This is a genomic window from Lentzea cavernae, from assembly GCF_014653695.1.
In the GTDB taxonomy this organism is placed as follows: Bacteria; Actinomycetota; Actinomycetes; order Mycobacteriales; family Pseudonocardiaceae; genus Lentzea; species Lentzea cavernae.
In genome coordinates, this window is sequence record NZ_BNAR01000001.1 from 338,506 (window position 1) to 569,191 (window position 230,686).

Here is a 230,686-nt window from a genome sequence, read left to right on the forward strand (position 1 = left end):
CACACGATCGACAAGCCGGAGCGCTACGACTTCTGGCGGAACTACCAGCCCGAGTACTGGGGCGACCGGATGCTGTCGTTCCGCTCCCCCGACCCGCGCACGCTGAGCACCGCCGAACGCACGTTCACGCCGAACCCGGACGACGACCCGCTCAGCGTTCTGTCGGACCAGCGGCTCAGCGCGGGCGACAGCAACCTGTGGACGTTCCGCCGCATCGCCGCCCGCCGCAACTTCGTCGAGGGCGCCTACGACAGCGACATCTGCCTGGTCAACTGGCCGATGATCGACTACTTCGAGTCGCCGGTGATCGACGTCCCCGACGCCGACAAGCACGTCGCAGCGGCGCGGGAGCTGTCGAAGTCGGTCCTGTACTGGCTGCAGACCGAGGCACCGCGCTCCGACGGCGGCACGGGCTTCCCCGGCCTGCGGCTGCGGGGCGACGTCACCGGCAGCGCGGACGGCCTGGCCCAGGCGCCCTACATCCGCGAGTCGCGGCGGATGCGGACCGAGTACACGATCGTCGAGCAGGACCTCTCGCTCGCCGTGCGCGGCGACAAGGGCGCGGTGCAGCACGCCGACGCCGTGGGTGTGGGCATGTACCGCATCGACCTGCACCCCTCGACCGGTGGCGACAACTACCTCGACGTCGCGAGCTGCCCGTTCGAGATCCCGCTCGGCGCGCTCATCCCCCAGCGCGTCGAGAACCTCCTGCCCGCGGGCAAGAACATCGGCACCACCCACATCACCAACGGTTCCCACCGGCTGCACCCGGTCGAGTGGAACGTCGGCGAGGTCGCGGGCGCGCTCGCGGACTTCTGCCTGGCGCACCGAGTCACCCCTCGTGCGGTGCGCAACACCCCCGCCCTGCTCGCGGAGTTCCAGCACCGGCTGGACCGCGACGGGGTCGAGCTCCGCTGGCCGGACGTGTCCGGTTACTAGGCCCAGGGAGACAATGATGTCCAGGCTTCTGGCGCTCGTCGTCACAGCTCTACTCGCCCTCACGGCGTGCAGCGGTTCGTCGGCGCAGTCCGGACCGAAGTCGCTGCGCATGACGGTGTGGACCGCCAACGAGGCGCATCTCAAGCTGCTCAACGAGATCGCGTCGGAGTACAAGGCCTCGCACCCGGACGTCACCGAGATCAAGTTCGACTCGATCCCGGCCGACGGCTACACCACCACTCTCACCACGCAGATCGCCGGCGGCAACGCGCCCGACCTGGCGTGGGTCCTGGAGGAGTCGGCGCCCGACTTCGTTTCCTCCGGCGCGCTCGCCCCGATCAGGGCCAAGGTCGAGAAGGCCGACGAGCTGGTGCCGTCCGCGACCAAGCTGTGGGAGAAGGACGGCGAGCTGTACGCGTACCCGTTCTCCACCTCGCCGTTCGGGCTCTTCGTCAACACCGACCTGGTGAAGGAGCTGCCGGCGACGTGGGAGGAGGCGGTCGCGGCGTCGGCCGGCAAGAACCTCGTGCTGCCGGACTTCAAGTACCAGAACTGGGCCGTGCTGTCGGCGATCTGGCGCGGCTGGGGCGCGAACGCGTGGAGCGACGACGGCAAGCAGTGCGGGTTCGCGAGCACCGAGATGAAGGACGCCATGACGTTCGTCCACAAGGCGATCTTCACGGACAAGGCGATCCCCGGTCCCGGCACGACCGTGGACTTCTTCGCGGGCAACGCGGCCATGGCCGTCAGCCAGATCTCGCGGGCCGGTGCGTTGAAGGACGCCAAGTTCGGCTGGACGCTGGTGCCGCTGCCCAAGGGCCCGAAGGGCGACTACGCGGTGATCGGCCAGGCCGGCGTCGGCGTGCTGAAGCGCTCGAAGAACGCCGAGGCCGCCGCGGACTTCCTCGGCTTCTTCACCAACGCGGCCAACTCCGCGAAGCTCGCCCAGTTCTTCCCGCCCGTGCGCCAGTCGCTGCTCAACGCGGACACGCTGGCCAAGAGCAACCCGCTGATCAAGCCGGAGCAGCTGCAGTCGGTCGTGATCGACGGCATCAGCAAGGGCGTGGTGAAGCCGAGCCACCAGGGCCAGGAGGAGCTGAACCAGACCATCCGCGCCGCGCTCGACCCGTTGTGGAAGCCGGACGCGAACGTCTCGCAGGTGCTCGACGGCGTGTGCGCGAAGATCAAGCCGTTGCTGGAGCGCCAGTGACGTTCTGGACGTGTCGCAGGCGCGACAACCTGATCGGGTACCTGTTCGTCGCGCCTGCTCTGCTCGGCAGCCTCGCGTTCGTGCTCATCCCTCTCGCGATGGTGGGCTGGTACAGCCTCAACGAGTGGAACGTGCTCGGCGGCACGTTCGAGTTCATCGGCGGCGAGAACTACAAGCAGCTGCTGAACGACGAGAAGCTGCGCGACTCGCTCGTCGCCACGGCCTGGTTCGCCGCCGGTCTGGTGGTGCTGAACCTGTCGCTGGCGCTGCTGCTCGCGGTGCTGCTCAACCAGAAGCTGCGCGGCACCACGCTGTTCCGCACCTTGTTCTTCTCCCCCGTGCTGGTGTCGCTCGTGGCGTGGACGCTGGTCTGGCAGCTCATGCTGCAGCCGGAGGGCAGCGTGAACGGGTTGCTGGGCGTCTTCGGCGTCGACGGCCCGAACTGGCTGCGCGGGGACACGACCGCGATGGTGTCGGTGATCGTCGTGCAGGTGATCAAGAACGTCGGGCTGAACATGGTGCTGTTCCTCGCGGCGCTGCAAGGGGTCCCGGCTCCGCTGTACGAGGCCGCGAAGATCGACGGCGCGGGCGCGTGGAGACGGTTCCGGAGCATCACGATCCCGTTGATCAGCCCGACGATCCTGCTCACGTCGATCATCACGATCGTCGGCTCGTTGCAGGTGTTCGCGCAGATCGCGGTGCTCACCCAGGGCGGTCCGGGCACCTCCACGACAGTGTTGATCTATTACCTGTACCAGCAGGCGTTCCAGTTCCACCACTTCGGCTACGGCGCGACGATCTCGGTGCTGCTGTTCGTCATCGTCGCCGCACTGACGTTGCTGCAGTGGCAGATGCGCCGGAAGTGGGTGCTCCATGAGTCGTAAGGTCTGGCTCTACGGTCTGCTGTGCCTGCTGTGCGTTCCGTTCGTGTTCCCGACGTGGTGGATGGTCACCTCGTCGATGAAGCCGATCAGCGAGATCTTCTCGGAGTCGCTGCTGCCGCGCGAGTGGACGTTCTCCACGTACGAGACCGTGTTCAGGATGCAGCCGTTCGGGCAGCAGTACTGGAACAGCCTCTACATCGCGGTGGTCGTCACGGTCGGCACGATGGCCGTGGCGGCGCTGGCGGGCTACGCGTTCGCGCGCATCCGGTTCCCCGGCCAGAACGTGCTGTTCGTGGTGGTGCTGACCGGTCTGCTCATCCCGAGCGAGGTCACGATCGTCCCGTTGTTCCAGATGTTCCAGTCGCTCGGGATGACGAACACGCACTGGCCGCTGATCATCGTGCCGATCTTCGGGGCGCCGTGCGTGCTGGCGATCTTCATCATGCGCCAGTTCTTCATCGCGCTGCCGCCGGAGCTGGAGGAGGCCGCGCGGATGGACGGCCTCGGGCGTGCGGGCATCTTCTACCGGATCGCCCTGCCGCTGTCCCGGCCCGCGCTGGGCGCGGTCGCGATCTTCACGTTCCTGCACTCGTGGAACCTCTACCTGGAGCCGATCGTGTACCTGTCCACGCCGGACATGTTCACGCTGCCGCAGGCGTTGACGCAGTTCGTCGACATCTACGGCGGTCCGATGTGGAACGTCCAGCTGGCCGCCGCGACCATGACGGCCGTGCCGATCCTCATCGTGTTCGTGGTGGCGCAACGGCAGTTCATCGAGGGCCTCGCGCACACGGGCGTGAAGGGGTGATCGATCCCGAGATCGCGGCGGCGGCAGACCTCTCCCGGCCACCGCTGACCGCGGCCGGGATCGCGGCCAGGCGGGCCGCCGGCCGGGTCGTCACCGACGCCGAGCTCACGCGGGGCGGCGCGGTGACGTTCACCGAGGAGGACGCGGACGGCGTGCCCGTGCTCGTGCTGCGCCCGGCGGGCTCGTCTGGACCGCCCGTGCTGCACCTGCACGGTGGCGGGATGGTCGCCGGGACCCGGCGCTCCGACCTGCACGTGCTGGCCGAGTGGGTGTCGGAGCTCGGCGTCACCCTGGTGTCGCCCGAGTACCGGCTGGCGCCCGAACACCCGCACCCTGCTCCCGTGCGGGACTGCTACCGCGCGCTGACGTGGATGGAGCGCACCGGGTTCGGCCCTCCGGTCGTCGCGGGCACGTCGGCGGGCGGTGGACTGGCGGCGGCGGTAACGCTCATGGCCCGCGACCTCGGCGGGCCTGCGATCCGCGGCCAGCTGCTGATGTGCCCGATGCTCGACGACAGGTGCGAAACCCCGTCCAGCCACCAGTTCCTCGACGGCACCACCTGGGTGCGCGCGTCGAACCTCACCGGCTGGACGGCGTTGCTGGGGGACGCGCGCGGCGGGCCGGACGTGTCCCCGTACGCGGCTCCGGCGCGCGCCACCGACCTCTCCGGTCTGCCGCCGGCCTACGTCGACGTCGGCTCGGTGGACGTGTTCCGCGACGAGGCCGTCGAGTACGCCTCACGCGTCTGGCGCGCCGGTGGGGACGCCGAGCTGCACGTGTGGCCCGGCGGCTGCCACGGGTTCGACCAGCTGGTGCCGGAGGCGGTGTTGTCGCGACGCGCCCGGGCCACGCGGCTGGCGTGGCTCAGGCGGACGCTCTACTTGTAACGCGGATGCGTGGTGTGCCATTCGAAGCCGCCACCCATCCAGGCCTTGGTGCCCTTGAGGAACCGGTGCAGCTCCACCGAAGGCACGGCCAGCAACGCCCTGTGCCCCGCCTCGAAGTCGCGCACCAGCTGGTTGTGCAGCTCCACGGTCCGCGCGGTGGCCTCGGCGATCGAGCACTCCCTGTCCGCGGCGATCTGCAGCACCATGTTGCACACCGGTTTCTCGTCGGCGGCGTCCTTCTCCACCGACACCAGGTCGTTCACGATCACCGACGCCGTGCCCGCGGCCGTCAGCAGCTGCCGCACGCGCGGGTCGTAGTACAGCGGCGCGGGCAGTTCGTAGCCTCCAACGGCGTCGATGAGCGTCATCGACGTGTAGAAGGTGTCGTGCTGCCGTGTCGCGAGGTACTGCCACGCGGGCGGGTAGTTGCCCGTGTGCCGCCAGGCCGCGTAGGCGCCCCACGACACGAACATCGCGAACGTCGAGTAGCAGACGCGTTGCACGATGGTCGCCGTGCTGCGCGACGTGAGGTGCGCGATGCCGGAGCGGAGGCCGACGAGTACCGGGTCGGCGGCGAGCCTCTGCTCCAGCTCCACGGTGAACTCGGCGGCGGGCGCGACCGGGTCCATCGCGGCCATGGCCAGCGCGAGCCGCGGCGGGAGCTCCGCCGGGACCGCGCCCATCTCGGTGTCGTCCGCGTACAGGTCGTCGGCGGCCCACCAGGCCGCGTTGAGACGGGCCGCGATCAGCAGCTGGTCGACGTCGTCGGTGTCCACGTGCGTGAGCACCGCGAGCCGGCCGAACATGCCGCCCAGAAACCGTTCCGGCTCCTCGAAACCGCACTCCCCCGCCCACGCGACGAGGCGCTCGTCCACGGCGGCCGCCAGCAGCGGGTCCTCGCGTTCGAGCACCGGCACGTACAGCGGCGGTGCGGTGCCGTCGCCCCACGGGCGTTCGGCGTAGCCCAGGTCCGGAGGCGGTGTCACGGCCTCGGGCCGCCCGAGCCGGGCAGCAGAGGTGCCCAGCCCGGACGGCCCGGTGAGGAGGTCCTTCATCAGATGCGGTCCGCCACGATCAGCAGGTAGTGGAAGCTGCCCTCCTTGTAGGCGGTCAGGAACGGGTCCTCGACGCCGGTCGCGACCGACGACTGGGCGCGCAGCTCCCAGTACGGGATGGTGTCCGGCGTCAGGTCGACGACGCTGATCGGCACGAAACCGTTGTCCGCCAACGCCCTGAAGTACTCGCTGCGCGGGTGGATGTTGCAGATGTAGTGCTGGTCGATCTGGCTGACCGCGCGCGACCGCAGGCCCGTCAGGTCGTTGGAGCAACCGGTGATGCAGACGTACCGGCCGCCGGGGGCGATGAGTCGTGCGAACTCGCCGTACAGCTGCTGGAGGTCCACGTACATCGTGGTCTCGTTGGTCCAGATGCCGTTGAACGAGCCGGTCTCGAAGCCGGTGTCGAGCATGTTCTTGAAGTGGAACCGGACCTGGTCGGCGACGTCGCGTTCCACGGCCTGGCCGTTCGCGAACGCCACCTGCTCCTCGGAGATGCTGACCCCGTCGATGCGGGCGCCGAACCGGGCGTTGGCCATGAAGCTCGTGCCACCGCGGCCGGACCCGCCGTCCATCAGGTGGGCGCCGGGCGGGAGGTCTCCGAACGCGTCGAGGAGCACCTCGGCCTGCGCGGTCTCCAGCCGGTGCATCTCGGCGATCATCGCCTGGTCGCGCACCTCGGCGGGTGCCTCCAGCACCGCCGGGTCGTACTGGCCCAGCCCGTAGTGGTGGTGGTAGAGCCCGTCCACCTCTCCGAGCTTGATGTTGACCGGGTCCTTCTCCCTGTTCCAGTAGTCCGCCACGGAACGCTGGTAGTCGGTGCGCAGAACCGGCTTCACGGTGGGGCTCGCCATGACCTGGGTGGCTCCTGTTCGTTGGAACGCTCACTGCCGAACAGCAACTGACCTTTGCAGCTGATGGCCCAGCCTGCGATCCGCCGTTCAGGCCTGGTTCGGACACGAACGGGTAGGCGGAATGTCGCGTCGCAGTGGTTCTCATAACCCGCGCAAGCCGGTGGGCGTCCCCACTTTCGAGGGTTGTTCACCCCCGACCGGATGACGGGACCGGGGTCCAATTCCACGCCACTTGGGAGAAAATCCGGTCCAACGCCCGCGAAGCCCGCGGTGACCATCCGGCACGCGGCCGACTTGATCGACTCCCACGATTCAGAACCGTGAGCTGCCGAGAAGACGTAGTGAACACACCGGCAGCCGTCATTGAAAAGCATTGCAGAATTACCTATTTCATGAATGTGAATATTTGACACAGATCTAAACCATCAGCTAGAAAGAAATGGCCCCGCCCTGCTGAACGAGGGTTGTCAATGACGAAAACCTCTCTACCTCTGCTGTCACTGCTTTTAATAGGTTCCCTGACCGTTCCCACCACGGCGGCCGCCGCACCTGCGCTGACGGGCCTGGACGTCTCGTCGGCGAACCGCCGCGCACCTGTTTCCGGCCTGTACGACTGGTCGAAAGCCGGATATCGCGGAAATGGCGTGCTGCCGGGCAACAACGAGCTGAACCCGAACGCCGCCTGCCAGATCACGGCCGCGGAACTCGCCTCCCAGTTCGCCGTGCGCCCGAACGACGCGGCCGACGACACGGCGGGACTCCAAGCCGCGATCGACTCCGTGAAGGCGCAGTGCTCGCCGAGCGCGAGCTACACCAGGCTCAGCCTCATCTCCCTGCCCGCGGGCGAGCTCAGGGTGTCGAAGGAGCTGCACGTCGACGCCGACTACCTGATCATCCGGGGTGCCGGCACGACCGCGACCAAGCTGGTCTACACCCCCGACGCGAACACCCGGTACGACACGCTCACCCCGGACGGGTCGGACTGGGACGAGGACGGCATGACCTCGGGCGCGGGCAAGGGCGGCTGGCTGTGGCCGGGACGCGGCCTGTTCCGGGTCCAGTCGCGCGGCGTGCACCCCAGCTACGCGAGCGACCACTCGCGAGCGCCGGAGAACCGCAAGGACATCTTCGAGGGCACCGTCAACGTGCACTGGAAGGCCGGCGCGAAGGTGAGCGCCGCCGCGAAGGCCGGTGACCGCGCCGTCAAGGTCGCGTCCGCGAGCACGATCAAGCCGGGCATGCTCGTGAACGTCCGTGCCGCGAACTCGGTCAAGTTCTACGAGCAGCAGCAGGCGACCGGCACCGGTTTTCCGCTGCTGAACATGCACATGCGGCAGCAGATCTTCACGGTCGCGTCGGTGTCGGGCACGACCGTCACGCTCGACAAGCCGCTGGAGTTCGACGTCCCCGTCAACTCCACCTCGGACGGTTCACCGGCGATCGACGGGGCGACCTACGACTCCAAGGTGTCGCCGCTGGTGGACCCGGTCCTCGGCGTCGGGTTCGAGAACTTCGGCTTCACGCAGGCGATGCCGAACCTCGACCCCGCCGAGGCCGTCAACAACTACGGCAACATGGCCCCCGCGGACGAGATGCACGGCATCGTCTTCAAGTGGGCGGCCAACTCCTGGGTGAAGGGCATCCGCGCGGAGATGACGGGCTCGCACCCGATCGTCACCGAGGAGGCCAAGAACCTGCAGATCGTCGACAACGAGCTCGACGGTTCGTGGAACAAGGGCAAGGGCGGCAACGGTTACTTCCGCGGGTCACGAGTGTGGGACTCGCTGTACGCGGGCAACACCTCGCGCAACCTGCGGCACTTCACGTTCCAGTGGTCGGCCTCGGGCAACGTCGTGATCGGCAACGACTTCGACTCCGACCTGAACCTGCACGGCGGCTGGGAACGCAACAACCTGTTCGAGAACAACACCGTCCGCGTCTCCTACGCGCACCGCTCGGGCAACTGCCGGGCGAACTGCGGTGAGGAGGGCGGCGGCGGGCCCGACGACTCGAACTGGTTCCCGATCTGGTGGGGCGCGGGCAGGAAGGCCGTCAAGTGGTCGGGTGCTTCGGGGCCGCGCAACGTGTTCTTCAACAACGGCATGACGAAGCAGCTGGCGACCGGCGGTGCGTACGACCCGTTCTACAGCGAGAAGTCGCGGATCTACCAGTTCGGCTGGAACGGCAGCGCGTACAAGCACCTCGACATCGGTGGCACGGCGATCGCGGACTGGGCGAAGAACGAGCAGCGCGACTACACCGGCGGCCACGGCGTCGACGCTTCGAAGACCGACACGGCGAAGTCGTTGTTCCTCAAGAACATCCCGGCGAGCCTCGCGGCCGGAGCAGACCTCGGCGCGACCGTCGCGGTGTCGAACGCCGAGCAGCTGAAAGCCGCTCTGCTGAACGCGAAGCCGGGCGACACCATCTCGTTGGCGGCGGGCACCTACCGCGGTTCGTTCGTGACGCAGAAGGCCGGCACGTCCGGCAGCCCGATCACGCTGACCGGTCCCCCGTCGGCCGTGCTGATCAACGACGGCCCGTCCGGCACGGCGCCGTCCTGCCCGGTGCCGACGGCGGGCTGGGACTCGGGTTACGGCCTGTGGCTGCACAACGCGCCCTACTGGACCGTCAAGGGCATCACGGTGGCGGAGTCGAAGAAGGGCATCGTCCTCGACAACTCCCACCACGTCACGATCGACGGCGTGACCGTGCGCAAGACCGACGAGGAAGGCGTGCACTTCCGGCGCTCGTCCGCGGACGGCGTCATCAAGAACTCGACGATCACCGACGCGGGCGTCGTGACGAAGGACTACGGCGAGGGCGTCTACATCGGCTCCGCGAACTCGAACTGGAAGTGCCACGGCAACTCCGGCGGCGTCGACAGGTCCGACCGCGTCCAGGTGACCGGCAACAGGATCGGCCCCGGGGTGTCGGCGGAGCACATCGACGTCAAGGAAGGCACCCAGGGCGGTCTGATCAGCGGCAACACGTTCAACGGCACCGGGATCTCCGGCGCGAACTCCGCCGACTCGTGGGTCGACGTGAAGGGCTTCGGCTACCGGATCGAGAACAACACCGGCACCTTCTCCTCGCCCGGCACGTTCAAGAACGGCTACGAGACGCACAACCCGGGCACGACGCCGTCGTTCGGCAACGGCTGCGGGAACGTGTGGCGTGGCAACAAGTCCGACCTCGGCGGTGTCGGCGAGTACGCGGTGTCCGTGTCGTCCACGTCGAAGTGCAAGGCCAACCCGAATGTCGTGCACGCCTCGAACACGGTCAGCCGTGCGAAGAAGGGCGTGTCGAACATCCCGGTCACCCCGTAGAAGGCGGGGGTTGCAGGGGTCCCGATCGGTGTACGGCGGCGTCGCCGGTCGGGACCCCTGGCTTCGTCAGGCGTTCTGCCGCATGGCCCGGACTTCTTCCCTGAGCGCGCGGACCTCCTGCAGCAGGAGGTCGTCGTGGTTCGCGGAACGGGGCGCGGGCACCTGCCGCACGTCCGGCTCCATCGCGCTGCACACCACGGCGATGAACAAGTTGAGCATGGTGAACGTGCCCACCATCAGGTAGCAGAGGAAGAAGATCCACGCGAGCGGCTGGTGGGCCATCAGATCGCGCATGACGTCCGACCAGCCGTCGCCCGTGGTGATCTGGAACAGCGTCAGCAGCGTCGATCCCAGGTCGGCGAACCGCGGGTCGCCGGAGTCGGCGAACAGGTTGCTCGCGATCACGCCGCCGATGTAGAGCAGCAGCACCAGCAACCCGGTGAGCGAGATCAGGCCGGGAACGGACTTCACCAGCGCGGTCACGACCCTGCGCATGCTCGGCACCATCGCCACGAGCCGCAGCGCCCGCAGGATCCGCAGCGACCGCAGCACGCTGAGCGGACCGGCGGCCGGCAGCAGCGCCACCGACACGATGACGAAGTCGAAGACGTTCCACGGGTCGCGGAAGAACCGCCAGCCGAACGCGTAGAGCCGCGCGGCGAGCTCCGCGACGAAGATGGCGAGCGCCAGGTGGTCGACCGCGCTGAGCAGACCGCCGTGCTTCGCGACGATCGCGGGTGAGGTCTCGGCCCCCAGAGCGGCCGCGTTCACCACGATCACGCAAATGATCATCCATTGGAACCGTGTGCTCTCGACGACCTCGCCGATGCGTGCGCGCAACGCCATGCCTGACTACTCCTTGCCGGGGGGACAAGGGCACTATCGGTTCACGGGACCCCGAGCTGATCACCCGGTCGTGTTGATCAGCTCCAGCCTGCTGGCGGTGCGCGCGAGGTCGAGCGCCTCGCCGCCGACGATCTCGGCCAGCGGGTGGTCACTCACCAGTGTCAGCCGGACGTCCTTGTCCACCAACACGTCCACGACGTTCGCGAACCTCTGCTGGGCCTCGCGGTCCTTCGTGGCCAGGGGTGGCACGCCGGTGATCACCCAGTCGTCGAAGCGATCGGCGACGACGAGGTAGTCCTGCGTCGAGGTGGGCTTCTCGCACAAGTCACCGAAGTCGAACCAGACCTTGGTGTTCTCGGTGCCGAGCGCGGTGATCGTGCGGCCGTTGACGTCGAGGGTGACGGGTTTCTCCGGCAGTGCGGTCGTCCTCGTGATCCCGCCGGTCTCGAAACGGGACCGCGGCGTGCCGTGCAGGTGCCGGTAGTCGGTGGTGCCGGTCAGCTCCACGACGTCCATGAGCTTCTCGACCAACGCGATGCCGGGCAGGAACTGGTCGTGGTGCAGCGGGTCGGGCAGCAGGCCGTCCGGCGGGTAGTTGGAGGTCGCGATGATCATCACGTCCCCCTCTTGGAGCACCTCCAAGAGCCGCGTCATCAGTATCGCGTCCCCGATGTCGTGCACGTGCAGCTCGTCGAACGCCAGCACCTCCGCCGGCCCGACGAGCTCCCGCACCGCTCGGGCGACCGCACCGGCCTCGCGCGGCCGCTCCCAGATCCTCCGGTGCAACTCCTGGAAGAACGAGTGGAAGTGCACCCGCTTCTTGGGCCCGGGCAGCAGGTCGAACAGCGCGTCCGCGAGGAAGCTCTTGCCCCGCCCGACCGGTCCGTGCAGGTAGACACCCCTGCGTCGACCCGCGAGCTCTTCGAGCCTCGCGACGGCCGTGAGCTGGGCGTCGTCGAGCTCGTACCCGCTGCTCGACACGTGCGCACGAAGATCCACTGTTCCCCCCGCGCCAGCTTACGATCGACCCCGTGAGCAATGTCGAGGCCGAGCCCGCAGAAGTGACGTGCACCTCCACCCCCGGCGGCGTGGAAGTCCTGACCCCGCGCGACGTCCCCCTGGGCGGCCCGCGAGCGATGTCGGTGCGCCGGACCCTGCCCCAGAAGCAACGCTCACTCATCGGCGCGTGGTGCTTCTGCGACCACTACGGCCCGGACGACGTCAGCATGGACGTCGCCCCGCACCCCCACACGGGCCTGCAGACCGTCAGCTGGCTCTTCACCGGCGAGATCGAGCACCGCGACAGCCTCGGCGTCCACGCCCACGTCCGCCCCGGCGAGCTGAACCTCATGACCGGCGGCGCCGGCATCTGCCACTCCGAGGTCTCCACCCCCGAGTCCTCCGTCCTGCACGGCGTCCAGCTGTGGCTGGCCCTGCCCGACGCCCACCGCGACGCGCCCCGCGACTTCCAGCACCACGTCCCGCCGACGGTTCTGGTCGACGGTTGCGCCGTGCGCGTGTTCCTCGGCTCGCTGGCGGGGTCGACGTCGCCGGTGCGCACCTTCACCCCGCTCCTCGGTGCGGAGATCGTGCTGCCCGCGGGTTCGCGCGTGACCTTGGAGGTGTCGGCGGGGTTCGAGCACGGCGTGTTGCTCGACACCGGTGACGTGTCGGTGGGCGAGACCGTCCTCTCCCCTGGTGCGCTCGGGTACGTCGGCACGGGTCGTTCGACGTTGACGCTGTCTTCTTCCGGCGGTGCGCGGGTGGTGCTGCTGGGCGGGGAGCCGTTCGGCGAGGAGATCGTGATGTGGTGGAACTTCGTCGGGCGCACGCACGACGAGATCGCCGCGTTCCGGGACGAGTGGCAGGCGGAGACCGACCGGTTCGGGCGGGTGGAGGGGTATCCCGGTGCCCGGCTGCCGGCGCCGCCGCTGCCGGGTGGGCGGTTGAGGCCGCGCGGCAACCCGGCCTGACACCGGGCATCACTTTGTGTGCCGAAATAGCTACAGAAAGCGCCGCGATCCTTAAGTCGAATTTAAGGTGGAGTCATCCCACGGTCCCAACATTCGGCCGTCTCAACTCGTGATTCCGTACACAGATGACCGAACACAACCAGGCTAAACAACGCGAACAGCCAGGTCAGAACAGGTGAGACGCACCGTCTCACCTGGTGATCGCACCTCGATGTCAAAAGTCATACTTCGGGACCATTGAAAATCACGTTCCGATCGCTTTTCCTGATCGAGGCATCCACGGAGGTTGCCGGACGTCTAAGGGGGCATGAGGAACGTGACACGAGTGGGCGCCGACTCGACATTCGCCTTCATCGCCCCTTCCGGGCGCCCCCTGCCCGTCGACGTCGAGCTCGGCTACCGCGCCGACGACCCGCACGCCGTGACCATGACGTTCCGCATGGGACGCCAGGAGACGGTGTGGCTCGTCAGCCGCGACCTGCTCGCCGACGGGTTGATCACCACCAGCGGCGCCGGTGACGTGAGGCTGCGGCCCCACAACTCCACGACCGCCGTGCTCGAGCTGCGGTCCGACGTGTCGCACGCGGTGTTCCACGTGCAGTCGTCCGAGCTGCAGGAGTTCCTGAACTCCACGTACGACGTCGTCTCGCCCGGTTGCGAGAACGACTTCGTCGACTTCGAGGTGGAGCTCCGCAAGCTGCTCGACTGAGGCGTTTTCACCCGAACGAGCCCGTATCATGGAGTTGTTCCAACCCATACGTTCGGTGTCGTGACAGTGACGACTTCCACCGCGTACAGCAGGGATCTGGGCGACGAGCTGCGCCGGCTCCGGCAGAGGTTCACCGGCTTGAGGGGCCGCGCGATGGCGCAGCTGCTCGGCTGGGATCCGAGCAAGGTCTCCAACCTCGAGCACGGCAAGATCCGCGGCACCGACATCGACCTCGTGCAGTACCTCACGGCGTGCGGCAAGGACATCGACTTCTTCGAGGACTTCCAGCGCCGCTACCACAACGCCTTCGACGCGTACTTCGCGCAGGACCCGCGCAACCTGCGCACGCTCGCGATGACGGAGGCGATGGCCACCACCATCACGGCGTACGACGTCCTGACGGTGAACAGCCTCCTGCAGACGCCGAGGTACGCCCGCGCACTGCAGGCGGCGACCGGGCAGCCGATCGAGGACCTCGACAGGCAGGCGGTCATGCGCCGCCCCGGCGGCCCCCGGTGCGTCTTCTACCTCCACGAACTGGCGCTGCGCATGCGGCTCGGCGGCGCGGGGGTGATGGAGGAGCAGATCGTGTGGCTGCTGGCGAACTCCTCCATCGTGCGCGTCGTGCCCGAGGAGGCGAGCACCGCGGCGTTCCAGTCCGCGTGCACGCTGTTCGAGTTCGAGAAGGCCTCGCCGCTCGTCCACGCGGAGTCCGACCTGGCCCGCGTCTTCGCCCAGGGCGAGACCGCCGTGGAGCGGAGCCGGAAGCTCTTCGACCTGCTCGACGCCGTGGCCCTGGACGAGACCCAGTCGCGGCGCAGGCTCGCGGAGCACCGCGGGCCCACACCGCTGCGCGCGCTGGCCAGGACTCAGTAGCCGTGGACCAGGTCGAACGCCAGCTGCGGGTCGAACTTCCCCGCGTCCACGCCGGGCGCCTTGCCGCACCGGCCGTCCGAGTCGCCGGGAACCTTGACCCACAACAGCATCTCCGCGCCACCACCGGTGCGCGCGGGCGTCCCGAGCCTGCGGCCGCCGGGGTTGCACCACTCGCCGTTGTGGCCGTTGCCGTTGCGGCTGGTGTCGATCACGAACGGCTTGATGTACCCGGGAAGCGCACCGCTGACGGCGTTCCCGTACGCCGTGGAGGCCGCGGTGGTGTGGTAGTTCGACACGTTGACCGCGAACCCGCGCACGTTCCGCACACCCGCTGAGTCCAGGCGCGACGCCATGGTCGCGGCCGGCACCCACTGAGCGTTGCCGGCATCGAGGTAGGCCCACGTGTTGGGGGCCTTGGCCTGGAACTGCTCGGTGGCGTACTTGATCATCGCCGTGCGCTCGGCCGTCCTGGCCGCGTCCATGCAGTTGAAGTCCGCCAACGAGTCCGGCTCGATCACCACCACGGCCGGGCGCGTGCCGATGGCAGCGGCGAAGGAGGAGATCCACGTCCGGTACGCCGCGGGCGTCCCGGCCCCGCCTCCCGAGTGGCCACCGCACGCGTCACGGCCGGGGATGTTGTAGGCCACCAGCACGGGCAGCTTGGTGCCGGTCTTGTTCACGTAACCGGACACGGCAGTCTTGATGTCACCGCTCCACGCGCCGAACCAGCGGGCGATCGGCTTGGTCGCGATGTTCGCCTCGATCGCGTCCCGGCGGCCGTCGTCGGGGTGGTCGCGCACCCACACGGCGGGGTTGGAGCCGGGGTCGACGTAGAAGCCGTCGGTGAGGCCGACGGGGCTGGCGGCGTGTGCTGCCGGGGCGGTGGCCACGACGGTCAGCAGGGCCAGCGCGAGTGCTCTGATCATGGCCCGGACACTCGCGTGGTCCGCTTAAGGGGCGGTAATTCGCCGCCGAAAGCATGTCCACTCGACCGTCAGGAGTGGACAGAACGTTGACGCCGCAAGGCGAACGAGTCAACCATGCGGAGTGACCTCGCATCTCACCAAATTGAGCAACGACCAGGTGCACGCCTACGCGGTGTACTGCACGGCGGCGGAGGCCGTGCGGAAGACGATGCTCCCGGTGGAAGTGCGGTCCGAGCCGCGCCGCTACCGCCTGAACGTCGGCGGACGGTTGGTGCAGGTGTTCGGCAAGCGCTCCGACGAGTGGCAGCTGTCCGACGCACTGAAGCCGTTGGCACCGGACACCGACGCCGTGGTGTTCGTCGACCTCGAAGGGGAACGACCCGAGTTCTACCCGGTGCCCGCCGACTGGTTCCGCCAGGACGTGCAGAGGCGGTACGCGGAGTACGTGGCACGCGTCGGCACTCGCCCGAAGAACCCGGACAGCCGCCACTACGCGGTGCCGCCGTCCCACGTCGTGCGGTGGTGGGACAAGTGGGAGGTCCTCACCGGCTAGAGGCGGGTGAGTCCTGACTGCAGCGGCAGCAGCGGCGCGGCCACCCGAGCCAGCGGTCCGCTCCGCACCACTCCCCCGTCCGGCCCCGCGAACGGCTCCGCCGGATCCAGCGAGTCCGGCATGCGAGCCCACACGGCCCACCGCTCGTCCCAGGCCTGGATCACGTCGAGATGCCCGCCGGGGAGAAACCGGGCCAGGTGCACCCCTGCGACCTGCCCGGTGTTCCCCAGCAACGGGAGCAGCCGGAAGCCGCCCTCCCGCCGCAACCTCTCGATCAGCTCCGCGCTGTCCATCTCATCTCGCCGCCAACTCCGAGTCCGCCCGATAAGCCTCGACCGCAGCATCCCGTTCAGCGACCGACCACCCAAGCGGGCCGGCGATCAGATCAGCCACCTGGCCCGCAACCGATGCGCCGAAGTCCAGGTTCTCCATCGCGATCCGGGTCCGCCGCGCCAGCACGTCCTCCAGCCCCAGCGCGCCCTCGTGCGTCACGGCGTACACGATCTCCGCCGCCAGGTGTCCAGCCACAGGCGAAGCGAGCGCAGGGTCTTGCGCGACGAGGGCCAGCACGTCGGACACGGCCGAGCCGTAGCGGCGCAGCAGGCGCTCCACGGTGGACGTGGGCAGGCCGGACTCCACAGCGACTCGAGCCCGGTCCGCCCACAGCTCTTGGAAACCGACGGCGCCGCACAACGGCAGCCGGGCGGTCAGGGAGGGTGCCACCGCGCGGCCGAGGCCGGAGACCGCGGCGTTCACGACGTCGGCGGCCATCACGCGGTAGGTCGTGTACTTGCCGCCCGCGATGACGAAGAAGCCCGGCTCGGGTTGCGCCACGGCGTGTTCGCGGGAGAGCTTCGAGGTGTCGCTGGAGGCGCCGGCGAGCAGGGGGCGCAGGCCCGCGTACGTGCCGACCACGTCGTCCACCGACAGAGGCGACCGCAGCACGGCGTTCACGTGGTCGAGGATGTACGAGACGTCCTCCGCGGTGGCCGACACGTCTTCGGGTGCACCGGAGTACGGGGTGTCGGTGGTGCCGATGATCCAGTAGGCGCCCCAGGGGATCACGAACAGGACGGACTTCTCGGTCTGCGTGATCAGGCCGCCGTCGAGCTGGATCTTGGAGCGTTCGACCAGCACGTGCACGCCCTTGGACATCCGCACGTGGAACGGCGGGGTGCCGGGCGACATCGAGTTCAGCGAGTCGGTCCACACGCCGGTGGCGCTGATGACCCGCCTGGCCCGCACCACGTGCGTGACGCCGGACAGCTCGTCGCGCACCGAGGCTCCGGAGACCCGGCCGTCCACCCGCAGCAGCGACGTCACCCGAGCCCGTGACACGACGGTGGCGCCGTGCTGGGCGGCGGTGCGTACCAACGTCGACACGAGTCGTGCGTCGTCCACTTGCGCGTCGTAGTAGCGAATGGCACCGGCGAAGGCCGCAGAGTCGACGGACGGTCCGACGGAAGCCATCCCCCGACGTGACAGGTGCCGGTGCATCGGCACAGCCCCGGCGCCGCCGATCGAGTCGTAGAGCAGCACGCCCGCGCCCACGTAGGCGCGTTCCCACTGCTTCTTCAGGGGGAAGAGGAACGGCACCGGCCGCACCAGGTGCGGTGCGAGCCGGCGCAGCAGCAGGCCGCGTTCCTTCAGAGCTTCCCGGACCAGCTTGAACTCCAGCTGCTCCAGGTACCGCAGCCCGCCGTGGACGAGCTTGCTGGACCGGCTCGACGTGCCCGCCGCCCAGTCGTCGGCCTCGACCAGGGCGACGGAGAGGCCGCGCGACGCCGCGTCGAGAGCAGCGCCCGCGCCGACCACACCGCCTCCGACGACGAGGACGTCGAACTCCGTGCTGCCCAGCGCTTCGAGCGATCGGGCGCGACGAGCCGGATCCAGCCTTGCGAACAACTTCAGCTCCTAAGGGCTAGCGAACGTCGGCGTCGACCCAGTCGAACGACTTGGTGACGGCCTTCTTCCAGTTGCGGTACTCGCGCTCGCGCTCGTCGGCCGCGAGTTCCGGCGTCCAGCGCTTGTCCTCGGACCAGTTGGCGCGCAGCTCGTCGAGCGACGACCAGTAGCCGACGGCCAGGCCGGCGGCGTAGGCGGCACCGAGGGCGGTCGTCTCCGCGACCACCGGACGCACGACCGGCACGTCGAGCACGTCCGCCTGGAACTGCATCAGCAGCTCGTTGGCGACCATGCCGCCGTCGACCTTCAGCTCGGTCAGCGGCACGCCGGAGTCGGCGTTCATCGCGTCCAGCACCTCACGGGTCTGGAACGCCGTCGCCTCCAGCACGGCGCGGGCGAGGTGGCCCTTGTTGACGAACCGGGTCAGGCCGACCACAGCGCCACGCGCGTCCGCACGCCAGTACGGCGCGAACAGGCCCGAGAACGCCGGCACGAAGTACGCGCCGCCGTTGTCCTCGACGGACGCGGCCAGCGTCTCGATCTCCGCGGCCGAGCCGATGATGCCGAGGTTGTCGCGCAGCCACTGCACCAGCGAACCGGTGACGGCGATGGAGCCTTCCAGCGCGTAGACGGGAGCCTCGTCGCCGATCTTGTAGCAGACGGTCGTGAGCAGACCGTTCTTCGAGGCGACCTTCTCGGTACCGGTGTTCAGCAGCATGAAGTTGCCGGTGCCGTAGGTGTTCTTGGCGGTGCCGGGCTCGTAGCAGGCCTGGCCGAACGTCGCCGCCTGCTGGTCGCCGAGGATGCCCGCGATCGGCACGCCCTTGAGCACACCGCCGGGGCCGCCGTTGCCGTAGACCTCGGAGGAGGAGCGGATCTCCGGCAGCATGGACAGCGGGATGCCCATGTCGGAAGCGATCTCCGCGTCCCACTGCAGCGTGTCGAGGTCCATCAGCATGGTCCGCGACGCGTTGGTGACGTCCGTGGCGTGCACACCGCCGTTGGGGCCGCCGGTGAGGTTCCACAGCGTCCACGTGTCGGTGTTGCCGAACAGCAGGTCGCCGGCCTCGGCGCGCTCACGGGCGCCCTCGACGTTGTCGAGGATCCAGCGGATCTTGGGGCCGGAGAAGTAGGTCGCCAGGGGCAACCCGACCTTCGCCTTGTAGCGCTCCGCGCCGCCGCCGAGGGCGCCGAGCTCCTCGACGATCGCCTGCGTGCGGGTGTCCTGCCAGACGATCGCGTTGTAGACGGGTTCGCCGGTGTTCTTGTCCCACACCACCGCGGTCTCGCGCTGGTTGGTGATGCCGACGGCCGCGAGGTCGCCGGTGTTGAGGTCGGCGGTGGAGAGCGCCTGGCCGATCACGAACCGGGTGTTCTCCGAGATCTCGACCGGGTTGTGCTCGACCCAGCCGGCTCTCGGGAAGATCTGCTCGTGCTCCTTCTGGCCCACGGCGACGATGGAGCCGCTGTGGTCGAAGATGATCGCCCGCGTGCTGGTCGTGCCCTGGTCGACGGCGAGAACGTACTGCGTCATCGAAGAAGTCCTTTCCGGAGTGTCAGAACGCGATGGAAGCGATCACACCGGCGAGCGCGCCACCGATGATCGGGCCGACGACGGGCACCCAGGCATAACTCCAGTCGGAGTCCTTCTTGCCGATCTCCTGGCCCTCGGAGCCCTTGTAGGCCATGGGGAGCAGGGCGTGCGCGATGCGCGGGCCGAGGTCGCGGGCCGGGTTGATCGCGTAACCGGTCGGGCCGCCGAGGGAGGCGCCGATACCGACGACGAGCAGCGCGACGGCCAGCGGGCCGAGCTGCGACGGGGTCTTGGCGAACGCGAGGACCACGAAGACGAGGACGAACGTGCCGATGATCTCGCACACCAGGTTCCAGGCGTAGCTGCGGATCGCCGGGCCGGTCGAGAAGACGGCGAGCTTGAGACCGTGGTCGTTGGTCTCCTCGAAGTGCGGCTTGTAGGCGAGCCAGGCGACCACGGCGCCGAGGAACGCGCCGAGCATCTCGCCGGCGAAGTAGACGAGCGTCGAGCCGAAGCCGACCGGAACACCAGGGGCGTACTCGGCCGCACCACTGGAGAGAATGCCGATCGTCACCGCCGGGTTGAGGTGCGCGCCCGACTTGAAGGCGACGTACACACCGGCGAAGACACCGATACCCCAGCCGAAGTTGATCAACAGCCAACCGCCGTCGAAGCCCTTCGACTTGGCGAGCAGCACGTTGGCCACCACGCCCGCACCCATCAACAGCAAGATGGCCGTGCCGAGCACCTCACTGAGGAACACTGACCCGAGACCCACGCTGGCCTCCCATTCGACTCTGAACGGCTGATCACCCCGTGGTGATTGACGCGGAACGTATGAGCGTCTGAACGCCTGTTCAACAGGAGCTGTTCGACAATGTCGACACCTGCAGCCCCCGAAGGTGTGACCGACCGGTCACGCTGCGCGCAGACAAGGCGATTCAGGGCTGTGTCCAGGGGTGATGGGCGCCGTAGCTGTTCGACATTGCCGACACGGGTCGTCTCAATTACGTTGCTCGCGTGCCGGGACCCATCCAGTCGATCGAACGAGCCGCAGCCGTGCTGCGGCTCCTGGCGCGCGGCTCCGGCCACCACGGTCTCACGGAGATAGCCGACTCGCTCGGTCTGGCGCGGGGCACCGCGCACGGGATTCTCCGCACGCTGCAACGGGTCGAGTTCGTCGAGCAGGACCAGACGACCGGCCGCTACCGGCTCGGCGCGGCGCTGCTGCACCTCGGCACGTCCTACCTCGACGCGAACGAACTGCGTTCTCGATCGATCAACTGGGCCGACACCCTTGCCGCGCGGTCGGGTCAGGAGGTACGGATCGGCATGCACCACGACGGTGCCGTGCTCGTCGTGCACCACGTGTTCCGGCCAGACGACTCGGTGCAGACGCTCGGCATCGGCGCCATGCTGCCGTTGCACGCCACCGCGCTCGGCAAGGTGCTGCTCGCCTACGACCCGGACCTGTCGGCGGCCGCACGCCGGCGGGAGCTGACGTCGTTGACGCGCAGGACGATCACGCGCACCCAGATGCTGGAGCGCGTGCTGACCGAGGTGCGCGGGCAGGGCTGGGCGGGCGAGGCCGAGGAGTACATGCCGGGCGAGGCCAGCATCGCCGCGCCGATCCGGATCCCCGGCGGGCTCGTGATCGGCGCGATCGGCATCTCCGGCGCGGCGGACCGCCTGTGCGACTCGGCGGGCCGTCCGCGTGCGACGCTGGTGCGCCAGGTCGTGCAGGCCGCGGAATCCGTCACCACCTCGCTTGTCGACGAGAACTGAGGGGCTCGCCGTGCAACGGTTCGTCATGGCCATCGACCAGGGCACGACGTCGACGCGCTGCATCGTGTTCGACCAGAACGCCCGCCTCGTCGCGGTCGCCCAGCGCGAGCACCGGCAGTACCACCCGCGGCCGGGCTGGGTGGAGCAGGACGCCGTGGAGATCTGGCGCAACGTCGACCGGATCGTGCCGCAGGCGTTGCGGCAGGCGGGGATCACCGCCGAGCAGGTCGTCGCGATGGGCATCACGAACCAGCGCGAGACGTTCGTGCTGTGGGACCGGCACACGGGTGTCCCCATTGGACGCGCGATCGTCTGGGAGGACATCCGCACCGAGGACCTCGTCGCCGAACTGGGCAAGAAGCCGGGCATCGAGGAGGTCCGCGACCGGTGCGGTCTGCCGCTGGCGACCTACTTCTCGGCGCCGTCGTTGCGGTGGATGCTCGACAACGTGGCCGGGCTGCGCGCCAAAGCCGAGCGCGGCGACGTGCTGTTCGGCACCATGGACACCTGGCTGATCTGGAACCTCACCGGCGGTGTCAACGGCGGCCTGCACGTGACGGACGTGACCAACGCGTCGCGGACGATGCTGATGAACCTCTCGACGCGGCAATGGGATCCGATGCTGCTGGAGTTCTTCGGCGTGCCGTCGGTGATCCTGCCGGAGATCCGCCCGTCGACGGAGATCAGCGGTGTCACGACGCGCGTGGTGCCGGGCATCTCGATCACGGCGGCGCTGGGCGACCAGCACGCGGCGCTGTTCGGGCAGACGTGCTTCGAGAAGGGATCGATCAAGGGCACGTACGGCACCGGCGGGTTCCTGTTGATGAACACCGGCGACGAACTGGTGCGCTCGAAGCACGGTCTGCTGACCACGATCGGCTACCAGATCGGCGGCGAACCGGCGTACGCGCTGGAGGGGTCGATCGCCGTGGCCGGGTCGCTGGTGCAGTGGTTCCGCGACAACCTCGGGCTGATCCACTCCGCGCCGGAGATCGAGACGCTGGCGCGCACCGTGAAGGACAACGGCGGCTGCTACATCGTGCCGGCGTTCTCCGGCCTCTTCGCGCCGCACTGGCTCTCGCAGGCGCGCGGACTTGTCGTCGGGCTGACGTCGTACATCAACAAGGGGCACCTGGCGCGTGCCGTGCTGGAGGCGACCGGCTGGCAGACGCGGGAGGTCGTCGACGCGATGAACGCCGACCTCGGCGCGCCTACCCCGGTGCTGAAGGTGGACGGCGGCATGACGGCCGACCACCTGCTCATGCAGTTCATCGCGGACGTGCTGGACATCCCCGTGCAGCGGCCCCTGGTCGCCGAGACCGTGTCGCTGGGCGCCGCCTACGCCGCGGGGCTGGCCGCCGGGTACTGGCCGGACCTGGAGGGGCTGCGGCGCAACTGGCACCTGGCCGCGCGCTGGAACCCGGTGATGGACGCGCAGCACCGCGAGAACGAGTACGCGAACTGGAAGCGGGCCGTGGAACTCACGTTCGCGTGGGCCCGCTCCAGTCCGTCCACTTAGGAGCGCTGCTTGCGCACCCAGGCGGCCACGTCGTCCGCCTCGATCGGCAACGAGTCCGACAGGACGTCGGCGCCCGTCGAGGTGACGACCAGGTCGTCCTCGATGCGCACGCCGATGCCGCGCAGCTCCGGCGGCAGCGTCTCGTCGTTCGGGTGGAAGTACAGGCCGGGCTCGACCGTGAGCGCCATGCCGCGCTCCAGGATGCCCTGCTGGTAGGTCTCCTGGCGGGCGTCGGCGCAGTCGTGCACGTCGAGGCCGAGGAAGTGCCCGGTGCCGCAGACGATGTAGCGGCGGTGGTGCTGGCCGGACGGGTCCAGCGCCTTGTCGACGCTGACGGGCAGCAGGCCCCAGTCGTGCAGGCCCTCGGCGAGCACGCGCATGGCGGTGTGGTGGAAGGCGCTGTAGTCGTTGCCGGGCCGCACTTCCGCGAGCGCCGCCACGTGCGACCTGTGCACGAGGTCGTACACCTGGCGCTGCGGCTCGCTGAACTCACCGCTCACCGGGAACGTGCGGGTGACGTCGGCCGTGTAGAGCGAGTTCATCTCGACACCGGCGTCGAGCAGCAGCAGGTCGGCGTCGTTGACACGGCCGTCGCAACGCGTCCAGTGCAGCACCGGGGCGTGCGGGCCGGCGGCGACGATCGAGGTGTAGCCGGGGCCCTTGCCCTCGGTGCGGGCACGGCGGTCGAACGTGCCCTGCAGCCAGCGCTCTCCCCCTCCGCGCACGGCCTGACCGAGCTCCATGGCCACGTCGGCGAAGCCCTTCACCGACGCGTCGACGGCCTGGCGGAGCTGGTCGACCTCCCAGTCGTCCTTGATGCGCCGCAGCTCGGCGAGCACGGTGCGCAGCTCGTCGCTGTGCGAGCCGGTCAGCGCGTCGAGCAACGGGTCGACGCCCTTGGCGACGAGCGTCTCGGGGTGGCGGCCGCGCAGGGCGTTCGCCAGGTCCTCGATCGGGCGGGCCGTGATGCCGAGCGCGCCACCCCACTCCTTCGGGCCGGCGGCGGCGCCGATCCAGAACGGGCTGCGGTCGGCGTCGCCGAAGAAGTCGACGCTGTGGGTCTCGGACGGCACCGGCACGAACAGCGTGGCGTCGTCGTCGGTCAGCACCAGCACGGCGCCCTCGACCTGGCAGCCGGTCAGCCACACGAAGTCGCTGTCGGCGCGGAACTCGTGGAACGTGTCGTTCGACCGCACGTGCGCCCGCCCGGCGGCCAGCGCGATCCGCTTGCCGGGAAGCGCCGCGGTGAGCCTGGCTCGGTGGGCCGCGGCCGCCTCGGCGGTGCCGTGGGGCAGGTCGACGGAGCTGTCCCATTCACCCCAGCCGTCGCGGATGTACGTGCGGAAACCGTCCGCGTCCACCAGTTTCGCCATGTCACGGCGTGTCCGAGCCAATTCGGGTCCTTCCAGAGTGGTCCTTGCTACCACCCTCCCTCCTGCCGGAGCGGTCCTGCCAATCCCAGTTGGCCATAGCTTCGGGCTATGGAACTTCAGAAGGTGTATCCACCGGACGGCGGCACGCCCCTACCTACTGGAGGAGGCATCCGCCATGAACCGAATCCGCATCTACCTGATGGCCGTCGCCGCGCTCGCGGCCTGCGGTCAGCCGCCCCCGCCCAGTTCGCCGCCGCCGGTGCGGCCTGTCGAGGTCGCCACCACGACGACCAGCCAGTCCACGACGACGACCACGACAACCGACGCGGCACCGCCTGCGACCACCACGACACCACCGCCGAAACCACCGCCACGCGTCACCACCACGACGACGAAGCCACCACCACCGCCACCGAAACCTCCGGACCGCCTGGTGCTCACCCCGGAGCTGCGCGGTTCGATCGAGTCTCAGACCGGGATCGCGTTCTCTCAGTCCTGGACGCAGACCACGGGGCGCTTCGGGGAGTTCTGTCCCGATGACAAGCCGTGCGTCGGATACACACGAGTCGTCGAGGCGTCACCCGACGTCCCTGGGGACTGCACCGTCGTCAGCATCAAGGTGCCCGACCCCCTGTTCGTGGGTGGCAAGATCGCGTTCAGGGTCAACAACGACATCAACTGCGCCGGGGCGTGAATCGTGCGCGCCGCTCCTGCCAGGCCGAAGGACGAGGCGCCGTCCAGGGCGTTGAAGGTCTTCGGCTCCCTCCTCGCGCCGACGACCGTGCTGACGGCGCTGCTGTTCTACTTCGGCGTCCGGCACGCGACGTACTTCTGCGAGTGGTTCGGCGTGCACTACTCGGTGCTCGGCCTGTCCGCGCCGGACTACCTGATCCGCAGCGCGGACGGCATGTTCGTGCCGCTGACGGTCCTGTCCGCGGCAGGACTGGCGGCGTTGTGGGGCTACCGCTTCCTGCACTCGGTCCTGGCCCCGAAGACGTGGCGCGTCCTGGCCAGGCGCGCCGTTCCCGTGCTGGTCGCCCTCGGCCTCGTGTTCCTGCTCCTCGGGCTGACCGGCCTCACTGTGCCCTTGCTGCTCTACGCCGTGCCCGGCCTGCCCGGCGTGTGCGTGGCGCTGGGGGTGATCTCGTTCCCGCTGGCGGAACGCCTGCACGCGACCGTTGCCGGCAGGCACGCCACCGGGGTCGTGCCGGTGGTCCAGTGGACGTTCACGTTCGTGCTCGCGAGCATCGGCCTGTTCTGGGCGGTCAACGACTACTCGGCGGCGGTCGGGGCGGCCAGGGGCTACGAGTACGAGACGAGGCTCGGCACCCTGCCGAAGGCCGTTGTGTTCAGCACGAAGGACATCGGGTTCCACGGTCCGGGCGTCTCCATGACCTCGTGCACCGCGCCCGACTCGGCGTACCGGTTCCGCTACGAGGGCCTGGTGCTGGTCCTGCAGTCGGGCGGGCAGAGCCTGCTGCTGCCGAAGGGGTGGAACCGCCGCGACGGCGCCGCCCTGGTGCTGCCCCGCTCGGGCGACGTGCGCCTGGAGTTCTCGCGCCCCGAGGCGGACCGCGACCCCACCTGCTGATCCCGTATAGCCTCGCCCTATGGAACTGGAGATCCGGCACCTGCGGGCGATCTGCGCCATCGGTGACGCGGGCAGCCTCTCGCGGGCGGCCACGCAGCTCGGCATCTCCCAGCCTTCGCTCACCACCCTGTTGCAGCGGGTCGAGCGCATGGTCGGCGGCACGCTCTTCGACCGCGGCCGGTCCGGCGCCACGCCCACGCCGCTGGGCGCGCAGATGCTGCAGCGGGCCAGGTTGCTGCTGGTGGAACTGGAGGCGTTCGGCACGGACACGGCCGGCCGGAGCGGGCCGGTCCGGTTCGGGTCTGTGCACATGGAGTGCGTCGCCCCGCTGTACGCGCGGCTGGAGCAGTCGCTCGACGACGTCACGCTGGTGGTCGACCCTTCCTCGACCGGGCTGGCGCTGGCCCTGGCGAACGGGCACCTCGACGCGGCCGTGATCGCTGTCGACGAGGAGGGCGACCTGGGGCTGCCCCGCGGGGTGGCGCAACGGGTCGTCGTGCCGTGGGTGCCCGTGTTCATCGCCATTCCCGCAGGTCACGCGCTGGCTTCACGGCCCGAGGTCGAGCTCGCCGACCTGGCCGGGGAGTCGTGGGTCGGGCCGCCCGGCGCCGAGGACGGGTCGCTGACGGCGTTGCGCGCGGCGTGCCGGGCGGTGGGGTTCGTGCCGCGGATCCGGTTCGAGATGCCGAGCGGCGCGGGCCGTCAGCTGATCGCGGCGGGCAAGGCGGTGCAGCTGGTCGAGCCGACGTCCCAGGGCGGTCCGGGGGTCGCCGTGCGACCGCTGGCGGGGGCGCCGATGCGGATGCGGCTGGTGTTCGCGTGGCGGCGGGAGCGGCTGACCTGGAGCCAGGCCAGCCGCGTGTTCACCGACGTGCTGGGCGCCTACGCCGACCAGGCGATGGCGAGCCCGGTGTTCCGGCCCTGGTGGGAGGAACGCGGCGCGGCCCTCACGTCAGCGGAGTGAGCCGAGCCAGCCGTGCCAGTCGGCGTCGTAGCGGTTGCCGATCACCCGCGTCAGGTGGTCGCGCGCACCCGCCCAGTCCCCGGCGCGGTAGTCCGCCAGCACCGCCGCCACGTCCTGCGGGTGCCGCTCCAGGAGGTACCCGACCGCGAGGTAACCCCAGTTGTAGACCCGTTTGGTGTCATGGTCGTAGGTGGTGTCGAACAGCGTGCTCAACGCGTACGTCCCCTTCTTCGCCTCGGCCAGCGCGTCGGCGTAGACCTCGCCGCGATAGCTGTAGGACAGGTGCTCGGCGAAGCCCTCGATCCACCACACGGTCGGCGTGGTCATGTTCGACTCGAAGTCGCCGTGCATGTCGAACCGGCCGTCGAGGTAGTGGGTGTACTCGTGGTTGAGGTTCCAGATCGCGAACTCCGGCAGCCAGTCGGCCTCGTGCGCGATGAACCGCGCCTGGTTCAGCGCAGGGTCGCCCTCCAGGTACATGCCGCCGTTGTTGGTGGAGATGTCGAACAGCACCCCGGCGTACGTGCGGTAGTCGTTGCTCGTGTCGAAGACGACGACCTCGAGCGAGGTGTTGTTGTCACCGGCGACAGGCCCCGGATCGCGCACCACGCGGTGGAACGCCGCGTCCTGACCGGCGAGCGACGCACAGGTCTGCCGGAGCTGCGTGCGCGTCAACTGCTGCGCGCGAATCTTCAGGGTCGCGCTGCACGTGTGCCGGACGGTGAGCACACGACGGTCGATCTTCGCCCGGAAGTCGCAGGTGTTGTACCGGCGGCAGTTCGCCTTGTCGTACCAGTCCACCATCTCCGCGACGCCCACCCACAACGAGGCGAGACGACCGACAACATCACCACGTGACGCCAAGTCCACGAGCAACGGCCGCACGCGCGGCGCGATGTCGTTGTGCTGCAAGAACCTCCCCAGCTCACGGGTCGCGTTCTGGACGAGGTATTGCCGGTCGGTGCCGAAGAAGTCCAGGTGCGCCGCCACGAACCGGCGCAGCGCCCGCAGGACCTCCGGCTCGGCGCGCACGGCCGTCAGGAACTCCGGCTGGGCGTGGCCGTAGTAGAGCAGGAGCATGCCGGCGTGCACCGCGGCGTCGTGGGCGCTGGTGTAGTTGTCCAGCGTGCGGGTCAGCGCCCGCAGTTCGGCCGGGTAGTCGGCGGCGGCCGCGTAGATCGTCGACTCGGGTGCCGGGTGCAGGACGTTCCTGGTGACTTCCGGTGGGAGCAACGGGCTGTTCGGTGCGCCGACGGTAGGGGCGGCCTGGGCGGTGAGGGGTGCGAGCAGGCCGGCTAAGAGCGCCAGGACGAGGGCGAGTGATCTCATCGGGGTGTCCTCCGCAGGGTTCGAGGTGCCCCGAGCGTCACACCGGCCAGGCGGTCGCGATCATCCCTTCTGCTCATAGCGCGCCACTATGGGAGAAGGCCTACTCCGGCTTCGTCGGTTCCGCGAACAGCAGGTGCCGCACGTGCGCCGGCCCCTTGGCCAGCTCCCGCGCGGCCTCCTGGTTCTGCTGGTCCACGACGGTGCCGCGCTCCACGTGCTGGCGCAGGTGCTCCTGCCAGGTCGCCACCGTGAACGTCTCGAGGAACGTCTCGGGCTTCTCGGTGTCCCGGAACAGCCCCCACATCGTGGCCCCGGTGCGCCGGCGGGCCCTGCCGACGCGTTGCATGGCGTCGATGAACGCGTCCTCGTTCTCCGCCGCCACCGGCCACTCGACCGTCACCAGCACGGGTCCGGCGCCGGTGTCGTCGATCTCCGGCGGTTCCTCCCAGTACGTCGCCGGGCTGACGTCGAGCGGGCGGTCGAGCAGGGGCAGCCACCTGGTCGCGGCCAGTGCCGCGAGGGCCATCGCGACGGCGGGGACGATCATGGCCTCGCGCAGGCCGTAGGCGTCGGCGATCGTGCCCCACACGACGGCGCCGAGTGCCTGGCCGCCCATCAGGATGAGTTGGTACCAGGCCAGGGCCCGTGCTCGTGTCCACGACGGCAGGAGCACCTGCGCGCCCGCGTTGAAGGTCGAGAGGGTGGCGATCCAGCAGGCGCCGGTCAGCAACATCGCCACGATCACCAGCGCGAAGCTGTTCGTCAGCACCGCCGTGGTGGTCGCCGCGGCGTACAGCCAGGTCGCGAACAGCACCAGGCGGTTCTTGCTCATGTGCCGCAACAGCCTCGGCACCACGAACGCGCCGCCGATCGCCCCGGCGCCCACGCTGCCGAGCAGCACGCCGTAGCCGCTCGCGTCGAGTTGCAGCGGTCCGCGGGCGATCGCCGGCAACAACGCCCACAGGCCGCTGCCGAACACGATGAACAGCAGCAGCCGCACCAGCACCCGCCGGTAGAGCGGGGAGCTGGCGACGTACCGGGCGCCCGTCCGCATCGCGGTCGTGATGTGCTCGGCCCCGAGCGGGCGGTTGTCCGAAGGCCGCTTCCAGCGCATGAGCACGATCAGCACGCCGAAGAAGCTCACCGTGTTGAACGCGAAGGTCGCCTCCGACCCGGCCAGCGCGATGAGCAGGCCGCCGAGCGCCGGTCCGATGGCGCGCCCGACGTTCATGTTGACGCCGTTGAGGAGCGCGGCCTGCGGGATCTCCTCGCGCGACACCAGTTCCGGCTGGATGGCCTGGAACGACGGCATCGACAACGCCTGGCCGATCGCCATGAGGGCCAGCAGCGCGAGCAGGCTCGACGGTGTCGCCTTGTCGGTGCCCGCGAGCAGCATGAGGCCGCCCGCGCCCGCCAGCATCAGCGCCTGGCCGGCGATCAGCACGTGCCGCCGGTCGAGGATGTCGCCCAGCGCCCCGGAGGGCACGACCAGCAGGAACACCGGCAGCGTCGTGGCGGTCTGGACGAGGGCGACCTGCAGGGCGCTGCCGCCGAGGTCACCCATGAGCCACTGGGCGCCGACCGTCTGCGCCCACGTGCCGATGTTGGAGGCGAACTGGGCGAGCCACAGCGCACGGAACGCGCTGCGGCGCAGGGGCGCCCACGCGGAGACAGTCACCCGCCGATCCTCACACCTGCGGGTGCGCGCTGCCGAGCGCGCGGGACGGCGTGACGCGCGAGCTCGACCCGCCGCGTTTCGTGATCGAGTTCTCCGGACGAGCCGCCTACCCGACCACCGGCCCGCCCGCCACTCGAAGTGCCTCCGCGACCGCGGCTGACTGCCGTTCGCCTCGTTCAGTACTCACCAAGCGTGTGATTTACATCACAGCGAGTTAGTCGACATCCCGGATCCAAGGCCGTGAACGAGCCTCTCGCGGCCGTCTCGACCACGCCATGAGAGCGCTCCCAGACCACGGCGGAACCGAAGCCTCCCAGGTCGCCGCCCGTGAAAGCGGGCCGATTGCGGGCATCACGCCACAATGTGAACATTCCGTCTCAACCGGGTACGTATTCGCCCGATCAGGAACGGCTTCCGCATTTCTGCCCGATACTGCGCGGAAAGCAGGCAGAGCAGAAAGGTTCCGAGCACTCGTGATCACGCCCGAGTACTTGCTGTCGACCCGCGAGTTCGAGGTGCTGTGGCAGACGCTGCGGCTCGGCAGAATGCCGTACCCGCTCGACGTGCCCAGCGAAGGAGCGACCGAGCGAGACGTCAAAGCCTTGCAGGACAGGACGATCGCCGGGTTGCGGCAGCGCGGCATCGCCGACGACCCGCGGCTGGAGGACCTGATGCGGTTGCTCGGCGACCACGAGGTGTCCGTGGACGCCGTCGCCGGGCTCGGCCGGACGGTCCGCGCGCTGGCCGCGGCCAGCGGCGGAGAGGCCGTGCTGGCCGTCATCGACGGTGACGGCGTCGGCCTGTCCGAGATCAGGCCCACCTCGCTCGCCCGCGAGATCGTCAGGGTGCTGCCGGAGGGCGTGGCGGGCCCCGGCAGCGCGCTGTCCGTGCGCCTGGAGACGCTGCAGCAGGCCGTCGCGCTGCAGGAGGCCGAGCAGGAGGAGGAGTCCGAGGACCCGTGGGGAGCGGCCGACGAGGAGCTGGACGACCGCGAGGCGCTGCTCAAGGCCGGGTTGTCCGCGCAGGACGCGAGGCAGATGGACGAGCTGGCGCAGAACCGCGTGGCGGGCGGCCAGTTCGGCGTCACGCACGGGCGGCACCGCGCCGACGTCGTCATCAACTGGTTCGACACCCACCAGGGCCGTTACCTGATGGTCCGTTCGGACGGCTGGCTCAGCCTGTCCCCCAGCGACAACGACCGCATCGCGACGCGGATCGCGGCGGTGCTCGCCTGATCGTGAACGCGGTGCGTCGTGGCGCACAACAATGATCCAAACCGGACATCGCGGGCGTACTCTGCGCAGTGCGCCCGCGTTTCTGCGCCTGCCGACAGATTCAGCCGATCCGGTGAATGACGAACCTGTCGGTGACCGACCTCAAGGGAGTCCTAAATCCCGGTTAATTCCCCGGTGTGATTTAGGCCACATCGAGGCTTAGTCAAGGGCCGTTCCAGGGATGTGAACAGAGATCGGGAGCCCGTACGGGCAGCACCCCGAGAGCGCTCCCACAACCAGGGGAAACGATCACGGCCGTTACACGACGTTCACCTGGTAGTGGCCCGTTTCGGTCCGTGGCAACGCATTGTGAACGCCGGTCTCAATTGGCAACTCGTACGCCGCAAAGTCAGCGATGGGGCTAAAGACACCCGATACTGCCCGCATGTACATCGTCGGTGACAAAGACGCTGTCCCGCTCGGCGAGACCGTCCGCTCGGGCCAGGTCCAGATCGACCCGACCGCGGGCGAGGACCTGCGCAAGCAGCTCCAGGCCCAGATCGACCAGGTCGACTCGTGGATCCAGCGCGCGACCTCGAGCATCGCCCGGCCGGCTCCGCTCGGAGCGAACCCGGTCGGCGACAAGATGCGCGACAAGTTCACCCATCGAGCCGAGGGTGAGCAGTACTCGTTCGTCAGCGTGATGACCGCCTATCGCACGGTTCTCGAGCAGACGAAGAACTCCATCGTCGAAGCGATCGGGAACTTCCAGGCGCTCGACGAGGACCAGCAGGCCGAACTGAAGAAGCACATGGGTAACAGCTGATCTTGTGGCCAGCTGATCCAACGACGTGAGAGGCGAGCCGGTCATGCCCCCCGAGACCGACCCGAGCGAGGTCGAGAACGTCCCGGTCCTCACGGACCCGCAGAACTGGGCGTCCCGATCGCACCAAGAGCTCTATGCCGCGGTGCACAACAACAACGACCCCGGTCAAGCCGGCCAGATCAGCTCCGACTGGAGCAAGTACGGCAACGAGCTGACCGAGGCGTCCAGGACCATCAACTCGGTCATCACCTCGTCCGAGTCCAAGTGGACGGGTGACTCCGCCGAGGCCGCCCGCGCCGCGATGAAGAAGCTCGGGGACTGGGTCGACGAGACCGCGCGCACGGCCGTCGAGGTCGGCAACAAGGTCGCTGACCAGGGCCGTGTCATGGAGAGCGCCAGGGCGCAGATGCCCCAGCCCGTCCAGTTCGACTGGGACAAGGCCACGGCCGCGCTGTCCCAGCCGGGCACGCCCGCGTTCGTGCTGGCCTCCGCGGACATCGCGGCCGCCAACACCGCCTCGCGCGCCGCGCACGACCAGGCCGTCGGCGTGATGACGAACATGGAGAACAACTCCCGCCAGATCGACTCGTCGACTCCGGCCTTCAAGCCGCCGTTCAACCCGAACACCGGCAAGGTCGAGGAGCCGGTGATGGCCATGCCGCAGTCCGGCGCGGCCGCGTTCACCGGTGGCGTGGACGGCCTCATGTCCACTCAGGCGGCGAGCGCCGGCACGGCGACGGCCCCGGTCTCGTCCCCGACCGGTTCCGGCGCGGGCGCCGGTGCCGGAGCAGGTGGTGCCGGCGGTGCCGCAGCGGGTGGCGTCAACCAGCCCGCGGCGGCCGCGTACACGCCTTCCGCCCCCGGTTACAACCCCGCCGCGGGCCCCGGTGGTGGTGCGGGCGGTGGCGCCGGTGGTGGCGCGGGCAGCAGCTACACCCCGCAGATGGGTGGCTACAACCCCGGCAACACGAGCACGAACACCGCCGCGGCGTACACGCCGACCGCTCCGGGGTACACGCCCCAGAGCAACGGCAGCACGTACACCAGCGGTAGCGGTGGTGGCAGCCCGGCGGCCTACACGCCCACGGCGCCCGGCTACACGCCGCAGATGGGCACGGGCAAGAACACCGGGCAGAACAACCAGAACGTCCCCAAGGTCCCGGTGGTCGGCAAGGACGTCGGCAACCCGAACTACACCCCGCAGAACCCCGGCTACACCTCGCAGAACCCCAAGGGTCCCGCGGCCTACACGCCCACGGCACCTGGTTACACGGGTCCCGGCGGCGCCGGTGGCGCTGGTGGTGGCGGCGCTGGTGGTGGCGGCGGTGCGGGCATGAAGGGCGGCCCGATGCCGTACACCCCGCAGATGGGCGCGGGTGGCGGCGGCGGTGGTGGTGCCGGTGGCGCGTTCGGCGGTGGCGCGGGTGGTACCGCGGGTGCCGGCGGCGGCTCGATGCAGTCCGGTGGCGCGGCCGGTGTCCAGGCCCAGGCCGGCCGTGGCGGCATGCCGATGGGCATGGGTCCCGGTGCGGCGTCCGCCGCGGGTGCCGGCATGGGCGGCGCGCCCATGGGTGGCGCTCCCGGCGGCGGCCGTGGCGAGGAGGACAAGGAGCACCGTTCCGCCAGCTACATCATGGGCGGTGACCTGTTCGAGGTCCCCGGTGAGAACCTGCCCCCGTCGGTGATCGGCGCCGCGAAGGTCAAGAAGCAGAAGGGGACCGAGTCGCAGTGATCACGCCCGAGTTCCTGCTCTCGCCGCTCGAGTTCGACGTGCTGTGGCACGACCTGCGGCTCGGCAGGGTGCCGTATCCGCTGGACGTGCCGAGCGAGGGCGCGACCGAGCAGGAACGCCGCGTGCTCGTCACGAGGACGATGGACGAGCTGCGCTCGCGCGGGCTCGTGGACAACCAGCGCCTTGAGGACTTCCTGCGGCTGCTCGACGACCACAAGGTGTCCGTGGACGCCGTGGCCGGTCTCGACCGCACCGTGCGCGCGCTCGCCGTCTCGAACGGCGAGCGCGCCGCGCTGGCGATCATCGACGGCGAACGGGTCGGGCTGCTGGAGATCCGGGAGACCGGTATCGCCCGCGAGATCGTGAAGGTCCTGCCCGACGCCGTGCCCGGTCCGGGCACGGCGGTGAACGTGCGGGTCCAGTCCCTCCAGGACGCCGTCGCGATCAAGGAGGCCGAGGAGGCCGACACCGACGACGACCCGTTCGGCGACAAGGGGGTGGACGAGCAGGAGGCGCTGCAGCAGGCCGGCCTGTCCCCCCAGGACGCCAAGCAGTTCGAGGAGCTCGCGTCGAACCGCGTCGCGGGCGGCCAGTTCGGCGTCACCCAGGACCGGCAGCGGTCGGGTGTCGTCATCAACTGGTTCGACACCCACCAGGGCCGTTACCTGATGGTCAACTCGGACGGCTGGATGAGCCTCTCACCGACCGACAACGACCGCATCGCCACCCGCATCAACGCTGTGCTCGCGTGATCTGACGCACCACAGCCCAACCGCAATTGAACCGCCGCCGCCGGAGGACCGTGTGACTGCCGCGAACCCTTATCAGTGGGTCGAAGAGTACGAGGCCAAGTTGGCCGACCTGAAGCAGAAGTCGGAGAACCTCGCTGAGAACGTCGCCGCGGCGGGCGCCACCGCGACGTCGAAGGACGGCTCGGTCACGGTGACGGTGGGTCCGAACGGCGGCCTGCAGAACCTGCAACTCGGGCATCGCGCGGTCGAGCTGGGCGGACCCCGGCTCACCGCGTTGATCCTGGAGACCGCGCGAGCGGCCCAGAAGCAGGCGGCAACACAGGTGCTCGAGCTCTTCAAGCCACTCGGCGAGGGCACCGAGGCCTACCAGATGGTGTCGGACTCGATCCCGGACGACGAGGTCGAAGAGGACACCGAAGACGCGTACGACGAGGTCGACGACGAGCCGGAACCTGCTCCGGCTCCGCCGCCGGTGAGCCGTCCCGCGGCAGCGCCCCAGCCGGCGCCCGTCCGCGGCCGGGCCCGCGCGGCCGACGACGATGACGACGACAACCAGCCCTGGTAAGGAACAGCGATGACCGCGCCTGAAACTCCACTCCCGTCTCCTCCCGGGATGCACATCACCGAGGAGAACAAGCTCAAGGGCTCGCTGTTCATCGAGGCCTACGGCAGCCTGATCGACGGCATCAGCAAGGACGCCGAGTCCGAGACCGAGAAGGCCCTGGACATCACGTTCAACGCCATCGGTGCGGCCTCGGCCACGGTGATGTTCGCGATCGACCCGCTCGGCAGCATCATCGGCGCCGGTGTCGGCTGGCTGATCGAGCACGTGTCGTTCCTCCGCGACGCCCTGAACCAGCTCATGGGCAACCCGGAGGAGATCCAGGCCAACGTCGAGGCCAACAAGGCGCGCGCGGCCGAGCTGCGGGTGCTGGCCGAGGACCACAAGAGCGGCCTCGCCACGTTCGACGGCTGGACGGGTCAGTCGTCCGAGCGCTTCAAGGCGTCGATGGACGGCATGAGCCAGGAGCTCGACGACCTCGCGAACGCGGTCGAGAGCAAGGCCAAGATCGTCGCGATCATGGGCATGCTCGTCACGGTCCTGCGCGACATCGTCCGCGACCTCATCGCCCAGCTGATCGGTTCGCTGATCGGTGGCGCGATCATCGCCGCCGCCATGATGATCCCGACCTTCGGCACCTCGATCGCGATCTTCGGTGGCTTCGCGGTCGGCAAGGCCGTCGCTCTGGGCGTGAACATCGCGTCCCGCGTCGCCCGCGTCGTCGCGGCCCTCGGCCGTCAGATGAAGCGCATCGGCGACCTCGACGACATCATGAAGAAGGTCAGCAAGGGCTGGGAGCGGTTCGAGAACTCCGCTGACGTCGCCGAGATCACCTACGAGGGTTACAAGGCGCAGGACGGCGTCAACGACAAGATCGACGAGGCGATGGCGGGCCGCGGCGGCGCCGGTGGCGGCGGCAACACGCCTCCCGGTGCGACCGACGGCAAGACCGCCGCGGACACGACCGGTACCGCGACCGCCGCGATGACCGCCCGCGCCGTCCAGGCGGAAGGCACCGCGACGGCGACGCTCGCCAACGCGCGCATCGGCACCGTGCAGCCGGAAGGGTTCGCGCAGGCGACCCTGCCGAACGCTCCCCTCCGGCCGACGGAGGCCGGCGAGCCGATGCAGGCTCTCCGGCGCACCGCGTCCACGGAGCCGATGCACGCCCTCAAGGCGATGGACGCGTCCGAGCCGCTGCAGGCCCGTACCGCGATGCGTGCGGCCGAGCCCCTGCAGCCGACGCAGTCGTTCCAGCGCGAGGCGATGGAGCCGCTGCAGCCCATGCAGCGGGCCGAAGCGGTCCAGGCCCCCACGGCGTTCCTGCGTGACGCGGCCCAGCCGGTCCAGCCGATGCAGTCGTTCCAGCGCGAGGCCATGGAGCCCTTGCAGCCGATGCAGCGCGCGGAGGCCGTCCAGGCCCCCATGGCGTTCCAGCGGGCCGAAGCGGTCCAGGCCCCCATGGCGTTCCAGCGCGAGGCCATGGAACCGCTGCAGCCGATGCAGCGCGCGGAGGCCGTGCAGGCACCCGTGGCGTTCTCCCGGGTGGATGCTTCGGACTCCACGATGGTCTCGGGCGTCAGCATGACCTCGGGTGGCGGTGGCGGTGGCGGTTTCGAGGCGCCGGTGCAGCCGATGCAGGCGCGTGAGATGTACATCAGCCCGGAGACCCCGTCGGAGCCGTTGCAGGCCCAGTCGGGTTACGAGCCGCTCGCGCGCACGCAGATGTCTCACGCGTACGACGCTCTCGAGCCGTCGCAGCCGCGTGAGGCCTACGCACGCGTTGACGCGGAGCCCGCCTACTACGAGAGCGTCAACCCGCTCATGGCAGGCGAACCGCTGCAGCAGACCGCCGGGTTCGAGGCTGCCGGAGGCGCTACCGCGCAGCCGACCGCGTTCGAGCGTTCCGTCCGGCCGACGGAGTAAGTCCCAAGCCAACAGCCGGGATCCCCTGATCCCGTCTCGTTCTGACGCAGTTCTGGAGAATCGCCGCTCATGGCCAAGGGGAACGTCAACCCGAACCCGTCGTCGAACCCCGGGGCGAATCCGCCCCCTTCGGCGCCGCCCACCAGCGGAACGGGCGGGGGCGGCCCCACCGGCAACAGCGGCTACTCCATGAACGACTCCTCGATGCAGGGGTTGCAGAACAAGGCGGGTGACCTGGGGTCCCGGCTGACCGGCATCTCATCTGGTCTGCGGGGCCTCAACTTCAGCGGCAACGCGCTCGGGCCCATCGGCCTGTTCGCGGTGCCGGCGCTCAACTCGTCGAACGACAACGCCGTCTCCCAGGCGGACAAGGGCGCCAAGGCGTTCACCGAGGTCCAGTCCAACCTGAAGGCGACGCAGCAGACGTCGCAGCAGGTCGACCAGACCAACCAGACCAACATCAAGTCGATCGACACGACCACCGACGCGAAGAACGTGCGCGGTGCGGGCAACAACACGTCGGGCAACTTCACGCCCGGCAGCGCCACGGCCAACGGCTCGCAGGGCATCAAGGGCGGCGGCACCAGCAGCTCGGGCAACTTCACGCCGGGCAGCGCCACCGCCAACGGCACGCAGGGCCCCAAGGGCGGCGCCAGCAACACGACGTCCGGCGCCAAGGGACCCGGTGGCGGCCCCGCAGCCTCCGGCCCGAACATCAAGGGCGGCGGCGCGAACATCACGCCGGGCACCAACACGGCCGGCGGAGCAGCGGCCGGCGCGGCGCCGAACGTCAAGGGCGGCGGCGCCAACATCACGCCAGGCACGAACACGGCCGGCGGAGCGGCGGCCGGCGCGGCCCCGAACATCAAGGGCGGCGCCGGGGCAACTCCCGGCGGCCCCAAGGCTCCCGCGCCCTACACCCCGACCGCGCCCGGCTACACCCCTCCCGCCGGCGGCGGTGGCAAGGGCGGCACCACGACCGGTGGCACGAAGGGCCCCGGCGGCGGTGTGGCAGGTGCGGCGCCCAACATCAAGGGCGGCGCCGGAGCGACGCCCGGCGGCGGCCCCAAGGCTCCTGCGGCGTTCACCCCGACCGCGCCCGGCTACACCCCGCCGGCCGGTGCCGGCGGTAAGGGCGGTGGTGCCACGACCGGTGGCGCCAAGGGCCCCGCGCCCTTCACCCCGACCGCGCCCGGCTACACCCCGCCGGCCGGTGCCGGCGGTAAGGGCGGTGGTGCCACGACCGGTGGCGCCAAGGGCCCCGCGCCCTTCACCCCGACCGCGCCCGGCTACACGCCTCCGGCCGGTGCCGGTGGCAAGGGCGGTGGTGCCACGACCGGCGGCCCCAAGGCTCCCGCGCCGTTCACCCCGACGGCACCCGGCTACAAGGACCCCGGCGGCAGCAAGGGCGGCGCGACTCCTCCCGGCACCCCCGGCGCCACCCCTCCCGGTGGCAAGGGCGGCACGACGCCTGGTGGCGCGACGCCCGGTGGCACGTCGCCCGGCGGCGGCGCCAAGACCCCTGCGGCGTTCACGCCGACCGCACCCGGTTACAAGGATCCCGGTGGAGCTGCGGGCACCCAGCCCAGCACGTCCGCTCCCGGCTCGCAGAACGCCGGAACGTCGCCTTCGCGCGGCGGCGCGACGCCTCCCCCGATGGCGCCCGGCATGGCCCCGCCGATGGGCGGCGCGAACCCCGGCGCGACCGGCGGCGAACGCGGCGGCAGCAAGGTCCCGGTCGGTGGCTCGAAGGGTGTGTTCGACGCGCCCAAGGCGCCCACGCCCGACAACACCATCACCAAGGCGCCCGGGACCTCGTCCTCGACTCCCCCGCCGGCACCGAAGCCCACGGCCAACGTCCCGCTGACCCCCAGCTCCACGCCCGGCTCGACGCCCGGTTCCACTCCTGGTGCGACGCCGGGCTCGACTCCCGGTTCCGCGCCCGGCTCGACGCCCGGTGGGGCCACTCCCGGCGGCACGTCGCCCGGCGGCGGCGCCAAGACCCCCGCGGCGTTCACGCCGACCGCACCCGGCTACAAGGACCCCGGCGCCGTGCCTCCGGGCTCGCAGAGCGCCGTCAGCACCCCGCCGCAGAGCGCGGGCTCGCGCGGCGGCGGCGCCGCTCCGAGCGTGACGCCCCCGGCCTCGGCCGCGCCTGGCATGGCCCCGCCGATGGCACCGGGCGGAACCCCCGGCGCGACCGGCGGCGAACGCGGCGGCAGCAAGTTCGTGCCGAGCACCGGCGGTTCGAAGGGCGTGTTCGACGCGCCCAAGGCGCCCACGCCCGACAACACCATCACCAAGGCGCCCGGAACGTCGCCCTCGACGCCGCCCCCGGCCCCGAAGCCGACGCCGCTGTCCCCGCCTCCGTCCGCGAACACGCCCCCGGCGTCCTCCGCACCCCCGGCGGCGAACCCGAACACCGCGCCGCCCGCCCAGGCCAAGCCGGGCACCCCGTCGGTGTCGACGCCGCCTCCCGCGGCGAACGTGCCGCCGCCCGCCCAGTCGCGCCCGGCCCCCGCCGCACCCCCGGTGTCGTCGCCCGCGCCGAACACCAACGTGCCGTCCCCGCGCACGGACACCACCCCGTCGGCCCAGCCGCCGCGCACCGACGCACCCCCGGCGCAGACGCGCCCGGCCCCGCCGGTCAACACGCCGTCCCCGGCGCCGAACGTCAACACGCCACCGGCCAACACGCCCTCGCCGAACCCGGCAGCCAACACGCCTTCGCCGAACACCAACGCGCCGTCGTCGAACCCGTCGGCGAACACGCCTTCGTCGAACGTCCCGCCGGCGAACACCCCGCCGCGCTCGGACACGACGCCGTCCGCCCAGCCGCCGCGCACCGACGCACCCCCGGCACAGACGCGCCCCGCGCCTCCCGCCAGCGTGCCGCCGGTCAACACGCCGTCGCCCACGCCGAACGTCAACACCCCCTCGGCCAACACGCCGTCCCCGGCGCCGAACGTCAACACGCCACCGGCGAACGCACCGTCCCCGGCGCCGAACGTGAACGCGCCCTCGGCCAACCCGTCGACGAACACGCCACCGGCCAACGCGCCTTCGCCGAACCCGGCGAGCAACGCGCCCTCGACCAACGTCCCGCCGGCCAACACCCCGTCTCCCCGTCCGGAGACGACGCCGTCGGCACAGCCGCCGGCCGACGCACCGCCCGTGCAGACGCGCCCGGCACCGCCGGTCAACACGCCCCCGGTGCAGACGCCACAGGTCAACACCCCGCCGGTGAACACGCCTCCGGCCAACACCCCGCCCGTGAGCGCGCCACCGGCCAACACGCCGAACGTGAACACGCCGCCGGTCAACACCCCGCCGGTCAACACGCCGAACGCGAACACCCCGAACGCGAACACCCCGCCCGTCAACACGCCACCGGTCAGCAACCCGCCGGTGAACACGCCTCCGGCGAACACCCCGCCGGTCAACAGCCCGAACACCAACACGCCCCCGGCCAACACGCCGCCGCCGAACGCCGCGACCCCGCCCCCCAACGCGCCGTCGCCGCGTCCGGAAGCGAACGTCCCGCCGGCGAACACGCCGAACCCCAACACCACCCCGCCGTCGCCGCGGCCTGAGGCGAACGTTCCCCCGGCGAACACCTCGCCGAACCCGAACCCGAACCAGAACCCCGCCCCCGCCCCCAGGCCCGAGACCACCGTCCCACCGGCCAACACGCCGCCGCCCGCCCCGGCCACGAACGTGCCGCCGGCCGGCAGCCCGAAGCCGGACACCGCCGTTCCCGCGGCGAACACGCCGAAGCCCGAGACCAACGCTCCCCCGATCCAGCCGAAGCCCACCCCCGACACCACGCCGCCCGTGCAGACGCGGCCGTCGCCCCCGCCGCCCACCGGGGCGAACGCGAACGTCGCGGCGAACCCCAACCCCACGCCCGACCTGGTCGTGGCGCCGGTGGTCACGCCCGCGCCCGGCAACCAGCAGAACAACCCGAACAGCGACTCGGACAGCAACACCGGCGCGGTCAAGCCGACCCCCCAGCAGCGGGTGGACAGCTATCGGGCGCCGAACCCGGCGAAGGACGACGCGAGCTACCAGAAGACCGAGGACGGCGGTTTCGTCCACGCGCCGAACAAGCCGTCGGAGTTCGTCGGCATCAGGGTCGACGAGAACACCACTGTCGGCCTGACGCCGTACATGACCAAGCAGTGGCTGGCGGACAACGGGATCACCGTTCCGCCGCGAAGCACCGTCGAGGCGGCGGTGCACCCGCTGCTCTACGACGCGAACCTGGGCGGCGGCGGCCGCAGGCCCGAGGTCTACGGCATCGACAACGCCGCGGACTTCCACAGCGAGATGCAGGGCATCGCGGCCGAGCAGAACATCCAGGAGCAGCAGAACGTCCTGGACGCGGTGAACGACCTCGCCACGGACATCACCAACAAGTACCCGCCGGACCAGTTCGCCTACGTCGGCCTGGGCCGCAGCCCGGCCGCCGTGGTCGCCGCGCTGCAGAACCAGGGTCACGACGCGGTGTCCATCCCGCTGTCGAACTTCCGGCCGCTGCCCTCCGACCCGAACTCGATCCTCGCCCCGGCCTACAACGGTCCCGACGGCAAGCCGAAGACCGAGCCGCTGACGGACCAGCAGCAGGACATGCTGGATCAGCACTTCGACGAGTTCCTGGGTGGCATGCCGCCCGGCAAGGACGTGCTGCTGATCGACTACACGCAGGGCGGTCTGTCGCTGGTGTCGGCGCAGCACCAGCTGCAGCAGCACCTGAACAACTACTCGAACCCCGACGTGCCGCCTCCGCACGTGCAGGCGTTCGCGATCCACGAGGCGACCAACCGCAACGACATCAACAACACGATCAACGCCGCCGCCGAGCCGGGGTCGTTCTTCAACAACCTCTACGAGCAGTACGTCGACACCACCGGCCGCGCGGACGCCCGCCAGGACTTCAAGAACAGCATCGAGACGTTCGAGGTCCCCTTCCGGCACCCGCTGGGCGACGCGTTCCGCAAGGAGGCCTTCGACGACCTCGCGGAGCACGGGTCGTACAAGATCCTCGACCAGGACCCGAACACGTTCCAGCAGGACCGCCCGCACCGGGACAACAACACCCCGCCCGGTGTCACGACGGCCTACGACGTGCTGAAGGACGCCGTCGGAGACGGCAGGACGAGGCCGGCGCCGAACACCACCGACAACGGCACCGGGAACGACAAGGGCAACGACGACGGTCCCGACTCGGGCAACGGCAAGGGCGACCCGAAGGACGGCGGCCCCAAGGGCGGCGACGCCAAGGGCAGCCACCCCAGGGACGGTTCCCGCGACGGCGGTTCCAGGGACGCCGACCCGAAGAACGGCGACACCAAGGACAGCGGCCCCAAGGACGGCAGCAAGGACGCCGATCCCAAGGACAACAGCCGTTCCGCACCCCCGTCGCCCGGCAACACCGACACGGACGTCAACCCCGGCAGCGACGCCAAGCCCGACGCCAACACCAAGCCCGACACCGACGTCAACCCCGGCAGCGACGCCAACGCCAGGCCCGACGCCGACGTCAAGCCGAACACCGACACCAACAAGGCCGCGGACACCAACGCGCCCGCGCAGAACAACCCCGCGCAGAACACCACGGCCGACAACCGCCCGACGCCGACCAGGGACGCCCCGGCGACCCCGCCCGCGTCGGCCCCGCCCGCTCCCCCGGCACCGCCCGCCCCGAACTCGAACACCAACCCCGACGGCACCCGCAAGGACGTGCCGAAGGTCGGTGCACCGCCGGCGGCGACCCCGCCCACCCCGGAGTCGCACAAGGGCAAGGACGTCCTGACCGACGAGTCGTGGCGCCACGACCCCGCGAAGACCGCGGACTGGTCGAACCCGAGCAACCCGGCGGACCGCAGCACCTGGGCGGACCGCCGCAACGACACCGACGTCCGCACCGTCGACCTCGACGTGCGCGACGTCCGCACGGACAGCACGCCGTCGAAGATCGAGGCGTACAAGGGTCTGATCAGCTACGACCTGCGCCGCATCGAGACGAGCCCTGGCAACTTCGTGCAGGAGTACACCGTCAAGGTGCACATCGACCCCTCGGCGGATCCCGCGGTCGCCGCGCAGGTCAAGGAGAACGCCACCAAGGGCGTCAACAACCTGCTGAACCAGGGTTTCCGGCTCCCGAGCGGTGACCAGTTCCACCTCAACCTCGAGTTCACCGACAACAAGGCCGACGCCCACACCACCATCCAGGTCGACCCGAAGAACCCCAACATCGACCAGGACCACTGGAACGCCGACGCGAGCCCCGAGGTCCTCGCCCACGAGACCCTGCACTACCTGGGCATCCCGGACGAGTACAAGGACTCGAGCCGCGTCTTCCAGCAGCACGACACCAACTCGGGCGTGCACCAGAACGACGGCGGCATGATGGGCGCCGACGTCCACCTGCCCGACCCCGGCATCAGGCCGCGCCACCTGTGGCTGATCGAGCGCACCGCCAACAGCCAGGTGATGGTGCCCGACACCACCATCAACCCGGCCGGTCCCGCCACCGTGCCGCCGCCCGCGGACTGGACTCCGAAGCCCGCCCCGGACAGCAACCCCGCGCCGGCATCGTCCACTCCGGACACCGACAGCACCGCCAAGGGCCCCGACGCCGACATGCGGACGAGGCCGACGGACACGCCGAACCTGCCCGGCGGCTTCGACTTCGACTCCGACGTGGACGCCGACGTCCGGCCGAACAACCAGACGCACCTGCCCAACCTGGACAAGGTCGGCCTGGTCGAGTCCGTGCTGCGCAGCGCGGCGTTCCAGGACGTGCGGGTCCCGAACTCGTCCCCGCTCGTCGGCATCAGCGACGTCAAGTCCACTGTGGACATCGTCGTCAACGACGTCCGGCAGAACCCGCAGAACCACAACCACCCCGGCCTGACGCCGGACGGCCTGTCGAGCTGGGTCGCGAGCAAGACCGACCCCGACACGCTGGCGAAGTTCCACCCCGACCTCGAACCGAACGTGCCCGGCCCGAACACCGACGCCAAGCTGGACCAGTGGCGGGCGAACCTCGCGAACGACCTCGCGAACGGCTCGTCGAAGCGCTGGGACGTCGTGAGCACCGACGGAATGAAGCCGGGCGACGCCGACGTGGTCAACCACGTCACGCAGGAGGTCAAGCAGAACGGCGCGATGCCGACGTCGGCCGACCTGGTCGCCAAGGGCATGGAGACGCCCGCGTGGGCCGACTCCCAGGTCGGTGCGCACCTGCCCGACACGATCGCGCAGTCGCTGGGCGTGCAGCTCGTCGTCGACAACAACGGCGTGCAGTCCGTCCACGGCCCCGCGGGCGCGCCGCAGGTGCAGGTGTCCTCGCAGAACGGCACGTTCGGCGCTCTCGGCGGCCCGACGCCGCAGGAAGTTCGCGCCGGCATGGAGGCCTACCTCAGCGGCAAGTCCTCCGCGGAGGTCAACCAGACCATCGGCGACCTGTACAAGGGACGTCAGGACAAGGGCCTCTACGACGCGGCGCAGAAGACCCAGCTGATCAAGCGCGCGGCCGCGCACCCCGGCGGCCCGCAGGCCTTCACGGCCGACCTGATGCAGCGGTCGGCGGACCTGCAGAGCCGGATCGACGAGGCCAAGGCCCAGGGTTCGCGCAAGCCCGAGATCATGCAGTCGCCGAGGGAGCTCGCGCAGACGGCCGCGATCAAGGACCAGGTCGCGACCCTCACCGACCTGCGGGACAACACCAACAGCCAGATCGACACCCTGAACGCCGAAGGCCCGAGGGTGGGTCTGACCCACATCATCGACACCCAGGTCGCGGGGCCGAACGCGGACAACCTCGCGAACATCCCGCTCGCCACGCTCCCCCAGCTCGACGCCCACCTGACCCAGCAGATCGCGGCGGCGGAGAACGCCGGGTTCGACCCCAAGAGCCTCAAGGACCTGCAGGTGCGGGTGCAGAACGAGGCGGACGTGCGCAAGGTGCTGGGCCACGCCTCGACGCGCGGCCTGGACGGGTTGACCACCCAGCTGAACGACGCCAAGGAGGCGTTGCAGAACTTCCGCGACGGCAAGTCGGAGAACACCGGCGTCAGGGGCTTCCTGCGGGGCATGTTCGGCGGCGAGGTCGACACCTCGGTCGACTTCGACCAGAAGATCGCCGACGCCGAGGCCCTGGTGAAGCAGACGGAGCAGAACCTGTCGTTCGTCGGCAAGCCCGACTACGACAACCGCTTCGCCAAGGCTGCGGACATGCACGCGAACATCCAGGCCACGCAGGCCAAGATCGCGCAGATGAACGCGGACATCGAGGCACGCGCGGAACGCCTGCGCGACCTCGACGCCAGGACCCGTGAGTTCAACGACCGCCAGTTCGCGCGGGAGCTGGAGCAGCGCCGCCAGGAGCTGGCGAACCAGGACGGTCCGGATTCCGACGTGCGGTCGGACGCCGACTCGCAGTCGAACGTCGAGTCCGATGTGGACGTGAGGTCGGACGTCGAGTCCGATGTGGACGTGCAGTCCGACGTGGACGTGCAGCCGGACAACCGGGGGCTCGACCCGCGCAAGGAGTTCGCGGCGTTCAGGGCCTCGCTCTTCGGCAAGTCCTCCGCCGAGCTCGCCGACCTCGCCGTGCAGCACCGCAACGACCCGTTCCACGTGCAAGAGATCAACCAGATGTCCCGCAACCTGGAGGCCGCGCAGAAGCCCGGCGGCATCCAGCAGCACCTGGCCGACCTCCAGGCCGAGATCAACGAGTCGCACAGCAAGGCGAAGGACCTGAAGCACGTCAGCGACGCGCTTCCGGACATGTTCAAGTCCGAGCTGATGCGCACGGACCAGGCCCAGCGCCAGGCCGAGATCCAGAACCTCAAGCAGCACCAGCAGCAGCTCTCCAACGAGCTGCTGACGCTGCAGTACGACCGCAAGGACGCGCTCACGACGTACGCGCTGAGCCTGCCCAGCGACGTGAACGCGCCCGGCTGGCAGTCGGTGACGCCGCAGGACGTCGAGGTCCTCCAGGACCACGTCACGGACCTGATCCGCGACGCGCGCGTGGCCGGCCAGCCGACCCCGGAGCTCGACCAGCTCTACGGCCAGCTCCAGGACATCCAGCTCACCGACAAGGCGGTGCCCTACCGGCCGGAGACGCCGCCGGCCGACGTGGACGACTCCTCGTCGGTCCGCTCGGACGACGACGCACCGGCCCAGCCGCGCGGCGACGCCCAGCCGGCCGCCGACGTCCGGGACCGCGCGGCCGACGGGAACCCGCAGGCCCAGCCCGCACCGGCGCCCGCGCCACGTCCCGAAGCGCGCCCGTTCATGCAGGACCCGGCCGCGCGGCCCGCGAACCCGGACGTGGACCTCGTCGTCCCCGGCGGCTTCGGTCCCGTGCAGGAGGGCACGCCGGGACGGTCGTTCGCGGCGTCGCTGTACGGCCTGGACCCCGCCGCGCTGCGCGACATGCAGCAGAACCCCGCGTACAGCAACAACCCCGACCGCGCGGCGGCGATCCAGAACGCGCTCGACATCTCCCGCAACGCCGGTCCCCCGAACATCTACGACCAGCGGACGCAGATCGCCGAGCAGGGCCTCGCCAAGGCCAAGGCCGACAGCACCCGGTGGAACGCCGCCGACATGGTGCCCGACGCCCTCAAGACCCAGTCGATGCGCGACGACCAGGCGGCCCGCCAGGAGCGGGCAGGCCGCGACGTCCAGTGGCGGCAGAACCAGGTCGACCAGCTCACGACCAACCGCGACGCCTCGCTCACCGCCCACGCGTTGCAGCTGCCGGCCGACACGAACGCGCCCGGCTGGCGCCAGTTCGGCGACGCCGACATCGCGGCCGTGCAGACCCACGTCGACCAGCAGATCCAGGACGCGCGGGAGGGCGGGCACAACACCGCCCACCTCGAGGCCTTCCGGGACTTCACCCAGGACCTCCAGCAGGCACGGCAGGACGCGCGCCCCGCGCCGCCCTCGCCCGACACGGACGTGCAGACGCGTTCGGAGCCCGACGCGACCACGCGGCCAGCTCCTCAGCCCACCCCGTCCACGTCTGCCAACCCCCAGTCGCAGCCCGACAGCGATTCCGACTCCGACAGCGACTCGGACAGTGATTCCGACAGCGACTACCAGGACGCGTCCGACAAGACGCTCGAGGACCGCGTCAACGACCTGAAGCCCGCCAACGTGTCCCAGGACTCGAGCTGGCAGATGGTCGACAACAAGTACCAGCACCTGCCGAACAAGCCCTCGGACTTCGTCCGCATCCGGATCGACGACGGCAGCTCGGTCGGTCTGACGCCGTTCATGGCCCGGAAGTGGTTGTCGGACAACGGGATCGTCCTGCCACAGAAGAGCGGCATCGAGGACTCGATCACGAAGATCCTCTACGACGAGAAGCTGGGTGGCACCACCCCCGGCGACGGCGGCCGCCGTCCCGAGGTCTACGACATCAACAGCCCCGAGGACTTCCGCAGCGAACTGGAGGGCGTGGCACGCGACACGCACTTCCAGGGCCAGCAGGACGTGATCGAGGCGGTCAACGAGCTCGCGAGCCACATCACGAACAAGTACCCGCCGGACCAGTTCGCCTACGTGGGCCTGGGCCGCAGCCCGGCCGCCGTGGTGGCCGCGCTGCAGAACCAGGGTCACGGCGCGGTGTCCATCCCGCTGTCGAACTTCCGGCCCGCGCCCGCGGACCCGGACTCGATCCTCGCCCCGGCGTACAACGGTCCCGACGGCAAGCCCAAGTTCGAGCCGCTGACGGACCAGCAGCAGGACATGCTCAACCAGCACTTCGACGAGTTCCTGGGCGACCTGCCGCCCGGCAAGAACGTGCTGCTGATCGACTACACGCAGGCCGGCCTGTCCCTGGTGTCGGCGCAGCACCAGCTGCAGCAGTACATGAACAGCAACAACCCGAACCCGGACGTCCCGGGCCCCCGCGTGCAGGCGTTCGCCATGCACCAAGACATCGACAGCTCCAACCTGGGCAAGACGGTCGGCGCCGCCACGAACCCGGGGTCGTTCAAGAACGCCGTCTGGGAGACGGTCTGGGCGACCGACCGCGCGGCGGACCGCAAGCAGTGGCAGGACAGCTTCGACTCGTTCGCGCTGGGCGAGAACAGCCCGCTGGGCGCCAAGGGCCCCGTGCTCGGCAACGCGTTCCGCCAGGAGGTCTTCGACGACCTGGCCGAGTACGGGTCGTACAAGATCCTCGAGCAGGACGCGAACACGTTCCAGCAGGACCGGCCCCACAAGGGTCACAACACGCCTCCCGGCACCACGACCGGCTACCAGGTGCTGAGCGAGGCCGTCGGGGAGCTCGCCCCCAACACGCGCCCCGCACCGCCCAGGCCGGACGCGGACGTGCAGACCCGGTCCGAACCGGACGCGGACACGCGCCCGGCGCCGCCCAAGCCCGACACGGACACGCGCCCCGCGCCGCCCAAGCCCGACACGGACACGCGACCGGCACCGCCGAAGCCCGACACGGACACGCAGGTCCGGTCCGGGTCCAACACGGACACGGACACGCAGGTTCGGTCCGGGTCCGATGTGGACACCCAGGCCCGACCTGGGGCCGGCGTGGACGCGCAGGCCCGGTCTGAGTCCGGTGTGGACACGCAGGTCCAGCCCGAGCCCAACGCCGACCCCCAGGTCCGACCCGACTCCAGCGCGGACACGCAGACCCGGCCCGAGCCCAACGCGGACAACCAGGTCCGACCCGACTCCAGCGCGGACACCCAGCCCCAGTCCGACACGAACACCCAGGCCCGCTCCGAGGCCGACGCCGACACGCGTCCGGCGCCGGAACCGCAGACGCGTCCCGCGCCGCCGAGGCAGACGCCGAACCCGGTCATCCCGATGACCACGATGGCGCCGCAGCCGGTCGGCCAGGTCCCGAACACGAACCTGCCGAGCTTCTTCCAGGACAACAAGGCGCTGGGCTCGATCGTCCCGACCGAGGTGCGCGGCGCCGACGCGGTCGTGAAGGAGCTCCCTGGCCTCAAGCCGAACGACCAGGCCCGCATCAAGGACGCGCTCGAGAACGACTTCGAGACGTTCCTCGACGGTGGCCGCAACTTCCAGGTGAAGATCGGCAACGCCTGGTTCGAGGCGAACGTCCGCGCCGAGATGCACGCGGACGCCACCACCGACGTCCAGGCCGACGCCGACACCAAGGTCGACAAGAGCTACCAGGCCGGCGTGGCCACGGGCACGACGAACAGCGTCTCCACGTCCAACGACGTGGGCGGTTCGGCGACGGCCGGTGTGCCGATGGGCCCGTACGGCTCGCTGGGCGGCAAGGCCGCTCTCGCGACGCCAGCGGTCTCGCAGTCCACCAGCAACTCCGTCACCGAGGCCCGTGCGATCAAGGGGTCGGACGACGGGTCGAAGAAGGCGACCGTCCCGGTCTCGTACGAGATCACGCTCACCGACGCGAGCGGTGAGGTGAAGCAGTTCGCGACGCTGAGCACCGGCACGGACGTCACGCTGCAGATCCCGGCGGACCTCAGCTCGATCGTCGACTCCGGCAAGACCTCGAACTCGGTCACGCCGCCCGACGCCCAGTGGGGCGCCAAGGTCGAGAACGCGGTGCCGGAAGCCGTGGTGGTCAAGGACTCCGGCAAGGCGTTCACCGACGTCGCCTCGAAGCTGCACCCGTCGATCACGAAGGTCGGCTCCCCCGGCCGCGAGGTGCTGCAGAACTTCCTGAGCCCCACCTCGATCCGCAACAACATGCCCGCGATGCTCGGTGGCTTCGTCACGTCGCCCGACCTGATCAGCCCGCACGCGAGCAAGGGCGGCGCGGTGCAGATGACCGCGACGCTCAAGGACGCGAAGCTGGTCGGCACGTCCGACAAGGCCGCGCTGGACCTGAAGGACACCTCCGCCTTCGGCAGCAGTGTGTCCGCGTCCACCAAGACCGGGTTCGACGTCACCGCCGGGTTCGGCGGCAACATCGGCGTGCCCGGTCAGGTCGGCGGCACGGTCGGCGCCACCGCGACCTACTCCTCGCGCACCGCCGAGGGCGTGAACGCGGGGTCGAGCAGCAACCACAAGACCGGCATCGGCGTGAAGTCCGAGACCGGCCTGTACGAGGTCACGGCCGAGGTCGAGGTCCGCACGCCCTCCGGTGAGAGCGTGAAGATGGACGTCACGACCCACATGCGCATGGGCCTCAACGAGGCCGGTGCGGTGGGTCTGCCGACCCCGGACGGCACCAGGAACTCGATCACCGACCCCGCCACCGCGAACACGAAGTACCTGCCCCCGTTCGTCGCCGCCACGCTCGCCGCCGGCAACGCGAAGGTCGGCGAGTTCGAGCCGGCCAACCAGGTGCAGGGCCAGGTCGAGAACAAGCTGAAGGAACTTCCCGGCTTCGAGAAGTTCCTGCCGAAGTGGAACAACCCGGACGCGAACCCGCGCAGCAGCAAGGGTCAGAGCTTCTCCGACGTCGCCGAGCAGCTCGCGAACCAGCGCAAGATCGCGGCGACGCTGTCCCCCGCCGCGCTCAAGGCGAACATGGACAGCCTGCTCGGTCCGGGCGTCTCGGTGCAGCTGAAGAACTCCGGCACGACGAAGAACACCTACGTCAACGTGACGGTGAAGGCCAAGCTCAGCAACCCGCAGCACCTCGGCCAGGCCGACAAGCACGCGGTCAGCGACTCGACGACGACCGGTCCGAAGCTCGACGCCAACACCAGCACCACCAAGGGCTGGACCGGCGGCGTGCAGGGCAGGGCGAACATCCCGGTCAAGACCGGCGTCGCCTCGCTCACCCCGATGCCGCAGGCCGGCGTGTCCTACAGCCACTCGTGGACGGACAAGACCTCGGCCGGACCGGCGGTCACGGCCACGCAGTCGCAGTCCGGCAGCCCGGACTCCCAGGTGTTCTCGAACGACGTCGAGTTCGAGATCGAGATCACGACGTTCGAGCGGCCGCGCACGTGGGTGCGCAGCGTGACGCCCGGCGCACCCGGATTCCACTCCCCCGAGGTGACCACGGTCGCCAAGACGGGCGCGGGTCTCGACAAGATCGACGGCAAGGTCAACCTGTGGGTGCAGGACGGCGCGACGCTCAAGGACAACCCCGGTGACGGCTTCAAGCCGGGCGACCCGAAGTCGACGAAGCTCGACGACTCACCGTCCATCAAGGACCTGCTGAGCCCGAAGGACGCCAGGCCGAAGTCGCCGGAGTTCCTCAACGTCGAGGCCGTCGCGAACACGACGGAGCTGCGCGACCAGGCGATCGACGCCCTGAACCGGGCCGCGAAGGGCGACTCGGCGCTGACCGTGCCGGGCACCGCGTCGCGTGCGCAGATCGACAAGATGTTCGCCCCGGAGAACATCAAGGCGAACCTGCAGCGGCTCATCGAGACCGGCGTGCAGGAGCAGGGCCTCAAGTACGACCGCCGCGTCACCGACCGCTCCGGCGCCATCGGCATGTCCGTGAAGCTCGGCGAGGCCAAGCTCGTGGCCATCTCCGACACCACCGGCACCGACAACTCGGTCAGCGGTGGCTACAAGGCGGGTGAGTCGTCCACGACCAGCCGGTCCGTCGACCTCACCGCCGGCATCAACGTGCCCGTGCGCCCGAACGTGACCCCGCCGCCCGCGGGCACGCCGACGTCCCCCAGCGGGTCCGGTGGTGTGGCCGCGACCGCGAAGTTCACGCCGTGGTCGGACAGCAAGACCCAGTCGACCGAGATCGGCGGCAACGTCGACCGCGGGAAGAGCACCTCGAGCGAGGCGCGGACCGTGCTGGTCCAGATCGACGCCGAGTTCACCATCGTCGGCGAGAGCCGCGCCGGGAACTTCCTGCACAGCGGCACGCCGAACGCCGAGGGCGTCACGGTGAACATGCCGAAGTCGGTGTTCGTGCGGGTGTCCGAGGACGTCGCTCGCGAGCTGGGTGCGCTGCCCAAGGTCTCCTCGAGCGTGCCGAAGCCGGACTTCCCGAAGATGGCGCCGCCCTCGACGGTGGCGACGAACGAACCGGGTGCGCTCGGTCTGTCCAACGTGGAGTCGGTGCCGGACCTGTCCGGTGTCGTCAACAACCTCACGGCGGAGCTGTCGACGAAGACCAAGAAGTTCGGCAGCGGCACGCTGATCCCGGACTCGGTCCTGCAGGACTCGATGAGCAACCTGCAGCGCATCGTCGACCTCAGCTCGCCCGCGAGCGTCAAGGCGATGATCGACAGCGCCATGGACGGCGGCGTGCCGCTGCTGGTGCACCAGCCGGGCACGTTCGGCAAGGACTCGTACCAGGTCACGTTGCGCGCCAAGGCGGGCACGCCGCAGTTCGACCAGGTCGTCAACGACGGCGTCGACATGTCGCACAACGTCGGCGGCTCCCGCAAGGACAGCGACGGCCTGGGCCGCGGCACGGGCTGGGGCGCCGGTCTGCGCGCACCGGGCCTGGCCTCGCCGGGCAGTGCGAACCCGAACGTCTCGGGCACCGCGGGTGTCGCCGCGGGCGTGAACATCGGCAGCAGCACGAGCAGCTCGGTGACGAACTCGACCACCGAGGGCTTCAGCCACAGCCGCACGGCGAGCGGACCGGCGGCGCAGTACACCGTGCCCGTCGAGTTCGAGCTCGTCGTCGAGAAGGGCTCGAAGGAGATCGCGCGGGCGGAGAGCGGCCCGCAGGAGATGAAGGTCCGCACGCACGCGGACAACCAGAAGATCTCCGGTGGTGTGGCCGCGCAGCCGTACATGTCCGCCGCCAGCAAGCGCAGCAGCGACCACGGCACCCCGGAGGCGGCGGCCGCGTTCCAGCAGGACACCCGCGCCACGCAGCTGCCGTCCACCGCGTCGGTCGAGAACCTGCGCGGTTCCAAGGACCTGCGCGACGCCGCGGTGAAGGCGATGAACGAGGCGGGCGCCGGCAAGGGCCTGACCGGCAAGGGCACGGGGTCGCTCAACGCCCTGTTCTCCACGCTGAGCCCGGAAAACCTGCAGCCGCACCTGCCGTCGATGCTGTCCGGCCCGCTCGAGGTGCCGGGCCTGAAGGAAGCGGCGCTGACGTTCGGGCAGGACGCCGACGTCAAGGTCTACGCGAAGCTGGTGAACCCGCAGCTCGGATCGCTCAGCGACGACGTCAAGATCGAGCGGCCGCTCGACACGAAGTCGTCCGAGACCTCCAGCGAGGCCAAGGTCGCGGACTCCGCCGACGTGTCGGTGGGTCTCGCCCAGGGCAGCGCGGCGATCAAGCAGGGCGCGCCCACGGACACCGTCAACTTCGGCACCGGTGGCGTGGAGCTGCGGCACGGGGCCGAGGACTCGTCCTCGGTGTCCGGCAACCCGTCGCAGTCCGCGACCGGCGGCCCGAAGCCGAAGGAGGCGTCGCGCAGCGGTCTCGTGCAGTTCGACGTCGAGTACCGCGTCGTCGCGACGATCGGGGGCAAGACCGGTGTCGTCGACCTGACCGTGCCCGGCTCGGCCGGCGTGCGCATGCCCGCCGCCGAGGTCGAGACGATGCTGAACCACCAGTTCAGCGACTCGCTGAAGGACGCGCAGGCCGACGTCAAGAAGGCGGCCGACGACTGGCGGACCGCCGAGAAGGACGTCGAGAAGGCCCGTCACGACGCCCAGGACAGGATCAACGAGGCCGCCGCCGTCATGGCGCGGACCGACCAGCCCCTGGGCGACGCGTCGGTGCAGGCGAACACGGCGATCGAGACCCACCTCGACGCCGAGGCCGGGGTCGTGCCGCTGCAGGCGCAGTTCGACGGCGCCATCAGGGACGCGGCCCAGACCCGTGCCACGATCCAGGACCTCAACGCCCAGGTCGTGTCGCTGAGCCAGGACGCGCAGGTGGCCGACAACGCGCTCGCCGACGCGCGGGCCGACGGTGCGCCGCAGCCCGAGATCGACCGGCTCGCGCAGGAGGCCGACGCGGCGCACACCGCGTTGGGCGACGCGCAGCAGCAGGTCGCCGACGCACGTGCGGAGTTGGACGCACAGCGCCAGGCCGCCGCCGACGCCCGCACTCCCCTCCAGGCGCAGCAGAACGTCGCCGCCGAGGCCGACGCCGCTCGCACCGCGGCCGAGGACGCGCGCCAGAAGCTCGTGGACGAGCAGACGGCCGCCGAGAAGGCGATCAAGGACGCGGAGACCAAGCTCGACGACGCCCGTCGTGAGGCGGACAAGAAGCAACAGACGTGGTGGGACGCCAAGGCCAAGGTGGACACCGAGGTCGGCACGTTCAACACCACCGCCGCCACGGCCACCCCGCACCTCGACCAGCAGCCGCCGCCCGCGCTGCCGCCGCGCGACTCGTCCGCGCCGGAGACCAGCAGGAGCGGTGCCGAGGGCAGCACGCCGCGTCCCGCGCCCGCGACGGGTGACGTCAAGAACGACGCGGCGCCCAAGCAGGTCAAGGGCGGTGGCGCACCGCCCGCGATGACGCCGCCGACCGCGGACTCGCACAAGGGCAAGGACGTCATCACCGACGAGTCCTGGCGCCACGACCCCGCGAAGACCGCGGAGTGGTTCGCACCGGACAAGCCCGCCGACCGCGGCACGTGGGCGGATCGCCGCAACAACACCGACGTGCGGACGGTCGACGTCGTCGTGCACGACATCCGCACGGACAGCACGGTGTCGGACCTGAAGTCCTACCAGGGCCTCATCAACTACGACCTGCGCCGCATCGAGACGAGCCCCGGCAACTTCGTGCAGGAGTACACCGTCAAGGTGCACATCGACCCCGCCGCGAAGGCCGACGCCATCGCGCAGGTCAAGGCGAACGCCACCCACGGCGTCAACTCGTTGCTGAACCAGGGTCACCGGCTGCCCAGCGGCGACCAGTTCCACCTGAACCTGGAGTTCGTCGACAACAAGGCCGACGCGCACACCAGCATCAAGGTCGACCCGAAGAACCCCAACACCGACCAGACGCACTGGAACCCGGACACGAGCCCCGAGGTCCTCGCCCACGAGACCCTGCACTACCTGGGCATTCCGGACGAGTACAAGGACTCGAGCCGCGTCTTCCAGCAGCACGACACCAACTCGGGCGTGCACCAGAACGACGGCGGCATGATGGGCGCCGACGTCCACGGCAAGGAGCCCGGTCTGCGGCCGCGGCACCTGTGGCTGGTCGAACGCACCGCCAACAGCCAGGTCATGGTGCCCGACACCAGGCTCGAGCCCGCCGGTCCGGCCACCGTGCCGCCCCCGCCCGGCTGGACGCCGAAGCCGGGCACCGACAGCCCCGCGAACCCCGCGCCCGCCACCGCGAAACCGGACGTCGTGGGCGACACCCGGCCGGCGGACCTCTCGTCGCTGCCGGAGAACAGCACCGTCACCCGGACGTTCAGCACGCTGGAGCACGGCATCGCGCCTAGCGCCGGCGCGCCGCGCAACGACGGCGTGTTCAACGCGGTGCACGAGGCGTTGGCGAACGAGGCGAAGGGCGGCGCGAAGACCGCTGTCCCGACGCCCACCGATCTGCGCACGGGTGCGATCCAGCAGGGCTCGCTCGCCTCGACGAGCGTCACCGGCCAGATCGACCAGTTCCGCCAGGAGCACGACCTCGACAACGGACACCTGGCCGACGCGCTCATCGAACCCGCGAACCCCGGTGCCGAGCAGCACGTGCCCGACGCCGCGAAGTCGGCCAAGGCGGAGGACCTCACCGTCGGGCTGCTCGCGACCGAGCTCGACCGGCCGATCGTCGTGCACGACCCGGACGGGTCCTCCACGACCGTCCAGCCGCTCGGTGACGCCAAGCCCGGGGCCGGGAACGAACTGCACGTCGACCGGCAGCAGAACCCGGACGGCAGGTCGTCCTTCAGCGCCCACGACCGCGGCGAGAAGTCCACTCAGGACAGTTCGGTGTGGACGGCGCCGGAGACCGAGGTGCGGTCGCGCCCGGCGCCGCCGAACCCGGTCGTCGAGATGACCGTCCTGGCCCCGCAGACCGTCGGCCAGGTCATGCCGGGCACGGACACGCTCCCGGCCTTCTTCCAGAACAACAAGGCGCTGGGCACGATCGCGCCGACCGACGTGCGTGGCGCCGAGAACGTCACGAACGCGATCGCGAACCTCAAGCCCGCCGACGCCGCCCGCATCCAGCAGGCGATCAACGGCGACTTCGAGTCGTTCCTGGACAAGGGCCGCAACTTCCAGGTGAAGATCGGCAACACCTGGTACGAGGCGAACATCCGCGCCACCATGCAGGCGCAGACCGCGGTCGCCCCCGAGGCCGCGCCCGGCGTCAAGGTCGACGCCACCGCGCAGTCGGGCAACTCGTCCTCGACGACGCACACCGCGGCCACGGCCAACGACATCGGCGTCGCGGCCTCGGCCAGTGCCGGGTTCGGCCCGTACGGCTCGCTCGCCGGCAAGGCGCAGTTCGCGACGCCGGCGCAGTCGCAGGGCACGTCGACGGCGCTCACCGACCAGCGGATCATCCGCGCGGGCGAGGGGTCGACGCAGGCCACCGTCAAGGTGTCCTACGAGATCACGCTGGCCGACCCGAGCGGTGGGATCAGGCCCGCCGGCACGGTCGACACCGGCACCGACGTGACGCTGCAGATCCCGAACGACCTGACCAAGATCACGAACTCGGGCAACGCGAAGGACGGGCACGCTCCGACGGACCCCGACTGGGGCACCAAGCTCGAACACCCCGCGCCCGAGGCGGTGACGGTCACCAACCCGCACAAGGCGTTCGACGACGTCGCGCGGGACCTGCACCCGTCGATCGTCAAGGTCGGCTCGCCCGGCCGTGAGGCGCTGCAGAACTTCCTGAGCCCCACCGAGATCCGCAACAACCTCGGCGCGATGCTCGGCGGCGCCTACGTGACGTCGCCGGACCTCATCAGCCCGCACGCCAGCAAGGGCGCCGCGGTGCAGATGACCGCGAAGCTGAAGACCGCGAAGCTCGTCGGCACGCTCGACACCGGTCAGCTCCGCCTGCACGAGACCTCCGCGCACAGCAGTGGTGTGTCGTCGACGACCAAGTCCGGTGGCGACCTCGCCGCCGGTCTCGGCTTCAACACCGGTCTGCCGGACGTGGTGGGCGGCCAGGTCGGCGCCACGGTGGGCTACTCCGCGCGCATCGCGGAGAACGTCAACGCGGGCATCAACACCTCGCACAAGAGCGGCATCCAGCTCAAGGGCGACACCGGCCTGTACGAGGTGACCGCCGACGTCCAGGTCCGCACGCCCAAGGGCGTCGTCACGGTCCCCGTCACGACGTACATGCGCATCGGTCTGCCCGAGGCCGCCCAGGCCGGGCTCCCGACGCCGGACGGCACCCGCAACTCGATCGTCGACGACTCCAACAAGGGCAAGAAGTTCCCGCCGCCCTACCTGAGCGACGCGCTCGCCACCGGCAACGCCAAGGTCGGCGAGTTCGCGGCCGCCTCGAAGGTCCAGACGCAGGTCGAGGGCGCGCTGCGGAACCTCCCCGGGTTCCAGAAGTTCCTGCCGACCTGGAACGACCCGAGCGTGAACCCGCGCAGCAGCAAGGGCAAGGGCTTCGCCGACGTCGCCGAGCAGCTCGCGAACCAGCGCAAGCTGACCTCGCAGCTCTCCCCCGCGGCGCTGCGGACCAACATGGACAGCCTCATGGGTCCCGGTGTCCAGGTGCAGCTGAAGAACAGCGGCACGTCCACCAACACCTACGTCAACATCACGATCAAGGCCAAGGTCTCCGACACGAAGCACCTCGGGCAGGCCGACGCGCGCAACGTCCGCGACGCGTCGTCGACCGGCCCGAAGCTCGACAGCGCCTCCAGCACCACCAAGGGCTGGAGCGCCGGTGTCGAGGGCAAGGTCGTGATCCCCGGCGAGACCAAGCTCGCGAAGCTGAGCCCCGCGCCGCAGGCGGGCGTCAAGTACAACCACTCGTGGACGGACAAGACCACCGCGGGACCGACGGTCAACAGCACGTCGCTCAGCATCGGCAGCCCGAACGCCCAGGTGTTCCGCGGTGACGTCGAGTTCGAGGTCGAGATCACCACGTTCACCCGGCCGCGGGCCTGGGTGCGGCGGGTCGTGCCCGGCGCTCCCGGTTTCCACACCCCGCAGCAGACCACGGTCGCGAAGACCGGCACCGGCGGGCTCGAGACCATCACGGGCGAGGTCAACCTCTGGGTGTCGGACAGCTCCACGCTGGACGCCGACCCCGGCAAGGGCTTCGAGCCCGGTGCGCCGGTGTCAACGACGCTCGCGAACGCGCCGTCGGTCAAGCAGCTGCTGAGCACCAAGGCCGCGACGAAGGCACCGGAGTTCCTGCACGTGGAGGCCGTGGCCAACACGACGGCGCTGCGCGACGAGGCCATCGACGCGCTCAATCGGGCTGCCGGTGGCGACTCCGCGCTCACGGTGCCGGGCACCGCGTCCCGCGCCCAGATCGACAAGATGTTCTCCCCGGAGAACATCAAGGCGAACCTGCGCACGCTGACCCAGACCGGCATCCAGGAGCAGGGGTTCAAGTACGACCGGCGGGTCACCGACCGCGTCGGCGCGATCGGTGTGAAGTTCGGCCTGAGCAACCCGAAGATCGTGTCCATCTCGGACGACACCGGCACCGAGAACGCCAGCACCGGTGGTTACAAGGCGGGCCAGTCCTCGACCACCGCCCGGTCGGTCGACCTCACCGGCGGCATCAACGTGCCGATCAAGCCGAACTCGGCGCCGCCGCCCGCCGGGGAGCCCACGCCCACGAGCGGCGCCGGTGGTGTCGCGGTGGCCGGCAAGGTCACGCCGTGGTCCGACTCGAAGATGTCGGGCAAGGAGGTCGGCGGAAGCCACGACCGCAACCACGTGACGCCGTCGACCGCCCGCACCGTGCTGGTGCAGCTGGACGCCGACGTCACCGTGGTCGGTGAGAGCCGCGCGCGGAACTTCATCGCCGGCACCACGCCCAGGTCCGAGGGCGCGACCGTCTCCCTGCCGAAGTCGGTCTTCGTGCGGGTGACGGAGGACGTGGCGCGGGACATGGGCCTGCTGCCCGACGTGAAGCCGACCGTGGCCCCGCCCGTCTTCCCGAAGATGGCGCCGCCGGCGACGGTGGCGAAGGACGAGCCCAGCGCGCTCGGCCTGTCCGTCGTGGAGAGCGTGCCGGACCTGTCGGACGTGGTCGCCGACCTCTCCACGAAGGTCAACCGGAAGACCGCGAAGCGCTTCGGCGACTCGCTGCTGCCGGACTCGGTGCTCGACGACTCGATGAGCAACCTGCAGCGCCTGGTCGACTTCAGCTCGCCCGCCAGCGTCAAGGCGATGATCGACAGCGCCATGGACGGCGGTGTGCCGCTGCTGGTGCACCAGCCCGGCACGTTCGGCAAGGACTCGTTCCAGGTCACGTTGCGCGCCAAGGCGGGCACGCCGAAGTTCGAGAACGTCGTGAACGACGGCGTCGAGATGGAGTCGACGATCGCCGGCTCGCACAAGGTGACCGACGGCCAGGGCCGCGGCACCGGCTGGGGCATCGGCCTGAAGGCACCGGGTCTCGCCTCGCCGGGCAGCGCCAACCCGAACGTCTCCGGCACCGCGGGCGTGATCGCGGCCGCGAACATCGGACAGTCCACGAGCAGTTCGGTCACCACCTCGACGACCGACCAGTTCGGCAGCTTCCGCGCGGGCAGCGGACCGGCGGCGCGCTACACCGTGCCGGTCGAGTTCGAGCTGGTCGTGGAGAAGGGCGACAAGGTCGTCGCGACCGCGAGCAGCGGCGTGCAGGACATGGTCGTCCGGCTGCACGCGGACAACCAGAAGATCGACGATGACACGGCGCCGCAGCCGTACGCCAAGGTGCAGACCTCGCACGGGGCCGCCGAGGCCACCCAGGCGGCGATCGACGACTGGCGGCAGGACGGCGATCCCGTCATGCTCCGGCCGGGCTCGTCGGTGGAGAACCTGCGCGGCGCCCAGCACCTGCGCGAGGCGGCGATCCAGGCGCTGCAGGACGCGGGGGCGAAGAAGGGCCTGACCGGCAAGGGCACCGGCGCGTTGAACAGCCTGCTGTCCACGCTCAGCCCGGAGAACCTGCAGCCGCACCTGCCGTCGATGCTGTCCGGCCCGCTGAGCGTGCCGGGCCTGCACGAGGCCGCGCTGACGTTCGGGCAGGACGCGGACGTCAAGGTCTACGCCAAGCTCGTCGACCCGACGCTGGGCTCGCTCAGCGACGGCGTGGCGATGGAGAACCCGAAGACGCAGATCACCGCGACCAGCACCGACTCGAAGGTCACCGAGACCGGTGACTTCTCCGTCGGCCTCGCGACCGGTGGCGCGGGCATCAAGCAGAACACCGATCCCAAGGACAACGTCACCTTCGCCACGAGCGGCCTCGAGTTCCGGCACGCCGGCGAGGACGCCACGGCGAACTCCGGCGGCCAGACCGACAACAAGGTCAACAACCTCAAGCCGAAGGCCACGACCGGCCTGGTGCACTTCGGGGTGGAGTACCGCGTGGTGGCGACGATCGGCGGCAGGTCCGTCGCCGTCGACCTGTCCGTGCCGAACTCGGCCGCGGTCAGGATGCCCGCGGCCGACGCGCAAGCCTTGCTCGGCAAGGACTTCAGCCCGGAGCTGGCAACCGCTCAGACCGAGGTGAAGGCAGCTGCCGACGCGTGGCGCACCGGCGAGATCGCCGTCGACACCCGGCGCCACGAGTCGCAGCACGTGATCAACAGCTCGGCGGCGGCGCTCGCCAGGATCGACTCCGAGTTCGCACCGGCCCAGACCGGCTACGACACGGCGGTCAAGAACCACCGGGACGAGGAGGTGAAGCTCCCGCCGCTGGAGACCAGGGCGGAGGCCGCCCGCCTGAAGGCCGCGGGCACGCTCGAAACGATCTCCAAGCTGTCTCCGGAGGTCGGCCGCCTCGACGCGGCCGCGAAGACCGCGCAGTTCGAGCTGGACGACGCCAAGTCGGACGTCGAGACCAAGGCGGAGACGCTGCGGACGCTCGACGAGCTGCTCACCGCGAAACCGGCCGACGCGGACCTCCAGGCCAAGGTCCGTGCCGCACGTGAGGCGCACGCCGATGCGCAGACCGTGCAGAAGGCCGCGGAGATCAAGCTGACCGGCGCGCAGACGTCGAAGCGGGAGACCCAGGACCTCCTCGACGTCGCCAACGCCGCGATCGAGGGTCTGCGCACCGAGGCCAACGCCCGCCGCGCGGAGCTCATCGCGCAACAACAGGTGGTGGCCGGGCTCGACGCCGTCCGCGTCGGCGCGGTGGCCGCGCACGACCAGGCCGTGGCCCAGCGCGACTCCGACCGCGCGACGCAGCAGGCCCTCGTCACGACGGCGGAGACCAACCTGAACAACGCCCGTCAGGCCGCCGACCAGCTGCAGCAGACGTGGTGGCAGAAGAAGGCGGTGGTCGAGCAGAAGATCACCGAGTACAACACCCCGCCGGCGGAGAGCACCACGTCGTCGTCCCCCACTCCCCCGCCGCCACCGCCTCCGCCCGCCGAGTCGTCCTCGTCCGGCGAGGCCTCGACGAGCAAGGACGCGCCCGCAGTGGAGGGCACCGGGACCGACGTGGACTCGAGCACTCCGGACTTCGTGGTGGAGCGCGGCGTGAAGGGTCTGACCTCCTACGCGATGACGAACGCCACCCCGCTCGCCAAGCAGGTGGAGACGGCGCTGACCTCGAACTCCCGGGGTCTCGACCTGCTGCGGGCGTCGGTCGTGCTCGACACCAGGACCGACGACGTCGCCGCGATGATCCAGCAGCACGGCACCGACCAGGTCTCGCGGGCGTTCGCCAAGGAGTTCGGCCGCCCGGTCTTCGAGCCCGCGCAGGTGGCGCAGTTCGGTGACCTGAGCGCGCCGGGCAGCCGGGCCGCGTTCGACGCCTGGGCACACCGCCTGTGGGATGCGGTCAACCACACGCCGTCCCACACCGCCGACCCCGACCGGCTCGCCGCCGACGTCTTCGGCCGTGACGGTGGGTACAACCAGGCCACGACCATCGCGCAGGACGCGGCGCTGGCGGAACTGGTCGAGGCGCCGGTGATCGAGGCGCCTGTGGTGGTCGACGACGCCGTGGTCGAGGCGCCGGTGATCGAGACGCCGGTAGTGATCGACGAGGCGCTGGTCGAGACGCCGATGGTCGAGACACCGGTCGTGATCGACGACGCCACGGTCAAGGCACCAGCGATCGAAACGCCGGCAGTGATCGACGAGGCCATCGTCGAGACGCCGATGGTCGAGACACCGGTCGTGATCGACGACGCCACGGTCAAGGCACCGGCGATCGAAACGCCGGCAGTGATCGACGAGGCCATCGTCGAGACGACGGCGATCGAGACGCCGCTGGTGGCCGATGACGCAATGGTCGGGGCGCCGGTGGTCACCGAGCACACCGCCGTCGAGCACGCCGCGACCGACGACGCGGTGCCTCACGAGGTGATCGTCGACGACACAGTGGTCGACGCGCCGCCAGCGGCTGAAAAGGCGGTGGCGGAGCACGTCGCGACCGACGACTCAGCGGTCCACGACACGACCGAGGACGCGGCAAGCCACGACGTGATCCTCGAAGACACGGTGGTCGACGCGCCGCCACTGGCCGAAAAGGCAGTGGCCGAGCACGTCGCAACCGACGACTCAGCGGTCCACAACACCATCGACGACACCCCGGTGATCGTCGTACCGCCGGTCGTCGAAGACACCACCGTCGAGCACACCGCGACCGACGACTCGGTCGTCGACCACGTGGTGGTCGAGGCGCCGGTCGCCGACACCGTCGTGGAGGACGCCCCGGCCCCGATGGCCGAGCCGTCCGCCGAGTCCGAAGTGGACGTCCAGCTCGCAGCGCCGGTCGCGGAACCGGTGGAGCACGTCTCGGACGCGCCGGTGTCCCACCAGCCGCCCGCCGACCTGGACCCGTCGCACAGCACGGAGACGAGCGCGGCGACGAGCACGGAAACGAGCGCGGCGTGGTCCGACCCGCGCTACCCGGCGCCCCCGCAGCCCATCGCGGAGGTCCCCGCCACGCCCCCGGCGGCCAACCAGGTGCACGGCGGTGCCCTCGACTCCACGACGGCCAGTGCGCACAGCGGTACCGGGGAGTCCCAGCCCGGCACGCCGCAGAGGCACAGCCCGGTCCTGCCGGCGGCGGTTCCGGCGCCGTCCGATCAGGCGCAGGCAGGCGGGCAGCAGGACGCCCCGGTGCACGGGCCGGTGCCGTCCGACCACGTCGGCTACACGCAACGGCAGCTGCGGTTCCTCAACGAGGACGTGCTGGCGCGGCGGCCCGCGCCGCCGGTCACGGCCAACGGCCTGTACGCCGTGGTCGGGCAGGCGCGCGGTGTGGATCCGGTCGTGTTGCGCCAGCAGGTCGTGAGCCTGGCGGCGACCCATCAGGCCGTGACGAAGGCCGTCGCGGACTACTCCGTCGGGCGGCCGATGCAGCAGGGCCACCTGTACGGGGCGCTGGTGGAGAACATGAACTGGCACATGCACGCGGACGCCGCGGAGAACAACGGCTTCTACAACGCGCGTGACCTGCTCGGACACCTGATCGCGACGCAGCAGGGCGTCAACATCCGGATCCACCAGGCGGGTCGCGAGCCGGAGCTGTTGCGGCCGATGGGGCCGCCGTTCCCCGACACCGTCGAGGTGGAGCTGGTGCTGGACGGGCGCCAGGTCACCTACCGGCCGCACCAGCCGCCGGCGGGGCTACAGCAGGACGTGCAGATGCATTAGCGTGACCAGCGTGGACGAGTTCGCGCAGGCGCTCCGGACGGCGATCACGAATCGCGGTCTCGGTCTGGAGCGCCTGCGCGAGCACCTCTCGCAGAACGGTGTGTCCGTGTCCATGGCCACGCTGAGTTACTGGCAGACCGGGCGCAGCCGTCCGGAGCGGCAGAAGTCGTTGCAGGCCGTGGTCCACCTCGAGCACATCCTGCAGGTGCCGCCGGGGCACCTCTCCGAGCTGCTCGGGCCACCTCGGCCTCGGGGGCGCTGGCTGCGCAACGCGCCGGCGCCGATGTCGGCGTTCTGGCCGTCGCCGTCGCCCGTCGAGCAGGCGTTGCACGACCTCGACACGCAGTGGGACGACCAGTTGCTGCGGGTGAGCCAGCAGGACTTCGTGACGATCGGGGCGAACCGCACCGAGCGGGTCTTCCGGTCGCGGCAGGTGCTGTCGGCGTCGATGACCGGGCCGGACCGGTGGGTCGTGATCATGCACCTCGACGACCACGACCGGCCGTTGCCGCAGGTCAACGCCCTGAAGAACTGCACGGTCGGGCAGGTGGTGCAGCAGCCGTCCGAGGGGTTGCTGGTCGCGGAGCTGTTGTTCGAACGGCCGCTGCGCAAGGGCGAGAGCGTTGTGATCGAGCACGAGCTCGTGAACCAGGACCCGTGCCCGCCCGCGACGAACTACGAGCGCAAGTTCCGGCTGCCGACGCGGGAGTACGTGCTGGAGGTGACGTTCGAGGGCGACGCCCCCGCCTCCGTGGTGCAGCTCGCGGACGGGTCCGCCGTGGCTCCCCGCCGCACGTTGCTGGACGTGGCGCTGGACGTGCAGCCCGGTGCCCGCGGCTTCAGCTGGACCTGGTGAACCCCTTCGAGGACGGCACCAGCGCGGCGGCGGCGGGGGCGGCGAAGCAGGCGACCGCGCAGAAGCCCAGGACGACGCCGCTGCCGAACTGGTCGACGGCCGGGGCGATGAAGGCCAGTCCGACCGGCGCGAGGCCGAAGGACAGCAGGAAGTCGAGCGAGGAGACGCGGGCGAGCTTGCCCGGTTCGACCTCGCGCTGGACCGCGGTGAACCAGGGGACGTTGAACAGCTCCATGCCGACGCCCCCGGCGACGTACACGGCGATCAGCACGAACGGGTGCACCGGCAGGAGCAGGGCCAGCGGGACCAGGCCGTAGCAGGCCATGCCGGCCAGCGCGGTCCAGCCCGGCGTCCTCGGGCGCCAGCGGGCCATCAGCGCCGCTCCCGCCAGCGCGCCGATGGTGTACGCGGTCATGGCGGCCGCCAGCACCGCCTCCGTGCCGTAGCGGTCGCGGCTCACCAACGGCAGCAGGACGGCCGTGGCGGAGTACCCCAGGGCGACCATGGAGGTCAGCGCGCCGAGCCCGGCGAGCAGCCACGGGTGCCGGCGGGCCTCGTGGAGGCCTTCCAGGAAGTCGGCCGCGAAGCTCGCCTTCCCCGTCGTGCGGGCCGGTGCGTGGTTGCCCCTGGGCGGCACGAGCGCGGCGACCAGCCAGAGCACGGCGGTGACGACCAGCAGTGCCTTGGCGTCGGTCACGAGGGCCGCGAGGGCGGTGAGGCTCGGGGCGACCAGCGTGGTCACCCTGATCGCGAGCGTGGTCGCGGCGTTGGCCTGCTGCCGTTGCTCCTCCGGCACCACCTCGGCCACCAGCGCCTGGAACGCGGGCCGGCAGCCACCCTGTCCGGCGCCGACGATCGCCGCCGCCGCGGCCATGAGCAGCAACGACCTGTCCATGCCGAGCGCGATCACGGGGGTCATGACCGCGCCCGTGATGCACGACCAGAAGACGACGTTGCGTCGCGAGTGGCGGTCGGCCAGGACTCCGGCGACCGGAACCGCCACGAGGAATCCGACGGTTCTGGTGGCGAGGACTACCCCGAGTTCCACCGCGGTGATCGAGCGTTCGAGGACGGCCAGGCCCAGTACGAACGGCAGTGCCCACATCGCGAGCCCCGACGCGGTGGTGCCGGTCCACAACCGCAGGAAAGCGGTGTTCCGCAGGACAGAGGGCGCCGTTGCTTTGTCCGTCACGGCGTCCAAGGTCTCATCACGGACGGGGTCCTGGCCACTATTCCCCGTGACGGGGAACAGCGCGACGGCCGGGTGTTCCCCCGCGCCTTGACGGGAACACCCGGCCGTCGTGCCGTCCTTTGTGGACTGATCAGCCGATCTTCTCGATCCGCGCGTTGCGGATCAGGAACTTGCCGGGCTCGCGGACCTGTTCGAAGGCCGCGTTGTTCAGCAGCGCGCAGCTGCCGGACACCGACGCCACCTTGACGGTCGTGGACTTGTTGTTGTCCAGGTTCGTGACCTTCAACGTGGTGCCGATCGGGAACGTGCCGCTGGACGCGGCGGGCGCGCCGCCCTCACCGGACAGCGTCACGGTGGAGCCGTTGCAGACCTGCTGGCCGGTGGCACCGTTGCCGGCACCCTGGTTCGCGTCGGGCTGCTGGGTCGGCTGCTGCTGGGTCGGCTGCGCCTGGTTGCCGCCGTTGTTGCCCTGACCGGCGTTGTTGTTGCCCTGGCCGGCGTTGCCCGCGCCGCCGTCACCCGCGCAGCCCGCCGCCTTGCGTCGCTGCTGGATGAGGTCGACCACGGCCTGCCGGTTCGCGATGCGGGCCTCGGACTGGGAGTCCGGGGCGGCCTTCTGCCCCGCGATGAACGTCAGGTTGTTCTGCAACGCCTTGTCCAGCCCGCCGCAGTCCTCACCGGACGTCGCGGCCTGCCCCGCTTCGGGCTTGGCCTGGACGTTGCCGCCACAACCGGCCGCCGCACGCCGCTGGTTGATGAGGGTGACGACCTGCTGGCGGTTCTGGATGCGGGCGTCCGACTGCGCGTCGGGGTTGGCCTGCTGACCGGCGATGAAGTTCAGGTTGTTCTGCAGGGCGGTGTCCAGTCCGCCGCAGTCCTCAGCCGCGTTCGAGTTGGTGCCGCTGAAGGCGAAGATGCCACCGGCGACAGCAGCGACCGCCAGCACGGCGCCCGCGCCGATCATGGCGGGCTTGCGGTGTCGAGCGCCCATTCTGTGTCTCCTCGGGGGGTCGAACGGTGTTGTACCGATGACTACGGGGAGGTCACGGACCGGGTTCAAATTGGAGTGGACCTTGTTGGTTTTAAATGGTTTTAAGGTTGTGCGGGCAGATCACGGCCGCGACGCCCCGGACCTCGGACCCGTTCAGCGGCAAGGTGATCAGCTCGCGCGGCTCGGCCGTGGCCAGCCACCGGCCATCGCGCTGGAGCACCTCCCACCGCCCCGAGCCGTCGACTCGGATCAGCGAGTGCGCGGCGTCCAGGTCCACGACCTGGTCCAGGCGCACGAAGACGGCGAAGTGGTGGTGGCCGTCGATCGGCTCGGCACCGCGACGGGCGTCGCGGATGCGCAGACGCGCCGTGAGCTCGGCGGCTTCCGCAGTGGCCAGCGGCACGGAGAACTCGTTCTCGGGCAAGGGTTCCGGCACGACGGCGTGCGCCGAGCCGAGGTCGAGGACATCGGTCAGGCGGTAGAAGACCGCGTGCGCGGCGGTCTGCCCCTGCCGCGCTTTCCCGCGCCAGCGCAGCGAAAGCCGCGCCATCGTCTCGACGGCGGTCGCCATGGACGTCTGAACGGCGGTCATGCGCGGTTCGCGGGTGGCCTGGGCGAGCAGTCGTGACGGCTGCGGTTCCGGATCCCCGGTGAACGCGAGCTCACCGAACTCGGAGTCCGGGTCGTCCACGACCTTGGTGACCACGGCCACCGGACTGCCGTCCACCAGGACGACGTGGTGGGTGCAGCCGCGGTCCCACTGCTCGTCGACCAGCTTCTTGACCTGCGCCGCCTCGACGAGGCTCAACGCGATGTACGTCTCGTCGGGGTCCTTGCCGGAGTCGACGCGGGAGAGCTTGGTGCTGGGTTCCCACGTCTCGTGCCCGGCGTACTCCTCCTCGACGGCGCCGTCCGGCCTGCGCAGGAGCCGGTCCGCGCGCGCCAGGTCGAGCACGTCCGCGGCCTGCCGGAAGGACGCGTAGTACTTGTGGTCCGCCAGTTCCGACTCGTGCGACCGCGCCCGGACCTCCCGGACCATCTCCACGAGGAACCCCGCGGCCTGGTCTGCGTCCACGTCCCGGGCCGTCCACGCCGGTTCGGTCGGCACGCGGCTGAGCAGGGCCGACGGCTCCCACCGCAGGTCGTGCGTGAAGGCCTCTTCGACGGCCCCGGTCACCCGCACGACGGCGAGCGGAAGCTCTTGTCCTTCAACCAGAACGACGACGTGCCCGACGTCCGCACCCGTTCGACTGTCCCCAGCGCCCATTTTGGACAGTCTACCGCCGCAGCACCGTCCGGACGGCCACGGTGATCCACGCCGCCACCAGCGCGCCGTAGAGCACGACGGCGACCCCGGAGAACAGCACCGAAGGAACCCGGGCCGCGAGCGCGCTGGTCCCGGTCACCAGGGTGCCGAGCGGGAAGACGAAACTCCACCACGTCAAGGCGAACGGCAGCCCGCGCCGGGCGGTCCGCACGGTCACGGCCGCCGCGAGCGCCACCCACAGCAGCGCGAAGCCCCACGTGATCGTCCCGTACAGGACGCCGAACGCGGTCTGGCCCGGCAGCACCGGCACGCCGGAGAGCAGGTTGGCGGCGGTGATCGACTGCCCCAGCGGGCCGAGCACGATCCACAGCGTCGGCGCGGTCGTGGCGGCGCCCGCCCCGTGCCGCACCAGCCCCTGCCAGATCTGCGGCACGATCACCATCGTCGCGAACAGGCTGACACCGAACAACGCGTAGCAGCCGAGCACCATCGCCTGCCGCGACGGTCCGTCCGGCAGGTGCTGGGCCAGCAGGGCTCCGGAGGCGGCGGACACCATCGGCGGCACCACGGGCATCAGCCACCCGGCGAACGCGCGCTCGCCGCTGCCGATCATCCGCAACGGCACCAGCACGGACGTCACCAGCCCGAGCAGCGTGCCGATCGTCCACAGTGTCCAGTCGACCGCCAGCGCGGCGGGAAGCCCGATCCAGTCCTTTCCCAGCAGCAGCGCACCCGTGCCGACGGTCATCAACGCCATCGGTGGCGCGCCCCAGAACTGGGCCATCACGGGGTCGGCGAGCTGCGCGCGGACCGCCCGCCACGTCCAGCGCCTCAGGGCGGCGGTGACGAGGAGGGCGAGCAGCGCGGCGTCGAGCGCCCACACGCACGTGGCGGCGGTGCGCAGGCCGGGCATCGACGCTCCGGCCGTGGCGACGATCCCCGTCCCCATCACGGAGGCGAAGAGGTTCGGCCCGAATGGTGCCGCTCGTCGCACCCCGACGGGCACGGTGTGTTGAGGTGCGAGAGCGGTCACGACATGACGATCCTCGTGCCCGGCCCGCGCCGGTAGGCGTCCATCGCCGATGTGCACATAGGCTGTCCCTATGCCTCTGCCGTCCAGGGTCACCGACCTGACCAGCTTCGACCTCCTGCGCAGCGTCGCCGAGCTGGGCAGCATCGGCCGGGCCGCCCAGGCGCACGGCATGTCCCAGCCCAGTGCCAGCGAGCGCCTCAAGACCCTCGAGGGCCGCGTCGGCGTGACGTTGCTCGAACGCACCTCGCGCGGCGCCCGGCTCACCACGTCGGGCCAGCTCGTGGCCGGGTGGGCGGCGCAGGTGCTCGCGCGGGCCGCCGACCTCGACGCCGGCATCACCAGCCTGCGCGCGGACCGCCAGAGCCACCTCCGGGTCGCCGCGAGCCTCACCGTGGCCGAGTACCTGCTGCCCGCGTGGCTCATCGCGTTGCGGTCGGTGAGTCCGGACACCGCGACCGTGCTGTCGGCGGGCAACTCGGTGCACGTCGCCGAGCAGGTGCTGGCGCAGAAGGCCGACCTGGGGTTCGTCGAGAGCACCGACGTGCCGCAGGGCCTGGCCAGCCGCGTGGTCGCGCACGACGAACTGGTGCTCGTCGTCGCGCCCGACCACCCCTGGGCCCGGCGCCGCCGGGTCACCGCCGCGAAGGCCGCCGCGACCCCGCTGGTCAGCAGGGAGTCCGGATCGGGCACGCGTCAGGCGTGGGAGCAGGCGTTGACGAGCGCGGGCATCACCGAGTCCGCCGGGCCGTTGCTGGAGATGTCGTCGACCACGGCGATCAAGGCGGCCGCGATCGGCGGCATCGGCCCAGCCGTGCTCAGCCTGCACACCGTGGCCGCGGACGTCGCCGCCCGCACGCTCGTCCGCGTCGAGGTGGGCGAGGTGGACCTGCACCGCGCGCTGCGGGCGGTCTGGCCGTCCGGCCGGACACCCCGGGGACCCGCCTCCGACCTGTTGACCATCGCGACGCGTAGTCTCACCGATCGTGCCGACCGGCGGTAGCAAACAGGTTCGCGCCGCGCGCAAGCGCAAGAAGCGCATGGCCCGCGTCGTCAACGACCTGACCGACGCGCAGTGGAACGCGATCAAGGCGGCGTGGGGAGGCTGCGCCTACTGCGCGGCTCCTTCCGGTTCGCTGCAGAAGGACTGCGTGCAGGCCCTCTCCCGCGGCGGCCGCTACACGCTCGGCAACGTGGTGCCCGCGTGCGGTTCCTGCAACGCCAGCAAGTGCAACGCCGAGGTGACGGGCTGGCTGCGCCGCAAGAAGCTCGACGAACGCAGGTTCCTGGTGCGCCACTACGAGATCTCGAGCGAGCTGACCGTCCTCTTCGTCACCCCACCAGCCGACGACGCCACTCCAGTGGCGTGACGGCGATCGCACGGCCGGGATCGCGGTTCCACTCCACCTGCAGGCCCGCCGCCTCGAGCGCGGTCACGACCTCCTGACCGACGGCCGTCGTCGTGTCCGCCGAGCCGTCGAAGCCACCGAAGAGCAGCCTCAGACCGTGGCCCGCCGCGGCGGCTTCCGTGCACTGGCTGTGGAAGTAGACGTAACCGCGGGCGTCGGGCGCGGCCTCGGCACCGATCTCGTCCTGGCCGCAGGTGCGGCAGCAGGTGAAGTTCTCGCGGGCGGTGATGCCGGACTCCTGCAGGGCGCCGAACGCGCGGGTGAGCCGTTCGGGGTCGGTCTCGCCCCGCCAGGTGGCCTGTTCCGCGACGCGCTCCAGCCACAACCTGTCGACCAGGGCGGCCGCCTGCTCGCGCGACACGGGCCGGCGGTCCTCGGTGACGAGGAACTCCTCGGCGAGCTCGGTCAGCTGGGAGCGGGAGGCGTACCCACCGGTGAGCGCCTCGCGGACGCGCTCCTCGAGCTGGGTGCGCTCGTCGTCGGCGAGGTCGAGCGGTGGCGCCTCGGCGGCAGGTGCCAGGTCCAGCGGTGAGAAGTCCAGACCGGCGTCCCAGCCGGGCTCCTGGCGGGCCCAGCCGGTGATCGCGGTGATCACGGCCTCCGGTCCGCCGGCCCTCGCCTGGAACTGCCCGGCACCGTCGCGGTGCTCGACCTCGTAGCCGCCGCCGTTCTCGTGCCACACCTGGGCGAAGACACCGGGCAGGTCAGGCACCCGCTGGACGACCAGGAACCTGTCGCCTTCACCGCCGATGCGCCGGATGAGACCGGCCAACTCCTCGGCGGACGCGCGGACGTGCCGCTCCCAGTTCTCCGTCTCCACGACGATTTCGAGCATGCCGAGACACTAGCCGTGCGGCTCGGGACGCCGACGGCGTGTCCGCGCTCGGCAGGGCGCCGGCTTTCCGAACCACCGGCCACGCGTCTAAGCGGCGTTCCGGACGGCGGTGAAGCCCTGGTACAGCGAGTCCCACGCCTTCTTGCACCGGGCGTGGAGCTGCCCGTCCTCGCTCACCCCACCGGCCGCGAACCACGGCTCGCACGGCGCGATCTCGGCGAGCTGGCGGCGGACGTCGGTGATGGCGGCCTGACCGGTGGGCGGGAGCTTGGCCGACTGCTTCTCGACCTCGTCGATCACCCCTGTCACGTCGGGCATGACGTGGCTGCAGTTGTCGGCCGGGGCGACGGGTTCGCCGCGCAGGCGTGCGGCGCAGTCCGTGAGCAGGACGCCGATCGCGTCGAGCCGGGGCTGCAGGTCGGGCAGCGGTGAGCCGGTGGCGGACGTGGCGGCGGGGGTGATCGTGGGCAGGGACGAGGTCCCCGAACCGCACCCGAGCAGGAGGAAAGCCAGCGCAATGGCGGAGTAGCGCATGCCCAGCAGAGTAGCGATGCGAAAAGGCCGTCAGAGCGGGGGTGCTCCGACGGCCTTTTCCGTTCACCCGATCAGGTTCAGGCGCGGATGTAGGACTTCACGCCCTCCGGGAAACCGATCGGGGCGGCGGAGGTGTCGTCGACGGGCCCGCTCACGACGGCGGACTTGCCCTTGCAGCCGGGCTCGGACCAGATCTTCACGGCGCCGTCCGGGGACAGCGACTGGAAACCGCCGCGGAGGTCGGCGCACTTGGCCTCGACCTTGACGCCGACCGCGAAGCTGTCGCCGAAGTCCTTCTGGTTCTTGCCGCTGAAGAACGTGACGGAGGAGGCGGGCTTGCCGCCGGGAGCCGGCTGGTCCGGCTTCGTGGCCTCGGCCTTCGGCACGGCGCGCTTGCCCTCGGGGTTGATCACGAACCACTTGCCGCCGACGTTCTGACCGAGGATGTCGCCCGCCTTCTTGTCCTTGTTGAACAAGTAGATCGGGCGACCGCCGATGGTCACCTGCAGCTGGCCGTCCTGGCGCTTGATGAAGCCGATGTTCTCCCGCCGGATGCCGGGGAAGAACAGCCTGGTGCCCTTGGTGACCGTGATCGCGGGCCAGGTCTTGGCGCAGTCCCCGTTGCACTTGCTGACGCCGCCGTTCACGGGGTCGTCGCTGAACCAGTAAACGGAAAGTCCTTTTCCGTTCACGACAGCGGGTTCGAGGCCACCGGCGTTCCCGGCGCGCAGCTCGACCCACTTCTGCTTCACCTCGGCGGGCGCGCTCTCCGGTGCGCGGTCACCGCTGTTCTGGTCCGCCTTGTTGGAGTTCGCGGTGCCACGCAAGAAGTCCACTCCGGACTGGGCATCCGTCTCGGCCTCGTTCGAGGGCGCGTTCTGGGCCTGGGTCTGGTCCTGGGCGGGGGTGGCGGAGCCGGACGTCGCGGCGCCCTGACCGCAGGCCGTCAAAGCGATCACACCGACCGTGAAAAGGGCAGCAACGAGCCCAACTTGCTTGCGACGCATTGTTTTCTTCTCATTCCTGAGTGGACTGATCAACCTGTTCACCACTGTCACGCGCCCGCTCCCGGAACGGTTCAAAGAACTTCGACTTGAGACCGCGGTCACAGGCACTCCGGAACTCAACGGGTACCGTTGGAGGTGTGGACATCAGCCTGAGCAGCGATTTCGCGACCGCCGTCCCCGAAATGGCCGTGCCGTGGGAGGCCGAACCGGTCGCCGGACCGGAACTCCTCGTCCTCAACGAGCCGCTCGCGAAGGAGATCGGGCTCGATCCGGCCTGGCTGGCAGGCCCCGGCCTGTCCCTGCTCACCGGAAACGCCGCCCCCGGTGTCGCCCAGGCGTACGCGGGTCACCAGTTCGGCGGCTACTCCCCCCGGCTGGGTGACGGACGCGCGCTGCTCCTCGGTGAACTGACCGATGCCGAGGGTCGTCTCCGCGACCTGCACCTGAAGGGTTCCGGCCGCACCCCGTTCGCCCGCGGCGGCGACGGACTGGCCGCCGTCGGCCCGATGCTGCGCGAGTACGTCGTCAGCGAGGCGATGCACGCGCTCGGCATCCCCACGACCCGTGCGCTGGCCGTCGTCTCCACCGGCCACGTCGTGCAACGGGAGGAACCGCTGGCCGGCGCCGTCCTGGCCAGGGTCGCCGCGTCGCACCTGCGCGTCGGCAGCTTCCAGTACGCCCGCAACACCGGTGACGCGGACCTGCTGCGCCGCCTCGCCGGCCACGCGATCGCCCGTCACCACCCCGGCAGCACTCCCCTGGAGCTGTTCGGGCACGTGGTCGCGGCCCAGGCGTCCTTGGTCGCGCGGTGGATGCTCGTCGGCTTCATCCACGGAGTGATGAACACGGACAACATGACGATCTCCGGCGAGACGATCGACTACGGGCCGTGCGCGTTCATGGAGGCCTACGACCCGACGACGAAGTACAGCTCCATCGACCACCAGGGCCGGTACGCCTACGGCAACCAGCCGATCATCGCCGAGTGGAACCTCGCCCGCCTCGCCGAAGCGATGCTGCCGTTGTTCGCCGACGACCAGGACGAGGCCGTCTCGCTGGCGCTCACGGCGCTGCGGACGTTCGACGCGCACTTCGAACAGGCGTGGACCGGGGGCATGCGGGCGAAGCTCGGCGTGTCCGGTGACGTGGTGCCCCTGCTCAAGGACCTGCTCGCGTTGCTGCACGAGAACCACGTCGACTTCACGTCGTTCTTCCACCTGCTCGGCAAGGCGGCCCGCGGTGACGTCGAACCCGCCCGTTCGCTGTTCCTCGACCTCGCCGCCGTCGACGCCTGGATCGCGCGCTGGCGGGAACTCGGCCCGGACGCCGACGCGATGGAGAAGGTCAACCCCGTCTACGTCCCGCGCAACCACCTCGTGGAGGAGGCGCTGGCGGCCGGAGCGGACGGCGACATGGGTCCGTTCGAGCGACTTCTGAAAGCGGTTACCTCCCCGTTCGGCGAACGACCCGGCCTGGAATACTTCGCGGCTCCTGCGCCGCAGGACTTCAGTGCCACCTACCGGACCTACTGCGGGACTTGATGAAGCTGCAGCCGATCGGCCACGTCGAATCGCCTCTCACCGACCGCTCCGCCGCGCCCAAGCAGGCCGACGAGGGCGCGCCCGAGGCCCTGCTCGTGTTCGCCCCGGAGTACGCGCGGGCGATGAGGGAACTGGAATCCGGCCAGGACGTCCTGGTCCTCACCTGGCTCGACCGCGCCGACCGGTCGGTGCTGGCGGTGCACCCGCGCAGCGACCCGGGCAGGCCGGAGACCGGCGTGTTCTCCACGCGGTCACCCGACCGGCCGAACCCGATCGGCCTGCACCACGTCCGGATCACGGCGGTGGACGGCCTCGCGGTGCGGGTCGCGCACCTGGAGGCCGTCGACGGCACGCCGATCCTGGACGTGAAGCCGGTCCTGGGCGCGGAGCGCTGAGCTGCCGCGGGTCGCGGATGCGGTGAGGTGGGTTTGACCGGCGGGTACCCCGGAGTCATGAGCCAGCCAGTACCGCCGGCGGAGCCCGTGCCGACCACCCCGGGCCCCGACCAGCCGCGCCCCACCGGACCCGACCAGCCCCATCCGCCCGGCCCCGACCCGGATCCGTTGCGCCCGCCGGGGCCGGATCCCGATCCGCTGCCGCCGTCGCCGAAGCCGATCTAGCGGCCTGGAACGCGTGCTTTCGGCGCGGCCGGAGCCAGGACTGGTCCGGCCGCGCCGAAAGCAGGGCACGCCGTCGCGTGGTCCGGAACCGCGCCGGGGAGGGCCACTCCAGCCGTGTCCGAGCCGGACCCGTTCCAATCGTTGCCGCAGCCCACCGGTTTGAACCCCGGAAACCCCGGGTAAACGCTTCGTGCCACTGCCGGACCGACTCTGGAGCGCGCCATGCTCAGTCGAGAGGAACACCAGCGGCTCATCGACATCGAGGGACGCCTGCGCGTCTCCGACCCCGACCTGGCCCGCGCGCTGAGCGAGGGTCCCGTCTCGCAGAGGACCCTGCGTCAGCGCGCGGCCGCGGCCATCGCCCTGGCGTTCAGGAAGCGACCGGAATCGCACGGCTGACGACCGCGTTCGGCGGTGCCTCCGCCCGGTTCCAGCGCATCCGCGACCACGGCAGGTCCATGTCGCCCAGCGTGCTGATCTGGCGTGGCCGCAGATCGTCCGGTGACGGCGCCTCGGCGTGCCGGGAGTAGGCGGCGTCGACGTAGCGGTGGCCGGTGTCCGGGGCCAGCACCACCACGTGCCGTTCCGGGTCCAGTCGTTGTTCCCACCGCGCCGCCAGGTAGGCGGCGCCCGCGGACAGGCCGGCGAAGATCGCGTGCTCGCGCAGCAGGGCCACGCTGCCGGACAGGGCCGCGTCGAAGCCGAACCAGTGCACGGTGTCGTAGAGCGTGTGGTCGACGTTGCCGAACGGGATCGAGCTGCCGATCCCGGCGATGATGATCTCCGGGTCGTGCACGTGCTCGCTGCCGAACGTGACGCTGTCGAACGGCTGCACGCCGACGAGTTCGACCTCCGGTGAGGTCTCGCGCAGGAACGTCGTCAGCGCGCCGGTGGACGCTCCGGTGCCCACTCCGCCGACCACGGACAGCCGGGAGCAGTCGACGTGCTCGCGGATGAGGTCCGCGATCGGCCGGTAGCCGCGGTAGTGGACGTCGTCGTGGTACTGGCGCATCCAGTGGTGCCTCGGGTGGTCGCGCAGGATCTCCCGCACCCGTGCGACGCGGCGGCTCTGGTCGAGCTTGAGGCTCGCGGACGGCGGCATGGGTTCGACCGTCGCGCCGAGGATCTCGAGCTGGGTGTGCAACGTCTTGTCGACCGTGGTGGAGGCGACGATGTGGCAGTGCAGCCCGTGGCGGTGGCAGGCCAGCGCCAGTGCGTGCGCGTAGATGCCGCTGGAGCTGTCGACCAGCGTGTCGCCGCGGGCGATGGTGCCGCGTTCGAGGAGGTGGCGGACCGCTTCGAGGGCGGAGGCGACCTTCATGGTCTCGAAGCGCAGGCAGAGGGTCCGGGAGTCGAGGCGTACGAGGGCAGGACGGCTGAGGGCGTCAGCGATGTGGTCGTCCACGTCTTCTCTCATGTTCGGGCGCGGTAGCGGTACAGCGCGGTCTCGTCGGCGCTGAACTGCGAGAACGGGAACGGTTCCGCGGACAGGGCCGTGACGCCCTGACCGAGGAAGTGGCGGGCGACGGCGCTGGCGGTCTGGGCGTAGACGATCAGCGGGATCTCACGTGAACGGCAGGCGCGCAGGATCTCGTCGAACGTGCCGTTGCCGATGGTCATGCCCGTCGCCACTACGGCGTCCGCGACCCCGAGGACGTCCCGCATGTCCGGCGTCACGGGATCGCCCCACTGGGTCGTGCGCAGGGAGAGGTCGCACGGCAGGCATTCGGCCCCGCGTTCGCGGATCGCGGCCACCAACGGGTTGACCACGCCGATCAACGCAACCTTCGCGCCCGGTTCCACTTCCAGCAACCCGGCCACGGCGGCGTCACGAGCACGCGCCCGCTCCTCCGGCGTGCCCACGGGCAGCACGACCTTCTCGGCCTCCGAGGTCCGATGTGGACGGACGCTGCCGAGGTAGGCGTCGAGCGCCGCCACGCGCACCGGAGCGGGCGCCTCGGTGAGCAGCGCGGCGACGGGAGCGCCGGAGTAGTTCGCGCACACCGCCGGGTCGGCGTCGCCTTCCGCGAACGCGCAGGCGCCGAACGCGGAACCGATGCGGGCCAGCACGTACTGGTTGCGGTAGGTGGTGTCGCCGCCCGCCAGCCGGGTGCCGTGGTGGACCCAGAACACGCTGGTGGCGGGTATCGTGCGCGGATCGGGGCCGTGCCGGCCCTCCAGGACCTCGGTTATCAGGTCGTCCACTGTGGACATGACTTCCCCCTCGACTCGGTGGATCGGTTCATCGGCGGACCGGCTCGCGGTACCCGACGGCCAGGTGGCCCAGGTCGTCGCGGCCGATCTCGGCTTCCACGTCGAACACCTCGCGCAGCAACGGCGCGGTCAGCACGTCGGCGGCGTGGCCGTTCGCCACGACCGCGCCCCGGTGCATCAGGACCAGCCGGTCGCAGTACCGGGCGGCCAGCGCGAGGTCGTGCAGCGCCACCACGACGGTCTGCGGTGTGCCACCGGCCAGTTCCATCAGTTCGAGCTGGTGGCGCACGTCCAGGTGGTTCGTCGGCTCGTCCAGCAGCAGCCCGGCCGTGCGTTGCGCCAGCGCCCGCGCCAGGTGGGTGCGCTGGCGTTCGCCGCCGGAGAGCTGCTTCCACGGCCGGTCCGCCAGCGCCGTCAGGTCCAGCCTCTCCAGCGCGGCGGCGACGATCTCGTGGTCGGAGGCGTCCGGGCCGCGCCACCGCGACCGGTGGGGCGTGCGGCCGAGCATGACGACCTCGGCGACGCGCAGATCGCTCTCGGTGTCGGCGGTCTGCTCGACGAACGCCAGCTTGCGCGCCCGGTCTCGGGCGGGCCACGACCCGATCTCCACGCCGTCGTAGAGCACGCGGCCGCCGGTCGGGGTGCGCAGGCCGGCGACGCACCTCAGCAGCGACGACTTGCCGGAGCCGTTCGGGCCGATCAGCCCGACCGTCTCCCCCGGCTCGACCGCGAGCGACACGTCCCGCACGATGGTCTTGCCCGGCACGCCCCAGCTCAGGTCCTCGACGTCGATCCTCACAGCTCACCCCGCTTGCGCAGCACCAGCAGGAACAGCGGCACGCCGATCAGCGCGGTGAACACGCCCACCGGCACCTCGAGCGGCGCGAAGACCACGCGGGTGAGCGCGTCGGTCCAGACCAGGAACACCGCGCCGACCACAGCCGACATCGGCAGGAGCCTGCGGTGCAACGGACCCACGAGGAACCGGACCCCGTGCGGGATGATCAGCCCGACGAACCCGACCGCGCCGACGGCGGCCACCGCCACCGCAGTCAGCACGGAGGTCGTCACCAGCAGCACGGCCCGAGTGGTGCGCACGTCGACGCCCAGCGAGGACGCGGTGTCGGTGCCGAACGCGAACCCGTCCAGCGCGGCCGAGCACAGCCACACGACGAGCAGCCCGACCGCCAGGACCACCGCGCAGACCGCCACGGACGTCCACCTGGCCGACGCCAGCGACCCCAGCAGCCAGTTGGTGACGGCGCGGATGCTGTCGGCGTCACCGGACGACAGCAGGATCAGCGACGTGAGCGCCGCGAACAGCTGCCCCACGACCACACCGGTCAGCACGATCCGCGAGGAGTCGAGACCGGTGCGCCGCAACAACAGCATCAGCAACCCGAACGCCACCAGCGCGCCGATCAGCGCACCGCCGGTGATGCCGAGCTGCGACCCCGCGAACCCGAGCACCACCACGACCACCGCGCCCGTCGAGGCGCCGGAGGACACCCCGAGCAGGTACGGGTCGGCGAGCGAGTTGCGCGTGACGCTCTGCAGCACCGCGCCGCACACCGCCAGCGCCGCCCCGACGAGCGCCGCGAGCAGCACCCTGGGCAGCCTCAGGTCCCAGATCAGGGAGTCCAGCAGACGCGGCAACGGGACGACCGGCAACCCGAGGCGCCCGCCCGCGGCCCGGCCGATCTCCGCCCAGCCCGCCCCCACCCCGATGCGGACGGCCACGGCCATCGACACCACGAGGACGACGAGGCCCATCACGACGACGAGCGTGTTCTTCTTGCGTTGAACGGATTTCGGGGTCTCGCGAACGACGGGATCGAGGACAGCGGCGTCAGCCACGGCCGGCGATCTTGTCGAGTCCCGCCGCGAACGCCTTGAGCGCGTCGACCGTGCGCACGGACGGGTCCATCTCGATGCCGGGCAGCTCGACGACCTTGTTCTCGCGCACCGCCCTGAGCTGCGAGACGGCCGGGTGCTCGCGCATCATGTCGAGCTTCTCGCGGGCGGTGTCCCCGGGGTTGCCGCGCTCGGACAGGTCGCCGATCACGACCACGTCGGGGTCGCGGCGGGCGATCTCCTCCCAGGACGCCTCCGGCCACTCCTGGTTCAGGTCGTCGAACACGTTGACGGCACCGGCGATCTTGCTCATCTGGCTCGGCATGCCGTCCTTGCCCGCCACGTACGGCACGCCCTTGAAGACCGAGTAGACCCAGACGACCTTCACGGGTTCCCGTTTGACGGCCTGCACCTCCGCGACGACCGCGCGCTGGTCGGCGGCGAGCCGGTCGGCCTTCTCGGTGATGCCGAAGATCTTGCCGAGGTTCTCGTAGTCGCCGAACAGCCTGTCGAACGGAGCGGTCGCGCCGTCCGAGCAGTTGACCGAGCTCACGAACGTCGGCACGCCCAGGGAGGCGAGCTCGTCGCGCGTGCCCGCGCGGTCCGGCGTGAACTGCTCCAGGAACGACGACACCACCACGTCCGGGTTCGCGGCCCGCAGCGGTTCCGACGTGAGGATCTTCGGCGACAGCACCGGGATCTTGGCGTAGGCCTCGGCGAACTTGGGCGACACCTTGGTCTTCAGGTTCGCGGTGCCGGCCATCCGGTCCTGCAACCCCAGCGCCAGCAGGGTTTCCGTGGAGCTCTGGTCGAGCGTCACCACCCGCTGCGGCGCCGAGGCGAACGACAGCTGCTTGCCGCAGCTGTCCACCACCACCGACTGGGCCGCCGGCGCTTCAGCGCCTCCCGGTGTGGCGCATCCAGCGGCGAGCACCGCCACCAACGCCAGGCCGAATCGGCCGGGGTGAGACATCGGATCCTCCAGAAGTTCACTCGAACGGTGTGCGCTACTGTAACGACAATCATTTTCAATGCAACCCTGCCGGAAGGTCGAACGCGTGGCCCACGACACGATGCGCAGCCCATCGGTGCTGCGCAGCACCACATTTCTCCGTCTTTGGACCGCGACCACGGCGTCGGGCATCGCGACCTGGGCGCTGCCGTTCGTGCTCGGCCTGGCCGTGCTCTCGCGTTCGATCACCGCCGTGGAACTGGGCGTCCTGCTGGCCGCGCGCACCGCGGGCTTCCTCGCCGCCGTCCCGGTCAGCGGGGTGCTGGCCGACCGCTACGCGCGGCGCCAGGTGGTCCTGTGGTCCGGTCTCGTGTCGGCTCTCGCCGCGCCCGTGCTCGCCGCGTTCGTGGGCGGCTCCCCGGTGGTCGCCGCGGTCGCGGCGGCGGCGATGGGTGCGGGCCAGGGCGCGTGCCGGCCGGCGTTCCAGGCGCTGACGGCCGAGGTCGTCGACGGCGACCAGCGGCAGCAGGCCAACGCGGCGATGACGCTGTCGGTGCGGGTCACGACGTTGGTGGCGCCGGGGTTGACCGCGTTGCTCGCCCTGTTCCTGAACACGCAGGTGCTGCTGCTCGGCATCGGCGCGCTGTGGCTCGTCGCGGCACTGGTCCCGCCCGCCGGAACCGGTGCCGTGGCAGGCACTTCCGGCTCGGGGTTCGTGGCCGACTTCTGGGAGGGCGTGCGGGAGGCCCGCAGGCACCCGTGGTTCCTGGCCGGGCTCGGCGCGCTGACCGCGGTGATCGCCACCGGCTACTCGGCGACCGGCGTGGTGCTCCCCCTGGTCAGCCGCGACCGCTACGACACCGAGGCCGTGCTGGCCGGGGCGCTGACCGCGTACACGCTCGGCGCGCTCGCCGGCGCCCTGCTCATCGCGCGCTGGCGGCCGCGGCACGCCGGGTGGACCGCGCTGTTCGGCCTCGCCCTGTACGGTTTCGCGCCGCTGAGCCTGCTGCTGCCGGTGCACCCGTTCGTCGTGATCGCGGCCTATGTCGTCGCGGGACTGGGCATCGAGCTGTTCAACGTGCCGTGGTTCACCGCGACCCAGCGCGAGGTGGAGCCGTCGAAGCTCGCCAGGGTGTCCTCTTTGGACTTCCTGATGTCCTACGGACTCGCGCCGGTCGGTCTCGCGCTCATCGCCCCGGCGATCTCGTCGTTCGGCGCGCCGGTCGTCTTGGCCGTGTGCGCGGTGATCTGCTTCGCCGCACCGGCTCTGGCCGCCCTGGTCCCGTCGTCGCGCGACTTCGGGCCGCGCCGGTGATCGTTCCCCGCGTCCCGGTACTGGACCCCGCCGCGCGCACCGCGCTGACGGAGACGGGAGCGGTGGTCCTGACCGGCCTGCCGAACTCCCCGAACTCGCTGCCGGTCGCCGCCGCCCTGCTGTTCGGCACGGCGTTGCGGGAGCTCTTTCCACACCGCACCAGGCGTTCCGTGGACGGCGGGGTCGTCGGCCTGCACGCGGACAGCTTCGACGTCGTCGTGGACGTCGGCGGCAAGTCCGTGCGGCGCAGGCATCCCGACGAGGACCACGTGCTGGTGCTGCTCGCTTCCCAGGCCCCGTACGGCGGTCAGTCGTTCGTGCTCGACGCGCACGAGTTCACCGACTCGCTGGACGCGGAGCTGAAGGACTTCCTCAGGGGCACGGACGTCGACCTGTACGGGCGCTGGGCGCAGACGCGCGGCCTGCCCGCTGCTCCGCGGGTGGGCCGCCACGTCGAGTTCACCCGCACGGGCAGGCGCATCACGCGACGCACGGACGGGGTCGCGGCCCTGCACCGCGACCCCGCCACCGAGCACATCACCGAAATGCTCGCCCGCTTCGACACGGAGGTCGAGCGGGTGCAGCGAACGCTGCCGAGGATCAGGTTGGACGAGGGCGAACTCCTGGTCCTCGACAACTACCGCTGCTGGCACGGCCGAGACGCCCACACGGGCGCCCGGACCGTGCACATCCAGACAGTGCGCACTGACGACGCTTAGGACGAGGCGGCCTTCTGCAGCTCCTTGCGCAGCTGCTCCTTGGTCATGCTCGAAGCACCGTCCAGCCCCAGGTTCTTGGCCTGCAGCAGGAGCTCCTCGCGCGTGGCCTGACCGGGCATCTCACCGAGGTGGTCGGCCCGGCTGCGCGCGAACGCCTCGCCGAGCTCGTAGCGGCGCTCGGCGCTGAGCCGCTGGCGCATGCCCGGCAGCACCGTCTTCTCCTCTTCCTCCACGTGGTGGGTGATGGAGTCGACGACGTCCTTGAGGGCCTTCTCGAACTGCGGCGAGTCGTACTCGGTGTCGAGGAGCTTGGCGAGCAGCTGCTCGGCCTCGGCGTGCTCCTCCTGGCTGTGCTCGACCTCGTCGTCGCCACCCGCGTCCTTGGCGGCCGGGTAGACCTCGGACTCCTCGGCGCGGCTGTGGGCGACGAGCAGGCCGCACAGGACCGGCGTGAGCAGAGGTCGTTTCTCCGGGTGGTTCTTCAGCTCGTCGAACAGGCGCTCCACTTCGCGGTGGTCCTGCATGATCAGGTCGACGACGTCGTACTGCATGGTGGTTCTCCTTCAGTTCGGGTCGTTCCTCGGATAGCGCGTGGTGATGGGCGCGAGGCCACGCCGTCCGATCCGGCCGAGCGCCACGCCGAACGTGCTGATCACCGTGGTGGCGATGATCGCGGCGATGGCGATCGACCACGCCAGGCCCGCATCGAGCAGGCCTGACGCCGCGCCGGCGACGACGCCGGCGACAAGTCCGTTCACGAGGTTCACCAGACCGGGCACACCCAGGGCGGTGCCGATCAGCCGCGGGCGCCTTGCCTTGCGCCAGCCGCTCTGACCACCGTCCACCTCGACGCCCAGGGTGTCGTCGTGCATCTGGCGCACGAAGACGTCCCTCGTGGACGGTTCGAGCTCCGCGTAGACGGCCCGGATGCGGTTGATCCCCAGGCCTGCCTGGACGTCCTCGATGTTCAGCTCCACCGTGCGGAACAGGGTGGCGAGGCCGATCAGGAACAGGGCGGTGAAGATGACGAGCACCAGCGTCAGCAGGACCGTCAGCGGCACGACCTGCGCGACGAAGCCGAGGGCGATCATGGACGCCGAGATCGTCGTGAGCAGGTGTCCCGCCCGTCCGGTCGCGTCGGTGATGGTCGCCGTGCGGATCATCTGCAGCGTGTTGTGCTCCATGGTGAGGATCGTCAACGCCGACGCCTTGTCCACGTCCTGCACGTCAGCGTCCGAGCGCGTCGGCAAGTTCCTTCTTCGTCATGGTGGAGCGGCCCTTCACGTTCTTCTTCTTGGCCTCGTTGTAGAGCTGTTCCTTCGTCAGGCCCTTCGGACGGTTCGTGCCCGACCGCTGACCGCCGCGCTTCTGCGGTGACATGTCCTTCGTGGACGACTTGCTCGCCGTCTTGGACTCACCGGCCTGCGCGCGGTTCTTGTTCACGGTCCGGGCCGCGATCTCCTCGGCCCGCTTCGGCGACGCACCGCGGTCCTGCGCGGAGTCCTTGATGTGCTCGTACTGGCGTTCGCGCTTGGCGTTCGATCCCGCGGGCATCACGACCTCCTGACTCGGTGCTGGTCCGCGAATACCCCCGGTCAGGACGGTTCACACCTGGATCACCGGGTAGTCGACACCATGGCGATCTCCTCACGACTCGACACCGCGCGCGTGCTGGCGACGGTGCTGCTGCCCACCCTCGCCAAGGGCGTCGTCGTGCGCCGTCCCGGTGTGATGGCGGCCGCCGAGAGGGTCCAGTCCGACGCGAGGGCCATCACCACCATGCGCGGGTTGCGCGACCGCTACGGCCCGGAGCCGGTCCGGCTGCGCATCACCGGCCGCAGCGTCGCGGTGCTGGTCGACCCCACCGACGTCGGCAGGCTGCTCGCCGAGTCCCCCGAGCCGTTCGCGCTGGCCACGAAGGAGAAGAAGGCCGCGCTGGCGCACTTCCAGCCGCACGGCGTGCTGATCTCCGAAGGCCCCGGACGGGAACACCTGCGCGCACTCAACGAACGGGCGTTGCGGCCGGAGAACGTGCCCGCCGAGGCGATCGTGCGCGACGAGGCCGACCTGCTCACCCGGCACGTGACGAGCACGGGCGAGCTGACCTGGGAGTCCTTCAACCAGGCGTGGTGGCGGATCGTGCGCAGGATCGTCCTCGGCAACGGCGCGCGCGGCGACGACCAGCTCACCGACGACCTGAAGGCGTTGCGCGAGAACGCCAACTGGGCCTTCCTGCACCCGAGGCAGCGCGGTCTGCGCGACCGCTTCCAGCACAGGCTCGACGAGCACCTGGCCCGCCGCGAGGAGGGCAGCCTCGCCGCCCAGCCGGGTGATCTGTCCGGTCAGGTGCCGCACTGGCTCTTCGCGTTCGACGCGGCCGGGATCGTCACGCTGCGAGCGCTGGCCCTGGGCGCACGGGGCATGAACGGCATCCTCGAGTCCGCGCGGTTGTGGCCCACCACGCCGGTGATCCTGCGGGAGAGCACGGAACCGACCCGCTGGCACGGCACGTGGCTGCCGGAGAACACCGAGTTCGTGGTGTTCACGCCGTTCTTCCACCGCGACCCGGACCGGCTGCCGTTCGCCGACTCCTACGCGCCGGAGTACTGGGACGGGCCGCTCGACCCGGCGATCGTGCCGTTCAGCGCCGGTCCCGGCGTGTGCCCCGGCCGTGACCTGGTCCTGACCGTCGCCGCCACGATGCTCGACACGCTGAGCGAACACCTCTCTGTGCCCTCGCCCGGCACACCGCTGCCGGCCACGCTCAACCACTTCGGCATCCGCGTGCCGGCCCAGCCGGCGGGGAGCCGCGTCTAATGAACGCACCCCGCTACGCCGTGGTGACCGGAGCGGACTCCGGCATCGGCAAGGCCGTGGCCGTCGCGCTGGCGGGCGCGGGCGCCGACGTGGGCATCACCTACCACGAGGACGTCGGCGGAGCCGCCAGGACGGCCGACGAAGTCCGCAAGGCCGGTGCGCGGTGTGTCGTGCGGCAGGTCGACCTGACCGACCTGCCCGCCGCGGCCTCCGTCGTCGACGAACTGGCCGAGGAGCTGGGCGGGGTGGACGTCCTGGTCAACTGCGCCGGAACCGGCAGCAGCGAGAAGTTCGTGGACATGGAGTTCGGCACCTGGCGCGGGGTGCTCTCCGTCGACCTCGACGCCGCGTTCCTGTGCGCGCAACGCGCGGCCAGGCGCATGATCTCGGCCGGCGGGGGTGGCCGGATCATCAACATCACGTCGGTCCACGAGCACCTGCCGCGGGTGGGAGCCGCTCCCTACTGCGCCGCCAAGGCCGGGCTCGGCGCGTTGACCGAGGTGCTCGCCCTCGAGCTGTCCGAGCACGGCATCACGGTGAACTCCGTGGCGCCGGGCGAGATCTCCACGCCGATGACCGGGCAGGAGGACGTCGACCCGCACACCGTGGCGCGGCCGGGCATCCCGCTCGGCCGGCCGGGGCACGCGAAGGAGGTCGCGGCCGTGGTCGCGTTCCTCGCCACCCCCGCGGCGTCGTACGTGACCGGGGCGTCGCTCGTCGTGGACGGCGGGATGTCGTTGATGGGGCCGCAGGCGAGCCAGCTGGTCAACGACGGGAAGTGGCGGCAGCCCTGATCCGCGTCCAGGCGGAGCGCCCGATCCCGTCCAGGCCCAGCGCCACGACCCCGCCGATCGCCATGCCGCCCAGCACGTCCGAGGGCCAGTGCACACGGGTCCTGAGGCGGCTGTAGGCGACGAGCAGCACCAGCGGTGTCACGAACAGGGCGGCGCCGGGGTCGTTCAGCGCGGTGGCGGTGCCGAACGCGGCGGCCGTCACCGCGTGCTTGGACGGGAACGACGACGAGCGGGGGTGCTCCGGTAACGCCTGCCGGGCCGGGACGGCCGAGGCCAGCGGTCTGTGCCGGTGCAGCACCTGGCTCACCAGGTGCCCGATCGGCATCGCCACCAGCGCCGCGGTGAACGCGCGCTTCGCGGTGGTCTTCCTGCCCGTCAGGGCGAGCAGACCGGCGACCGGCAACCAGAGCGCGCCGCCCCTGGCGGTGAGACTGGCCGCGATGACGACCGGGTGAGGCCGCCGTGCCGGCAACACCTCGCTGTCGTGCAGCGAGTCCGCGTCCAGCTCTGCCAGTTCGTCCCTGAGTGTCATGCGGGGCCTAGGGCCTGTGTCGAAGTCTGGTTCGATGAGAGTCGCGCTTGAGGTGGTTTCTGGTGGTGCGGCCGGACGGCCCGCGTACCGGTGTTGTACGTGGGTCGTCCGGCCGTGCCGCCAGGGGCCGCCTCGGGCCCGGCTGTCGCGGATCAGATTTCGACACAGGCCCTAGTTACCCAGAACGGCCATCGGTGAATCAGGGGTAGGACGGTTCCTCGGCGTGCGCGATCACCAGTTCGCGGATCTCGCAGCCCTCCGGCTGGCTCAGCGCGAACACGATCGCCGCCGCGACCCGGTCCGGCGGGTTCAGCTTCTCCAGGTCCTGCGGGCGGTACTGCTCGGTCCGGTCGTCGAAGAAGTTCGTGCGCATGCCGCCCGGCACCACCAGCGTGACGCCGATCCGGCCCGCGGTCTCGGCCGCCAGCGCGCGGGTGAACCCGACGACGCCGAACTTGGAGGCGCAGTACGCCGTCGCGTCGCTGACCGCGCGCAGCCCGAGCGTGGAGGCGACCGTGACGACACGCCCGTTCTCCAGGTGCGGCAACGCGGCCCTGATCACCGCCGCCGTGCCGAACAGGTTGACGCGCACGACCTGTTCCCACTCCTCGGGCGGGACCTCCGCCAGCGTGCCGCACCGGTCGATGCCGGCCGCGGTCACCACTCCGGTGAAGCCACCGTGCCTGCGGGCCAGCGCCTCCACCGCCGCTTCGGCCGCACGCCCGTCCGACAGGTCCACCAGTTCGAACTCGCCCTCCGGCGGCGCGGACTTGTCCAGCACCAGCGGCGTTCCGCCGGCTTCGCGCACCGCCTGGACCACGGCGGCACCCAGTCCGGCGGATCCTCCGGTCACCAGCACGTTCCCCTGCATCTAAGCCCTCCTCGACAAGATCTCGGTCGTCGAACGGCCGCGGTGGTAGGGCACCACGACGCTGCGGCCGCCCCAGCGCCGCACGACGGCGGTCTCCGGCAGCTGGTCGACGGTGTAGTCGCCGCCCTTCACCCACACGTCCGGGCGCAAGCGGCCCAGCACGTGCTCCGGGGTGTCCTCGCCGAACACGACGACGTCGTCCACGGACTCCAGCGCCCGCAACACCTCTACGCGCTCGGACTCTCGGTTCACCGGCCGGCCGTTCCCCTTCAACCGCCGCACGGACAGGTCGGAGTTGAGGCACACCACCAGGCAGTCGCCCAGGGCGCGGGCGGCGGCGAGCATCCGCACGTGCCCGGTGTGCAGGACGTCGAAGCACCCGCCCGTCGCGACGACGGTCCCGCCGCGCCGCCGCACCGCGTCCACTGTGGACGGCACCGCCGGGCGCATGCCCGAGACACCGCCCCGGTCCAGGAAGTCGGCCGCGGCGACCACCGCGGCCGCCACCGCGTCGTCCGGAGCGGCACCGCCCGCGAGGCGCACGGCCGCCGTCACGGCGAACCTGTCCCCCGCACCGCACGGGTCGGTCGTGCGCACCTGCGGTGCCGGCACGGCAACGGGCGTTCCTCCACAGTGGAGCACGGCACCCCGCCCGCCCAGCGTCACCACGACGGCCCTGGCCTGCCAGCGGGACACCAGCTCGGCCGCCGCCACGTCCGGATCGGCCGCACCGCTGAACGCCGTCGCCTCGGACAGGTTCGGCGTCGCCAGCCGCACGCCCGGCACCGGGGCCGGGCCCCGCGGATGCGGGTCCCAGACCACCGGGACGCGGGTGAGCACCGACCGCAGCCGCTCGTCGCGCAGCAGCCCGCGACCGTAGTCGGACGCCAGCACGAAGTCGGCCGACAGCACGGCGTCGAGCATGTCGTCGGTGACCCGCGGTGTCCCGGAGCCGGCCCGGTCCACGCGGGCCAGGGACGTTCCGCCGCACCGCAACCGCGTCTTGACCGGAACCGCTCCGGTGCGCCCGAACAGGCCGGGAACCTCGACCAGCGACCGCACCCGCTCCCCCGCCTCGTCGTCGGACAGCGCGCTGACCAGCGTGACGTCCACGCCGTCGCGCGCCGCCATCGTCGCCGCCAGTGCGGCTCCACCGGCCCTGGCGTGCTCGCCGACGACGTCCAGCACGGGTGCGGGGGCGTCCGGGCAGACGCGCTCGACGGTTCCCTCCACGTCGACGTCGAGCAGGGAGTCGCCGACCACGACCAGCTTCACGACGCCCTCCGCACCGACGAGGGCAGCGCCGCTTCGAAGGCCTCGCACAACGCGTGCACGACCACCAGCTGCGCCTCCTGCACGTGGCAGGCGTCGCCGGGCAGCGCCAGAGCGTCGTCGGCCAGTGCCGCCAGCGGGTTCGGCAGCGGGCCGGTCAGCGCCCACGTCGTCGCACCGGCCAGCCGGGCCGCGTGCACCGCCTCGAGCAGGTTCGGGCTGCGGCCGCTGGTGGACAACAGGACCACGAGGTCGCCGGGCCGGGCGTGAGCCGTCACCTGACGGGCGAACACCTGGTCGTAGCCGTAGTCGTTGGCGATCGCCGTGACGCTGGAGGTCTCCGAGCACAACGCGAGCGCCGAGAACGGCGCGCGGTCGTCCCGGTAACGGCCGACCAGTTCGGCGGTGAGGTGCTGGGCCTCCGCGGCCGATCCCCCGTTTCCGGCCGCGAGCACCCTGCCGCCGCTCACGAGCAGGCGTGCCAGCGACGCGCCCCAGCGGTGGATGCGGGAGGACTGGGCGCGCACACCGGCCAGCGTGTCCGTCAGCCCGTCGAGGTGGCTCTCGACCGTCACCGCGCCACCGCCAGGTCGCCGGTCGTCCGCACCCGCAGGTGGACGAGCTCGGTGCGGGCGGCGATCTCGTCCCACGTGTACATCGCGTCCACCCTGTCCTTGCCCGCGATGCCGTAAGCCATGCCGCGCGACGGGTCCGCGACCAGCTTGCGCAGCACCCGTCCGAGCGTCCGGGGATCACGCGGCGGGGTCAGCACACCGGTGACGCGGTCGACCAGCGTGTCGGTCAGACCGCCGACCGCCGACGCGACGACCGGGACGCCGCAGGCCATGGCCTCCAACGGAACGATGCCGAACGGCTCGTACCACGGCACGCACGCCACCACGTCCGCCGAGCGCAGCAGTGCGGGCATCTTCGCCCGTGCCACCTGCCCGACGAGGTGCACGCGGTCCGAGACGCCGCGCGCCTGTGCGAAGGCGAGCAGCCGCTGCGCCTCCGGGTCGGTCTTCAGGTTCGGCGGTCCTCCGGCGATCACCAGCTCGGTGTCCGGCACCATCGGCAACGCCGCGATCAGGTCGTCGAAACCCTTGCGCCGCACGAACCTGCCGACCGACACGATCCGGTGCGGCGCCTTGCGCCGCGCCACCGGGCCGGTCGGGGTGAACAGCGCGGTGTCGACGCCGCACGGCACGACCGTGATCTTGGCCCGCTTCAGGCCCATGGCGATCAGCTCGTCGACCTCGTCGTCACAGGTGGCCGCGACGGCGTCGACCTCGTAGCCGACCAGCCGTTCCACTGCGATCCGTTCGGACGGGCTCGTGTCCTGCGCGCCCTGATGACGGCGCTTCACCGTGCCGAGGGCGTGATAGGTGTGCACGACGGGAATGCGGGCGCGCCGCACCGCCAGCACCGAGGCCAGGCCCGACATCCAGAAGTGGCTGTGCACGACGTCGGGCGGCCTGTCCTGCCAGTCCTGCGCCAGGAAGCGGGAGAAGCCGGTCATGTGCGGCAGGAGCTCGTCCTTCGGCACGTGTTTCGCCGGTCCCGCAGGTACGTGAACGACCTCGTAACCGTCAGGGGTGTCGACACGGCGTGGCAGCCCACGGGCATCACGCCGTGTGTAGACCGCGACTTCGTGCCCCCGCCGCACGAGAGCGGCCGCCAGCGCGGCCACGTGGACGTTCTGGCCTCCCGCGTCGGCACCTCCCAGAGCCGCGAGCGGGCTGGCGTGCTCCGACACCATCGCGATCCTCATCCGATCACCTCCTTCAGAGTCACGTCCCAGTTGCGCAGGAACGCGTCGAGCCCGTAGTGGGCCAGCGCGAACTCGCGGGCCCGTTGTCCCTTCTCCCGAGCGAGATCCGGATCGGCGACCAGGTCCCGCGCCGCGCTCACCAGTTCCTCCACGTTCGTCGAGATCGCGCCGACGTCCGCGGACACGGCGCGCACCGCCTCGGTGCTCGCCAGCGCGACGACCGGCATGCCGAGGTGCATCGCCTCGAGCAACGACAGCCCGAGCGACGTCCAGCGGGGCGTGTGCACGTAGACGCGGCGGCGGGCGAGCTCCCGGTGCAGCGGGCCGAGTCCGTGGTCCCCCATGCCGCCGATCCGCTCCGTGCCGATGCCGAACACGTCGATCGGGTCGAACCTCGGCAGCAGGTCGGTGCCGACGATCCGGCCCCGGCGCACCGGGTCGTTGATCACCGCCGCCGACCGCGCGAGCTCCCCGGTGTAGAGCGGACCCGGATCGACGACACCGTGCTCGATCACGACGGTCCGGGTCGTGCCGCAGTCCCACATCAGGTCGTTGAAGTGCGTGACGTGCACGATGGTGCCGTCCCAGCCGGCGAGCGGGTGTTCCAGCGCGGGCGCGCTGGGCGTGTTGTGCTCCAGGTACACCAACGGGATTCCGCCCGGCACCTGGGACAGCTGCTCCAGCTGTTGCACGAGGACGACGTCGGCGTCCACTTCGGACGGATCGACCTCGGTCGCGTCCCACGGCCGTCCGGTGAGACCGATGCCGTGCGGCGGGCCGGGGATCAGGTAGTCGTGCCCGCCCTGGACGAACGAATGCGTCCAGGAGCCGTGCACGTGCCACAACAGGATTCTCACGTCATCACCTCCGCGACGGCCGCCACGACGTCCGCCGGGTCGACCAGGTCGAGGCACGGGTGGCCGCGCACGGGGCACTCACGGGCCCTCGTCCCGCGGCAGGGCGCTTCCTGGTCGCCGAGCAGCACATGTCTGCCGTGCGGCGCCCATCTGACGGCGGGGACGACCGGCGAGAACAACGACACGACGGGCGTGCCGACCGCGGCGGCGAGGTGGGCGGGGCCGGTGTTGCCGACGACGACGGCGTCGGCTCCGGCCAGCACCCCCGCCAGTTCGAGCAGGCTGGTGCGCCCGCCGAGATCGGTTCCGCACGCGCCGGCGACGTGCCCGGTGAGGCCGGCCTCCGCCGGTCCGCCGGTCACGACCACCCGGTGCCCGGCCGCGGTCAGCGCGACCACGGTCTTCGCCCACCGGTCGGGCGACCAGGTGCGGGCGGGCGCCGTCGCACCGGGGTGCACCACCACGTACGGACGGCTGAGTTCCGCCCCGGGCGGTTCGACGACCGCCAGACGTCCGTCGTCGCCTTCGGGGAGCGCGAACCCGGCTGCCAGCGCCACCTCCAGCGCCCGGTGCGCCTCCGGGACGTCGGGGTCACCGGTCAGGCGCACGTCCAGCAGCGATCCGGGGTAGTCGACCGACCGCGCGACGATCTTGGGAACGCCCGCGAGCCGCAGCATCAGGGCCAGCGGCAACGGGCTCTGGTGGAACGACGTCAAGATCAGCGCCACGTCGGCGCGAACACCGTGCACCAGCGCGATCACGGCCTCGACGTCGATCGGCCGGACGTCGGGCGCCGGGTTGGTGATCCACGGGCACTCCCACTCGACGATCCGCGTGACGCCGGGCAGCAGTTCCGCCGCGCGGACACCGGCCGGGCCGCAGAGCAGGACGACCTCCCCCGCCGTCGCGGCGGCGCGCACCGCCGGCCCGGCCAGCAGCACGTCGCCATCGCTGTCCAGGCGCGCGACCAGCGTCCTCACAAGATCATCTCGATCGCGGCGCGGAGATCGGGCGCGGTGCGCGGGGCGCTGTCGACCTCGTCCCGCCTCGTCACCGCGGTGGGCACGAGCACCGGCACCGCGCCGGCCGCCTGCGCGGCTTCCACGTCCGCGCCGATGTCGCCCACGACGACCACACGTCCGGGCCGCACGTCCAGGGCCTCACAGGCCGCCAGCACCAGCCCCGGTGCGGGTTTGCGGCACGCGCAGCCCTCGTCCGGGTGGTGCGGGCAGATCTGCCAGGTGCCGAACGGGCCGAGCAACTCCTCGACCCGCGCGTTCACCGCCGTGACCTGCGCTTCGGTGACGAGCCCGCGGCCGATGCCGGACTGGTTGCTCACGACGCCGGTGCGCAGGCCGCGGGCGCGCAGATCGCGCAGCACCTCGCGAGCGCCGGGCATCGGGGACACGCGATCCGGGTCGCCGTTGTAGGGGACGTCCCGGATCAGCGTGCCGTCGCGGTCGAACAGCACCGCGTCGAAAAGCTCGTCCATAGAGGAGAGTTAGCCGAGAAAAACCGCTTGAAACGCTACTCCGCGAAGCGGTTCTACAGCGCCGGGCTGCCCGGGACCTGCTTGCCCTCCCCGATTCCGCGCACGAGTGCCTGAAGTGCCTCCTGCGCGTCGAACTCCGGCTTCCAGCCGAGCTCCTCCCGTGCGCGCGACGCGTCCAGCAGCGGTGACTTCAGCGCCAGGTCGATCCACCCGGGAGGTGTCGGCTGCAGCCGCAGACGCCACGACACGTTCGCCGCCAGGCGCAGCAGCCCACCCGGGACGGGCACCGGACGGCCGCCGAGGACCTCCGCGAGTGCACGGGGAGTGACGACGGGGTCGGCCACGAGGTTCACCCCGCCGTGCGGCCGTTGCCGGATGATCCGGACCAGACCGTCCGCCACGTCGTCGGCGTGCACGAACTGCAGCACCAGGTCGCGCGGCAACGGCAGGACCGGGATCCGGTGCCGGAACAGCGCCTTCGGCACCAGCCCGCCGAGGAAGTAGTCGCGGATCTCCGAACCCGCGTCGGACTGCAGGATCAGCCCCGGCCGCGGCCGGGAGATGAGCAGGTCGGACTCGAACTTGTTGAGCATGTGCTCCACAGCGGCCTTGTGCCTGCTGTAGAACGACGTCCGCACGCCGTCGACCGGCCACGACTCGTCCACCCGCCGGTCCTTGCTGCCCGGTGAGTACGCGCCGACCGACGACATGTGCACGAGGTGCGGCCCCCCCGCGGCGACCGCGGCGCTGAAGACCTGCGCCGATCCCGCCACGTTCGTCCGGTACGTCGCGCGCTCGTCGCGGGCGGGCTGGATGCGCCAGGCGAGGTGCACGACCGCGTCGGCGTTCTCGAAGACGCCCTGGAGCACCTCCTCCGCTCCGGGGCGGCCGAGTTCGACCGGGGTCCACGGCACGCCCCGGTAGGGCGGCGCGTCGCCCGGCGGCCGGCGGGAGACGCCGTGCGCCTGGATGTCGGGTTCTTCGGCGAGACGGCGTAAGAGAGCGGTTCCGACGTTCCCGGTCGCGCCGGTGATCACGACCCTCATGAGCGCGCTCGCGCGGTGGCGCGGTCGTTCGCCTTGCCGATGGCGTCGACCAGTTCGTCCTTGGTCATCCGCGAGCGGCCCTCGATCTCCAGGCGCGTCGCCACGTCGTAGAGGTGTTCCTTGCTCGCGTTGGCGTCGACTCCACCGGCCGTCTCGGTTCCCTCCGGTGTGCCGCGCTCGGCCTGAGGATCAGAGGGTCCCTTCTCCTCCTTGGCCTCCCAGTGGTCGCCGATCTTCTCGAAGCTGTGCTTGAGCGCGGAGAAGGCGGTGCGGTGCGCGCGTTCGCCCTCCCCGTAGGACTCGACCGCCGAGTCGTGCGCCTTGATCCACGTCCGTTGCGCCTTCTCCGACGAGCGGGCCACCGTGCTGGGCAGTTCCTGCCGTCCGGGCATGGCTCTCCTCCAAGGTTTCCACCTGGGGTGACGGGTACCCGAACGACATGACCGCCATGCACGCCATCGACGTCCACAGCCCGCGCGACTCCCAGCTCGTCGGATGGCTCCCCACCGCGACAGCTCCCGAGGTCTCCGCGGCACTCGCCACCGCCCGCTCCGCGCGTCCGGCGTGGGCCGCCGTCCCCGCCGCCGAACGCGGCGCGGCGGTGCGCGAGGCGGCGACGGCGTTGCGGCACCGGGCGAGCGACCTCGCGACGGTGGTGGAGACCGAGACGGGACGGCCGTTCGCGTCGGCGCGGGAGGGCGTGCTGGCCGGTGCGTCAACGCTGGAGCAGTACGCCGAGCTCGGTCCTGTCCACCGTGGACGGTCGCTGCTGGGCTCCGCCGTCGACTTCATGGTCCCCGAACCGCGCGGGGTCGTCGTGGCGCTGACGCCGTGGAATGACCCGATCGCGGTGGCGTGCGGACTGCTCGGAGCCGCTCTCGTGACGGGCAACGTCGTGCTGCACAAGCCGAGTGAGCGGTGCCCGCACACCGGTCTGCTGCTGGCGACCGTGCTGCACCAGTGCTTTCCCGCCAGGGTGCTGCAGACGCTGGTCGGAGACGGCGAGGTCGGGGCCGCGCTGGTGAGCTCGTCCGACGTCGACCTCGTCGCCCACGTCGGCAGCACCGCGGCGGGCCGTGCGATCGCGCGTGCCTCTTCGGCGAAGCTGTTGCTGGAGAACGGGGGCAATGACCCGTTGCTGGTCGACGACGACGTCGACCCGGTGTGGGCGGCCTCGCAGGCGGCGCTCGGCGCGTTCACCAATGCGGGCCAGATATGCACTTCGGTGGAGCGGATCTACCTGCACAAGGCGATCGCCGCGCCGTTCCTCGACGCGTTGTGCGCGCGGGCGCGGGAGTGGAACGCCGATCCGCAGCCGCTGGTCGACGTCCGGCACCGCGACTTCGTGCACTCCCAGGTGGGCGACGCGATCGCGGCAGGGGCCTCAGCTCTCGTCGGCGGCTCGGTCCCGGACGGCAACGGGGCGTTCTACCCGGCGACCGTGCTGGCGGACTGCGTCGGCGCGATGCGGGTGATGTGCGAGGAGACGTTCGGCCCGATCGCACCGGTGCAGCTGGTGTCGTCGTTCGACGAGGGCCTGGCCGAGGCGTGTTCCGGCGAGTACGGCCTGGCCGCCACGGTGCTGACCTCGTCGATGGAGCACGCCCAGCGCGCGTGGCGGGAGCTGCCGGTCGGCACGGTCAAGGTCAACGCGGTGTTCGGCGGAGCACCCGGCGGCGCGGCGCAGCCCCGCGGCGCGTCCGGCACCGGGTTCGGGTACGGCCCCGAGCTGCTGGACGAGATGACCACCACCAAGGTGGTCCACCTCGGTGTCCCTACCGGCCGGTCCTGACCAGCCGGAAGCCCGCCTCCGCGGCCTTGCCGGGCGGCACGACGCCGCGGGTGTCGAAGATCAGCGGGTTCCGCACCCGCTTCGCCAGCTCCGGCCAGTCGAGTTCGGCGAACTCCGGCCACTCGGTCAGCACCAGCAGGACGTCCGCACCCTCCGCCGCCTCCACCGCACTGGGGAGGACGGTGATGCCGGGGCGGTCCTGCTCGACGCACGGGTCGTAGGCGACGAGGACGGCGCCCTCCCCGGAGAGGATCCCGGCGACGACGAGCGCAGGTGAGTCGCGCAGGTCGCTGGTGCCGGCCTTGAACGTGAGCCCCAGCAACCCGATCCGGACACCGTCGAGCGGCCCGACCTCCTCGCGGATCCGGTCGACGACGCGGCGCGGCTGGTGGTGGTTGGTGGAGATCGCCGCCTCGAGGGTCGCGAAGTCGATGCCCGCGGTGCGCGCCGTGGCGAGCAGGGCGAGGGTGTCCTTCGGCAGGCACGAGCCTCCCCAGCCCGGTCCGGGCGCCAGGCACGACGCCCCGATCCGGTTGTCGAGCCGCATGCCCTCGGTGACGCCGTCGATGTCCGCGTCGAGGTGCTCGCACAGCTCCGCCAGGGTGTTGACGTACGACAGCTTCAACGCCAGGAAGCAGTTGCTCGCGTACTTCACCAGCTCGGCGCTCGTGGTGTCGGTGAGCACGACCGGCGCGCGGGTCGCCCCGTACAGGTCCGCCACCGCACGGGCCTGCCGTTCGTCCTGGGCGCCGACCACGATCCGTTGCGGCCTCAGGAAGTCCTCGACGGCGTGGCCCTCGCGCAGGAACTCCGGGTTCGACACGACACCGGGGTGCTTCGCGGCGGTCCCCACCGGCACCGTCGACTTCACCACCGCGGGACCGGACACCTGATCCAGCACCTCCTCGACCGCCGTCAGGTCGGCCTCGCCGTCCGCACCGGTCGGGGTCTGCACGCAGACGAACGTGAAGTCCACATCGGACAGACGACTTCCCGTGACGAACCTCAGGCCGCCGCTGCCGAGCCCTTCGGCGACGAGGTCGCTCAGACCTGGCTCGTGCAGCGCGACCTCTCCCGCGTTGAGCGCCTCGACCTTGGACTCGTCGACGTCCGCGCAGACGACCTGGTGGCCGAGGTGCGCGAAGCACGCCGCGGTGGTCAGACCGACGTAGCCCGCTCCGACGACTCCGATCCGCACAGCGCACCTCCCGCCGCGTCCAGCACCTCGTCGACCGTGATCCGGAGCAGTCCGGGATCCGGTTCGTCGGCGAACGTGTCGCCTGTTTCTCCGTGCCACAGCACCTGGTGCGGCCCCCGTCGCGGGCCCCAGACGCTCGGCGGTACGGGTCCGAAGAGCAGGACCGACGGGGTCCGGTAGGCGGTGGCGGCGTGGGCGACACCGGTGTCGCCGCAGATCACGAGACGCGCGGTGGCGACGAGGTCGAGGAGTTCGGCGAGGGTGCCGGAGAAGACGGTGGGGGCAGAGAAAGCGGTGGGGGCGGGGTGACCGGCGACCTGATCCCCGCCGGCGAACCTGTCGCTCCCAGGGCCAGTAGCTGCACCGCTCCCAGCAGCCAGCCCGCTCCCAGCAGCCAGCCCGCTCCCAGCAGCCAGCCCGCTCCCAGCAGCCAGCCCGCTCCCAGCAGCCAGCCCGCTCCCAGCAGCCAGCCCGCTCCCAGCAACCGGCCCGTCCCCGGCAGCCAGCCTGTCCCCGGCAGCCGACCCTTCCCCGGCAGCCAGCCCTTCCCCGGCAGCCAGCCCTTCCCCGGCAGCCAGCCCTTCCCCGGCGACCGGCCCGTTCCCAGCAGCCAGCCCGCCCACGGCCACCGGACCGCTCCCGGCGGCGGCCACCACCTGGCGCGCCAGCTCCCACTCCCCCGGCCCCGCGGTCACCACCACCTCGGCCTCCAGTCGCCGGACCACCTCCGCGTACCGGTCCACCGGCCACCGGCGCGCCCCGGTGCTCGCCCCGGGGTGCACCACGACCGGACCGGTGCGCTCACCGACAGGAGCCAGCCGGAAGTCGTCGGGATCGCACCGGATCCCGTGCCGGTGCAGCAGGTCGCACCACCGGACCACCTCGTTCCGGTCGGCGGGCCACTCGATCGACGACACCCGCTCGTCCCACTCGCCGCGCTCCGCGTAGGTGATCAGCCGGCGCGGCTCGGTGGCCAGCAGCCGTTGCACGCTCTGCGGGCCCCTGCCGTGCAGGTTCACCGCGAGGTCGGGACCTTCGAAGTCGATCGGTGCCAGCGCCTCGGTCGGCAGGAGCCGGTCCACGGCGTCGATCCGCGCCACCGCGTCCGCGAGCCAGCCCGGTGCCGCCAGCGTGATCTCGGCGCGGGGAAAGGTCGCTCGCAACCCCCTGAGCGCGGGCACCGCCGTCAGCAGGTCGCCCAGCCCGAGAGCCCTGAGCACCAAGACTCTCACGGTCGCACCCTGCGGTGCCGCACCTCGCCGCGCACCCGGTGCCAGACCGCGACGGGCGGGATCAGCGCGCTCGTCACCAGCATCCGCGCGATCTCCACCCAGTCCTTCGGTCCCGGCGCGATCCGCGCCACCGCGAACCACGCCGTGCGGCCCGCCCACACCACACCGAACGCGCCCGCCGCCTGCCTCCGCCCCATCACTCCACAGAGGACGGTCAGCAGACCGGCCGCGGTCGTCACCACGTGCGCGGGCAGACGTCCTCGCTTCCCGCCGATGCGCGATCGCCACTCCGACCCCACGAGCCGCCGCATCAACGCGTCGTCGGCGTTGCCGCGCTGGTCTCGCACGCTGGTCATGAAGGTCGCGGGCTTCACCGGGTGCGTGGTGACCCGCGAACCGCGCACGATCCGATAGCCGAGGTCCTGCACGCGCAACGCCAGTTCGGCGTCCTCGCGGTAGGCGCGCGGGAACCGTTCGTCGAAACCCCCGGCGCGGGCCAGGGCCTCCCGCCGGTAAGCCATGTCGGCGGTGATCCAGTGCGCCGTGGCGAGGCCGGCCGTGCCGCGTTCGGCGTCGGTCGGCTCGCGGTCCTGCGGCAGCGGGACGACGATCCGGGCCTGGCTCGCGCCGACGTCACCCGGCAGGTCCGCCAGATCCGCGCACAGCCGGGACTTCCAGTCGGGGGCGAGCACCACGTCGTCGTCGAGGAACGCCACCCAGTCGCCGCGCGCCTCACGCCACCCGGTGTTGCGCGCCGCCGCCGGGCCAGCGCCCGTGTCGCGGTCGTCCACCACGATGATCTCGCACGGCTCCGGGCCGGATCCCTCGACCAGGGTGTCCAGCAGGACGTCGAGGTTCGGGCGGCCGACCGTGGGGATCACGACGGAGTAGTTCATCGCCGCACCACGAACGAGCCGATGGCGAGCAGGTCGATCGGCGACGAGCCGAAGCACTCCAACGCGTCGCGCGGGGTGTCGACCATCGGGCGGCCCGCGGTGTTGAGGCTCGTGTTCACCACGACCGGGACACCGCTGCGGGCCTCGAACTCGCGCAGCATCCCCTCCAGCAGCGGATCGCCGGCGACGGTCTGCGCCCGCGCGGTGCCGTCCACGTGCACGACGGCGGGGATGCGGTCGGTCCACTCAGGACGGACGTCGTGCACGAAGAGCATGTACGGGCTGGGGATCGGGCCGCGGGTGAACACCTCGCTCGCGCGGTCGGCGAGCACCATCGGGGCGACCGGGCGGAACTGCTCGCGGCCCTTCACGTCGTTGAGGCGGGTCAGGTTCTCGGCGAAGCAGGGGTTCGCGAACAGCGAGCGGCGGCCGAGGGCACGGGGACCGTACTCGCTGCGCCCCTGGAACCACGCGACGATCTTGTTGGCCGCAAGCGCTTCCGCGACCTCGAGCGCGACGTCGTCCGACCTCTTGTACGGCACGGCGGCGGTGCGCAGGGCCGCCTCGATCTCCTCGTCGGAGAAACCGCGGCCAAGGTCGGCGCCGGGCATCGGCAGGACCGTGTCCGTGCTCGCGGCCAGCGCGGCACCCAGCGCCGTGCCGGAGTCGCCCGCGGCGGGCTGGACCCAGACCTCGTCGAACGGGCCCTCCGCGAAGATCCGGGTGTTCGCGACGCAGTTGAGCGCAACTCCCCCGGCCATCGTCAGCCGCGTCTCCCCGGTGCGGTCGTGCAGCCACCGCACCAGTTCCAGCAGCACCTCCTCGAGCCGCACCTGCACGCTCGCGGCGAGTTCGGCGTGCTCCCGCGTCAGGTCCTCGTCCTTCGCGCGCTGCTTGGCGAGCGTGTTCCAGTCGAGCGGCCGGATCTCGAAACCGCCGTCGTGCACCACGACGTGCTCGCGCATCAGGTCGAGGTGCACCGGTTTGGCGTGCGAGGCCAGCGCCATGACCTTGTACTCGTCACTGGAGCGCAGGAAACCGAGGTGTTCGGTCAGATCCTCGTACATCAGGCCGAGGGAGTGCGGCAGTCGTTGCGACGCGAAGGTGGTCAGCTCCTGGTCGACGTACCGGCCGGCCAGGTGGGACCCGCACTCGCCGCGGCCGTCGGCCACCAGCACCGCGCAGTTGCCGCCGAAGGGCGCGGCGAGTCCTGCGGACGCCGCGTGGGCGACGTGGTGCGGCACGAACCGCACGATCTCGGGATCGAGGCCGGGCAACGAGGTGGCGAGGAACTGCGGAGCCTTGCGCGCGTAGGTCGTCCGCAGTTCCTCCCATGGGGCGTACTCGGCGTCGACCAGGGCGGGGTCGTACGAGTACGCGACGGCATCCAGGTCCGCGGCGGTGAGCCCTGCCCGTTCCAGGCACCACCGCGCGGACAGCTCGGGTTGTTCCCACGCGGAGAACGGCACGGGACGCTTGCCGTGCTTGCGGCGGGAGAAGCGCTCCTCCTCGGCCGCGGCCACGACCTCACCGTCGACCACCAGTGCCGCGGCGGGGTCGTGGAACACCGCGTTGATCCCGAGAACTCGCATGACGTGCGGCTACCCTGCGAATTCCCGGGCAAACGACCGCAGTCCCTCTTCCAGCGGGACCCTCGGCCGCCAGCCCAGGACCTCCTGTGCCAGGCCGATGTCCGGCCGCCGGCGACGGGGATCGTCCACCATCGACTCGACGTGGCGGATCGGCGACGCGCTGCCGGTCACCTCGATGCTGCGGTGCGCGACGTCGAGGACGGTGACCTCGTCCGGGTTGCCGAGGTTGATCGGCCCGGGGTGGTCGCTGCGGGCCATCGCGAGCAGTCCGCGCACGAGATCGTCCACATAGCAGAGAGATCTGGTCTGGAGCCCGTCGCCGTGCACGGTCAGCGGCTCCCCCGCCAGCGCCTGGCGCAGGAACGTGGGGATCATCCGGCCGTCGTGCGCGCGCATCCGCGGGCCGTAGGTGTTGAAGATCCGCACGATCGCCGCGTCGACACCGTGTTCCGCGCGGAACGCGACGGTCATCGCCTCCCCGAACCGCTTGGCCTCGTCGTAGACGCTGCGCGGCCCGATCGGGTTCACGTGCCCCCAGTAGGACTCCCGCTGCGGGTGCTCCTCCGGGTCTCCGTAGACCTCGCTGGTCGACGCGATGACGACGCGGGCCCGTTTGCGGCGGGCGAGGTCCAGCACGTGGTACGTGCCGAACCCGCCCGTCTTCAACGTGTCGATCGGCATGCTCAGGTAGTCGACGGGCGACGCCGGGCACGCCAGGTGGAGGATCAGGTCGACCGGCCCCGGCAGGTCGAGCGGCTGCGACACGTCGGCGACGACGACCTCCACTCTGGCGGGCACGTTATCGCGGGAGCCGGTGCGCAGCGAGTCCACGCACACGACTTCCGCGCCCTCCCGCAGCAGCGCGTCGCAGACGTGCGAGCCGAGGAACCCCGCCCCGCCGGTGACGACGACCCGTTCAGGAGACATCGAGGACCGTCTTGAGCCAGCCGTCCTCGCGCAGGTCGAAGGTCTTGTAGGCGTCGATCGCGGCGCTGGGCCGCTCGTGCTGCGTGATGAACGCGGTCGGGTCGACCACGCCGGTCAGCACGAGGTCGAGCAACCGCGGGATGTACCGGCGGTGGTTGCAGTTGCCCATCCGCACCGTGAGGTTCTTGTTCATCGCGGCGCCGATCGGGAACTGCTCGAACCCCGGCGGGTAGACGCCGATGATCCCGATCGTCCCGGCCTTCGCGACGAGCTCGACGGCCCAGTCGAGAGCCTGCGCTGGCGCGTCGCCCGGCTTCCACTGCTCGCCGTCGCGCTTGCCGGGGCTCTCCGCGTCGACGCCGACCGCCTCGATCACGCGGTCCGGTCCGATGCCTCCGGTCAGGTCCTTCACGACCTCGACGGGGTCCTCGGAGTTGAAGTCGACGGTCTCGGCGTTCTGCTCGCGGGCCTTGTCCAGCCTGGACGCGATGCCGTCGACCACGATCACGCGGCCGGCGCCCTGCCGCTTCGCCGAGGCGATCGCGAACTGGCCGACCACACCGGCGCCCAGCACCAGCACGGTGTCGCCGGAGCCGACCTCGGCGAGGCGGGACCCGAACCACGAGGTCGGGAAGATGTCGGACACCAGGATCGCCTGGTCGTCGCTCACCGCGTCCGGAATGCGCACCATCGTCGTCGCCGCATACGGAATGCGGGCGTACTCGGCCTGCAGGCCGTTGATCGGACCGGTCGCCTTGGGACCGCCGAAGAAGCTGGTGCCCGCCGCCGGTCCGTTCGGGTTCGCGGTGTCGCACTGCGCGTAGTACCCGGCGCGGCAGTAGGAGCACGTGCCGCACCCGATCGTGGACGGGATCACCACCCGGTCGCCCGGCGAGAACCCGCGCACGGCGGCGCCCACCTCCTCGACGACACCGACGGCCTCGTGCCCGAGCACGGTGCCCTCGACCATGTCCGGCAACGTCCCGCGCACCATGTGCAGGTCGGTGCCGCAGATGGCGCTGCGGGTGATCCGGACGAGCGCGTCCGTCGGTTCCTGGATCTTGGGGTCCTCGACGTCGTCGAGCCTGATGTCACCTTCGCCGTGCCACACGACAGCCTTCACGTTCGCCTCCCGTTGTTCTCCGTCGTCGGTCTTCCCGTGACCGGCGACGGCAAACACCTGGTCAATGGACAATTCGGTCCTTTCGGAACAAAAACTTTTTCGGTTTCGAGCAGGTCGGTCCGGGGGTATGGCTGCGAAGTGGATCGCCGGGTCCGGGCGGCGTGCCGCAAGAGCCGGACACGGCGGTCGGCGTGGTCGAAGACGCGGATCGAGCAGAGCGCCCCGCAGGCGCTCATCGCGGCGAGGGGCTGAAAATGGCTGAAGCTGGTGTGCGCACGCTGATCCCCGCGAGGATCGACAGGCTCCCCTGGTCACCGTTCCACACGCGCATGGTCATCGCGCTGGGCGTGGCGTGGATCCTCGACGGCCTGGAGATCACGGTCGCCAGCGCGATCGCCGACACGCTGACCAAACCGGAGACCCTCGGGCTGTCCTCGACCGCGGTCGGCCTGCTGGCCACGGTGTACCTGCTCGGCGAGGTCGTCGGCGCACTGTTCTTCGGCCACCTCTCCGACAAGCTCGGCCGCCGCAACCTGTTCATGATCACGCTCGCGGTCTACCTGGTCGGCTCCGGCCTCACCGCGTTCACCCTCGGCAACGGCGCGGGGTGGCTGGTCTTCCTGTACCTGACCAGGTTCATCGCCGGCATGGGCATCGGCGGCGAGTACGCGGCGATCAACTCCGCGATCGACGAGCTCATCCCCGCCCGCTACCGGGGCCGTGTCGACATCGCCGTCAACGGCACCTACTGGGCGGGCGCGGTGCTCGGCACGCTCAGCTCGTACGTCCTGCTCAACCACGTGGAGCTGTCGCTGGGCTGGCGGCTCGGGTTCCTCGTCGGACCGGTGCTGGGCCTCGTGATCCTGGTGGTGCGCAGGCACCTGCCGGAGAGCCCGCGCTGGCAGATCATGCACGGCCGCACCGAGGAGGCCGAGAAGACGATCAAGGGCATCGAGGAGGAGGTCGAGAAGGAGTCCGGCTCGGCCCTGCCCGCGGTCGACGAGAAGAAGGCCATCGAGGTCACACCGGCCAAGGAGATCGGGTACCTCGCGCTGGCCCGCGTGCTGTTCAAGGAATATCCCTCGCGGGCGGTTCTCGGCGCGACGCTGATGATCACCCAGTCGTTCCTCTACAACGCCATCTTCTTCACCTACACGCTGGTGCTCGGCAAGTTCTACGGCGTTCCGTCCGAGGTGACACCGCTCTACCTGGTCGCGTTCGCGGTGGGCAACCTCGTTGGCCCGTTCACCATCGGGCACCTCTTCGACACCATCGGCCGCCGCAGGATGCTGTTCCTGACCTACGCGATCTCCGGCGCCCTGCTCGGTGTCACCGCCGTGCTGTTCTACGCCGGAGTGCTCAACGCGATCACGCAGACCATCGCGTGGTGCGTGATCTTCTTCTTCGCCTCGGCCGGTGCCAGCGCCGCGTACCTGACGGTCAGCGAGATCTTCCCGCTGGAGGTGCGGGCCAAGGCGATCGGCGTCTTCTTCGCCATCGCCCAGTGCTTCGGCGCGCTCGGCCCGGTGATCTACGGCGCGTTGATCGGCACCGGTGACCAGCCCGTGCGGCTGTTCATCGGCTACCTGGTCGGCGCGGTCATCATGATCGCGGGCGGGCTGGTCGCGCGGTTCCTCGCGGTGGACGCGGAGAACAAGTCGTTGGAGGACATCGCCATGCCGTTGTCCTCGACCGCGCGACGCAGCCACACCCGCGCCGAGGGCGCCGGCTCACCCTTCAAGACGTGAGACCAGCACTCCCCCGCGCTGCACGAACGACGCCGGCAACCACGGCTGCTCGACCTTGCGACCGTTCCACCGCGTCTCCTGCACGTGCACGCCCGGTGTTCCCGTCGCCAGAACCGTGATGTTCTTGGCGGTGATCCTGGCCTTCGGGAACATCGGGCTGGAAAGGTGCAGTTCGGCGCTGCTCGGCGTGCGCGGGTACAGGCCCAGGGCGGCGAAGACGTACCAGGCGGACATCGTGCCGAGGTCGTCGTTGCCGGGCAGGCCGGACGGACCGGTCCTGTAGACCAGGCGGGCCATGGCGCGGACGGTCTCCTGGGTCTTGCGGGGCTGGCCCAGCTCGTTGTAGATCCACGGCGTGTGGATGCCGGGCTCGTTCGTCGGGTCGTACCGCAGGGCGTCACCGCCGGTCGCCCACGAGCCGTCCGCGCGCTTGAAGAACCCGTCGAGCCTGGTGGCGGCGGCTTCCGGCCCGCCCATGGCGTCCGCCAGGCCCTGGACGTCGTGCGGCACCATCCACGTGTAGGTGGCGCTGCTGCCCTGCGCGAAGCCCTGGTCGGAGGCCGGGTTGAACGGGGTCACCCAGGTGCCGTCGGCCTTGCGGGCCTGCTGGTACCCGGTGGCCGGGTTGAAGGTGTTGCGCCACCAGCCCGCGCGCTCCTGCATCTCCGGGTTGGGACGGCCGAGCGCGCGACCGAGGTCCGCGAGCGCCTGGTCGGCGACGGAATCCTCGAGCGTCTCGGCGGCGCCGCCCCAGCAGTGGCAGGTGTCGTGCGGGGCGTATCCGAGGCGCATGTACTCGGCGAGGTTGGGGCGCTGGCCCTCGCACTGGCCCGGGCAGCCCTTGTCGGACAGGCCGTCCGGGTGCGGGACGGTGGCTTGGCGCAGCAACGAGTCGTAGGCGGCGTTGACGTCGAAGTCCCTGGCGCCCATGGCGTACATGCCCGCGATGGCCGGGGCGGACGGGTCGCCGGTCATGACGTGCGTCGGGCCGGTGATGTGGACCCAGCGGTCCCAGACACCGCCGTTCTTGCGCGAGATCTCCAGCAACGACTGGGCGAAGTCGCTCGCGACGTCCGGTGCCAGCAGCGCCAGGAGCTGGGTGTGGGCGCGGTACTGGTCCCAGCCGGAGAAGTTGCCGTACCGGGTCTTCCCGCCGGCGTCGCTGATCACGTTGGGCTGCAGGAAGGTGTGGTAGAGCGCGGTGTAGAAGATCGTGCGCTCGTCCGCGGTCCCGCCGGTGATCTCGACCGCGCGCAGCTGCTTCGCCCAGGCCTTCTTCGCCTCCGCCGCGACGTCTGCCACGCTCGCGCGCTTCGGGATCTCCGCGGCGAGGTTGCGCTTGGCGGCGTCGAGGCTGGTGTAGGAGATGCCGACGCGCATGCGCACGTCCTTGTCCGCGAAGGACACGTACCCGCCGGACCCCTTGCCCGCGCGGGCGCTCCCGGTCAGGTAGCCCTCGCCGCCGGTCGCGTGCGTCGTCCCCGGCCTCAGCTCGCTGTCGACCCACGTGCCGTAGTTCGCGATCGGGCGGTCGAACGACGCCGTGAAGTGCAGGCGGTAGTAGGTCTTCTGGTTGTTCGTGCCGCCGTTCGCGCGCCGGCCGCAGAACGCGCCGGTGAGCACCGAACCGGACACGCTGCCGGTCGCCGGGTCGATCGTGATGTCGGCGTCCTCGCTGCCGTTGAGCGAGTTCGAGGTCCGGAACAGCAGCGAACCGTTGACGGGGAAGGTGAACTCGCCGATGCCCGCGCGGGTCGTCACGGACAGGTCCGCCGTGGCGCCGGACTTCAGGCCCACCCGGTAACGACCGGCCTCGGCCTTCTCGTCGGCGTGCGAGAAGTCGCTCGCGAAGATCTGGTCCTTGGTGTCCGCCGTCGGCGACGAGGTGATCTCCCCGACGTGCGGCATGATCGGGACGTCCCCCGCGGCGCCGGGGTGGCAGCCCGCGCCGTTGACGTGCGTGAGGCTGAAGCCCCGCACTCGCGTGGCGTCGTAGGCGTACCCGTTGGCGGCGCCCGTGTTCGTCTGGTCGCCGCGGGTCGACGTGGGGCTCCACGAGATCATCCCGAACGGCCGCACGGCGCCCGGATAGGTGTTGCCGCCGCCCGCCGAACCGATCAGCGGGTCGACGTACCGGGTGTCGTCTCTCACCGCCGCACCAGCGGGAGTCGCCAGCGCGGCGGTGAGGACAGTGACCAGGAAGACCGGGAGCGCTCTCACGTCCCGGACACTAACCGGGTTTCAGTAAACGCAGGGTGGCCGGTACCCGTCGACTTTCAGGCTCTGGAACTCCAGGTCGTTCTTCGTGTTGCCGACGAACACCAGGCCACGGGCGTCGGCGAGCGCGTCGGCGAGCGGGTAGGACGGCTTGCCCAGGGCGGGCAGATACGTCCAGTCCTTCGTCTTGAAGCTGAAGAACCGCTTCACGAGCTTGCCGCCGGTGGACGGGATCTTCGTGACCCACTTGTCGCCGCCGCTCCAGAACTCCGCAGGACGCAGCTGGACGTGGAGGTCGTTGGTGGCGCGGTAGGTCATCCAGAAGCCGCGCGAGTCGGACAGGTCCGCCTGCGCCTCGAACTCGTTGCCGAGCCACACGACCATGACGGCCCAGTCGTCGGCCAGGAACTTGATCTTCGCGGTGTGGTCGTGCCGTCCCTTGGGCACGAGGATGCTGCCGGTCGCGGGTTCCGTGGCACCCTCACCACTGGCGATCCACTGCTGGTACCGGTCGATGGACGGGGTGGCGCACTCGCGGCCGTGCGAGGCGTCGGCGACCGCTGTCGAGCCGAGGGTGAACAGCAGCGCGTACGCGATCACCGCGACGCGGCCGAACGTCGATTTCAGGCGCATCCAGCGGACCGTAGCGGAAATTGGTATAAACCATTTCCGTTGACGGTTGACAACGGTCTCACTTGGTTACCTGGACAGCGGATTGTGAGGCCTTCCCGCGAGGGCCCACAGTGAGCGCCGTGCAGCCTGCCAGATGCATCGCATTCATAGGTGTCGTAACGGTTTTCGCCCTCCAGCTGACCACTCCGGCGATCGCGTCGGACGACTGCTCCCCCACCGTCGACGAGCGGTCGTTCGCCTCCGCCCGCGAACTCCGCTCCCTCAACTCCACCGTGGCCGGGTTCGGCGTCCGCGCGACCGGCAGCCCGGCCCACAACCGCCTGATCTCGTGGCTCGAACGCCGCGTGGACCGGCTCCCGGGCGTGTCCGTGCGGTCCGAGAGCTTCGCGATCCAGCGCTGGCGACCGGGTCCCGGTTTCCTGCTCTCGGACGGCCTCGTGCCGGTCGCCGGCGCGATCCCCTACTCCGATCCCGGTGTGCGCTCCGGCTCGTTGGTCCGCCTGCCCGCCGGCACGCCGATCACCGCCGGCAACGCGCGCGGCAAGGTCGTGCTGCGCGACTTCCCGGCTCTCGACCGCGGCTACCTCGCCGAACCGCTGCTCGACGCGGACATGGTCGACGCGGGCAAGGCCGGTGCCGCCGGTGTCGTCGTCGCCTTCCCCTTCCCGCACGAGCAGGTGAAGGGCTACTGGGACCCGCACCTCGGCACCCACTACCGCCTGCCGGGCGTGTTCATCGGCTCCGACGCGGCTTCGAGGCTGGTTCCAGGCACGCACACGACGATCGGCGTGGTGGCCGGACGCGCACCGGCCACCACCCGCTCGCTGATCGCCACGCTGCCCGGCCGCAGCAGCGAGAAGATCGTCCTCGACACCAACACCGACGGCGTGGGCTGGGTGCAGGAGAACGGCACCGTCGCACTGCTGGCGCTCGCCGGGCACTTCGCCCGCCTGCCACTGCGGTGCCGGCCGCGCACGATCGAGTTCGTCTTCGCGACCGGCCACCTGCACCGCCCGGCGGAGGGCAGCGAGTTCCGCGCCCGTGCGCTCGACGCCGAGTACGACTCGGGTTCCGTCGCGTTCGCGTTCGTCCTGGAACACCTCGGCACGCGGGAGTTCCTGCCCCGGAACGGCTCTCTGCACCCGACCGGCCTGGCGGAGCCCTCGGGCTGGTTCGCGGGCAGTCCCGTGCTCTCCCGGACAGCCGCGGCGGCACTGGCCGGGCGTGCGGTGGACCGCACGTTCGTCCTGCCCGGCAGTGATCCGCCGGTGCCGGGCCGGGTGCCGCCGCAGTGCTCGTTCGGCGGCATCGGCACGCACTTCCACTCGCACCTGATCCCGACGATGGCGATGATCTCCGGGCCGTGGACGCTGTGGGCGCCCTCGTTCGGCGCCCAGGCCGTCGACCACGACCGCATGCGCGCCCAGGTGCTGGCCGCCGGTGACGCGATCACCGCGCTGGCCCCGCTGCCCCGCGACCAGATCGCCGGGCCGTACCTCGAGCAGCGGCAGGCCCGCGCGGCCGGCGCACCGACCTGTTCGCACGACCTGCCGCCGGAGTGGGCGCCTAGAAGCTGATCAACGCCTGGATGGGGAGGTGGTCGGTCGGGAACTGGCCGTCGCGGTGGAACGTGTTGATCGCGGCGGCCTCGACGGTGGCTCCGCGCGTCAGGATCCAGTCGATGCGCGGGCCGTCGGGGATCAGCGGGCCGAAGCCGTGGAACGTCCCGTACGCCGGGGTGGTCTGCGGCCCGGCGAGCCACGTGTCGGTCAGTTCGGCCGTCAGCACGGTGTAGGGCGGTGAGCCGGGGACGTCGTTGAAGTCGCCGGTCAGCACGACCGGGAGTTGCTGGGCGTGGAGGCGGTCGCGGACGACCTCGGCGCTGCGCAGGCGGGCGTTCGCCGACTCGTGGTCGAAGTGCGTGTTGACGGCCACGAACTGCTTGCCCGTCTCGCGGTCCGCGAACCGGACCCACGTGACCATGCGGATCACGTTGTTGCCCCAGGACCTGGAGCCCACGAGCTTCGGCGTGTCGGACAGCCACTCGTGGTCGAACTCCAGCGGTTGCAGCCGCCGGGTGTCGAAGAAGATCGCCATGAACTCGTCGTGGCTGCCGCCGTGCCGGCCCACGCCGATCCAGTCGTACTGGTCGGGCAGGTCGTGCGCCACATCGCTGATCTGTCCATACAGGCCTTCTTGCGTGCCGATCAGTGCCGGCAGCTCCTGCCGCAGGAACTCCGCCATCACAGGACGCCTGGTCGGCCACGAGTTCGGCTCGACGGTCGAGGCGAACCTCAGGTTCAGGGACATCACGCTCAAGGTCGACACCTGGACCAGGGTTGCACAGGCCCGACCTGTTTTCAGGTCGGGCCTGTGCCACTGGTTACGCGGGCGCGTAACCAGTCGGCGTGCTCGTGAACGAGCCGCGGCCCTGCGTCCGGCTGCGCAAGCGGGTCACGTAACCGAACATCTCCGCCAACGGCACGCTCGCCGTCACCACCGTCGCACCGGGCCTGGCGTCCGAGCCGAGGATGCGGCCCCGGCGCGTGGCCAGATCACCGAGCACGCCGCCGAGGTACTCCTCCGGCACGGTGACCGCGACCTCGGCGATCGGTTCGAGCAGCGTCATCGCGCCGGCCTTCAGCGCGTCGCGCAGCCCGAGCCGTCCCGCCGTGCGGAACGCCATCTCCGACGAGTCCTTGACGTGCGTGGACCCGTCGGTGAGCGTCACCCGCACACCGGTCACCGGGTGGCCGAGGGGTCCCTCGGCCAGCGCGTCCCGGCAGCCCTGTTCGACCGCGCGGACGAACTCCTGCGGCACGCGCCCGCCGGTGACGGCCGAGCGGAACTCGAAACCCGTCTCCAGCGGTTCGGTGCTGATCACGATGTGAGCGAACTGGCCCTGCCCTCCGTCCTGCTTGACGTGCCGGTAGACGAATCCCGTGACGCCCGTGGCGACGGTCTCGCGGTACGAGACGCGCGGCCGTCCCATGGTGATCTCGATGCGGTACAGCGTGCGCGCCTTCTCCACCGAGACCTCCAGGTGCAGCTCGCCCTGGCCGGACAGCACGGTCTGACCGGTCTCCGGGTCCGTCCCGAACCGCAGGGACGGGTCCTCGTCGACCAGGTGCGCCAGCGCTTCGGTGAGCCGGGCGTTGTCCGCGCTGGTCCGCGCTTCCACCGCCACCGACACGACCGGGTCGGCCGACACCGGGGGTTCGAGCAGCAACGGTGCGTCCGGCGCGCACAGCGTCGTCCCGGTGCGGGCCGACTTCAGCCCGACCAGCGCGACGATGTCCCCCGCGACGGCCTGGTCGACCGGCGTGTGCCGGTCGGCCTGGACGCGCAGGATGCGCCCGATGCGTTCGTTGCGGCCCGCCACCTGGACCGTGTCTCCCTTGTGGAGGGTGCCCGAGTAGACGCGGACGTACGCGAGCCGTCCCGTGGAGGTGGCGTTCACCTTGAACACCAGCGCCGCGAACGGCGCCTCCGGGTCCGGCTCCCGTTCCTGGCCGTCGACGCCGCGCACCGCCGGAACGTCCACAGGGGACGGCAGGTACGCGATCACCGCGTCCAGCAACGGTTCGACGCCCCGGTTGCGGTACGCCGAGCCGCACAGCACGACCGTCGCCTGACCGCTCCGGGTCAGCTGCCGCAGCGCGTTGACGAGCGTCTGTTCGGACAATCCTCCTGCGAAGAACTCCTCCAACGCCTCGGGGTGCAGTTCCGCGACCGCCTCCTCCAGCAGGCGACGGCGCCGTTGTGCTTCTGCCAGCAGCGTTTCCGGTACGGGCCCTTCGGTCATGCCTTCGTCCCAGATGAGCGCACGCATGCGCACCAGGTCGACGACACCGCGGAACCCGTCCTCCACGCCGATCGGCAGCTGCACGACGAGCGGCACGGTGTGCAGCCTCACCCGGATCGACTCCACGACGTGGTCGAGGTTCGCGCCGGCTCTGTCGAGCTTGTTGACGAACGCGATCCGCGGCACGCCGTGCCGATCCGCCTGCCGCCACACGGATTCGCTCTGCGGTTCCACACCGGCGACGCCGTCGAACACCGCGACCGCCCCGTCCAGCACGCGCAGGGACCGTTCGACCTCGTCGGCGAAGTCGACGTGCCCCGGTGTGTCGATGAGGTTGACGCGGTGCCCGTCCCAAGTGCAGGTCACGGCCGCGGCGAAGATCGTGATGCCGCGGTCGCGCTCCTGCGGGTCGAAGTCGGTGACAGTCGTGCCGTCGTGGACCTCGCCGCGCTTGTAGGTGCTGCCGGTCGCGAACAGGACTCGTTCGGTGAGCGTGGTCTTGCCCGCGTCGACGTGGGCGAGGATGCCGAGGTTGCGGACAGCGTTCAACGTGATGGTGCGCATGGCTTTGATGCCTTTGGTGTCAAGGACTTGCGGGGTCAGCGCGATGACCCGGCGAACCCGCTCAGGGGTTCGTCAGACACTCCGGTGCCCGGCGCGCAGCGGGCGACCGGGGTGCGGGGACACGAGGATCACGTCGAAACGGGACGGGAGGATGACGGCGGTACGCACGGCCGGTCCCCTCTCGTCGTTCGGTGATGTTGATCGTGGAGTGTAGACGGATCTCCGTTGCGGGGGAACCGTTTTACGGAACCCGGCTCAAGAGCGCGCGAAGCTCGGCCGCGCTGGAACGCACAACCGGCCACAGCGGGTTGCGCGCCCAGTGGGCGGTCCCGGCCGTCTCGATGGTGTCGAGCAGCTCGCGCAACCCGGTCACGGCCTCCACTTCCCGCCGGTCGCGGAAGACCTCGCCGAGCCCGAGCGGCAGGTCCGGATCCACGACGTCGCGGATCGCGGACGCGCTCTCCCCGGCCATCAGCCGAGTCACGTCGCCGAAGAACTCCAGCCGCCTCTGCGGGCGCCGCACTCCGGCCCGCACGATGGCGTCCAGACCCCACCGGCCGGCGGCCTCCTCGGCCTCCTCCCGGGACTTCCACTGCCGGGGCTCGCCGCGCTCGCCCTGCTTGGTGAGCGCGCGGTGCACGGCCGGCTGGTAGACGCCGCGCACCCGGAAGTCCGCGAGGTGCGCCCGCGGCACGACCATCTGAGCCAACCGGCCGGGGGTGCCGCGATGCCGGCCGACGACCACGACCTGCTCCCCGCCGTCACCCCACTGCGGCGGCAACACCCACGTCTTCGTGCCCGGCGAGAAGTGCTTGAGTCCGGTTGCGACGTTCGCGACCACGCACCACCCCAGCAGTTCGTCCACCGTCACAGTCTGAACCGGAACACCGCCGCCTCGCATGCCGTTTTCACAGGTATGCGTCTGTGTTTGCTCGGCGACTCGATCGCCGCCGGAGTGGGCAGCACGCGCCGGGAGGACACGCTCGGCCCGTTGCTCGCCGAACGCCTGCGGAAGGCAGGACACCAGGTCGACCTCAGGGTGCACGCCGTCGCGGGCGCCCGCTCGGCCGACCTGCGCGGACAGGTGCGCGCGGCCGTGGCGAGCGGCGTCGACATCGCGGTGGTGGTGATCGGCGCGAACGACCTGACCAGGTTCGTCCCGGCCCAGGTCGGCGCGCAGCAGCTGCACGACGCGGTCGCCGACCTGCGCGCGGCGGGGGCCGAGGTCGTCGTCACCACGGCGCCGGACCTGAGCATCGTCTCGCACGTGCCGCCCGCCCTGCGCGACGCCGTGTCGACCGTGAGCCGCCAGTACGCCCAGGTGCAGCAGCAGGCCGTCATCCGGGCGGGTGGCGTGGTCGCCCACGTCGAACGCGCCGTCACGCCCCGGTTCGCCGCCGACCCCTCGCTCTTCGCCGCCGACCGCTTCCACCCGTCCGCCGCCGGTTACCGCGAGATCGCCGCCGCCCTGGCACCCGCCGTCGAGGCCGCCGCGGACCGAATGCACGCCTGAGCGATTGCGATCAAGGCCGTGGCGTCGTACTGTCCAGACTAAGTTCAAGCATTGAACGAATGAGGTGGATGATGACCACGCCCACTCCGGCGGACAAGTTCTCCTTCGGTCTCTGGACCGTGGGCTGGCAGGGTCGCGACCCGTTCGGCGAGGCCACGCGGCCCGAGCTGGACGTCGTCGAGGCGGTGAACCGGCTCGCCGAGCTGGGGGCCTACGGCCTCACGTTCCACGACGACGACCTGTTCGGCTTCGAGGCGACCCACCGCGAGAAGCAGATCGACCGTCTCAAGGGTGCGTTGAAGGACACCGGGCTCGTGATCCCGATGGTCACGACGAACCTGTTCAGCCACCCCGTCTTCAAGGACGGCGGCTTCACCAGCAACGACCGCGGCGTGCGGCGGTTCGCGCTGAAGAAGGTGCTGCGCAACATCGAGCTGGCGGCCGACCTGGGCGCGGAGACCTTCGTGCTGTGGGGCGGGCGTGAGGGCTCCGAGTACGACACGGCCAAGGACGTGCGGGCCGCACTCGACCGGTACCGCGAGTCGATGAACCTGCTGACGCAGTTCGTCACGGACCGCGGCTACGACATCCGGTTCGCGCTCGAGCCGAAGCCGAACGAGCCCCGCGGCGACATCCTGCTGCCGACGGTCGGGCACGCGATCGCGTTCATCTCCGAGCTGGACCGCCCGGACCTGGTGGGTCTCAACCCCGAGGTCGGGCACGAGCAGATGGCCGGCCTGAACTTCGTGCACGGCATCGCGCAGGCGTTGTGGCACGGCAAGCTCTTCCACATCGACCTCAACGGTCAGCGCAGCATCAAGTACGACCAGGACCTGGTGTTCGGCCACGGCGACCTGATGAACGCGTTCGCGCTGGTGGACCTGCTGGAGACGGCCGGTTACGAGGGCCCGCGGCACTTCGACTACAAGCCGTCGCGCACCGAGGACATCACCGGCGTGTGGGACTCGGCCAAGGCCAACATGGCCACCTACCTGCTGCTCAAGGAACGCGCCGCGGCCTTCCGCGCGGACCCCGAGGTGCAGGAGGCGCTCGAGACCGCGGGGGTCGCCGAGCTGGGCCAGCCGACGCTGAACGCCGGCGAGTCCTACGACGACCTGCTCTCCGACGACAGCTTCGACCTCGACCAGGCGTCCGAGCGCGGCTTCGGCTTCGTCCGGCTGAACCAGCTCGCCCTCGAGCACCTCGCGGGAGCGCGCTGACATGACGCTCGTCGCCGGCGTCGACTCCTCGACGCAGTCGTGCAAGGTCGTGGTCCGCGACGCCGAGACGGGCCGTCTCGTCCGGGAGGGGCGCGCGTCGCACCCGGACGGCACCGAGGTGCACCCCTCGCACTGGTGGAGCGCGCTGCAGTCGGCGCTGGCCGACGCCGGCGGGCTCGACGACGTCGCGGCGCTGAGCGTCGGCGGCCAGCAGCACGGCATGGTCTGCCTCGACGACGCCGGTGAGGTCGTGCGGGAGGCGCTGCTGTGGAACGACACCCGTTCCGCGGCGGCGGCCGCCGACCTGACGGCCGAGCTCGGTGCGCAGCAGTGGGCGGAGCGGATCGGTCTCGTGCCGGTCGCGTCGTTCACGATCACCAAGCTGCGCTGGCTCGCCCAGCACGAGCCGGACAACGCGAAGCGCACCGCCGCGGTCTGCCTGCCGCACGACTGGCTGACGTGGCGGCTGCGCGGCACCGGTGACCTCGCGGACCTGGTCACCGACCGTTCGGACGCGTCGGGCACCGGCTACTTCGACTCGGTGGCCGACGCCTACGTGCCGGACCTGGTGTCGCTCGCGCTCGGCCGCTCCGACGTGGGGCTGCCGCGCGTGCTGGGCCCGTCCGAGTTCGTGGACGGACCGCTTCGCCTCGGTGCGGGCGCCGGTGACAACGCGGCGGCCATGCTCGGCGTGGGCGGGGGCGAGGACGTCCTGGTGTCGCTCGGCACCTCCGGCGTCGTCACCGCGACCTCCGAGGTCAGGGCGGTCGACGCGTCCGGCATCGTGGCGGGGTTCGCCGACGCCACGGGCCGGTACCTGCCGCTGGCGTGCACGCTCAACGCCGCCCGCGTGCTGGACGCGACCGCCCGGATGCTGGGCGTCGACCTCGCGAAGCTCAGCGACCTCGCGCTGTCCGCCAAGCCGGGTGCCGAGGGCGTCGTGATGGTGCCGTACCTGGAAGGCGAACGAACGCCGAACCTGCCCGACGCCACGGGCGCGTTGCACGGTCTGACGCTCACCAATGCCACACCGGCGAACATCGCGCGTGCGGCTGTCGAAGGCATGCTGTGCGGTCTCGCCGTCGGACTCGACGCGTTGGCCGAGCAAGGTGCGGACGTCAGCGGTGTGCGGCTCGTGGGTGGAGCGGCGGCGTCCAGGGCCGTGCGGGAGATCGCGCCGATGGTGTTCGGTGTGCCCGTGACGGTGCCCGCGCCGGGCGAGTACGTGGCGGACGGTGCGGCGCGTCAGGCGGCATGGACGCTCACGGGCGCGGCGACGCCTCCGGAGTGGACGCTGGCGGAGAGCACGCGGTACGAGGCGGAGCCGGAGCCGGAGGTCCGGGCGCGGTACGGGGACGCGGCGCAGCGATACTTGAGTCGATGACCACCGTCGACCACCTGCGGCAGGTTCGCCTCGGCAACCTGCGGACGGTGCTGCTCGCCCTCGTCGACCGCCCCGGTTCGCGGGCCGACCTCGCGGCCCGCACCGGCCTCACCAAGGCGACGCTCGGCAACCTGACCGAACCGCTGCTGGCGGGCGGGATCCTCGTCGAGGAACCCGCCACGCTCGCGGGCATGGGCAGGCCGTCGAAGCCGCTGCGCTTCCACCCGGAGGGCCCGGTCGCCGTCGGGGCGGAGATCAACGTCAGCCACCTCGCCGTCGAGACCCTCGGGCTCGACGGCGAGACGCTGGAACGCCGCCTCGTGCCCGCCGACACGCGCGGCGCGACGGCGGACGAGGTCCTGGACCGGGTCGCCGAGCTGATCCGCGAGGTCACCGGGCCGCGCAAGCTGCTCGGCGCGGGCCTCGCCATCCCCGGTGTCGTGCACGACGGCGTCGTCATCAGGACCCCCAACCTGCCGAAGCTCGTCGGGTCGCCGCTCGCCGCGAACCTCGGCCGGCGCCTGGACCTCGACGTCGAGCTCGACAACGAGGCGAACCTCGCCGCGCTCGCCCACCTGTGGCCGCACCACCTCGCGGGCGAGGACTTCGTGCACGTGACCGCGGACGTCGGCATCGGCGCGGGCGTCGTGCTGAACGGCGAGGTCTACCGCGGCGTCAGCGGGTTCGCGGGCGAGCTCGGGCACGTCGTGATCGAACGCAACGGCGTCCTCTGCACGTGCGGCAGCCGCGGTTGCGTGGAGCGGTACGCGGGCCTCGACGTCATCCTGCGCGAGGCGGGACGGCGCACGCTCAACTCCCTGCGCAAGGCCCTCGACACCGGTGACTCCCGTGCTCAGGAGGCCGTGCGGAAGGCCGGCGAGGCGCTCGGGGTCGGCCTGGCGACGCTGATGAACCTGTTCGACGTGCCGACGGTCGTGCTCGGCGGGAGCTACGCCCTGCTGTACGAACACCTCAGCGCCGCGGTCCAGTCCGAAATGGACGGCCGGGTGCTCGCGGGCGGCGAACGGCACGCGCGGCTCGTCGCCTCACCGCTCGGCGAGTTCGCCGTGGCACGGGGTGCGGCGGGGCTCATCACGAGGCGTGCGGTGCAGCAGCCCGAGCGGCTCTTCGCTTAGCCAGCACACCGAGCACCACGGCGGCGAGGCCCACTACCAGCGACACGTAGCCGCCGACGATCCCGTAGCCGGTGCCCGGACCGCCCTTCGCCACCAGCACGACGGCGGCGCCGAGCAGCACCCCGATCCCACCGGCGACCAGGGCCGCCAGCCCGTTCCGGCGTCGCCTCCACGCCAGAACTCCCATCACCACACCGGCAGTGCCGGCACCGGCGCCGATCAGCGACCACGTGCGTCCCGCGGTCATCTCGTAAGCAGCTGAGAGCAACATGGCCCCAGCCTGTCCGCCGGACCGCGCGGGGTCGTCGTGCGAGCGCAGACAGCGACTACCGCGTCCGCGGTAGTCCCGAAGTCATCCCAGCGCACGATCTACCAGTGCGAACCGAGGAATAGGCTGCGCGCATGAGCAGGCGCCGGCTGGACTGGGCGATCGCCGCGGGCGTGGCGGCGAGCCTCGTCGTGGCCGGGCATCCCGCCACCGCGACGGGATACGCGTTGCTGGCGTTGAGCGGGCTGGCGCTGGCGTGGCGCAGAACGGCACCGGTCGCCGTGCTCGCCGCGACCGGCCTCCTCGCGCTCGGCTACCAGGCGACCGGCGCGGACGTGCCGGTGATCGCGTTCCTGTTCGCCGTCTACGCGACCATGCGGGCGGGCCACCGCGTCGTCACGCTCGCCGGTTCCGTGCTGATGCTCGGCGCACTCCCCCTCGCGGCGCTCCTGTCGCCGCGGGACCTCACGACGTACGAGGCGTTCGCGCAGACCCGGGACGTCCTGCAGATCGCGTGGCTGATCGCCGCCGCGGCCGCCGGTGAGGCGCTCAGGCAAGCCGAGGAGCGAGCTGACGAGGCCGAACGCACCCGCGAGGAGACGGCACGCCGGCGCGCGGGCGAGGAACGCCTGCACATCGCCCGCGAACTGCACGACTCGCTCACCCACCAGATCTCCGTGATCAAGCTGCAGGCCGAGGTCGCGGTCCACCTCGCGCGCAAACGCGGCGAGGACGTGCCCGAGCCGCTCCTGGTGATCCGCGACGCCGGCCGTGAAGCCGCCAGGGAACTCCACGCGACGCTCGAAGCGTTGCGCGACGACGACAAGAACCCGCCGCACGGCATCGACGACGTCCCTGAGCTCGTCGAACGCGCCCGGTCGACCGGCCTCGACGCCCGGCTCACCATCGAAGGCCGCCACCACGACGTTCCCGCCGCGGTCGAGCGCACGGCCTACCGGATCGTGCAGGAGTCGCTCACGAACATCGCCCGCCACGCCGCCGCGGAGACCGCGCGGGTCCACATCGACTACCGCCCGGACGCGGTGGTCGTGCGCGTGGACGACGACGGCAAGGCGGTGCCGCAGAACCCGCAGCCCGGCGTCGGCTTGCTCGGCATGCGTGAGCGGGTCACCGCGCTCGGCGGGCGGCTCCAGGCGGAACCCCGAAGCGGAGGCGGGTTCCGCGTGCGGGCCGAACTCCCGGTGGTGCAGCCGTGATCCGCGTCCTGCTGGTCGACGACCAGCCGTTGATCCGCAGCGGGTTCCGCGCGCTGCTGGAGGCGGAGGACGACATCGAGGTCGTCGCCGAGGCCGCGAACGGCGCGGAGGGGGTGTCCCTCGCCCGCGCGCACCTCCCGGACATCGCCCTGGTCGACGTCCAGATGCCCGAGGTGGACGGCATCGAGGCGACCAGGCGGATCGCCGCCGATCCGGCGCTGGCGGGCACGCACGTCGTGATCCTCACCAACTACGGCCTGGACGAGTACGTCTTCCACGCCCTGAAGGCGGGCGCGGCCGGATTCCTCGTGAAGGACGTGCAGCCGGAGGACTTCCTGCACGCCGTCCGGGTCGCTGCCCGCGGTGACGCGCTGCTGGCCCCGTCGATCACCCGCCGGTTGATCGACCGGTACGTGAGCCAGCCGCCGCGGCAGGACCGCAGTCTCGAGCACCTCACCACCCGCGAGCGCGAGGCCGTCGTCCTGGTCGCGCGCGGCCTGTCGAACGACGAGGTCGCGGCGAGCATGGTGATCAGCCCGCTCACCGCGAAGACCCACGTCAACCGCGCGATGGCGAAGCTGCACGCCCGCGACCGGGCCCAGCTCGTGGTGATCGCCTACGAGTCCGGCCTCGTCGTCCCGCAGACCTCCGACCGCGGATAGCCCTCGGCGCAGATCCGCGCCTCGGCGTCCGCTGCGGACAGCGACCAGCGGATGATCCGCGCGTCGTTCGCACCGGACACCAGCTCGTCCTCGCGTGTGAACGCGACGGCCTGCACCGGTCCCGTGTGCCCGGTGAGCGTCGTGCCGGTCCGCGTGCCGAGGTCCCACACCACGACCGCGTCGTCCTCTCCCCCGGACGCCAGCGCGGTGCCGGACGGGCTGAACGCGAGCGCCACCACCGGCGCCGAGTGCCCCGTCAGCGTCATCAGCTCGGCGCCCGTGGCCACGTCCCAGACCTTCACCGTCCGGTTGGCGCCCGCCGTCGCGAACCTCGTGCCGTCCGGGCTGACCGCGACGTCCCGCACGTCGCCCTGCCCCGTGCTGACGCGCCGTCGCAGCTCGTCGGCGGCGACGTCCCACAGCATCGCGCCGCCCGCCGGGTCGGTGGAGATGAGTAGGCGGCCATCCGGCGTGAACTCGACGGCGCTCGCGATGAACGGGCCACCGGACAACGGGTTCTCCCGGAGCTCGGGCAGGTTCCAGCGGAAGCGCCCGAGCGACGCCGCGACGATCCCGCGCCCGTCGGGCTGGTAGGCGATGTCGGTCGAGGCGCCCAGACCGCTGTAGGACAGCGACGACACCCGCTCGCGACGGGCGACGTCCCAGATCGTGACGGTGTGGTCGCGGGTCAGCGCGGCGAGCCGGGAGCCGTCCGGGCTGAACGACACCGACTCCACTCGATCGGAATGACCGTCCAAAGTGGCCAGCGGCGTGCCGTCGAGATCCCACAGCCGCACGGTTCTGTCGTCCCCCGCCGACGCGACGACGCCCTCGCGCACGTCGATGGCGTTGATGCCGCCGGCGTGCCCGGTGAACGGCGGCACCGCCTCCTCGCGCACCGCCACGATCCGGCCGTAACCGCCGGAGACCAGCAGCGTGCCGGCGCGGCCGAGCGCGATCGCCCTGGACTCGGTGCGGCCGCGGTCGCGGTAGGTCGTGATGGGACGGCCCGCGCGGACGTCCCAGATGGTGATGAGCCCGTCCTCGTCCGCCACCGCCATGCGTCCACCGACCGGCGCGGACGCCTCCCACGCGTAGGCGCCCTGCTTCGGCAGCTCCGACAACAGCTTCCCGTTCACGTCCCAGAACTTCACGCCGTCGCGCAGGGTCGCGGTGACGATCGCCGTCCCGTCGAAGGCGACGTTGTCGACCTCCAGCGACGGGATCTCGCCGATCCGCGCGCCGGACGCCACGTCCCACACCAGCGGGTGTTCCTCGCCGGTCGCGGTGACCAGCAGCGCTCCGTCCGGGCTGAACGCCAGCGCGGTCACCTCGGCGCCGTGCCCCCGCAGCGTCCGGCTGGTCCTGGCGGCGACGTCCCACACCTCGACGGCGCCTCCGGCGACACCGACCGCGAACGACGTGCCCGCCGGGTGGAACGCGAGCCCGGTGGTGATCACGTCGAACTGGTGGGAGAACTTGGCATTTCCGGTCGCGAGGTCCCAGACGACGACGTCGCCGCGGCTTCCGGCCAGTGCCGGCAGCGAGGCGTTCGAGGCGAGGAACCGGTCGTCCGCGCTGAACTCGGCCTGCCGGGCGTAGCCGCCGTCGGTGAACGCGTTGTGGTCGGCGAGCAGCATCCTGCGCGAGCGCGTCCCCAGGTCCCACAACGTGACATGACCGTCCCGGTCGGCCGTGGCGATCACGTCTCCCTTGTTCGACACGCTCACGTCCAGCACGGGCGGGCCGTCCGCGTTGAGATCGACGCGGCGGCGGGGTGCGGACGCGGTGCTCAGCAGCGCGCCTCGGGTGTCGTCGTCCGCGTGCAGCCGGTAGGCCGACAGGGCGAACTGCCCGGCGAGGTCGGGGGCCGTGTCCACGAGGCCCCGGGCCGACAGCGCGAGCTGGTGCGCCTGCTCGATCCGTTGCTGCAACCGGGCTTCCCGCGACTGCCACCACGCGACGCCGCCACCGCCCGCGGCGAGGAGCAGCAACACGCCCATGATCGCGACGAGTTTCGTGAGCAGCCGGTTGCGGCGCTTCACGGTCACCTGCTCGGCCTCTTCGCGCTCGCGGCTCGCCCCGAGGAACGCCTCCTCGGCCGCGTTCAGCTCACCGGGGTGGTCGAGGGCCCAGGCCGACGCGGTGGCGAGCTGCGCGCCCCGGTAGAGCGCGTCCTCGTCCCGGTCGAGCTCGGTCCAGGTGTGCGCCGCGGCGGTCAGCCTGCGGTGGACCAGCAGCGTCGCCCTGTCGTCGGACAGCCAGCGCTGCAACCGGGGCCACGCGCGGATCAGCGCCTCGTGGGCGATCTCCGCGGTGTCCTCGTCCAGGACGACCAGCCGTTCGGCGACCAGGCGGGCGAGCACGCCGTCGGCCACGCCGGGCTCGGCGACGCCGTCCAGCTCGGCGCGGCGGATCGGGCGGCGGGTGTCCTCGGTGCCGTCGCCGAACGCGGTGAGCCGCACCAGGATCCGGCGCATGGCGTGCTGCTCCGCGTCCCCCAGTTCGTCGTAGGCGCGTTCGGCGGTCTGCGCGATCGCGCCGCGGACCCCGCCACCCGCACGGTAGGCGGCCAAGGTCAGTTCGGCGCCGGAACGCTGCCACGTCTCGACGAGCGCGTGCGAGAGCAACGGGAGCGCACCCGGTTCGGCGTCCACGTCGGCGAGGACGGTCGCGAGCAGGTCGGAGGCGACGGACGCCCCGCTCATCGCGGCCGGGCGCAGCACGATGTCCCGCAGGTCGGCGGAGGACGGTGGCCCGACCAGCACGGTCGCCTCGTCCGCCAGCGCCAGCACCAGGCCGGGGTGCTGCGTGACGTGGGCGAGGAAGTCGGCACGGACGCCGAGCACGACCCGTGTGCGGCGGTGCGGCCCCTGGGCGGCGTCGAGCAGCACCCTGATGAACTGCGAGCGTTCACCTTCGCTGGCGCACAAGGTGAACAGCTCCTCCAGCTGGTCCACCACGAGCAGCACGCGGACGTCGTCCGGGCCGTGCGCGAGCGCGTTGCGCACCTCCACGTCGAACGCCGCCGGGTCCGCGCCGAGGTCGGGCCGCTTGCCGGTGAACGACGCGAGGGCGGTGGTGAGCGCCTCCACCGGGTGCGCTGTCGGCGTGAGGACGACAGGCCGCCACGTCGCGTCGAGCCCGCCGACGACACCGGCCCTCAGCAGCGAGGACTTGCCGCTGCCGGACGCCCCGAACACCCCGACGACCGGATGGCGCTCGATCCGGCGCGTGACCAGGTCGACGAGGTGGTCACGGCCGAAGAACCACGGGTGGTGCTCCGGCTGGTAGGCCATCAGGCCGCGGTACGGGCAGTCGGTGCGGCCGGTCTTCGGCGGTGCGGGGTCGAGCAGTGGGGCGCCCTGCAGCATCGTCGCGTGCAGGCCGCGCAACTCGGGGCCGGGTTCGATGCCGAGGTCCTCCACGAGCCGTTCGCGGGCTCTCCGGAACACCTCCAGAGCCTCTGCCTGGCGAGACGCGCCGTAGAGGGCGGTCATCAGCAGGGCGTGCAGGGGCTCGCGGTACGGGTTCGCCTGGGCCAGTTCGCCGAGATCGCCGATCACCCCGGCGTGCCGGCCCAGCGCCAGTTCGGCGCCGGCCCGCGCCTCGGCGGCGCGCAACCGGCGTTCGTCGAGCCTCGTGGCGAACTGCCCGGCCAGGTCGGGGTAGGCCGGGCCGCGCCACAGGCCGAGCGCCTCGGTGAGCAGATCGGCCGCCTTCGCCGGGTCTCCCGCCGCGAGCGCACGTTCACCGTCCTCGGTCAGCTGCTCGAAGCGGTCGGCGTCGAGTTCGCCGGGCTCGACCGCGAGCGCGTACCCGGCCGGTTCGCGGGTGATCCGGTCACCGAGGCCGAGGGAGCGCTTGAGCTGGTAGACGTAGAGCCGGACGTTCTCCTGCGCGGAGGCCGGCGGTGACTCCCAGAGCGCCTCGACCAGCCGGTGCTGGGAGACGGGCGTGTTCGCGTGCCGCAACAGCATCGCGAGCAGGGTGCGCTGCTTCGCGGACCGCAGCGGTACCTCTTCCCCGTTCGCGGTGACGACGACCGGACCGAGCACCCGGAACCGCACGCACCCTCCCCCGATGATCGGCGGAACGGTAACAACGACCTGGCGTTATACGCACCCGATACGCGGAAATACGGTGCTTTCCCGACTGTTCGCGCTGTGCGAACCATCCATGTCTCGCTATCGTTGCGCAGCGCGTTGCTGGCGGAGAAGATCTCGTCCCGCCTCGCTGCCGCGCCCTGGGCCGTTCCGGGCGCGCCCGCCGACGTGCTCGTCACCGACTCCGGCGCCGCCGCCGGCCCGGGGACCGTCGCGGTGCTGTCGTCGTTCGAGGCCGTGGACGGCCTGGTGCGGCTCGGCGTGACCGGGCTCGTGCTCGCCGACGACCCGCCGGACGACATCGTGCGGGCGGTCCACGACGTGCACCGGTACGGCGGCTGGGTGTCGCCCCGGCTGGTGTCGTCGCTGCTGCCCGATCCCCCGCCGGCGTCGCTGACCGTCCGCGAGCGAGAGACGTTGCGGCTGGTCGCCGAGGGACGGGAGAACGCGGAGATCGCCGCGGCCATGTTCATCACGGTGAGCGCGGTGAAGTACCACGTGTCGAACCTGCTGCGGAAGTTCGGCTGCCGCGACCGCACACAACTGGTCTCGCGACTAGGGCGTCCGCTGCCCGTGCGTTCCTAGCGTGCTGACCATGAGAATCCTCGTTGCCGCCCTGATCTCGTTCGGGGTTCTGATAGGCGTCGTCAGCCCCGCCCAGGCGGCGCTGCCGTCGTGGCCGAACGTCAAGGAGGGCCAGAACGGCGCGAACGTGCTGACGGCCCAGCACCTGCTGCGCCACCGCGGCTACAACATCAGCGCCGACGGCGACTTCGGCCCGGCCACCGAGGCGGCGGTCAAGCAGTTCCAGAGCGCCAACGGCCTGTCCGCCGACGGCCAGATCGGCCCGAACACCTGGCCGAAGCTGGTCGTCAGCGTCAAGCAGGGCAACAACAGCAACGCCGTCCGCGCCGCCCAGGTCCAGCTCAACCGCTACGGCTACGGCCTGGACGAGGACGGCGACTTCGGCGGCGGCACCCACAGCGCCGCCGTGGCGTTCCAGAAGTCGAAGAGCCTGTCCGCGGACGGCATCGTCGGCCCGAACACCTGGCAGACCCTCGTCGGCGGCTCGGGCTCCGGCGGCGGTGGCGGCGGCACCTACAGCCTGCCGCTGGCCAAGAGCGCCCTGCCGCGCAGCGAGTACGACGACCCGCACCACGACTACCCCGCCATCGACCTGCCGGTGAACAGCAAGCCGGCGTACGCCATGGTCACCGGCACCGCCTACCGCATCAACGAGCCCAACGGCTGCGGCAACGGCCTGCGGATCGTCAAGAGCGGCGTCGACTACATCTACTGCCACTTCTCGTCGTGGTCGGTCTCGAACGGCACCTCCGTCAAGGCCGGCGACCGCGTCGGCACGACCGGCAACACCGGCAACTCGACCGGTCCGCACCTGCACATCGCGATCAAGATCAGCGGGACGTCCTACTGCCCGCAGAACTTCCTGCTCGCCCTGTACGACGGCCGCACGCCTCCGGCGCCGTCGTCGCTGCCCCGCACGGGTTGCTTCTACTGAGGCGCTTTTGGCGAACGTTGGTGGCGGCTCGGAGCCTGACGGCTTCCGGGTCGCCACCTCGGCGTTTCCACGCTGACCTGTGTTCGCCGCCGGTCTGGCAGACGGCTGGGTGGCTCGGCTTGGTTGTGTCGTGAGCGTGAGCGTGAGCGGCGAGCGTGAGCGGCGAGCGGTGAGCGGTGAGCGACCACACAGATCGTTCCGGAAACACTTCAGGCCCCGTGCCCGTTGTAGAGGGTGTCGGTGCGATCCGTGTCCCCCGGGCCTCACCTCATCGCCTTCGCGGAAGACCGTTCGGCTGGTACCGCGTAGAGCCACTCGCCGAGAGGCGACCGATCGCACCGACTTCTCGAACTCGCCCTCAGGCCGTCACTCTCCCCCGACAGACGGCCTGAGGGCGTCCAGGTCGGCGCGGACCTCTCCTGCCGCGCCGACCCCCTGATCCCGAACCTTGTTTCATGACATGGAATTCCGCGTTGACCGATCACCTCTTACCCGCCGATTCCCTTGAATCAAAAGGAAATCAGCAACCCGGCCAGTGAGTCAGCACACAGGGTCCCTTGGAACACAACGGATGCCCGCGCCGTTGAACAGGACAGTCGGTGCGGATCGAGTCCCCGGGCCCCAACAGAACAGCCTTCGCGGAATACCGTTCCAGCTGGAGCCGCGTCGTGCACACCGCCGAGAGGCGACCGCCGCACCGACCACAAGCCCCGCCCTCGAGCCCGCCATCCCCCCAGGCTGCTCGAGGGCCTTCCGCCGGCGGATCCACCCTCGCTCCTCCCCCAGGGAGAGAGGGAAGCACGCGGGTCCGCCGGCCGCACCCTCAAGTCGCCGACCCCTCAGCGGCTTGAGGGTCCACAACCTCGTAATCGCGGCCGGGTTCGGTCGTTGCTCTGCGGCAGAACAGAAGCTGGGTTCCCGGAGCCCCACCGCAACGCCTTCGTGGGGCACCGCTTCACCCGAAGCGCGCCGCCTGGAGGCGGCCACAAGCTTCGCCGGTCAGCTCCTCGGCTGCTTGCGGGTCTCAGCTCGCAAGCCCGGCCGAGTTCGCAAGTTCCCTTGCGACGGAACCGGAACAGCACCCCGGCCGGTGAGTCAGCACACAGATTCCCCTGGAACACAACGGAACCCCACGCTGTTGAACAAGACAGTCGGTGCGGAACGAGTCCCCGGGCCCCACCACAACGCCTTCGCGGAACACCGCTTCAGCAGGAACCGCGCAGTGCCCACCGCCGAGAGGCGACCGCCGCACCGACTACCAGCTCCGCCCCCGAACCATCGGCCCCAACCGATTCGAGGGCGTTCCGCCCCCAGGCTGCCGTCCTCCCCCAGGCAGCGTGGGGGCTTTCCACGTTCCGGGGTCAGGCGGGCCCGGCAGCGTAGGGGCTCTCCACCTTCCGGGTCAGGCGACCCCGGCAGCGCGAGAGCTTCCCACCTTGCAGGGCCAAGGAAGCCCGGCAGCGCGGGAGCCTCCCACCTTCCGGACGGTCAGGCGATTCCGGCGGCGATCAGCTTCGTCCAGATCTCGCCCTGGTCCACCACCTCGACGCCGAGCTTCTCGGCCTTCGTCAGCTTGTTCGCGCCGACGCCCTCGCCCGTGATGAGGAGGTCGGTGGTGGCGGAGACGGAGGAGGCGGCGGTGGCGCCGGCTCGTTCGCACATCTTTTGGAAGGTCGGGCGGGCGACCTTCTCGCCGGAGCGCGGGTCGCTGATGGAGCCTGTGATCACGACCGACTTGCCCTCCAGGGGTGCGCCGGCTACGACGACCGGGGGCAGGTCCTCCTCGCGGACCTCGAGGGAGACGCCGCGTTCGCGGAGGCGTTCGATCTCGGGGCGCAGGCGGGTGAGGTGCTGGATGAGGGACTCGGCGACCTTCTGGCCGATGTCCTCCACCGCCACGAGCTTCTCGACGCCCGCGTCGGCGACCTCTTCGAGGGAGCCGAAGCCCGCGCGGCACAGGCGGGCGGCGGTGCCTTCGGAGGCCATCGGGATCGAGAGGCCGATCAGGGCGCGGCGCAGGCCCACGGAGCGGCTGCGGTCGATGGACTCGATCATGCGGGTCGCGGAGACCTCGCCGACGCGGTCGAACTCGAGCAGGCGTTCCTTGGTGAGGGTGTAGAAGTCGGACGGGTTCACCAGGTCGCCCGTCTCGGCTAGGCGTTCGATCCACACCTGGCCGATGGCGTCGATGTCGGCCGCGGCTCGGGAGGACCAGTGGATCAGTCGGCGCACGGTCTGGGCCGGGCAGACGGCGTTGGTGCAGAACAGTTCGCGGCTGTTGCCCTGCTCGGTCAGCGGTTGCCCGCAGGACGGGCACTCCGACGGCGGGACGATCTCCTGCTCGGTGCCGGTGCGCTTCGACTCGTCGAGGACGCCCGCGACGAACGGGATCACGTCGCCCGCGCGGCGGACCAGGACCGTGTCGCCGATCTTGATGTTCTTCGAGCGGATGACCTCCTGGTTCGCGAGCGTCGCCCGCGTGACCGTGGTGCCGCCGACGAACACGGGCTCGAGCCACGCGACGGGGGCGATCTTGCCCGTCTTGCCCACGTCCCAGACGACGTCCTTCAGCACCGTCGTCTTCTCCTCGGCCGCGAACTTGTACGCGATCGCGCCGCGCGGGGACGACGAACGGGTGCCCGCGGCGGCGAACGCGTCGCGGTTCGCCAGGCGCAGCACGGCGCCGTCGAGGTCGTAGTCGAGCGAGTTGCGCGCCTGCTCGATGCCGCCGATCAGCTCCTGGGCCTCGGCGGCGGTCGTGCAGTGCTTCATCTCGGCGACGCTGAAGCCGAGCTTGCGCAGGCCCGCGTCGAGGTCGGCGTCGGCGGTCTCCGGATCGGTCGTCAGGTCGAACGCGAAGAACTGCATGCGCCGGCCCTCGACCGCCTTCGGGTCCTTGGCGCGCAACGTGCCCGCGGCCGCGTTGCGGGGGTTGATCAACGGCTTGTCCGCGTGGGCCGCGTTGTACTTGTCGAACGTGGAGCGCAGCATCACGCACTCGCCGCGCACCTCGACGCGGCCCGGTGCGGCGACCTTGTCCGGCACGCCGTCGCACAGCGCACGCGTGAGGAACGTGACGTCGTCGCCCGTCGTGCCGTCGCCACGGGTGACAGCGCGCGCCAGCCGCCCGTTTTCGTACACCAGTGCGAGAGAGAGGCCGTCGAGCTTCGGCATGACGACCACGGGCTGGCCGGGGAACCGCGAGAAGAAGGACTCGACCTGCTCGGGCTTGTTCGCCTTCTCGAGCGAGAGCATCGGCCGTGAGTGCCGCACCGGCGCGTGCAGCACCGACGGCGCGCCCACGTGGTCCAGAGGGTTGTCCTCCGGCGCGAGCTCCGGGTGCTCCGCGACCAGGGCGCGGAACTCGTCCTCGATCGCGTCGTACTCCGCGTCCGCCACCAGCGGCTCGCCCTGGTAGTACGCGTCGCGCAGCTCCACGATCCGCGCGGCGAGCTCCTGAATCCGTTCCCCAGCACTCATGGACGGGACGTTACCCGGCACCCCTGACAATTCCGCGCAGCCGCGATCGAGCACCGCTCAAGCCGTGTGCCGCACGAGGGCGTCGACGAACTCGGGCCACACCGGACGGGGCAGGTCGTGCCCGACCGAGTCCAGCACGAGCAGCGACGCACCGGGCACCGCGTCACGCAGCGCTTCCCCGTGCGCCAGTGGAAAGACCGGATCGAGCGAACCGTGTACCACCAAAGTGGGCGCCACGACGTCACCGAACCCGCCGTCACGCGGAGCGTCGAACTCGATGCGGAAGTGGTTGGTCATCGCGGACTCCAGGTTCACCGTCCGCGCCACGTCCTGCACGGCCAACCGGCGCACGTGCTCCTCGTCGAAGTAGGGCGAAGAACCCGCATACGCCCGTAGCACCGACACGATGCTCTCCACATCGGACGAAGACTCCACGGCCGACGCCTCCAGGAACGCCTCGGTCATCTGGGGCAGGTCCGGGTCACCGGTCGTGGTCGCCACGAACGTCAGCGACGCCACCCGGTCCGCGTGCTCCACGCCCAGGGCCAGGGCGATCGCCCCGCTCATGGACCGCCCGACCACGTGCGCCCGTGCCACGCCCAACGCGTCGAGGATCCCCACGGCGTCCAGCACCATGTCCGACAGCGCGTACCCCGGCTGCCCCGGCGGATAGCTCTCCGACAGCCCGGTGTCACGGTTGTCGTAACGAACAACGAACCGGCCGCGCGCCGCGAGAGCCGTGCACAACTCCGTCTCCCACCACAACATGGACGCGCACGCGCCGTGGATCAACAGCACAGCGGGATCCGAGGGCGACCCGAACGTCTCGAAGCACAGCTCCACTCCGTTAATGCGCATCACCGCACCGCCGGTCCGTCGCGCAGCACGCCGCGCACGTGATCCACCGAGAGAGACGCGGGGTCGAACGCCGTCAGACACCATGTCGCCCCAGCAGAGGCGTACGGCGTGACGTCCGAACCGGGCTCGACCTCGCAGACGTGGTCGAACGGTCCGTCACCGGTGCGCAGGGCCTCCACCTGCCCCACGGCGTCAGCGAACTCGCCGGCCGAGGACAGGTTCACCGGGAAGAAGCCGTCCAGACGGGCGGCCCGGCGCATCGGGCGCGGGTTACCGGGGAACCCGGCCGCCCACACCGGTACTCCAGGGCGTTGCACGGGCCGTGGCAGGAAAGTCACACCGTCCACTGTGTAGTGCTCACCGCGGTGGTGCACAGCTTTCCCGGACCACGCCGCCCGCAGGACCTCCAGCGACTCGTCCAGCATCCGCCCGCGAACCCGGTCGTCGCACTCCTCCCCGGTCCGTGAGAACTCGCCGGCGAACCGGTCGCTCCCCAGTCCCACCCCGAGCACGAGCCGCCCACCTCCGAGCAGGTCCAGCGACGCGGTCTCGCGAGCCAGCTTCACCGGCCGCCGCCGGGTGATGGCCGAGACCATCGGCCCGAACCGCAACACCGAGGTGGCCGACGCGACCGCGGCCAGGGTGATCCACGGATCGGCCACGTGCGTGATCGGCTCACGCCACCGGACGTGGTCCCAGACGAAGAGCCCGTGCCAGCCCGCCTCCTCCGCCTCGGCGGCGAGCCGGGCCACGAGCACCGGATCGGCGAGCGCGTCGAACAACGGCAACCACAGTGCACATCGCAGTTTCATGACGTCAACGCTAAGAACACGCAAGCATCAACAAAAGCGATAGATTCTGCTCAATACGACAAGCGACGCTTATCATTGAAGCCGTGATGGACCTCCGCCACCTGGCCACTCTCGACGCCGTGGCCTCCGAGGGCACGTTCGGCCGGGCAGCCGAGCGCCTCGGCTACACGCAGTCGGCCGTGAGCCAGCAGGTCGCCGCGCTGGAGAGGTCGGTGGGCGGTGCCGTGTTCGACCGCCCTGGCGGCCCCAGACCCGTCCGCCTCACGCCGCTGGGTGAGGTCGTGCTCGCCCACGGACGCGAGATGCTCGCTCGCGCCCGAGCCACCGAGGACGCCGTCGAACGCTTCAAAGCAGGCGAGGGACGCGTCGACATCGGCACTTTCCAGAGCGTCACCAACGTCATCCTCCCGGCGGTGGTGAGCCAGATCCTCACCGAACACCCGCGCGCGGACATCCGCCTGTTCGAGGAGGAGACGGACCAGCCCAGCGCCGACGGCCTCGACCTGGTCTTCTTCGACGGCCGCCTCACCGGCGACGTCGAGCAGACCAAGATCCTCGACGACCCGTACGCGCTGGTCGCCCGCCGCGGCCAGTTCCCGGAGGGCCCCGTCCCGCTCCAGGCCCTGCACGGCGCCGCCATGGTCGCCCAGCCGCCCATCTGCGACCAGGCCAGGGTCGAACGCGTCTACGCCGACGCCGGGGTCGCCCCGCTGATCGTGTTCCGCACGGCCGACAACCGCGGCGTGATCTCGATGGTCCGCGCCGGCATGGGACTGGCCGTGATGCCCCGGCTGGCGCTGGACGCGCTCACAGACCTCTCCACCCACGAACTCGAACCGGCGCTGAGCCCGCGGGAGATCTACCTGGCGTGGCAGGCGAACCGCACGCTGTCCCCACTGGCCACCCGCGTCATCGAACTGGCCGTCAGCAGCGCGGAACGGCTCTAGTCGCGCGGCCCGCGCAACGTCAGCACCACGCGCAGCACGTGCTCGACGGCCGCCGGGAACACCGCTCCCCGCAGCTCGTCGCGGTGCACCAGGGTCTGCCCGGCGAACTCGACCATGCGCTCCGGCCCGACCCGCCGGACGACGAGCGCGGCGACCTCCTCCAGGTCGAGCGCGGGGTTGTCGAGGCGGGCCAGCGCGAACTCGACGATCAGCTCCTCGTCGCTCATCCGAGCACCTCCTCCCCCACTCGTCGAATTCTTCCACCGATACAGGTCGAAAACATGTGCTGGACCAATGATCCGGCCCACCCCACGCTGTCTCCCATGACGTTCACGCGGCCAGGAGCCCGCAGCTGGCGATGTCCGCCCGCGCCGACCGAGGTGCGGGACTTCCACGCCCGGCTGCCCGGCTACGCGCCCACCCCGCTGACGGAGCTGCCGGCTCTCGCCGCGGAGCTCGGGATCGGCCGCCTGTTCGTCAAGGACGAATCCTCCCGGCTCGGCCTGCCCGCTTTCAAGGCTCTGGGCGCGTCCTGGGCCGTTCACCGCGTTCTGCGGCACCGGACGGGCCAGGTCACGCTCACCACGGCGACCGACGGCAACCACGGCCGGGCGGTGGCCCGCATGGCGCGGCTGCACGGTCAGCGGGCCCACATCTTCGTCCCGCACACCGTGCCCGCGGCGGCGATCGAGGCGGTCCGGGCCGAGAACGCCGAGGTCACGGTGGTCGACGGCACGTACGACGACGCGGTCGCCGCGGCCGCGGAGGCCGGCGGGGTCCTCGTGCAGGACATGGGCCGGCCCGGCTACGAGGAGGTCCCGGAGTGGATCGTGGAGGGCTACAGCACGCTCTGCCACGAGATCGACGACCAACTCGACGCCGAACCCGACCTGGTGGTCGTCCCGGTCGGCGTCGGCTCGTTCGCCCAGGCCGTGATCACCCACTACCGCAGCCGTGAGTCCCGCACGCGACTCCTCGCCGTCGAACCCGACAGCGCCGCGTGCGTCCTCACGAGCCTGGAGGCGGGCGAACTCACGACCGTCCCCACGGGCGACACGATCATGGCCGGACTGAACTGCGGCACCCCGTCCTCCACCTCGTGGCCGTTCCTGTTCCACGGCCTGGACGCCGCCGTGGCGATCTCCGAAGCCGACTGCACCAAGGCGATGGAAGAACTGCACGCCTACAACGTCCCCTCCGGACCGTGCGGCGCCGCACCTCTCGCAGGTCTGCGCGCCATCCGGAACGAACTCGGCGAAATCGCCACCGCAGTGCTCATCAGCACCGAAGGACGCCCGTGAACCCACGTGACCTGCTGGCCGACCTGATCTCCATCGACTCGGTCAACCCCGACCTCGTCCCCGGCGGCAACGGCGAACGCCAGATCACCGGCTTCTGCGCCGACTGGTTCCGCGCCCGCGGCTTCGAGGTCCACCGCCTCGAGGAACGCCCCGGCAGACCGTCGCTCGTCGCCGTCAGGAAGGGCACGGGCGGCGGGAAGTCGTTGATGCTCAACGGCCACGTCGACACGGTGGGACTGGCGGGCTACGACGGCGACCCGCTAGCGCCGGTGGTCGAGGACGGCAAGATGTACGGCCGCGGCACGTTCGACATGAAAGGCGGCATCGCGGCCATGATAGTGGCCGCGGCCCGCGCCACCGAACGCCCGCTGCGTGGCGACGTCATCGTCGCGTGCGTGGCCGACGAGGAGCACGGCAGCTTCGGCACCGAAGAGGTGCTCCGCCACTTCACCGCCGACGCCGCCATCGTCACCGAACCCAGCCACCTCGAGGTCACGCTGGCGCACAAGGGTTTCGTATGGTTCGAGGTCGAGATCGGGGGCAGAGCGGCCCACGGCTCACGGCCGGAGCTCGGCATCGATGCGATCGCCAAGGCCGGCCACTTCCTCGTGGCTCTGGAACAGCTCGGCACCGACCTCGCGAACGGTCCGGGGCACCCCCTGCTCGGCACCGGCACCGTCCACGCGTCCCTGATCAGCGGCGGCGAGGAAGCCTCCACCTACCCGTCGGCCTGCAAGATCACCCTCGAACGCCGCACGGTCCCCGGCGAGTCCCCGCAGCAGGCGGAGGACGAGCTGCGGGCCGTCCTGGACCACCTCACCGCGACGGTCCCGGACTTCCGCGCCACGCTCACCCGAGGCCTGGCCAGGGACCCGTTCGAGGCCGATCCGGACGCGGAGATCGTCCGCACCCTCATCGGCCACCTCGGCGCACCACCCGTCATCCGCGCCGAGCCGTTCTGGACCGACTGCGCCCTGCTGGACCGGGCCGGCATCCCCTGCCTGCTGTTCGGCGTCGACGGCGCGGGTGCCCACGCGGCCACCGAGTACGTCGACCTGGCCTCGCTGGACCGCCTCACGGACGTCCTGACCGGGACGATCCGGGAGTTCTGCGGCTAGGTCGCCTCATCACGGGTTCCTCGACGTAACGCCAGCTCAGCGCCGCCGCCACGACCGTGAGCACCGCCGCGACCGGCCCGGCGGCGGTACCCAGCTCTGGCCGCAGCCACAGCGTCAGCGGGTAGTTCCACAGGTAGGCGCCGTAGGACAGGGTGCCGAGCACGACCAGCGGCCGGATCGGCGTCGCCACCTGCTCCCACCTCGACCAGACCAGCAGCAGCACGGCGGTGCAGGCCGCGATCGCCGGGCCCGCGACGAGGTAGGTCAGCGCGTGACCCCGCAGCGGGACCACCGAGAGCACCGCGAGCACCGCCAACGCGACGGGTACGGCCCAGCGCGGTGCGTCGGTCAGCTTGAGCCTGGTCGCGGCGCCGATCACGAAGCACACGAACCACGAGGTCGGCAGCGCGTAGGCGTTGTCGGCGTTCGGCCACAGCCAGACGAGCGCCGCCGTGCAGGCCGCGAGCGCGCCCAGTGCCGTGACGACCAGGACGGCGCCGGTCCGGTCGCGCACCCACGCGAACGCGAGGAGCGCCGGCCACAGCAGGTAGAACTGCTCCTCGGTGGCGAGGGTCCAGCCGTGGAACGCCGCCGGGCTCACGCCGCTGATCGGCAGGTTGCCCGTGAACGTCACCAGGACGATCACGGTCCTGAGCAGCTTTTCTCTTTCCCTCAAAGGGTCGAACACGAGCGTGACGACCGCGAAGACCACCACGAGCGCGAGCAACGCGGGCAGCAGCCTGCGCGCCCGGCGCAGGTAGAACCGCTTGAAGTCGACGCGTCCCCCCGCCTGCAGCTCCCTCTGCAGGACACCGGTGATCAGGTAGCCGCTCAGGGTGAAGAACACGACCACGCCGACCACGCCCGCACCGGGGAACACGTCCGGGAACGCGTGGCGCAGCATCACGAGCAGGATCGCGATGCCGCGCAACACGTCCAGCCCGGCGACGCGCGTCACCGCATCGCTCCCCGCACGAGCTTGTCGAGGAGGTCCGGATAGGACAGTCCGGCGGCCGCGAACATCTTGGGCACCTGCGACTCCGCCGTCATGCCCGGCATGGTGTTGACCTCGTTGAGCACGAAACCGTCGTCGGTCAGGAAGAAGTCGACCCTGGCCAGCCCGCGGCAGCCGAGTGCCTCGTAGACCTTCAACGCCGAGTCCTCCAGCGCCTTCAGCTCGGTGCCGGCCAGCGGGGCCGGGACGACGAACCGCGCGCTGCCGTCGTACTTCACGGTCGTGTCGAAGAGTCCGGGCACCTGGATCTCCAGCGGCGGCCCGGTCCTGCGGCCCTCGTCCGGGTCGTCCAGCACGGCGATGTCGATCTCGCGCCCGTTCAGGACCTCTTCGACCAGCACCCGGTCGTCCAGCTCCAAGGCTTGGCGCACAGCGGGTTCGAGGTCCTCCTCGCGCCGCACGAGCGTCACCCCGAAGCTCGACCCCGCGGCCACCGGCTTCACCACGACCGGACCGGTGAAGTCCGCGGTGGACGTGACCAGTGCCCCCTTCGCCGTGCGGACCCCGACCGCCTCGGCGACGAGCTTGGTGGCCCACTTGTCCATCGCGAGCGCCCCGGCCCGCAGCGGCGATCCCACGTACGGCACGCCCGCCAGTTCGCACAGGCCCGCCAGCGTGCCGTCCTCCCCCTGCGGACCGTGGACCAGCGGAAACACGACGTCGCAGGTCGCGAGCACGTCGAGCGCGGCGGCGAGGCTGCCGGACGCGAGCGCGCCGAGTTCCGGCCCGTGCCACCGGCCGTCGCGGCCGATCGTGAGCGCCACCGCCTCGTACTTCGACGGGTCGAGCGCCTGGCGCACCGAGGCCGCCGACGCCACGGAGACGTCGTGCTCGCAGTTCTGGCCGCCGCCGATCACGGCGACGCGGATCCCCCTCATCGAACGCACCTGCGCACCCTCGCCCCGATTCCCGTCACGATCTCGTGCGGGATCGTTCCCGCCCAGCGAGCCCAGTCCCCCACGGTCGGCTCGCCGTCGTCCCCCGGCCCGAACACCACCGCCTCGTCCCCCGGCACCACGACGTCGTCCCCCACGTCGACCACGGCCTGGTCCATCGAGATCACCCCGGCGACCGGCCGGCGACGTCCCGCCAGCCACACCTCCGCCCGTCCCGAAGCGCCGCGCGGCAAGCCGTCCGCGTACCCCACCGGCAGCAACGCCAGCGTCGTCGCCCGTTCGGTGACGTGCGCGTGCCCGTACCCGATGCCGGTCCCCGCGGCGACCCTCCGCACCTGCACCACCGGTGCCGTCCACCGCAACGCGGGGCGCAGCCGGGTGGTCCCGGACGGGTCGATCCCCACCAGCCCGGCCCCGATCCGAACGACGTCCAGGTGGGTGCCGGGATCGGTCAGCGCGGCGCTCGTGGCCGCGAGGTGGCGCACCGAGGGCTTGAGACCTGCCTGGCGCGCCATCTCGACCCCTCGCAGCAGCGCCCGTGTGCCCGACTCGTTCGCTCCCGGCGTGTCGGCACACGGCAGATGTCCCATCACGCCGACGACCGAGACCCTCCCCGCCAGTTCGGCCCGGCGTGCCGCCGACATCAGCGACAGCCACGACTCCGGCGCCGCCCCGTCCCGCGCCATTCCCGTGTCCAGCTGCAGGTGCACGCGGACCCCGGAGTGCAACGCGGCGAGGTGGTCCAGACTCGGCACGCTCAGGTCGATCCCGCACCGGACGGCCGTGCGCACGTCCACGTCGACGGGGTTGAGCCAGCTGAGCACGGGAACGTCCACACCGGACTCCCGCACCCGCACGGCCTCGTCCAGCGACGTGACCCCGACCCGGGTGGCACCCGCGGCCACCGCCGTGCGGGCGACGTCACCGAGCCCGTGCCCGAACCCGTCCGCCTTCACCACCGCCATGACGGCGCCGCGGGCCCACGAGACGAACCGGCTCGTGTTGGCGGCGACCGCGGCGAGGTCGACCGTGAGCTCCGGTACCGCCGAGACCTGGCGGACGCTCGTCACGAGCGCGCCCACGCAGGCACCTCCACCGGTCCGTAGACGGCGTGGTCGGCGCCGGTCAGCAAAGCCCAGTAGCGGTCGCCGTAGGACCAGTGCCACCACTCGGTCGGGTAGTTGATCAGGCCGGCGGCGCTGAGCGCGCCGGCCAGCACCGTCCGGTTGTGGCGGGCCTCCTCGTCGACCGGCGCGCCGAAGAAGCACGTGCCGTCGCTCTCCTCGGGAGTCGCGTCGACCTCCGTCCCCATCCACAGCTCCGCGCCCGAGCTCGTGACCAGCGTCAGGTCGACGGCCGCTCCCGCGACGTGCGGCGCGACGGCCAGCGGCGCCACGAACCGGCTGGACAACCGGGCGAGCTCGACGGCGTCCGCGGCGGGGTGGAGCTCCTGCAGCTCGGCCGTGTACCGCTCGATGATCGCGCTCTGGTCGGCGGTGCTGCGGTGCCCCTCGACCACCCGCAGGTCCACACCGGACGGAAGCAGCGCACGTGCCACGTCGAGGCGACGCGAGAGCCCCTCCCGCACCCACACGCCCGGCGCGAAGTCCAACGGCACCAAAGGATCTCCGTTGTCGAGCACGCGAACGGCGCGCACGATCGGATCGGCTAGCAGGATGGTCATGCAGCCAACCTAGGAAGCCGTGTCCACTGCGGACTCCTCCTCGCGGTCACGCCCGCACGCCGAACGGCCGGTTCGGTGCCGCGGGCCTCAGCCGTTCGGACGAGGGGCGCACACGCCGCGGAAATTCGGCAGACTGGAACCGTGACCCGACTGAGGACGACCTGACGTGCACACCGCCGGCCTGGTGCTGCACCCGCAACGAGACTCCGCCGCCGCCGTCGAGGCAGTCCTCGGCTGGGCGACCAACCGCGGTGTCGAGATCCTCGGCATCAACGACGAGATCCAGCGCCTGCGCTGCGAGGCCACCCCGGTCACCGCGGAGGAGCTGGGCCGCCGCGCCGACCTGGTCGTGAGCCTCGGCGGCGACGGCACGATGCTGCGCGCCATGCGCCTGGCCGACGGCGAACGGGCCCCGGTGCTCGGCGTCAACCTGGGCAGACTCGGTTTCCTGGCCGAGGTCGACGTGCCCGACCTGCCCGCCGCCCTGTCCGCGATCGACGCCCACGACTTCACCGTCGAACCCCGCCTCGCCGTCGACGCCCGGTTCAACGGCCAGGAGGTCACCGCGTTCAACGACGTCGCCGTGGTCCGCGTCCCCGGCGAGGGCGGCGCGCGGGTGGCCGTCCGCGTGGCCGGCCAGCCGTTCGTCAGCTACTCCGCCGACGCCGTCATCGTCGCCACCCCCACCGGTTCCACCGCGTACAGCTTCTCCGCGGGCGGCCCGATCACCAGCCCGTCCGTCGAGGCCCTGCTCGTCACCCCGGCCGCCCCGCACTCCGCCTACAGCCGCGGCGTCGTGCTGTCGGTCGACGACGACGTCGAACTGGACCTGCTGCCCTCCAGCGGCCGCCTCGCGGTCGAGGTGGACGGCCAGGTCGCGGGGTACGTCGAACCGGGCCAGCGGGTGTCGTTGCGCGGCCGGTCCGCCGCCGCACGGGTGGTGCGGCTCGGGAAGACGACGTTCTACCAGCGGGCGCGGCGCAAGCTGCGGCTCACGGACTCCGCCGAACTGGGTTGACGCGGGTCTGCCCGTTTGTTCGGATGTCGGCTCCGACAACGGCTGGGGGCCGATGGACATGGAACTGAACAGACGCAGTGTGTTCGCGTTGGGCGCGGGCGCCGCGCTCGCCGCGGGCACCGGAACCGCGCGAGCCGGGAGGTCGCCCGAACAAGACCTCCCGGGCTTCCGCCACGGCTACACGCAGGTCAACGGCGTGCGGCTGCACCACGTCACCGGCGGCAGGGGCAAGCCGCTCGTGCTGCTGGCGGGGTGGCCGCAGACCTGGTGGGCGTACCACCGGATCATGCCCGCGCTGGCCACGAGGTTCCGGGTCATCGCCGTCGACCTACGAGGCCAGGGCTCCTCGGAGAAGCCGCGCGGCGGCTTCGACAAGAAGACGATGGCGACCGACGTCCACGAGCTGGTGAAGCGGCTCGGCCACACCAAGGTCGACGTCGTCGGACACGACATCGGCGCCATGACGGCCTTCGCGTTCGCCGCGAACTTCCCCGAGGCCACCGGAAAGGTGGCGTTCCTGGACGTGCTGCACCCGGACGAGAGCTTCTACCAGCTCCCGCTGCTGCCACCGCCCGGCGGCTTCACGCCGTGGTGGTTCGCGTTCAACCAGGTCCAGCAACTTCCGGAGCAGTTGCTCGCCGGCCGGTTCCGGCACCTGCTCGACTGGCTGTTCGCCAACACCGCCTTCACGCCGTCCGCCATCGACGAGAAGTCGCGGCGGATCTACGCCGGCGCCTACGACACCCCGGACGCCATTCGCGCCGGGAACGGCTGGTACCAGGCGTTCCACCAGGACATCGCGGACGGCAAGACCTACGCCAAGCTGACGCCTCCGGTGCTGGGGCTGGCGTCGGTGCTGTCCCACGACCAGTTCCTGGGGGCGCTGCCGAACGTGGCGGAGCGGTTCGAGGTCGTACGCGTTGACGGGTCCGGGCACTGGCTCACCGAGGAGCAGCCGGACGTCGTCGCCCGCGAGATCACCCGCTTCTTCAGCTGACCGGCCGCACCCGGCCCGACGGGATGAACGTCGCGACCACGACTGCCAGCAACGCGGTCGCGGCGCCCAGGCCCATGATGAGCTGAAAGCTGAACGGCGCGCCCACCTGCGTGAGCACGACTCCCGCGACGGCGCTCGACACCGACGTGCCGATGGCGCGCATCAGCGTGTTGAGGCTGTTGGCGGCGGCCGTCTCCGAGGTCGGCACGGCGCCCATGATGAGGGCGGGCATCGCGCCGTAGCCCAGGCCGATGCCGGCGCCGATCACGGCCGAGACGATCACGAGCTGCCAGATCGCGGTCAGCATGAAGACGCCGGCGCCGTAGCCGATGGCGACGACGAGTGCGCCCAGGATCAGCGTGATGCGGGGGCCGCGGGCGTTCGAGATGCGCGCGGACACCGGTGCCGTCGCCATCATGACCAGGCCGGACGGCACCAGCACGAGGCCCGTGACGAGCAACGACTGCCCGAGGCCGTGGCCCGTCGAGACCGGGAGCTGCAGGACCTGCGGCAGCACCAGCGACTGCGCGAACAGGGCGAACGCGAACGACACCGACGCGATGTTCGTCAGCAGCACCTGGCGGCGTGCTGTGGTGCGCAGGTCGACCAGCGGCTGTGCGGACCTCAGCTCCCACCAGCCCCACAGGCCGAGCACGACGGCCGTCACCACGAACAGGCCCGTAACGGCGCTCCCGCTCCACTCGGACGCCTTCGACACCCCGAGCAGCAGGCAGATCAGGGCGATCGACAGTCCGACGGCGCCGAGCACGTCGAACCGCCCGCCGCTGCGCACCGGTGACTCAGGCACCCAGACCAGCACCGCCACCAGTGCCAGCAAACCCGCTGCCGCCGACACCCAGAACAGCATGTGCCAGTCGCTCTGCTCGACCAGGATGGCCGCGGCGGGCAGACCGAGCGCGCCGCCGACGCCGAGGGAGGCGCTCATCAGCGCGGTCGCGCCGGCCAGGCGTTCGCGGGGCAGCTCGTCGCGCATGATGCTGATGCCGAGGGGGATGACGCCGACGGCCATGCCCTGCACCACGCGTCCCACGATGAGCGGCACCAGCGAGTAGCTCAGCGCTCCGATGACCGAGCCGACGACGACCATCGCCAGGCTGACCAGGAGCATGCGGCGCTTGCCGTACATGTCGCCGAGGCGGCCGATCACGGGTGTCGCGACCGCGCTGGCCAGCAGCGTCGAGGTGATCACCCAGGTGGTGTCGCCCGGTGACGAGCCCAGCAGCGCGGGGAACCTCGGCAGGAGGGGGATGACGAGGGTCTGCATCAGCGAGACGACGATGCCGCCCATCGCGAGCACGGCCACGACGACGTTCGGTCGCGTCACCGGACGCGTTTCTTCGAGGAGCACGACACCGAGTCTAAGTCAGTCACTTGACTTAGAATGGAGCGCCCAGACGATGTCCGTGATGTCTGGAACGGCTCCCGGTGGAAGATGGTGACGTGATGAGCAAGGTCGACAACCCGTCCAGGACGGAACGCGCCCACGCCACCCGCGAGCTGATCCTGACCGCCGCGGAGCGCCTGTTCGCCGAGCACGGGGTCGTGGCCGTCTCGAACCGCCAGGTCAGCGAGGCGGCCGGGCAGGGCAACAACACGGCCGTCGGGTACCACTTCGGCACCAAGGCCGACCTCGTCAGGGCCATCGCGCGCAAGCACCTCGCGCAGGTCGAGGAGATCCGGCAGCGGATGGTCTCCGAGCTCGGCCCCGCCCCGGACCTGCGCGGCTGGCTCAGCTGCCTCGTGCGCCCGGTCGTCGAGCACCTGGACGCGGTCGGCAGCCCCACGTGGTTCGCGCGGTTCGGCGCGCAGGTCATGACCGACCCGACGTTGCGGCCGATCATCATCGAGGAGACGCGGTCGTCGCCGTCGCAGGTGCGGATCCTGGCCGGGCTGAACGCGTGCCTGACCGACCTGCCCGACGACGTGCGGGCCGAACGGCACGACATGGCCCGCCAGCTGCTCGTGCACATGATCGCCGAACGCGAGCGGGCCCTCGCCGAGAACACGCCGACCCCGCGCGCGAGCTGGCACGACGCCGCGACCGGCCTGGTCGACGCCCTCGCGGGGCTGTGGCAGGCGCCCGTCAGCCCGTGAGCGCGTAGAACCGGATCGCCGAGTTCGGCTCGAACCCGATCCGCGGGTAGACCGGCGCTCCGGCGACGGTGGCGTGCAATGTCGCACGGGTGATCCCGGTGGCCCGCCATCCCTCGTGCAACGCCTTGCGCGTCACGGCCTCGCCGTACCCGCGGCGCTCCCACGCGGGATCGGTCGCGACCAGCACCACGAACAGCCGGCCGGCCGTCTCCACCGTCGCCGCGCACGTCACCGGCACGCCGTCACGAAGACCGAGGTACGCGTGCACCCCGCTCTTCCACAGCGCCGAACCGGCGATGCCGTCACGTCCGGCGTCCGGCTCGAACCCGTAGGCGCGGGAGTTGAGGTCCGCGTACGCCAGCAGCTGCTCGTCGGTCGTCACCCGCTCGAACGTCAGCTCCGGGTGCGCGGGCTCCCCGATCGGCAGCAGGTCGCCCGCCATCCCGGTGCCGGGAAACGAGTACTCGAACCCGGCACGGGCGGCGAGCGCGTCGAGGTCGGCGTCCGGAACCAGGTCCTCGAACACCCACAGGAAGCCGAACTGTTCTTTCTCGCGCACCACGTCCGCCGCCTCGGCGAACCGCCGCGCGAGCAGGTCGGCGCCGATCCCGGGCTCGGTCAGCGTGACGCAGTTCCAGAAGGGGAAACGGCAGTCGGCCCACCGCACCGCGATGCCGGGCAGGTCGCGCACGTCGGCGTCCGGGTCCCGGTCCAGCACCATGGCGCGCCAGCCCTCGGTGAGCTGCTCCACGGACTCCGCAGTCAAGTCGATCATGAGCCGAGCCTAGCGGCGGGCCAGGGGCCTGTGTCGAAGTCTGGTCCGATGAGAGTCGCGCTTGAGGTGGTTCCTGGTGGTGCGGCCGGACGGCCCGCGTACCGGGTCGGACTTCGACACAGGCCCCTAATCGGCGGTGTTCTCCCGCAGCCGTCGCAGCATCAGCGCCAGGTGCAGCCGGAAACGGCCGTGCGCCTCGTCGAGACCGAACCCGAGCACCGACTCGGCGCGCGCCAGCCGGGCGGTCATCGTGCTGTGGTGGCGGTGCAGGACCGTGGCGGCCTTGCGCAGCGAACCGGTGGCGCACACCGCGTCCAGCATCGTGATCATGCCCGGCTCCCCCGCGAGCCGGTCGAGCGCGCGCACGTCCGGCAGCGCCGAGACGTCGGCGGAGGTGAGGCGTTCGGCGAGGAGCCCGAGGCCGCCGAGCTTCTCCCACCACACCACCGGCTCACCGTCCGATGTGTATCGCAGCGCCGTTCGCGCGCCCTGCCACGACCTCGCCGCGTCGATCGCGGGCAGCAGCGGGCCGACGCCGAGCCGCCCGGCCGTCTCCGGCACCTCGGTGCTCAGCGCCGCCCGCACGTTCCCCAGCACCACCGACCGCCCCGGCAGCTGCCCTGTCGACGCCAGCACGCGGATGGGCGCGGTGGCGGCGATGCCGAGCAGGTGCAGGGCGCGGGAACGTTCCGCCGTGCCAACGCTTTCGGACAGGACGAGCTCGATGAGCGCGGGATCGCCCAGTTCCGGCAACGGCACGCTGGAGTGCTCCAGCAGCACGGCGGCGGCGATCGCGAACCGTTCGAGCAGCATGTCGTCGAGCGGCACGGGCGCGCCCTCCCGTGCGACCCAGACCTCCACGCCGCCTTCCAGCGCGCGCACCGAGGCCCGCGCGGGCACCGGGCCCGCCGTGACGGCGCCCCCGGCGTCGGCGCGCAGCGACAGGCCCTGTCCGGGCGCGCACAGGCCGACCGGGCACCCGGCGAGTTCGGACGTGCTGCGCACCAACGCGTCGAGGCCCGCGCGCTCGGTGATCAGGCGATCGAAGAACCCGATCACCCTCACCGCGCTCTCGGCGTCGGCGTCCAGCCCGGACAACCTCAGCAGCAGGCCTCTCATCTTGACACCATAGCCCCGACAGGTGGCTGGTCCGAGGGCCGAATCGCCCGCCACCTGTCGGCTGCCCGCACCGCCGCCCCGAGCCGAGGATTGAGTTCATGAGCTACGACATCGATCCCGAAGTGCTGCCCTGGCTCGACATGCTGCCGCAGTTCGACATGACCTCCAACGAGGCCGTGACGTTCGCCCGCTCCCAGCAGTCGGAGCTGGCCCACCTCATGCCGGTCTACGAACCCGTCAACCAGATCGACGTGCGCGACGAGGTGGCCCCCGGTCCGTCCGGAGCCCCCGACGTCCCGGTGCGCGTCTACCGCCGTGCCGGTTCCCAGGGCGCGGTGCCGGGCCTGGTGTACATCCACGGCGGCGGGTTCATCGTGGGCAGCGTCGAGATGTTCGACGCGCAGGCCCTGAAGATCGTGGACGAGCTCGACGTCGTGATCGTGTCGGTGGACTACCGGCTGGCGCCCGAGCACCCGTTCCCCGCCCCGGTCGAGGACTGCTACGCGGCCCTGCAGTGGACGGCGGCCAAGGCCGGCGAGCTCGGCATCGACCCCGCGCGCCTCGGCGTCGGCGGGGAGAGCGCGGGCGGTGGGCTCGCCGCCGCGACCGTGCTGCTCGCACGCGACCGCAGCGGCCCCGAGCTCGTCTTCCAGTACCTCGGCATCCCCGAGTTGGACGACCGGCTCGACACCGAATCCATGCGGGACTACGTCGACACCCCGCTGTGGAACCGCCCCAACGCGATCTACAGCTGGACCGCCTACCTGGGCGCCGAACCGGGTGGCGACGACGTCTCCCCCTACGCCGCCCCCGCCCGCGCCACCGACCTGTCCGGGCTTCCGCCGGCCTTCGTGACGGTGTGCCAGTACGACCCGTTGCGCGACGAGGGCATCGAGTACGCCCGGCGTCTCGCGCACGCCGGGGTGGCGACGGAGCTGCGCCTGTACCCCGGCACGTTCCACGGCACGGCGCTGATCGAAAGCGCGTCGATCTCGCGGCGGATGTTCGCCGACGAGATCGACGCGCTGCGCCGTGGCCTGAAGGTCACGGAGTCCCCGTGACCGAACTTCCCGACTTCGTGACGTAGTAGGTGACGGTGGCGCCGCTCCAGTAGTGGAACGTCAGCGTCACCCGCGCGTTGTCGTTGACCTCGGCGAAGAACTCCGGGGTCAGCGTCGTCGCGCCGGTGGTGTAGTTCGGCGCGAACGCCTTGTCGAACTCCTTGTAGGACGTCCAGCTGTGCGGGCCCGCGTTCGACCCGTCCGCGTACTTCGCCTCCATCGTGGCGAGCAGGTCGCCGCGGAAGGTCGTCGGGATCGAGAACGCGCTCGTCGTGCCGGTCGCGTTCGCGAGCACCGGGGTGTCGTGGGTGATCAGGTTGATCCGCCACGGCACTCCGGCGGAGAAGTGGGCCGTCAGCACGGCGTTCGTGCCGTAGTCGCGCGACCCGCTCAGCCTGGTGATCGCGGAGGCGGTCAGGGTGAGCTGGTCGCCCGAAACCGTGTAGTCGGTGCCGCGCACCAGTTCCGTCGTGCCCTGGCGCAGGCCGCTGAACGTGGTTCCGCTGGTGTTCAACGTGATCGTCTTGGCGGTCACGGCACTGGAGCGGGCGCTGAAGACCTGGTCGGTCGACGCCGTGCCGGAACGGGTGGACCAGCTCGACTTGATCTGCGCGATCAGCTCGGGGTCGCTCCACTGGAAGGACGTGCGGCCGAGGTGCTGGCCGTTGTCCCAGAGCATCGTGGTGATCTTCTTGGTGCGCGCGTAGTACCCGAGGTGCTCGAAGAACTTCAGCTTCTCGCCCTGCTCGATCGTGCCGGTGTGCCGGTCGAACCCGAGCAGGCCGTACTCGCCGAGCACCACGGGGACGCCGCGGGCGACGAACGTGTTGTACACGCGGTCGAACGAGTCGGTCAGGTCCTTCTGCGCCGTGGCGTCGTAGCGCGTGCCGCCGGCGACGTTCACGCTGAACGGCCAGTAGCCGTAGTAGTGGAAGGTCGCGATCAGGTTCGGGTCGCCGAACCCGCGGATCGACGTCGCCAGCTCGTCGAGCCGGGCCTGGTCGGACGACGTGTGCAGGGTGGGCAGCACGAGCAGCCGGCTGGCGTTGTTGCCGCCCGAGCGCCGCACGATGTCGCGGAACGACGCGTTCAGCTCGTGCAGCAGCTGCGCGTTCTGGGCGTCGCCCGAGCTGCCGGTGAACTGCGGCTCGTTGACGCTCTCGAAGACGAGCTTGCCGGGCGAGTCCTTGAAGGCGGCGGCGAGCTGCGTCCAGATCGCGTTGTAGCGCGTGAGCACACCGGTCCGGTTCGACGGCATGGCCGAGATCCACTGCCACGAGTCGTGGTGAATGTTGATCATCACGTGGAAGCCGTCCGCGAGCGCCCAGCCCACGACCTCCTTGACGCGGCTGAGGTACGCGGCCTCGATGGTGTGGTCCGCCGCCTGGTGCTGGCCCCACGTGACGGGGATGCGGATGCTCTTGAAGCCCTGCGCCTTCACGTTGTCCAGCAAGGCCTCGGTGACGCGCGGGTTGCCCCACGACGTCTCGTCGCTGCCGGTCGCGTCCAGCGTGTTGCCGAGGTTCCAGCCGGGCTGCATCGCCGCGACCTGCGCCATCGCGTCGCCCGGCACCGGATTTCCAGTCGTGGTGGTAGTGGTGGTCGTCGTCGGAGGTGTGCCGGGCTCACCGGTGCACGTGACACCGTTGAGCGCGAACGACTGCGGCGCGGTGTTCGTGCCGGACCAGCTGCCGTTGAAGCCGAACGAGACCTTGGCGTTCGGCTCGATCACCGCGTTGTAACCCGCGTTGGCGGCGGTGACCTGGGCGCCCGACGAGGTGACGGTGGCGTTCCACGCCTGGGTCACCTGTTGCCCGGACGGCCAGGTCCAGGTCAGCCTCCAGCCGTCGACGCGCTCACCGAGGTTGGTCACGGACACGTTCGCGGTGAAGCCGTTCTGCCACTGGCTGGGCACCGCGTAGTCCACCTTGCAGCCCGGCGCCGCGGCGGCCGGTGCCACGACCGCCAGTCCGACGCTCGCGGCCACCGAGACGAAAGCCGCCGCCAGTGCGGCGACACGCCTTCCGGTCATGACACACCTCCAGAATCTGGGAGCGTTCCCAGACCCGGGGACTGTAACCAGGCACCCGGAAGGCGGACAGGCTCGCCGTCGATTCGACGTCGAACGCGGAAACGCCTCTGTCGCACGGGATTCATGACCGTTACAGTCCCGGATCTGGGAGCGCTCCCAGATCCGGCATTGGAGGCCGACGTGCACAGTCGCAGGTCGAAAGCCGTGGCAGCCGTCCTCGTCGCGTTGCTCGCGGTGGTGGCTGCTCCGAACGTGTCACCCTCGGTGGCGGCGCCCGCGTTCAACTACGCGGAGGCGCTGCAGAAGTCGGTCTGGTTCTACGACGCCCAGCGGTCCGGGCAGCTGCCGGCGGGCAACCGCGTGAGCTGGCGCGCGGACTCGGCCCTGCGCGACGGGTCCGACGCCGGGCTCGACCTGTCCGGTGGCTTCTACGACGCCGGCGACCACGTGAAGTTCGGGCTGCCGTTCGCGTTCAGCATGTCGATGCTCGCGTGGGGAGCCGTGGAGAACCGGGCCGCCTACACGAGTTCCGGCCAGCTCCCGCACCTGTTGGCGAACCTGCGGCACGGCACCGACTGGATCATCAAGGCGCACCCGTCGCCGAACGTCGTCTACGGGCAGGTCGGCGCGGGCAACCCCGACCACGCCTGGTGGGGGTCGGCGGAGGTCATGCCGATGGCCCGTCCGTCGTACAAAGTGGACAGTTCGTGTCCCGGTTCCGACCTCGCGGGCGAGTACGCGGCGGCGATGGCGTCGGCGTCGATGGTCTTCAAGAGCACCGACCCGACCTATTCGGCCACGCTGCTCACGCACGCCAAGCAGCTCTACTCCTTCGCGGACACCTACCGCGGCAAGTACAGCTCGTGCATCACGGACGCGGCCAGCTTCTACAACTCGTGGAGCGGCTACCAGGACGAGCTGGTGTGGGGCGCGATCTGGCTGCACCGCGCGACCGGCGACGCGAGCTACCTGACCAAGGCGAAGGCGGAGTACCAGAAGCTCGGCACCGAACCGCAGAGCGCCGAGCGCTCCTACAAGTGGACGATCGCGTGGGACGACAAGTCCTACGGCGCTTACGTGCTGATGGCCCAGCTGACCGGCGAGCAGGCGTACATCACCGACGCCAACCGCTGGCTCGACTTCTGGACCACCGGGTACAACGGCAACCGGGTGCGCTACTCCCCCGGCGGCCAGGCGGTGCTCGACAGCTGGGGATCACTGCGCTACGCCGCCAACACCGCGTTCGCCGCGCTGACGTACTCGGACTGGCTGTCCACACGCGACAGTGCCCGCGCGAAGACCTACCACGACTTCGGCGTGCGGCAGATCAACTACGCCCTGGGCGACAACCCTCGCAACGCGAGCTACGTGGTCGGATTCGGCACCAACCCGCCGCGCAACCCGCACCACCGCGGCGCGCACGGTTCGTGGGCCGACAGCATCCAGGAACCCACCGTCAGCCGTCACGTGCTGTACGGCGCGTTGGTCGGCGGTCCGAGCACCAACAACGACGCGTACACCGACAGCCGCAGCGACTACGTGATGAACGAGGTCGCGCTGGACTACAACGCGGGCTTCACCGGTGCCCTCGCCCGCCTGCACGGCGAGTTCGGCGGCACCCCGCTCACCTCGTTCCCCGTCGCGGAGACGCCGGACGGCCCCGAGCTGACCGTGCAGGCGTCGGTGAACCAGAGCGCCGCGCAGTTCACCGAGATCAAGGCGTTCGTGCTCAACAAGAGCGCATGGCCGGCGCGGACGTTCAGCGGCTCGCTGCGCTACTACTTCACGCTCGACGGCGCCACCACGCCGAGCCAGATCACCGTCACCACGAACTACAACCAGTGCGGCACACCCAGCGCCCCGACGCAGCACAGCGGCTCGGTGTACTACGTGGACGTCCCGTGCCCCGGAGTGGCTCCGGCCGGGCAGTCCGCGTTCCGCAAGGAGGTGCAGTTCCGCATCACCAGCGCGGGCACGTGGGACCCGTCCAACGACTGGTCTCACACCGGCCTGGGCAGCGGGAACACCGTCGCCCAGACCGACAGGATCCTGCTCCGCCAGGACGGCACGACGGTGTGGGGCACCGAGCCCGGCGGCGGCGTCGCGGACTCCGAACCGCCGTCGGTCCCGAGTGGACTGTCCGCGTCCAACGCCGGCACCACCGCCGTCACCCTGAGCTGGACGGCCGCCACCGACAACGTCGGGGTCGCCGTGTACGACGTGCTCAGCGGCACTACCGTCACGGGCTCGACGTCGGCGACCAGCCTGCGCGTCACGGGGCTCACTCCGGACACGCCGTACTCGTTCTCCGTGCGCGCCCGGGACGCGGCGGGCAACGCGTCGGCTGCGAGCAGCGCGGTCGCCACACGCACGCTCCCCGGCGTCGCGAGCACGTTGTCCGTGCAGCACAAGGGATCCGGCGCGGCCACGTCGAACCAGATCGGCGCCACGCTCCAGCTCACGAACCGGGGCACGACGGCGGTCAGCCTCACCGGCACCACGATCCGGTACTGGTTCACGGGAGACGCGCCTTCGCCGAGCTACCAGATGTGGTGCGACTGGGCGCAGATCGGGTGCGCCACCGTCCAGACGCGGGTCGTCAAGCTCGCGTCCGCCCGTCCGGGAGCCGACGCGTACCTCGAAGTGGCGTTCAGCTCCGGCAGCCTCGCCGCGGGGGCGAGCACGGGCGAGATCCAGGTGAGGACAGCGAAGTCCGATTGGTCCTCTTTCACCCAGTCCGACGACCACAGCTACCGCGTGAGCGCTCTCACAGACTTCGACCGGGTGACCGCCCACACCGGCGGCACCCTCGTGTGGGGTGCCGAGCCCTGACCGATCTTCGGGGCGGGAGGTTCTGCGCGGCACAGGCGTCCCGCCCCGAGCCCAACCGCGTTCCCGGCACAGCGCAGTGCCGGGAACGCGCTCTCACGATGTGACACGCGGGTGTTTCGTCACATTCGATTGATGTTCGCCGACTCCTACGATGAGCGCCATGACGGAGATCGACCGGCAACGACGGCCCGGCCCGCGGATCGAGGAGGTCGCGCGGCTCGCCGGGGTGTCCAAGTCGACGGTCTCGAGGGTGATCAACGGCGAGCAGTACGTGAGCGCCAAGGCACGCGACGCCGTGCACACCGCGATCACCCACCTCAGGTACAGCCCGAACCAGGCGGCCCGCTCCCTCGCGGGCAGCAAGGCCAACGCCCTCGCGCTGATCGTGTCCGAACAGGGCAGCAGGGTGCTCGGCGACCCGTTCTTCGCGGGCGTGATGCGCGGTGTCCACGCCGAACTGACCGGGCGGCGCATCCAGCTGCTGCTCATGCTCAGCCGCCCCGAGGACCACGAGGACCTCCTCGCCTACCTGGCGGGCGGCCACGTGGACGGCGCGCTGCTGGTGAGCCTGCACGGCGACGACCCGCTGCCGCACCTCCTCCAGGAGATGGGCCTGCCCGTCGTGGTCGGCGGCCGCCCCCTCGCCGCGGGCACGGTCCCGTTCGTGGACTCGGACAACTTCACCGGCGGCCTCGACGCCGTGAGGCACCTGGTGTCCCTGGGCCGCACGAGGATCGCGACGGTCGCGGGCCCGCGCGACATGGCGGCCGGCCTCGACCGCCTCAGCGGCTGGCGCCGCGGCCTGGGCGAGGCGAGGCTCCCGGCCGACCTCGTGGAGGAGGCCGACTTCACCCCGGAGAGCGGCGCCCGCGCCATGACGGAGCTGCTCGACCGCGCCCCCGAGATCGACGCCGTCTTCGTCGCCGCCGACATCATCGCCCTGGGCGTGCTGCAGGTGCTGCACGCCCGCGGGCTGCGCGTGCCCGAGGACGTGGCCGTGGTGGGGTTCGACGACTCGCTGCTCGCGTCGACCGCCACCCCGCCGCTCACGACCGTGCGGCAGGACGTCGAACAGCTCGGGCGCACGATGACGTGGCGGCTGCTGGGTGAGCTGGCGGGCGACTCCGGGTTGCCGCCCTCGCTGCTGCTGCCGACGTCGCTGGTGCGGCGGGCCAGCGCCTGAGATCCGCCGCGGGACTCGGCCCCTTGGCATTGGGCGCCATGAGGCTCAGCCGCCGTTGAGCCGCTCGGCTCCCTCACGAGCATCTGATCCGCGGACACCGCTCCGTCTCGGCAGCTCGCCTCACGGGACACGGCCGTCCACCTCCCCGACACCTCACCTGACCACCACCGCAGGCGTCACCTGACGCGGTGCGTGCCGAATGCAGCACGCAGTGTTAACCCGAAGGACATGTTTCCGGGAACGCTCCCAGGTTTCCCAACTGTGACCTGAGCCATGAACAGCGAGGTCACCGCGTCGACCAGGCACGAAAACGCCTGGTGTACCCCGAAGTGTGTCTTGACACACGTTCGAATCCGGGACGACACTCTGCCCCGTCTGGGAGCGCTCCCAGAACCCGCCGCCGAGACCAGAGGAGTTCTCCCGTGCGACACCGTTGGATCAGCGTGCTGATCTGTGCCGCCGTGTCCGCCGCCGCCACCACAGCGTGCGGGACAGGCGGGGCAAGTCAGACCGCAGACGGAAAGACCGAGCTCACGATCGCGACGTTCAACGAGTTCGGTTACGAAGAGCTGTTCAAGGAGTACGAGGCGGCTCACTCGGACGTCAAGATCACCCAGCGCAAGACCGGTCAGGGCCAGCCCCACCACCAGAACCTGTTCACCAAGCTCGGTGCGGGCTCCGGTCTCGCGGACATCGAGGGCGTCGAAGAGGGCTACCTCAGCCAGTTCATGTCGAAGGCCGGGCAGTTCAACGATCTCAAGGAGATCGGCCCGAAGGTCGAGGACGACCGCTGGCTGAAGTGGAAGACCGAAGCGGTCACCACCAAGGACGGCAAGCTCATGGGCTACGGCACGGACATCGGCCCGCTCGCCATGTGCTACCGCAAGGACCTGTTCGAGAAGGCCGGTCTGCCGTCCGACCCCGAGGGCGTCAAGGCGCTCTTCGCCTCGTGGGACAGCTACTTCGCCGCGGGTGACCAGTTCATCGCCAAGGTTCCGGGCGTCGCCTGGTTCGACAGCGCCGCGCAGGTCTACAACGCGATGCACAACCAGCTCGAGACCGGCTACTACGACAAGTCCGACAAGCTGGTCGTCGACACCAACGCCGCCATCAAGGCCAACTGGACCACCGTGACCGCGGCCGTCGCCAAGGGACAGTCGGCCCGGCTCGGCGCGTTCAGCAACGAGTGGAACACCGGCTTCAAGCTCGGCAAGTTCGCCACCAAGACCTGCCCGTCGTGGATGCTCGGCGTGGTGGAGTCGCAGGCGGGCCCCGAGAACAAGGGCCTGTGGGCGGTCACCGACGCGTTCCCGAACGGTGGCGGCAACTGGGGCGGTTCGTACCTGACCGTGCCGAAGCAGAGCAAGAACGCCAAGAAGGCCGCCGAGCTCGCCGCCTGGCTGACCGCGCCGGAGCAGCAGATCAAGGCGTTCAAGGCCAAGGGCACGTTCCCGAGCCAGACCAAGGCGCTCGACGCTCCGGAGCTGCTGGAGCAGGCCAACGCCTACTTCGGTGACGTCAAGGCCGGCGCGCTGTTCGCCACGCAGGCCAAGAAGATCAAGGCCGCGCAGTACAAGGGTCCGGCCGACGGCCAGATCCAGGAGACGGTCTTCAGCCCGGCGCTGCTGTCCGTCGAACAGGGCAAGTCCGCTGACGAGGCGTGGAAGGCCGCCGTCGAAGGCGCTCAGAAGGCGGCCAAGTAGTGACCGCCACTCTCTCCAAGGTGGACCGCGGGCGAGCGCAGGAGGCTCGCCCGCGGCCTCCGCGGCGGTACCGGATGTCCAATTTGGACGCCAAGGTGTCGCCGTACCTGTTCGTAGCACCCTTCTTCGTGCTGTTCATCGCCATCGGGCTGTTCCCGTTGCTCTACACGGCCTACGTCTCCCTGTTCGACTGGGAGATCGGCGCCGACGACCCGCCTTTCGTCGGCTTCGAGAACTACAGCACGCTGTTCCAGGACGACCAGTTCTGGAACGCCCTGTTCAACACCTTCAGCATCTTCCTGCTCTCGAGCGCCCCGCAGATCGTCGTCGCGGTGGTGATCGCGGCACTGCTGAACGCGAACCTGCGGGCCCGCACGGGCTGGCGGATGGGCGTGCTGCTCCCCTACGTGGCGAGCCTCGTGGCGTTGACGATCATCTTCGGCAACCTCTTCGGGCCGCAGTACGGCCTGGTGAACGACGTGCTCGGGTTGCTCGGCATCAGCCCGATCGACTGGCAGGCCAGCACGTTCGGCAGCCACGTCGCCATCGCGTCGATGGTCAACTGGCGGTGGACGGGCTACAACGCGCTGATCATCCTCGCCGCGATGCAGGCGATCCCGAAGGACGTCTACGAAGCCGCCCTGGTGGACGGCGCGAGCGCGCTGCGGCGGTTCTTCAGCATCACGCTCCCGCTGTTGAAGCCCACGCTGATCTTCGTGGTCGTCACCTCGACCATCGGCGGTCTGCAGATCTTCACCGAGCCGAAGCTGTTCGAGCCCTCGGGCGGCAGCGGCGGCGGTGCGGAGCACCAGTACCAGACCGTCGTGCTCTACCTGTACCAGTCCGCGTTCCAGGGTTACGACCTCGGCTACGCCTCCGCGATCGCCTGGGTGCTGTTCATGGTCGTCATCGCCGTCGCCGCCCTCAACTTCTTCCTCACCAGGAGGGCCGTCAAATGATGAAACGACCGTCCTTCGCGATCTACGGGATCCTCGGCGCGTTCGTGCTCGGCTCCGCGTTCCCGTTCTACTGGTCGTTCCTCGTGGCCAGCCGCGACAACTCGGTGCTGACCGGGGACTTCACGCTGATCCCCGGCGGCAACTTCTGGACGAACTCGCTGCGCGTGTTCGACACGGTCCCGTTCTGGAAGGCCCTGGGCAACAGCTTCCTCGTGTCCGGCACCGTGACGTTCTCGGTGGTGCTGCTCTCGACGCTGGCCGGGTTCGCCTTCGCCAAGCTGAAGTTCCGCGGCCGCGGGGTGCTCTTCCTGTTCGTCGTGGCGACGTTGGCGGTACCGACCCAGCTCGGCATCATCCCGCTGTACATGGCGATGGCCGAGTTCGGCTGGGCCGGTGAACTCGAGGCCGTGATCGTGCCGAACCTCGTCACCGCGTTCGGCGTGTTCTGGATGCGGCAGTACCTGCTCGACGCCATCCCCGACGAGCTCGTCGAGGCGGCGCGGATGGACGGCTGCAGCCTGTGGCGCGCGTTCTGGCACGTGGCCCTGCCCGCCGCCCGGCCGGCCGCCGCGATGCTGGGCGTGTTCACGTTCATGCAGTCCTGGAACGACTTCCTGTGGCCGCTGGTCGTGCTCAACGCCGACAACCCGACGCTGCAGGTCGCGCTGGAGAAGCTGCAAAGCGGTTACTACGTCGACTACTCGCTCGTACTCGCCGGGACCACGCTCGCGACGGTTCCGGTGCTCATCGTTTTCCTCGTGCTCGGGCGGCAGATCGTCGCCGGTGTGATGCAGGGCGCCGTCAAGGGGTGAAAATGGAGAACATTGTTTTCCCGCAGGGTTTTCTGTGGGGAGCCGCGACCGCCGCGTTCCAGGTGGAAGGTGCGACCGACGTGGACGGCCGCACCGACTCCATCTGGGACGAGTTCTGCCGGCAGCCCGGCAAGGTGGTGGGCGGCGACTGCGGAGAACCCGCCGCCGACCACTACCGGCGCTTCGAGCAGGACGTCGCCATGATGGCGGACCTGGGACTGAAGGCCTACCGGTTCTCGATCGCCTGGCCGCGCGTGCGACCGGACGGCGGGAAGGTCAACGAGGCGGGCCTCGACTTCTACAAGCGCCTGATCGACTCGTTGCTGGCGCACGACATCGCGCCGTGGCCCACGCTGTACCACTGGGACCTCCCGCAGAAGCTCGAGGAGACCGGCGGCTGGGCGAACCGCGACACCGCGTTCCGGTTCGCCGACTACGCGGCCGCGACGGTCGAGGCGCTCGGTGACCGGGTCGCCACCTGGACGACGATGAACGAGCCGTGGTGCTCGGCGTTCCTCGGGTACGCGGGCGGGATCCACGCGCCCGGCCGCACCGAGCCGAAGGCGGCCGTCGCCGCCGTCCACCACCTGCTGCTCGCGCACGGGCTCGCGGCCGACACCATCCGCGCCGCCCAGCCGGACGCCAAGGTGGGCATCACGCTCAACATGTACCCGATCATCCCCGTCGACCCCGCCAACCCGGCGGACCTCGACGTCGCGCGCAGGCTCGACGGCCTGCAGCAGCGGATCTTCCTGGACCCGTTGCTGCGCGGCGAGTACCCGGCCGACATCCTCGAGGACCTCGAGCCGTTCGGGTTCAGCGACCACGTCCACGACGGCGACCTCGGCGTCATCTCCGGGCCGTTGGACATGCTCGGCGTGAACTACTACACCGAGCACTACGTCAGCTCGACGCCCAACGGGGAGAGCGGCCCGTCGCCGTGGGTCGGCGTGCAGCACGCCTCGTTCCCGCCCCGCGACGCCCCCATCACGGACATGGGCTGGGAGGTCAGGCCGGACGGGCTCACCACCGTGCTGATGCGGGTGCACAACGACTACCCGAAGCTCCCGCTCTACATCACGGAGAACGGCGCCGCGTTCCGCGACGACTTCTCCGGCAACGGTGCGATCGACGACGTGGACCGCACCGGGTTCATCGCCTCCCACCTGCGCGCCGCACACGCGGCCATCGCGGCGGGCGTCGACCTGCGCGGCTACTTCTGCTGGTCGCTGCTGGACAACTTCGAGTGGGCCGAGGGGTACGCGAAGCGGTTCGGCATCGTCCACGTCGACTACGACACCCAGATCCGCACGCCGAAGATGAGTGCGAGGTGGTACAGCAGGGTGGCCCGCGACAACGCGCTGGTCGCCGTCTCATGACGGAAGGCAGGAGTCGCCGCCCCGGCCCGCGCATCGAGGAGGTCGCGCGCGTGGCCGGGGTGTCGAAGTCCACGGTCTCCAGGGTGATCAACGGCGAGAAGTACGTGAGCGAGCGGTCGCGCCAGGCGGTGCACCGCGCGATCGCGATGCTCGGGTACAGCCCGAACCACGCCGCGAGGACCCTGGCGGGCAGCAAGGCGAACGCGATCGCCCTGGTGATCTCCGAGCAGGGCAGCCGGGTGCTCGCCGACCCGTTCTTCGCCGGCGTGCTGCGCGGGGTGCACGCCGAGCTCGCGGGACGGCACGTGCAGCTCCTGCTGATGATGAACCAACCGCTCGACGGGGACGACCAGGTCGCCTACCTCACCGGCGGGCACGTCGACGGGGCGCTCGTCGTGAGCCTGCACGGCGAGGACCCGTTGCCGCGGACGTTGCACGAGACGGGGCTGCCCATCGTGGTGGGCGGCCGCCCGCTCGCGGGCGGCTCCGTCCCGTTCGTCGACGCGGACAACTTCAACGGCGCTCTGGGCGCCGTCCGCTTCCTCATCTCCCTGGGGCGCGAGAAGATCGCCACCATCGCCGGGCCGCACGACATGGCGGTCGGCATGGACCGCCTCAGCGGCTGGCGGTGCGGGCTCGCGGAACACGGCATGCCCGTGGAACTGGTGGCGCACAGCAACGAGTTCACACCCGAGAGCGGCGCGCTCGCCATGGAGGAACTGCTGCGCCGCGCACCCGACCTCGACGCGGTCTTCGTGGCCGCGGACATCATGGCGCTGGGCGCGTTGCGGGTGCTCCAGTCCCGCGGGTACCGGGTCCCGGACGACGTGGCGGTGGTGGGGTTCGACGACTCCGTGCTCGCGTCCACGGCGGTACCGCCGCTCACCACCGTGCGGCAGGACGTCGAGGGGTTCGGCCGGACCATGACCTGGCGCCTGCTCGCCGAACTGGCCGGCGAGGAGAAGCTGCCGCAGTCCATGCTGCTGCCCACGTCACTCGTGCGCAGGGCCAGCGCCTGACCGGCATGCATTCACCCCGGAAGTAATCTCCCGAAACCCTGAACCACCGCCACTACCAGGCCGTATTACGACGTACGAGCGGTGGAGAGCGGGGGTTGCGGATGCAGGCGGGCCGATTCTTCGACGAGTCAGCGGACGATCCGGAACCGCCGGAGACAGCGGTGCTGCGCGTGCTGTGGATGACCGCGCAGGGAATGGTGTGGCCGTGGCTGCTGCAGAGCATGTGCCGCCGCGACGCGATCAAGCGGGCGCTGGAGGCCGAGCTGATCTGGGCGCCCGTCGGCGACCACCTCGGTTACCACATCACCGACGAGGGCCGGCGCCGCATCATGGCCTGGTACCAGGACAACCGCCCTGGTACCGGCCTCGACGAGAACGCCAAGCACTGGCGCGCCGTCACCATGCGCTGACTTCGCGGAATCAGACGGTGGCGGTCGCGCGGGCGGCCAGGCCCTCGATCACACCGGTGAGCTTCTCGGTGACCTCGGCGTCGTCCACCGGGTGGAGCTCGGCGAAGCGGACCACCGACTCGGGGATCGACAGCGTCAGGTCCTCGGCGGGCACGCCACCGGCGATCCGGACGGCCTTGCGGGCCTCGTCCTGCGCCCACACGCCGCCGTACTGGCCGAACGCGGTGCCGACGACGGCGACCGGCTTGCCCGACAGGGCGCCCGCGCCGTAGGGGCGCGACAGCCAGTCGATGGCGTTCTTCAGCACGGCCGGGATGGTGCCGTTGTACTCGGGCGAGACGAGCAGCAGCGCGTCGGCCTCGGCGGCCGCCTCGCGCAGCTTCACCGCGGCTTCGGGGACGGTGCCCTCGTTGTCGATGTCCTCGTTGTAGAACGGGACGGTGCCCAGGCCGTCGAACACGCCGAGCTCGACGTGCTCCGGCGCGATCTGGACCGCGGCCTCCGCGAGCCTGCGGTTGTGCGAACCGGACCGGAGGCTTCCGACGAGCGTGAGGATGCGGACGGCCATGACGTGACTCCCAGGTGCAGGCTGTGGTTGAACGACTACAGCTTAAACGGGACGCGGCCCGGTTATCTTCCGTCTAAGCTGTGGACGTGATCGACGGCACATCCCTGCCCCTCGCCGGCCCTCAGGCGCACCTGCGCGCGGACGCCGTGCGCAACCGGGCCCTGCTGCTGGAGGCGGCGGCCCGGCTGGCGGCCGAACGAGGTGCCGCGGCGATCACGATGGAGACCGTGGCGGCGGAGGCGGGCGTCGGCAAGGGCACGGTGTCGCGGCGCTTCGGCGACCGCAACGGACTGCTGCAGGCGCTGCTCGACCGGTCGGAGGTCCTGTTCCAGGAGGCGTTCCTGTCCGGACCACCGCCGCTGGGACCGGGCGCGGACGCGGCGGCGCGACTCAGGGCGTTCGGCCCGGCACTGCTGCGCCACGAGCACGCCCACCGCGACCTCTACCTGGCCGCCGAGCCGTCGCCCGAGCGCCGCTTCTCCGTGCCGGCCAGGCGGTTGCGCCACCGGCACGTCGCCGTGCTCGTGCGCGCCGCGCTGCCCGGCGCCGACGCGGAACTGCTCGCCCACACCCTGCTGGCGTCGGTGGACGTCGTGCTGGTCGACCACTTCCTCCCGCCGGGCGCGTCGCCGCAGCGACTGGAAGCCGGGTGGCACGACCTGGTCGACCGCCTGCTGCGCTGACGATCGAGTCGAAATCGACCGTCGAACGAAGCCGGTCGCCTCCAAGGGTTGTAGCCGCTGCCGAACTCGTCCTACGGTCCCTCTGGGAGCGCTCCCAGAGCGCACACCGTCGACGAGGACGGAGAACCTCACAGCATGAGATCGCAACCCCCACGTCTCCTCACCGCGACCCTGCTCGCGGCGCTGACGGCGGCCTCGCTGCACGCCTCGGCCGCGGCGGCGGACTACGAGCGAGTGCTCAACGGAACGTTCGAGAGCGGTTCGGCCGATCCCTGGTGGAGCAGCGCCGGCGTCACGAACCGGGTCACCGGCGGCGAACTGTGCGCGGCGGTCACCGGCGGCACGACGAACCCCTGGGACGCGCTGATCGGCCAGAACGGAGTGCCGTTCGAGACCGGCCAGTCCTACACGTTCTCGTTCGACGCCCGCGCCACGGCGGCGCAGCCCGTCACGGCGGCCGCGGGCGAGAGCGTCAGCCCGTACCGCGGCATCGCGAGCCAGCAGTTCACGCTCTCCCCGGAGAAGCAGCGGTTCTCGTTCACCTTCACGTCCACGTTGGACTTCCCGGACGCGGGCAACGGCCAGGTCGCGTTCCAGCTGGGCGGCCAGCCGTCCGACAACACGATCTGCGTCGACAACGTGTCGGTCGTCGGCGGCGTGAAGCCTCCGGGCGGCGTGAACCCCAACCCCGCCAAGAAGGTCCAGGTGGACCTGGTGGCGTACGTGCCGGGGCTGCCCAAGCGCGCGACCCTCGTCTCCACCGCCACGACGGCGCAGACGTGGACCCTGAAGAACTCCGCGGGTGTCGCGGTCGCGTCCGGGCAGAGCACGCCGAAGGGCGCGGACGCGACGTCCGGCGACTCGGTGCACGTGATCGACTTCTCGTCGTTCGACACGGCCGGCACCGGCTACACGCTGTCCGTCGGCGAGGACAGCAGCTTCCCGTTCGACATCTCCGCGGACCCGGTGAAGCGGCTGCGCTACGACTCGCTCGCGTTCTTCTACCACCAGCGCAGCGGCACGCCGATCGAGGCGCAGTACGTCGGTGACGAGTACGCGCGCCCGGCGGGTCACGTCAACGTCGCTCCCAACCAGGGCGACAACAACGTGCCGTGCCGCGCCGATCTCGCCTGCGGCTACACGCTCGACGTGCGCGGCGGCTGGTACGACGCGGGCGATCACGGCAAGTACGTGGTCAACGGCGGCATCGCGACCTGGCAGCTCCTGAACGCCTACGAGCGGGCGACCCGCGTCGGTGACGCGACCGCGTACCGCGACGGTTCGCTGAACATCCCGGAGAAGGCCAACGGGGTGCCGGACCTGCTCGACGAGGCGCGCTGGGAGGTCGACTTCCTGCTCAAGATGCAGGCGCCCGACGGCATGGCGCACCACAAGATCCACGACGCGAACTGGACGGCCCTGCCCACCCGTCCCGAACTGGACGACCAGCCGCGCCGGCTGTCCGCGACCAGCACGGCCGCCACGCTGAACCTGGCCGCGGTCGCCGCGCAGGCGTCCCGGCTCTGGAAGGGCGTCGACGCGGCGTACTCGGCCACCCTGCTCGCGGCGGCCCGCAAGGCGTACACGGCGGCCAAGGCGAACCCGGCCAAGCTCGCCGACCCGAACGACGGCACCGGCGGTGGCGCCTACAGCGACGACACCGTGACCGACGAGTTCTACTGGGCCGCCTCGGAGCTGTACGCGACCACGGGTGACAACGCCTACCGCACCGACGTGACGGCCTCGTCGCACTACAAGGCGGCGAGCCTGAACCGCGGTGGCTTCCACTGGGGTGGAACGGCTCCGCTGGGCGACATCACGCTCGCCCTGGCGCCGAACGGCCTTCCCGCGGCGGACGTCTCGGCCATCAAGACCGCGTTCGCCTCGGTCGCGGACCAGCACCTGACGGCCATGGCCGGCATGGGCTACGCCGCGCCGTACGACAACAGCACCGCCGGGTACGTCTGGGGCTCGAACTCCACCGTCCTGAACAACGCCCAGGTGCTGGCCCTCGCGCACGACTTCACCGGTGCCGCGAAGTACCGCGACGGCGTGTTCGAGGCCCTGCACTACGTCCTCGGCCGCAACCCGCTGAGCACCTCGTACGTGGCGGGCTACGGCGACCAGGCGATGGTCAACGCCCACCACCGGTTCTGGGCGCACCAGAACGACCCGACGCTGCCGATCGCGCCGCCCGGTTCGCTCTCCGGCGGCCCGAACAGCGCCTTGCAGGACCCGGTGGCGCAGCGGCTGCTCGCCGGGTGCCCGCAGCAGAAGTGCTGGGTGGACGACATCGGCGCCTACTCGGTGAACGAGGTGGCGGTCAACTGGAACTCCGCCCTCGCCTGGGTGTCGGGCTGGGCGGCGGAGAAGGCCGGCACGCCCACGCCTTCCTCGGACTGCGACGTCAGCTTCAGCGCGGGCCGGTGGAACGACGGGCTGTCGGCGCAGGTGAAGATCACCAACACCGGCACGGCCGCGTGGACCTCGTGGAAGCTCGGGTTCGCGTTCCCCGGCACGCAGCGGGTCACCTCCGGGTGGTCGGCGACCTGGAGCCAGACCGGGCGCGACGTGACGGCGACCAGCATGTCGTGGAACGGGGCGGTCAAGCCCGGGCAGACCGTCCACATCGGATTCAACGGGGCCGGCTCCGGGGCCGATCCCAGCACCTTCACCATCAACGGGAAGACCTGCAGGACCGCCTGACCCCCGGCAGGGACGCGCCCGCTGTCACTTCGGTGGCGGCGGGCGTTCGGCGTTTCGGGGCAACGCGTGCCCGCGAACAGCTCACCGACGGTCCCGCCATCGCTGCCTGTGAGCGCTAACAGGCATAACCTGGCGTTATCCAGATGGAACTTGACGGACATGTTGTTAGCGATAACACTCGCCGCCTACAGCACTGTTGCCTGTCGGTGCCATCGAGGAGAAGCAATGAGGCTTGCCCGGATCGCGGCCACCACCGCACTCGCCGTCACCCTCACCGCCTGCGGTTCGGCCCAGAAAACGGTCGACCAGCAGAGCGGGTCCAGCGAAGGCGCGATGGTGGGCGTCACCATGCCCACGCGGTCGTCCGAACGCTGGATCCACGACGGCGACAACATCAAGAAGGCCCTGGAGGGCAAGGGGTACAAGGTCGACCTCCAGTACGCGGAGAACGACATCCCCACCCAGGCCAACCAGATCGAGAACCAGATCACCAAGGGCGCCAAGCTCCTGATCGTCGCCTCGATCGACGGCACCGCGATCACCTCGCAGCTGCAGCAGGCCGCCGACGCCAAGATCCCGGTGATCGCCTACGACCGGCTGATCCGCAAGAGCCCGAACGTCGACTACTACGCGACGTTCGACAACTTCAAGGTCGGCGTCGAGCAGGCGAACTCGCTGGTGGCCGGGTTGAAGACGAAGGGCGAGGGCCCGTTCAACATCGAGCTGTTCGCCGGGTCGCCCGACGACAACAACGCCACGTTCTTCTTCAACGGCGCGATGTCGGTGCTCCAGCCGCTGGTCGACCAGGGCAAGCTCGTCGTGAAGTCCGGTCAGAAGGACTTCAAGACGGTCGCGATCCTGCGCTGGGACCCGGCGACCGCGCAGAAGCGCATGGAGGACCTGCTCACCTCGACCTACGGCGGTGGCAAGGTCGACGGCGTGCTGTCGCCCTACGACGGCATCTCGATCGGCATCCTGTCCGCGCTCAAGAGCAGCGGGTACGGCACCCCCGCCCAGGCCTACCCGATCGTCACCGGTCAGGACGCCGAGGTCGCCTCGGTGAAGTCGATCATCGCCGGTGAGCAGTACTCCACGATCCACAAGGACACCCGCCTGCTCGCCGAGGTCACGGTGAAGATGGCCGACGCGGTGCTCAAGGGCGACAAGCCCGAGGTCAACAACACCAAGGACTACGACAACGGCAACAAGGTCGTCCCGTCGTTCCTGCTGCAGCCCGTCCCCGTGGACAAGGCGAACTACCAGAAGGAACTGATCGACTCCGGCTACTACACCGCCGACCAGCTCAGGTAGGTCCTGTGTCCGACGAGATCCTGGTGATGCGCGGCATCACCAAGAGGTTCGCGGGCGTCACCGCGCTGCACGAGGTCTCCCTGACCGTGCGGCGCGGTGAGATCCACGCGATCTGCGGTGAGAACGGCGCGGGCAAGTCCACGCTGATGAAGGTGCTGTCCGGGGTGCACCCGCACGGCACGTACGACGGCGAGATCCTCTTCGAGGGCGAGCCGTGCGCGTTCAACGGCGTTCGTGACAGCGAGCGCCGCGGCATCGTGATCATCCACCAGGAGCTGGCGCTGTGCGGCCAGCTCTCCGTGGCGGAGAACCTGTTCCTGGGCAACGAAAGGGCGCGGCGCGGGTTCATCGACTGGAACCGCACCAACCACGAGGCCCAGGCGCTGCTCGACCGCGTGGGACTGCGGGAGAACCCGACGACCCCGGTCAACGACCTCGGTGTCGGCAAGCAGCAGCTCGTCGAGATCGCCAAGGCGCTGTCCAAGGAGGTCAGCCTCCTCATCCTGGACGAGCCGACGGCGGCCCTGAACGACGACGACTCGCAGCACCTCCTCGACCTGCTCGACGGGCTGCGGTCCGAGGGCATCACCTGCGTGATCATCTCCCACAAGCTGGGCGAGGTCACCAGGATCGCCGACACGGTCACCGTGCTGCGCGACGGCAGGACGATCGAGACGTTGCCCGCCGAGGGGCTCAGCGAGGAGCGCATCATCGCCGGCATGGTCGGCCGCGACCTCGAGCACCGGTTCCCGCCGCGCACCCCCGACATCGGCGAGGAGGTGCTGCGCATCGAGGACTGGACGGTGCACAGCCCCGCCCAGCCGGACCGGGTGGTCGTCGACAACGCCACGCTGTCGTTGCGGCGCGGGGAGATCGTCGGTCTCGCCGGGCTGATGGGCGCCGGCCGCACGGAGCTCGCGATGAGCGTGTTCGGCCGCTCCTACGGCGTCGGCATCTCCGGGCGCGTCGTCAAGGACGGCCGGGAGATCGACACCCGCACCGTGCGCGGCGCGATCGACCACGGCCTGGCGTACGTCAGCGAGGACCGCAAGCGCTACGGGCTCAACCTGATCGAGGGCGTGCAGCGCAACGTCTCCGCGGCGGCGCTGGGCAAGCTCTCGAACCGCGGCTGGGTGAACGAGAACGAGGAGTACACGGTCGCCGAACGGTTCCGGCGCTCGATGGGCATCAGGACGTCCACCGTGACGACGCCGACGGGCACGCTGTCCGGCGGCAACCAGCAGAAGGTCGTGCTGGCCAAGTGGATGTTCACCGACCCGGACGTGCTCATCCTCGACGAACCGACGCGCGGCATCGACGTCGGCGCGAAGTACGAGATCTACTCGATCATCAACGACCTCGCCGCCCAGGGCCGCGCGGTGCTGGTGATCTCCTCGGAGCTGCCGGAGCTCCTCGGCCTGTGCGACCGCGTGTACGCGCTGTCCGAAGGCCGCATCACCGGCGAGGTGAGCCGTGAAGAGGCCACGCAGGAACGTCTCATGCAGTTCATGACACGAGGACAGAGCTCATGACCACGAAGACCGCGCCCGCACCGGCGGCCACCCCGCCCGCCCAGTCCCGCCGGTTCTCGATCAACCTGCGGCAGTCGGGCATCTACGTCGCGTTCGCGTTGATCGTCGTGCTGTTCGCGGTGCTGACGGACGGCGCCCTGCTCCAGCCGCAGAACATCTCGAACATCATCGTGCAGAACTCCTACGTGCTGATCCTCGCGATCGGCATGATCCTGGTGATCATCGGCGGGCACATCGACCTGTCGGTCGGCTCGACCGTGGCGCTGACCGGGGCGATCTGCGCGGTGCTGACCGTCCAATGGGGACTGCCGTGGCCGGTGGCGGTGCTGCTGACGCTGCTGTCCGGCGCGATGATCGGGGCGGCGCAGGGCTACTGGATCGCGTACTTCGGCATTCCGGCGTTCATCGTCACGCTGGCGGGCATGCTGGTGTTCCGCGCGCTGACCCTCACCACGCTGGGCAACCAGGGCATCGGACCGTTCCCCGACGAGATCCGGTCGCTCGCGAACGGGTTCACCGGCGGCTACCTCGGCAACGTCGGCCTGGGCCCGCTGGGCGGCGCCGACGTGGTGAGCCTGCTCGCCGGTCTCGCCTTCGTGGGCGGCTTCGCGTTGTCGCAGTGGCGCAAGCGCGTGGCCCGGCTCGGGTACGGCCAGACCGTCGAACCGCTGCCGGTGTTCGTGCTCAAGATGGTGGGCGTGGCCGTCGTCGTGATGGCCGTCGTCGTGCAGCTCGCCCGGTTCCGCAACCTGCCGTGGGTGCTGGTGCTCCTCGCGGCGCTCGCGCTCGGCTACTCGCTGATGGCGAACAACTCCGTGTTCGGGCGGCACATCTACTCGATCGGCGGCAACCTGCAGGCCGCCACGCTGTCCGGTGTGAAGGTCAAGGCCGTCACGTTCTGGGTGTTCGTCAACATGGGCGCGCTGGCCGCGCTCGCCGGCGTGATCTTCGCCGGGCGGCTCAACCAGGCCGGCCCGACCGCGGGCATGTCCTTCGAGCTCGACGCCATCGCGGCCGCGTTCATCGGCGGCGCGGCGGTGCAGGGCGGTGTCGGCAAGGTCGTCGGCGCCATCACCGGCGGCCTGATCATGGGCGTGATCAACAACGGCATGTCCCTGATCGGCGCGCCCAGCGAACGCGTGATGCTCGTGAAGGGTCTCGTCCTGCTCATCGCCGTCGCCTACGACGTCTGGACCAAGCGACGCGCCTGAACAACTGAACCGGAAGGCGAACATGGCATCCCTGCGCCACTTCGGCCTCGTCGCGGTCGTCACGGCCGCGCTGCTCCCCCTTCCCCCGGCCGCCGCCGAACCGCTCGTGCGGTCGGCGGCGGCCGCCGTGGAGGTGCCGAACATCGGCGACGTCCGCGGCCACCTCACCCTTCCCGCCACCGGTGCCGGCGGCACGACCATCACCTGGAGGTCGTCCAACAGCAAGGTGATCACCGCGACCGGTGAGGTGAGCAGGCCGCCCGCGGGCGGGAGACCGGTCAAGGTCGTGCTGACGGCCAAGGTCAGTCGCGGAAACCAGAGCACCACCCGCGCACTGACCGCGACCGTCACGCCGTTGCCCGTCAAGGAACCCTTGAAGGGTTACAGCTTCTTCTACTTCACCGGCGAGAGCAGCCCGATCGGCGAGCAGATCTACGCCGCCGCCAGCAACGGCGACAACCCCATCGACTTCTCCGAGGTCAACAACGGCCAGCCGATCCTCAAGTCGAGTCTCGGCGAACTGGGCGTGCGCGACCCGTTCATCCTGCGCTCCCCCGACGGCGACAAGTTCTACCTGCTGGCAACGGACCTGAAGATCAACGGTGGACGCGGCTGGGACGCGGCACAGCGCACCGGCAGCCGGTCGATCATGGTGTGGGAGTCGACGGACCTGCGGAACTGGTCTCGCCAGCGCAGCGTCCAGGTGTCGCCGCCGACCGCGGGCAACACCTGGGCGCCGGAGGCGTTCTGGGACGCCCGGCGCGGCACCTACGTCGTCTACTGGGCCTCGAAGCTGTACGCGGAGAACGATCCGAGCCACGCCGGCAACAGCTACAACCGGATGATGTACGCGACCACGCGCGACTTCGTGACGTTCAGCCCTGCCAAGGTGTGGATCGACCCCGGCTACTCGGTCATCGACTCGACGGTAATCGAGCACCAAGGCACGTACTACCGGTACACCAAGGACGAACGGAACAACTCGTCGTCGTCGCCGTGCAGCAAGTACATCACCGCGGAGAAGTCGGCGGACCTGCTCGACCTGGGCTACGACTTCGTCGCCGAGTGCATCGGCAAGGCCACCGCGACCAGTCCGGGACTCTCCGCCGGGGAGGGCCCGACGGGGTTCAAGTCCAACACCGAGGACAAGTGGTACCTGTTCATCGACGAGTACGGCGGTCGCGGGTACGTGCCGTTCGAGACGACGGACCTCGCCTCCGGGAAGTGGACCATGTCCACCGGCGCCCGCCTGCCCTCCTCTCCCCGCCACGGCACGGTCCTGCCGGTGACCCAGGCCGAGCTGAACCGCCTCACCGCTCCCCCGGCGCCCGTCCGCGCCGATGCGAACGGCCTGGTGGCGCACTGGCCGCTCAACGGTTCCGCCGCCGACGCCACGGGCCACGGCTACGACGGCGTGCCGGCGGGCGACGTCAGCTGGTCCGAGGGCTCCCTGTCGCTGCGGGGCGGGCACGTGCAGCTGCCGAACAACATGCTGACCGGTGCTCAGGCGGCCACGATCTCCGCCGACGTGCTGGTGGACCCGGCTCAGCAGACGCCGTACTTCCTCTTCGGCTTCGGCAACACCGCGCCGAACGGCGTCGGCAACGGCTACCTGTTCGCCACCGGTGACACCTACCGCGGTGCCATCGCGACCGGCAACTGGACGACCGAGCAGGGCGTGAACTCGGGCCGGGCGCTGCCGCGCGGTGTCTGGAAGAACGTCACCCTGACTATCGGCGGTGGCGTGGAGGTGCTCTACCTGGACGGCGTCGAGGTGGCGCGCAACACCGGCGTCACGACCAGGCCGTCCGACATCGGCGGCGGGATCACCGCGGCCAACTACCTCGGCAGGTCGGTCTACGCGGCGGACAGGACGTTCCAGGGCAGGATGAAGGACGTCCGCCTGTACGACCGGGCGCTCTCCGGCACCGAGGTGGCGGGGCTCCCGTTCAACGCGACCCTGATCCGGTCAGTCACGCACGATTCGCTCAAAGCACCCGCGGTCATCGAGCCCGGCAGCGTGGTGCTCCCCGTGCGGCCGGGCACCGACCTGCGCAGGGTCCGGCTCGACTTCGGACTCGCCCCCGGCGCGTCCATCACGCCCAGCGGCCCCGTCGATCTGCGGAAACCCCGGCAGTTCACCGTCAGGTCGGGGCGGGAGAGTCGGGTGTGGACGGTCGAGGCCCACGAGATGCGCAGCCCGGTGCTGCCGGGCCTCAACGCCGACCCGAACGTCGTGGCGTTCGGCGACACCTACTACATCTACGCGACGACGGACGGCTTCGACGGCTGGAGCGGTACGAAGTTCTCCGCCTGGTCCTCGAAGGACCTGGTGGACTGGGAGGACGAGGGCGTGATCCTCGACCTCGGACCCGGCGTGAGCTGGGCGGACCGCAACGCCTGGGCGCCGGCGATCGCCGAACGGGACGGGAAGTACTACTTCTACTTCTGCGCCGAGGGCAAGATCGGTGTCGCGGTGAGCGACTCGCCGACCGGCCCGTTCGCCGACTCCGGTCAGCCGCTGGTGGCGCGCAACCCCGGCGGTGGCCAGGCCATCGACCCGGCCGTCTTCGTCGACCGCTCCGGACAGCCCTACCTGTACTGGGGCAACGGTGAAGCCTATGTCGTACCGCTCAACAACGACATGATCAGCTATGACCCGGCCGAGATCACCCGGCTCACCGGGCTGGCGGACTTCCGGGAGGGGCTGTTCATGGTGGAACGCGCGGGCACCTACTACCTGAGCTGGTCGGTCGACGACACCCGCAGCGAGGACTACCGCGTGGCCCACGCGACCGCGCCGAGCCCCACCGGCCCGTTCACGAACCGGGGCCTGATCCTGGCCAAGGACCTGAAGCTCGGCGTGAAGGGCACCGGGCACAGCTCGATGCTCCAGGTGCCGGGCACCGACGACTGGTACCTCGTCTACCACCGCTTCGCCATCCCGGGTGGCGACGGCACGCACCGGGAGACCACGATAGACAGGATGAGGTTCGCCCGGGACGGCTCGATCGTCCCGGTCAGACCGACCCTGGAAAGCGTCGCACCACAACGGATCCGGCCGCAGCATTGCCGCGCCCTGGTCAACTGATCACGAGGAGTTCGATGTCGCAGCGGGAACCCGTGCTCCACCGGGAACTGTTCGGCCACATCGGGGACACCGACGTCCACCGGTACGTCCTGGCGTGGCCCGGCGGGCTCACCGTGCGGGTGCTGGACTACGGCGGCATCGTCCAGTCCCTGGAGGCGCCGGACCGCGACGGCGCCCCCGCCAACGTGGTGCTCGGGTTCGGGTCCCTCGACGACTACGTGAAGAACAGCGAGCCCGGCGCGAACAGGGTGTTCTTCGGCGCCGTGATCGGCCGGTACGCCAACCGGATCGCCCGCGGCTCGTTCACCCTGGACGACGTCGGCTACCGGCTCCCGCTCAACGACGGCCCGAACACCCTGCACGGCGGGCCGGCGGGCTTCGACACGCGGGTGTGGTCCGCGACCGAACTGCGCGAGCCCGGCAGCGTGGGCGTGCGGCTCGACGTGGTGAGCCCGGACGGGGACGGCGGCTTCCCCGGTGCGGTGGCCGCGCAGGTGACGTACCGGCTCGACCGGCACAACCGCCTGACGATCACCTACAGCGCGACCGCGGACGCGCCGACCGTCCTCAACATGACCAACCACACCTACTGGAACCTGGCCGGGGAGGGCAGCGGCGACGTGCACGGCCAGTCGCTGATGCTCAACGCGGGCCGGTTCTGCGCCGTCGACGACACGCTGATCCCGGTCGGGGACCCCGTGCCGGTGGACGCGAGCCCGTTCGACTTCCGGCTGCCGACCGCGATCGGCGCCCGCATCGGCGCGTCCCACCCGCAGCTGCGCGTCGCGGGCGGGTACGACCACAACTGGGTGCTGGACTCCTCCGGCGCGTCGTTCGCCGCGCAGGCCTGCGACCCGGTGTCCGGGCGCCTGCTGACCATGTGGACCACCGAGCCCGGCCTGCAGTTCTACTCGGGCAACTTCCTCACCGACGACCTGGTCGGCACGGGCGGCAGGCCGTACGGCCCCGGCGCCGGCTTCGCGTTGGAGGCGCAGCACTTCCCGGACTCGCCGAACCGCCAGGACTTCCCCAGCACCGTGCTGCGGCCCGGCGACGTCTACCACCAGGAGACGGTCTTCCAACTGTCCACTGCGGACTGAAGACCGGCGGTCGCACCGCGAGCTGCCGTCAGGACGGGAGCTCGCCCCGGTCGCGGCGTGCGAAGAACTCGACCAGGACCGCGTTGTCCTCGTAGCCCAGCTCGTGCGCCGCGACCTCCTCGCGGGTGAACCACCGCAGCCGCTGGCCCTCGGTGAGCACCACCACGTCGAGGTCGAGGTCCGCCTCCGCCCAGAACGTGTGCTCGACGCCGTAGGGCCTGCGCTCGGAGAACAGCGGGTGCACGTCCCGCGAGGCGAAGACGACGCCCATCTCCTCCTCGATCTCCCGCCGGATGCAGTCGTGCGGCCGCTCCCCCTCCTCGAGGTAGCCGCCCGGCAGGCACCACGTGTTCGGGTACCTGATCTCCGGTTTGTCGTCCCGCAGGTACAGCAGGACCTGCTCAGCGGGGTTGATCACCACGATGTTCGTGCCCTCGTCCACGGCTCCACTCTGCACGGCCGGACGCATACCGCGCAAGCTGCTGCGGCACAACGACTTTATCGATTCGACTGGTGAATCGACAGCTTTTCACCACGGGTGGTCTGTTTCGTTCAAGATGAGGTCACACCAGCTCGTGGGGAGGCCGCCGTGACAGCCGAGTTCCTGGAATCCGCCCTGTGGGAGCTGTCCCCCGCCGACCGCGGGCTGTTCCAGGCGTTCGGGGCCGGACCGATCCGCACCCCTCCGTTCGACCACGTCCACCACGCTTTCGAGGCCCACGCCGCACTGCGCCCGCAAGCCACGGCCGTGGAGCACCTCGGCGAGTCGCTGACCTACGCCGAGCTCGACGCCAGGGCGGGACTGCTGGCCGAACTGCTGATCCGCGGCGGTGTGCGCCCCGGTGACCACGTGGGACTGTTCCTGACGCGCTCGATCTCCATGGTGGTGGGTGTGCTCGCGGTGCTCAAGGCAGGCGCGGCGTACGTGCCCCAGGACCTCGGCACCGCCACGGAGGCGCAGCTGCGGCACGTCGTCCGCACCGCGCGCATCGACGTGGTGCTCACCACGAGCGCGGACGCGGTGCCCGACCACCTGGCACGGATCGTCGTGATCGACGCGCTGCCCGAGGTCAGCGCGTTCTGCCGCACCATCACCGCCGAGTCGGACGCCGCGGCCGTCGTCTTCACCGGCACCACCGGCGTGCGGATCTCCCACGCCAACCTGTGCAACGTCCTGCTCACCGCGCCCGGATCGCTCGGTGTCACGCCGGGGACCAGGGTGTCGCAGCTGCTGAACATCGCCTGCGACCTCGCGATGTGGGAGGTGCTCGGCACGCTCGCGAACGGGGGCACCCTCGTGCTGCGCGGCGAGGACGCCGAGCAGACCGCGAGCACTGTGGACGTCGTGATCGCCACGCCGGGCGTGCTCGCGTCCCTGGACCCCGGGGTGTGCCGGCGGGTGCGCTCGGTCGTGGTCGCCGGCGAGCGTTGCCCGCAGGCGCTGGCGGACGCGTGGGCGGGCCGGGCGGCCTTCCACCACGCGTACGGGCCGACCGAGGTCTCCATCGCCGCCACCGTGCGACGCCACGAACCGGACGGCGAGCGGCTCACGCTCGGCAAGCCGGTGCCGAACACGACGGTCTACGTGCTCGGCGACGACCTCCGGCCGCTGCCCGTCGGCGCCGTCGGCGAGGTGTGGGTCGGCGGAGCCGGTGTGACCGCGGGGTACGCGGGCGACCTCGACCTGACGGCGCGGCGGTACCGGCCCGACCCGTTCCTGACCGGTGGCGGCCTGATGTTCCGCACCCGCGACCTCGGCAGGTGGACCGCAGGCGGCGACCTGGAGCACCACGGCCGCGCGGGCGACCAGGTCGAGGTGCTCGGGTACCGGTTCGAGCTGGACGTGGTCACCGAGGCGCTGGAGGGGGCGGTGGGTTGCGAGCGCGCCACGACCCTGGTGCACGACGGGAGGCTCGTCGGGTTCATCAGCCCCGGCACGGCGGCGCCGGAGGTGGCCAAGCAGGCGGTCTCCCGCCGCTTGCCGCACTACTGCGTGCCGACGTTGATCGTGCCGGTCGACGCCCTGCCGACGACGGACCGCGGCAAGGTCGACCGGCACGCGCTGCTGTCCCGTTTGGACGGACGCCGGACACGGGCACTGCGCTCGCAGGTGTGAGGCACCCCGTGAACGCGCCCCGCAGCGCGGCGCTCGTGGCCGAGGCGTTGTCCTCGCTCGAACCCGAGCACCGGGTGGTGGTCGTGCGGGCCTTCTACCGCCGTGAGTCCGTCGCCGAGCTCGCCGACGCGCTCGGGCTGCCGCAGTACACCGTGAAGTCCCGCTTGCACCAAGGCCTGCAGGCCTTGGTGCTCGCGCTGCGGGACGTCGGGGTCATGGAGTCGTGAGCTCGAAGCGCTGAACGGTGACCGATCCGCCCAGTGCCTGCGTGGCGTGGTTGAAGATGCCGAACCGGTAGCCCATGAAGAACTGCCACTCGTTCTTCAGCGTGAAGCCGGTGCCCAGCGACGTGAAGTTCACGCCGTCCGTGCTGTAGGAGAACCTGGCCTGCCGTCCGCTGCCCGGCCGGATGTCGGCGTTGGCGCGCAACCAGATCCTGCTCCCGCTGAGGTTCGCGCTCGCGATCTCGGTGCCGGTGCCCGTGGTGTTCCAGTTGCCGTCCATGGTCAGGCCGTTGACCATCACCACGCGGTTGCGGCCGTTGTCGCGTTTGACGCCGATCCACGCCGAGGAGTCGCGCAGCATCGCGAGGCCGGTGCGGTCGCCGTCGCGCATCGAGCTCAGGTCCAGCGTCACGGTCCCTGTCGACGTCGGGCCCTGGACGCGGTGGGTGAGGGTGTTGCGGGCGTTGTACAGGTCGTTGGTGACCGTCGCCGTGGACAGCCGCAACCCGTTGTTGACGCTGTACTTCGTGGTGTCCGGGTTGTGGTTCCACTCCCACTGCGGTTTCAGCGCCGTCCCGTCGAAGGTGTCGACCCCGGTCATGGGTTTCACCGGACGTGACGGCAGGTTCGGCATCGGGTAGTTCGCGCCCCAGCCGCCGTTGACGGTGGTGATGCGCGGCCAGCCGTCGGAGGTCCAGGTGATCGGCGCGAGCACCGGCACCCGTCCGCCGGGGTAGGCGTCCACGAAGGCCATGTAGTACCAGTCGCCGTTCTGCGTCTGGACCATGCCGCCCTGGTGCGGCACTCCCCCGCCCTGGATCGGGCCGGGCATGTCCAGCAGCACCTGCTGGACCGTGTACGGGCCGAACGGACTGGATGCCTTGAGCACGTACTGGCCGTTCGCGGGTCTGGTGAGCCAAATGTAGTAGCTGCCGTTGCGCTTGTAGAACCGCGCCCCTTCGAGGGTTCCGATGTTCGAGGGCGTCTGGAACACCTGCTGCGACCGCACCTCGGACTTCCCGTCCGCCGAGAGCTGCGCGACGCTGATCTGGGTGTTGCCGTAGGCGACGTACATCGTGTCGTTGTCGTCGACCAGCATTCCCGCGTCGTAGTAGCACTTGTTGATCGTGGACAGCTTGGACCACTGCGCGTCCACGGAGGTGGCGGTGTAGATGTGGGTCTGGGCGAAGTCGACGCAGCCGCCCCAGTAGAAGGTGTTGTTGCTCTTGCGGTGGTTGAGGAACGACGCCCAGATGCCCCGCACGTAACCCCTGCTGCCGTTGAGGTCGTACTTGGAGCCGAAGTCGAGGCGGGGCACGGAGTGTCCGGCGAACTCCCAGTTCACCAGGTCGTAGGAACGCAGGACCGGCGCTCCCGGCGAGTAGTGCATGGTCGACGCCGAGTAGTAGTACGCGTCACCGACGCGGATGATGTCGATGTCCGCGAAGTCCTGCCACAGCACCGGGTTGGTGAAGGACGACGGTTTCGGCGTGGTCGTGGTCGTGGTCGTGGTCGTTGTGGTGGTGGTCGGGGGCGTGCCGGTGTCACCGCAGGTGGTGCCGTTGAGGCGGAAGGAGACCGGAGCCGGGTTGGAGGAGCCCGCCGTGGCGTTGAACCCGAACTCGACCTTGCCGCCGGACGGGATCGCCGCGTTGTAGGAGGCGTTGCGCGCGCTGACCTCCCCTCCGCTCTGCGTGATCACGGCGTTCCAGTGCTGTCCGACCTGCTGGCCGGAAGCGTAGGTCCACTCGAGCGTCCAGCCGGTGATCGCGTCACCGGTGTTGGTGATGGACACGGACGCGCCGAAGCCGCCCTGCCACTCCGAGGTCTTCGCGTACGTGACCGAACAGCCGGGAGCCGCCTGTGCCGCCGTGCTCGCGGCGACTCCCGCCGCCACGAGGGTGAGCGCGCACAGCGTGGCCGGGATCCACCTCATGACCGCGCCCACCTCTGGTTGGTCTGCCCGTTGCAGGTCCACAGCACCAGCTTCGAGCCGTTGGCCGTCGCGGCCCGTTCGACGTCGAGGCACAGGCCGGCGTTCGTGTTGCGGAGAGTTCCGTCGGAGCCGAGCGTCCAGCGCTGGTTCGCCTGGCCGTTGCACTGCCAGGTGATGACCCGCGTGCCGTTCGCGGTGCCCTGGTCGTAGGCGTCGAGGCACTTGTCGCCGAAGACCCGCACCTCGCCGTTCTCCCAGGACGTCCACTGCTGCGAGGCGGGCGTGAGGCAGTCCTGGACCACGACCGCGGCTCCGGCGGCGGTGGACCCGTTCTCGACGTCGAGGCAGCGGTTCGACCCCGCCCCGCGCAGCCGGGAGGTCGTGCTCGGCACCGGAGCGCCACCCGTCACCCGGAACGCGGTGACGCCGTGCGCGGGCACGGAGGCGGAGATCGCGCCCGAGGTGGTGGCAGTGCCGCCGGTCCACAGGTCGGTCAGCGTGAAGGTGCCACCGGACAGACCGATCTGGGCCGCCGTGGTCGCGATGGTCGCGGTGCCGCCGCCCCGGTTGAACAGGCCGACGGCGACCGACCCGTCCGCCAGTGGCTTGGCGAACACCTCGGTGGCGCCGTCGTCGCGCACCCGGCGCCCACCGGCGCCGAGGGCGTCCTGGTTCACCGTGATCAGGCGCTGGTTGCGCAGGACGGCGCTCACGTCGGCGGACATGGTGCGGATGTCGTTGCCCGCCATCAGAGGTGCCGCCATCAGCGCCCACAGCGTGAAGTGCGAGCGGGACTCGGTGAGGGTGAGCCCGGGGCGGCCGACCACCAGCATGTCCGGGTCGTTCCAGTGCCCCGGACCGGACTGCGCGGCGAGCGGCGCGGTGACGTCGACGACGTTGCCCACGCCCATCGGGTAGCTGTTGACGTTGCCGTTCTGCCAGATGTCCAGCAGGTCCTCGGTGGTGCGCCACAGGTCCGCCACCTGGCCCCAGTCGTACCGGTCGCCGGTGATGGCGTGGAAGCTGTTGGGGTTGATGCTGTAGACGATCGGGCGGCCGGTGGCGCGCAGGGCGTCGCGCATGATCGAGAACCGGGCGACCTGCTCGTCGCGGGTGCCGGCGCCCGAGCACCAGTCGTACTTCAGGTAGTCGACGCCCCAGGACGCGAACGTGCGCGCGTCCTGCACCTCGTGGCCCTTGCTGCCCGTGGAACCGGGGTGCGCGCCGGTGGTCTGCGCGCACGTGCGCTCGTTCGGCACCTGGTAGATGCCGAACTTCAGGCCGCGGGCGTGGATGTAGTCGCCCAGCGCCTTCATGCCGCTGGGGAACTTCGACGGGTGCGAGCGCAACGCGCCCGCGGAATCGCGCTGCGGGTCGAACCAGCAGTCGTCCACGACGACGTACTGGTAGCCGGCGTCGCGCATTCCGGACGACACCATCGCGTCGGCGGCCTGGCGGACCTGGCCCTCGGTGATGCCGCACCCGAAGCTGTTCCAGCTGTTCCAGCCGAGGGGCGGGGTCAGGGCCGGGCTGCCGGGAGCCGCGGCGGTGGGTGTGGCGGTGACGGTCGCCGCCGCCAGCAGGACGACGGCGAGGTGAGCGAGTTTCCTGGACCGGACGGGCATCATCGCCCCTTTCTCCCAGGACCGGCGCCGTCGGTGGCGCTACCGGCGGTGCCGGTCCTGGGATCAGCAGGTGGAGTTGGTCTGGGTCAGCAGGCCGAGCCGCCAGGGCAGCCGGTTGTAGTCACCACCGGCGTTGGGATCCATGCCCTGGTAGAGGTAGCTGAGCTTGCAGGGGCTGATCTCCATCGTCTGGTCGACGTTGGTGCGGACCATCTCGCCGTGGCTGATGTCGCGGGTCCACTGTCCACCTGGGAACGTCACGTTGTTGGCCCGCGCGAACGGGTTCGACTCGCTGTCGGCCAGTGCCGTCCACGGACCGGTGATCGACGGCGCGGTCCAGGAGCGGAACCAGCGACGGCCGTCGGAGCCGATCGCCTCGTGCACCAGCAGCCACTGCTCCTTGCCGGCGATCTTGTAGACGTTGGCCGCCTCGAACAACCTGTAGCGGTCGCTGTCCTGCATGGCGATCACCGTGTTGGTGAAGCCGTTGGGGAACTGCGCGAGGGTCGTCTCCGACCGGTAGAGGTGGCCGTTGTCGTCGGAGGAGAAGAGGTAGCACTTGGCCGTGTCGCACACCGTCCAGAAGTCGACCCAGTAGCCGTTGCCGATGTTGTCGCGGATGATCTGCGGCATTCCGTTGGCGTAGAAGTTCTTCGGCGCCGACCACGACGAAGGGTTCGAGATGTCGGTGGTCGTGGAGTACGAGGCGTTCGAGCCGGTCTGGTAGACGAGGTACCAGAGGCGTTGCGGCGCGAAGTAGAACACCTGCGGCGCCGCCCTGTACCCGGTGCCGACTCCGGAGCGGTCGAGGTAGTAGTGGGGTGCCGCTGACGCCTGCGACCAGTCGGTGAAGCTGGTGTACATCAGGTTGTAGCCGTCGGTGTAGGTCGACGCGAAGACGTGGTACTTGCCGTTGTGGTAGACGACGCTCGGGTCCTTCACCGCGACGTTCGCGTGCGTGGAGTCCGGCTTCGGGCTGATCAGCTGGCCGCTGGAGGACCAGCGGAAGCTCGACGGCAGGGTGCCGACCGGCGGGTTGCCGGTCGTGGTGGTCGTCGTTGTCGTGGTCGTGGTGGGGCCGACCTCACCGGTGCACAGGGTGCCGTTGAGGGTGAACGCCGCCGGGCTCGGGTTGGAGCCCGTGCTGGAGCCGTTGAACCCGAACTCGACCCTGCCCCCGGTCGGGATCGTCGCGTTGTAGGAGACGTTGCGCGCGGTCACCTGGGAGCCGGACTGGGTCACCTGGGCGTTCCAGGCCTGCTGCACCTGCTGCCCGGCACCGAATCTCCAGGTGAGCGTCCAGCCGTTGACCGCGTCACCGAGGTTGGTGACGGCGACGGCCGCGGTGAACCCACCGTCCCATTGCGACGGTGCCGAGTAGGTGACGGAACAGCCGGGAGCGGCCGAGGCGGGCTGCTGGGCCACCGCGGTCAGCGCGGTCACCGCGATGAGCGGGACCGCGGCCAGTGCGGTGAGCCGGGCGCGCCGGGACGTGAACAACCGTGCGAGGAACATGATCACCCTTCGTCGCTGGAGGGATCGGGGAGCAGGATCAGGCACCGGTCGTGCCGCGGCGGGCGGAGTCGGTGGTCGTCACCGGAACGCCGGCGGCACCGGCCCGGATCTGCGTCGCGGGTCCTGCCGCGCACCGATGACGAGGTGGTGGACCGGACCGGCGACGGCTGGCGGCGTTCGAACGGATGCCACCGACAGGACCAGCATCGGCACGGCGGTGCGCACGTCCACGGTGCGCGGTCTGGTGCCGGAGTCGAGGCCGCCGAGCGCGTCTCCCCCGGTGATCGAGCCACCCGGCGCGAGACCGGCGGGTGGTAGCTCCACGGCGGACTGATCGGTGTGGGCGGGCGTGGTGGCGACCAGCGCACCGCACAGCGCGCGGAACGGGCTCGGCATGGTGGGCCTTTCGTCGACGAGGGGTCAACGGCAGGGGCGGCTCCAGCAATGTAACGACGGCCTCGCGCCGGGGTCAAAGCTAAATGTGAGCGCTAACTTTTAGCAGGTTCTCATATAGGGCCGTTCAGCTGAGAACCTGTGTTCAGCGTTCTGTTAACGCGAACAAGTGACGTCACCGGCGCGCCCGCGCCACCGAACCGCCCTCACGCACCGGCATCGGCACCCGGTGGACCGGCGAGGGCCGGGCACCGCGCGCACGCCCCTCCACGACCTCCAGCAGGACCTCCACCGCCCGCTCGCCGAGGTCGTGGTGGGGCAGCGCGATCGTGGTCAGCCGGGGACGCGTCCAGGAGGCGACGGGGTGGTCGCCGAACCCGAGGACGGACACGTCGTCCGGCACTGAGAGCCCGGCCTCGGCGAGCGCCTGGTACGCCCCGAACGCCAGGCGGTCGTCGAGGCACACCAGGGCTTGCGGCCGGTGGCGGCGCAGCAGCTCCCAGGTGGCGTCGTAACCGGCCTCCGCCGTCCATTGAGGACAAGGGTGCTCGCTGACCACCTCGGCGCCGGCCCTGGCGAACACGTCGCGCAGACCGAGGAGACGTTCCACCGCGGCGATTCCGCCGGGCGGGACGTCGTGCGACTCAGGTCCGGCGCCGATCAGGTGGACACCGCGGACGTGCCCCGCCTCGACGAGGACGCGGGCGGCCGAGCGCCCGCCCCGCACCTCGTCGGACATCACCGAGGGGAAGCCGGAGCGAGCCGGGGTGGCGTTGAGCAGCACGGCGGGCCCGTGCCGCAGCTCGTCCGGGACGGCGACCGTTCTCGTGCGCGTGGCGGCGAACACGATGCCGTCCGCCTGCCGGTCGCGCATCGCCTCGACCAGGGCGCTCCCCACCGCCGGATCGCCACGGGACTCGCTGACCAGCAGCATGAACCCGCGCCGGTACGCGGCCTCCACGGCGCCTTTGACGACGTCCTCCGCCTGGCCGGACGAGTCGACAGCGCCGAGCACGAACCCGATCGTCCGCGACAGCCCGGCACGCGAGCGCGTCGCGGGGTTGCCGCGCTGGTAGCCCAAATCCCGCGCGGTGGAACGCACGCGCTGTTCGGCCGCTTCGGAGATGCGCAGCTCGCGGGCTCGTCCGGTCAGGACCAGCGAGGCCGTGGTGATCGACACCCCGCTCGCCGCCGCCACGTCGGCCAGGGTCACGCGCGCTCGTCCCACGCAAATCCGCCTCCTGCCGCTCTCGGGGCCCGGCCGTTCCGGCCGGAACGTCGTGCTGACGCCGGACGGGGCCGGGCGGCTCCGGCGAACAACGCTGAAACGGAGAGGTCCCCGGCCGGGAAGGCCAGGGACCCCTTTCACCGCGTCAGGAGCAGGCGACTCCGTTCAGCACCGGTGACGAGAACGGTGGCGTGCCGCTGTAGTTGGCGTTGTAGCCGATGCTCAGCTGCGCGCCGGACCCGATCGAACCGTTCCAGGCCGCGTTCGCCACCCGGACCTGGTCGCCCGTGTCGGTCCACGTGCCGTTCCAGCCCTGGGTCACCGAGACCCCCGGTGCCGAGAACGTGAACGTCCAGCCGTTGATGGCCGCACCGCGGTTGACGATCACGATCTCGCCGGAGTAGCCGCCGTTCCACTGGCTCGTCACGCGGTGGGTCGCGGTGCACCCGCCGCCAGGGTTGCCGCCGCCCGACGTGGTCGTCGTCGTGGTCGTGGTGGTGGTCGTCGTGATCGGCCCCGCCGCCATCGCGAGCTCGTAGGCCCGTTGCGGCACGAACTGGCCGGCCGGCGCGATGCAGCCGTCCGACTCGCCCGGCAGCTTGATCCACAGGAACGCCTCGATCTTCGAGTCACCCGTGTTCGTCGTGCTGGGGATGCCGATCGCGCGTCCGGACGGGTCGCACCACTCGCTGCCGGCGGGACCGTTGCCGTTGCGGCTGGTGTCGACGACGGCCTTGAGGCGGCTGTCGCCGACGGCGTTGAGCACGTTCTTCGCGAAGTTCACCTCGTCGGAGGTCGCGCGGTAGTTCGACACGTTGGTCGAGATGCCGTCGGCGCTGTTGGAGATGTCCGCGCCGCGCAACCGGTTCGCCGCCTCGGACGGCGTCAGCCACGAGGAGTGGCCGATGTCGAAGTAGACCTTGGCCTGCCCGGAACCGGACTTGAGCTTCTTGCCCGCGTAGGCCATCGACGCCTTGGTCTGGTTCTGCTGGTCCGCGCTCTGGCAGTTGGTCATCAACGGCAGCACGTCCGGTTCCAGCACGATCGTCGCCGGGCGTCCGGCGAGGCCCGCCGCGACCTCGTCGACCCAGGCCCGGTAAGCCGTGTGGGAGGGCGCCCCGCCGCCGCTGGCGCCTCCGCAGTCGCGGTTCGGGACGTTGTAGACCACCAGGATCGGGATCTTGCCGGCGGCCGCCGCCGCGCCCACGAACGAGCTGACCTCCGACCGCACCGTCGAGGTGTTGGTCGTGGTGTACCAGCGCGCCTGCGGGACCGACGCGATGCGGTCGCGGATGACCGCCGCCCGCGAGTCACCGGGGTTGGCGGCCACCCACCGCGCGCTCGAGCTCGACGGGTCGACGTAGAACGCCGACTCGGCCGCGCTGACGGTCGCACCGCCGCTGATCACCAGGGCCGCGACCGCGGTCACGGCCGTGCCTGCGAGCACAGACGCGCTCGCTCCCCGCTTCCACCGTGTCATCGTGTCTCCAGTTCGCTCGGTCGATGTGATTCGGGTTCTCGCAGCGTCGTTGCTGTCCGGACGTGAGAATCGGCGACGCAGGAGCGCTCTCATAACGTCGGAGAAGCGAATGCGAGTTCGGGCCAACGTAACCACGGAACTCTGAATCGTCAACGGCGGAAGTGTTAAAGGCCAAACGTCGTCGCAGAAGTTTCGAAACGTTCCCGCAGAATGCGATCAACGCGTTGACGTGGTAGTTGGGAGCGCTCCCTCATCCGCCTAGGCCGATCAGGTCAATCGCCGTCGAATTCGACTGCGACTTCTTGTGAGCGTCGAGGAACGGCTGCGACACTCCGGAACGGCAATCCGGCAATGGCGCACCGGGTTCGCCGTCCCGTCCACCACCCACCCTGCATTCGGGTCGACCTCGGAAAGTGTGGAAGATGAAACTGACATCGAAGTCAGTGGCCCTGTTCCCGATCATCGCCACGGTCGTGACAGCGGCAATCGGCGCCACCCTGATCGCAGCCCCGGTCGCGAACGCGGCGACCACCCTCGGCGCGGCGGCGCAGCAGAGCGGCCGGTACTTCGGCACCGCGGTGGCCGCGAACAAGCTCGGTGACTCGACCTACGTGGGGATCTTGAACCGCGAGTTCGACATGGTCACGGCCGAGAACGAGATGAAGATGGACGCGACCGAGCCGAACCAGGGTCAGTTCAGCTACGGCAACGCCGACCGGATCGTGAACCAGGCCCGCAACCAGGGCAAGCGGGTCCGCGGGCACGCGCTGGCGTGGCACTCGCAGCAGCCGGGCTGGATGCAGAACATGTCCGGCACCGCTCTGCGCAACGCGATGCTCAACCACGTCACGCAGGTGGCGACCTACTACCGCGGCAAGATCTACGCCTGGGACGTCGTGAACGAGGCCTTCGCCGACGGCAGTGGCGGCGGCCGCCGTGACTCGAACCTGCAGCGCACCGGCAACGACTGGATCGAAGCGGCGTTCCGCGCGGCGCGGGCGGCGGATTCCGGCGCGAAGCTCTGCTACAACGACTACAACACCGACGACTGGTCGCACGCGAAGACCCAGGGCGTGTACCGGATGGTGCAGGACTTCAAGTCCCGCGGCGTCCCGATCGACTGCGTCGGCTTCCAGTCGCACTTCAACAGCAACAGCCCGGTGCCGTCCAACTACCAGACGACGCTGCAGAACTTCGCCAACCTCGGCGTCGACGTGCAGATCACCGAGCTCGACATCGAGGGCTCCGGCAGCTCGCAGGCCCAGAACTACCAGAGGGTCACCCAGGCCTGCCTCGCGGTCGCGCGCTGCACCGGCATCACGGTGTGGGGCATCCGCGACACGGACTCGTGGCGCGCCTCCGGCACCCCGCTGCTGTTCGACGGCAGCGGCAACAAGAAGGCCGCGTACAACTCCACGCTGGACGCGCTCAACGCGGGTGGTGGCCCCGGCCCGACGACGACCACCACGACCACGACCACCACGACGACGAGCAACGGCCCCGGCCCGGGCGGCTGCACCGCGACGGTGTCGCTGAACCAGTGGAACGAGGGGTTCGTCGCCACGATCAAGGTCACCGCGGGCTCCAGCGCGTTGAGCGGCTGGACCGTCACGACCACCCTGTCGAACGCCACGGTCACCGGCTCCTGGAGCGCGAACCGCAGCGGCACCAGCGGAACCGTCAACTGGACCAACGTGGACTACAACGGCAACGTGCCCGCGGGCGGGTCCACCGAGTTCGGCTTCCAGGGCAGCGGCAACGGATCGGGCCTGAACCCGTCCTGCGCCGCGCGCTGACATCCCACGAGGCGGGCGCCCGTGGAGGTCTTGAAGTCCTCCGCGGGCGCCCGCCTGCCTTCCCCGGCATCGCCGATCTCAGGGGCGGCTCGTTCTTCTTCCAGCGCAACGGCGATCTGCCGGCGTCGGTGGTCCCACCCGCTCCGGCCGGTGCGCTCGCCGACAGTCGTCCTGCCGGTCGGCAGGACGACTGTCTCCTGCCCGGTAGCGGCCTGCGCTCTCCACCTCAGGTTCGGCGGCTGCCTGCTCGACGCGAACCGGTGGCGTGTCAGCGCCTGATCCCCCGCGACTCCCCTTCCCCAGCACGAGAACGAGGTCACCGTGACCACTCCGAACTCCTCCTTGCGACGCGTGATCAAGTATCGCGTCGTCGCCGTCATCGCGGCCGTGCTGTCGGTGATCGCCGCCGTCGGCTTCTCCTTCGTGCCGCAGCAGGCTCACGCCGCGTCCCTGACACAGGTCACCGGTTTCGGCACGAACCCGACCGGCCTGAACATGTACGTCTACGCGCCGGACCGGCTCGCGGCCCGGCCCGCGCTACTGCTGATGGTGCACTACTGCACCGGGTCCGCGAGCGCGGTGCACAACGGCGGCGGGCGGGAGTTCGTCAGCGCCGCGGACCGCTTCGGGTACGTGATCGTCTACCCGGAGGCGACGCGCGAGGGCCGTTGCTTCGACGTGTCGACGCAGAACGCGTTGCGCCGCAACGGGGGCAGCGACTCGACCGGCATCATGTCGATGGTCTCGCACGCACGGCAGCGTTACAACGTCGACCCGTCGCGCATCGTCGTCGCCGGCATCTCGTCCGGCGCGATGATGACCAACGTGCTGGCGGCCCAGTACCCGGACGTGTTCACCGCCGCCTCGGCGTTCGCCGGTGTTCCCGCCGGGTGCTTCGCGACGACGGACGGGTCGCTGTGGAACAGCCAGTGCTCGGGCGGGAACCTGCTGAAGACCCCGCAGCAGTGGGGTGACCAGGCGCGGGCGATGTTCCCCGGCTACACCGGGAGCTACCCGCGGATGCAGTTGTTCCACGGCACCAACGACACGACGCTGGCGTACCCGAACTTCGGCGAGGCGCTCGACCAGTGGACGAACGTGCACGGTGTGAGCAGGACGCCGGTGTCCACCGACCAGCCGCAGTCCAACTGGACCCGCACCCGTTACGGCGCAGGCGGAGTCGTCGAGGGCATCAGCGCCCAGGGCACCGGCCACGACGTGCCGACCGCGGGGATGGTGGGGTACGCCATCACGTTCCTCGGTCTGGACCGCCCGTCCACCGATCCCACGACCACCACCACGACGACGACCACCACTCCGCCGCCGTCGCAGGGCTGCTCGGTCAAGGCGGCGGTCAACGCCTGGAACACCGGCCTGACCGAGACGATCACGATCACCAACACGTCCCCGGCGGCCGTGAACGGCTGGAAGCTGCAGTTCTCGTTGCCGGGCGGGCAGACGATCACGGGTGGCTGGAGCGCGACCTACTCCCCCTCCTCCGGCCAGGTGACCGCGTCGAACGTCTCGTACAACGCGCAGATCCCGCCCTCCGCCCAGATCTCGATCGGTCTGCAGGCCACGCACACGGGCAACAGCGCGGCGGCCGGCGGGTTCACGCTCAACGGCGTGCAGTGCGCCGTCCTCTGACCCCGAAGGGACGATGATGTTCCACCAGCACAGGGGGACGAGCCATGTCCCGGTCTAGGTTCGTGATCGCGGCGGCCGTCGCGAGCGCCGTGGTGTTCCTGGCCGCGACGGGCATCGCCGCCGGCGGTCCGGCGGGTGAGGCAGGTACGACGGCGGCGACGGCGGGCTGCGGCAAGGCGCCGGCGTTGGCGAGTGGCCAGCACACGATCACCAGCGGCGGCCAGAGCCGTTCGTACATCTTGCGGCTGCCGGCCAACTACGACAGCGACCGCCAGTACCGGCTGTTCGTGGGCTTCCACTGGCGGGGAGGCACCGCGAACGACGTCGACTCCGGCGGATCCGACGGCTACAACTGGTCCTACTACGGGCTGCGCAGGCTCTCCGACACCGCGGGCAACGGCACGATCTTCGTGACGCCGCAGGGCAACGGCAACGGCTGGGCCAACCCCGGCGGCCAGGACCTGAGGTTCGTCGACGACCTGGTGGCACTGCTCGACTCCGGGCTGTGCATCGACTCGGCCCAGCGCTTCGCCGGTGGTTTCAGCTACGCGGCGGCATGTCGTACGCGGTGGCCTGTGCGCGGCCCGCCGTCTTCCGCGCGGTGGTCGCCTACTCGGGAGCGCAGCTCAGCGGGTGCGACGGCGGCACCCAGCCCATCGGGTACATGGGAATCCACGGCATCAGCGACGACGTGCTGGGCATCGGTCTCGGCCGCGGCCTGCGCGACACGTTCGTGCGCAACAACGGCTGCACAGCGCAGAACGCCCCCGAGCCGGCGGCAGGCAGCCGGCGGCACGTCGTCACGACCTACAGCGGTTGCCGTGCGGGGTATCCGGTGGTGTGGGCGGCGTTCGACGGCGGGCACACGCCGGGTCCGATCGACTCCGGCGGCAGCGGGTGGCAGACCTGGACCTCCGGCGAGGCGTGGAAGTTCATCACCCAGTTCAGCGGCGGCACCACCCCGCCGAGCACGACGCCGTCCACCCCGCTGCCCACCGAGTGGCCGTGCCGCGTGAGCGACACGATCAACGCGTGGGCCGAGGGACTGACGTCGAACATCACCCTCACGAACACCAGCACGACACCGGTCAACGGGTGGTCGCTGGTCTTCGCCCTGCCCGGCGGCCAGACGATCACGGGCGGCTGGAACGCCACCTACTCCCCCTCCTCCGGCCAGGTGACCGCGACCAACGCGTCCTACAACGGGCAGATCGCGCCCGGCGCGTCGGTCACCTTCGGCTTCCAGGCGACGCACTCGGGCGGCATCGGGAAGCCGGACTGGTTCAACCTCAACGGACGCATCTGCCAGATCGTCTGACGGGGAGCGCGAACACGACCGGGGTGGAGGCGGCCGCTGTCCGAGCGGCCGCCTCCACCCCTTCCCGTTCCGCCACAAGTCCTTCCCGAGCGCGGGAAGTCCCCGGTTCTCCCACGACGAGGCCGGCTCCCCCACCTGGTTCGGGTGGGAGAGCCGGCCGAGGTCGTGCGTCAGGTGGTCAGCGTTGCAGCGTCAGCAAGCCCGGCCGGTACGGCAGCAGGCCGTAGTCCCCGCCGGAGTTGGGGTTGCGCCCCTGGTAGAGGAGCTGCAGGTTGCAGGGGTCGATGGTCTTGGTCTGGTCGGGGTTGGTGCGGATGATGTCGCCGTGGCTGATGTCGTTGGTCCAGGTGGCACCGCTGTTGGCCTTGCCCGCGAACGGGTTGCTCTCGGTGGCGGCCTGCGGGGTCCACGAACCGCTCAGGCTGCTCGAGGTGAACGAGCGGAAGTAGCGCCCGTTGTTCCCCATCGCCTCGACGATCATGAGGTACTGGTTCTGGCCCTGCACCTTGTAGACCTCGACGCCTTCGAACAGGTTCGCCGTCGTGTCGCTCATGATCTGCGTCCAGGACGAGCCGAAGTTGCCGGGGAAGTTGCCGATGGGCATGGTCGCGCGGTAGATCTTCCCGTTGTCACCGGCGAAGAACAGGTACATGTTCGTGCCGTCGCCGATGAGGGTCTGGTCGATGGGACCCGTGCCGGAGTTGGGGATCGTCCCGGTGAAGAGGGTCTGCGGTGACGACCACCCGTTGGCGTTGGAGGGGTCGTTCGACGTCCGGTAGCTGAAGGTGGTCGGTCCCCACTGGTAGGTGAGCACCCAGATGTTCTTCGGTGCGAAGTAGAACAGCGTGGACGCGACGGCTCCGGTGCTCATCCCGTTCTGACTGGCCGAGGCCATGTCCGACCAGTTCGTGAACGTCCCGAAGTTCATCGAGCCCCACGTGGTTCCCGTGTCGTGCGTCGTCGCGTAGACCAGGTGCTTGCCGTTGTACAGGACGTGGGTGAAGTCCTTGAGCGACACCCATCCCTGCTTGGGGGTGGCCAGCGCGCCGGTCGACGACCAGCGGTACGTCGACGGGAGCTGGCACGTGCCGCCCGGCTGCGTGGTCGTCGTGGTCGTGGGACCCGTGCCGCCGCCGACGCGGACGAGCTGCCACTGCTGGTTGGTCCCGTTCCAGTCGCTGTACTGGACGACGTTGGCACCGTCGGCGGTCGAGCCGCCCTGGACCTCGATCGCCTTGCCGCTGTTGCGGTTGACCAGCCTCACGTGTCCGCTGTCGGAGTCGGCGAGGCGGAACTGCTGGTTGGTGCCGTTGGAGTCGGACCACTGGACGATGTTGCCGCCGTCCGCGGTCGAGAAGTTGTGGACGTCGAGGACCTTGTTCGACAGCCGTGACTTCAGGCGGTAGTAGCCGCCGCCCGAGTCGACGAACTGCCACTGCTGCTGGTTGCCGTCGTTGCGCGCCCACTGGGTGATGCGGGCGCCGTCGTTCGTGGCGAGGTTGTAGACGTCCAACGCCTTGCCGCTGTTGCGGTTGACCAACACGTACCAGGCGCTGGTGTCGACGGTCGCCGCCGACACGGGCGTCGCGCTGAAAGCCGCTGCGAGACCGCCGAGCAGGACGGCGACGGCCGCGGTGATGCCGGCCACCCGGCGTCCGCGTCCGCGGGAGACGGAGGTGGTCGGGTGATGGCCTGATCCGGCCATGGGGGCGCTCCTCTTCGGTGAGGTTGGGGAGAGCGCGAGCCGGCAACGTTCGATCGACCACTTGCGCCGAGCGGTCGAGCGCGCGTTTCGTGAACGCACAGCGATTGCTGCGGTTGCCGGTCGCGTACACCAAACTGTGGAGGAGCATCTCCACGAGGTCAAGAATCGTCGAACGCGTTCGATCGATCACGGGAGTCGAACGCGCCGGAGGTGCTCGGCGGTGCAGGGGAACTCGCGGACTGAGACCGCACCAGTTCGCCCCGCACGCTCTCAGGACCTCGCGGCCAGCTCTCGCGCCAGCACAGCGATCGCGTCCGGACCCGTCCGGCAGCAGCCGCCCACCAGCCGCGTGCCGGCGTCGGCCCACTGTCCCGCCGAGACCGCGAACCCGCCGCCGTCCCCGGTCCAGGACCGCTCTCGCGCGTTCCAGGTCTCGCCGCTGTTCGGGTACACCACCACCGGCAGTCCGGTCACCCGCCGCGCGACCGCGACCGCCTCCGCGACATCCTCCGGCGCGCAGCAGTTCACCCCGACCGCGATCACCTCGTCCACACCGGACACCACGCCGAACGCCTCCTCCAGCGGCTGTCCCGCGCACGTCCGGTCACCGCGAACGCTGTAGGAGAGCCACATCGGCACACCGCTGCCGCGCACGACCTCCAGCACCGCCGACGCCTCGTCGACGTCCGGGATCGTCTCCACGGCGAGCACGTCGGGTCCGGCGTCGCGGAGGACCTCGACACGAGGCCGGTGGAACTCGACCAGTTCCCGCCGCGTCAGGCCGTAGCGGCCGCGGTACTCCGAGCCGTCCGCCAGCACCGCCCCGTACGGCCCGACGGACGCCGCCACCCAGCGCTGTCCATCCACATCGGACGCCGCGGAACGGGCCAGTGCCACGCTGGAACGCAGCAGGCGCGCGGTCTCGTCCTCGCTGATGCCCCTGCGGGCGAACCCGGAGAAGCTCGCCTGGTAGCTCGCGGTGATGGCCACGGAGGCGCCCGCCCGGTAGTAGGCGAGGTGGGCGGCGCGCACGGCGTCGGGGTCGGTGAGCAACAACCGCGCCGACCACAGGTCGTCGGACAGGTCGTGACCGGCCGCCTCGAGGGCCGTCGACATGCCGCCGTCGAGCACGACCACGCCGTGCGCCAGAGCTTCCACCAGGTCCACTCGGGCGAGTCTACGTCCGGGGCGGAGGTGGAGGAGTGCGCGACAGTTGCTCCGCCGTGGGTCGCGCACTCCTCCTGAACGGTCTTCGGGCGTCATCTGCCCGCGCGCGCCGCGTTTCCGCGCGGGCGAACGTCGTACCGGCGACCGTCCGTCATGCCGTCCGCGCCACGGGCGCGGACGGGGGTCGGCAGGTGTTCAGGCGGTGCCGCGGTGCGGGGCCGGGTCCGGTGTGCTGGCCCGCCGCGACAACCGGGGCGGCAACAACATCAGCGGAGGCGCCTGCTTGCCCTCCAGCTTGGCCACCAGCAGGTCGACGGCGTGCCGTCCGAGCTCTTCCGCCGGCAACCGCACGGACGTGAGCAACGGCGACATCTGCTCCGCCAGCTCGTCCGGGCAGATCGCCACCACCGCGACGTCACCGGGGACCTGGCGGCCGGCCGCGCGCAGGCAGGTGGTGATCCAGCCGAGTGCCGCCTCGTTGTGCACCACCAGCGCCGTCATGGACGGGTGTGCGCGGATCAGTGCCTTGGTGGCCCGCAACACCGAGTCGTGGTCGCCCTCGACGGCCAGTGCCGTCGCGGCCACTCCCCTGCGCATGGCGGCGGCGCTGAAGCCGTTCATGGTGCGGTGGGCGAAACCCGTGCTGCGGCGGTAGACGGCGCTCGGGGCTCCGAGGAAGCCGATGGAACGGTGGCCCAGGTCAGCGAGGTGGTCGACGCACTTCGCGCCTGCCGCCTCGAAGTCGAGGTCCACACAGGTGAGGCCGCGGGCGGCCGCCGGGTGTCCGATGAGGACGGACGGTTTGGTCAGCTGCCGCAGCAGGGGCACGCGGTCGTCGTCCATTTCGACGTCCATCACGAGGAAACCGTCGACCTGGGCGCTGTTCGCGGCTCTGCGCAGGCCCGCCGCGCCGTCGTCCGCGGTCATGAGCAGCAGGTCCATGTCGTAACGGCGCGCCGTGGTGACCGCGGCGGTGACGAAGCGCATCACCGCGGGCAGGTGCGTGCCCGCGCGCAGCGGGAGGACGAGGCCGATCACGTTGGTCCGGCCCGCCGACATCGTGCGGTCCGAGGTGTGCGGCTGGTAGCCCAGCGCCCTGATGCTCTCGCGGACTCTCGTCTTCGTGTCCGCGGAGATGGACCGCTTGCCGGTGAGGACGTAGGAGACCGTGCTCGGGGCGACCCCGGCGTGCCTTGCGACGTCCGCGATGGTGACCACACAGCCTCCTCTCGCGCTTGCGCTCAGTGAGCGTGCCGACACCATAGGGAGCACCTTCTGATCACATCAAGTGTTATGTGTGCGTTAACATTGCGCATTTCGGGTGGTCCAGACGAATTCACAACCGTCTGGGAACTTGCCCGACAAAGCATGGGAGCAGGCAGGAAGAGCGCGCCCACACGGCGCGGCCCCGAACGACAGGGCCGGCCGCATGGGCACGTTCACATCACCGAGCTCAGAGCGCCGGGTAGGCGTTGCGCATGAGCTCCTGGAACTGCGCGGAGAACCACTTGCCCGAGATGGGGGCGTTGCCGAGCGCGCCGGACATGTTGTTGCCGTTGCGCACGTTGCCGGTGTACGTGGGGTCGCACATCCGGTCGAAGCCCTTGCCCTCGTTGTTCGGGATCTCCTCGCTGGCGCCGTCGGACTCACCCGGCGGCTTGACCCACACGTAGGCGTCGATGCCCGACTCCGGCGCCGCCTTCGGGCGCTCGCCGATGCCGGCACCCGACTGGTTGCACCAGTTGCCGAGGTGGATGCGGCGGTCCAGCTTGCCGCCGTTGACGTAGGCGTCCACCGTCGTCGTCGGGCCGGGGCCCGTCGGACGGGCGCTGCCGCCCCAGCCGTTGCGGCTGGTGTCGATCAGCATGCCGACGTTCGCGTCGAAGCCCGCCTGCACGGCCCGCTGCCGGAACGCCTGCGCGTAGGACAGCTCGTCGACGTAACGGTTCCAGTCCACCCACTTCGACTGGCGGACCGACGTGCCGTTCACCGAGTCCTCGATCTTGAAGTAGGGCTCCTTCAACGCGCCGTAGTTCGCGGTGTTGGCGATGAAGCCCTGCACGTTCGCCTTCGTGCTGCCGGAGGCGTTCGCGGCCTGGAACAGCAGCTCGGCGGTGGCGCCGAAGTTGTCGTCCCAGCCGATCCAGCCGTGGTGGCCGATGTCGAGGTAGTTGTAGACGTTCGGAACCGCACCCAGCTTCGCGAGCGCGTAACCGACACCGGTGACGTAGTTGCCGTTCGACTTCATCGTGTCGCACGCCGCCACCGCGGTCGGCCGCGGTGAGACGTTGGTGATCAGGTTGGGCAGGGAGTCGATCTCCACCGTGGTGACGATCCGCAGGCCCGAGTACGCGGGCCGCGCGAGGATCGACGCGATCGGGTCGATGTACTCCGACTTGTAGCGGTCGATCTCCGTCGCCTTGAGCTCACCGTTGGAGGCCAGGGCCGAGCAGTCACGACCGGGCAGGTTGTAGATCACCAGCTGGATGACGAGCGGTGAGCCCGCCGCCTGGCGCACCGCCTCGTCCAGGTGTCCGACCAGGCCACGGGAGTCCGCCGTGCCCGCGATCGCCGCGATGCGGTCGAGCCACACCGCGGTCGGCTGGTTCGCGATCCGGCTGCCGCCGGGCTCGGCGTTCGCCTTGGCCGCCCAGTCCGGGTTGACGTACTGCTTCGCGCCCACGAACGCGTTGTCGACGCGGTTGCCCGGGCCAGGCCCGTTGGACGTGGTCGTGGTGGTGGTCGTCGTTGTCGTCGTGGTCGTGCTCGTGGGCACGGTTCCGGTGCACGTCGTGCCGTTCAGCGTGAACGTCGACGGGTTCGCGTCACCGGTGGCGGCGTTGCTGCCGTTGAAGCCGACGTCGATGGACGCGTTGGTGCCGAGGCTTCCGTTCCACGCCACGCTGGTCGCGGTCACGTCCTTGCCGGACTGCGACCAGTTGGCGCTCCAGCCCTGTGCCACGCGCTGGCTTCCCGGGAACGAGAACTTGAGCGTCCATCCGCCCGAGATCGCGTCACCGAGGTTGGTGATCTTCACCGCAGCACCGAAACCCCCTCCGCCCCAGCTGTTCGCCGTGTAGTCCACACGGCACCCTGGTGCGGCGCCCGCGGGTGCGCTCATCGCCACCCCGAACGTTGCCACGGCAGTGGCGACCACGACTCCCGCCGCGGCCCACCGCCTCTGTCCGTTGAGCTTCATTGCTCCGGATCTCCTGTCTGTCAATGGTGCTTGATCTCCATGAGCGAACACGCGGTGGGCGTGCACTCAAGTCTTTTCAGGCCGAGGTACTCCATGCCGATCGATCCGGTGAGCGCGAACCCGTCCCCGAAGGCGAGGTCCGGATCGCCCCGGACCTCGCCTTCCGCGAGCGCCGTCCGCCAGGCCTGTTCCAAGCCAGGCCGCAGGACCAGCAACCCGAGCCGCCCGTACGGCTCCTTGGCGCAGGTCCCCCATTCCGCGATGAACGGCGCGTAGACCTTCGACCGCACCGGACCGGCGAAGTCGGTGAAGTCGTCACCCCGCCGGACGGTCGAGCACTCGTCGGTCAGGTCGTGCAGCCACGCGGCGATGCCGTCGACGCCCTTGCTGAGATCCGGGGTGGGTTCGGCGCGTCCTACGAGGAGGGCGAACGTCACCGAACCCACCACCAGGAGGGCGATCAAGGCCCTCATCACCGGACGGCGCACGCCGAACCGTTGAGCGTGAAGGACGTCGGGTCGGTCGGTGTGGACGTCGTCGTGGCGTTGAACCCGAACGACACCGAGCCGCCGGCCGGGATGTCCGCGTTGTACGACACGCCCTTGGCGGTCGCCTGCCCGCTCGCGACGGTGACCGTCGACGACCACGCCTGCGTGAGCTGCTGCCCCGAGGGGAACGCCCACGCGAGCTGCCACGCGCTGACCGCGCTGGTGCCCGTGTTGGACACCGACACGTTCGCCGTGAACCCGCCGTTCCACGTGCTCGGCCGCGAGTACGTCACCGCGCACGACCCGGTCGGGGTCCCGCCGCCGGTCGAGGTTCTGACCGTGACACCCGACGAGGCCGTCGAGGCGTTGCCCGCGGAGTCCGTCGCGACCACCGTGAACGAGTACGAGGTGTCCGCACTCAACCCGGTGACGGTCGCCGAGTTCGTGGCCGACGTCGCGACCACCTGGCCACCGCTGTAGACGCGGTAGGACGAGACGCCCACGTTGTCCGTCGACGCGCTCCAGTCCAGCTTCACCGAACTGCTGGTGACACCGGAGGCGACAGGGGTGCCGGGCGCGGACGGCGCCGTGGTGTCGGGCGTGCCCGTGCCGCCGCCGAACACGACGTCCGAGCAGCTGTAGAACGCCTCGGGGCTGTCCGAGCGCTGCCACAGCGAGTAGATGACGTGCCGGCCCGTCTTGTTGGGCAGACGCGCCTGCCAGGCGTACTCACCGTTCGCCAGCGGCGGGTTCGTCACCTTGTCGAACGGCGCCGACTCGAGGTCGGACCACTTGAGCGGCTTCGTCACGTCGAAGCCGTCCTTGGTGACGTACTGCTCCCACGTGCCGGGGTGCGGCGCCCACGCGTTGTACCGGAAGGTGACCTGGCTGTTCGCCTGCACCTGGGTCGTGGGCCAGTCGGCGCGCGTCAGGTTGTAGGCGGAGAACTTCGTGGTGGGACCGCACAGGTTGCCGTCGGGGATGATCTCCCGGTGGCGTCCGGCGGCGTTGCTGATCAGGTTGCCGAACCAGTCCCACAGCGGTTGCTTCCCGCCCTGGGCCACGGCCGCGGCGCACGCCGGGTTGGTCGGGTTCAGGTCGCCGCCACCGCCGCCCGCGCGGCCGTCCTCGTAGCAGAGGTAGGTGCGGCTGCCGGGCCAGACCATCGACCCGTGCGCGACCGCCGTGCCACCGGTGTGCACCAGGACGGCGCCGACCGCGGCAGCGACTGCCAGGAGCGCTATGCGTTTTCTCATCTCGGGACTCCTCACCCGTAGATCTCGGCGTGCAGGGAGAACGCCGTGGCGATCTCGGCTTGCGCCCAGAAGCGGTGGTAGGTGAACGTCGGCGCCGGTCCACCGTCCAGATAGGACTGCACCTTCGGCCACTGCGGGTCGTTGCGGAACATCGACCGCATCGACAGGAAGGACGAGCCCTGGCCGATCGTGTCGCCGTTGGGCATCTTCCCGGTCCAGCCGGAGGGCACGTACGGGCCTTCGCGGGTGCTGGTGTTGTAGACGTCGTCGAACCGGTTGTAGTCCGTGCGGGTCTCCGGCGTCGCGATGCCCAGGCTGTCCTGGTGCTGCAACAACGACGTCAGCAGCGACTCACCCGTGGTCTTCGCCGAGGCGTTGCCCGACCTCGCCGCGTAGTTCAGCAGCACCTTCGCGTACGACGCGGCCACACCGACGTCCTGGCTGTGGTTGAGCACGCGGACCCGCAGGTTCGCGTTCGAGCCGGGGTTGGTGGCGTTCCACGTGTCCGGCGCCCCCGACCACTCGAGGTCCGAGGGGATCTGGAAGTTCGTGCCGGTCGTGGTGTTCGCGATCGCCCACGGCACCCACTTGTCGAGGATCTTCTTGGCGCGCGCGTCACCGGTCAGCCGGTACAGCGCCGCCGTGCGCTCGATCCCCCACACCTGGAAGCCGAACCACCGGTTGCTCGGCGGGTCGCGCCACACCGGGTGGGCGTCGTAGTACATGCCGTAGAACGTCGGGGTGCCGCTCGGAGGTGAGGCGTACTGGCCCTCCCAGCTGTTCGTCACACCGCCGGCGAGACCGCCGTCGGCCGACTGCAGCCACTGCAGCATCTCGAGCTGCCTGCTCAGCGACGTCGCCCAGTCCTGCTGGCCGGTCGCGGACAACGGCTTGAGCGCCGGCACGTTCGCGAGAGCGTGCGCTGCCAACGGGTTCTGGTAGCCCTGGTGCGAGGCACCGTCACCGATGCGCCACGCCCACCCGGCGGACGTGTCGGTCGCACCGCCCCAGGCGTAGTACCAGGACATCAGGTAGTGCGCGCTGTTCTTGCCGGTCGCGCCGGGGCACGACGACGGGCTGTTGCAGTTGCCGATGCGCTTGAAGTACTTGTCGAACATGGCGTACCGCAGGTAGTCGCCCATCTTGGCGGACTTGCCGATCTCGGCCGAGATGTCCCCGGCCTTGCCCTGGGCCGTGGCCCACTGCTGGGCGAGCAGCGCCACCTGCACCACGCGGGCGTCCGCGTCCGGCGCGTTGGTGTACTTCCACTGCTTGGCGTAGGACGAGTCCTTGGTGAACAGGTCCAGGAAGCCGTTGGGGCCACCGTGCTTGAACGTGTCGCACGAGGGCTGCGGGATGGTCTCCCACACCGACTCCGACGAACCGCGCTGGTAGGTGTTGATGTACGCGGGCGCCGTCGTGCCGTCACCGCAGCGGCCGAAGCCGTAGGTGTTGTCGACGTCGATCAGCCAGTGCATGCCGTAGACGTCGGAGCTGCCGTACGCGGACTTCAGCTCGCCCGCGATCGGGTCCTGGCCGACCGGGACGGTGCCGTCCAGCGTCGACGGGTACTGGTCCATCCTCGGGTGTTCCGGGGCGTAGGTGGCCGGCTTCGACGGGTCGTACTTGTCGTTGGTCGGCTGGTCGGCCTTCGCCGGGATGATGAACTTCTCCATCGACGCGAAGGCGGACTTGAACGGCGCCCAGTCACCGGTGACGCGGCCGTAGCTCGCTTCCAGCCACAGGTAGTAGCTGAACGCCTCGGACGTGGTCTGGTGACCGTGGTCCGGCGCCTCCACCATCAGCGTCTCGACCGAGTGGTAGGGCACGAGCAGGTCGCCGAACTTGCGGAAGTAGCCGCTCGCCGGGTCCTTGATCTTGTTGTACTGGTCGAGGAACGCCTTGTTGAAGTCCGAGGTGGACGGGTCGATCTCGTTGGCCGTGACGCTCGCCGGACTGTAGCCGGTGGCCGACGCGGTGAACGTGGCGGTGCCGAGCGCGCCGCCGTTGTTCGCCGACGTCACCGTCACCGTCTGCTTCGCGGTGCCGGAGAACGTGAGCGTGGCCGGGGTCGCCGTCAGGTCGGAGCTGCCGCTGCGGGCGATCGTGACGGTGACCGGCTGGCTCGGTGCGGTGGCCAGGGAGACGTCGAACGTCGCGGTCTGGCCCTGCTTGACCGAGATCGTGCCCGGTGACGCGAGGACCGCCGGTCCGGACAGCACCTTGACCGCGGCCGGTGCCGAGGTGGTGGTGGCACCGCGGTTGTCGGTGGCCCGCGCGGTGATGCTGTGGTCGCCCGCCGGCGCCGACGTCCACGTGCCGGTGAACGGCGCGCTGGTGTCGGTCGCGATCAGCGAGTCACCGGCGTAGAAGTCGACCTTGGCCACCGTGCCGTCGGTGTCCTGCGCGGTCGCCGCCAGGGGGATCTGCGCGGGCAGGGTGTAGCTGCTGCCGCTGGTGGGTGCCGTCAGTGCCACGGACGGCGACTGGTTGGGCCCGGTGCAGGACACGCCGTTCACGGCGAAGTCCGTCGGCGGCCGGTTCGTCGAACCCTTGCTGCCGTTGAAACCGACCTGCGCGGTGCCGCCGGAGGGCAGCGAAGGCGCCCAGGCCGGGTTGGTCACGGTCACGACCGCGCCGTTCTGCGTGAAGTTGCCGCTCCACCCCTGCGTGACGCGTTGCCCGTCCGGGAACGTCCACGTGAGGTTCCAGCCGTTCAGCGCCTCCCCGTCGTTGCGGATCGACACAGCAGCGCCGAATCCGGTGTTCCACTCGTTGGTGACTTGGTAGGTGACGGTGCAGGCCACCGCGGCCGGTGCCGCGACGGCGGGAGTTCCGCCGATCAGCACCACCGCCGCAACCGCCAACGCCACTTTTCGTCGAGTCATGCCGCCGCCCTCTCGACAACTGGGAGCGCTCCCAGAGTTCACGGCACTGTAACGTGGCCCACAGCGATCAACCGATCACAGGTGTAAGAGATTCTGAGCCGGAAAGCCCTCGCCGGTAAGCCTTTCAGCGCAACGGGGGTTGCTCTACCGGTTCCTCTTACTGCTCCCTTCGAGTGGAATTCTGGGAGCGGTCCCAGGTGAGGACGGGGGCGCCCCCGCCGCTGGGGGCGCCCCCTGGTCTCGTCAGCCGCGCCCGGCTCCGGCACCGGACGTGACCACGCTCTTCACGCTGCTGGCTCCGTCCAGCGGGTACGAGTAGGGAATGCTCTTGACCGAGCCGCCCTGGTCGCCCGTTCCCGAGTTGACGAAGTGGTTGCTGCGCGCCACGAGCGAGCCACCGGGCGAGCTGCCCTCACCGCGGTGGAACGGGTCCTCGGTGTTCTCGAAGTAGTTGCCCTCGACCAGGACACCGCCCTCGACGGTCGACGCGACGCCGTAGTCGGTCACACCGCCGTAATAGTTGTTGTAGACGTGCACCGGGTTGCCGAACCGCACGCGCGGGTGGCGCTGCTGCGTCCCGTCGAACCAGTTGTGGTGGTAGGTCACCCGGAGCTTGCCGCGATCCTCCGAGCCGTTGTCGTCGCTGTGGCCCAGCAGCATCGTCTTGTTGTGGCTGGTGAACTTGTTCCACGACACCGTGACGTAGTCGGAGGCCCGCTTGATGTCGAGCGCACCGTCGTAGCCGTTGGAGAAGGTGTTGTGGTCGATCCACACGCGGGTGGAGTACTGCACGTTGACCGCGTCGTCACCCCAGCTCCGGAAGTTGAGGTTGCGGACGATCACGTTCGAGGCGTTGGCGATGTTCAGGCCCTGCCCGGTGATCGCCGCGCTCGAGCCGACGCCCTCGATGGTCTTGTTCGAGGCCACCTTCGTCATGCTCGACAGCGAGATCGTGCCGGAGACCCGGATCACGGCCGCGCCCGACGCCTTGGCGGCCGCGACGAACGCGGACGCCGTGGTCACGGTCACCGGGCTGGCGCTGCCGCCACCCGTCGTGCCACCTCCCTGAGTGGCCCAGCCGACCAGCCCGAACGGTGCCGCGGTCGCCTGGGGAACAGATACCGCGCCGAGAACCAGCGCGGCGACGGAAATCAATGCTGCACGCTTTGGAATCATTCCACGCTCCCAATTCGTGAGCGGCGGTGCAACCCACACAACCAGCCGGCAACAGAGCGGTCAACCAATTCGACGATATTCGACTCGAACAATCGAAACGAGTTGACAGAAAAGATCACCGTTCTACCATCGAATTACCGCCGCGCATCCCACTGCAAGCGGAGCGCACATGAAGAAACTCGCACCATTGGTGTTGGCCGCGGCACTGACCGCCTTTCTCGCACCTCAGGCACAGGCCGCGGGCAGCACCTTTCCCACCCCGTCGGGAACGAAACCGGTCGGCACGACCATCAAGGTCGGGTCGAGCGGTTACGACGGGGGCATGCAACGGTTCTACGGCACCGGCGACCTCGGCACCGGCGGCCAGGGCGAGGACCAGGGGCCGATCTTCCAGCTGGCCGACGGCGCGACGCTGAAGAACGTCGTGCTCGGCGCGCCGGCCGCCGACGGCGTCCACTGCCTGGGCACCTGCACGCTCTCCAACGTCTGGTGGGAGGACGTCGGCGAGGACGCGGCCACGTTCAAGGGCACGTCGTCCTCGCAGACCATGACCATCAGCGGTGGCGGCGCGCGCAAGGCGTCGGACAAGGTCTTCCAGCACAACGGGCCGGGCACGATGGTCATCCGCGACTTCCAGGTGGACGACTTCGGCAAGCTCTACCGGTCCTGCGGCAACTGCAAGACGCAGCACAAACGGCACGTCGTGCTCGAGAACGTCACCGCGTTCTCCCCCGGCAAGGCGCTGGTCGGCATCAACACCAACTACGGCGACACGGCGCGGTTCTCGAGGATCACGATCGTCGGGGACAGCAGCAAGAAGATTTCGATCTGCGACAAGTACCAGGGTGTCACCAGCGGTGAGCCGAAGAAAATCGGCACCGGCGCGGACAGCACGAACTGCCTGTTCAAGTCGTCGGACATCACCTATCGCTAGAGGAAATGCCCCGGCCGCCGGCCGGGGCATTTCTCACCACACTTCAAGAGTGTGAACTCCGATGTGTTCGAAATTCCAGTCGTCACCGATTCCCGGTGTCTTCGGCAGTACGACCACCCCGTTCTCATCGAGTGGATCGGCTAGGGAGTTCCGGTGCGGCGGAATCCGGTCGAAGTCGACGTACGGATGCAGCAGACCCCGTTCGTACCACCGGCCCGCGTCGGTCGCGCCGAGCACGGTGAGGCTGGCCGACCCGTTGCCGTGGATCTCGCAGTCCAGGTTGAACGCCTCGGCGAGGTGCACGGTCTTGAGCACCGGCGTGATGCCACCGCTGCCCGCGGGTCCCACGCGCAGGATGTCGCACGCCCCGGCCGTGATCCACTCGGCGCGGGTCATGTACTTGCCCCACGCCACCTCGGGGCCGATCACCGGGATGTCGAGCTGCTCGGCGAGCCACCGGTAGGAGCTGATCGACGCCTCCTCCATCGGTTCCTCGAACCAGTAGAAGCCGAGCTCCTGCAACGCCCTGCCGAGCCGCAGCGCCTCCGTCCGCGAGTACCAGTGGCTCGCGTCGAGCATCAGCGCCACGTCCGGGCCCACCGCCTCCCGCACCGCCCGGCAGGCCTCGACGTCCCGGGAGACGCTCGGCGCGCCGGGCACCGGCGGCATCCACGTGTGCAGCTTGATCGCCCGGTAGCCCACCGACACCAGGTGCCGCGCGAAGTCCGCGTAGTCGCCCGGTGTCGCCAGGCCGTCCGCGTCACCGCACATCGTGCTGGCGTAGGCCGGGACCCGGTCCCGCGCGCCGCCCGCGAGCTTCCACGCCGGCAGCTCCACCCTGCGCGCCACGAGGTCCCACAGCGCCTGGTCGACGAACCCCAGCGCGCGGTCGGTGAAACCGCCGTGCGATCCCCGCTGCCGTCGCGCGAGCAGCCGCCACAGCCGTTCGCGGTCCCACGGGTCCTGGCCGAGCAGCACCGGCCGCACGTGCTTGTCCAGCACGGCCGGCCTGAGCTGGTCGGGCTGGATCTGGCAGAAGCCGGTGACACCGTCGGTGTCGGTGACCTCCAGCAGGGCCTCGACGACCTCGTGCTCGGGCGCCGGGTGCCGGTGCCCCTCCGCGTCGACGGACGTGGCCGCCGTGGTCTTGAACGTCCGCACCACGACCCGGTCGATCACTTGCGCTTCTCCCAGTCCTGCTGGGCGGTCGTGAGCTTGGCCGCGAGCTGGTCGAGGAACTCCTGCGCGGGCATCTGCCCCAGCAGCACCTTCTGGTAGAGCGGCTCGGTGTCGGTCTTGGTGATCGAGGAGTACTCCGGCAGGTAGACCGGCGCCGGCACGAGCACGGTGGCCGGGTCCTCCAGCACGCCGAGCGCCATCTTCACCGCCGGGTTCTTCTGGATCCACTCGGCGCCGCGCACGTCGGTGTTCGCCGGGATCTGACCGACCTTCTCGTTCCAGTACCCGTTGCTCTCCGCCGACGTCAGGAACTCGACGAACTTCCACGACGCCTCGCGGTTCTTCGCGCCCTTGAACACGGCGAAGCCGTCGGTCGGGTTCGGCACGACGGTCCGCTTGCCCGACGGCCCCTTCGGCAACGGCATGGCGCTGACGCGTTCCGGGCCCAGTGCCTTCATGACGTCGGCGGTCGAGCCGAGGTTGTGGTGCATCATCGACACCGTGCCACCGGTGAACTGGGCGACCATCTGCGTGTAGTTGTTGTTCACGTCGGCCTCGGGCGTGGCCTTCTTGTACAGCTCCGCGACCTTGCGCACGAGCTCGGCGTTGCGCGGGTCGGCGACCGTGCTCTTGCCGCCCTCGTAGAACTTCTCGACGCCGGAGTAGGAGTAGGCCTCGGACAGCAGCTGGAAGATCGAGCCTGCGCCACCGCGGATGGTGAAGCCGTAGAGGTTGTCCGCCGGCTTCGTCAGCTGGGTGGCCGCCTTCGCCAGATCGTCCCAGGTGGACGGTTCTCCGATCTTGTTCTCCTCGAACCTGTCCGACCGGTACCAGATCACGTCCATGTTGCCCGACGCGGGAACGGCGTAGAGCTTGCCGTCGGGCGCCGTCTGCCGCACGGTCTCCAGCAGGCCGCCCAGCAACTTCCCCTTGAGCGCACCGTTCTCGACGCGGTCGTCCGCCGGCTCGAGCGCGTCCTGCCCGACGAGGTGCGCGAGGTAGGACGTCGTGACGCCACCGACGTCCGGCGTCGCACCGCCCGCGATGGCCGTGTCGTACTTCTGCTGCACCGACGAGCTCGGGATGCCGACGTACTCGATCTTGATGTCGGGGTTCGCCGCCTCGAACCGCTTGATCAGCTCCTGGTAGATCGGGGTGCGGCCGGGGCCGCCGTTGTTGTCCCAGAACGTGACCGTCGTCGGGCCGTCCTGCCCTGCGGAGCACGCGCTCAGCACGAGCGCCAGTGCGACAAGCAGTCTTCTCATCAAAGCTCCTTTGTGGATGTTCCGTCTTGGAACAGCCGGAAACGAGGACCTGCGACACAGACGAAACGATCGACTTCCGGGTCGGACGCAGCCCACTCCGGAACCCGCAAACGGGTCCTGTAGGTTGTGGATGTGGGGGATGCGCCGGTAACGCGAGCGTTCAAGTTCCGCTTCTATCCAACCGATTCGCAGGCTGCGGAGCTCTTGCGCACGTTCGGCTGCGTTCGGAAGGTCTACAACTTGGCGCTCGCAGTGCGTACCGAGGCATGGGTGCAGCGGCAAGAACGGGTGAACTACTACGACACCTCGGCGATGCTGACCGCGTGGAAGAAGACTGAGGAACTGGCGTTTCTCACCGAGGTGTCGTCGGTGCCGCTGCAGCAGACGTTGCGCCACTTGCATGTGGCGTTCGCGAACTTCTACTCCGAGCGAGCGAGACACCCGCGTTTCAAGTCGCGCAAGAAGTCCCGCCGGTCGGCCGAGTACACGACAAGTGCGTTCCGGTATGACGATGGCCGGTTGACACTGGCCAAGATGCGCGATCCGTTGAACATCGTGTGGTCGCGACGGCTCCCTGACGGAGTGTCGCCCTCCACTGTCACCGTGTCGCAGGACAGCGCCGGCCGTTGGTTCGTGTCTTTGCGGTGTCAGGATCCGACCGTGACCACGCTGCCCCCGACCACCAGCGCGATCGGCATCGACGTCGGCCTGGATCATCTTCTGGTCCTCTCCGCTGGAGAGAAGATCACCAATCTGCGGCTCGAACGCCGTGATCGAAAACGCCTTGCTCGCGCTCAAAAGGCATTGGCACGTAGGGCGTGCGGTAACGGAGCGAACCGCATCAAGGCGCGCCGCAAGGTGGCCCGAATACATGCCAGGATCGCAGATCGCCGTCGCGATCACCTGCACAAGATCACCACTCGACTCGTGCGTGAGAACCAAACGCTCGTGATCGAGGATCTCGCCGTGCGGAACATGGTCAAGAACCGAAGACTCGCACGCGCCATCAGCGATGCTGGATGGGCGCAGTTCCGCGAAATGTTGGAATACAAAGCAGTCTGGTACGGGCGAGACGTGATCACCGTGAACCGGTGGTTTCACTCCTCCAAGCTGTGTTCGGCGTGCGGGGTGCGTCGCGAAACGATGCCGTTGAGCACTCGCAGGTGGACGTGCACCTGCGGTGTCGAGCATGACCGCGACATCAATGCAGCGCGCAACATCATGGCCGCCGAGCTGGCGGCTTCTGCCTGTGGAGCTGATGTAAGACCTCAACGGAATACTCCGAGCGGGCGATTGGCAGAGAAGCAGGAATCTCCTCTCCCCTCGGGGAGAGGAGAAGTCAACCCTTGACCGCACCGGCGCTCAGTCCCTGGACCAGGAACTTCTGCACCACGGCGAAAACCAGCACGACCGGCACCGCGGCGACGACGCCGCCCGCCGCGAGCGCCCCGAAGTCGGTGTTGAACTCCCCCAGCGCGTAGCTCAGCCCGACCGGCAGCGTGAACTTGTCCTGCTTGCTCGCGAACATCAGCGCGAACAGGAAGTTGTTCCAGGCGCCGATGAACGCGAACGACCCGACGGCCACGAGCGCAGGCTTGAGCTGCGGCAGCGTCACCGCGAAGAACGCGCGCAGCCGCGTGCACCCGTCGACCATCGCGGCCTCTTCGAGCTCGACCGGGACGTTGCGCACGAACCCGCTCATCAGGATCAGCGCGAGCGGCAGCTGGAACGCGGTGTCCGCGATGATCAGACCGGTGAGGCTGTTCAGCAGCCCGGCGGACTTGAAGATCACGAACAACGGGATCAGCATCATCGCGCCGGGGATGAACTGCGTGCACAGCAACGCCAGCAGGAACACCCGCTGACCGCGGAACTTGAAGCGCGCCAGGGCGTAGCCGCCCATCAGCGCGAACACCGTGACGACGACGAGCGTGCCGACTCCGATGATCAGGCTGTTCTGGAAGAACAACCCGAAGCCGACGCCGTTCCACACGGTGTCGAAGTGCTCGAAGGTGATCGGCCACGGCACGAGCGAGGTCTCCCCCGCGGGCCTGAGCGCGAAGACCAGCATCCAGTAGAACGGGATCAGCGTGAACAGCAGGTAGAGCACCAACGGCAGGTGCAGCCGGAAGTACCGGCTCGGGTCGCGGTGCTTGCGGCGTCGAGGTGGCGCCGGAGGCGGCGGCACGACGGTCTTCGGACGAGTCAGTGTCTGGGTCACGCCCGGCTCCCGAACTTGGACACCCTCAGGTAGAGGATCGAGAAGAACAGCAGGATCACGAAGCCGGCCATGGTGAGCGCCGAGCCGTAGCCGAAGTCGTGCGAGTCGACGGCCTTGCGCGCCACGTAGAGCGGAAGCGTGGTGGTCTGGTTCGCCGGTCCCCCACCGGTGAGCGTGTAGATGAGGTCGACGTTGTTGAACTCCCACACCGCCCTCAGCAACGTGGACAGCACGATCGCGTCCCGCAGGTGCGGCAGCGTGACGCTGACGAACCGCCGCCACCGCCCGGCTCCGTCGACACTTGCCGCCTCGTACAGGTCGTTCGGGATGGTCTGCAGATCGGCGAGCAGCAGGATCGCGAAGAACGGCACGCCGCGCCACAGCTCGGTGACGACGGTCGCGGGGAACACGGTCGCCGGGTCGCCGAGCACCGACGTGCCGGGATCGCCGATGCCCCACTGGGCGAGCTGCTGGAAGATGCCCGTCGACGGGTTGTAGAGCAGGATCCAGATGCCGGTGGTGAGCACGCCGGACACCGCCCACGGCGAGAACACCAGCGCTCGCGCCATCGCGCGGCCGACGAACGTCTCGTTGACGATCAGCGCGAGGACCAGTCCCAGCACTAGCTGCAGCCCGACCTCGACCGCCACCCACTTGGCGCTGAACGCGAGGCTCTGCCAGAACAGCTCGTCCTCGAACAGCATCCTGCGGAAGTTCTCGAACCCGATGAAGCCGTTCTTCCACGGTTGCGTGACGGTGTGCTGGCGCAGGCTGAACCACCCGACGCTGGCGATCGGGTAGACCAGGAACACCGCCATCAGCAGGAGCGTCGGAGCGATCAGGGCGTAGGGCGCCCAGGTGCGGGTTCTCACGCGGGGTTCCACCCGCTCAGGTAGGCGGCCTTCGTGTGCTGCCGCGCCTGCTCGTCGGTGAGCTGCGGGCGGTCGGCGCCCGTTCCCGCGCCGGGCCCGGTGTTGCGGTACTCCGCGAACCTGGCGCCACGCCACGGGAATCCGGACATGTCGGTCCACGGCGCGCTCTTGACCGCGGCGGGCAGTTCGGTGTCGCGGATGGTGACCTGGGCGATCGCGTCGGGGTCACCGCCGGGGTGCCAGGGCCTGCCGAGGAAGTAGGTGCCGGCCGGGGCGTCGCTGCGGATCTTCGAGTGGACGATCAGGAAGCCGTGCGGGTTGTCGTTCCTCGTGCTCGCGGCGGTCACGTACCCGTTGGGGTCCTGGCCGCGGCTCAGCGCGGTGATGGTCGCCCGTTCGAAGACGGCCGTCGCCCTGCCGAAGAGGAAGTCGACGTCACCGGTGATCGCGCAGTCGCGGTAGTACTGGCGCGAACGCGTGTTCGTGGCCGGGGTGTCGGCGTACAGGGTGTCCTGGTGGCCTTCGAAGCGCACGCGGTCGAACAACGCCCTGTCGCCGGTCACCTTCGCGGCGACGGCCTGCGTCGCGGTGATCTCCGGGTGCTTCGCGCGGTCGAACGAGTTGCGGAAGGTGATGTCCCGCGCGGTGAAACCGTCCGCGGCGATGGTGGCCGTGGCACTGCCCGTCGTGCCGTACGTGGTGCCGTCGGGCTTCTTCGTGCCGTTGGCGTTGTCGTAGTCGATCACGACGTCCTGAGCTCGTCCGGTGGCGCCCCTGATCGTGAGGCTCTTCTTGCTGGCCGGGACCTTGACCACCTCCCGGTACACGCCCTTCGGCAGGGTGATCACCGCGTTGTCGGGCGCCGCGTCGATCGCGGCCTGCACGGTGGCGAAGCCCCTGCCGACGACGAGGTGGTGCCCCGCCGGCCGCGCGCCCGCCCGGAGGTGCCTGATCCGGTGCGCGGGTTCCAGACCCCGGTTCAGCGTCGGCGTCCACCCGGCGTCCGTGCCGAGCGCCTTGTCGGGGAACGCGGCGTTGTGGGCGTTCACCAGGCTCACCGGCCGCCCGTCGACCAGGTTGCCGACGTCCGTGATCGCCATCCCGCCCCAGTTGTAGACGACCTCTTCGGGCGCGATGCCCTTGACGAAGTTGTTCTGCGCGTAGATCTGCGACTTGACGCCGACGCCCCAGCTGTAGGTCTGCGCGCCCTCGTACAGGTTGTTGTAGACGTGCACCTGCCCGAACCGCACCCGCGGCGCCCGTTCGAGCACGTCGCGGAAGACGTTGTGGTGCACCGAGACCCGCAGCTTGCCCGGATCCGTCGTCGAGGTGTTCGACGACCCGATCAGCATCGTCTTGCCGTGCTCCGCGAACACGTTGCGGGACACCGTGACGAGGTCGGACCCGTTCGTGATGTCGAGCTGCCCGTCGTGCACCTGGTACGGCCGTCCGAAGTGGAGCGGCTGCGCGCTGTCGACGTTCGGCTCGTCGGTGAACGTGCTGTGGTCCACCCACACGTGCTCCGAGCGCTGGACCGACACCGAGTCGTAGAGCGAGTTCCAGTTGCCGGGCAGCGACCCGGGACTGTTGTCGGTCGGATCCCATTGCGGGAAGCAGTCGGCGGTGTCGCGGAACGTCAGGTTGCGCACGATCACGTTGCGCGCGTTGTGGATCCGGAGACTGCCACCGGTGATCCCCGCACCCCTGCCGACCCCGATGATCGTCGTGTCCGCGAGCACGTTCAGCCCGATGACCGCTTCCTGCTTCTTCGCCGACGCCACCCGCGCCAACTCCAACGCCCCTTCGGGCTCGCGCTCCCACCCCCACACCGCCGGGTCGTAGGCGGCGAGGTAACCGGCCAGTGTGTACCCGTCGACCGCGTAGTCCTCACACCGCAACGGTTTCCCGTCGTCCCCGGTGTTCGCGTCGATCACACCCCTGACCTTGACGATCCTCGGAGCAGGACTGGCGAGGGCCGCGACGAGCTCGGCCCGCGTGCGCACCTCGTGCACGTTCGAGGCGGGCGCCGCCGCTCCCCCGCTCGTGCCGGGCCCGGACGACGCCCAGCCGTCCCCAGCGGGAAGCACCTGCCGTGCCGGATCTGGGCCGGCCTGCGCGGGGAGGGTCGCCACCCCGGTGAATGCGCACGCCAGAACCAGCGCGCCAACGAAAAGCCGCATGACGGAATACCCTCCGGAAAGCAGGATTCACATTCTTGAACACCGTCCACGATCGTGAAACGAGAATACGAATGTGTCTGCCACGCGTCAACGAAGTGAATCCATTCGACAATTCGGCACGGTATTCGATGATTCTTCGAATCGAATGGCGTCGAATCGACGAACGCCGCGATCGGTGTCGATCGCGGCGTTCGTCTCGTACGTGTCTTCAGATGTGGCCGAGCAGAGGAGGAGTCAGTCCTTGACCGGCTTCAGCATCGGCACCAGCGCCAACGCCGGCAACAACAGCAGCGGCACCACCAGCAGAGCCTTCAACACCCCCACCTCGTTCCCGAGGAACCCCACCAACGGCGGCCCAGCCAGGAACGCCGTGTACCCGATCACCGCGACCACACTCACCCGAGCCGCGGCCCGAGCCGGGTTGTCGGCCGCGGCGCTCATCCCCACCGGGAACCCCAGCGCCGTCCCGAGCCCCCACACCGCGACACCGGCGATCGCCACCCCGGGCGACCCCGCGAACACCGCCAGCGTCACACCGGACGCCGCCAGCACCATCGAGACGAGGATCGCCGGCACGCGGCCCCAGCGGTCCAGGGCGATGGTGCCGAAGATCCGGCCGAACGTCATGGTCGTGACGAACACGCCGAACACGAGGGCGCCCAGGGCCGGGTCGACCGTGTAGCCGTCGATGAACGCCACCGCCACCCAGTCGTTCGCGGTGCCCTCGGTGAACGCCAGCACCAGGACGAGCAGGCCGATGAGCAACGTGCGGGGTTCGCGCCACGCGGCCATGACGCCGCTGCCGCCGCCGTGTTCGGCCTCGCCGGCGAAGCGGTACGTGCGGGCGGCGACCAGGGTGCCGAGAGCGACGATCACGGCCACGACGCCGAGGTGTGCGGTCACGGGCAGGACGGCCCACGCGGCGAACGAGGCCATGCCCGCGGCGGCCACGGTGCCGAGGCTCCACATGGCGTGGAAGCGCGGCATCACCGTCTTGCCGAGGGCGCGTTCGACCTCGGCGGCCTCCACGTTCATGGCCACGTCGCACAGGCCCGAGCCGTAGCCGAGGGTGAAGATGCCGATGGCCGTGAGGACGGCCGACGGGTAGGCGCCGATGCCGATGCCGGCCACGGCGAGTCCCACCGCGACGGTCACGGCGGAGAGGGAGACCGTGCGCCGGGGCCGGAGGCGGTGGGTCACCTCGCCCGCGGTGAGCATCGCGAGGCAGGCGCCCGCGGACATCGACAGCAGCAGCAACCCCAGGGCTCCCGGGGTCAGGCCCAGGGCGTCGCGGGCGGCGGGGACGCGGGCGAACCAGGTCGCGACGGCCACGCCGTTGAGCCCGAACGTCACCGCCACCCCCGCCGCGGCGGCTCGGACCTGACTGCGTGGCACCGTGACCGACATCCCGGTCCCTCCCTTTCTCGATACGGAAGTACTTACCCCACACATGGAAGCGCTTCCACCGCAATACTCTTCTGATGACGGCTGAACGCACCGCCACGCTGGATGACGTGGCACGGGCCGCGGGCGTGTCCCGGGCCACCGCCTCACGTGTTGTCACGGGACAAGGACCGGCATCGCAACGCACCAGGGACAGGGTCACCGCCGCGGTGGCGGCCCTGGGTTACGTGCCGGACGCCTCCGCCCGCGCTCTGGTCACCCGCACCGGAACGCGGCTCGCCATCGCCGTCATCGGCCACACCGCGGCCGTGCTCGACGACCCGTACGTCGGGCGGGTGCTGACCTCGGCGGCGCACGTCGCCGCCGAGCGGGAGGTCGGTGTCTCATTGCACTGGCTACCCCTGAACGACCCCGGCTCACTCGCCCGGCTCGCCGACGGGCGCGGGCTCGGCGGGCTGGTGGTGGTGAACCCGACCCGGCCCGCGCTCGAGACCGTGCCGCGGGCCCTGCGGGGGCGGGTCGCCGCGGTCGGGGTCGGCGCGCGGCACGTGCCGTCGTTCGACGTCGACAACCGCTCAGGGACGGACGGCGTCGTGCGGCACCTGGTGCGCACCGGCCGCCGCCGGATCGCGATGGTCACCGGGCCGTCGTGGCTGCCGTGCGGTGATCGCGCGGTCGAGGCGTACCGGCAGGTGCTGCGCGAGAGCGGCGGCGAGCCCCGCGTCGTCCCCGGCGATTTCACCGCGCCGCGGGGTGCCGACGCGGCCATCGAGATCATGGCGCGGTGGCCCGACACCGACGCGGTGTTCGCGCTGAGCGACCTCACCGCGCTCGGTGTCCTCGACGGACTGCACGCGCTCGGCGTGCGGGTGCCGGGCGACGTGGCGGTCGCCGGGTTCGACGACATCGCGTTCGCGGGGCTGAGCCGGCCCGCGCTCACGACGAGCACGCACCCGGTGGAGGAGATCGCCACGGCGGCGGCACGGGCCGTGCTCGACCGCCGGGACACCTCCGGAGCGACGTTCTACCCCTCCGCCCTCGTCGTGCGGGACAGCGCGTGATCATCCGGTCGAACACGGCTGGTTGTTGAGCGAGAACGCCTCCGGAGCGGCGTTCCCGCTCCGCGCCGACCCGTTGAACCCGATTTCCACGGAACCGCCCGGCGCGATTCGGTTGTTGTAGTGAACGTTCACGGCGTCGACGGTTCCCCTGGACTGCCGGGGAGTCGCGTTCCACGTTTCCGTGACCACCTGTCCGCTGCCGAAGGTCCACCGCACCGCCCAGCCGTCGATCGGTGCGGTACCGGTGTTGCGCACGGTCACATAGGCCTGGAACCCGCCCGGCCACTGCCCCGCCAGGCGGTAGGAGACGGCACACGTCCGTGCGGGCGGACGCGGGGTGGTGGTCGTCAGCCGGGGCGGCGCCGGCGGAGGTGTCGTGGTGACGGCGGAAGAGGACGTGACCGCCGGGGCCTCGCAGGGCGGTCCCCACAGGCCCCGGTCGGCGGCGGCCGCCTCCGACTCGGCGGTCAGCAGCGGCCCGCCGTCGACGCCCTCCGCCCGCAACGCGCCCTGCCTCACCGCGAGCAACGCGTAGTCGGTGCCGTCCTCCAGCACCAGCTTGACGTCGCCGGAGAGCATCGGGCTGATGCGGACCGCACTGGCCAGCAACGTCGTCCTGGCGAACGACAGCGCGCCCGCCTCCCCGCACCCGGGAGGGGCAGCCAGCTGTGCGATCCGCGCCCTCGTGCCGTCCGCGAGCTCGACGGTGCGGCCGTCGACCACGTCCCGCACGAAGTGCAGCACGCTCTCGGACCGCACCTGCTCGTTGATCAGCGTCGGCGGTTTCAGCGGCACGCGGGTGGGCGGCGGCGGTGCCGGCGGCTCAGCGGAGCACCCCGCCAGCAGCGCCACCGCCGCGAGAAGACCGCTAACCGCGCGCAACGGCTGTCCAGCGCTGGTTGGCGCCCGAAGTCGCCTGATACGAACCAATCCTGGCACCGTCCTCACGCGACTCGCCGATCACGTCGAGCAGGCTACCCGTCAGAACGTTCACGAACGTCCACGTGCCGTCCCCGGTCGACGACAGCACCCACCTCGTGGCCGGGCCGTCCGCGGTCCCGAGCACGACGTCGGCGCCGTTCACCCCGATCCGCTGGCCCGTGGCGGTGTTGACCACGGAGAACTGGGCGCGGTTGTCGTAGCCGCCCGAACGCCGTTCCACGCGCCAGACCTGGTCCGCCGCGGCGGGGTCGGTGGTGCGCTGGACGAGCGAGGTGCCCGACGGGGCGAGGGACTTGCCGCTCTGCACGCCGGTGAGCCGGTGCTCACCGCCGAGCGCCGCCGCCCGGTTCACCCCGCTCACGCCGTTCACCTCGAACGTGGTGACCGACCTGGCGGGCACCGACAGGGTCGCCTGGCGGTTGTGCACGCTCACAGCGGCGCCCCTCACCAGCGCGCCGTGCTGGTCCGTGACGACCGGCCGGACCGACGCGCCGTTGCGCACCGACCCGAACGCCGACAGGTCCAGCGTCACGGACTGCGCCTGGTCGGTCTTGTTCAGGTGCACCACCGACTTCAGCTCGGTGTTGCGCACCGCCGCCACGTCGGTCGTGGTGTCGACCTTCACCAACCGGTCACCGGGCTTGACGAAGTGGGTGAAGTTCCGCAGCGCGTGGAACTTCGTGTTGACCCGCGCCGGGCAGGTCGCCAGGGTGTCGCCCGCCCCGCAGTCGAACGGGATCTGGATCACGCCCCAGTTCATGCCGTTCGGGGACTCCGCGCCGGGCTTCATGTTGTTGTAGTCCTCCACGGCCTGCCACAGCAGCCAGGCGCGCGGTTCCAGCTCGCGCAGGTCGTCGATGACGCGCTCGGCGATGCCGAGACCGGGGTCCATGCTCGTGAAACTCTGCCCGGAACCCCAGTGCCCGTCGACCTCGCTCATCCACAACGGCTTGCCCGCGCCCTTGGCGATGTCGCGGGCGGACGTGCGCCGTCCCGTGCCGTAGGTGTGCACGTTCAACTGGCCGACCTGCGCGCGGACCGAGGCCGGGTAGCCGGCCCAGTCGTCGGCGAAGATGCCGGGATTGGTCTCGTCCGGCGCCGACACCGCCGCCTTGAGCCTGGTGGCGCGCAACGCCTCCGCCATCGCGGGCACCACCTTCGCCTGCAGTGCCGGGCCGATGTGAGCGCCCTCCTGCCGTCCGCCCGTCGGGTTGCCGTCCGGGCCGAGCGTCGTGCGCCAGTACGAGGTGTTGGGCTCGTTGAACGGGTCGACGGTGGCGAACCTGATGCCGTGAGCGCGTTCCAGCTCCGCGGTCACCTGCGCGAGGTAGGCGGCGAAGTCGCCGATCCTGTCTTCCCGCAGCTGGTCCGCGTTCGGGTCGAAGCCGCCGGAGACGTAGCCGCTGACGGTCTGGAACCACGGCGGCGAGTTGCTGAACGACTCCCACCGGGTCACGTCCTGCTTGATCCGGTCGACCCACCAGCGCTGGCGCGGATCCGCCGCGGTGTCGAAGAAGCGCGGGTCGCCGGGCTTCCACCAGTCGGTGTCGGTGCGGGTGGTGCCCGCGGGGGCCTTCCACCAGCCCGGAACCGCGGCTCCCGCGCGCAGGTACTCCGGCACGTCCGGGGCGTTGCCGCCGCCCACGTTGTACCGGGCGATGTTGAGGTTCAGCCCGTCCTCGCCGAACAGCAGCTCCGCGAGCTGGTCGCGGATCTCGTCCGGGTAGCCGCCGGTCGCGTTGGCGAACCACACCAGGCTCGTGCCCCAGCCCTGGAACGGCTCCTGCTGGTAGGTCGGATCCGGCCGCACCGTGACGGCGTCGACGGCGGCCGTCGCCGGGACCGCGGTGGAGAGCGTGAGCGCCGAAGCGGCGATCAGAGCAAGAAGTCTGGTCATCGGTTCTCCGTTGAACGCGCGATGTTCACGCTAACATCTATCGAGAACCTACTGGCGCGTCAAGGTCCTGCCGGACGGAGGCGCGTCCGCCCGGCAGGACCTCCGGGAACGCCCGCCCCCTGCGGGGCGGCCGCTCGCTCGAACCCCGAGGAGAGTTACTTGAGCGAGCAGGTGGCGAAGCGCTCCAGTCCCTGTGGCCGCGCCTGCACGCGGCCGATGGCGATCGCGATCCGGTCCAGCGCGGCGGCGCGCTTGCTCGCCAACGGGCCGAGGATCGCGTTCTGCACGAAGTTCGGCCCGCCCTGACCGGCCGACGTGCGCAGCCGCTCGTTCGCCTCCGCCTGCTGCTTGCCGAGGTTCGCGAGTTCGCGGTCGACCTCGGCCCGCGCGGCGGCGGGAACGTTCTGCACCACGGGCGACGGGCATTCGACGGCCCCGCCCGCCACCGGAGCCGGCGCGTTCGAGCCGCCGGCAGCCGGTTTCGAGGTCGTCGGGGGCGCGGACACCGCGGGCGCCTGACCAAGGCCGCAGGTCGCGAACCTCTCCAGGCCCTCGGGCTTCTCCGCGACCCTGCCGATGGCGGTCTCGATGCGGTTGAGCGCCGCGACCCGCTTGCTCGCCAGCGGGCCCAGGATGGCGTTCTGCACGAAGTTCGGCCCGCCTTCACCGGCGGACGTGCGCAGCCGCTCGTTCGCCTCGGCGATCTGCTTGTCCAGGTTGGCCAGCTCCCGCTGCACCTCGGCCTGGGCGGCGGCGGGCGCCGCCGGGACGATCGGCTGTGGACAGACGATCGCGCCCGTCGCGGTCTCCCCGCCGGCGAAGGCGACGGCCGCGGTCACCGCCGTCAGCGTCGCGGCGACGGCCACCCCGGCCACGATCACCCGTTTGCTCCGTTGCGGTCGTGCATGCGCTCTCGACATAACCGAACCTCACGAGTAGGGGACGTTTTCTGCCGGCAAGAGGGAATACGGACCGGGAAAATGAAAGGTTCAACTACTTGTGAGCGTTCACAGCCGCTGGCATGCTCACTGATCATTCCGCAGTCCCGCACCTGCGAAGAACCGGGGAACAGCCATGCCATCGGCAGCCAGCGTCGTCCACGAGCAGCTTCCGCTTCGCGTCCACGGGGTGAACCTCAAGATCGCGTCCGTGCGCCGCGAGGGCTCGGGTGATCCGGTCCTACTCCTGCACGGCTTCGGCACGAGCAAGGAGGACTACCTCGACATCACCCACCGGCACGAGTTCGCGGGGCGCCCGTTCCTCGCCTACGACGCACCGGGGTGCGGCTCGACGGAGTGCGCCGACCTGGGGGCGATCGACCAGCCGTTCCTGGTGGAGACCGCCCGCGCGGTGCTGGAACGAGCGGGCATCGGCCGGTTCCACGTCGTCGCTCACTCGACCGGCGCGCTGACCGCGCTCCTGCTGGCGCACAAGGAACCTGGGCGGGTGCTGAGCTTCGTGAACATCAAGGGCGTGCTCGCACCCGAGGACTGCGTGCTGAGCAGGGAGGCGCTGAACCACCGCGATCCCGGCGACTTCCTCTTCAAGCTCGCCGAACGCAGCCGTGAATCGGCCTGTTACGGCGGCGGCCTGTACGCGGCGAACCTCCCCGGCAAGGTCCGCCGCGGCGCGGTGTCCAACTTCTTCCGGTCCATGGTCGAGCTCGCCGACCACGGCAACCTGCTGCGGAAGTTCCTCTCACTGCCCTGCCCGCGGATGTACCTCTACGGCGAGCAGTGCGCGGGCCTCTCCTACCTGCCGCTGCTGGACGCGAACGGGGTGGAGCTCGCGGAGATCCCGCACAGCGGGCAGCTCCCCATGTACTCCAACCCCGTCGCGATGTGGCGGCAGATCGCCGAGTTCCACGCGCGTCAGCTGATCCCCAGCGCCAGGCGGTGGTAGGCGGAGTTCCAGCGCAACCGGTCGGTGAACGACGCGGGAGTCGTCGCGGAGTCGATCAGCACCAGCTCCGTGGCGGCCATCTGCGCGAAGTCCCGCAGCACCTCGGCTCCGACGGCCTGCGTCATCACCGTGTGGTGCGGGCCGCCCGCGGTGAGCCAGCACTCGGCGGACGTCGAGAGCGACGGCGCCGGCTTCCACACCGCCCGCGCGACCGGCAGCTTCGGCAGCGGCTCGTCCGGCGGCACGACCGTGACCTCGTTGGCCACCAAGCGGAACCTGTCGCCCATGTCGGCCAGGCCGACCACGACGGCGGGGCCGGGTGCCGCGTCGAACACCAGCCGCACCGGGTCCTCCCGGTCGCCGATGCCCAGCGGGTGGATCTCGCAGGACGGCTGGTCCGCGGCGATCGTCGGGCAGACCTCCAGCATGTGCGCACCGAGGATCTTCGGCTCGCCCGGCCCGAAGTGGTAGGTGTAGTCCTCCATGAACGACGTGCCGCGGCCGGTGCCGGTGCTCATCGCCTTCACGGCGGCGAGCAGGGCGGAGGTCTTCCAGTCGCCCTCACCGCCGAAGCCGTAGCCGTCCGCCATCAGCCGTTGCACGGCGAGGCCCGGCAGCTGCCGCAGCCCGCCGAGGTCCTGGAAGTTCGTGGTGAACGCGCCGAAACCGCCGTCGTCCAAAAAGGACCTGAGGCCGATCTCGATGCGGGCGGCGTAGCGCAGGGACTCGTGCCGCTCTCCCCCGCGCGCCAGCTCGCCGGAGAGCCGGTACGCCTCCGCGTAGTCGGCGACGAGGAGGTCGATGCGGGCGTCGGGCACCGCGTCGACCACGGCCACGAGGTCGTTGACGCCGTAGGTGTTGACCGAGACGCCGAACCGCAGCTCCGCCTCGACCTTGTCGCCCTCGGTCACGGCGACGTCGCGCATGTTGTCGCCGAAACGGGCGAGCTTCAGGCCGCGCAGGTGCGCGACACCGGCGGCGGCGCGGGCCCAGCCGTCGATCCGCTCGGCCACCACGGGATCACTCGCGTGGCCCGCGACCGTCTTGCGCGCCACCCCGATCCTGGTCTGCACGTAGGCGAACTCGCGGTCGCCGTGCGCGGCCTGGTTGAGGTTCATGAAGTCCATGTCGATGGTGGACCACGGCAGCGCCTCGTTGAGCTGCGTGTGCAGGTGCAGCAACGGTTTGCGGAGCAGGTCCAGCCCGGTGATCCACATCTTCGCCGGGGAGAACGTGTGCATCCACGCGATCACGCCGACGCACGACGGGTCGTTGTTCGCCTCCTGCATGACCGCGCGGATGGCGCCGGAGTCGGTCAGCACCGGCTTCCACACGATCTCCGCGCTGATCCGGCCGGAGTCGGTGAGCATCCGCTGGATCTGCTGGGACTGGGCCGCGACCTGGTCGAGCGTCTCGGGGCCGTAGAGGTGCTGGCTGCCGGTGAGGAACCAGATCTGGGGCTTGTCCGCCATGTGCTCTCCTTCTGGGCTCACTGGCCGTAAACGTTCTGGTAGCGCTCGTAGAGCCGGTCGACGTGCTCTTTGTCGATCACGTCGGGCTTGCCGAGCTGGAGTGCGAAGTGGACGGTGCGGGCGACGTCCTCCAGCAACACCGCGGCCTTCACGGCCTTGAGGGCCGTCTCGCCGACGGTGAACGGGCCGTGGTTGCGCATCAGCACGGCCTTCGACCTGCTGGTGCTCAGGGTGTCCACGATGCCCTTGCCGATCGAGTCGTCGCCGATCAGCGCGAACGGCCCGACGGGGATGTCGCCGCCGAACTCGTCCGCGATCATCGTGAGCACGCACGGGATGGGCTCACCGCGCGCCGCCCACGCTGTGGCGTAGGGAGAATGCGTGTGCACCACACCGCCGACGTCCGGCATGTGCCGGTACACGTACGCGTGCGCCGCGGTGTCGCTCGACGGCGCCAGCTCGCCTTCCTTGAGCGTGCCGTGCAGGTCCGTCACGACCATCGCGTGCGGACCCAGCTCGTCGTAGGACACCCCGGACGGCTTGATCACCATCAGGTCGTGGCCGGGCACGCGTGCCGAGACGTTGCCCGCCGTCCAGCTCACCAGCTCGTAGCGGGTCAGCTCGCGGTGGAGTTCGGCGACCGTGCGGCGCAGCTCCGCGGTGGGCGACATCAGCTCTTCCCCTCCAGGGCGGCACGGCGGTATCCGCGCAGCCGGTGCATGACATCGTTGGCACCCCGGCCGAAGTAGTCGTGCAGCTCCTGGTAGTCGAGGAAGAGCCTTTCGTAGGCCTCGACGTTCTTCTGGTTCGGCAGGAACACGTTGCGGCGCACCGATCCCATCTCGGCGGCCGCCGCGCGGATGTCCACATAGGCGTCCGCGGCAACCGCGGCGTGCATCGCCGATCCGAGCGCGGGTCCCTGGGCCGAGCCGATCACCGACAGCGGCAGGTCCAGGACGTCTGCGTAGATCTGCATGAGCAACTGGTTCTTGGTGAGACCGCCCGCGATCACGAGCTCGGTGACCGGGACGCCCGCGTCGGTGAAGGTGTCGACGATGACCCGCGTGCCGAACGCCGTTGCCTCGAGCAGCGCGCGGTAGACGTCCTCCGCCTTCGTCGCGAGCGTCTGCCCGACGACCACACCGGACAGCTCGTGGTCGACGAGCACCGACCTGTTGCCGCTGTGCCAGTCGAGCGCGACGAGCCCGTGCTCGCCGACGTCCTGCCGCGCCGCCAGTTCCGAGAGCAGCTCGTGCACGGTGATGCCGCGCTCCGCCGCCTCCTCGTGGTAGCTCGGCGGCACCTGGTTGCGCAGGAACCACGCGAAGATGTCGCCGACGCCGCTCTGCCCGGCCTCGTACCCCCACAGCCCCGGCACGATGCCGCCGTCGACGACACCGCACATGCCCGGCACCTCGCGCAGCACGTCGCCGCTCATGACGTGGCACGTGGAGGTGCCCATGATCGCGACCATCTGCCCCGGCTCCACGGCCTGCGCGGCGGGCGCCGTGACGTGCGCGTCGACGTTGCCGACCGCGACGGCGATGCCTTCCCGGAGCCCGGTCCACCCGGCGGCCTGAGCGGTGAGGGTGCCCGCCTTGTCACCGAGCGCGGACAACGGGTGGTCGAGCTTGGCGCTGACGAACGTGGAGAAGGCGGGGTTCAGCTCGCTGAGGAACTCCTCCGCCGGGTACGCGCCGTCCTGGTGGATGCCCTTGTAGCCGGCGGTGCAGGCGTTGCGCGTGTACGTGCCGGTGAGCTGCCAGACGATCCAGTCCGCCGCCTCGACCCAGTGCTCCATGGCCGCGTAGACCTCGGGCGCCTCCTCCAGCACCTGCAGGCCCTTGGCGAACTCCCACTCCGAGGAGATGAGCCCGCCGTAGCGCGCGAGCCACGGCTCCGTGCGCTGCCGGGCCAGCTCGTTGACGCGGTCCGCCTGCGGCTGGGCCGCGTGGTGGCGCCACAGCTTCACGTAGGCGTGCGGGTTCTCCGCGAACTCCGGCAGATCGCACAACGGCGTGCCGTCGGCCGTGACCGGCACCATCGTGCACGCGGTGAAGTCCGTGCCGATGCCGATCACCTGCTCCGCGGAGATCCCGGCCGCCTCGACGGCCTGCGGGACGGCGGTGCGCAGGACGTCGAGGTAGTCGGCCGGGACCTGCAGCGCCCACTCCGGCGGCAACGGCTTGCCTGTGGCGGGCAGAACCTGGTCCACCACTCCGTGGCGGTAATCGTGCACAGCGGTGCCGAGCTCGGCTCCGTCGCGGACGCGCACGACCACGGCGCGGCCGGACAGCGTGCCGAAGTCGACACCCACCACGCACGCGTCGCGGTCGATCGTCATGTCAGTCACGACCTGAGTGTTATCGCTAACAATCTGCGAGTCAAGATGCACCCGATACATCGTGATTTCCCTGCGGACACGGGATTGTGCGCGAAGGTGAGCGCACGACAACGAAGACCGCTGCGGGGTGGTCGGCCGACGGGCTCCGCCGCGGCGAGTCGGTGGGCTCGGTCGTGGTGCGCTGGAGGGCCGCGGGCCTCGCCCCTGGCGGGCCGGCCACGGATGCAGCCGAGCACGGCGCGCCACGTCACCGGCCGCGACGCTCGGCGAGCGTCACGTCAGCCGCCGCGTCACCCGCTGAGCGTCGCGGACACGAGCCCTCGCGCCGCCCACCCGGTCCATCACCAGCCACACCGACCGACGACCAGCGAGCACCACAGCCGGAGCCCCTGCAGCAGTACTACCGTCAGCCAGCCGCCACCCGACCGGCGGGCGGCACGGCCGCGGTGGCTAGCGGGGCGGCGGGGCCACGCTGTTCCGCTTCACCAGCGTCGGCGCCACCGTGCGCCGCGGCCGGGTGGTCTCGCCGTCGCTGATCTGCTCGAGCAGCAGGCCGAGGGTCTCGTGGGCGACGGCGGCGAAGTCGGGGCGGACGGTGGTGAGCGGTGGGATGAAGTAGGCGGCCTCGGGAACGTCGTCGAAGCCCACGACGCTGACGTCGTGCGGGACGTTCTTGCCGCGTTCGCTCATCGCGCGCAGCACGCCGAGGGCGAGGTGGTCGTTCGAGCAGAACACGGCCGTGACCTCGGGCATCCTGGCCAGCATCTGGCCGGCGCGGTAGCCGGAGGCGGCGCTCCAGTCGGCTGCCACGACCGGTGGGACCTCGGCGCTGGTGGCGTCGAGGGCCGAGCGCCAGCCGTCGACCCGGCCTGCCGCGTCGAACCAGTCGGCGGGGCCGGAGACGTGCCACACCGTCTCGTGGCCCACGTCGATGAGGTGCTTCGTGGCTTCGAACGCGCCCATCGCCTGGTCGACGGTGACCAGCGGGGTCGGGCGGTCGGGGTCGCCGTCGACGGTGACGAGGGGGACGCCGGCGGGGACGTCGGCCAGGGCGTCGGCCGCCGAGGAGTTCGGGGCTATCACCACGATGCCCGCCACGCGCTGGTCGCGGTGGCGTTCCACGGCCGCGGCGATGGAGTCGCGGTCGAGGACCTTGACCCTGCCGACGCTCACCGCGAACCCGGCCTCGCCCGCCGCCTCCTCGAAGGCGGACAGCAGGGAGGCCGGGCCGTAGAGCGTCGAGTTCTGGGCGACGACGCCGATGAGCTGCGTCTTGCCGGTGACCAGTGCCCTGGCGGCGCGGTTGGGGCGGTAGTCGAGTTCCTTGATGGCCGCCTTCACGCGCAGGCGGGTCTGCTCGCGGACGTTCGGGTGGTTGTTGAGCACACGCGAGACCGTCTGGTGCGACACCCCGGCGAGTCGTGCGACATCGGTCATCGCGGGGTCACGCGAGGTCTTCTCCACTAGCGGTCTCCGATCCTTGATCTGCGCCGGTGATGTTAGCGATAACACCAGGTCGGCTTCGATGCAGTGCTCATTGTCCACTCATTCGAGGCGGAATGTGGCACGTCGGCGCGCGTCGCGGTCGTTGCCCGGTTTGGACACCACGACACGACCGTTGTCGTGAGCGAGATACGTGTCCGCGCCGACACGCAGCGAAACCGCGCCACCGTCGGAAAGCCCGGGAACGCGAACGAAACTCGCCGCACGGCCGTAGGCGTCGGTGTCCTCGAACGGGTCGATGCGGATCACGTCCCCGTCGACGCGCACGTACCGGTCCGGGAAGTTCACCGACTGCAGAGCGACCGTGCCGGCACCCAGAAATCCCGGTGCGAAGCGGAACTGGCTGTCGCCGAGGTCCCGGACGTTGCCGTCGACCCGCAGGCGGTACTCGTGGTGCCGCACCACGAGCGACGGCGCGTCCAAAGGCGACAGCCGCGTGATCGGCCCGCCACGCCCCACGGGCACGCCGAACGACGGCGTGCCGTCCGCGTTCCAGTGCAGCCGTTGCACGCGGGTGTGGCGGTTCGGGTCGAACAGCGGATCACCGGTGATGTCGCGGTAGTCGCGGGCGTGGTAGACGAGCACGTCCGCGGAACCCGCTGTGGTGAACGAGTTGTGCCCCGGCCCGTACTGCGAGGTCGCCGCGTTCGTCGTGAACACCGGGTTCGGCGACTTCGTCCACGACCGCGCGTCCAGGAGGTTCGCGTTCTCGTCGGCGGTCAGCAGGCCCATGCAGTACCGGGCGTCGGTCGCGCTCGCGGAGAACGTCACGAACACCCGGCCGTTGCGGATCAGCACCGCCGGTCCCTCGTTGACCTTGAAGCCCTGCACCTCCCACGGCAGCGTGGGCGTCGCGATGCGCACCGGGGCGGTCTTCAACGCCAGCGGCGAGGCCATCTCCGCGATGTAGAGGTTCGAGTTCGTGGCGATGCCGGGCTCGCTCTGCGCCCACAGGAAGTAGCGCTTGCCGCGGTGCGCGAAGGTGGTCGCGTCCAGTGTGAACGTGTCCCACGCCGTCACCATCTGACCGCGCAGCACCCAGCCGTCCTGCCGCGGGTCGGCGTTCGGGGACTCCAGCACGTAGGTGCGGATGCGGAACGGCTCGTCCTTGTCCCCCGCGGCGAAGTAGACGTACCACCTGCCGTCGATGCGGTGCAGCTCCGGCGCCCAGATGTAGCCGCCCATCACACCCGACGACGGGCGCCGCCAGATGGTGCGCTCACGGGCGGCGGACAGTCCGTCCAGAGTGGACGCACCGCGGATCACGACGCGGTCGTACTCCGGCACGGACCCCGTCAGGTAGTACATGCCGTCGGTCGGCGGCGTGATGAACGGGTCGGCGCGCTGCTCGACGAGCGGGTTGCGGGTCGGCAGCTCCGCCGGAGGTCCGGCGGCGGTGGCGGCGGGCGCGGCGGAGGTGAGCACCCCGGTCGCGGCGAGAACGCCGCCGGTGGCCAGCAGAGATCGTCGGTTGATCACGAGCGGCTCCTGATCCGGAGGAACGTGACGGAGTTCGGCGGGAACGTGTGCGTGAAGCTGCTGCCCACCCGCACCTGCTCGAGGCGGGGGCGGATCGGCTGGGTGAACTCGCTGTTCACGTCGTCGGCACGGCCCTGCAGCACCGTCGCACGCGCCGTCGGCACCACCGGGACGCCGAGGTCGATGCGCGTGCGGGCGGCGTTGTCCTGGGCGTTGACCACCTTCACGACCAGCTCGCCGGTGGCGAGATCGCGGGTGACGACCTGGCGGAACGGCTCGGCGAGCTCGTCGTCGGTGAACTCGCCCCACTTCTGGCCGTCGAGGAACAACGCGACGTGGCGTCCGCGGACCTCGACCCGCACGTCGTAGGTGCGGCCGGTCTCGATGCTCGTGCCGTTGGAGATGAGCGTGCTCTTACCGCCGCCGACGGCCTTCTCCACGGCCGACTGGGTGTTGTTCCAGCCGCCGAGGTTCCACCAGTAGTAGTTGCCGGTGTCCTGCACGCCGAACGCGACGAGGAAGCCCTCGCGCCCGGACTGCTTGGTGGCCTTGAGGTTCAGCGTGTAATCGCGCCAGGTCCTGTCCCCCGCCGTGACGAGCGTGTCCTCCGCCGCCGCGTCGGACTGGACGTAGGCGCCGTTCACGACGTTCCACGCGCCGCGGCCCGACTTCGTCCACTTGGCGTCGGTGCCGGAGAAGTCGTCGCTGAACAACGACTGCCCGGAGGCGTTGGCCACGTTCACATCGTCGTAGGTCGCGGCGGTGGCCCACGTCGAAAGCCCGATCGCACCCGTGATCGGCGCCTGGGTGGACGGCGTGGCGGACGCGGTGCTCGGCACCACGTGGTCGCCGACGTTGTTCATGAAGAGCTTCTGGACCTCGTAGCTGGCCGAACCCCACGAGGCGTGGTTGTTGAACCAGATCATGTCCGGGCGCCACTGCACGTAGTCCTCGTTCGCCAGCAGCGGCGCGTACGAGGCGAGCTTCACGACGTCGGCGTTGCGTTCGAGCCCGGTCATGAACGCCGCTTCGCTCAGCGCGTTGTAGAACTTGTTGTCCTGCGAGGCGTATTCACCGAGGAACACCTTGGGACCGTTGCGGTCGTAGGAGTCGTAGCGGTTGTTGTTCTCCAGGAACCAGCTCGGGCTGTTGTAGTAGTGCTCGTCGACCATCTTCACGCCGGCCTGCCTGTTGAGCTGCCACAGGCGGTCGAACGTGCCGCCGGTGTCGTCGGGGCCGGAGTTGCTGACGACGGTGATGTCCGGGTACCTCGCGTTGATGGCGTCGCGGAACTGCGTGAAGCGCGCCATGAACTCGTCGGGCAGGTTCTCCTCGTTGCCGACGGCAAGGTGCGTGAGCTTGAACGGCTTGGGGTGGCCCATCTCGGCGCGCTTGCGGCCCCACACGGAGTCGGCCGGACCGTTCGCGAACTCGACGAGGTCGAGCGTGTCCTGGATGTGCCGCTGCAGCAAAGCCGGGTCGTCCGTGGCGCGGTTCTGGCCGCAGCCGGTGACGAGCGCGGGCACGACGGGCAGCGGCATGGCGCCGACGTCCTCGGAGAACTGGAAGTACTCGTAGTAGCCGAGGCCGTAGGACTGGTTGTAGCCCCAGAAGTTCCAGTTCGTGGCGCGCTGCTCGACCGGGCCGATGGTGTCCTTCCACTGGTACGAGCGGCGGCGTTCGAAGTTCGGCGCGTCGTAGCCGTAGTGGCTGCCGGTGTTGACCAGGCAGCCGCCGGGGAACCGGACGAAGCCCGGCTTCAGGGCGGCGACCTTCTCGGCGAGGTCGCGGCGCAGTCCGTGGCCCTTGAAGGTGTCCTGCGGCAGCAACGAGATCATGTCGAGGCGCAGGGTCCCCGCGCCGGCGCCGGTGACCAGGAGCCGGCCCGTGGTCGTGGACTTCTTCGCGCGGATCGTCCCGGTGTACCAGGCCCAGCCGTCACCGCGGACCTGGACCTTCACCGGGTCGCCGAGAGCGGTTCCGGCGGGATCGGTGACGGTGGCGGTGACCGCGGTGCTCGCCTGGTCGGTGCGTGCCCAGACGGAGAAGTCGTAGCGCTGGCCCTCCTTCACGGCGATCCCGCTGTTGTAGCCGGAGTTGATCACGCCGGCGGGCAGGCCCAGCTTCAGGTAGCGGCGGTTGCGCTCGTTCAGGCGACCGGTGTCGTCGGCGACGTCGACCGTGCCGCTGTGCGGCGCCCAGGACGTCAGGCCGTGGTAGCCCGCGTTGTCCGCGGGGTCGTACTCGAACGAGCGGTTCTGCACGAGCTCCGCGTACAGGCCGCCGTCGGCGGCGCGGTTGATGTCCTCGAAGAACACGCCGTACATCGAGTCGTCGATGGACGGGCCCTTCTTCGTGGTGTCGACCTTGAGCGTGTAGTCGGTCTCGGCGGCCGCCCCGGATCCGGGAACGGCGACCAGCAGGGATGCCGCGAGTGCGGCGCTCAGCAGGACGTGCTTGCGGGACACAGGGTTCCTCCCCAAGCTCGGAAGTGAGCGTTAACATAGGGCTGCGTACTCGTTACTAGCAAGGCCTTGACGCAGCAGTTGTGAGCGTTCACTCTTGTCCACCTGACAACCGCGGACAGGCGGTCAGGCTCCGCGACACCGTCGTCACACCGGAGGAACCCCAAGTGCTGAAGAAGATCACGACAGTTGCCGGCGTGGTCCTGCTGAGCGCGCTCACCGCGTGCGGCTCGGGAGGCGGCGGTGGGGGCACCGCCTCGTCCGGCGGCACCATCACGATGGGCTTCGCCCAGGTGGGCGCCGAGAGCGGCTGGCGCACCGCCAACACCAAGTCGATCCAGGACGAGGCCAAGGCGGCCGGGGTCGACCTGAAGTTCTCCGACGCGCAGCAGAAGCAGGAGAACCAGATCAAGGCGATCCGCTCCTACATCCAGCAGAAGGTGTCGGTGATCGCGTTCAGCCCCGTCGTCGAGACGGGCTGGGACACGGTGCTGCTGGAAGCCAAGCGCGCCAACATCCCGGTGATCCTCACCGACCGCTCGATCGACTCGGACGACACCTCGCTCTACAAGACCTTCCTCGGTTCCGACTTCGTCGAGGAGGGCCGCAAGGCGGGCGACTGGCTGGTGGCCAACGCCTCCGGCCCGACGAACGTGGTGGAGCTGCAGGGCACCACCGGCGCCGCCCCGGCGATCGACCGCAAGAAGGGCTTCGAGGAGAAGATCGCCTCCAAGTCCGACATCAAGGTCGTCGCGTCGCAGACCGGTGACTTCACCCGGTCCGGCGGCAAGCAGGTCATGGAGGCGTTCCTCAAGTCCCAGTCGAAGATCGACGTGGTGTACGCGCACAACGACGACATGGGCCTGGGCGCCATCGAGGCGATCAAGGCGGCGGGCAAGGTGCCCGGCAAGGACATCAAGATCATCACCGTGGACGCGGTGAAGGACGGCATGACGGCGCTGGCCAACGGTGAGATCAACTTCATCGTCGAGTGCAACCCGTTGCTGGGCAGGCAGTTGATGGAGCTCACGAAGAAGGTCGTGGCCGGCGAGGAGGTGCCTGCCCGGGTCGTGACCGAGGAGGGCACGTTCACGCAGGAGCAGGCGAAGGCCGCACTCCCCCAGCGCCAGTACTGACAACCGCAGGAAGAACCCTTGAGCCCTGCGGGGCCCGTCATGGACGCGCATCCGGGTGACGGGCCCCGCAGCCCAGCGAAAAAGGCCAGAGCCCATGACCGAATCGCCGCCACCCGTCGTCGAGATGCGGGGCATCAGCCTCGCGTTTCCCGGCGTGAAGGCGTTGCAGGACGTCGACTTCCGGCTGTTCCCCGGCGAGGTGCACGCCCTCATGGGCGAGAACGGCGCCGGGAAGTCCACCCTCATCAAGACCCTGACCGGCGTGCACCGCCCCGACGGCGGACAGGTCGTGCTGGGCGGCGACGAGGTCGCGTTCACCTCGCCCGGCGAGGCCCAGCACGCCGGGATCAGCACGGTGTACCAGGAGGTCAACCTCTGCGCGAACCTCACGGTCGCGGAGAACATCCTGCTGGGCCGCGAACCGAGGAGGTTCGGCGGCATCGACTTCCCGGCGATGCGCAAGCGCGCCAAGGAGGTGCTCGCCCGCATAGGCGTGCACATCGACCCGGCGTCGAGCCTCGGTGAACACCCGATCGCCGTGCAGCAACTCGTCGCCATCGCCCGCGCGATCGCGATCGACTGCCGCGTCCTGGTGCTGGACGAACCGACGTCCAGCCTGGACGCCGGTGAGGTCGCCGAGCTGTTCCGGATCATGCGCGTGCTGCGCGACGAGGGCGTGGCGATCCTGTTCGTGTCGCACTTCCTCGACCAGGTCTACGAGATCTCCGACCGGATGACGGTGCTGCGCAACGGTGCTCTCGTCGGCGAGCACCTCACCGCGGACGTGGACCGGCGCACGCTCATCGCCCAGATGATCGGCCGCGACCTCGGCGCGCTGGAGGCGATCGAGGACGCCGCGGAGAAACGCCACCCCGACGGACCGGTGCTGGTGCACGCGTCGGGACTCGGCCGGCGCGGGGCCATCGACCCGTTCGACCTGGAGATCCGCGCGGGCGAGGTCGTCGGCCTCGCCGGTCTGCTCGGCTCCGGCCGCACCGAACTCGCCCGGCTGCTCTTCGGCGCCGACCGCGCCGACTCCGGCAGGCTGCTCGTCGACGGCGCTCCGCTGCGCCTGCGCGGCCCCCGTTCGGCGATCGCGGCGGGCATCGCGTTCAGCTCCGAGGACCGCAAGGGCGAGGGCCTCGTCGCGGACCTCTCGATCCGCGACAACCTGGTGCTCGCGATGCAGGCGGCACGGGGCTGGACCCGCCCGCTGCCGCGCAGGACCAAGGACCAGCTGGTCGAGAAGTACCTGAAGGCGCTGGACATCAGGCCGGCCAACCCGGACGCCCTGGTGCGCACCCTGTCCGGCGGCAACCAGCAGAAGGTCCTCCTGGCGCGCTGGCTCGTCACCGAACCGAGGCTGCTGATCCTGGACGAGCCGACGCGCGGCATCGACATCGGCGCCAAGGCCCAGATCCAGCAACTCGTCACGACGCTGGCCGCGGAGGGCACCGCGGTCCTGTTCATCTCGGCGGAACTGGAGGAGGTCGTGCGCATCTCGGACCGCATCGTCGTGCTGCGCGACCGCCGCAAGATCGCCGAACTGGACGGCTCGACCACCGGCGTGGACGAGGTCGTCGAACTGATCGCGGGCGGGGCCGCGCCGGAGAAGGTGGTGTCGTGAAGAACCGGCTGCTGTGGCCACTGCTCGCGCTGGTCGCGCTCTTGCTGCTCAACCTCGTCGTGACGCCGTCCTTCTTCTCGCTGCGCATGCAGGACGGCCACCTCTACGGCAGCCTCGTCGACGTGCTGAAGAACGGCGCGCCGACGTTGCTGATCGCCCTCGGCATGACCCTGGTGATCGCCACCCGCGGCATCGACCTCTCCGTCGGCGCGGTGGCGGCGATCGCGGGCGCCGTGACGTGTGTCCACATCGGAACGTCGGGCGACGCCGGTACGGCAATTGCGGGAATGGCGATCGCGCTGGTGCTGTGCGCGGTCCTGGGACTGTGGAACGGGTTCCTGGTCGCGGGGCTCGGCATCCAGCCGATCATCGCGACCCTCGTGCTGATGACAGCTGGCCGCGGCGTGGCGATGCTCGTGACCGAAGGTCAGATCGTCACGGTCAACAACACCGCCTACAAGCAGGTCGGCGCGGGGTTCGTGGTGCTCCCGACCTCGATCCTGATCAGCCTGCTCGTGCTCGCGCTGGTGGCGTTCGTGACCAGGAAGACCGCGCTGGGCATGCTGATCGAGGCCGTCGGCGTGAACCCCGAGGCGTCGCGTCTCGCCGGTGTGCGGGCCAGGACGATCATCTGGACCGTCTACGTGTTCGCCGCCGTGTGCGCGGGCATCGCCGGGCTGATGATCAGTTCCAACGTCAGCGCGGCCGACGCGAACAACGCCGGGCTGTGGATCGAGATGGACGCGATCCTCGCCGTCGTCATCGGCGGCACCTCGCTCGCCGGCGGGCGCTACTCGCTCACCGGCACGCTGCTCGGAGCGTTGATCATCCAGACCCTCACCACCACCGTCTACACGATCGGCGTCGCCCCCGAGGTGACGCTGGTGTTCAAGGCGGTCGTCGTCATCGCCGTGTGCCTGGTCCAGGCGCCGAAGGCCCGTGCCGCACTGAGCTTCCGGAAGGTGGCCGTCTCGTCATGACCACTCTCGCCCCTCGGGTGCCGTCGCGGTTCCTGCCGGTGCTCGCGACCGTCGCGTTGTTCGTCATCGCGTTCGGCGTCGGCTCGGCGCGCTACGACGGGTTCGCGTCCGGTCAGGTGATCGCGAACCTGTTCATCGACAACGCCTTCCTGATCGTGCTCGCCGCCGGCATGACGTTCGTGATCCTCAGCGGCGGCATCGACCTGTCCGTCGGCTCGGTCGTCGCGTTGTCGACGATGGTCACGGCGTCCGGTCTGCAGGCGGGCTGGCCGGTGTCGCTCGTGATCGTGGCCGTGCTGCTGATCGGCTCGACGCTGGGCCTGCTGATGGGTCTGGTGATCCACAAGTTCGACATCCAGCCGTTCATCGTCACGCTCGCCGGCATGTTCCTCGCCCGCGGCCTGTGCTTCGTCATCAGCGTGGAGTCGGTGTCCATCAAGGACAGGACGTTCCGCGACGTCGCCACCGCGGCGATCCGACTGCCCGGCGGCGTGACCATCACCTACAACGTCGTGATCGCGTTGCTCGTCGTCGCCGCGGCGATGCACGTGCTGCACCGCACCCGCTTCGGCCGCACGGTCTACGCGGTGGGCGGCAGCGAGTCGTCCGCGCTGCTGATGGGCCTGCCGACCACCCGCGTCAAGGTCGGCGTCTACGTCATCAGCGGCCTGTGCTCGTCGCTGGCCGGGCTGCTGTTCAGCCTCTACATGCTCTCCGGCTACGGCCTGCACGCCGTCGGCATGGAGCTCGACGCCATCGCGGCCGTCGTGATCGGCGGGACGCTGCTGGCGGGCGGGGTCGGGTACGTGCTCGGCGGGCTGGTCGGAGTGCTGGTGCTCGGCACGATCCAGACGCTGATCTCGTTCCAGGGCACGCTCAGCTCGTGGTGGACGAAGATCGTGATCGGCGTGCTGCTGCTGGTGTTCATCGCGGTGCAGAGGACCATGGTTCGCCGGTGAGACGGAGCCGCCTGCTGCCAGGTACCTGCTGCCCAGGTGCCAGGTGCCGAATTCTTCGCCTGCCTCGTCAGGAAGTGCTCAGAACGGCGTGCTCGTAGGCGTAGATCACCAGGTGCACGCGAGTGCGCAGGCCGAGTTTGGCGAGCACGCGCGCCACGTGGGTCTTGACCGTGCCTTCGCCTATGGTCAGGGCATGGGCGATCTCGGCATTGCTCAGCCCGCGCGCCACGTGCCTGAGCACCTCCAGCTCGCGTGGGGTGAGCAGGTTCAGTCCGGTCGGTGCGGGCCGGGGCGCGATCTGAGCGAAGCGGCGGATGGCGCGGCGGGTGACCTGCGGATCGATCAGCCCCTGACCCCTCGACGCCGCACGGACCGCCTCGACGAGCAGCGCCGGTTCGCTGTCCTTGAGCACGAAGCCCGCCGCACCCGCCTGGAGCGCCCCGAACAGGTACTCGTCGACGTCGAACGTGGTCAGCGCGACCACGGCGGGCGCGGGGTTGACCGACTCGGTGATCCGGCGGATGGCCGCCACCCCGTCCATCCGCGGCATCCGCATGTCGAGCACCACCACGTCCACGCACGACAACCGGGCCTTCTCCACGGCTTCGGCACCGTCCACGGCCTCGTCGACCACCTCGATGTCCGGTTCGGCGTCGAGGACCAGGCGCAGTGCCCACCGCGCGGGTTCTTGGTCGTCGGCGACCAGCGTGCGGATCATCGCTCCTCCCCCAGCGGAAGCCGGGCTTCCACGAGCCAGCCGCTGGGCCGGTTCGGCTCGATCCGCAAGGTTCCTCCGAGCAACCGGGTCCGTTCCCCGATGCCGCGCAGCCCGGTGCCGTCGGCCGTCGGGCCGGGTGTGGTGGAACCGTTGTCCGCCACGGTGATCACGACAGCGTCAGGCAGGTGGCGGAGGCGCAGGTCCACCCTGGTCGCATCGGAGTGGCGCAGCGCGTTGGTGAGCGCCTCCTGGGCCAACCGGTAACCGGCGTGATCGACCAGTGGCGGCAGGCCGCCCGGCGCCGGGCCGTCCCTGGTGAGGGTCACGATGAGGTTCGGACCGGTCACGTGGTTCACCAGGGCGTCCAGATCGGTCAGCGTGGTGCCGTGCGTGGGCAGTGCGGCCAGAACGTCGCGGATCTCGGTGAGCGCGGTGGCCGAAACCTCGGCGATCGTGACCAGCGCCCGGTCGGCGACCGGCGGCAGGGAGCGGGCGACGTGCCGGACGGCGTTGGCCTGCATCCGAATCACCGTGAGGTGGTGGCCGACCGCGTCGTGCACCTCGCGGGCGATGCGGGCGTGCTCCTCGGCGATCACGCTGCGGGTCTCTTCGCGGTAGAGGCGTTCAGCGTGGTCGGCGCGGTCGCGGTGCATGCGCAGGGCGTAGCCGACGGCAGTCGGCGCGAGGCCGAGCAGGAGCAGGTCCGTGCAGGTCGCGGCCGTCGGTGAGTGAACTCCGGCCACCGACAGGACGACGAACCAGCCCACGGCCAGAGCGAACACCGCCGGCCGGGGACGGTAGTACGCGGCGGAACCGAAGGCGGCCATGGCGACCAGGCGCCCGGACCAGTCCGGCACGGCGATGACGATCACCATCAGAGCGGACGCGAACGCCGTGATCAGGGGACAACGACGTCGAAGCAGCAAGGGAACCGCTACCGCGATCGATGCGGCGATCATGACGACCGGACTCGCGGAGCGGTGTTCGACAAACCCGAGCACTGACACGACGACCGCGGCCGCACCGGCGAGCAACGCGTCGCCTCCGATGGTGCTGCGAAGCCGCTCCGGGCACTCCCGCGTGCCCCGTGGAAACGACCACCACGAGCGCGGTCCCACCGGGTGGCCGGTGGGACCGGACCCCCGGTGGTCATCCATTCCCCAGTTGTACACGGCCAGGTCAGGTCGGTGTGCCACACCGCGCGTCCAGCGCGGGCAGCGCCCCGGCCAGGAAGTAGCGGTGGACGTGATCGCGGACGCAGGCGTTGCCGTTGAGGTAGAGACCGTGGTTGCCCTCCACGGGCAGGTACGCGCCTCCCAGCTGAGCGGCGACCCGGCGGCCGTGCTCGGCGGGGGTCAACGGATCGTGCTCGCCGTTCGCCACCAGCACCTTCGGCATCACCGGCAACGCGGCCGGCGGGTTGAGCCCTTCTCCTGGAACACCCGAGCAGTGCCCTGAAACCCGCCAAGGAGCCGCCGCCCACCCCAGCCGGGGCGCGATCGCCCGCAACCGGTCCTCCACCCGCTTCAGGGTCGAGAAGTCATCTGGGAAGGGGAAGTCGGCGCAGAACGCCGTCCGCGCGAGACTGACGTCGGACGCGCCGGGACGCGGCGTGATCACCGTCGTGTCGCCCGCCTCCAGCTGCGCGAGTCCGGCGGCCAACGCGGGCCGGCCCCTGTCGTTGCCGATCCGCGCCGCAGCCCATTTGAGGACTGCGGACACCTCCACGCCGGGCATCGACAACACGCGGTCCCACACGGCGATCACGTCCCTGCCGTGCAGTGCGCAGCCGGCATCGGCCGCGCACCACCGCGCCATCCGGTGGAGGTTGTTCTCCGCCGCGACGGCACCGGCCCGAGCCCACTCGGCCGGGTCGCGCCTGGTGTGGTCCAGCACGCTGTCCAGGTACATCCGCTCGACGCGGTGGCCGAACAGCTCCGCGTACAACTGCCCGTACACCGTGCCGTAGGAGTTGCCGAAGTAGTTGAGCCGGCGCTCACCCAGCGCACGCCGAATGGCGTCCATGTCGTGCGCGACATGGCGAGCGTTGAGACGCCCCCGGTACGCGCCCATCGCCTCCGTGCAGTCCGCCGCGAACCGGCCGTTGGCGGCGGCGTACTCGCGATGGGCGGACTCGGTCACCGGCGAGGACAGCGGCACGGGGTTGGGACTCGGACAGGCGACGCCCATGCCACGCGGGTCGAACACGACGACGTCGAACCGCGCCGCGAGATCCGCGAACTGGTCGCGGTAGCCCGGAAACGCGAAGTTGGGGATGGCCGACCCCGGGCCTCCGGGGTTGAGCAGGAGAACACCGGCCTTCTGCTCCCGGGCCGGGATCTTCAGCAGCGGCACGGCGATCCGGGTGCCGCCGACCGGACGGGTCCAGTCGGCGGGAACCACGACTTCGCTGCAGTGCAGCCCGTCGTGGCACTCCCGCCACGTCAGGCCCTCGGCGGCGGTGACGGGCGTTGCGCCCCCCGCGAGCACAACGACCGCGGCCAACAGCGTCATCAGCGCTTTCATGCCCCGATTCGATCATCCGGATCACACCGGCGCGTCTGCCGTTCGACAGACATTCCGCTCACCGCGATGTCCCGATCGGCACGAGCCGTCGCCGGCGGCCTGATCTCCAACAAAACCACCCGGTCGGCTCGGCGGCCGGCGGCAAGCTGATTCGCACTGCCGGCCGGTTGTCCTGTGGGACGCTGACGATCTCGTAGGCATCGGGAGGATTGGGCCCATGGCGTTACTCGACCGGGATCGCACGCCGGCGCGCTTCGCCGTCGTGACTTCGGTGACGAGCGGGCTCCTCGTCGCGGGAACCGTTGCGCTGGCCCGCGGCGGACTGCTGACGAGCTCAGTGCCGCTGTGGTCCGTGGCAGTGGCCGTTGCGCTGATCGCCACTTCCCTCGTACTGCTGCGAAAGGTGGTCCGCAGACCAGGGCGGGCACGGCTGGTCTTCGTGGTGGTGCCCGCTTTCGAACAGAAGTACTGGCTGGCCGGCCTGATCCGGCGCCTGCACGGAAGACTCGACCGCGATGGCGCCGACATGGTGCTGAAACTGCCCGCGTGTGACTACGACGCGTCCGCACAGACCCATTTGCTGAACAAGGTGCGGGACCGCCGCACGGCTTACATGGGCGGCATCGTGGTTGCCACAGCGGTGGACCAGCAGCGGACCACACTGACCGAGTTCTGCACGGCGTTGGGTCGCCCGGTCGTGTTCACCGACGCCGAACCGTTCGAACACGAGCACGAGTATCCCGACAACGCCGTGTACGTCGGGTACCGGAGCGCTCAGCTCGGTGAGCTGGCGGGCACCTGGCTGGTGGGGCATCTGCGGCAGCGCGGCGTGACGCGACCTCATGTGCTGATCATCGCCAGTCGCGAGCACACCGCCAGACAGGAGCAGTGCCGCAAGGTGCTGCAGAACGCCATCCCCGACGTGTCGATCACTGAACTGTCCGACTGCGATTTCCAGCGTTCTCGCGCACACGACGCCGTCCGTGCCCAGATCCTCCGTCTCAGCTCGCGGGAACTTCCGCTGGACGCGGTGTTCTGCACCAACGACGAGATGGCGTTGGGCGCGGTTGACGCCATCGGGTCGACTCCCTCAACGGTCACCCAGTACACTGCGGTGATCGGCATCGACGGCATCGCCGAGGCCAGGGCGCTGATCGACAAAGGCACAAGCCCGTTGTGCGCCACTGTGATCCAGGACGCCGACCGGCTGGCAGAGAGGACAGTGCTGACCCTGGAGGCGATGCACGACGAAAAGAAGGTCGCGAAGCGGACCTGCTTCCAGGGGAAGATGCACCCCGCCGGATGACACCGGATCAACCACTCCCCTTGGTTCTGGCTGTTCTGCCGGGCGGTACGGCCCGTACCGTTCGGGACCTGCACGCGGGCCTCGACGGCCAAGAGCACCTGGTCCTCGGCCGCGGCGCGGGTTGAGCGCGAGGAAGCGCTTCTCGGACAGCGGATCCGGCCCGGTTTTCCGCCCTGCCGGTCCGGCCGGACGCCGTGCGGTCCACGAACGTGCAGTTCTCCGCTCGCTGACCTGCGGGGGAATGAGAGCTGCCGCAGAATCGTTGATCGTGGACATGGCACAGGCGAAACTCAGCCCCACCGAGTGGGTGCGGGACCAGACGGCAAAGATCCTGGAAACGGGCACCACCGAGGGCGTCAAGGTCCTCAACAGGCCGATCGTGCTGCTGACGGTGCGCGGCGCCAAGAGCGGTGAACTCCGCTACACCCCGGTGATGCGCGTGGAGCACGACGGCAGCTACGCGGTCGTGGCTTCGAAGGGCGGCGCGCCCGAACACCCCGCCTGGTACCACAGCATCAAGGCGCACCCGGAGATCCGCCTGCAGGACGGCACCGAGACGAAGAACTACGTCGCCCGCGAGGCAGACGGCGCCGAGCGCGCGGAGTGGTGGGAACGCGCCGTCGAGGCCTTCCCGAACTACGCCGAGTACCAGGAGAAGACCGACCGGCTCATCCCGCTGTTCGTGCTCGACCCGAAGTGACCCGCCGGGGCTGTCCCCTCACTGACGCAGGGACAGCCCCGCCAGGTAATCGCGCGGATTCTCCGTGATCAACTGGTGGTCACAGACCGGAAGTGCCAGTCGCCTCCGAGATCTCACGACGATCGTCCTTCTGGTACTGCACCTGGACCGCGACTTGCCAGGAAACCACTGGGGCGGCTTTGTACATGGGGACCAGGCTCTCCGGTGTCCGCGGCTCGCCCGGTTCGAGCGCGCGGAGAAGTCGTTGGTGTCCCGCTCGGCGCCGTGGTCGCCATCGGGCGTCACGCCACGCGTCGCCCTCTACGTTCAGCAACGCCCGGTCTTGGTAGGTGCGATAGCTGGTTCCAGCTGAGTGATCATCATGGCGCATCAAACGGAGACCGGAGAACACGTTGACCCGGTAGTACGCGTTCACCGCGAGGCACTGGTGGTGATAGGAGATGGCCTGGCGGAGGTCGCCGGTGCGGTGGGCGATGAATCCGAGGCTGTCGAGGGTGTTCGCCTCGCCTCCGGGGTGTGATGGTGTCACTGCATGGTGAGGGCCGCATGAAAGTGGTCGCGAGCAGTGTCGAAGTCGCCTAGATGTCGCGCCTCGCCACGGCGTTGTCGTTTGTCATGCACGACCTGACTGCCCATCACCGTCGTGCCGCGGCGCGTCGAGATGTGCGAGCTGCGGCCGACACGGCGGCGCCCATTCGGCCGCATACGATCCAACGTGCCGCATCTACCGTGCTTGTGGTGCAGTGCAACCAGTTCAACGGCGACAACACCGGCATCGTCGTCCAGGCACGCGACGTCCACTTCGCCAGCCAACCTCCGGTCGAGGACACTCCGCTCAACCGCGCCCTGCACGTCGCGACCGTTGAAGTCACCTCGACCGGCACAGGTCGCGGCGTGTGCATCGCACCGGACCTCGTCCTTACCGCCGCCGAACTGGTGCCCGCCCGCTGCCGCCTCCCTCAGGCGCCGTCGCTCGCA

At 70.3% G+C, this 230,686-nt stretch carries 179 protein-coding genes (2 of these 179 running past the window's edge); 82 read left to right on the forward strand and 97 right to left on the reverse strand.

Annotated features, from left to right (window positions below; translation table 11 throughout):
• The 5 genes in view from IE307_RS01685 to IE307_RS01705 are tightly spaced (at most 16 nt apart) and all read left to right on the forward strand, a layout consistent with a single transcriptional unit that may run on beyond the window.
• On the forward strand, positions 1-939 hold the 3' portion of the coding sequence (locus tag IE307_RS01685) for an FAD-dependent oxidoreductase (protein ID WP_229904283.1). The gene continues 657 nt to the left of window position 1, outside the view; the window shows 939 of its 1,596 coding nt (coding positions 658-1,596); the start codon falls outside the window, past its left edge; it ends in the stop codon at positions 937-939.
• Between the two features lie 16 nt (positions 940-955).
• Positions 956-2,149 carry an ABC transporter substrate-binding protein gene (locus IE307_RS01690; RefSeq protein ID WP_229904284.1) on the forward strand — a complete coding sequence of 398 codons (1,194 nt, stop codon included), beginning with the start codon at positions 956-958 and terminating at the stop codon, positions 2,147-2,149.
• Entirely contained in the window at positions 2,146-3,033 is an 888-nt protein-coding gene (locus tag IE307_RS01695; RefSeq protein WP_229904285.1) for a carbohydrate ABC transporter permease, read from the forward strand. The genes IE307_RS01690 and IE307_RS01695 overlap by 4 nt, the downstream gene beginning before the upstream one ends.
• Complete coding sequence (locus IE307_RS01700; RefSeq protein ID WP_191295644.1) at positions 3,023-3,841, forward strand: carbohydrate ABC transporter permease; 819 nt, start codon at positions 3,023-3,025, stop codon at positions 3,839-3,841. The genes IE307_RS01695 and IE307_RS01700 overlap by 11 nt, the downstream gene beginning before the upstream one ends.
• Positions 3,838-4,728, forward strand: a complete 891-nt coding sequence (locus IE307_RS01705; protein WP_191295645.1) for an alpha/beta hydrolase — start codon at positions 3,838-3,840, stop codon at positions 4,726-4,728. The genes IE307_RS01700 and IE307_RS01705 overlap by 4 nt, the downstream gene beginning before the upstream one ends.
• Here the strand turns inward: IE307_RS01705 and IE307_RS01710 are convergent.
• Positions 4,719-5,783, reverse strand: coding sequence for a family 2 encapsulin nanocompartment cargo protein terpene cyclase (locus IE307_RS01710; RefSeq protein WP_191295646.1), 1,065 nt, complete (start codon positions 5,781-5,783; stop codon positions 4,719-4,721). The two genes, IE307_RS01705 and IE307_RS01710, sit on opposite strands and share 10 nt — an antisense overlap.
• Positions 5,783-6,637: a geranyl diphosphate 2-C-methyltransferase gene (locus IE307_RS01715; protein WP_191295647.1), complete on the reverse strand. Its 855-nt coding sequence runs from the start codon at positions 6,635-6,637 to the stop codon at positions 5,783-5,785. Before IE307_RS01715 ends, IE307_RS01710 begins: the two co-directional genes overlap by 1 nt.
• A gap of 470 nt (positions 6,638-7,107) precedes the next feature.
• On the opposite strand from IE307_RS01715, the gene IE307_RS01720 reads away from it, so the two are divergent.
• Positions 7,108-9,966 carry a right-handed parallel beta-helix repeat-containing protein gene (locus tag IE307_RS01720; RefSeq protein ID WP_229904286.1) on the forward strand — a complete coding sequence of 953 codons (2,859 nt, stop codon included), beginning with the start codon at positions 7,108-7,110 and terminating at the stop codon, positions 9,964-9,966.
• 66 nt (positions 9,967-10,032) lie between these two features.
• On the opposite strand, the gene IE307_RS01725 is transcribed toward IE307_RS01720, so the two are convergent.
• Both IE307_RS01725 and zapE read right to left on the reverse strand, forming a co-directional pair.
• A complete protein-coding gene (locus tag IE307_RS01725) occupies positions 10,033-10,812 on the reverse strand; it encodes an ion transporter (protein WP_191295648.1) in 780 nt (259 codons plus the stop codon).
• A gap of 60 nt (positions 10,813-10,872) precedes the next feature.
• Positions 10,873-11,811, reverse strand: a complete 939-nt coding sequence (gene zapE, locus IE307_RS01730; protein ID WP_191295649.1) for a cell division protein ZapE — start codon at positions 11,809-11,811, stop codon at positions 10,873-10,875.
• 32 nt (positions 11,812-11,843) lie between these two features.
• Here zapE and IE307_RS01735 point away from each other — a divergent pair, with 32 nt between their 5' ends.
• The 3 genes from IE307_RS01735 to IE307_RS01745 all read left to right on the forward strand — a co-directional run bounded on the left by IE307_RS01735 (position 11,844) and on the right by IE307_RS01745 (position 14,370).
• Positions 11,844-12,785 (forward strand): pirin family protein, encoded by a 942-nt coding sequence (locus IE307_RS01735; protein WP_191295650.1) that lies wholly within the window; start codon positions 11,844-11,846, stop codon positions 12,783-12,785.
• A 307-nt stretch (positions 12,786-13,092) separates the two neighbouring features.
• The gene (locus IE307_RS01740; protein WP_191295651.1) at positions 13,093-13,494 is read left to right on the forward strand and encodes an SsgA family sporulation/cell division regulator; all 402 of its coding nucleotides are present in this window, start codon (positions 13,093-13,095) and stop codon (positions 13,492-13,494) included.
• A gap of 60 nt (positions 13,495-13,554) precedes the next feature.
• Positions 13,555-14,370: a helix-turn-helix domain-containing protein gene (locus IE307_RS01745; protein WP_191295652.1), complete on the forward strand. Its 816-nt coding sequence runs from the start codon at positions 13,555-13,557 to the stop codon at positions 14,368-14,370.
• Here the strand turns inward: IE307_RS01745 and IE307_RS01750 are convergent.
• Positions 14,364-15,296 (reverse strand): glycoside hydrolase family 6 protein, encoded by a 933-nt coding sequence (locus tag IE307_RS01750; protein WP_191295653.1) that lies wholly within the window; start codon positions 15,294-15,296, stop codon positions 14,364-14,366. The genes IE307_RS01745 and IE307_RS01750 overlap by 7 nt on opposite strands.
• Positions 15,297-15,417: 121 nt before the next feature.
• Here IE307_RS01750 and IE307_RS01755 point away from each other — a divergent pair, with 121 nt between their 5' ends.
• Positions 15,418-15,849, forward strand: a complete 432-nt coding sequence (locus IE307_RS01755; RefSeq protein WP_191295654.1) for a hypothetical protein — start codon at positions 15,418-15,420, stop codon at positions 15,847-15,849.
• Here IE307_RS01755 and IE307_RS01760 read toward each other — a convergent pair.
• From IE307_RS01760 to IE307_RS01775, 4 genes are read right to left on the reverse strand one after another with little or no spacing between them, the layout of a single operon-like run.
• Positions 15,846-16,142: a hypothetical protein gene (locus tag IE307_RS01760; RefSeq protein WP_191295655.1), complete on the reverse strand. Its 297-nt coding sequence runs from the start codon at positions 16,140-16,142 to the stop codon at positions 15,846-15,848. The two genes, IE307_RS01755 and IE307_RS01760, sit on opposite strands and share 4 nt — an antisense overlap.
• Position 16,143: 1 nt before the next feature.
• Positions 16,144-17,754 carry a glycerol-3-phosphate dehydrogenase/oxidase gene (locus tag IE307_RS01765; RefSeq protein ID WP_191295656.1) on the reverse strand — a complete coding sequence of 537 codons (1,611 nt, stop codon included), beginning with the start codon at positions 17,752-17,754 and terminating at the stop codon, positions 16,144-16,146.
• Between the two features lie 16 nt (positions 17,755-17,770).
• Entirely contained in the window at positions 17,771-19,288 is a 1,518-nt protein-coding gene (gene glpK / locus IE307_RS01770; protein WP_191295657.1) for a glycerol kinase GlpK, read from the reverse strand.
• Between the two features lie 22 nt (positions 19,289-19,310).
• Complete coding sequence (locus IE307_RS01775; protein WP_191295658.1) at positions 19,311-20,066, reverse strand: MIP/aquaporin family protein; 756 nt, start codon at positions 20,064-20,066, stop codon at positions 19,311-19,313.
• A 242-nt stretch (positions 20,067-20,308) separates the two neighbouring features.
• Between IE307_RS01775 and IE307_RS01780 the strand changes: the two genes are divergently transcribed.
• Complete coding sequence (locus IE307_RS01780; protein WP_191295659.1) at positions 20,309-21,073, forward strand: IclR family transcriptional regulator; 765 nt, start codon at positions 20,309-20,311, stop codon at positions 21,071-21,073.
• Positions 21,074-21,098: 25 nt separating this feature from the next.
• On the forward strand, positions 21,099-22,592 hold the full coding sequence (gene glpK, locus IE307_RS01785; RefSeq protein ID WP_191296437.1) for a glycerol kinase GlpK: 1,494 nt from the start codon (positions 21,099-21,101) through the stop codon (positions 22,590-22,592).
• On the opposite strand, the gene IE307_RS01790 is transcribed toward glpK (IE307_RS01785), so the two are convergent.
• Positions 22,589-23,965 (reverse strand): aminopeptidase P family protein, encoded by a 1,377-nt coding sequence (locus tag IE307_RS01790; protein WP_191295660.1) that lies wholly within the window; start codon positions 23,963-23,965, stop codon positions 22,589-22,591. The genes glpK (IE307_RS01785) and IE307_RS01790 overlap by 4 nt on opposite strands.
• 175 nt (positions 23,966-24,140) lie before the next feature.
• Between IE307_RS01790 and IE307_RS01795 the strand changes: the two genes are divergently transcribed.
• Genes IE307_RS01795 through IE307_RS01805 form a run of 3 tightly spaced genes read left to right on the forward strand, consistent with a single transcriptional unit; the run spans position 24,141 to position 26,520 of the window.
• A complete protein-coding gene (locus IE307_RS01795; protein WP_191295661.1) occupies positions 24,141-24,659 on the forward strand; it encodes a hypothetical protein in 519 nt (172 codons plus the stop codon).
• Positions 24,660-24,662: 3 nt separating this feature from the next.
• Positions 24,663-25,556: a hypothetical protein gene (locus IE307_RS01800; protein WP_191295662.1), complete on the forward strand. Its 894-nt coding sequence runs from the start codon at positions 24,663-24,665 to the stop codon at positions 25,554-25,556.
• Positions 25,557-25,575: 19 nt separating this feature from the next.
• Complete coding sequence (locus tag IE307_RS01805) at positions 25,576-26,520, forward strand: LysR family transcriptional regulator (protein WP_191295663.1); 945 nt, start codon at positions 25,576-25,578, stop codon at positions 26,518-26,520.
• On the opposite strand, the gene IE307_RS01810 is transcribed toward IE307_RS01805, so the two are convergent.
• Both IE307_RS01810 and IE307_RS01815 read right to left on the reverse strand, forming a co-directional pair.
• Positions 26,509-27,849, reverse strand: a complete 1,341-nt coding sequence (locus IE307_RS01810) for a collagenase (protein ID WP_191295664.1) — start codon at positions 27,847-27,849, stop codon at positions 26,509-26,511. The two genes, IE307_RS01805 and IE307_RS01810, sit on opposite strands and share 12 nt — an antisense overlap.
• A gap of 100 nt (positions 27,850-27,949) precedes the next feature.
• Positions 27,950-29,527, reverse strand: a complete 1,578-nt coding sequence (locus IE307_RS01815) for an MFS transporter (RefSeq protein ID WP_191295665.1) — start codon at positions 29,525-29,527, stop codon at positions 27,950-27,952.
• 473 nt (positions 29,528-30,000) lie between these two features.
• Here IE307_RS01815 and IE307_RS01820 point away from each other — a divergent pair, with 473 nt between their 5' ends.
• The 8 genes from IE307_RS01820 (at position 30,001) to IE307_RS01855 (ending at position 64,068) form a co-directional block, all read left to right on the forward strand.
• The gene (locus tag IE307_RS01820; RefSeq protein WP_191295666.1) at positions 30,001-30,762 is read left to right on the forward strand and encodes an ESX secretion-associated protein EspG; all 762 of its coding nucleotides are present in this window, start codon (positions 30,001-30,003) and stop codon (positions 30,760-30,762) included.
• Between the two features lie 424 nt (positions 30,763-31,186).
• Positions 31,187-31,567: a hypothetical protein gene (locus IE307_RS01825; protein WP_191295667.1), complete on the forward strand. Its 381-nt coding sequence runs from the start codon at positions 31,187-31,189 to the stop codon at positions 31,565-31,567.
• A gap of 43 nt (positions 31,568-31,610) precedes the next feature.
• The gene (locus IE307_RS01830; RefSeq protein ID WP_191295668.1) at positions 31,611-33,299 is read left to right on the forward strand and encodes a PPE domain-containing protein; all 1,689 of its coding nucleotides are present in this window, start codon (positions 31,611-31,613) and stop codon (positions 33,297-33,299) included.
• Complete coding sequence (locus IE307_RS01835) at positions 33,296-34,051, forward strand: ESX secretion-associated protein EspG (protein WP_191295669.1); 756 nt, start codon at positions 33,296-33,298, stop codon at positions 34,049-34,051. Before IE307_RS01830 ends, IE307_RS01835 begins: the two co-directional genes overlap by 4 nt.
• Before the next feature lie 52 nt (positions 34,052-34,103).
• Positions 34,104-34,616 (forward strand): YbaB/EbfC family nucleoid-associated protein, encoded by a 513-nt coding sequence (locus tag IE307_RS01840; RefSeq protein WP_191295670.1) that lies wholly within the window; start codon positions 34,104-34,106, stop codon positions 34,614-34,616.
• Positions 34,617-34,625: 9 nt separating this feature from the next.
• Positions 34,626-36,539, forward strand: a complete 1,914-nt coding sequence (locus IE307_RS01845; RefSeq protein WP_191295671.1) for a WXG100 family type VII secretion target — start codon at positions 34,626-34,628, stop codon at positions 36,537-36,539.
• Positions 36,540-36,608: 69 nt separating this feature from the next.
• The gene (locus tag IE307_RS01850) at positions 36,609-63,212 is read left to right on the forward strand and encodes a hypothetical protein (RefSeq protein WP_191295672.1); all 26,604 of its coding nucleotides are present in this window, start codon (positions 36,609-36,611) and stop codon (positions 63,210-63,212) included.
• 10 nt (positions 63,213-63,222) lie between these two features.
• A complete protein-coding gene (locus tag IE307_RS01855; protein ID WP_229904287.1) occupies positions 63,223-64,068 on the forward strand; it encodes an XRE family transcriptional regulator in 846 nt (281 codons plus the stop codon).
• Here IE307_RS01855 and IE307_RS01860 read toward each other — a convergent pair.
• The 4 genes from IE307_RS01860 to IE307_RS01875 all read right to left on the reverse strand — a co-directional run bounded on the left by IE307_RS01860 (position 64,052) and on the right by IE307_RS01875 (position 68,551).
• A complete protein-coding gene (locus IE307_RS01860) occupies positions 64,052-65,260 on the reverse strand; it encodes an MFS transporter (protein ID WP_229904288.1) in 1,209 nt (402 codons plus the stop codon). The genes IE307_RS01855 and IE307_RS01860 overlap by 17 nt on opposite strands.
• Positions 65,261-65,390: 130 nt before the next feature.
• A complete protein-coding gene (locus IE307_RS01865; protein WP_191295673.1) occupies positions 65,391-66,251 on the reverse strand; it encodes an SCO2207 family protein in 861 nt (286 codons plus the stop codon).
• A gap of 91 nt (positions 66,252-66,342) precedes the next feature.
• On the reverse strand, positions 66,343-67,518 hold the full coding sequence (locus IE307_RS01870) for a hypothetical protein (protein WP_191295674.1): 1,176 nt from the start codon (positions 67,516-67,518) through the stop codon (positions 66,343-66,345).
• A gap of 10 nt (positions 67,519-67,528) precedes the next feature.
• Positions 67,529-68,551 carry a TDT family transporter gene (locus IE307_RS01875; RefSeq protein ID WP_229904289.1) on the reverse strand — a complete coding sequence of 341 codons (1,023 nt, stop codon included), beginning with the start codon at positions 68,549-68,551 and terminating at the stop codon, positions 67,529-67,531.
• A 70-nt stretch (positions 68,552-68,621) separates the two neighbouring features.
• On the opposite strand from IE307_RS01875, the gene IE307_RS01880 reads away from it, so the two are divergent.
• Both IE307_RS01880 and IE307_RS01885 read left to right on the forward strand, forming a co-directional pair.
• A complete protein-coding gene (locus IE307_RS01880) occupies positions 68,622-69,551 on the forward strand; it encodes a LysR family transcriptional regulator (protein WP_191295676.1) in 930 nt (309 codons plus the stop codon).
• The gene (locus IE307_RS01885; protein WP_229904290.1) at positions 69,535-69,918 is read left to right on the forward strand and encodes an HNH endonuclease; all 384 of its coding nucleotides are present in this window, start codon (positions 69,535-69,537) and stop codon (positions 69,916-69,918) included. The genes IE307_RS01880 and IE307_RS01885 overlap by 17 nt, the downstream gene beginning before the upstream one ends.
• Here IE307_RS01885 and IE307_RS01890 read toward each other — a convergent pair.
• From IE307_RS01890 to IE307_RS01900, 3 genes are all read right to left on the reverse strand, one after another.
• A complete protein-coding gene (locus IE307_RS01890; RefSeq protein ID WP_191295677.1) occupies positions 69,881-70,792 on the reverse strand; it encodes a DUF6891 domain-containing protein in 912 nt (303 codons plus the stop codon). The two genes, IE307_RS01885 and IE307_RS01890, sit on opposite strands and share 38 nt — an antisense overlap.
• Positions 70,793-70,879: 87 nt before the next feature.
• Positions 70,880-71,326 (reverse strand): hypothetical protein, encoded by a 447-nt coding sequence (locus IE307_RS01895; protein ID WP_191295678.1) that lies wholly within the window; start codon positions 71,324-71,326, stop codon positions 70,880-70,882.
• A 77-nt stretch (positions 71,327-71,403) separates the two neighbouring features.
• A complete protein-coding gene (locus IE307_RS01900; protein ID WP_229904291.1) occupies positions 71,404-72,285 on the reverse strand; it encodes a COG4315 family predicted lipoprotein in 882 nt (293 codons plus the stop codon).
• 185 nt (positions 72,286-72,470) lie between these two features.
• On the opposite strand from IE307_RS01900, the gene IE307_RS01905 reads away from it, so the two are divergent.
• From IE307_RS01905 to IE307_RS01920, 4 genes are all read left to right on the forward strand, one after another.
• On the forward strand, positions 72,471-73,874 hold the full coding sequence (locus IE307_RS01905; RefSeq protein WP_191295680.1) for a protein adenylyltransferase SelO: 1,404 nt from the start codon (positions 72,471-72,473) through the stop codon (positions 73,872-73,874).
• A complete protein-coding gene (gene tsaA / locus IE307_RS01910) occupies positions 73,874-74,269 on the forward strand; it encodes a tRNA (N6-threonylcarbamoyladenosine(37)-N6)-methyltransferase TrmO (RefSeq protein WP_191295681.1) in 396 nt (131 codons plus the stop codon). Before IE307_RS01905 ends, tsaA begins: the two co-directional genes overlap by 1 nt.
• 57 nt (positions 74,270-74,326) lie before the next feature.
• The gene (locus IE307_RS01915; RefSeq protein ID WP_191295682.1) at positions 74,327-74,494 is read left to right on the forward strand and encodes a hypothetical protein; all 168 of its coding nucleotides are present in this window, start codon (positions 74,327-74,329) and stop codon (positions 74,492-74,494) included.
• Positions 74,495-74,716: 222 nt separating this feature from the next.
• Positions 74,717-74,893, forward strand: coding sequence for a DUF3040 domain-containing protein (locus tag IE307_RS01920; protein WP_191295683.1), 177 nt, complete (start codon positions 74,717-74,719; stop codon positions 74,891-74,893).
• On the opposite strand, the gene IE307_RS01925 is transcribed toward IE307_RS01920, so the two are convergent.
• Genes IE307_RS01925 through IE307_RS01945 form a run of 5 tightly spaced genes read right to left on the reverse strand, consistent with a single transcriptional unit; the run spans position 74,865 to position 79,535 of the window.
• Positions 74,865-75,911, reverse strand: coding sequence for a pyridoxal-phosphate dependent enzyme (locus IE307_RS01925; RefSeq protein ID WP_229904292.1), 1,047 nt, complete (start codon positions 75,909-75,911; stop codon positions 74,865-74,867). The two genes, IE307_RS01920 and IE307_RS01925, sit on opposite strands and share 29 nt — an antisense overlap.
• Positions 75,908-76,708: a Rossmann-like domain-containing protein gene (locus IE307_RS01930; RefSeq protein ID WP_191295684.1), complete on the reverse strand. Its 801-nt coding sequence runs from the start codon at positions 76,706-76,708 to the stop codon at positions 75,908-75,910. The genes IE307_RS01925 and IE307_RS01930 overlap by 4 nt, the downstream gene beginning before the upstream one ends.
• A gap of 28 nt (positions 76,709-76,736) precedes the next feature.
• On the reverse strand, positions 76,737-77,507 hold the full coding sequence (locus IE307_RS01935; protein WP_191295685.1) for an ABC transporter ATP-binding protein: 771 nt from the start codon (positions 77,505-77,507) through the stop codon (positions 76,737-76,739).
• Positions 77,504-78,565 (reverse strand): FecCD family ABC transporter permease, encoded by a 1,062-nt coding sequence (locus IE307_RS01940; protein ID WP_229904293.1) that lies wholly within the window; start codon positions 78,563-78,565, stop codon positions 77,504-77,506. Before IE307_RS01940 ends, IE307_RS01935 begins: the two co-directional genes overlap by 4 nt.
• Positions 78,558-79,535: an ABC transporter substrate-binding protein gene (locus IE307_RS01945; RefSeq protein WP_191295686.1), complete on the reverse strand. Its 978-nt coding sequence runs from the start codon at positions 79,533-79,535 to the stop codon at positions 78,558-78,560. The genes IE307_RS01940 and IE307_RS01945 overlap by 8 nt, the downstream gene beginning before the upstream one ends.
• 100 nt (positions 79,536-79,635) lie before the next feature.
• On the opposite strand from IE307_RS01945, the gene IE307_RS01950 reads away from it, so the two are divergent.
• Complete coding sequence (locus IE307_RS01950; protein WP_191296443.1) at positions 79,636-80,829, forward strand: MFS transporter; 1,194 nt, start codon at positions 79,636-79,638, stop codon at positions 80,827-80,829.
• On the forward strand, positions 80,826-81,548 hold the full coding sequence (locus tag IE307_RS01955) for a TauD/TfdA family dioxygenase (protein ID WP_229904294.1): 723 nt from the start codon (positions 80,826-80,828) through the stop codon (positions 81,546-81,548). Before IE307_RS01950 ends, IE307_RS01955 begins: the two co-directional genes overlap by 4 nt.
• On the opposite strand, the gene IE307_RS01960 is transcribed toward IE307_RS01955, so the two are convergent.
• The 3 genes from IE307_RS01960 to IE307_RS01970 are packed head-to-tail and all read right to left on the reverse strand — an operon-like array spanning position 81,545 to position 83,102.
• Complete coding sequence (locus tag IE307_RS01960) at positions 81,545-82,099, reverse strand: hemerythrin domain-containing protein (protein WP_191295687.1); 555 nt, start codon at positions 82,097-82,099, stop codon at positions 81,545-81,547. The genes IE307_RS01955 and IE307_RS01960 overlap by 4 nt on opposite strands.
• A 12-nt stretch (positions 82,100-82,111) precedes the next feature.
• On the reverse strand, positions 82,112-82,798 hold the full coding sequence (locus IE307_RS01965) for a hypothetical protein (RefSeq protein WP_191295688.1): 687 nt from the start codon (positions 82,796-82,798) through the stop codon (positions 82,112-82,114).
• A complete protein-coding gene (locus IE307_RS01970; protein WP_191295689.1) occupies positions 82,776-83,102 on the reverse strand; it encodes a plasmid stabilization protein in 327 nt (108 codons plus the stop codon). Before IE307_RS01970 ends, IE307_RS01965 begins: the two co-directional genes overlap by 23 nt.
• Before the next feature lie 81 nt (positions 83,103-83,183).
• On the opposite strand from IE307_RS01970, the gene IE307_RS01975 reads away from it, so the two are divergent.
• On the forward strand, positions 83,184-84,365 hold the full coding sequence (locus IE307_RS01975) for a cytochrome P450 (protein WP_191295690.1): 1,182 nt from the start codon (positions 83,184-83,186) through the stop codon (positions 84,363-84,365).
• Positions 84,365-85,159 (forward strand): SDR family oxidoreductase, encoded by a 795-nt coding sequence (locus tag IE307_RS01980; protein WP_191295691.1) that lies wholly within the window; start codon positions 84,365-84,367, stop codon positions 85,157-85,159. The genes IE307_RS01975 and IE307_RS01980 overlap by 1 nt, the downstream gene beginning before the upstream one ends.
• Here IE307_RS01980 and IE307_RS01985 read toward each other — a convergent pair.
• The 10 genes from IE307_RS01985 to IE307_RS02030 form a co-directional block, all read right to left on the reverse strand.
• Positions 85,131-85,691 carry a phosphatase PAP2 family protein gene (locus tag IE307_RS01985; protein WP_191295692.1) on the reverse strand — a complete coding sequence of 187 codons (561 nt, stop codon included), beginning with the start codon at positions 85,689-85,691 and terminating at the stop codon, positions 85,131-85,133. The genes IE307_RS01980 and IE307_RS01985 overlap by 29 nt on opposite strands.
• A 199-nt stretch (positions 85,692-85,890) precedes the next feature.
• Positions 85,891-86,562, reverse strand: coding sequence for an SDR family oxidoreductase (locus IE307_RS01990; protein ID WP_191295693.1), 672 nt, complete (start codon positions 86,560-86,562; stop codon positions 85,891-85,893).
• Positions 86,563-87,837, reverse strand: coding sequence for a D-glycero-beta-D-manno-heptose 1-phosphate adenylyltransferase (gene rfaE2, locus IE307_RS01995; RefSeq protein ID WP_191295694.1), 1,275 nt, complete (start codon positions 87,835-87,837; stop codon positions 86,563-86,565). It lies immediately after the preceding gene.
• Entirely contained in the window at positions 87,834-88,409 is a 576-nt protein-coding gene (locus IE307_RS02000) for a D-sedoheptulose-7-phosphate isomerase (RefSeq protein WP_191295695.1), read from the reverse strand. The genes rfaE2 and IE307_RS02000 overlap by 4 nt, the downstream gene beginning before the upstream one ends.
• Positions 88,406-89,605, reverse strand: coding sequence for a glycosyltransferase (locus IE307_RS02005; protein WP_191295696.1), 1,200 nt, complete (start codon positions 89,603-89,605; stop codon positions 88,406-88,408). The genes IE307_RS02000 and IE307_RS02005 overlap by 4 nt, the downstream gene beginning before the upstream one ends.
• Complete coding sequence (locus IE307_RS02010) at positions 89,602-90,462, reverse strand: glycosyltransferase (RefSeq protein ID WP_191295697.1); 861 nt, start codon at positions 90,460-90,462, stop codon at positions 89,602-89,604. Before IE307_RS02010 ends, IE307_RS02005 begins: the two co-directional genes overlap by 4 nt.
• A complete protein-coding gene (locus tag IE307_RS02015; RefSeq protein ID WP_191295698.1) occupies positions 90,459-91,442 on the reverse strand; it encodes a glycosyltransferase family 9 protein in 984 nt (327 codons plus the stop codon). Before IE307_RS02015 ends, IE307_RS02010 begins: the two co-directional genes overlap by 4 nt.
• Entirely contained in the window at positions 91,439-91,954 is a 516-nt protein-coding gene (locus tag IE307_RS02020) for a D-glycero-alpha-D-manno-heptose-1,7-bisphosphate 7-phosphatase (protein WP_191295699.1), read from the reverse strand. The genes IE307_RS02015 and IE307_RS02020 overlap by 4 nt, the downstream gene beginning before the upstream one ends.
• 53 nt (positions 91,955-92,007) lie before the next feature.
• The gene (locus tag IE307_RS02025; protein ID WP_191295700.1) at positions 92,008-93,000 is read right to left on the reverse strand and encodes an NAD-dependent epimerase/dehydratase family protein; all 993 of its coding nucleotides are present in this window, start codon (positions 92,998-93,000) and stop codon (positions 92,008-92,010) included.
• A complete protein-coding gene (locus tag IE307_RS02030; RefSeq protein ID WP_191295701.1) occupies positions 92,997-93,392 on the reverse strand; it encodes a ChaB family protein in 396 nt (131 codons plus the stop codon). The genes IE307_RS02025 and IE307_RS02030 overlap by 4 nt, the downstream gene beginning before the upstream one ends.
• A 47-nt stretch (positions 93,393-93,439) precedes the next feature.
• On the opposite strand from IE307_RS02030, the gene IE307_RS02035 reads away from it, so the two are divergent.
• Entirely contained in the window at positions 93,440-94,792 is a 1,353-nt protein-coding gene (locus IE307_RS02035; protein WP_191295702.1) for an aldehyde dehydrogenase family protein, read from the forward strand.
• Here IE307_RS02035 and IE307_RS02040 read toward each other — a convergent pair.
• The 6 genes from IE307_RS02040 to IE307_RS02065 are packed head-to-tail and all read right to left on the reverse strand — an operon-like array spanning position 94,776 to position 101,760.
• Positions 94,776-95,990: a UDP-glucose dehydrogenase family protein gene (locus IE307_RS02040; protein ID WP_308436328.1), complete on the reverse strand. Its 1,215-nt coding sequence runs from the start codon at positions 95,988-95,990 to the stop codon at positions 94,776-94,778. The two genes, IE307_RS02035 and IE307_RS02040, sit on opposite strands and share 17 nt — an antisense overlap.
• The gene (locus IE307_RS02045; protein WP_229904295.1) at positions 95,951-97,222 is read right to left on the reverse strand and encodes a glycosyltransferase family 9 protein; all 1,272 of its coding nucleotides are present in this window, start codon (positions 97,220-97,222) and stop codon (positions 95,951-95,953) included. The genes IE307_RS02040 and IE307_RS02045 overlap by 40 nt, the downstream gene beginning before the upstream one ends.
• Entirely contained in the window at positions 97,219-98,118 is a 900-nt protein-coding gene (locus IE307_RS02050; protein WP_191295703.1) for a glycosyltransferase, read from the reverse strand. Before IE307_RS02050 ends, IE307_RS02045 begins: the two co-directional genes overlap by 4 nt.
• Positions 98,115-99,710, reverse strand: a complete 1,596-nt coding sequence (locus tag IE307_RS02055; RefSeq protein ID WP_191295704.1) for a carbamoyltransferase family protein — start codon at positions 99,708-99,710, stop codon at positions 98,115-98,117. Before IE307_RS02055 ends, IE307_RS02050 begins: the two co-directional genes overlap by 4 nt.
• A 9-nt stretch (positions 99,711-99,719) precedes the next feature.
• Positions 99,720-100,637 carry a UDP-glucuronic acid decarboxylase family protein gene (locus IE307_RS02060; protein ID WP_191295705.1) on the reverse strand — a complete coding sequence of 306 codons (918 nt, stop codon included), beginning with the start codon at positions 100,635-100,637 and terminating at the stop codon, positions 99,720-99,722.
• A complete protein-coding gene (locus tag IE307_RS02065) occupies positions 100,627-101,760 on the reverse strand; it encodes a zinc-dependent alcohol dehydrogenase (protein WP_191295706.1) in 1,134 nt (377 codons plus the stop codon). The genes IE307_RS02060 and IE307_RS02065 overlap by 11 nt, the downstream gene beginning before the upstream one ends.
• 254 nt (positions 101,761-102,014) lie before the next feature.
• On the opposite strand from IE307_RS02065, the gene IE307_RS02070 reads away from it, so the two are divergent.
• Positions 102,015-103,508, forward strand: a complete 1,494-nt coding sequence (locus IE307_RS02070; protein WP_191295707.1) for an MFS transporter — start codon at positions 102,015-102,017, stop codon at positions 103,506-103,508.
• Here IE307_RS02070 and IE307_RS02075 read toward each other — a convergent pair.
• Both IE307_RS02075 and IE307_RS02080 read right to left on the reverse strand, forming a co-directional pair.
• Positions 103,491-105,728: a GH92 family glycosyl hydrolase gene (locus IE307_RS02075; RefSeq protein ID WP_191295708.1), complete on the reverse strand. Its 2,238-nt coding sequence runs from the start codon at positions 105,726-105,728 to the stop codon at positions 103,491-103,493. The two genes, IE307_RS02070 and IE307_RS02075, sit on opposite strands and share 18 nt — an antisense overlap.
• A 21-nt stretch (positions 105,729-105,749) precedes the next feature.
• Positions 105,750-106,358 (reverse strand): hypothetical protein, encoded by a 609-nt coding sequence (locus tag IE307_RS02080; RefSeq protein ID WP_229904296.1) that lies wholly within the window; start codon positions 106,356-106,358, stop codon positions 105,750-105,752.
• A gap of 119 nt (positions 106,359-106,477) precedes the next feature.
• Between IE307_RS02080 and IE307_RS02085 the strand changes: the two genes are divergently transcribed.
• A complete protein-coding gene (locus IE307_RS02085; RefSeq protein ID WP_191295709.1) occupies positions 106,478-107,935 on the forward strand; it encodes a hypothetical protein in 1,458 nt (485 codons plus the stop codon).
• Here IE307_RS02085 and IE307_RS02090 read toward each other — a convergent pair.
• From IE307_RS02090 to IE307_RS02100, 3 genes are all read right to left on the reverse strand, one after another.
• Entirely contained in the window at positions 107,925-108,686 is a 762-nt protein-coding gene (locus tag IE307_RS02090) for an endonuclease/exonuclease/phosphatase family protein (protein ID WP_191295710.1), read from the reverse strand. The two genes, IE307_RS02085 and IE307_RS02090, sit on opposite strands and share 11 nt — an antisense overlap.
• 55 nt (positions 108,687-108,741) lie before the next feature.
• On the reverse strand, positions 108,742-110,727 hold the full coding sequence (gene fusA, locus IE307_RS02095) for an elongation factor G (protein ID WP_191295711.1): 1,986 nt from the start codon (positions 110,725-110,727) through the stop codon (positions 108,742-108,744).
• 241 nt (positions 110,728-110,968) lie between these two features.
• Positions 110,969-111,592 (reverse strand): hypothetical protein, encoded by a 624-nt coding sequence (locus IE307_RS02100; protein ID WP_191295712.1) that lies wholly within the window; start codon positions 111,590-111,592, stop codon positions 110,969-110,971.
• A 51-nt stretch (positions 111,593-111,643) separates the two neighbouring features.
• On the opposite strand from IE307_RS02100, the gene IE307_RS02105 reads away from it, so the two are divergent.
• The 4 genes from IE307_RS02105 (at position 111,644) to IE307_RS02120 (ending at position 115,980) form a co-directional block, all read left to right on the forward strand.
• Positions 111,644-112,240: an SGNH/GDSL hydrolase family protein gene (locus IE307_RS02105; protein WP_191295713.1), complete on the forward strand. Its 597-nt coding sequence runs from the start codon at positions 111,644-111,646 to the stop codon at positions 112,238-112,240.
• Positions 112,241-112,308: 68 nt separating this feature from the next.
• Complete coding sequence (gene xylA / locus IE307_RS02110; RefSeq protein ID WP_191296448.1) at positions 112,309-113,460, forward strand: xylose isomerase; 1,152 nt, start codon at positions 112,309-112,311, stop codon at positions 113,458-113,460.
• Position 113,461: 1 nt separating this feature from the next.
• Complete coding sequence (xylB, locus tag IE307_RS02115) at positions 113,462-114,844, forward strand: xylulokinase (RefSeq protein WP_191295714.1); 1,383 nt, start codon at positions 113,462-113,464, stop codon at positions 114,842-114,844.
• Positions 114,841-115,980, forward strand: a complete 1,140-nt coding sequence (locus tag IE307_RS02120) for an ROK family protein (RefSeq protein WP_191295715.1) — start codon at positions 114,841-114,843, stop codon at positions 115,978-115,980. The genes xylB and IE307_RS02120 overlap by 4 nt, the downstream gene beginning before the upstream one ends.
• Here IE307_RS02120 and IE307_RS02125 read toward each other — a convergent pair.
• Positions 115,937-116,251 carry a DUF6223 family protein gene (locus tag IE307_RS02125; RefSeq protein WP_191295716.1) on the reverse strand — a complete coding sequence of 105 codons (315 nt, stop codon included), beginning with the start codon at positions 116,249-116,251 and terminating at the stop codon, positions 115,937-115,939. The genes IE307_RS02120 and IE307_RS02125 overlap by 44 nt on opposite strands.
• 131 nt (positions 116,252-116,382) lie before the next feature.
• On the opposite strand from IE307_RS02125, the gene IE307_RS02130 reads away from it, so the two are divergent.
• Together IE307_RS02130 and IE307_RS02135 are read left to right on the forward strand one after the other, a co-directional pair.
• Positions 116,383-117,465 carry a sensor histidine kinase gene (locus IE307_RS02130; protein ID WP_191295717.1) on the forward strand — a complete coding sequence of 361 codons (1,083 nt, stop codon included), beginning with the start codon at positions 116,383-116,385 and terminating at the stop codon, positions 117,463-117,465.
• On the forward strand, positions 117,462-118,127 hold the full coding sequence (locus IE307_RS02135; RefSeq protein ID WP_191295718.1) for a response regulator: 666 nt from the start codon (positions 117,462-117,464) through the stop codon (positions 118,125-118,127). Before IE307_RS02130 ends, IE307_RS02135 begins: the two co-directional genes overlap by 4 nt.
• On the opposite strand, the gene IE307_RS02140 is transcribed toward IE307_RS02135, so the two are convergent.
• Positions 118,082-122,197: an nSTAND1 domain-containing NTPase gene (locus IE307_RS02140; RefSeq protein WP_191295719.1), complete on the reverse strand. Its 4,116-nt coding sequence runs from the start codon at positions 122,195-122,197 to the stop codon at positions 118,082-118,084. The two genes, IE307_RS02135 and IE307_RS02140, sit on opposite strands and share 46 nt — an antisense overlap.
• A gap of 96 nt (positions 122,198-122,293) precedes the next feature.
• Between IE307_RS02140 and IE307_RS02145 the strand changes: the two genes are divergently transcribed.
• Both IE307_RS02145 and IE307_RS02150 read left to right on the forward strand, forming a co-directional pair.
• Positions 122,294-122,818, forward strand: a complete 525-nt coding sequence (locus IE307_RS02145; protein WP_191295720.1) for a helix-turn-helix transcriptional regulator — start codon at positions 122,294-122,296, stop codon at positions 122,816-122,818.
• 10 nt (positions 122,819-122,828) lie between these two features.
• Positions 122,829-123,752, forward strand: a complete 924-nt coding sequence (locus IE307_RS02150; protein ID WP_191295721.1) for a peptidoglycan-binding protein — start codon at positions 122,829-122,831, stop codon at positions 123,750-123,752.
• A gap of 1,488 nt (positions 123,753-125,240) precedes the next feature.
• On the opposite strand, the gene ligA is transcribed toward IE307_RS02150, so the two are convergent.
• The 3 genes from ligA to IE307_RS02165 are packed head-to-tail and all read right to left on the reverse strand — an operon-like array spanning position 125,241 to position 128,902.
• Positions 125,241-127,232 carry an NAD-dependent DNA ligase LigA gene (ligA, locus tag IE307_RS02155; protein WP_191295722.1) on the reverse strand — a complete coding sequence of 664 codons (1,992 nt, stop codon included), beginning with the start codon at positions 127,230-127,232 and terminating at the stop codon, positions 125,241-125,243.
• 57 nt (positions 127,233-127,289) lie between these two features.
• A complete protein-coding gene (locus IE307_RS02160) occupies positions 127,290-128,090 on the reverse strand; it encodes an alpha/beta fold hydrolase (protein ID WP_229904297.1) in 801 nt (266 codons plus the stop codon).
• Positions 128,090-128,902: an LLM class flavin-dependent oxidoreductase gene (locus tag IE307_RS02165; RefSeq protein ID WP_191295724.1), complete on the reverse strand. Its 813-nt coding sequence runs from the start codon at positions 128,900-128,902 to the stop codon at positions 128,090-128,092. The genes IE307_RS02160 and IE307_RS02165 overlap by 1 nt, the downstream gene beginning before the upstream one ends.
• Before the next feature lie 86 nt (positions 128,903-128,988).
• Between IE307_RS02165 and IE307_RS02170 the strand changes: the two genes are divergently transcribed.
• The gene (locus IE307_RS02170) at positions 128,989-129,849 is read left to right on the forward strand and encodes a LysR family transcriptional regulator (protein ID WP_191296449.1); all 861 of its coding nucleotides are present in this window, start codon (positions 128,989-128,991) and stop codon (positions 129,847-129,849) included.
• On the opposite strand, the gene IE307_RS02175 is transcribed toward IE307_RS02170, so the two are convergent.
• Positions 129,846-130,076 (reverse strand): hypothetical protein, encoded by a 231-nt coding sequence (locus IE307_RS02175; protein ID WP_089920220.1) that lies wholly within the window; start codon positions 130,074-130,076, stop codon positions 129,846-129,848. The two genes, IE307_RS02170 and IE307_RS02175, sit on opposite strands and share 4 nt — an antisense overlap.
• Before the next feature lie 96 nt (positions 130,077-130,172).
• On the opposite strand from IE307_RS02175, the gene IE307_RS02180 reads away from it, so the two are divergent.
• Entirely contained in the window at positions 130,173-131,150 is a 978-nt protein-coding gene (locus IE307_RS02180) for a pyridoxal-phosphate dependent enzyme (protein ID WP_229904298.1), read from the forward strand.
• Positions 131,147-132,268, forward strand: a complete 1,122-nt coding sequence (locus IE307_RS02185; protein WP_191295726.1) for an ArgE/DapE family deacylase — start codon at positions 131,147-131,149, stop codon at positions 132,266-132,268. Before IE307_RS02180 ends, IE307_RS02185 begins: the two co-directional genes overlap by 4 nt.
• Here the strand turns inward: IE307_RS02185 and IE307_RS02190 are convergent.
• Genes IE307_RS02190 through IE307_RS02205 form a run of 4 tightly spaced genes read right to left on the reverse strand, consistent with a single transcriptional unit; the run spans position 132,225 to position 135,863 of the window.
• On the reverse strand, positions 132,225-133,226 hold the full coding sequence (locus tag IE307_RS02190; protein WP_229904299.1) for an acyltransferase family protein: 1,002 nt from the start codon (positions 133,224-133,226) through the stop codon (positions 132,225-132,227). The two genes, IE307_RS02185 and IE307_RS02190, sit on opposite strands and share 44 nt — an antisense overlap.
• On the reverse strand, positions 133,223-134,161 hold the full coding sequence (locus IE307_RS02195; RefSeq protein WP_191295727.1) for a D-alanine--D-alanine ligase family protein: 939 nt from the start codon (positions 134,159-134,161) through the stop codon (positions 133,223-133,225). The genes IE307_RS02190 and IE307_RS02195 overlap by 4 nt, the downstream gene beginning before the upstream one ends.
• The gene (gene alr / locus IE307_RS02200; RefSeq protein ID WP_229904300.1) at positions 134,158-135,261 is read right to left on the reverse strand and encodes an alanine racemase; all 1,104 of its coding nucleotides are present in this window, start codon (positions 135,259-135,261) and stop codon (positions 134,158-134,160) included. Before alr ends, IE307_RS02195 begins: the two co-directional genes overlap by 4 nt.
• Positions 135,246-135,863, reverse strand: coding sequence for a M15 family metallopeptidase (locus IE307_RS02205; RefSeq protein WP_191295728.1), 618 nt, complete (start codon positions 135,861-135,863; stop codon positions 135,246-135,248). Before IE307_RS02205 ends, alr begins: the two co-directional genes overlap by 16 nt.
• A 166-nt stretch (positions 135,864-136,029) precedes the next feature.
• Here IE307_RS02205 and IE307_RS02210 point away from each other — a divergent pair, with 166 nt between their 5' ends.
• Positions 136,030-136,881, forward strand: a complete 852-nt coding sequence (locus IE307_RS02210; protein ID WP_191295729.1) for an NAD(+)/NADH kinase — start codon at positions 136,030-136,032, stop codon at positions 136,879-136,881.
• 58 nt (positions 136,882-136,939) lie between these two features.
• Entirely contained in the window at positions 136,940-137,878 is a 939-nt protein-coding gene (locus tag IE307_RS02215) for an alpha/beta fold hydrolase (RefSeq protein ID WP_191295730.1), read from the forward strand.
• Here IE307_RS02215 and IE307_RS02220 read toward each other — a convergent pair.
• Entirely contained in the window at positions 137,871-139,187 is a 1,317-nt protein-coding gene (locus tag IE307_RS02220; protein ID WP_191296452.1) for an MFS transporter, read from the reverse strand. The genes IE307_RS02215 and IE307_RS02220 overlap by 8 nt on opposite strands.
• A 155-nt stretch (positions 139,188-139,342) precedes the next feature.
• Between IE307_RS02220 and IE307_RS02225 the strand changes: the two genes are divergently transcribed.
• Positions 139,343-139,993 (forward strand): TetR/AcrR family transcriptional regulator, encoded by a 651-nt coding sequence (locus IE307_RS02225; RefSeq protein WP_191295731.1) that lies wholly within the window; start codon positions 139,343-139,345, stop codon positions 139,991-139,993.
• Here the strand turns inward: IE307_RS02225 and IE307_RS02230 are convergent.
• Together IE307_RS02230 and IE307_RS02235 are read right to left on the reverse strand one after the other, a co-directional pair.
• Positions 139,983-140,768 carry a GNAT family N-acetyltransferase gene (locus IE307_RS02230; protein ID WP_191295732.1) on the reverse strand — a complete coding sequence of 262 codons (786 nt, stop codon included), beginning with the start codon at positions 140,766-140,768 and terminating at the stop codon, positions 139,983-139,985. The genes IE307_RS02225 and IE307_RS02230 overlap by 11 nt on opposite strands.
• Positions 140,769-140,894: 126 nt before the next feature.
• Positions 140,895-141,887, reverse strand: coding sequence for a helix-turn-helix domain-containing protein (locus tag IE307_RS02235; protein ID WP_191295733.1), 993 nt, complete (start codon positions 141,885-141,887; stop codon positions 140,895-140,897).
• A 98-nt stretch (positions 141,888-141,985) separates the two neighbouring features.
• Here IE307_RS02235 and IE307_RS02240 point away from each other — a divergent pair, with 98 nt between their 5' ends.
• On the forward strand, positions 141,986-142,948 hold the full coding sequence (locus tag IE307_RS02240) for an alpha/beta hydrolase (RefSeq protein ID WP_191295734.1): 963 nt from the start codon (positions 141,986-141,988) through the stop codon (positions 142,946-142,948).
• Here IE307_RS02240 and IE307_RS02245 read toward each other — a convergent pair.
• On the reverse strand, positions 142,932-144,980 hold the full coding sequence (locus tag IE307_RS02245; protein ID WP_191295735.1) for a cellulase family glycosylhydrolase: 2,049 nt from the start codon (positions 144,978-144,980) through the stop codon (positions 142,932-142,934). The genes IE307_RS02240 and IE307_RS02245 overlap by 17 nt on opposite strands.
• Positions 144,981-145,184: 204 nt before the next feature.
• On the opposite strand from IE307_RS02245, the gene IE307_RS02250 reads away from it, so the two are divergent.
• The 8 genes from IE307_RS02250 to IE307_RS02285 all read left to right on the forward strand — a co-directional run bounded on the left by IE307_RS02250 (position 145,185) and on the right by IE307_RS02285 (position 155,277).
• Positions 145,185-147,812: a glycoside hydrolase family 9 protein gene (locus IE307_RS02250; protein WP_229904301.1), complete on the forward strand. Its 2,628-nt coding sequence runs from the start codon at positions 145,185-145,187 to the stop codon at positions 147,810-147,812.
• 160 nt (positions 147,813-147,972) lie between these two features.
• A complete protein-coding gene (locus IE307_RS02255; RefSeq protein WP_373305921.1) occupies positions 147,973-148,995 on the forward strand; it encodes a LacI family DNA-binding transcriptional regulator in 1,023 nt (340 codons plus the stop codon).
• A gap of 422 nt (positions 148,996-149,417) precedes the next feature.
• Entirely contained in the window at positions 149,418-150,698 is a 1,281-nt protein-coding gene (locus IE307_RS02260; RefSeq protein ID WP_191295738.1) for an ABC transporter substrate-binding protein, read from the forward strand.
• Positions 150,699-150,772: 74 nt separating this feature from the next.
• Complete coding sequence (locus tag IE307_RS02265; protein ID WP_191296453.1) at positions 150,773-151,657, forward strand: carbohydrate ABC transporter permease; 885 nt, start codon at positions 150,773-150,775, stop codon at positions 151,655-151,657.
• Positions 151,657-152,469, forward strand: coding sequence for a carbohydrate ABC transporter permease (locus IE307_RS02270; RefSeq protein ID WP_229904302.1), 813 nt, complete (start codon positions 151,657-151,659; stop codon positions 152,467-152,469). Before IE307_RS02265 ends, IE307_RS02270 begins: the two co-directional genes overlap by 1 nt.
• Positions 152,470-152,471: 2 nt before the next feature.
• Entirely contained in the window at positions 152,472-153,848 is a 1,377-nt protein-coding gene (locus IE307_RS02275) for a GH1 family beta-glucosidase (RefSeq protein ID WP_191295740.1), read from the forward strand.
• Complete coding sequence (locus tag IE307_RS02280; RefSeq protein WP_191295741.1) at positions 153,845-154,867, forward strand: LacI family DNA-binding transcriptional regulator; 1,023 nt, start codon at positions 153,845-153,847, stop codon at positions 154,865-154,867. Before IE307_RS02275 ends, IE307_RS02280 begins: the two co-directional genes overlap by 4 nt.
• A 101-nt stretch (positions 154,868-154,968) precedes the next feature.
• Positions 154,969-155,277: a hypothetical protein gene (locus tag IE307_RS02285; RefSeq protein WP_191295742.1), complete on the forward strand. Its 309-nt coding sequence runs from the start codon at positions 154,969-154,971 to the stop codon at positions 155,275-155,277.
• A gap of 10 nt (positions 155,278-155,287) precedes the next feature.
• Here IE307_RS02285 and IE307_RS02290 read toward each other — a convergent pair whose 3' ends face one another.
• Positions 155,288-155,845 (reverse strand): NAD(P)H-dependent oxidoreductase, encoded by a 558-nt coding sequence (locus IE307_RS02290; protein ID WP_191295743.1) that lies wholly within the window; start codon positions 155,843-155,845, stop codon positions 155,288-155,290.
• Between the two features lie 86 nt (positions 155,846-155,931).
• Here IE307_RS02290 and IE307_RS02295 point away from each other — a divergent pair, with 86 nt between their 5' ends.
• The 7 genes from IE307_RS02295 (at position 155,932) to IE307_RS02325 (ending at position 167,479) form a co-directional block, all read left to right on the forward strand.
• Entirely contained in the window at positions 155,932-156,528 is a 597-nt protein-coding gene (locus IE307_RS02295; protein ID WP_229904303.1) for a TetR/AcrR family transcriptional regulator, read from the forward strand.
• 135 nt (positions 156,529-156,663) lie between these two features.
• A complete protein-coding gene (locus IE307_RS02300) occupies positions 156,664-159,234 on the forward strand; it encodes a glycoside hydrolase family 9 protein (RefSeq protein ID WP_191295745.1) in 2,571 nt (856 codons plus the stop codon).
• Between the two features lie 225 nt (positions 159,235-159,459).
• Positions 159,460-160,545, forward strand: a complete 1,086-nt coding sequence (chvE, locus tag IE307_RS02305) for a multiple monosaccharide ABC transporter substrate-binding protein (RefSeq protein WP_191295746.1) — start codon at positions 159,460-159,462, stop codon at positions 160,543-160,545.
• Between the two features lie 26 nt (positions 160,546-160,571).
• Positions 160,572-162,077 (forward strand): multiple monosaccharide ABC transporter ATP-binding protein, encoded by a 1,506-nt coding sequence (gene mmsA, locus IE307_RS02310; RefSeq protein ID WP_308436334.1) that lies wholly within the window; start codon positions 160,572-160,574, stop codon positions 162,075-162,077.
• Positions 162,074-163,288 (forward strand): multiple monosaccharide ABC transporter permease, encoded by a 1,215-nt coding sequence (gene mmsB / locus IE307_RS02315; RefSeq protein WP_191295748.1) that lies wholly within the window; start codon positions 162,074-162,076, stop codon positions 163,286-163,288. The genes mmsA and mmsB overlap by 4 nt, the downstream gene beginning before the upstream one ends.
• Positions 163,289-163,310: 22 nt before the next feature.
• Positions 163,311-166,379, forward strand: coding sequence for a family 43 glycosylhydrolase (locus IE307_RS02320; protein ID WP_191295749.1), 3,069 nt, complete (start codon positions 163,311-163,313; stop codon positions 166,377-166,379).
• Between the two features lie 14 nt (positions 166,380-166,393).
• Positions 166,394-167,479 (forward strand): aldose epimerase family protein, encoded by a 1,086-nt coding sequence (locus IE307_RS02325; protein WP_191295750.1) that lies wholly within the window; start codon positions 166,394-166,396, stop codon positions 167,477-167,479.
• A 28-nt stretch (positions 167,480-167,507) separates the two neighbouring features.
• On the opposite strand, the gene IE307_RS02330 is transcribed toward IE307_RS02325, so the two are convergent.
• The gene (locus IE307_RS02330; protein ID WP_229904304.1) at positions 167,508-167,921 is read right to left on the reverse strand and encodes an NUDIX hydrolase; all 414 of its coding nucleotides are present in this window, start codon (positions 167,919-167,921) and stop codon (positions 167,508-167,510) included.
• 147 nt (positions 167,922-168,068) lie between these two features.
• Here IE307_RS02330 and IE307_RS02335 point away from each other — a divergent pair, with 147 nt between their 5' ends.
• Positions 168,069-169,595 (forward strand): AMP-binding protein, encoded by a 1,527-nt coding sequence (locus IE307_RS02335; protein ID WP_229904305.1) that lies wholly within the window; start codon positions 168,069-168,071, stop codon positions 169,593-169,595.
• Positions 169,596-169,603: 8 nt separating this feature from the next.
• Complete coding sequence (locus IE307_RS02340; protein WP_191296540.1) at positions 169,604-169,822, forward strand: sigma factor-like helix-turn-helix DNA-binding protein; 219 nt, start codon at positions 169,604-169,606, stop codon at positions 169,820-169,822.
• Here the strand turns inward: IE307_RS02340 and IE307_RS02345 are convergent.
• The 6 genes from IE307_RS02345 to IE307_RS02370 all read right to left on the reverse strand — a co-directional run bounded on the left by IE307_RS02345 (position 169,809) and on the right by IE307_RS02370 (position 177,996).
• The gene (locus IE307_RS02345; RefSeq protein WP_191295752.1) at positions 169,809-171,755 is read right to left on the reverse strand and encodes a family 43 glycosylhydrolase; all 1,947 of its coding nucleotides are present in this window, start codon (positions 171,753-171,755) and stop codon (positions 169,809-169,811) included. The genes IE307_RS02340 and IE307_RS02345 overlap by 14 nt on opposite strands.
• Positions 171,752-173,380, reverse strand: a complete 1,629-nt coding sequence (locus tag IE307_RS02350; protein ID WP_191295753.1) for a glycoside hydrolase family 27 protein — start codon at positions 173,378-173,380, stop codon at positions 171,752-171,754. Before IE307_RS02350 ends, IE307_RS02345 begins: the two co-directional genes overlap by 4 nt.
• A 63-nt stretch (positions 173,381-173,443) precedes the next feature.
• Positions 173,444-174,895, reverse strand: coding sequence for a glycoside hydrolase family 62 protein (locus IE307_RS02355; protein WP_191295754.1), 1,452 nt, complete (start codon positions 174,893-174,895; stop codon positions 173,444-173,446).
• Between the two features lie 78 nt (positions 174,896-174,973).
• Entirely contained in the window at positions 174,974-175,291 is a 318-nt protein-coding gene (locus tag IE307_RS02360; RefSeq protein WP_191295755.1) for a hypothetical protein, read from the reverse strand.
• A 172-nt stretch (positions 175,292-175,463) separates the two neighbouring features.
• A complete protein-coding gene (locus tag IE307_RS02365; protein WP_229904306.1) occupies positions 175,464-176,501 on the reverse strand; it encodes a LacI family DNA-binding transcriptional regulator in 1,038 nt (345 codons plus the stop codon).
• 160 nt (positions 176,502-176,661) lie between these two features.
• The gene (locus IE307_RS02370; protein WP_191295757.1) at positions 176,662-177,996 is read right to left on the reverse strand and encodes a glycoside hydrolase family 6 protein; all 1,335 of its coding nucleotides are present in this window, start codon (positions 177,994-177,996) and stop codon (positions 176,662-176,664) included.
• Positions 177,997-178,418: 422 nt separating this feature from the next.
• Here IE307_RS02370 and IE307_RS02375 point away from each other — a divergent pair, with 422 nt between their 5' ends.
• On the forward strand, positions 178,419-179,792 hold the full coding sequence (locus IE307_RS02375) for an endo-1,4-beta-xylanase (RefSeq protein WP_191295758.1): 1,374 nt from the start codon (positions 178,419-178,421) through the stop codon (positions 179,790-179,792).
• 351 nt (positions 179,793-180,143) lie between these two features.
• Positions 180,144-181,439 (forward strand): extracellular catalytic domain type 1 short-chain-length polyhydroxyalkanoate depolymerase, encoded by a 1,296-nt coding sequence (locus IE307_RS02380; RefSeq protein ID WP_229904307.1) that lies wholly within the window; start codon positions 180,144-180,146, stop codon positions 181,437-181,439.
• Between the two features lie 361 nt (positions 181,440-181,800).
• Here IE307_RS02380 and IE307_RS47560 read toward each other — a convergent pair whose 3' ends face one another.
• Positions 181,801-181,950 (reverse strand): hypothetical protein, encoded by a 150-nt coding sequence (locus tag IE307_RS47560; protein ID WP_373305924.1) that lies wholly within the window; start codon positions 181,948-181,950, stop codon positions 181,801-181,803.
• A 45-nt stretch (positions 181,951-181,995) separates the two neighbouring features.
• Between IE307_RS47560 and IE307_RS47565 the strand changes: the two genes are divergently transcribed.
• On the forward strand, positions 181,996-182,757 hold the full coding sequence (locus IE307_RS47565) for a cellulose binding domain-containing protein (RefSeq protein WP_373305925.1): 762 nt from the start codon (positions 181,996-181,998) through the stop codon (positions 182,755-182,757).
• A gap of 178 nt (positions 182,758-182,935) precedes the next feature.
• On the opposite strand, the gene IE307_RS02390 is transcribed toward IE307_RS47565, so the two are convergent.
• The 8 genes from IE307_RS02390 to IE307_RS02425 all read right to left on the reverse strand — a co-directional run bounded on the left by IE307_RS02390 (position 182,936) and on the right by IE307_RS02425 (position 194,615).
• Positions 182,936-184,462 (reverse strand): non-reducing end alpha-L-arabinofuranosidase family hydrolase, encoded by a 1,527-nt coding sequence (locus IE307_RS02390; protein ID WP_191295759.1) that lies wholly within the window; start codon positions 184,460-184,462, stop codon positions 182,936-182,938.
• 270 nt (positions 184,463-184,732) lie between these two features.
• Positions 184,733-185,620, reverse strand: a complete 888-nt coding sequence (mmuM, locus tag IE307_RS02395) for a homocysteine S-methyltransferase (protein WP_268250338.1) — start codon at positions 185,618-185,620, stop codon at positions 184,733-184,735.
• A 204-nt stretch (positions 185,621-185,824) separates the two neighbouring features.
• Positions 185,825-186,847, reverse strand: coding sequence for a LacI family DNA-binding transcriptional regulator (locus tag IE307_RS02400; protein WP_229904308.1), 1,023 nt, complete (start codon positions 186,845-186,847; stop codon positions 185,825-185,827).
• A gap of 235 nt (positions 186,848-187,082) precedes the next feature.
• The gene (locus IE307_RS02405; RefSeq protein WP_191295762.1) at positions 187,083-188,828 is read right to left on the reverse strand and encodes a glycoside hydrolase family 6 protein; all 1,746 of its coding nucleotides are present in this window, start codon (positions 188,826-188,828) and stop codon (positions 187,083-187,085) included.
• A 20-nt stretch (positions 188,829-188,848) separates the two neighbouring features.
• Positions 188,849-189,301, reverse strand: coding sequence for a hypothetical protein (locus IE307_RS02410; protein WP_191295763.1), 453 nt, complete (start codon positions 189,299-189,301; stop codon positions 188,849-188,851).
• Positions 189,301-190,572 (reverse strand): lytic polysaccharide monooxygenase, encoded by a 1,272-nt coding sequence (locus IE307_RS02415; RefSeq protein ID WP_191295764.1) that lies wholly within the window; start codon positions 190,570-190,572, stop codon positions 189,301-189,303. The genes IE307_RS02410 and IE307_RS02415 overlap by 1 nt, the downstream gene beginning before the upstream one ends.
• Before the next feature lie 11 nt (positions 190,573-190,583).
• Positions 190,584-193,460 carry a glycoside hydrolase family 48 protein gene (locus IE307_RS02420; RefSeq protein WP_191295765.1) on the reverse strand — a complete coding sequence of 959 codons (2,877 nt, stop codon included), beginning with the start codon at positions 193,458-193,460 and terminating at the stop codon, positions 190,584-190,586.
• A 243-nt stretch (positions 193,461-193,703) separates the two neighbouring features.
• Positions 193,704-194,615, reverse strand: a complete 912-nt coding sequence (locus IE307_RS02425) for a pectate lyase family protein (protein WP_229904309.1) — start codon at positions 194,613-194,615, stop codon at positions 193,704-193,706.
• A 190-nt stretch (positions 194,616-194,805) separates the two neighbouring features.
• Here IE307_RS02425 and IE307_RS02430 point away from each other — a divergent pair, with 190 nt between their 5' ends.
• The gene (locus IE307_RS02430; protein ID WP_191295767.1) at positions 194,806-195,570 is read left to right on the forward strand and encodes a pectate lyase; all 765 of its coding nucleotides are present in this window, start codon (positions 194,806-194,808) and stop codon (positions 195,568-195,570) included.
• Positions 195,571-195,603: 33 nt separating this feature from the next.
• Here the strand turns inward: IE307_RS02430 and IE307_RS02435 are convergent, their stop codons facing one another.
• Both IE307_RS02435 and IE307_RS02440 read right to left on the reverse strand, forming a co-directional pair.
• Complete coding sequence (locus IE307_RS02435; protein ID WP_191295768.1) at positions 195,604-196,749, reverse strand: enolase C-terminal domain-like protein; 1,146 nt, start codon at positions 196,747-196,749, stop codon at positions 195,604-195,606.
• A complete protein-coding gene (locus tag IE307_RS02440) occupies positions 196,746-198,014 on the reverse strand; it encodes an ABC transporter substrate-binding protein (protein WP_191295769.1) in 1,269 nt (422 codons plus the stop codon). The genes IE307_RS02435 and IE307_RS02440 overlap by 4 nt, the downstream gene beginning before the upstream one ends.
• A gap of 132 nt (positions 198,015-198,146) precedes the next feature.
• Between IE307_RS02440 and IE307_RS02445 the strand changes: the two genes are divergently transcribed.
• The gene (locus tag IE307_RS02445) at positions 198,147-199,364 is read left to right on the forward strand and encodes an RNA-guided endonuclease InsQ/TnpB family protein (RefSeq protein WP_191295770.1); all 1,218 of its coding nucleotides are present in this window, start codon (positions 198,147-198,149) and stop codon (positions 199,362-199,364) included.
• On the opposite strand, the gene IE307_RS02450 is transcribed toward IE307_RS02445, so the two are convergent.
• From IE307_RS02450 to IE307_RS02465, 4 genes are all read right to left on the reverse strand, one after another.
• The gene (locus IE307_RS02450) at positions 199,354-200,235 is read right to left on the reverse strand and encodes a carbohydrate ABC transporter permease (RefSeq protein ID WP_191295771.1); all 882 of its coding nucleotides are present in this window, start codon (positions 200,233-200,235) and stop codon (positions 199,354-199,356) included. The genes IE307_RS02445 and IE307_RS02450 overlap by 11 nt on opposite strands.
• The gene (locus IE307_RS02455; RefSeq protein WP_229904310.1) at positions 200,232-201,107 is read right to left on the reverse strand and encodes a carbohydrate ABC transporter permease; all 876 of its coding nucleotides are present in this window, start codon (positions 201,105-201,107) and stop codon (positions 200,232-200,234) included. Before IE307_RS02455 ends, IE307_RS02450 begins: the two co-directional genes overlap by 4 nt.
• The gene (locus tag IE307_RS46540) at positions 201,104-203,287 is read right to left on the reverse strand and encodes a pectinesterase family protein (RefSeq protein ID WP_229904311.1); all 2,184 of its coding nucleotides are present in this window, start codon (positions 203,285-203,287) and stop codon (positions 201,104-201,106) included. The genes IE307_RS02455 and IE307_RS46540 overlap by 4 nt, the downstream gene beginning before the upstream one ends.
• Positions 203,288-203,521: 234 nt before the next feature.
• Positions 203,522-204,694 (reverse strand): MFS transporter, encoded by a 1,173-nt coding sequence (locus tag IE307_RS02465; protein WP_191295772.1) that lies wholly within the window; start codon positions 204,692-204,694, stop codon positions 203,522-203,524.
• A gap of 74 nt (positions 204,695-204,768) precedes the next feature.
• Between IE307_RS02465 and IE307_RS02470 the strand changes: the two genes are divergently transcribed.
• A complete protein-coding gene (locus IE307_RS02470; protein WP_191295773.1) occupies positions 204,769-205,752 on the forward strand; it encodes a LacI family DNA-binding transcriptional regulator in 984 nt (327 codons plus the stop codon).
• Here IE307_RS02470 and IE307_RS02475 read toward each other — a convergent pair whose 3' ends face one another.
• The 3 genes from IE307_RS02475 to IE307_RS02485 form a co-directional block, all read right to left on the reverse strand.
• Positions 205,753-206,634: a cellulose-binding domain-containing protein gene (locus tag IE307_RS02475; RefSeq protein ID WP_191295774.1), complete on the reverse strand. Its 882-nt coding sequence runs from the start codon at positions 206,632-206,634 to the stop codon at positions 205,753-205,755. It abuts the gene before it with no gap.
• On the reverse strand, positions 206,621-208,591 hold the full coding sequence (locus tag IE307_RS02480; protein WP_191295775.1) for a glycoside hydrolase: 1,971 nt from the start codon (positions 208,589-208,591) through the stop codon (positions 206,621-206,623). Before IE307_RS02480 ends, IE307_RS02475 begins: the two co-directional genes overlap by 14 nt.
• 155 nt (positions 208,592-208,746) lie before the next feature.
• Positions 208,747-209,472, reverse strand: coding sequence for a hypothetical protein (locus tag IE307_RS02485; protein ID WP_229904312.1), 726 nt, complete (start codon positions 209,470-209,472; stop codon positions 208,747-208,749).
• Positions 209,473-209,665: 193 nt separating this feature from the next.
• Here IE307_RS02485 and IE307_RS02490 point away from each other — a divergent pair, with 193 nt between their 5' ends.
• Complete coding sequence (locus IE307_RS02490; protein WP_191295777.1) at positions 209,666-210,493, forward strand: alpha/beta fold hydrolase; 828 nt, start codon at positions 209,666-209,668, stop codon at positions 210,491-210,493.
• On the opposite strand, the gene araA is transcribed toward IE307_RS02490, so the two are convergent.
• The 6 genes from araA to IE307_RS02520 all read right to left on the reverse strand — a co-directional run bounded on the left by araA (position 210,463) and on the right by IE307_RS02520 (position 219,759).
• Positions 210,463-211,965 (reverse strand): L-arabinose isomerase, encoded by a 1,503-nt coding sequence (gene araA, locus IE307_RS02495; protein WP_191295778.1) that lies wholly within the window; start codon positions 211,963-211,965, stop codon positions 210,463-210,465. The genes IE307_RS02490 and araA overlap by 31 nt on opposite strands.
• A 17-nt stretch (positions 211,966-211,982) precedes the next feature.
• Entirely contained in the window at positions 211,983-212,636 is a 654-nt protein-coding gene (locus IE307_RS02500; RefSeq protein ID WP_191295779.1) for an L-ribulose-5-phosphate 4-epimerase, read from the reverse strand.
• Positions 212,636-214,309, reverse strand: coding sequence for a ribulokinase (gene araB / locus IE307_RS02505; RefSeq protein WP_191296457.1), 1,674 nt, complete (start codon positions 214,307-214,309; stop codon positions 212,636-212,638). The genes IE307_RS02500 and araB overlap by 1 nt, the downstream gene beginning before the upstream one ends.
• A 450-nt stretch (positions 214,310-214,759) precedes the next feature.
• Complete coding sequence (locus IE307_RS02510) at positions 214,760-215,746, reverse strand: LacI family DNA-binding transcriptional regulator (protein WP_191296458.1); 987 nt, start codon at positions 215,744-215,746, stop codon at positions 214,760-214,762.
• Positions 215,747-215,854: 108 nt separating this feature from the next.
• Positions 215,855-217,291 carry a family 43 glycosylhydrolase gene (locus IE307_RS02515; RefSeq protein ID WP_191295780.1) on the reverse strand — a complete coding sequence of 479 codons (1,437 nt, stop codon included), beginning with the start codon at positions 217,289-217,291 and terminating at the stop codon, positions 215,855-215,857.
• Positions 217,288-219,759 (reverse strand): alpha-L-arabinofuranosidase family protein, encoded by a 2,472-nt coding sequence (locus tag IE307_RS02520; RefSeq protein ID WP_229904314.1) that lies wholly within the window; start codon positions 219,757-219,759, stop codon positions 217,288-217,290. The genes IE307_RS02515 and IE307_RS02520 overlap by 4 nt, the downstream gene beginning before the upstream one ends.
• Positions 219,760-219,923: 164 nt before the next feature.
• On the opposite strand from IE307_RS02520, the gene IE307_RS02525 reads away from it, so the two are divergent.
• The 4 genes from IE307_RS02525 to yjfF all read left to right on the forward strand — a co-directional run bounded on the left by IE307_RS02525 (position 219,924) and on the right by yjfF (position 224,458).
• Positions 219,924-220,892 carry an ABC transporter substrate-binding protein gene (locus IE307_RS02525; protein WP_191295782.1) on the forward strand — a complete coding sequence of 323 codons (969 nt, stop codon included), beginning with the start codon at positions 219,924-219,926 and terminating at the stop codon, positions 220,890-220,892.
• A gap of 94 nt (positions 220,893-220,986) precedes the next feature.
• Positions 220,987-222,519, forward strand: a complete 1,533-nt coding sequence (locus IE307_RS02530) for a sugar ABC transporter ATP-binding protein (protein WP_191295783.1) — start codon at positions 220,987-220,989, stop codon at positions 222,517-222,519.
• Positions 222,516-223,499, forward strand: coding sequence for an ABC transporter permease (locus IE307_RS02535; RefSeq protein WP_191295784.1), 984 nt, complete (start codon positions 222,516-222,518; stop codon positions 223,497-223,499). The genes IE307_RS02530 and IE307_RS02535 overlap by 4 nt, the downstream gene beginning before the upstream one ends.
• A complete protein-coding gene (gene yjfF / locus IE307_RS02540; RefSeq protein ID WP_191295785.1) occupies positions 223,496-224,458 on the forward strand; it encodes a galactofuranose ABC transporter, permease protein YjfF in 963 nt (320 codons plus the stop codon). Before IE307_RS02535 ends, yjfF begins: the two co-directional genes overlap by 4 nt.
• Before the next feature lie 67 nt (positions 224,459-224,525).
• On the opposite strand, the gene IE307_RS02545 is transcribed toward yjfF, so the two are convergent.
• From IE307_RS02545 to IE307_RS02555, 3 genes are read right to left on the reverse strand one after another with little or no spacing between them, the layout of a single operon-like run.
• Positions 224,526-225,176 carry a response regulator gene (locus IE307_RS02545; RefSeq protein ID WP_191295786.1) on the reverse strand — a complete coding sequence of 217 codons (651 nt, stop codon included), beginning with the start codon at positions 225,174-225,176 and terminating at the stop codon, positions 224,526-224,528.
• Positions 225,173-226,333: a sensor histidine kinase gene (locus IE307_RS02550; RefSeq protein WP_191295787.1), complete on the reverse strand. Its 1,161-nt coding sequence runs from the start codon at positions 226,331-226,333 to the stop codon at positions 225,173-225,175. Before IE307_RS02550 ends, IE307_RS02545 begins: the two co-directional genes overlap by 4 nt.
• Positions 226,334-226,355: 22 nt before the next feature.
• Positions 226,356-227,702 carry an alpha/beta fold hydrolase gene (locus IE307_RS02555; protein ID WP_191295788.1) on the reverse strand — a complete coding sequence of 449 codons (1,347 nt, stop codon included), beginning with the start codon at positions 227,700-227,702 and terminating at the stop codon, positions 226,356-226,358.
• A gap of 358 nt (positions 227,703-228,060) precedes the next feature.
• Between IE307_RS02555 and IE307_RS02560 the strand changes: the two genes are divergently transcribed.
• The 3 genes from IE307_RS02560 to IE307_RS02570 form a co-directional block, all read left to right on the forward strand.
• A complete protein-coding gene (locus tag IE307_RS02560; protein WP_229904315.1) occupies positions 228,061-229,008 on the forward strand; it encodes a sugar ABC transporter substrate-binding protein in 948 nt (315 codons plus the stop codon).
• Positions 229,009-229,282: 274 nt separating this feature from the next.
• Positions 229,283-229,708, forward strand: coding sequence for a nitroreductase family deazaflavin-dependent oxidoreductase (locus IE307_RS02565; protein WP_191296459.1), 426 nt, complete (start codon positions 229,283-229,285; stop codon positions 229,706-229,708).
• A gap of 738 nt (positions 229,709-230,446) precedes the next feature.
• Positions 230,447-230,686: the 5' portion of an NACHT domain-containing protein gene (locus tag IE307_RS02570; RefSeq protein WP_191295790.1), read on the forward strand. Its footprint extends 3,057 nt past the window's final position; only the first 240 of its 3,297 coding nucleotides appear in the window; its start codon is at positions 230,447-230,449; its stop codon lies off the right edge, out of view.

What these genes read in the sequence shown, in the direction of transcription:
- IE307_RS01690 (WP_229904284.1), top strand. Translation starts at nt 956, where the DNA reads ATGTCCAGGCTTCTGGCGCTCGTCGTCACAGCTCTACTCGCCCTCACG.
- IE307_RS01700 (WP_191295644.1), top strand. Translation starts at nt 3,023, where the DNA reads ATGAGTCGTAAGGTCTGGCTCTACGGTCTGCTGTGCCTGCTGTGCGTT.
- IE307_RS01710 (WP_191295646.1), bottom strand. Translation starts at nt 5,783, where the DNA reads ATGAAGGACCTCCTCACCGGGCCGTCCGGGCTGGGCACCTCTGCTGCC.
- IE307_RS01715 (WP_191295647.1), bottom strand. Translation starts at nt 6,637, where the DNA reads ATGGCGAGCCCCACCGTGAAGCCGGTTCTGCGCACCGACTACCAGCGT.
- IE307_RS01720 (WP_229904286.1), top strand. Translation starts at nt 7,108, where the DNA reads ATGACGAAAACCTCTCTACCTCTGCTGTCACTGCTTTTAATAGGTTCC.
- IE307_RS01725 (WP_191295648.1), bottom strand. Translation starts at nt 10,812, where the DNA reads ATGGCGTTGCGCGCACGCATCGGCGAGGTCGTCGAGAGCACACGGTTC.
- IE307_RS01740 (WP_191295651.1), top strand. Translation starts at nt 13,093, where the DNA reads ATGAGGAACGTGACACGAGTGGGCGCCGACTCGACATTCGCCTTCATC.
- IE307_RS01750 (WP_191295653.1), bottom strand. Translation starts at nt 15,296, where the DNA reads ATGATCAGAGCACTCGCGCTGGCCCTGCTGACCGTCGTGGCCACCGCC.
- IE307_RS01760 (WP_191295655.1), bottom strand. Translation starts at nt 16,142, where the DNA reads ATGGACAGCGCGGAGCTGATCGAGAGGTTGCGGCGGGAGGGCGGCTTC.
- glpK (WP_191295657.1), bottom strand. Translation starts at nt 19,288, where the DNA reads ATGACGCAGTACGTTCTCGCCGTCGACCAGGGCACGACCAGCACGCGG.
- glpK (WP_191296437.1), top strand. Translation starts at nt 21,099, where the DNA reads ATGGCCATCGACCAGGGCACGACGTCGACGCGCTGCATCGTGTTCGAC.
- IE307_RS01790 (WP_191295660.1), bottom strand. Translation starts at nt 23,965, where the DNA reads ATGGCGAAACTGGTGGACGCGGACGGTTTCCGCACGTACATCCGCGAC.
- IE307_RS01795 (WP_191295661.1), top strand. Translation starts at nt 24,141, where the DNA reads ATGAACCGAATCCGCATCTACCTGATGGCCGTCGCCGCGCTCGCGGCC.
- IE307_RS01805 (WP_191295663.1), top strand. Translation starts at nt 25,576, where the DNA reads ATGGAACTGGAGATCCGGCACCTGCGGGCGATCTGCGCCATCGGTGAC.
- IE307_RS01810 (WP_191295664.1), bottom strand. Translation starts at nt 27,849, where the DNA reads ATGAGATCACTCGCCCTCGTCCTGGCGCTCTTAGCCGGCCTGCTCGCA.
- IE307_RS01825 (WP_191295667.1), top strand. Translation starts at nt 31,187, where the DNA reads ATGTACATCGTCGGTGACAAAGACGCTGTCCCGCTCGGCGAGACCGTC.
- IE307_RS01830 (WP_191295668.1), top strand. Translation starts at nt 31,611, where the DNA reads ATGCCCCCCGAGACCGACCCGAGCGAGGTCGAGAACGTCCCGGTCCTC.
- IE307_RS01845 (WP_191295671.1), top strand. Translation starts at nt 34,626, where the DNA reads ATGACCGCGCCTGAAACTCCACTCCCGTCTCCTCCCGGGATGCACATC.
- IE307_RS01850 (WP_191295672.1), top strand. Translation starts at nt 36,609, where the DNA reads ATGGCCAAGGGGAACGTCAACCCGAACCCGTCGTCGAACCCCGGGGCG.
- IE307_RS01865 (WP_191295673.1), bottom strand. Translation starts at nt 66,251, where the DNA reads ATGGGCGCTCGACACCGCAAGCCCGCCATGATCGGCGCGGGCGCCGTG.
- IE307_RS01870 (WP_191295674.1), bottom strand. Translation starts at nt 67,518, where the DNA reads ATGGGCGCTGGGGACAGTCGAACGGGTGCGGACGTCGGGCACGTCGTC.
- IE307_RS01880 (WP_191295676.1), top strand. Translation starts at nt 68,622, where the DNA reads ATGCCTCTGCCGTCCAGGGTCACCGACCTGACCAGCTTCGACCTCCTG.
- IE307_RS01890 (WP_191295677.1), bottom strand. Translation starts at nt 70,792, where the DNA reads ATGCTCGAAATCGTCGTGGAGACGGAGAACTGGGAGCGGCACGTCCGC.
- IE307_RS01895 (WP_191295678.1), bottom strand. Translation starts at nt 71,326, where the DNA reads ATGCGCTACTCCGCCATTGCGCTGGCTTTCCTCCTGCTCGGGTGCGGT.
- tsaA (WP_191295681.1), top strand. Translation starts at nt 73,874, where the DNA reads ATGAAGCTGCAGCCGATCGGCCACGTCGAATCGCCTCTCACCGACCGC.
- IE307_RS01915 (WP_191295682.1), top strand. Translation starts at nt 74,327, where the DNA reads ATGAGCCAGCCAGTACCGCCGGCGGAGCCCGTGCCGACCACCCCGGGC.
- IE307_RS01920 (WP_191295683.1), top strand. Translation starts at nt 74,717, where the DNA reads ATGCTCAGTCGAGAGGAACACCAGCGGCTCATCGACATCGAGGGACGC.
- IE307_RS01925 (WP_229904292.1), bottom strand. Translation starts at nt 75,911, where the DNA reads ATGAGAGAAGACGTGGACGACCACATCGCTGACGCCCTCAGCCGTCCT.
- IE307_RS01930 (WP_191295684.1), bottom strand. Translation starts at nt 76,708, where the DNA reads ATGTCCACAGTGGACGACCTGATAACCGAGGTCCTGGAGGGCCGGCAC.
- IE307_RS01945 (WP_191295686.1), bottom strand. Translation starts at nt 79,535, where the DNA reads ATGTCTCACCCCGGCCGATTCGGCCTGGCGTTGGTGGCGGTGCTCGCC.
- IE307_RS01950 (WP_191296443.1), top strand. Translation starts at nt 79,636, where the DNA reads ATGCGCAGCCCATCGGTGCTGCGCAGCACCACATTTCTCCGTCTTTGG.
- IE307_RS01960 (WP_191295687.1), bottom strand. Translation starts at nt 82,099, where the DNA reads ATGCAGTACGACGTCGTCGACCTGATCATGCAGGACCACCGCGAAGTG.
- IE307_RS01970 (WP_191295689.1), bottom strand. Translation starts at nt 83,102, where the DNA reads ATGCCCGCGGGATCGAACGCCAAGCGCGAACGCCAGTACGAGCACATC.
- IE307_RS01975 (WP_191295690.1), top strand. Translation starts at nt 83,184, where the DNA reads ATGGCGATCTCCTCACGACTCGACACCGCGCGCGTGCTGGCGACGGTG.
- IE307_RS01980 (WP_191295691.1), top strand. Translation starts at nt 84,365, where the DNA reads ATGAACGCACCCCGCTACGCCGTGGTGACCGGAGCGGACTCCGGCATC.
- IE307_RS01985 (WP_191295692.1), bottom strand. Translation starts at nt 85,691, where the DNA reads ATGACACTCAGGGACGAACTGGCAGAGCTGGACGCGGACTCGCTGCAC.
- IE307_RS01990 (WP_191295693.1), bottom strand. Translation starts at nt 86,562, where the DNA reads ATGCAGGGGAACGTGCTGGTGACCGGAGGATCCGCCGGACTGGGTGCC.
- IE307_RS02005 (WP_191295696.1), bottom strand. Translation starts at nt 89,605, where the DNA reads ATGAGGATCGCGATGGTGTCGGAGCACGCCAGCCCGCTCGCGGCTCTG.
- IE307_RS02020 (WP_191295699.1), bottom strand. Translation starts at nt 91,954, where the DNA reads ATGGACGAGCTTTTCGACGCGGTGCTGTTCGACCGCGACGGCACGCTG.
- IE307_RS02025 (WP_191295700.1), bottom strand. Translation starts at nt 93,000, where the DNA reads ATGAGGGTCGTGATCACCGGCGCGACCGGGAACGTCGGAACCGCTCTC.
- IE307_RS02030 (WP_191295701.1), bottom strand. Translation starts at nt 93,392, where the DNA reads ATGCCCGGACGGCAGGAACTGCCCAGCACGGTGGCCCGCTCGTCGGAG.
- IE307_RS02035 (WP_191295702.1), top strand. Translation starts at nt 93,440, where the DNA reads ATGACCGCCATGCACGCCATCGACGTCCACAGCCCGCGCGACTCCCAG.
- IE307_RS02050 (WP_191295703.1), bottom strand. Translation starts at nt 98,118, where the DNA reads ATGAACTACTCCGTCGTGATCCCCACGGTCGGCCGCCCGAACCTCGAC.
- IE307_RS02055 (WP_191295704.1), bottom strand. Translation starts at nt 99,710, where the DNA reads ATGCGAGTTCTCGGGATCAACGCGGTGTTCCACGACCCCGCCGCGGCA.
- IE307_RS02060 (WP_191295705.1), bottom strand. Translation starts at nt 100,637, where the DNA reads ATGTCTCCTGAACGGGTCGTCGTCACCGGCGGGGCGGGGTTCCTCGGC.
- IE307_RS02070 (WP_191295707.1), top strand. Translation starts at nt 102,015, where the DNA reads ATGGCTGAAGCTGGTGTGCGCACGCTGATCCCCGCGAGGATCGACAGG.
- IE307_RS02080 (WP_229904296.1), bottom strand. Translation starts at nt 106,358, where the DNA reads ATGCGCCTGAAATCGACGTTCGGCCGCGTCGCGGTGATCGCGTACGCG.
- fusA (WP_191295711.1), bottom strand. Translation starts at nt 110,727, where the DNA reads ATGCGCACCATCACGTTGAACGCTGTCCGCAACCTCGGCATCCTCGCC.
- IE307_RS02105 (WP_191295713.1), top strand. Translation starts at nt 111,644, where the DNA reads ATGCGTCTGTGTTTGCTCGGCGACTCGATCGCCGCCGGAGTGGGCAGC.
- xylA (WP_191296448.1), top strand. Translation starts at nt 112,309, where the DNA reads ATGATGACCACGCCCACTCCGGCGGACAAGTTCTCCTTCGGTCTCTGG.
- xylB (WP_191295714.1), top strand. Translation starts at nt 113,462, where the DNA reads ATGACGCTCGTCGCCGGCGTCGACTCCTCGACGCAGTCGTGCAAGGTC.
- IE307_RS02120 (WP_191295715.1), top strand. Translation starts at nt 114,841, where the DNA reads ATGACCACCGTCGACCACCTGCGGCAGGTTCGCCTCGGCAACCTGCGG.
- IE307_RS02125 (WP_191295716.1), bottom strand. Translation starts at nt 116,251, where the DNA reads ATGTTGCTCTCAGCTGCTTACGAGATGACCGCGGGACGCACGTGGTCG.
- IE307_RS02130 (WP_191295717.1), top strand. Translation starts at nt 116,383, where the DNA reads ATGAGCAGGCGCCGGCTGGACTGGGCGATCGCCGCGGGCGTGGCGGCG.
- IE307_RS02150 (WP_191295721.1), top strand. Translation starts at nt 122,829, where the DNA reads ATGAGAATCCTCGTTGCCGCCCTGATCTCGTTCGGGGTTCTGATAGGC.
- ligA (WP_191295722.1), bottom strand. Translation starts at nt 127,232, where the DNA reads ATGAGTGCTGGGGAACGGATTCAGGAGCTCGCCGCGCGGATCGTGGAG.
- IE307_RS02160 (WP_229904297.1), bottom strand. Translation starts at nt 128,090, where the DNA reads ATGCGCATTAACGGAGTGGAGCTGTGCTTCGAGACGTTCGGGTCGCCC.
- IE307_RS02165 (WP_191295724.1), bottom strand. Translation starts at nt 128,902, where the DNA reads ATGAAACTGCGATGTGCACTGTGGTTGCCGTTGTTCGACGCGCTCGCC.
- IE307_RS02170 (WP_191296449.1), top strand. Translation starts at nt 128,989, where the DNA reads ATGGACCTCCGCCACCTGGCCACTCTCGACGCCGTGGCCTCCGAGGGC.
- IE307_RS02175 (WP_089920220.1), bottom strand. Translation starts at nt 130,076, where the DNA reads ATGAGCGACGAGGAGCTGATCGTCGAGTTCGCGCTGGCCCGCCTCGAC.
- IE307_RS02180 (WP_229904298.1), top strand. Translation starts at nt 130,173, where the DNA reads ATGACGTTCACGCGGCCAGGAGCCCGCAGCTGGCGATGTCCGCCCGCG.
- IE307_RS02195 (WP_191295727.1), bottom strand. Translation starts at nt 134,161, where the DNA reads ATGAGGGGGATCCGCGTCGCCGTGATCGGCGGCGGCCAGAACTGCGAG.
- IE307_RS02205 (WP_191295728.1), bottom strand. Translation starts at nt 135,863, where the DNA reads ATGACCATCCTGCTAGCCGATCCGATCGTGCGCGCCGTTCGCGTGCTC.
- IE307_RS02215 (WP_191295730.1), top strand. Translation starts at nt 136,940, where the DNA reads ATGGAACTGAACAGACGCAGTGTGTTCGCGTTGGGCGCGGGCGCCGCG.
- IE307_RS02220 (WP_191296452.1), bottom strand. Translation starts at nt 139,187, where the DNA reads ATGGGCGGCATCGTCGTCTCGCTGATGCAGACCCTCGTCATCCCCCTC.
- IE307_RS02225 (WP_191295731.1), top strand. Translation starts at nt 139,343, where the DNA reads ATGAGCAAGGTCGACAACCCGTCCAGGACGGAACGCGCCCACGCCACC.
- IE307_RS02230 (WP_191295732.1), bottom strand. Translation starts at nt 140,768, where the DNA reads ATGATCGACTTGACTGCGGAGTCCGTGGAGCAGCTCACCGAGGGCTGG.
- IE307_RS02235 (WP_191295733.1), bottom strand. Translation starts at nt 141,887, where the DNA reads ATGAGAGGCCTGCTGCTGAGGTTGTCCGGGCTGGACGCCGACGCCGAG.
- IE307_RS02240 (WP_191295734.1), top strand. Translation starts at nt 141,986, where the DNA reads ATGAGCTACGACATCGATCCCGAAGTGCTGCCCTGGCTCGACATGCTG.
- IE307_RS02245 (WP_191295735.1), bottom strand. Translation starts at nt 144,980, where the DNA reads ATGACCGGAAGGCGTGTCGCCGCACTGGCGGCGGCTTTCGTCTCGGTG.
- IE307_RS02255 (WP_373305921.1), top strand. Translation starts at nt 147,973, where the DNA reads ATGACGGAGATCGACCGGCAACGACGGCCCGGCCCGCGGATCGAGGAG.
- IE307_RS02265 (WP_191296453.1), top strand. Translation starts at nt 150,773, where the DNA reads ATGTCCAATTTGGACGCCAAGGTGTCGCCGTACCTGTTCGTAGCACCC.
- IE307_RS02270 (WP_229904302.1), top strand. Translation starts at nt 151,657, where the DNA reads ATGAAACGACCGTCCTTCGCGATCTACGGGATCCTCGGCGCGTTCGTG.
- IE307_RS02275 (WP_191295740.1), top strand. Translation starts at nt 152,472, where the DNA reads ATGGAGAACATTGTTTTCCCGCAGGGTTTTCTGTGGGGAGCCGCGACC.
- IE307_RS02280 (WP_191295741.1), top strand. Translation starts at nt 153,845, where the DNA reads ATGACGGAAGGCAGGAGTCGCCGCCCCGGCCCGCGCATCGAGGAGGTC.
- IE307_RS02285 (WP_191295742.1), top strand. Translation starts at nt 154,969, where the DNA reads ATGCAGGCGGGCCGATTCTTCGACGAGTCAGCGGACGATCCGGAACCG.
- IE307_RS02290 (WP_191295743.1), bottom strand. Translation starts at nt 155,845, where the DNA reads ATGGCCGTCCGCATCCTCACGCTCGTCGGAAGCCTCCGGTCCGGTTCG.
- IE307_RS02300 (WP_191295745.1), top strand. Translation starts at nt 156,664, where the DNA reads ATGAGATCGCAACCCCCACGTCTCCTCACCGCGACCCTGCTCGCGGCG.
- chvE (WP_191295746.1), top strand. Translation starts at nt 159,460, where the DNA reads ATGAGGCTTGCCCGGATCGCGGCCACCACCGCACTCGCCGTCACCCTC.
- mmsA (WP_308436334.1), top strand. Translation starts at nt 160,572, where the DNA reads ATGCGCGGCATCACCAAGAGGTTCGCGGGCGTCACCGCGCTGCACGAG.
- mmsB (WP_191295748.1), top strand. Translation starts at nt 162,074, where the DNA reads ATGACCACGAAGACCGCGCCCGCACCGGCGGCCACCCCGCCCGCCCAG.
- IE307_RS02320 (WP_191295749.1), top strand. Translation starts at nt 163,311, where the DNA reads ATGGCATCCCTGCGCCACTTCGGCCTCGTCGCGGTCGTCACGGCCGCG.
- IE307_RS02325 (WP_191295750.1), top strand. Translation starts at nt 166,394, where the DNA reads ATGTCGCAGCGGGAACCCGTGCTCCACCGGGAACTGTTCGGCCACATC.
- IE307_RS02345 (WP_191295752.1), bottom strand. Translation starts at nt 171,755, where the DNA reads ATGAGGTGGATCCCGGCCACGCTGTGCGCGCTCACCCTCGTGGCGGCG.
- IE307_RS02350 (WP_191295753.1), bottom strand. Translation starts at nt 173,380, where the DNA reads ATGCCCGTCCGGTCCAGGAAACTCGCTCACCTCGCCGTCGTCCTGCTG.
- IE307_RS02355 (WP_191295754.1), bottom strand. Translation starts at nt 174,895, where the DNA reads ATGTTCCTCGCACGGTTGTTCACGTCCCGGCGCGCCCGGCTCACCGCA.
- IE307_RS02360 (WP_191295755.1), bottom strand. Translation starts at nt 175,291, where the DNA reads ATGCCGAGCCCGTTCCGCGCGCTGTGCGGTGCGCTGGTCGCCACCACG.
- IE307_RS02370 (WP_191295757.1), bottom strand. Translation starts at nt 177,996, where the DNA reads ATGACACGGTGGAAGCGGGGAGCGAGCGCGTCTGTGCTCGCAGGCACG.
- IE307_RS02375 (WP_191295758.1), top strand. Translation starts at nt 178,419, where the DNA reads ATGAAACTGACATCGAAGTCAGTGGCCCTGTTCCCGATCATCGCCACG.
- IE307_RS47560 (WP_373305924.1), bottom strand. Translation starts at nt 181,950, where the DNA reads ATGCACAGCCCGGAGTCGAGCAGTGCCACCAGGTCGTCGACGAACCTC.
- IE307_RS47565 (WP_373305925.1), top strand. Translation starts at nt 181,996, where the DNA reads ATGTCGTACGCGGTGGCCTGTGCGCGGCCCGCCGTCTTCCGCGCGGTG.
- IE307_RS02390 (WP_191295759.1), bottom strand. Translation starts at nt 184,462, where the DNA reads ATGGCCGGATCAGGCCATCACCCGACCACCTCCGTCTCCCGCGGACGC.
- IE307_RS02405 (WP_191295762.1), bottom strand. Translation starts at nt 188,828, where the DNA reads ATGAAGCTCAACGGACAGAGGCGGTGGGCCGCGGCGGGAGTCGTGGTC.
- IE307_RS02410 (WP_191295763.1), bottom strand. Translation starts at nt 189,301, where the DNA reads ATGAGGGCCTTGATCGCCCTCCTGGTGGTGGGTTCGGTGACGTTCGCC.
- IE307_RS02415 (WP_191295764.1), bottom strand. Translation starts at nt 190,572, where the DNA reads ATGAGAAAACGCATAGCGCTCCTGGCAGTCGCTGCCGCGGTCGGCGCC.
- IE307_RS02420 (WP_191295765.1), bottom strand. Translation starts at nt 193,460, where the DNA reads ATGACTCGACGAAAAGTGGCGTTGGCGGTTGCGGCGGTGGTGCTGATC.
- IE307_RS02430 (WP_191295767.1), top strand. Translation starts at nt 194,806, where the DNA reads ATGAAGAAACTCGCACCATTGGTGTTGGCCGCGGCACTGACCGCCTTT.
- IE307_RS02440 (WP_191295769.1), bottom strand. Translation starts at nt 198,014, where the DNA reads ATGAGAAGACTGCTTGTCGCACTGGCGCTCGTGCTGAGCGCGTGCTCC.
- IE307_RS46540 (WP_229904311.1), bottom strand. Translation starts at nt 203,287, where the DNA reads ATGCGGCTTTTCGTTGGCGCGCTGGTTCTGGCGTGCGCATTCACCGGG.
- IE307_RS02465 (WP_191295772.1), bottom strand. Translation starts at nt 204,694, where the DNA reads ATGTCGGTCACGGTGCCACGCAGTCAGGTCCGAGCCGCCGCGGCGGGG.
- IE307_RS02470 (WP_191295773.1), top strand. Translation starts at nt 204,769, where the DNA reads ATGACGGCTGAACGCACCGCCACGCTGGATGACGTGGCACGGGCCGCG.
- IE307_RS02480 (WP_191295775.1), bottom strand. Translation starts at nt 208,591, where the DNA reads ATGACCAGACTTCTTGCTCTGATCGCCGCTTCGGCGCTCACGCTCTCC.
- IE307_RS02490 (WP_191295777.1), top strand. Translation starts at nt 209,666, where the DNA reads ATGCCATCGGCAGCCAGCGTCGTCCACGAGCAGCTTCCGCTTCGCGTC.
- araA (WP_191295778.1), bottom strand. Translation starts at nt 211,965, where the DNA reads ATGGCGGACAAGCCCCAGATCTGGTTCCTCACCGGCAGCCAGCACCTC.
- IE307_RS02500 (WP_191295779.1), bottom strand. Translation starts at nt 212,636, where the DNA reads ATGTCGCCCACCGCGGAGCTGCGCCGCACGGTCGCCGAACTCCACCGC.
- araB (WP_191296457.1), bottom strand. Translation starts at nt 214,309, where the DNA reads ATGACGATCGACCGCGACGCGTGCGTGGTGGGTGTCGACTTCGGCACG.
- IE307_RS02510 (WP_191296458.1), bottom strand. Translation starts at nt 215,746, where the DNA reads ATGACCGATGTCGCACGACTCGCCGGGGTGTCGCACCAGACGGTCTCG.
- IE307_RS02530 (WP_191295783.1), top strand. Translation starts at nt 220,987, where the DNA reads ATGACCGAATCGCCGCCACCCGTCGTCGAGATGCGGGGCATCAGCCTC.
- yjfF (WP_191295785.1), top strand. Translation starts at nt 223,496, where the DNA reads ATGACCACTCTCGCCCCTCGGGTGCCGTCGCGGTTCCTGCCGGTGCTC.
- IE307_RS02545 (WP_191295786.1), bottom strand. Translation starts at nt 225,176, where the DNA reads ATGATCCGCACGCTGGTCGCCGACGACCAAGAACCCGCGCGGTGGGCA.
- IE307_RS02550 (WP_191295787.1), bottom strand. Translation starts at nt 226,333, where the DNA reads ATGGATGACCACCGGGGGTCCGGTCCCACCGGCCACCCGGTGGGACCG.
- IE307_RS02555 (WP_191295788.1), bottom strand. Translation starts at nt 227,702, where the DNA reads ATGAAAGCGCTGATGACGCTGTTGGCCGCGGTCGTTGTGCTCGCGGGG.
- IE307_RS02565 (WP_191296459.1), top strand. Translation starts at nt 229,283, where the DNA reads ATGGCACAGGCGAAACTCAGCCCCACCGAGTGGGTGCGGGACCAGACG.